The following is a 230,686-nucleotide window of genomic DNA, read 5'->3' as shown; positions in this document are numbered from 1 at the left end:
CAATACTGCCAACGGGACCGCAATCAATGCTTATCTCGGTTACTTCAACCTCGATTACGGCCGGAATTACCTGCGGTACAACGGTCTGATGAATCCGGCCAGTGGCACGACGCAGGCCGTCGGCGGGTTGGGCGGAACGCAGGGAAATGCGTTTCCGATGTTTGGTACGGGAAGCGTGATTTATTCGCAGGTCGGTTACTTGTTCCGGCAGAACTTACTGGGCGGCAACGGAACGCTGATGCCTTATGCGCAGGCCCAGATCGGCACGTATGACCGCGTCAATGGGAGTGTGGGCGTCTATAACGTGGGCCTGAACTGGTTGATCCGGGGGCACAATTCCAAAATAACACTCGATTACCAAAACCGCCCGTATTACATCGCACTTCCGGCCACCGGAAAACTGGAGGAACAGGGTCGGCGCGGGCAGCTTGTCCTTCAATATCAGGTGTTTATTTAAAGAGCAAATTTGCGGTCTTTGACGAACAAGGGAGGTAAAGTTCCTCCCTTGTTGTTTGGTGGAATCGCAACGCGGGCATTTCGTTTTTTCGGGTTGTCTGGCTGGGCAAAAAAGAATAATAATATTAGAAACGGAAAAAAAAGTAGTAGAACGCTAAAAGGTCGGCATCTAACTTTGTCATTGAAAATCAGGGCTATTCTGGTCTATCATTCCCCAAATCCCAGAATTGCCTCCTAAACCGGGATGACTTTTAAACGTTAACAGGATGAAAAAAAACGCCACCGGAAATCCATCGAGAAGAAATTTTCTGCAAAAAACCGCTCTTCTGACGGCATTGACCCCGACGCAATTGCTGCGCCCTGCGGCTGAAGCCACGCAGTCGGCTACGGTCGGCGGTAATGTCCCGGAAATGGTGGAAGCTGACGGTCGGCTACGGCTTAGTTTTGGCGACGAAAAGGTAATTGTTCCCAAAGGACTGCAACCTTTCATGCTGGTAACCAAAACCGGGGCAATCGTCGTTCAGGCTCAGCTGCCGGAAAAACCGTTTCCGTCACCCCGGATGCATTACGAACGAGCCATGGGAACCTATATTTCCCGTGATGACGCCAAAACCTGGACGAACATTCCGCTGAAACCCGGCGAAAATGGCCTGAATCTGGAAGGGGGCGGAATTCAGTTGAAAGATGGTACGCTACTCGGGCTGGATACCTACATTACGCCCGGAAAAAAAGATGGCCAGGGCGTGGGGCAGATTTATACATCCCGCGATGACTGGCAGACGCTGCAAGGCCCGGTGGATGTGCCTTTTGACCTGCCGGGTGCGGATTTTTTCGCTTCTAAGGACGACGGAGGACACCCGCACGAAGCGATGCGGCTTCATCGACGGATCCTTGAAATGCCCAACGGCGATCTTTTGACCACGTATTATGGATGGACCAAAGAGGATCGGACCCCGTCAACGTATATGGCGAGTATGATGAAGACCCGCGTTTTGCTGGTGCGTTCAACCGATAAGGGGAAGCATTGGAAACAGGTTTCAACGATTGCCGTTGGCCCCGACATCGGCACGGAAGGACTGGATGAACCCGTCATTGCGCGGATCAGCAAAGGGCCAAAAACCGGTCGGCTGATCTGTTTGATGCGAACCGGTCGTGAACTGCGGGAATCGGTCTCGGATGATAACGGCGCAACCTGGAGCCCGCATCGACCACGGGTCTTTGCGGGGCTGGATATTTACCGCACCGAACTCTGGGTCGATTGGCTGCAAAACCGGACTGACTCCAAGGGAAAACCGCTCGATGAGAAAAACCCCGATGAACTCCGGGGCGCCGTGGTGGATCCCGATTTGATCGAACTCCGGAGCGGTTTACTGGTGGCCGCATTTGGCGTCCGCGTTCCTCAGAAAGCCTGCTGGAAGTACGCCGAACATTACTGGAATGGTAATTACCTGGCGTTTAGTCAGGATCACGGGGAGACGTGGCCGAACGTAGTCCGGATGACCTCCGGCGTCATGACCACACATTACATGGCCATTGAAGAGATGAGCACCGATAATAAACTATTTGTGGCCTACGATCTGGGTGCCTGGGGAAAAAATCCGAGAGACGCCGTCGGGCGGACAGTGGATATAACGATCAAACCGGTCTGATTCCGGCGGGAGGCAGTATAAAAAAAGGACACAAGAGATTGTGTCCTTTTTTTATACCAGGAAACGGAGGTTCATTACCTACAGCGTTTTCAGAATGTCATTCATGTTCCGAACCGCATCTGCCGACTTGTTGAAAGCCGCCTGTTCTTCTTCGTTGAGTTCGAAATCGATGATTCGTTCCCAGCCGTTCCGGCCAATAACAACCGGCACACCGAGGCAGATATCCGATTGGCCGTATTCGCCCTCCAGGTATACGCAGCACGGAATCACGCGCTTCTGGTCGCGAACGATGCTTTCCACCAGAGCGGCTCCGGCCGCACCCGGTGCATACCAGGCCGAGGTTCCGATCAGTTTGGTCAGCGTGGCGCCCCCCACCATCGTATCGGCGGCTACTTTTTGCAGCGTTTCAGCATCCAGGAAATGACCGACCGGCACACCGGAATACGTTGCCAGGCGGGTCAGCGGAATCATGGTTGTATCGCCGTGACCGCCGATCACCACGCCCTGCAAATCGTTGGGCGAACACTTCAGCGCCAGCGACAGGTACGTCTTAAAACGAGCCGAATCCAGAATTCCTCCCAAACCGATGATGCGGTTTTTAGGGAGTCCGGATGACTTCAGCGCGAGGTACGTCATCGTGTCCATGGGATTGGAAATGATAACGAAAATCGCGTCTGGAGAGTGTTTTAGAATATTTTCGGTAACTCCTTTGACAATGTTGGCGTTGGTCCCGATCAGGTCTTCCCGGGTCATGCCCGGCTTACGCGGAATACCCGATGTGATCACGACAACATCCGAATTGGCCGTTAATTCGTAATTATTGGAGGAACCGGTAATCTTGACATCGCAATCCAACAGGGTAGACGCCTGCAGCATGTCTAACGCTTTGCCTTCGCTCAGACCATCTTTGATGTCCAGGAGCACAACCTCCTCGGCTAATTCGCGTCGGGCGATGTTATCGGCACAAGTTGCTCCGACGGCCCCGGCACCTACTACGGTAATTTTCATAGAGTTAATGGTTTATTAACTGATAACAATTTTGATCGACACAAAAATAGGACAGCCATTCAACACTGACACCGTGGCGCAGGCTTTTTTTTAAGAAATAAGACAATTGCGGTATAAAATGTGTTATAGGATTGTCCAGCTATCCAGGGACTTTAATTTACACGCAACCTATGGCAAACCGTCGCTTGTTAACGGCAATCCTGAGTTCTATTTTTTTTAAACGCTCGACTGAAAAAGCGTCACGGTATACCCGAAGCGGCAAGAGCCTGCTCGATCTGCTTCACCGTGTCGCCGAAAAAACCCGGGTATTGGGGGTTGGGGCCAGTTATTCGGCCGCCAAAGACCAGATTAATATTTTGGTGCGCATGGTTCGGGCCTATGCCAAAGGCGAATACCGGGCTATTCCCGGAAAGACGCTCCTTCGGATGGTAGCGGTTTTGGTGTACTTCGTGTCACCCATCGACTTCATCCCGGACGTGTTGCCTTTGCTGGGAATGACCGACGACATTGCGCTTTTATTCTGGCTGGTGAGTTCGATCTCGGACGATATCAGCCGGTTTACCGAGTGGGAGCGCAACCATGCCTCATCGATTAAAATTGGGTGAAATCGTTTTTTTAGTGCACAATAAATTCGTAATATTCGTTACTTTTGTAAAGAGTTTCTGCATACACTCATAACTCATACTATCATGGCATTACTCACAATTTATGCATTCCTAGGCTCACTCGGCGGAACTGAACTTCTTTTAATTGGTCTGGTTATTTTATTATTCTTCGGTGCAAAACGGATTCCGGATCTGATGAAAGGGCTTGGCAAAGGCATCAAAGAATTTAAAGACGCTACCAAAGACGTTCGCGAAAACATCGAAGAAGGACTTCGCGATACGAACGTAAAATAACTGATTTTGACTAAGTGAATGATCGAATAGTTCCATATTGATGCTATTCACTCATTCATTCATCCAAAATTGATAAATGTATTTCAGACAACAGCTCGGCCTGAACGGTCGTTCTGTTGTCTCTTTTTTTCTACCAGCCGTACTTTGTTATGCCCGTAAAACCGTACGATTCCCTCTCCGAAATTCAGCGCGATCTGGCTGCCGGATCGGTCACCTGCCGCCAGCTGGTCGATCACTACCTGCAACGCATCGACGATCACCAACACCTCAACGCATTTGTGGCGGTTTATGCCGACGAAGCCCGCCAGCGGGCCGACGAAGTGGATGCTAAATGGAGTGCCGGAAAGGCGGGTCGGCTGGCCGGAATGGTCTTGGGAATCAAGGATGTACTCTGTTACAACCAGCACGGTGTGCAGGCGGGAAGCCGGATTCTGGACGGTTTCGTGTCGCAGTTTACCGCCACTGCCGTGCAACGCGTGATGGACGAAGACGTAATCATCATCGGTCGGCAGAACTGCGACGAGTTTGCAATGGGTTCTTCCAATGAGAATTCGGCTTTCGGTCCGGTTCGGAATGCCGACGATACCGATCGGGTTCCGGGAGGTTCGTCGGGCGGTTCGGCCGTGGCCGTTCAGGCCGGTTTGTGTCTGGCGTCACTGGGTTCGGATACCGGCGGTTCGGTTCGTCAGCCCGCGGCTTTTTGCGGCACGGTCGGTCTGAAACCGACTTACGCCCGGGTTTCGCGCTGGGGACTGATTGCCTACGCGTCTTCGTTCGATTGCATTGGCCCAATTACGCATACCGTCGAGGATGCGGCTTTGCTGCTGGAAATCATGGCGGGAGCCGATGAGTTTGACAGTACGGTAAGCCAGAATCCGGTTCCGAAGTATACGGAACAACTGGCTTTAAACCGCCCTCTGCGAATCGGCTACCTGCGCGACGGAGTAGAAAGCGAGGGCGTCGATCCGGTAATCCGCCAAAAAACGCGGGAAATGCTGGATCGTTTGCGGGAGCAGGGACACACCGTTGAACCGGTGGATTTTCCGTTGTTGAAACACGTTCTGCCTACGTATTATATTCTGACGACCGCCGAAGCCAGCTCCAATCTTTCACGCTTTGACGGCGTCCGGTTTGGGTATCGCAGTCCCGAAGCGACCGATCTGGAATCGCTCTACAAAAAATCCCGCACCAACGGTTTTGGTGATGAAGTCCGTCGCCGGATTATTCTCGGCACGTTTGCCCTCAGTTCCAGCTATTACGACGCCTACTATACGAAAGCCCAGCAGGTTCGCCGGTTGATCAAAGACGAAACCGATGCGTTTTTTGGGCAATATGATTTGATGGCGTCACCCGTAACGCCAACGACGGCGTTCCGAATTGGCGAAAAATCCAGTGATCCGCTGCAAATGTACCTGGCCGATATTTTTACGGTTCAGGCCAATGTCGTGGGCTGTCCGGCCATTTCAATTCCGAACGGCACCGACGCAACCGGTCTTGCCATCGGTTTTCAACTCATGGCTGCTCCCTTCCGCGAAGTGGACTTGCTGGCGGCTGCCAACGAATTGACCAAAGCAACGGAGGTCGAAGCGTAAATAATGGCTTCATTCGGGGCAAAGAAAATGCTCGAATGAAGCCATCAACCGGTTTTATTTTTTAGCCTGTTTTACGGGTGCCGTTGTTCGCAGAAAAGCCACCAGATCGATCACTTCGTCTTCCGTCAGGGCATCGAGCAAACCGGTCGGCATCATGGAATTGGGCGTTACTTCCCGCGATTGAATATCCGATTTGTTCAGCACCACGGCATCCTGACCGACTACGCGCAACGTAAGCTGCCGCTCATTTTCTCCCGCCACATTCCCGGAATACGTCCGACCGTCGCGGGTGGTTACCACCACCATTTTATAATCGTCCTGGATTTCGCCACTCGGATTCAGGATGTTACTGAGCAGGTAATCGACATTCGCCCGGTTTGATCCGGTAATGTCGGGCCCGATGCTGCCCCCTTCGCCGTACATTTTATGACAGGGGCCGCAGGTGCGCTGGAAAACCAGTCTTCCTTTTGTCGTATTGGCAGCCAGCAGCGCCCGGTCAGTGAGCAGTTTCTGGTAACGGGTATACGCTTTTTCGTCAATACCGTGCTGCTCAATCGGCCCCCAGACTTCCACAAAACCGCTGCCGACTACCCGCAGCAATTGCCGGGCGGCATAGGTCGGCACATCCCGTTTTGAGATCTTGTTGTTTTTCAGCGCCTGCGTCAGTTGCCAGCCGTAACGCGGCCGCGACGACATGGTCTGAATCACCTGAAGTTTATCGGCCGCACTGAATTCCGGGTAACGCGTCAGCATCAGTTCGCCTAATGATTCGCGGTCGTAACCGGCAATGGCACGAATGGTTTCGGAGCGCAGATTCGGTTCGTTCAACAAGGCCGGGAGTTCATTCAGCAATTCGGGTCGTTGCTGGCTTGCGATGGATTTCAGTGCTTTCTGCCGTTGGTCGAGGGGTGCTTTCCGGTCTTTCAGCGTTGCCAACGACTTGCGGGCGGTTTCAGTATCGCCAAACTGTTGCGCCACCTGCTGAGCGAGTTGGGCGGTTTTGGGATTCGCTTTCAATTTGGTATAAACCGCATTCCAGTTGGCCGGTGTCGCCAGATCCGAACGGCCTTCCAGCCCGTCGCGCATGCCTTCCAGCAGATTGATCTGGTTTTTAGGCTGTTTTCCAAGCGCGGTAATGAGCGTTGGCGTTGCATCGGCGTCGACAATCCGGCGCGCAATAAACCGGGAAATCAGCGGAATTTCACTGCGGTTCGCCAGTTCCAGCGCCCGGCCCGGATTCTGCTTGACGAGCGGTTCGAAGCCAAACCAGATCATTTTGGGTAAGTTATGATCGGCCTTGTCTTCGCCGTGCGCCATCAATTCCCCGGCTATTTTCCAGCGCGTTTCGGTATCCACGCGTTGCAGGGCACCCGCCAGATAAAGCCGCACGACCGCCGACTGATCTTCCTTGGCCATCCGAACAAACTTCTCCTGCGCCGTTGCCGAAGGTGATTTGTCTTCGCACAGCAGTTGAACGGCCCAGGCGCGGACGTACGGATCTTTGTCATCCAGGACTTTTACGAGTGCGTTGGAATCAAAACCGCCGGTGACGTGCAACGCCCACATGGCCCGCAGCCGCCAGTCGGCATTTGCATTGGTTTCGAACAACTGACGGAGTTGCGCATGTGTTTCGCCGGATAATTTGCCTTTTACCGCGCGGTTTTGCAAAATGATTCGCGCGCGTCGGGCGTGCCAGTCGCTTTTATTGGTTTGCAGACTGACCAGTTGTTGATCCGTCATTTTGTTCAGATCGGAGTACCGGCCGGTCCAGTTTTCGGCCAGCGAGTTTTTTGGCATGATCCGGAAAATCCGACCGGTTTCACCGTTCAGAACTTCTTTGCCGCAAATGTCGGCGTCGTGCCAGTCGAGCACATAAAGCCCACCATCCGGGCCGATTTCCATGCTAAAACCCACCCACTGCGCATTGTTGGCCTGCAAAAAATCGTCGCCGTGGTGTCCCACAAAGCCCGATCCTTTCGGCTCCAGAATGTCCGACAGAATACCGTGTTCGTGAATATTCGCCATAAAAATTCGTCCCTGCTGCGACTGCGGAAACGCATCGGATTGGTACACCCGCGCCCCCCCGTGGGCAGACCGGTGACTGTGGTCGGCGATGGTTTTGATGTCTTCGTATACATACGGATTGAAGTGCTGCCCGCCCTGCCGGTGGTAAATACCGCCCGGAATAACATGCCAGAGGTGCGGAATGACGCAGGCCGTCATCAGAAGCTGGCCTTTGGCGTCGTAATCAATGCCCCACGGATTACTAAAACCGTGTGCGACGACCTCAAACCGGTCTTTGGTCGGATGATACCGCCAGACGCCCCCGTTAATGTCAACGCCTTCCCCTTTCAGAATGTCTTCGGGAAAGGGGTCGTTGTGTTTGTAGAGTTTTCCCTTGCCTTCCGGTTTCCGAACTTTCGAGGGTGTCGCAAAACCTTGCAAACCGTATAACCAGCCGTCGGGGCCCCAGTGCAGACTGTTCAGTGTCTCGTGCCGGTCGCGGATGCCCCAGCCGGTTAGCCGAACTTCAATGTCTTTTACGTCGGCCCGGTCATCGCCGTTGCGATCTGGAACGAACAGAAGGTTTGGCGGTGCGCCCAGAAACAGACCGTCGAAGCCCACGGCCATCGCCGAGGGGAACGGAATGCTATCCAGGAATACCTTCTGACTATCGGCTACGCCATCATTGTTGGTATCTTCCAGAATCAGGATTCGGCTGTTCCCGGCTTTGGAAAAACCGTACCCGCGCGATTCGTAATCCCGGTTTTCGGCCACCCACAACCGCCCGCGATCGTCCCAGCAAAACGCCATTGGCTGCGTCATCATCGGTTCCGACGCCCAGACGTTGGCTTTGTAGCCGTCCTTCATCGTCATGCTTTCAACGGCCGCTTGTGGCGTCAGAAATTTCGCTTCCAGGCCTTCTTTCTGCGCAATTCCCCAGAGTTGTGACGTTGAATTGACGCCACTGAAGGCGCTCCAGGTTTTGGTCAGTTCCACGTCGTTCAGGTCACCGGAATACACAACCACCTGGTGCCGAATGGTTTCTGTATCGCCTTTTTCGATTTTCCAGTCGCCGTTTCGTGCCCGCGCCGGACCGATGCCCATCTGATTGTCGACCCGCCAGGTCTGGGGATAGCCTTTGTTTTCGGGATGGTCAAAAATGGCGATGTGCGCCAGGTCGTCCCGGCCTTCCACCTGCAAGCCCACGTCGACCCACATGGCCCGCTGGCCTTCCGCTTTTTCGTTGCGTTGCCGGGCCGCGTTGATCACCTCACCCTTCATGCCTTCTTTCCAGGGCATACGGACAAATAGCCCGCCGTAATCGTATTTGCCAATCGTGACGTCGGTTTGGGCTTTGCCTTTCCATTCCAGATCCAGCAGGTATTTTCCCTGCTGTTCGCGCATCGACCAGGTTTGCGTTTCGGTCAAAACCGCAGTGCCTTTTTCGTCGAGTAAATCATAAACGGTTTGCCATTTTACCTCCGTGCCGGTGGCCTTGATTACTTTGGCCGAAACCCGGCGCCAGTAGTCGCCCTGCGGATGGTGGAAATAATCCCGGCCATTGACGCGGGTGTAACCCCAGTAGATACCGGTTTGGTGCTTATGGTGTCCGGGGCTGTATTCGGTCAGAATACCTTTGCCGTCAGGAGCAACGATGGGGTGGAGGTAAGGCCGGAAATCCGCTTTTGCATTTTGGGTCAGGATGGGCGTTTTGCCGTTCAGGCGAAAAATGGAAATGGTACCGGCTTTTAAATCCTGTTTAATTTGCAATTGCTTTTGAGCGCCGGGCGGTTTTTGATCGGGACGTTGAAAAACACTCGCAGTACAAACAATCAGCAGGCTTAGGAATAGGATAATGGATTTCATAATGGTTCAGGAAAAACGCCAATTTAGTACTAAAGCGGCAAAAATACCGTAAATACTGCCTGAGAACGGATTCCGAGTCGTTTTACGGTTCCGAATCCGGAAGTTCCGGAGTAGATCAATCCGGTCGTATTCTATTTCTCTCCCTGATTTGAGTTGGCGTAGGAATTGGGCAGTAGAAAGAATATTTGTGGAAAAAGGTTGCTACATTGTGCTTAAAGAGAATTTTTTATTGGAATCGTACGGTTTTAATCCCTACTTTAGCTAATTGTTAAGCCACTTTCGTACCCATTCACTCAAATTCGTCAAAAGGTCCGTTCATGCGTATCCGAAAATTACCCGTTCGGTTGAGCCAAGACGCTGAAAAAGAAATCACCCTGCGGTTGAAAGCGGGTGATGAAGGTGCATTTGAGGAAGTTTTTTACCGGTACTACAAACACCTGCTGGCCATCGGAATCCGGTTTTTGAAAAATCCTGATCTGGCCGAAGATGCGGTTCAGGATATATTTCTCAAACTCTGGGATCACCGCGACAGTCTTAATGAAGCCTATTCCATCAAGAATTTCCTGTCGATTTCGATGAAAAACCACGTGCTGAACGTGATTCGTAACCACCATCAGTCCATCTGGGAATACCTTTCGGCCGAAATCGAAGAACTGAATGGCGAAGAAACAACCGGTAACGCTTTCCAATTTCAGGAGTACAGTGCGATTCTGGAACAGGGCTTGCAGCATTTGACGCCCCAACGCGAAAAAGTGTTCCGGCTTCGCGTGTTCAGCGGGCTGGATAACGAGCAGGTGGCGCGGCAATTATCGGTTTCGGTCAATACCGTTAAAGTACAGTTTACGCAGGCTACCAAGTTTCTGAAAGACTACCTCAGCAAACACGCTGACTTAGAAGGGATTCTCCCCATTCTGATCTTTTTTCTGCTTTCCAGCTAATTTTTTCTTCGACGAGTAATACGAATGGTTCGCAAATGTGTATCCAGTTAAGAAGCGTTTTCTCTAAACTCTTTAATGGATACACCACTTCTACAGAAGTATTTACGGAACGAGTGTACCCCGGACGAAGCCCGGGAGGTATTGCTGTACCTGGCCACGGCCCATGGGCAGCAACAGTTGCAGCAACTGCTCGATGCTGACCTGACCGAACCGACCGAACTTCCGCTTAATGCGACCGAACAGCTGGATGCCCAGCGTCTTTTCAACCGGATTCAATCCGGTAAAAAAAACCACCCTGACTTAGAGGCCAATGAACCGCGTTTGGATATGCCGGTCCGGCGGATCGGGCAGCGATGGGGCTGGGTGGCTGCGGCTGCCATTGGGGTGGTTTTGCTGGCAGTAGGCTCCCTCTTCTTTTATCAGCGGTTTACTACTCCCGAACCCATTTCGCTGCACACCGATTTCGGACAAACCCGGCGGGTTGTTCTGCCCGATCAGTCTGTGGTGACGATGAACGGCAACACAACGATTCGCTACGTTGAAAACTGGCGGACCGACACGCCCCGCGAAGTCTGGGTGGAAGGGGAGGCTTTTTTCGAAGTCGTTCATACGAAAAACCACCAGCGGTTTCAGGTCCATCTGCCCGGGCAGATGAATGTCGTAGTGCTCGGAACGCGGTTTAATGTGTACACCCGCCAAACCAAAACGAAGGTGGTATTGAACGAAGGCCACATCCAGATGCGGGTTTCCGATAACCCCAACAACCACCTCGATATGAAACCGGGGGAAATGTTCTTCGCTGATAGTCAGACCAATGCATATTATAAAAAAACGGTCAATGCGGTAGCACAGTCGTCCTGGCGCACCAACAAGCTGATTTTTGAAGGAACTACGCTGGCCGAGATTGCCCAGCTTTTAAAAGAAACCTACGGGCTGGATGTCGAGATTCGGGACCGGGAATTGCAGCAGCAAAAGGTTACCGGAACCATACCCGGCAAAGACGTGAACACGATACTGAAAGGTCTGTCCGGCCTTTTTGACTTGAAAATTACCCGAAAAGCGAATCATATTGTCATTGAATAAACTATCTACGCATGAAAAAAATAGTTCTATTTCTGTGGGGAATACTTCTGGTCGGTACGCTACCGATACACGCTCAACTGATCGCGTCGAATGGATACCGGGCTAAGCAGCAGGAAAAAGATATAGCCGCGCCCGTCGTTACGCTGAAAGCCGCCTTATCGGAACTGGAAAAACAATACCGGGTGTCGTTTATATACCGGACGAATCTGGTCGATACGAAAGTGGTTTTAACCGGTCATCGGGATCATACGGTGGAAGAAGCCCTGACGAACCTGTTGTCGGACAAGGGATTGACGTATGAAAAAATACAGGCCAATTTTTACGTCATCGTAGCTTCCAAAGAAAAAGGGACCCGGTTTTTTCGCAAAATAAACCAGATTGAAAAGAAGGCTTTTGAACCGCAGATCGGGAGCGAACCCGTCTCTTCAGCCGATCTGAACCTGATCAAACTGGAACGGATTGGCTACTCGGTGCTGTCCGCCGAAAAACCGATGGACGACATTCGCGGCAAAGTTTCGGGAGCAGGTGGCGACGCCCTGCCGGGCGTCAGCGTCGTTATTAAAGGCTCCACTCGCGGAACGACTACCAATGGCGAAGGCGAGTTTTCAATCAACGCACCGAACAACGCCACGCTGGTGTTCAGTTTTGTGGGATTTGCCTCCAAGGAAGTGCCCGTCAATGGTCGGACGAACCTGACCGTTACGCTGGTGGAAGATGAGCGCGCCCTGGAAGAAGTGGTGGTAGTGGGGTATGGTACCCAAAAACGGGCTTCGGTAACGGGGGCAGTTGCGTCCGTAACGCCCAAGGACCTGACGGCTTTGCCGGTCATTAGCGCGGAGTCGGCCATGCAGGGCCGCGTGCCGGGTGTTCGGGTGGTCAACAACGGGAGCCCTGGCCAATCCCCGATTGTTCGTATTCGGGGCGTCGGTTCGATTAACTACGCATCCGGCCCATTGTATGTCATCGACGGCGTTCCGTCGGGCGATTTGAACAACCTTGATCCCAAAGACATCGAATCACTGGAGATTCTGAAAGACGCCAGCGCAGCTGCTATTTACGGCTCACGGGCTTCCAACGGGGTGGTGATCATTTCGACCAAAAAAGGATCGAAAGACGGAAAGCTGCACGTCAATTTCGATACCTATTTCGGAACACAAACCGCCTGGAAAAAACTGGATCTGCTCAACACGCAGGAGTATACTCAATACGCGACTGCCCTGCTGGGAAATGCCAAAATCGCCATGCCTTCCCGGTTAAGCAATCTGAACACGCCGATTTATGATGGTGCTTCGCAGACCTTCGCCCAGACCGCTACTAACTGGCAGGATGTAATGCTCCGCACGGCGCCGATTCAGCAACACCAGCTTTCGGTATCGGGCGGGAATAACGTCTCCCGGTTTTTTACCTCTGCCGGTTATTTTGATCAGGAAGGAATTCTGATTGGTACGAACTACAAACGGGGTAACGTCCGGATCAATTCGGATCACCAGATCACCAAATTTCTGACGTTTGGTCAGACCCTGATGATTTCGTACGATAAAATGCGCGGGGAGCAGGGATTTGGCGGTGGTCGCACGGCCATCATGCAGGCCATCCGGAATTTGCCCTACTGGCCGGTTTCCGATCCTACCAAAGTGGGCGGGTATAGTTCGCCAACGGCGGCCGATGGTTCCGATCCCGACAACCCGGTTCGGATTGCGTTGCAGGATAAGAGTTACAACCAGCGCGTGAAATTGCTGGGAACCCTGTTTACGGAAATCAAATTTACCAATTTCCTGAAGTACCGTTTCAGCTTCGGGGCCGATATTGTTACGGCCATTGGAACCAACCTGTTTCCGATTTATAACGATGGGTACAAAAGCCGGACGCAGGACAACATTCAGGACAATCGTACCTCGTATTATTCACCGATCCTGACCAACCAGCTGACGTACGACCAAACGTTTGGCAAGCATTACATCAATGCGACGGTTGTGGCGGAGAAACAGACGTTCCGCAGCTCGAGCCTGAACGGGAACGGTTTTCGCCCCAACAACGACATCGATGTGTTGCAGGGCATTTCGAACCCCGGCGTAACGAGCAGCAAAGACGAAAGCAGCCTGATTTCGTACATCGGCCGGGTCAATTACGAGTTTGCCGGTAAATACCTGTTGAGCGGTTCGGTTCGTCGCGACGGTTCGTCGCGCTTTGCGCCGGGCAACAAATGGGGGACCTTCCCATCGGCTTCCGTGGGCTGGCGGGTGAGTGAAGAAGCGTTCATGAAATCCGTTCCGAACCTGTCAGAATTGAAGATTCGCGGGAGTATCGGGCAAACCGGTTTCAACGGCATCGGAAGTTATGCCTGGCAGTCGCTGATTTCGGCGGACAACACCAACTACGTTTTTGGTGCCAACAAAGTACTGGGTTCTTATTTTGCTTCCCTGGGAAACACGGCCCTGAAGTGGGAAACGACCACCATGTCGAACGTGGGCGTCGATCTGGGCTTGTTCGGCAACAAACTGACATTCACGGCGGAGGTCTATAACCGTAAAACCGACGGTCTGCTGCTGAATGTTCCGATTCCGAACTCGATCGGATACTCGTCTCCACCCCTGGCCAACATCGGTAGCATGAAAAACTGGGGGTATGAATTCCAGGCCGGTTACAACCACAACGAAGGTGATTTCCGCTGGAATGTTTCGGCCAACATGGACGTCACCCGCAACAAGGTGACCAGCCTGGCTACGCCAAGTGCTACGCTGTACTCCGGTCTGAATCAGGATTTTGGCGGGTTTGATATTACGAAAACCGAAGCCGGACAGTCCATTCAGTCGTTCTACGGCTGGCAGGTAGAGGGAATTTACCAGTCGCTCGACGACGTGTTCAACAGTCCCCGGGCGCAAAACCGGGCCGAAACGCGGGAAGCTCATGACCCCACCAAAAACACCTCACCGGGTGATATCAAGTTCAAGGATATCAACGGCGATGGCAAAATCGACGCCAGCGACCGGACCTACCTTGGCAGTTACATTCCGAAGTTCAGCTACGGGATCAATTTTGGCGCTAATTACAAGAACTTCGACGTAACGGTTTATCTGCAAGGGGTTTACGGCAATAAAATCTATAACGGCACGAAAGTGATCGAAGAAGGAATGCTGCGGTTATTCAACGCGGGCAAGGGCGTTCTGAACGCCTGGACCCCGACCAACACGGGAACCGATGTGCCCCGGGCAATCAGCGGTGATCCGAACAATAACAGCCGTACATCCGATCGTTTTATCGAAGATGGTTCGTACATGCGGGTGAAAAACTTCAGCATTGGGTATAGCATTCCGGCGCCGATTCTGAGCAAATTTACCCGGAACACCCTCACGAAAGCGCGCCTATACGTTTCATCCACGAACCTGTTAACCTTTACGAAATACACGGGGCTGGATCCGGAGATCGGGATCAACGGAACCGCTGGTGATAACTCCAAGTTGTTGACCAACGGCATTGATTATGGCCAGTATCCACAACCCCGGACGCTCCTGATCGGCTTGAATATCGGCTTCTGATGCACAGAACCGGCGATGTTTCAACAGTATTAAACGAAAGATTCCAATGAAAAATAAATTTCTTTTATCCGGTATTCTGTTTCTGGGCCTGGTGGTAGGATGTCAGGAAAGTGATCTGGACAAATTGAACCCCAACGGCGTTACCGTTGATACGTTTTACAAAAACGGAGCTGAACTGACCAGTGCCGTCAATGCGGTTTATGCCATGGCAAAGGCCAACGCGCTCACCTCGCGGGAGTGGTTTTTCCTCCAGGATTTGCGCAGCGACGACGTGGCCGCCGGTGGTGGTCAGCTTGAAACCCCCCGCAACCAGTTGCTGCTGGGCAGCCACGATACCGGCAACTCCGTGATGGGAGCGGTTTGGCAGGGCTTCTACCGCCTGATTCACCGGGCGAACGTGGTGCTGGATCTGTCCGGGAAAGTGTCCGATATCCCGGCGGCTGACAAAGCCCGGCTGCTGGCCGAAGCCCGTTTCCTGCGTGCCTGGTCGTATTTCGATCTGGTGACGATGTGGGGCGGTGTACCCCTGTATAAAACCTATGTGACGGCGGTGGAAGGCTCGTTGCCCCGCTCGACGGAAAAAGAAGTTTACGATTTCATTATTGCCGACCTCAAAGCGGCACAAGAAGCATTACCAGCTACCTATGATGCGAATAACCTGGGTCGCGCCACCAAAGGGGCGGCCCAGATGTTACTGGCCCGGGTGTATTTGCAACAGGCGGATTATACGAATGCCAAAACCGAACTCCAGAAAGTGATTTCGTCCGGTACCTACAGTCTGGTGGATGAATTTTCGGATAATTTTACCGAAGAAGCCGAATTCAACAAGGAGTCGATCTGGGAAATTAATTTCTATCCGTCGGGGGGGAACTACAACTGGGACGGCGACGGAAACGGCGCAACGGCCGGAACCGAAACCGTGCGGACGCAGGAGTATTCGGGCATCGGCTGGCGGAACGTCATTCCTTCCAACAGTCTGCTGAACGAATTTGAGAAAACCGCTACCGGTTTTGATCCCCGGTTTTCCAAATCGTTTTATGCAACGGGCGACAAGTACAATCTCGACAAGAATGTGCTGACGGATGCGGCCCAGAACGGTAACTCGTCGGTGGTCGACGGAAAAACCATCAAGATCAGCTGGCGGAAATTCTCGCTGATGTACAAAACGGATCAGACGTTCCTGACCGGCGGTATCAACCAGCGGATCATGCGCTACGCCGAAACGTTGCTGTCCATGGCCGAAGTGGAAAACGAAATCGGAACCACCGCCGAAGCGGTGAAATACCTCAACATGGTTCGCGCCCGCAAGAGTGTGGCGATGCCCGCGTATCCAACGGCGGCTTACCCGGTTGGTACGAAAGATCAGGTGTTTGCCGCTATTATGCACGAACGTCGCGTCGAGTTGAGCGGGGAGCAAATCCGGAACCGCGACATTCTGCGGTGGCGGAAAGCGGGTAAACTGAAAACCGAGCCGTTTGCTTATTTCCAGAAAAACAAACATGAATTGCTGCCGATCCCGCAGCAGGAAGTGGATAATAACCCGAAAATTGAACCGACCGATCAGAATCCGGGCTATTAATTTCGCACGAATGTTTTAAAAGTTAAGCGAGGAGCAACGGTAGGACACCGACGGCTCCTCGCTTTATTCATTTTCAGCAACCGGTTTTTGCCAGTGAAATCCATGCGTTTTTCCTCCGTTTTATTCGGGATCATTGCAAGTCTGGCGGTGTTCTGTACGGCGTGCCAGCAATCGGAACCGACTCTTTTTGAGCAACTTCCGGGTACAAAAACCTGTATTGCATTTGCCAATACGCTCCAGCAAACCGACCAGTTAAACGCGTTTACATTCACCAATTTCTACAACGGCGGTGGCGTCGGAATCGGCGATGTGAATAACGATGGCCGACCGGACGTTTTTTTCGGTGGGAACCAGGTCAGTTGCCGGTTGTACCTCAACCACATCGACCCAGCGACCCAGGAATGGAAATTTGAAGATGTCACCGAAGCAGCGGGTTTGACGACCAGCCGATGGTGCACGGGCGTTTCGATGGCCGACGTCAACGGCGATGGCTGGCTGGATATCTACGTGAGTGCGGCCAAACATACGGCGTTGCCGCATTCCGAAAACTTGCTGTTTATCAATCAGGGCGGTAAAGGTGGGACACCGGTTTTTAAGGAAATGGCCGCCGAATACGGGTTGGCGGATGCGTCGTTTACCACCCAAACCGCCTTCTTCGATTACGATCTCGATGGTGATCTCGACGCCTATTTGCTTAATACCGGCCCCGATCTGCAAAATCCGAATTACCTGCGGGCTACGATTAACGACGGCTCGTACCCCAGCACCGGTAAACTCTACCGAAACGAAGGCGTTGGACCAAAAGGTCACCCGGTTTTTCGGGACATATCCAAGCAGGCCGGAATTGTCTACGAAGGACTCGGGCTGGGCCTGGCCATCAGCGACCTCAACAAAGACGGCTATCCCGACATTTACTGCTCCAACGATTTCATCAGCAGCGATATGCTCTATCTGAATACGGGCAGGCAGAATCCTGACAATCCGACGTTTACGAATGTCATCCGGCAGTCGACGGCGCACACCAGTTTGTACGGCATGGGCGTCGATGTGGCCGATTTCAACAACGATGGTTTGCCCGATATTTTCCAGCTCGACATGTTGCCGGAAGAAAATGCGCGTCAGAAAAAGATGTTGGCAGGGCAGGATTACGACCGCAAGGAACTCAGCATTTCCGAACCATATCGCTACCAGATGCAGTACATGCGGAATTCGATGCAACTGAATCTGGGCGTGGGGCAGGCCGGGACAGCGGACAAAGGTGCAAAACCGGATGCAGGTTCATCCCCTTTGGGCCAGACCCCGCTGCCGCTTTTCTCCGAGATCGGCCTGCTGGCGGGGGTCGCCAAAACCGATTGGAGCTGGGCCGCTCTGATGGCGGATTACGACAACGACGGACGGAAGGATCTGTACATCACGAATGGCTACCGCCGGGATGTTACCGACCGGGATTTCATTTCGTTCACCGAAGAGTTTTCCGGTTTCGGAACGACGGAATTTCAGAAGGAAAAGCGGGAAGAGTTGATCCGGAAAGTGCCCGAGGTGAAGGTGCCGAATTATGCCTATCGCAACGCGGGCGATCTGGCGTTTACTGATGTTTCAAAGAGCTGGGGACTGGACAACCTGTCGTATTCCAACGGCGCGGCCTATGCCGATCTGGACAGCGACGGTGACTTGGACCTGGTTGTCAACACGGTTGACTCCGAAGCCCTGGTTTACCAAAACCGGGCGCAGGAGCTGAAACCGGCGCATTACCTGGCCGTTAAACTGGAAGGGAATGCGGAAAACCGGCAGGGCATTGGTGGTAAAGTGGCGCTTTGGACGAAGGGACAAATACAGTATGCCGAAGTTTCGGTGGTACGCGGTTTTCAGTCGTCCGTCGAGCCGCTTTTGCATTTTGGATTGGGCCAGTCGGCGGTGATTGATTCGTTGCTGGTGGAATGGCCGGGCGGTTTGTCGGAAAAACAATACCGGATCAAGGCAGATCAACGCCTGACGCTTCGCTTTGATCGGGCGAAAAAGAACGAAATCCGTCCTGTTGTTACGCCCGAAAAACCGCTGTTTGCCAATGTTACCAGCCAGGTTTCACCGGATTTTCAGCACCGCTGGTCGGATTTTGTGGATTTCAAGCAAACGGCGGCCTTGCATAAAATGCTGTCGCGCAGCGGTTTTGCGCTGGCTTCGGGAGATGTCAACGGCGATGGTCTGGACGATTGCTTTGTCGGGGGAACGTATCGGGGGAGCGAAGCCTGTTTCCTGATTCGAAATCCAGTAGGCGGTTTTACCAAAAAAGCGTTCCCGATTCATACCGGTCACGACGATACGGCGGCTTTGCTGTTTGATGCGGATGGCGATAACGATCTGGATTTGTACGTTGTTGCGGGTGGGGCACAGCGACCTGCGTCTGAAAAAGCGTTTTACCAGGATCAGTTGTATCTGAACAACGGGAAGGGCGATTTTGCAGCGGCTCCGCCAAACGCCTTACCAGATGTGTCGGGCAGCGGGTCCTGCGTTATTGCGGCTGATTACGATCGCGATGGTGACCTGGATTTGTTCGTCGGTGGTCGGCAAATCCCCGGACAATACCCGCTTCCCACCCGCAGCTATTTGTTGCGCAACGACACGAAGAGCGGCCAAACTCGGTTTTCGGACGTAACTGCCCAGTTTTGTCCGTCGTTGCTGAATGCCGGACTGGTCTGCACCGCCCTCTGGACGGATACCAACAACGACAAGTGGCCCGACCTCCTGATTGCTGGCGAGTGGATGCCAATAACCATATTAAAGAATAATTCCGGAAAAACATTCACCGCATCGGCGGACCCTCAATCACTCAGTCACTCATTCGCTCATTCCGAAGGTTGGTGGAACTGCCTCGCACAGGGCGATTTTGACAATGATGGCGATTTGGATTACATCGCTGGTAATGAGGGGTTGAATACGTTGTATCGGGCGTCGGAACAGGAGCCGATCAAGATCATTGCGAAAGATTTCAACAAGGACGGCACGTTCGATCCGTTGATGGGGTATTTCATCAAAGGCGTTCGGTATCCAGCCATTCCCCGCGACGCCCTGAACCAGCAGGTCATTCAGTTTCGGCGGAAATACCAGCGTTACGCCGATTACGCCAAGGTTACATTCGACGAATTACTGACGAAAGAAGACCTTGACGGCGCGTATCAGGCCGAGGCTAGCTATCTGCAAAGTGCTTACATCGAAAACCGGGGCAACGGCGAATTTAAGGTAACACCCTTGCCCCGGATGGCGCAGCAATCACCGGTTTTTGAAATCATTCCGCAGGATGTCAACCACGATGGCAAGCTGGATGCGGTTTTGACCGGGAATTTCTACCCGAACGAAGTCAACATGGGGCGGCAGGATGCCTCGTTCGGACTGGTTCTGCTGGGCGACGGTCACGGCCATTTTAAACCGCTGCTGCCCCGCGAAAGCGGTTTTCTGGTGAATGGCGACGCCCGCAAGTCGGTGGTGGTTTCCGGGAAAGGGGTTGATACCTTGGTGGTTACGGCGGTGAACGGGCAGGGGTTGGAATTCAACCGGTTTATGAAACCGCAGCAACGCTAACGGTTTATTTTTCAATGATGTTGCGAATCATTTCCCGGATTTTCAGGCTCGTCACGGCGCTCTGCCGGGTGGTGGTGCGGGTAAAAATAATGCCAGCCACCTGATTTTTGGAATCCTGCCACGGATGCGCCCCGAACAGGCCCGGACTGCTGCTTTCCAAAACTTTGCCTGACGCATCCACCACATCGAGCCAGTTTCCAATGCCGTACCGCACGCTGGCTACGGGGTTGTGGGAATACGGATTGGCCGGATAGGGTGTTGCCTGAATCGTCGCTCCGCGGGTTTGATCGCTCAGCATGTCCGAAATAACCTGCTCGCTCAAAACGCGCTTGCCACGAAATTTACCCTTATTGACGATCATTTCCAGGAAATTCAGGTAGTCGCGGGCGCTGGTCCAGGCGCCACCGGCAATCAGCGGGTTTCGCAGATTGACCAGTAAATAGGTGGCGCGCAAATCGCAGGGAACCGCCATTTTTTCGTTGAAGAGCGACTGCCATGGTTTTCCGGAAACCAGTTCGGCGATGCGCCCGGCCACGTGCATACTGGCACTACCGTACCGAAAAACCGCACCGGGTGGATTGGTTAGCCGGGTATGAACCGCAATCGAGTCGACGGCCTGCGCCAGCGTCAAGTCGCGTCGGTATTCGTATTTTTCAGGTGAATCGCCCGGAAAACCGGCCGTATGCGAAAACAGTTGCCGGATGGTAATGTTCCCCTTTCCGTATCGGGTGAAAATGGGCAGAAATTTGCCAACGGAGTCCGATAACGCCAGTTTTTTCTCATCGACCAGCGCCATGATGACCGCACCGGAAAGCCATTTGGAGGCTGAAGCGATGAGCCGTTTGGTGTCGATTGTCAGGTTGTGTTCTTTCTGATAAATCACGTTTCCATTCTGCGAAACCAGCACGGCAATGCTATCCTGATACACCGCCGTATTTTCGTCGATAAACCGGTCGACGGACGAGAAATCATACGTTTTGGAGGCTGGTTCGGGAGCGACGGAATGGGTGCAGCACAGAAAAACCGTCAGAATGAGGAGGATCAGCAGGGAAATTTTCATCGGTTCATTCGATTGAATCAGAAGACCAGAAACCGTCTCTGGCCGAATGGGTACAAAGAAACCGCCCGCTGAAATGAGTAACGGAAAAAACAACGTAAAGCGTCCGGATTCGGCGGTGACCCTGCCGATCCGGACGCTCAATGTTTTAATTCGGTTGTGAAAACCGGCTGCTCTATTCCGTCCGCAGACTCTTGACCGGATTCACCAAAGCCGCCCGAATGGCCTGATAGCTTACCGTTAAGAGCGTAATGAGCAGTGCACCCAAACCGGAGGCCGCAAAAATCCACCACGCCATATCCGAACGGTAATCGTATTGCTTCAGCCAGCTGTTCATAAAATACCAGGCGAATGGAACGGCAATCAGGCATGAGATGATTACCAGCACCACGAAGTCCCGGGAAAGCAAGCCCCAGACGTTGAAAACCGATGCGCCCAGCACTTTCCGAACGCCGATTTCTTTGGTCCGCTGTTCGGCCACAAACGACGCCAGTCCGAACAATCCCAGACAACTGATGAAGATCGCGAAAATGGCGAAAAACGTAGCGAGGTTGCCGATGCGCTCTTCGTCGGAAAACTTGCGGGCGTATTCGTCGTCGGTGAATTTGTATTCGAACGGACTCCCGGGATTGAATTTTTTGAAAACCGGTTCCATTTTATCCAGCGCATCACGGATGGACAGGGCGGGGTTCGCCCGCACGATAATCATATTCAGCCAGCCGTAATCCACCAGAAAGATGGTCGGAACCGTTGGTTGGAACGGCGAATCCATCACCATGTCTTTGACGACGCCCGTAACGACGTGATCGCGGCCATTCCAGCGCATGACTTTGCCGACCGGATCGGCAAAACCGGCCAGTTTTACGGCAGCTTCATTCAAAATAAAAGCGCTGGAATCGGTCGTGAAATCGCGCGAAAAATCCCGGCCTGCAACGATTTTCCAGCCTACGGTTTTGCCAAAATCGTGCGTCACGGCAATGGTGCCAAACAACGGGTCGGTGGTGGGATCTTTGCCTTTCCAGCTAAAACCACTGTTATTCGACCAGATTTGCGTCGGCGGGCTGTTGGATTCGGTCATTTCGACAGCGGCCCCCGACTCGACCAGCGCGGCCCGTAATTCGTTGTAATGGCTGTTTAGTTCCGGCGTATTCATGGCGATGGTAATCAGGCCCTCGCGGCTGTAACCAACCGGGCGGTTTTTGGCGTACTGAATTTGCCGGTAAACGATGATCGTGCCGATGATCAGCGTGATGGAAACCGTAAACTGAACCACCACCATGACCTTGCGGGGCAGCGACGCAAAACGCCCGGCCCGCATCACGCCTTTCAACACCTTGATTGGCTTGAAACTGGACAGGTAAAAGGCCGGGTAACTTCCCGAAATAAAACCGGTGAACAGGGTGAAACTGATCGTTAATAGCCAGAAAACCGGATTCGTCCAAGGGATGTTGATGGCTTTGTCGGCCAGCCGATTAAAGAAGGGCAGGGTGGCCAAAACCAGCAGCAGGGTGAATGCCAGCGACACGAAAGCCACCACCACCGATTCGCTCAGGAATTGCCCGATCAGCTGGCTGTGCATTGACCCGACGGCTTTGCGAATGCCGACTTCTTTGGCTCGTTTCTCGCTCCGGGCGGTGCTCAGATTCATGAAATTGATGCAGGCCAGCAGCAGGACAAAAACGCCGATGATCCCAAATAACCAGACGAACTGAATCCGGCCGCCGTCGACTCTACCAGTCCGGAAGTTGCTGTACAGATGCCAGCGCGCCATGGGGTTCAGCGAGGTATATTCGATTTCCTTGATGTGGGGTAAAACAATGTCCTTGATTTTAGCGGAAAGCTGACTCATGTCGACCCGATCGCTGACCTGCACCAGCAGCGAGCAGCCGTGATTTCGCCAGTCCTTATCCTGGGTGTTCCACCAGTTGGCGATATTGTGCCAGGGCAGCACAAAGCGAACGTCGCGGAAGGTCGTATTCGGCGGTAAATCCTGATACACGCCCACAATTTTCATGTTCGTTTTGTTGTCTACTTTCACCACCTGATTGATGGGGTCGTCATCGCCGAAAAGCGCGGCTGCCACGGATTCCGAAAGCAAAACCGACGACGGATCGTTGAAGGCTTCGCGGCTGCCTTTCAGCATCTTGAGGGTCAGCATTTCGGGAAAATCGGGCTGGGCCCAAATGCCCGGCTGGGCAATCTTTTTCTCGCCGACCGCCAGAACGTTCGTGCTGGCCCAGAGCATCGAAAGGCGTTTAAAATCGGCCGGATACAGCGAACGGAGCTCTTTTTCAAGCGGTACGACAATGCTGTTGTAAGTTCCGGTTTCGCCGTTGTAGGTCTGGGTAGCCATCACGTAGGCCAGCCGATCCCGATTTGGGTGGTACGTATCAAACGACACTTCATCCCATATCCACAAACCAATCAGCAGGGCTACGGCCATTCCCGTGGCCAGACCCGCGATGTTGATCACGGAATAGACCTTGTTTTTGAGCAGGGTACGAAAGGCAATTTTGAAATAATTGAGAAGCATGGCAGGGCGAAATAGAAAAGGTGATGGATGCTCAAGCGGTTTTTGTTTTCGAAGGGAAGGACGCACCAGACTCAGCACATCCCGAACGTAGCGGAGCCGGGCTTTGCGGGCGCCAATCAGGCGAATCCGCTGCTCGAACAACTCCTCCAGATCGCCCTCCATTTCTTCGACCAGGTAAGCCGGGCAGAACAGGTGTAAAAACCGCTTTGCCCAGCGGGGCGGACTTGGTTTCATATTCATTACTATTTTATGAACAATGAATAATTAACAATGAACTGTAAGTCAGCTTATTCATTTTTCATTGGTAATTTTCTTTCAGCTCCAGGCGGTATTCGGGATGGAATCCCACATTTGATTGCGAAGCTGGCGGATCTCTTCCAGTGCCCGGCGCCCGGCAACCGTGACCGAATACAGCCGTTTCCGGCGACCACCGCGTTCCTGCGTGACGCCACCGAGTTTTGAAGACACCAGTCCTTTTTCTTCCAACCGGTGCAGGGCCGAATGAACCGCTCCCAGATTAACGGAACGCCCCATCTGCCGTTCAATTTCGGTGGTGACAGCCGCGCCATACGCGTCGCCGGAACGGATGGCTACGGACAGGAGTACGACTTCTTCAAACTCGCCCAGATAGGTTCCTTTCATGGTTCTAGCAGAATTAGTTGTGTAAATGTATAACAAATGCTTTGCCAAACTGAAAATACAGCCTTTCTGAGCGAATTGGGCCAGTTTTGGGTAAAATCCATGTCCGTTTCTGGACAGCCTTTGTACGCTGGTGGACAATGATTATACCGGTTTTTGGCAACCAAAACCGTTAAAACGGTTCGTTAAATGAAGGGTTGTTGGACGATTTCAACCCACGGTTAAAACCGGTGGGCTGTAAAATTTAATATGCTATTTTTGCCCAAAGCAACACCTAGAAACGATGACAAATACATGGCCGGACAACCGGATTCAGGAGCTACTGGGCATTGAGTTGCCGATTATTCAGGCGCCGATGGCGGGATCGGTTTTGTCGAAAATGGCAATTGCGGTTTCGGAAGCGGGCGGGCTGGGTTCGCTGCCCTGCGCCCTGCTGCGCATCGACCAGATTCGGCACGAATACGAGCTGATCCGGCAGAAAACCGCTAAACCGGTCAATCTCAACTTTTTCTGTCACCAATCGCCGAAGGTCGATCAGGATCGCGAAAACCGCTGGCGAAAACGGCTGGAAAGTTATTACACCGAATTCGGAATCGATCCGAACGAGCCCATTCCAACCTCAAGCCGTGCGCCGTTCGATGCGGATTTGTGCGCCCTGGTAGAAGAACTGCGGCCCGAGGTGGTGAGCTTCCATTTTGGCCTTCCGGACCAGAAGTTGCTGACGCGGGTCAAGGCGGCTGGAGCGAAGGTGCTGTCATCGGCCACGACGGTCGAGGAAGCGGTTTGGCTCGAACGCGAAGGCTGCGACGCCATCATTGCTCAGGGTGCGGAAGCGGGCGGCCACCGGGGAAACTTCCTGAGCGATACTATGGCTACGCAGGTGGGTACGATGGCGCTGGTGCCGCAGGTAGTCGATGCCGTGAACATACCGGTCATTGCCGCCGGTGGCATTGCCGATGCGCGCGGCATGGTTGCGGCCCTGGTGTTGGGGGCGTCAGCCGTTCAGCTCGGAACCGCCTACCTGTTTTGTCCCGAAGCGGAAATTTCGCCTTTGTACCGACAGGCATTACGCAACGTAAAAGACAACAACACGGCCATTACGAACGTGTTTACGGGGCGTCCGGCGCGGGGAGTTGTCAACCGCCTTGTTCGGGAAGCTGGACCGCTGTCGGCAGATGCTCCGGAGTTTCCGCTCGCTGGTGGAGCGTTAATGCCGCTCCGGGCGAAAGCCGAGCCGTCGGGTCTGGCCGACTTCACCTCCCTGTGGTCCGGGCAGGCCGCGAGTCTGGGCCGGGAACTTTCAGCGGGCGAATTGACCCGGTTGCTGGCGGAAGAAATGCACAATAAAATTTCAGACTTCCATTCGTAAGCGAACCGAAGACGCAGCTGTTGTGTACGATTTCCGTTGCCAGGGAATTACTTATTGGAAATAGCGGGCGTGTTTAGGGCTTTGATTTCGTCATCGAGGACATCCTTCAGGATGCCCAGGATATCGGCAGCCAGGAGCTTTTCGCCATCATCGATGAATCGGTTATAGGATTCGTACAGAATGTGGCATCTCCGCTCAAACCGGGTTGTCGGCGTCATTGAAAATAAAGTAGTTTGGCTTTTAAATTGACCGGCAATTACGGTTTCACGGGTTTTGCTGAATAAATTAGTCATACACGAACGGATCTATTTATGGAAAACATCTCACTGCATTGTCCAGCCCAATTTACACAGGATCGGCATTGTTTGTGCAAGTGTACTAAAAATTAAAACAAAACCCGACTCGATCGGCCGGGCTGTATCTTTAATTCTGTCCTACCCATACGGGTATGCATAGAAAATAGCAAAAATTAGGCCATTCGGTTTAAAAAGTCATCGTTGGGAGATTGTTTTTTTGGATGAATGAACTCACCAGAAAAATGTCCAGCTTAAACGGGCAAAAAAGGGTGTTCCGGGCGTAAAGTGAATCTCATCTACCGGGGCGGTTTCGCCCCGCAACCGGCTTTCGGTGGCAAATTGCGTTTCTTTCCAGCGGGTGTTCAGCAGATTCTGAACGGATAATCCAAACTGGTACTTCGTGCGGGTGTAGTTGACTTGTAAATCAGTTACAAAATACGACTGAGCGACAATCGAATTGTCTTCGTTTGCGGGACGGTTTCCCATATAGCGATAGCGCAACGAACCGCTCCATCGCCCGGCATTCTGGAACGTAAGGCCACCCGTTGAAGTGAATGTGGGCGCAAGCGGTAAATAGTTCTGACCGGATTCGACACCGATGGCACGCGGTTTGGCGGTATTCAAATCCAGATCGGCGTACAAATGATGGGTCAACTGGTAGCGAACCGAGAGATCGACACCGTACCGACGCGATTTTCCGCTGGGTTCGACCACTCCTTCGTCGCCCACATACACAAATTCCTGCTGTAGCCACAGGTACCAGCCAGCCGCGTTGATCAGCAGTTTGGGAAACGGTTTAAAAATGATACCCAGGTCAGAACCGTAGGCCGGGGGTAAAATATCCCTGCCATTTTGCGGAACAACCACCCGCGTATCGTTGGAATGAAAGCTTTTACCGGTATTGAGATACAATTGAAGCCGCGGGTTGGCGGTATAATAGAGATTGAATTTGGGTGAAACAAGGGCCGCGTCGGCCCGTTTCGGGACGCTGGTTGGTGGAATTAAATCGTCATATTGATTGCGAAAATAATCCAGGCGAACACCCGCGTTGAGGGAAAAATGATCAGAAAACTGGATCAATTCGTCCAGGTAAACACCGGCATTGAGTTCATTGATGTTTCCAAATTGCCGCCGTTCCAGTGTTTCAACCCGGTTTTTGGTGTGCGAAAGCTCGGTGTGACGCGTCAAATCCTGACGGTATTGCAGCCCGGCGGTTGTTGTAAACCGGGTGTTGCCGCTGAAATCGGTTCGGGAAATACTGCCGTTGTAGCCAAACAGATTCCGGCGTTCTTTCTGCCGAATCTGGTCGCCGTTGATGGAATCTTCGCGAAAAAAAGTAAAATTCGAATACAACTCGAAATTGTAATTGCTGTAAAAGAGCTGATTTTTGATCGTGTAGTTTTTGGGTGTAACCGTCACCAGCTCCGCATTGACGTTGGTCCGACTAGTTTCTCCGCCTTCGGTTGGGTCGACGGAACCGAAAAAACCGGTCAGGCCGGAGGTCACCGCCCGGTCAGGAATCTGACCGGAATGGTTCCATTTGCTCCAGAAGGTCGAACCGGTCAGCGTCAAATTGGTGTTGGGCGACAGGTGGCCGTGGTATTTACCCACCACATTCAACCGTTTGAAATGCTGCGGATGGTCGAAGTAAGAATCGGAATACGAATATTCCGACGCCAGATAGGCCGATTGATTTTTTGCCCGCCCCCGCTGCCCTAACAGATCCAGCCCGGCAACCGCCCGGTACGTATTGTATTGGCCGACCTCGAGTTTAGCGAAACTTTTGTCGAGCGTCGTGCGCGTCCGGAAATCCGCCCAGCCAGCCGTGGTAAAATTGCCTTTTTCGGTATTGTATGGCCCTTTTTTAAAGTCGACCTTTTCGATTAATTCCGGGATTACAAAGTGCAGGTCGGCGTATCCCTGACCATGGGCGTGTGAAACCATGTTGACCGGCATGCCGTCTACCGTCAACCGGATGTCCGTGCCGTGGTCGATGTCGAAACCGCGTAAAAAGATTTGCTCGGCTTTGCCACCCCCCGCGTGCTGACCAATGAACAAACCCGGCACCATCCGCAAAATTTCCTGCGAGTTGGTAATGGGCCGCATTTTAATGTCCAGACTGCTAATCAGTTGCTGGTCGTGAGCTTGCTGCGACGAAACAACAATTTCACTCAGTTCGATGGGAGAGCGAGCCAATACCATATTTAACGTCACGTTTTGGTCATCCTTTAGATCGACCGAAACCGTGAGGGATTTAAAACCAATGTGCGAAATTTCGATTTTGTACGGAGCCGCCACCAAACCCACAAAGCGGTATTGTCCTAATTCGTTGGTGACGGTTCCTTTCCCCAAACCGGTCAGTTGCACACTGACCCCGCGCAGCGGCTGATTGGTAGACTGGTCGATGATAGTTCCCGAAACACTACCCAGGTGGGCAAAAGCCCTGAAACTCATCAGGACCAATAAAAGGACGTAGAGCGTCAGTTTCATACAAGTCGAATTCTCTGGCAAATGGCACCAATACCGCTAAAGTACCACATTGGGATTGATCTTCCGGGCCTGGGCAACCAGTTTATTTCCCGATTCGACGTGTCCCAGTGCAACTTCAATCGCTCCGGCCTGTTGCAGCAGCTCTGGATTTTTGCTACCGGTTTTCAGCGCTATCTGCATGTGTTCCTGCGCTTTCTCCAGGTTGTTCTGGTTGAAATAAACCCAGGCCAATGCATGGTTGACGTCGATATTTTTCGGCCGCTTCCCGAATTCCTTCAAGCCGTACACCTTCGCCGAATCCAGCTGACCGGTTTTGGTGTAGAGTTTGCAAAGTTCCAGATCGACGGTGTGACCCGAGCGGGCATCTTCGTTCAGCATGGTGACCACTTCGGCAAATTTCTTTTGGGCTTTTTCCCTGTCGCCCTGCAAGGCAAAAATCTCCGCCATTTCTTCGTGGAACGAAAATTCGGGCATGATGCCGGCGGCTTTGTCCAGCGTTGCCAGCGCTTTTGCGTATTCCTTGCGGGCTTTCTGAATCCGGGCCTGCCCGGCCAGCGCAAAAGCGTAGCTGGGCCGAACGCTCAGAATACCAGCGTATTGCTTTTCGGCTTCGTCCAACTGGCCGGTGGTTTCGTACAGGTGACCGAGGATATTTTTACTCCAGCAGTACGGTTCTGAACCGGGTAATCCGGCCTGAACGGCCAGTTTCATGGCTTCAATTGAACTCGGGTAGTTACCGTAAATTTCGCGTAGGTAGGACGCCCGCGAATACGATTCCAGCGACGGTTTTAGTTGCTGCATTTTATCCGACATCGCAACCGCTTCATCGTAATTTCCCAGCTCCACATTGGCATCAACCAGCACGCCGTAGACGTAAGCATTGCTGGGGTTGAGTTGCCGGGCTTTTTCGGCCAGTTCGCGGGCTTCGGCAAACTGGTGCTGCGACATCTTCACGGATGATTTAAACGTCGTGGCCTCGAAGTTTTTCGGGTCCATCGCCAGCACACCATCCAGAATCGCCAGAATGGCCGGGTAGTAATACGGGTGTTCACCGGTAATCCGGGCTTCGGACAAATAAATAACCGCCAATTGCAAACGGGGCTTTACATCGCCCGGTTCTTTTCGGATTTTATTCTGTAAATCATCGACTTTTGCCCGGGTTCGCGGCCATTCAACGGCCTTGGCTAATTCGCCCCGACGTTCAAATAAAGCCGGAATTTCCTGGGTAGAACCGGTCGCCGTGGCCTCTGAACCGGTTTTTTTAGGATCGGTACAACTGTTCAGGGTGAAAAGAGAAAGAAAAATCAGGCCCGAAATATATACCGAGGCAAGGGGTTGAAAAGAAGGTTTACGTGCTGACATGAATCAAACCGCCCAAGCGGAGGATAGGGAATCGTTGGTTTCGGAAAAAACCGGAGGTGGATGAACTCATCCACCTCCGGTTGGCTGCAAAGACTTATTGTCGCAGTAATTTGATGATCTGACGATCCGTTGGCGTTTTGACTTCCAGGAAATAAACCCCGGTTTGCTGGCCCAACCGCAGCGTCCGGCGCTCAACCGAAGTGGCAACCGGAATGGCGTGTTCGCCAAACTGCTGGCCCTGGCTGTTGATCACCGACAGATGCAGCGATTGACCCGAAACACCAGTCACTTCCACCACCACTTCACTTTTACTCGTCGGATTGCCCAACACCCGTACCGACAACTGATCGGCCTCGGCGGAGAGACGGGCGGGCGCACAGTACGCGCGGAAGTTAAAGACATACGATACCATTGAAGCGGGCTCTCCCACGTAACGGCCATTGATCGTAATGGTACTGTTGTTCGGATCATTCCGTACACCAAACTCGATCTGGCGGTTCACGCTGGTTCCATAAACCCCGTTGACAACGCCCGCTGCGCTGAATTCGACGGTTTTAGCCGGATCGCCCCCGACACGCGCGAAGGTAATGTCACCATTGGCGCAATTATAACTTTGGACCTTAACGGCCAATGGTTGATTCGGTTCGTAACCACTGCCAATGAAACCGCGCCAGGGATCCTGAACAAACGGAAACGCGCTTTTGAACGTCGTATCGTTTTTGGTGACACCGGCGGTAAAACCCAGCACGCTTCCCAGATTGGGCGTTACCGGGCTGGGGCTGGTTCCCGGAATAAAGTCGTCATACCACAAACCGATTGCGGCCAGTACCACCCCACCAACGGCCTGCAATTCAATTGTGGTCACGTCATCTTCCAACCGGCGACCGTTCGGAAAACCGTCCATGTTTGGAATGAACTGAAGATTGGCATTGGTGTACATCGGATCAGTCAACCCCATCACGGCGGCACCGACCAAACCGAGGGAGCTGAACTTGGCGTGGTTACGGGGCGTTGCCGGAACGGCCATGTTCAGCCGCAGCATGTCGCCCAGGGTCGGCAGGAAGTTGTTGATGAACGGTTTTCCGGCCGCCAGGGGATTGCCGTTTTTCCCCGTTGCGAGTTGGTAGGGCCGCAGGTTGGGCACACCGGTGTAGAAGATCGGCAGCAGATCGACGGCGCGGGGGCTGGCGTTGTTGGGCAGTAAAACCGCTCCGAATGCGTTTTCGGCCAGCGCGGTTCCGTCGAGCGCAGCATTTCCTTTCAAGCCGAACAGGCCCGGTTTTCCGTTCCGGAAGTCAAAGCTTCCCAGCGATTTTGACTGAATCCGAAGTGCCGAAAGGCCCGGAACCGCTCCACCAAATTTGGAATCATCCATGTAGAGGGCGAGCTCAGGGTTGGTAAAGTTGGCCGCGAATTGCAAATCGTTCCCGCCGTAGGGCGTCATGGCGTTCCATTTATCTTTCATGCCGATGGGAATGACGGCTTCGTTGGTCAGCGGCATCCCCAGCCGGGACACCTGCACCCAGCCACCGTCGTAGCCTACGTCACCACCCGAATTGATGGTTTTGATCTGCCGCCGACTCGACGACGCCCAGACGCCGATCACGTAATCCGGATCAAGAATAGTAGCGGCCATCGCTACGGTTTTTTTGCTTTTCTGCAAGGTCGAAACGGGGACTTCAATGGCGATGGTGTGAACATTAAACCGGGCCAAACCATCCCGACCCATTGTCCGGAAGTTGCCAACGTCGAACACCCCGCCCAGATCGACAAAGAAGGGATCATCGATGGGGCCGCAGAAAATCCGTTCGCCGGTCGAACTCATCGTAATGGCCTGTTTCGCCAGCGCATTGTACGATGGCGCACCCAGGCCAACCGTGGCGTTTTCGATGGAACGGGGGCCGATGTTCGCGGGGGGCACCACACCGTCGGTGACAACGGTGGTCCAGCTTGCCCCGCCGTTCGTACTACGTTCGCAGGTGTACGTGGTTTTCTGGTTTTGCTTGCCCAGCCGGATGTTGAAAAACGTGGTCGGGTCTTCATTGACGATTTTGAACGTAAACCGGTACGTGATGTCGTCGCCGGGCGTTGCGGTATTGTTGTCGACGTGAATTTCGTACCGGATATTTTCGCCGAACGTATACCAGTTAGGTCCACCTGCCGGGTCTTCAAACGGGATGTAGTTGGCGATCAATACGATCTTTTCCGCATCGGTCGGACTTTTGAACGCGTAGACATCGGTATTATCCGCCAGCGGATCGGTCGAAATCAGCGGAGCTTCGCGGTGGCTCGAGGCCATTAACTGGCCGGAAGGCAGGTAAAACAGAACTGCCAGCAGCAAAAGGGTAAGTATCTTTTTCATGGTTTATCCGATTGATCTGGCTTAGAATTTGGTCACTTTGGTGTAGTTAAAGCCTCTCCACGGCGTCTGCACGTACGGGAACGATGCCTTCAGGGTCGTATCGTTTTTGGTGACACCGGCGGTAAAACCCAGCACGCTTCCCAGATTGGGCGTTACCGGGCTGGGGCTGGTTCCCGGAATAAAGTCGTCATACCACAAACCGATTGCGGCCAGTACCACCCCACCAACGGCCTGCAATTCAATTGTGGTCACGTCATCTTCCAACCGGCGACCGTTCGGAAAACCGTCCATGTTTGGAATGAACTGAAGATTGGCATTGGTGTACATCGGATCAGTCAACCCCATCACGGCGGCACCGACCAAACCGAGGGAGCTGAACTTGGCGTGGTTACGGGGCGTTGCCGGAACGGCCATGTTCAGCCGCAGCATGTCGCCCAGGGTCGGCAGGAAGTTGTTGATGAACGGTTTTCCGGCCGCCAGGGGATTGCCGTTTTTCCCCGTTGCGAGTTGGTAGGGCCGCAGGTTGGGCACACCGGTGTAGAAGATCGGCAGCAGATCGACGGCGCGGGGGCTGGCGTTGTTGGGCAGTAAAACCGCTCCGAATGCGTTTTCGGCCAGCGCGGTTCCGTCGAGCGCAGCATTTCCTTTCAAGCCGAACAGGCCCGGTTTTCCGTTCCGGAAGTCAAAGCTTCCCAGCGACTTCGACTGAATCCGCAGCGCTTTTAATGAAGGAACCGCTCCACCGAATTTGGAATCATCCATGTAAAGAGCCAGTTCGGGGTTGGTAAAATTGGCCGCAAACTGGAGATCGTTCCCGCCGTAGGGCGTCATGGCGTTCCATTTATCTTTCATGCCGATGGGAATGACGGCTTCGTTGGTCAGCGGCATCCCCAGCCGGGACACCTGCACCCAGCCGCCGTCGTAACCCACATCACCCCCGGCGTTAATGCTTTTGATCTGCCGACGGCTGGCCGATGCCCAGACGCCGATCACAAAATCCGGGTCGAGGATGTTAGCCGCCTGACCGACGCTTTTTCCGTCTTTCTGCAACAGATTAACCGGAATTTTCAGGGCAATGCTGTGCACGTTGTAGCGGGCGAGCCCATCTTTAGGTGCATTGATTTTATTGCCTTCAGGCCGGAAATTTCCGAGGTCGAATGCCCCGGCCAGATCGACAAAGAAGGGGTCGTCGGCGGGGCCGCAGAATACTTTTTCGCCCGACGAGGCCGTAGCAATCGCCTGTTCGATCAGCGAGTTGTAGGAAGGAGCGCCCAGCCCGACTCCGCCTTCGATGGAACGGGGACCGATGTTGGCCGGTGGTACTTTTCCGTTGCCGACGATGGTGGTCCAGGTTCGGCCGCCGTTCACGCTTTTCTCACACCGATAAACGGTTTTCAGGTTTTGCTGATTCAGGCGGATGTTGAAAAAGGTTGTCCCGTCGTCGTTGCTGTTGGTAAACGTAAACCGGTACGTAATGTCGTCTTCCGGCGTGGTGGTTTTGTTTTTAATGTGGATCTCGTAGCGGATGTTCGGGCCGAAACTGTAATAATTGGGTCCGCCCTCCGGCAATTCAAACGGAATGTAATTCGCGATGATCGTGATGGTATTTTCATCGTCGGGACTTTTAAATGCGTAAACGTCCGTGTTGTCGGCCAGCGGATCGCTGGAGATGAGCGGGGCTTCCCGGTGACTCGAGGCAAAACTGCCGATGCTCAGCAGCAGCAGGGCACAGCTCAGAATGAATTGCCTGAGCCGTCCTAAAAAGATAGGAAAAATGGCCATAGTGCTTATGGTTAAACGTGAATAAAGGATAAAAAACGCTAACGGGTAGCCTGGATAGGATGATTCAGAATGGTTGTATTTCTTACCGAATAAATTGATTCAGCAAACCGATTGGTTTTTACAAAATCTCGCTAAAAAAATACTGAAACTTGATTCTCAGATGGCGGATTGAAACCATCGTTGAAACGCAGGGGATCTCGCAGGGGAAAAATCAATTTCCTGAATGTTTGATAAAAACCGTCATGAGGTGTTTTTACCAGCTTAGCGCAACCGATTCAGGACTAAAATCAAACATAATCAGGCAAATATACTTTTTTTCATAATTTATTAAATTTTTTTGTTGGTTAAGGTTGAATTAATTTATGGTGTTCAGGTAAGTATTTGAATGTCAGAATATTGTAATTTGGCCATACACAAAAATTCTTTCTCAAATAATGGATTCCTCCAAATTTGAATAGTAACTAAATTCAAACATCTAGTTACGTAAGGCTTTGGTAATGTGTTGAGTAGCCATACATACGTTTGTTGGACAAAAACGGATTAGCACTGCTCAGAAAAAAATCGGAGCGGGTTTTTCGAACGTTTGTGCTCAGGAGACCTGAACGAAAACCGGATTGGTCGGGGAGGAGCAGGACGGGAAAAATTGGCGGAAAAAGAAAATAAAAATACCCTGCTAACCCCGGAGATCTCCGGGTTAGCAGGGTAAAAGGCAGATTTAGAAAACCGGTGCTAAATGGTACGATTACCATAAACCGTTAGCCTTGATTTAACGGGAATTATCCAGCGATTTTTAATCCTGTTCCGACGAATAATCAAGGCGTAAGCGAAGGGCTTTCAATCGGGCAACGCCTTGCAACGGTTCCAGATCGAGGTATTCGATGTCGGAAGTGAGTTTGTTTTGTTTCTGTAATTCGGTGATAAAGGGAAGATAATCAACGATTTCCCGGGTATTTGTGTAAACGAGGGCAATGGTGTCGGGTTGGGTCAGTCGCTCCTGCGTTCCCGCAATCAGTGCCTTGTCGATCCGTTTTTTTAGCACTTCGTAGCGAATGCTGTAAGAACCTTCCACGTCGAACCGGTGCTCGTCCTGCCGAAAGCTGATGTCGACCGCTTGCCCGTGCGCCAGAATCAACTGGGTGGTTTGCAGCGGTAACGGCAGGCGGGGGAGCAGCAGGTGCGTCAGCCGGGCCATTTCCACCATCGAGTTCAATTGCCACTTAAATAACAGCCGGAGGTAGTCGGGCTCGAACGGTTTTTGGGGCGAAATGGACTGTCCGATGTAGATTGTGTATTCCATTCCGTCGGTTCGGTAACGTTCAAAATAATGCGGATAAACGGCCTGGAGCTGCTTTTCCTCGTTTTCGATGAACGTATTTACCGCCGTGTTGAGCCATTCGACGCTCCGTTCATACACTTGCAGCGATCGGTTAAACTGGCCGTTTGTGGGGTTTGTCTGCCCGAAATAATGCTGGATAGCGGTTTCCAGATCCGGATAATGCAGCCGCAGGTGTTCGAAATACGGATTGACTTCCAGCGCCAGAAAGTCACTGATATTCAGTTCGTCTTCCGGATTCAGGTCTTCGGTTAGCTTACTTTGCCAGGCACTGGCCGTAGCGATGAGCTGCTCCGGTGTGGCCAGTTCGTTGGGTAAATCGGCCTGTTTCAACAATTGCTGGAGGGCGGCCAGTTGGTTGGAAAAATCCTGCCGAACGGCTTTGTAGCGTTCGTTTGACGAATTGCGGATATCGATTGCGCCATAAACCGGGTAAACCTGCGGAAACCGCACCTGCGTGGCCGGGCTGTTGAAAGACTCTTTTTTGCCCAGTCGCAAATATTCCCAGGCCACCTCGTTAAACTTCCATTCGACCGATGGCTGGAGGGACGTGAATTTCTGTTTGATCAACTGCTCCAAATTCTGGTTGAACTGCCGCAGTTGATACCGTAATAATTCCTGTACCAGCGGAATCACCTGCTCAATTTTAGGAAGTAAGCCTTCGTCGAAGGCATCCGGTTGCGGGCTCGCCATTTCCAGAATCCCCAGTGCTTCATCGCCGTTCACGATCGGATACCACAAAAAACTGCGAAAACCGTTCTGATAGAGCATTTTCTGACCCATTTCAGGAAGACCAACCAAACCGGGAAACAGACGTGGTACCGGATTTTTGATCAATTCCTGAACGGTTTTCTGAGCGTGCGGGTCTTTATACCCATCGACAACCTTGCCGGAATGCCGGAGAAAAACACTGCGGGCGCTCATCTCTTCCTGATGCACAAAATACCCGTTAACCTGCTGAAACGGAACGATGCTCAGTTGTAGATCGGGCTGCCCGACAAGGTTGCGTAAGGCGGTTTCGAAACGGCGGTAAATCTCGGGTTCGGTGTCGGAATGCAGACGCGAAAAAACCGCCTGCAACTGGTGGACGGTTTCGGCTTCCGTGATGTCTTCCACGATAAAAAAAGCAAACCCCTCAAAACGGAAATCGCTCAGGGTAAGCCCACCGGTATTTTTATTCGGCAGTCGACCGCCTTTGGCGAAATCAATCCAGGCTGATTGTAAGTCCGGTAATTTGGGTTCGAATCTGAACGAATCGGCTGGGCTGCGCTCAATAAAGGTGGTGTTGATTTTGATCCGAAAATACTTGGTTAAGCCGTTGGCGGTCTGCTGAAAGCGAAACGAAGCGGTTTTGCCATTAAATGACTGCACACCGTAGTATCTTTCCAGAATCAGACGGTACCAAAACCGCTGCTGATCTTCTTCCCCGATTTGAGCTCGAATGTCTGATAACAGGCTGGGGTATTCGTCGCGTAAACGACCAAATTCGTCGGACTGGTGAAACAACGTCATCGGAAAAGGCAAACCAAAGGCGTACGAAATTTCGCGGTTGGTGTGGGCCAGCGGAAAAACCGCTACCGTCGCCATTTGAAAAAGCATGGACAAACGATCTTTGTCGTACAATTCCTCCAGCGGCTCGATTCCGAACGTGGGCGTAAACTGGTCAGTCATGTACGTATACATGTCGCCCAACCGGTTGGTGGCCTGACAGTTTTTCTGCTGGTTTTGGAGGTAATTTATAAAGGGCCGAAAGGATAGTTTGATGGAAACACCCCGTTTGGTCGTGTGTGGTAGTTCTGTAATCATAGTCTCCATTTCAATGGGTAGGGGAAGAATCGAAGTTGACCGTCACCCCAATTTTAGAAACAGTAATTCGGAAGGGTTGGTGCCAGCAAACCGGTATTTTACGCAGTTCGCTGACACCGGTAGAAATTCGAAAATGAGACTATTTTCATTTTCAACGAATATCTATATACGTTTACCAGAAGTGGTCACTGAGGCTGACCGACGCCCGAAAGCGTTTCGGTAACGAGATAAGCTTTCAACTGGCCGATGGTTTTCAGCATCCACCAGTCTTCGTCCGGAATCCGAATGCCGAAATTGATCTCGACCTGCAGCAGCAGGTCCGTAATATCCAGGGAGTCCAAACCCAGATCTTTCGTAAAATCGGCTTCGTCGGTGAGCGCACTCAAACTGATCCCCAGATTTTCAAAGAGTTTCTGGAGGCTATTGTTAATCTGTTGCGTTGTCATGGCAATGGGGTTTCTGTTTTTGAAAAAATGAATAAGAACCGGAGCACAGGAAGCGCTCCGGTTTTTGATTCAGGGAGTCGAATCAATAGACGACGGTTTCGGCTACTTCTTCGGCGACTTTGGTTTTGCGGAAACGCTGGGTAAACCATTCCTTCGTGCGGTCGACGAGGTAATAGACCATCGGAACCAGAAAAACCGTCAGGATCATCGAACTGGTCAGTCCGCCGATCAACACCCAGGCGAGGGAGTTTTTCCACTCGGCACCCGCACCTTTGGCGATTGCAATCGGAATCATCCCAATCACCATGGCGATGGTCGTCATCAGAATCGGGCGCAGCCGTTCTTCACCGGCGTGGAGGATGGCCGCCCGGAAGGGAACGCCTTTTTCCTTCTGCTGATTCGCGAAGTCAACGATCAGAATGGCGTTTTTGACCACCAGACCAATCAGCATCAGCATCCCGAGCATGGCGAAAATTCCGACATCCGAAGAGCTTAGCGCGAGCGCCAGCAATGCACCAATAACGGCCACCGGCACCGAGAACAACACCACGAAGGGGTAAATGAAACTGTCGTAGAGCAACACCATGATGAAATAAACCAGCATCAAAGCGGCCAGCATGGCAATGCCGAGCGAACCGAAGCCTTCACTCTGGTTCTTGGCATCTCCACCCCAGGTGAGCGATACGCCCGCGGGCAGCGGGTTTTTCACCAGATCGGCCTGAATCGCAGCGGTCAGCGTTCCCGAACCGGTGCCCAGCACGTTGGCCGTTACCGTCACGGACGACCGGCGGTCTTTCCGCTCGAGCAGTGAGGGGCCATTGCTCAGGTTTACGTTCGCAAATTCTGCCAGACGAACCGAGCGCTGCGCCGTTGGGCTGTAGAAATTGATGCTGCGAACATCGTCCGGGTTTTTGCGGTCGAAAGCGTCGAGCATCACACGAATGTCGTAATCTTCACCGCCATCGCGAAATTTGGAATCGTCGTTACCAGCAAACGCATTTTGCAATGTGCCACCCACGGTTTGGATGTTTAATCCCAATTTGGCCATTTTCTCGCGGTCGATTTCAACCCGAACTTCCGGGTTTCCCGACTCAATCGACACGTTCACGTCGTTGGCGCCGGGCGTTTTACGGATGCGGTTGGCCAGGTCGTTGGCGGCTGCCAGAATCTGATCCAGGTTGTCGCCACTGAGGAAAATCTCGATTGGGGCTGAACCGGAGTTGACCATCCCGACAACCGACGAGTTGAATTCGATGGCCGGAAAATGCTGTTCCAGTTCTTTCCGGAGCGCAATCATGTAGCTTTCCGTGGGCTGATGACCGGGCCGCTCGGCGGCTTCGGCCAACTGAATGGTTAATTCCGTGCGGTTGGTTTCGCCCTGTCCCGTGCTGTTCATCCCGGTGCTGGCTCCGCCGACGTTTGCGAAAATGGAACGGACTTCCGGTTTTTTCCGGAGATACGTTTCAATCTGCCGGGTGGTCAGGTTGTTGTGTTGCAGCGACGCGCTTTTGTCGACTTTCATGGTCAGCAGAAACTTGCCCTGATCACCCTGTGCCACGAATTGCGAACCGATGATTCCCAGACTCATCACCCAGCCCGTGAAAACGAAGAGCGCGATCAGCATGCCGGTAAAGACCAGCTTGTGACTCAATACCCACTCCAGCCGACCGTGATACCACTTGGTTAAACCGGTAAGCCCTTTTTCAAACCAGATTAGAAAAGCCTGGAACGGATTTCTGGGATTCAGGTGTTCGAGCTTGGCCAGCCGCGAAGTCAGCCAGGGTGTCAGCGTGAAACTCGCCAGCAAACTGACCATTGTAGCAAACGCAACTGTCAGCGAGAATTGGCGCAGCAGATCGGCGATGACGGAATCCACAAACGTAATCGGCACAAAAACCACCACAATCACGAGCGTAATGGCAACGGCGGCAAAACCGATTTCTTTCATCCCGTCGAGCGTGGCCTGCCAGCGGTTTTTGCCCATTTCGAGGTGTCGCTGAATGTTTTCCAGGACCACAATGGAGTCGTCGACCAGAATCCCGATCACTAGCGACAACGCCAGGAGCGTCATCAGGTTGAGCGAATAGCCCATGACGAACATGAACAGGAACGCCGAAATCAGCGAAGCCGGAACCGAGACCATGACGATGAACGCATTCCGGAAGCTGTGCAGAAAGAGCAGCATCACGACACCCACGAGCCCAATCGCCAGAATCAGATCGTGCGTGACGGCTTCGACGGATTCGAGCGTAAACACGCTGCTGTCGTAGGCAATCGCAAAATGAACCTTGTCTTTGGCGCTTTCTTTCTCGATCCGGGCCAGTTTTTCCTGAACCAGCCGACTGATTTCGACGGCGTTGGCGTCGGATTGTTTCTTGATGAACAACCCAATGCCGTCCTGCCCGTTGTAGCGGCTTATGCTGGTCGATTCAGTTAAACCGTCGGTTACATTGGCGACGTCGCCCACGCGAATCGGGCTGCCATTTGGGGGCGTTACGATCACGAGTTTGCGGATGTCATCCAGCGAGGTAAATTTGCCCGCCAGCCGCAACGTCATGTTTTCCGAGGTACTTTTCACCTTTCCCGTCGGAAAATCCATGTTGGCCTGGTTGATGGCCTGCGTGACCTGCAGCAGCGATAAACCGTAGTAGTTCAGTTTGTCGTCGTCGACGTTCACCCGGATTTCGCGCTTGTCGCCCCCAACCATCGTGATGTCGGCCACGCCTTTAATCTGCTGAATCACCGGCAGGTATTCGTCTTCGACCTTTTGGTAAAACACTTCGTTCGGCAGGGTGGAAGTCGCCAGCAACTGCATGATCGGCTGATCGCTGGGCGAAATTTTCGACATCGACGGCGTTTCGGCATCGTCGGGCAAATCGCTCACCATTTTGTTGATGGCGCGCTGAGCGTCTTCGAGTGCCGCATCGATGTCGGTGCCCGGTTTGAACTGGACAATGACGACCGACGCATTTTCGAGCGATTTGGATTTCACGTCGTCGAGGTTGTCGAGGCCGGAAACGGCGTCCTCAATTTTTTTACTGACTTCCGTTTCAACTTCCGAGGGAGCCGCGCCCGGATAAACCGTGGTGATGGTGATGACCGGTACCGAAAATTCCGGTAACAACTCATAACTCAGCATCCGGTAGGAGAAAAAACCGCCGATGGTCAATATCGCAAACAGCACGATAATCATCGAGGGACGTTTGATGATGGTTTCGAAGAAATTCATTGGACTGAAATTTTGAGTGAATGATAGAATGAGTGAATAAGAGAAATGGTGCAGAATCGAGTTTTTATTCACTCATTCTATCATTCACTCATTGGATCTCATTGCGCAGTAACTAAGGTGCCGTTCTGGAGGTTGATCTGGCCGCTGGTGACCACCTGATCACCGGGGTTCAGCCCTTTCGTGATTTCGTAGTACTGGTTGGTCGTTGCGCCGATTTCGACCGGTTTGAGGATGGCTTTACCGTTTTCAACCACGTAGAGTTGCGGCTGCTTGGCTGATCCCAAAATGGCCTGGCGCGGAACCGCTAATGTTTTCGTTTTCAGGGTGTTCAGATTGGCAATGGAACCGTACATCCCGGCTTTCAGCGGGTTGGCGGTGGAGTTGTTTACCGTAATCTGAACCGGATAATTGTGGGCGGCATCCCCTTCAGCGCCGATCATCGAAATGCGGCCCGTAAAGCGGATATTGGGATAAACCTCCGTCTGGATGGGAAGCGACTGGCCGACGCGGAACTGATTGATGGCTTTTTCCGGCACATCGACGACCAGTTTCAGCGAGGAAATATCCGTGATTTTGGCAATTGGCGACCCAACCGAGACGACCGACCCCTTTTCAACCATTTTTTGAGTTACAATTCCCGAAAAAGGCGCGGTTACGGTGGTGTTGGCAATCTGTTTTTTGAGCTGTTTGATCTGCGCTTCAGTGGCCCGAATGTTCAACTGGGCACGTTCGAGATTGACGGCGGGGGTAGCGTCGCCTTTCACCAGCGCGTCATACCGCCGAACGTCATTCTGGTAGCCTTCCAGCGTCACTTGCAGGGCTTCGACCTGATACCGCAGTTGTTCGTCGTCCAGCTTGGCAATCAGGTGGTTGGTGCCCACAAATTGGCCTTCTTCAAACGGTAACTGAAGAATCTGACCACCTGCCTGGGGCCGGATTTCGATTTCGCGGTTGGGTGAGAACGAACCCAAAAACTGGGTTTCTTCCGAGAGATTCCGGAATTCAGCCGTGGCCGTACGCACGCCCACTTTCTGGTCGGCATCCGGTTTGTACACTTTGGCTTCAACAGCTTTTTTGTTGTCGAGCAGGGTCCAGGCGGTCAGGCCCAGCGTGGAAATAATGGCGAGTACTGTAACAATGCGTTTCATGGTGTTTACAGGTTGTGTTATTGATTGATGACGAGATTTCCGGTGGCTTTTTTCCAGTCGAGTTCGGCGGTGCGGAACGTCACCAGGGTGTTGAGGTAATTGTTTTGCGCTTTGCGTAATTCGTCTTCCGTCTGGATGACCTCACTGACGTCGACGGTGCCTTCTTTAAACTGGAGTTGGGTTTGGGTGTAAATTTTTTCGGCCAGTGCCACCTGGGCGCGGTTGGTCGCCAGGTTCCGCTGTTCGACGAGCAGTTTGTTTTGCGCATTCGTGATGTCCATCGTGATCGACTCGCGGGTTTGCTGAAGCTGCGTATCGAGTTTCTGATTGTCGAGTCGTTTCTGAGTCACTTTGGCTTTCCGGGCCAAACCGTCGAACACGTTCCAGTTCAGTTGCAGACCCACCCAGTAACCCGGCACATTTTTGAGGTACGACTGCTCCCCGCCGATGGCAAAAACCGTGCTGTTCGCAACACCGTAAGCTGACAGCGTAGGTAGAAATCCGGCTTTAATATTCTGTAAATCAAGACCGTTAAGTGCTTTCTGGCGGTCGAGCACCAGCAGATCCGTACGGTTAATGGCCGGAGCGTCGAAGGAAACCACGGGAATGGTTTCGTCGATGACGGTTTGCACCTGTAGCGACTCACTTTGCGGAATGCCGCTCAGGAATTTCAGCAGATTCAGGAGTTGGTTATACGTCGCCTGCAACGACTCGATCTGCGTTTCGGATGCGGTTTTGCTCAGACGCAGCCGGTCCACATCCACGCCTTTCGCCAGTTGGTTTTGCCGCAGCAAATCGGTAATCTGAATCAGCCGGTTGGACGAGACGATGTTCCGGCGCAGGAAAGCCATTTGCTGGGCCGTCGTCTGAAGGTTGTAATACGTGGCCGAAACATTGTAGGCAACGTCTTCTTTCACCTGCCGGGTTTGCAGCGCCGACAGTTCGCGACTGGTTTTGGCGGCTTTTAACCCAATCATCACCGATGGATTGTAGAGTGCCTGCGAAGCCTGTACCGATGTCGAAAAATTGTACGGAAGTCCAAATGCCAGCACCTGATACGAGCCTTCAGGGCCACCGAAAGCTGAAGCTGGCACAACCTGTCCGGGAATTTTCAAATACCGTTTGTAGTCGCCTGAGAGATTAACGGATGGCCGGGCGCCGGCTTTTACTTCGGCAATTCGAGCCTCTGTTTTGGTTTCGTCAAATTTTGCCGATTGAACATTCAGGTTGCTGGCAAGCGCTTTATTGAGGAGTTGTTCCAGGGTAAGCTCCTGAGCCTGAGCGAGTGTGTGCGTAAGTGTCAGTATCATGAAGAGATACCAATGAGTGCGTTTCATGCGTGCGGTTGTATAAATTGGATTTTCAAACGATTAAATTGTTTGATTTAATCAATTGATTAAATCAAGGGTAAAAAAATATCAGGTGGCGGTTTCCGGTTTAAAAAGATAATCGCAGATCATTTCCTTGACGTATTCGATGTGTTGGGTGGCAAAGGCTTTAAAACCGGCTTCATCCAGCCCATTCGCCAGCATGGTCATCGGTTTGGAGACGAAAAGAAACTGGATATTGGCAACGATCATGGTCATGATGTGCTGTGAATTGATGTGGGTAATCGTTCCCTGCGCAATGGCCTCGTCGATCTGCTGGTGAAAAATGGATTCCGGTATCTTCTTGGCCATACCAACAGTGGCGTAAAGTCGCTCCGGATTCCGGTGCAATTCATTCATGATGAAAATCGTCAGATTCGGGTTCTGCATCATCATCTGAAACTGGTGATCAATCAGTCTCGAAATTTTTTCGCGCAGACTAATCGGCTGATTAACAACGTCGAGCATTCCCTGGAACATGAACGAACACAGGTCATTGAAAATAAATTGAAAGAGCTTCTCTTTACTACGAAAATAATAGTTCATCAGGGCACTATTGATCCCGGCCGCCTTGGCAATATCGCGCGTGGTGGTCCCATCAAAGCCTTTTTCAAGGAAAACCGCCTTGGCCGCTTCCTTGATTTTTTCTTCGGTGGATACGAGGAGACAATTCATAGTGGTGTTGATTAACGGTCCAAAAGTAGAATACCTAAAACTAACAAACAAGAAATTAACCAAAAAGTTTAATCAATTGGTTAAAATCGGTCCTTATCCGGTTTAAACGGCGGAATAAGCGGTTTGTTGCCAAATGGTCAAAGTAGAAAAACCGCTCGCCGAACTTACTTAGACAATTATCTAGCCGTATGCATACCTTTGGATCATACGGTTTTCGACCAGAAGAAATGGAATATCGCAAATTGGGTAAAACCAACATGAATGTCTCGCTCCTGAGTTTCGGAGCGTCGCCCCTGGGCAATGTATTTGACGAAACCAATGAGGAAGAAGGCACCCGGGCGGTTCATGCCGCCATCGATCACGGCATCAATTTCTTCGATGTCGCCCCGTTTTACGGCGACACCCTGGCCGAAACCCGGCTGGGTAATGCCCTGAAAACCAAACGAAACGCGGTCTTTCTGGCAACGAAAGGCGGACGTTATGGCAATGGCGTTTTCGATTTTTCGTACGACCGGATCATGCGCAGCATCGACGAATCGCTCGGACGCCTGCAAACCGATTATGTTGATCTGCTGACGGTGCACGACATCGAGTTTGGCGATCATGATCAGGTTATTAACGAAGCCATTCCGGCGGCTCTGAAAATTAAAGAAATGGGCAAGGCGCGCTACGTCGGTTTTTCGGGTTTGCCCGTACGGTATCTGGCGAAAGTGGCCCGCGAGGTTGAGGTCGATACGGTTTTGTCGTGGGGGCACTACACATTGCTGGCCGACGAAATTAACGAAGAGCTGGTGCCGTTGTCGCTCGAAAAAGGGTTCGGATTGCTCAATGCCGCACCGCTGATGCAGCGGATTCTGTCGGACGCCCCGATTCCGGTCTGGCAAAGCTCTCCGCAGGCCGTGAAAGATCTGCAGCCTAGATTGCTTTCCCTGTGTCGTGAATTCGGTTTGGAACTGAGCGATGTTGCTTTGCGGTTCGCCGTCGATCATCCGGTTATTGCCACAACGATTATTGGGATGAACACCCAAAAGCAGCTTGAGCAGAATGTCCGGGCGCTTCAGCTTACCATCCCCGACGAATTGCTGCAACGGATTGGAGCGTTGGTCGCTCCGGTCAAAAACCAGTTGTGGTTCGAGGGAAAACCGGAAAACAATATTCCGAAACGAACTTTCTAACATGACGAAACAACGCGCCTTAGTGCTGGTCGAACCCGGAAAAACCGAGGTTCGCGAAGTAGAAATACCGTCGCCCCAACCCGATGAAGTGCTGTTGGAAGTAAACATGGTCGGTTTCTGCGGAGGTGATCTGAACGGTTTTCGCGGTTTATTTGAGTTGCAGGAATACCCGAACGTGCTGGGGCACGAAGTCGGTGCCACGGTTCTGGAAACCGGCAATCAGGTTCCGGACGCGTTCAAACCGGGGATGAAAGTGACGCTTAATCCGTACCTGAACTGCGGCCATTGTGTTTCCTGCCGCAAAGGTCGCCCGAATGCGTGTCAGGATAACAAGACGATGGGCGTCCGCCGGCCGGGTGCCATGACGAAATTCATCAGTGTGCCCTGGCAGAAACTCCATGCGTCTTCGAAGTTGTCCGTCAGGGAGTTGGCATTAGTCGAACCGCTAACCGTCGGTTTTCATGCCGCAGCCCGGGGCCGGGTTGCGGCTGGCGAAAGAGTGGCCGTGATCGGTTGTGGAATCGTAGGAATGGGGGCCATTGCGGCTTCCGTTCACAAAGGTGCCGAAGTAATTGCGATTGATATTGACGACGCGAAAATGCACACGGCGAAACTGGCGGGCGCGGCCCATGCCATCAACACCACCAAAGTCGATCTGCACGAAGCCCTGCTGGAAATCACCGACGGCGATGGCCCGGATGTGATCATCGAAGCCGTGGGCAACGCGGCAACGTACCGCGCGGCAGTGGACGAAGTAGCCTACACGGGTCGGGTAGTGTACATTGGGTACGCCAAAAAACCGGTCGATTACAATACCGGTACATTTGTCCGCAAAGAGATCGAGATTCTGGGTTCGCGCAATTGTTTGGGCGATTTTCCGGATGTGATTGACTACCTGGAAGCGGGCAAGTTTCCGGTCGATGCGGTCATTAGCCGGGTGGTTTCGCTCGACGATGCCGGACAGGCGCTGGCTGACTGGTCGGCCAATCCGGGTCCCATTACGAAAATTATGGTTGATTTTGACACGAGTAAAACCCGATGAAATCCGCTGTAACCATTGCATTAGTGCCCGAAATCAAAACCGGCCCCTGGATTTACTGGCATGATCTGGAAACGGGCATGGCCAAAGCCGCCGACCTCGGATTCGACGCCGTTGAACTGTTTACGGCTTCGGCGGATGCGGTCGCGCCCGATCGGCTGGCGGCTTTGGGGAATCAGTTTGGTGTGAACATAGCCGCCGTCGGCACCGGAGCCGGTAAAGTGCTTCAGGGTCTAACCCTAACCGATCCCGATCCAGCCGTTCGATCAAAAGCCGTCGCGTTCATTTCGGACATGATTGCGTTCGGTGCCGGTTTTGGCGCACCGGCGATTATTGGCTCGATGCAGGGCAATGCCGTGCCGGGCGTCGAACGCGCACAGGCGCTGGAATGGCTGGCCGAAGGGTTGAACATTCTGGGAAAACAGGCGGAAGATAACGGCGTCAAGTTGATCTACGAACCCCTGAACCGCTACGAAACCAACCTGATCAACCGGCTGGAAGATGGCGTCAACTTGCTGAAATCGCTGGATAATCAGCATGTCAAACTGCTGGCCGATCTGTTCCACATGAACATCGAAGAAACGTCGCTGGCCGACAGCATCCGATCTGCCGGTTCGTACATCGGACACGTCCATTTCGCCGACAGCAACCGCCGACCGATTGGCCTGGGGCATACCGAAATGACGGCCATTGCAACCGCCTTACAAGATATTGATTATCAGGGTTATATTTCCGCTGAAGCCTTCCCCTGGCCCGATCCGGATCAGGCAGCGAAGCAAACGATCGAGTCGTTTAAGAAGTATTTACCACGTACCCACGAACTTTAGTCCGTGAGATCTGAGTATTATAAAAGCTACTATAAAGTTCCAAGATCTCACGGACTAAAGTTCGTGGGTACGTGGTAGACACCCAAAACCATAAAAAATTATGCAACGATTTTGCCTTGCCCTGGACCTGAAAGATGACCCCGAACTGATCGCCGAATACGAACAGTGGCACGCCAAAGGCAGCGGCTGGCCGGAGGTTCGGGCGAATGACCTGGCGGCCGGTATTCAGGATCTGCAGATTTACCGCACCGGAAACCGCATGTTCATGATTCTGGAAACCGATGACAATTTTACCTTCGGGAAAAAAGCCGCGCTGGATGCCGTCAATCCGCATGTGCAGAAGTGGGAGGAACTGATGTGGAAATTTCAGGAACCGCTGCCCTGGGCGAAAGAAGGTGAAAAATGGGTTTTAATGGATCAGATTTTCCAGTTTGAGAAATAGGGTTTAGGGTCGGAACGCGGATGCAACGGATCAAAACAGATTTATCTGCGAAAATCCGTTGCATCCGCGTTCCGATTCTATTTTTTGTTGCAACCTTCCCTTCTGAATACCTCCGTCTTCCATTTTGAAAAAAAGCCCTGCCATTTTGATACGATCCGTCTGCTGCATTTTCACAGATGAAAATTAATTGTTTGCATAAATACCTGAAATACAATAGATTACCTTCAGGCTTTCTCTTCTGATTATCCTCGGGTCTTTGTTTGCCAATTGATTAGCAACACTAACTAATCAACCGATGGCTACGCTTCTTCTCCTTGTTGTTACCGCATTTGCCTGCTTTGTTCTTTTTTACAAAACCATCGAATGGTTTGAGAAGATTTAAATCTCCCGCCCATGATTACCCTCATTTTCATTGTCGCACTGCTGGTTTTCGCGTACATGCTGTACGTGCTGATGAAACCGGAAAAATTTTAATACAACCACTATGAATACGGAATGGATCGGCGTCATTGTGATGTATGGACTGACCGTCCTGCTCGCAATTCCGCTCGGCAAGTACCTCGCTAAAGTGTTTAAGGGCGAACCAAATATGTTCGACTTTGTGGCTCCGCTGGAGCGACTTATCTACCGATTGGGCGGTATTGACCCCAATCGGGACCTGTCTTGGAAAGAAAATCTGGTCGCTTTGCTGACCATCAACGCCGTCTGGCTGGTATACGGTTTTGTAATGCTCGTGACCCAAGGAGGTTTGCCGCTCAATCCGGATGGCAACCCGTCGCAATCGCCGGATCTGGCGTTCAATACGGCCATTAGCTTCGTCGTGAACTGCGATTTGCAGCATTATTCGGGCGAATCGGGCGCGACATATTTGACGCAACTGGGAGTCATGATGTTTCTGATGTTCGTGTCGGCGGCCACCGGCATTGCAGCTGCGGTTTTGCTTTTCCGCTCATTCATGCCCAAAACCGTTGAAACGATTGGCAATTTTTACGTGCTTTTTACGCGGGCCATCACCCGTTTATTGTTGCCGGGGTCGTTGATTATCGCCCTGCTTCTGGCGTTCAATGGCATCCCCGCTTCGTTCGACGGCAAAGATACGATCGTGACGATGCAGGGTGATACGGTCAACGTTTCACGCGGTCCGGCGGCTGCTTTTATTGCGATCAAACACCTCGGCACAAACGGCGGAGGTTTTTTTGGAGCGAACTCGGCGCACCCGTTCGAAAACCCGAATTACCTCACCAACATGGTCGAAATGATTGCGCAGGTGCTGATTCCGATTGCCATGATTTTTGCGATGGGTTTCTTCATCAACCGCAAGCGGTTTGCCTGGGTAGTTTATAGTGTCATGACCATCGGCATGCTCGGCCTACTGATTCCCACCCTTGTTTCGGAACTGAACGGAAATCCGGCGATTGCGAAGCTGGGAGTTTCGCAGGTAACGGGGGCCATGGAAGGCAAGGAGGTTCGGTTCGGCGCGCTGGCGTCGGGTTACTGGAGCATTGTAACCACCATTATTTCAACGGGTTCGGTCAATTCGATGCACGACAGTTCGATGGCACTTTCGGGGGCGATGCAACTGCTGGGCATGATGGTCAACGCGTTCTACGGCGGGGCTGGCGCGGGATTGCTCAATTTCTACTACTTCCTGATCATTGCGGTTTTTGTGTCGGGACTGATGGTGGGCCGGACGCCCGAACTATTTGGCCGGAAAGTGGAAGCGCGGGAAATCAAGATTGCGTCGATCGTGGCCTTGATGAGTGCGTTGCTGGTGAAAGGCGGAACGGCTTTAGGGGCCTGGGTTTTTATGAATTACGGCAACGCTGACTGGGCCGTTACGCCCTCCGCCTGGCTGAACAACCCCGGTTTTCACGGTTTTTCGGAAATGCTGTACGAATTCACTTCGGCCAACGCCAACAACGGTTCGGGTTTCGAAGGGCTGGGCGACAATAATTTCTTCTGGAATTACACGACTGGTATTGTGCTGATTCTGGGGCGGTTTTTGCCGATTATTGGCCCCGTTGCGATTGCCGGTTTGCTGGCGCGGAAGAAATACGTTCCCGAATCGGCGGGCACCTTGCCGGTCGATACGCCCACTTTTGGACTGATGATCTTCGCGGTTATTTTCATCATCACGGCCCTGTCGTTCTTCCCGGCGCTGGCGCTTGGGCCACTGGCGGAATATTTCTCACTGCGGTGATGTTGCGTTGATACGATCAGCTATGAACTGTAAAACATCAGCTAATGAAACTGCGGGGAAAGATTCTGCGATTTCACTTGGTCCAATGTGACGATGAAATGGGTAGGTTTTGAATTCGGGGAAATGGGGCGTATTGTCCCAGCGGAAAAGTGTCTCATTACCCGGATTCATCCATTGATAACCATACTTGAATTTATCGTCTTTTCGCGATTCGTAAGTGACAAGCCGGGAATGGTCAATGAAAGTGATCTGGCAGCGTACAACGGTTTTGGTTCCAGGGCTATTTTCCACGTTGTGTTGATACGTGCTGATAATTGCAGCGAACGTTTCAATAACTTCAATCATGGATTAATCTGCTGCAGATAATTGGAATAGTCCAGCATGAAATCGATCGAATCATCCCAATCATTATCGTCGTCTTCTTTCTCGATCATCCCAAATTTTGATAAAACTGGATCCGATTTATCCACTATGCGACGACGAAATTCATCGAAATTCATTCCGTATTTCTGTTCATAAAAATCGATACGGCCTTGGTAATAAGCAATCTTTTGCTGTAAAAGGTTTCGGATCTCAATGCGAAGGAAATCTTCCGTACTACGATAGCCGAATGCATGAACTACTTTCTCCAGTATGGATTGATTCGATGATGCAACCATAACACAAGACATTTTTTTCAAAGATAACACATGGCAACGCCAAAACAATCCTCCCTCTTCCAGCGCGAAATCGTTGGGAAAGCCATCCGGGAGTCGTTTATCAAACTCAATCCGGCGGTTTTGATCAAGAATCCGGTCATGTTTACCGTCGAAGTCGGTACGCTCATTATGGTGCTGGTAACCGCTTACATTGCCTTGTCGGGCGATACCGCGCAGGGAACTCTGGGCTATAACCTGGTCATTACTCTGATCCTGCTGGTGACGGTTTTGTTTGCCAATTTCGCCGAAGCCATTGCTGAAGCGCGGGGCAAGGCGCAGGCTGAATCGCTGCGGAAAACCCGGCAGGAAACGCCCGCCAAAGTGATCCGGACGGTGGGAAATAGGAAAGTCAATGAGATTCAAACGATTCCGTCGTCGCAACTGGTGAAAGGCGATGTTTTCGTCTGCGAAACCGGCGACATCATTCCTTCCGATGGGGAGGTCATCGAAGGGCTGGCCACCATCGACGAATCGGCCATTACGGGCGAATCGGCACCGGTGATTCGCGAAGCGGGCGGGGATAAATCGTCGGTCACGGGCGGTACGAAAGTTCTTTCCGACCGGATCAAAGTGCAGGTGACCACGCAGCCCGGCGAATCGTTTCTGGACAAAATGATTGCGCTGGTGGAAGGTGCGAGTCGGCAGAAAACGCCGAACGAAATTGCGCTAACGATTCTGCTGGCCGGTTTTACGCTCATCTTTATCATCGTCTGCGTGGCCCTGAAACCGTTTGCCGATTACGCCAACACGCCGATTACGATTGCCGCCCTGATTTCACTTTTCGTCTGTCTGATACCGACCACGATCGGCGGGCTCTTGTCAGCCATCGGAATCGCGGGGATGGACCGGGCGCTGCGGGCGAACGTGATTGCTAAGTCGGGCCGGGCCGTGGAAACGGCGGGCGACATCGACACGCTGCTGCTGGACAAAACCGGTACGATTACGATTGGAAACCGGAAAGCCACGCATTTCTACCCCGCGCCGGGCATCTCCAAAACCGACATGATACGCTCCAGTGTGCTGAGTTCGCTGGCCGATGAAACCCCGGAAGGAAAGTCGATTGTGGAACTGGCCGGAACAGAAGTCACCCGCAACCTGAGTACGACCGGCGCAACGCTGATCAAGTTTACCGCCGAAACCCGTTCGTCCGGAATCGATTTGCCGGAAAATGGATCATCGAGTGAACGCATTCGGATTCGAAAAGGCGCTACGGATTCCATTCGGAACCTGGTGGTTCGGGCGGGTCATTCTTTTCCAACTGAAACCGAAGAGCAGGCCAAAAAAATTGCTGCGAATGGCGGAACACCTTTGGTCGTTGCTCAGAACGAAACCGTCATGGGCGTCATCGAGTTGCAGGATATTATCAAACCGGGGATTGCCGAACGCTTCGACCGGCTGCGGAAAATGGGCGTCAAAACCGTCATGGTGACGGGAGATAATCCGCTGACGGCCCGATTTATTGCCGAAAAAGCGGGCGTGGATGATTACATCGCCGAAGCCAAACCGGAGGATAAAATGAACTACATCCGTACTGAGCAAACCGGTGGGAAACTGGTGGCGATGATGGGCGACGGCACCAACGACGCTCCGGCCCTGGCTCAGGCCGATGTGGGCGTGGCCATGAACAGCGGAACGCAGGCGGCCAAGGAAGCCGGTAATATGGTCGATCTGGACAATGACCCGACCAAACTGATCGAAGTCGTGGAAATTGGTAAGCAGTTGCTGATCACGCGCGGAACGCTCACCACTTTTTCAATTGCCAACGATGTGGCCAAGTATTTTGCCATCGTTCCGGCGCTGTTTACTGTTTCGATTCCAGCCCTGCAAAGCCTGAATATCATGCGGTTGCACAGCGCCGAGTCGGCCATATTATCGGCGGTTATTTTTAACGCCATCATCATTCCGCTGCTGATTCCACTGGCGTTACGCGGGGTCGAATACAAACCGATCGGTGCCAGCGCCTTGCTACGCCGGAACCTGTTCATCTACGGTTTTGGCGGACTGGTCGCGCCGTTTATCGGTATTAAACTCCTGGATTTAGTCGTCGGATTATTAATCTAACCAATTAAAAAAATGAAAAATCACATCGCTCCGGCCATTCGATTGACGCTTATCATGCTGGTTCTTTTAGCGGTTATTTATCCCATGCTGGTCGCCGGAATCGCCCGGTTTGCACCCGGTGGCGGCAAAGGGGAACCGGTTTTGGTGAATGGAAAAGTAGTTGGTTACTCGCTTATTGGTCAGTCGTTTACGGAAGACCGGTATTTCAACAGCCGCCCGTCGGCGGTGGATTACAACGCGGCCGGGTCGGCGGGTTCGAACAAAGGTCCGGGCAATCCGGATTACCTGAAAACCGTACAGGCGCGGATCGATACCTTTCTGGTTCATAATCCAAGTGTTCAGAAAGCGGCTATTCCCGCTGAACTGGTGACGGCTTCGGGCTCCGGTCTCGACCCCGATTTATCGCCCGCAGCGGCTAAAATCCAGATCGCCCGGATCGCCAAAGTGTGCGGCATTTCCGGAGAAAAACTGAATCAATTGGTTGATAGCCAGACAGAAGGTCCTTTGTTTGGGCTTTTTGGTCCTGCAAAAGTAAATGTGCTTCGCCTGAATGTCAGATTAGATGAATTACGTACCCACGGACTTTAGTCCGTGTTTTGTTTATCATTTTCCAAAGAGTAAACCAGAGGGCACGGACTGAAGTCCGTGGGTACATAATTAGTACAACAAAATTCCGGCTCTTTATTGAACCGATTACAACCATGAAAAAAACGTTGATCCTATTCACGATTTTACCACTGATTCTATGGAATAAAGATTCATTGGCGCAAAAAGATAGTACAACGACTGCCACCTCGACTTTAACATTTTCCGGTTACGCCGAAATCTATTACGTCCAGGATCTGAGCCAGCCCCGGGCGCAGGAGCGGCCCGGTTTTCTGTATAACCACAAGCGAAATCGGGAGGTGAATGTGAATCTGGCGTTTCTCAAGGCGGCTTATGCCGCCGAGCGGGTGCGCGCGAATCTGGCCATTCAGGTCGGGACGTACGCCCAGTACAATTATGCTGCCGAGCAGCCGTTGCTGCGGAATATCTACGAAGCCAATGCCGGTTTAAAACTAAGTAAACAGCGCGATCTGTGGCTGGATGCCGGTATTTTTACGTCCCACATCGGTTTTGAAAGTGCGGTGTCCAAAGATTGCTGGACCCTGACCCGCAGCCTGTTAGCCGAGAATTCGCCGTATTACCTGGCGGGAGCCAAGCTAACCTACACGAGTCCGAATGGGAAATGGACGGTTTTAGGATCGGTTTTGAACGGCTGGCAACGTATCAATCGGCTGGCGAGCAATACCAAACCCGCTTTCAGTACGCAGGTGCAGTTCAAACCGAATTCGAAAGTGACACTGAACTGGAGCTCCTTTCTGGGTTCCGACCGACCGGATTCGTTGAAGCAGAACCGGTTTTTCAATAATTTCTACGCCATCCTCAATCCGACCGGTAAGTTGGGCGTAACGCTGGGTTTCGACATCGGCTCTGATCGAAAACCGCTCATGGATGAGGGAATACGGAAGAGATACGTTTGGTATTCGCCGGTCATCATTGCCCGGTATGCTACCAGTCCAAAAAGCTACGTTGCCGGGCGCGTCGAGTATTATAATGACTCGAACGGGGTGATTATCAATACCATAACGGCGGAACATCCCAACGGTTTCAAAACCTGGGGCTATTCAGTCAATTACGACTATGCAGTTTTGGCGAATCGGTCCGACGTTTCGGCGGTCTGGCGAATTGAATACCGGATTTTTAGCAGCAAGGATGCGGTTTTCTCCGAAAACACCTCCGCCACTGCCCACCGAACCAATCAGGCAATCACAACCTCAATGGCAGTACGTTTTTGAGAAAGATCGACCATCGACCATTGACCATGGTCAGCGGTCGATGGTCGGCGGTCAATCGTCAATTAATAATCGTCATTCACCTCTCAAAGAAATGGACAACAACCGCGATCATTCTGCCGAACAGTTTCTCCGGCTCATTCAGGAGTCGCGCCGGGGGAAGTTCAAGATTTACATCGGGATGAGTGCGGGGGTGGGCAAAACCTACCGCATGTTGCAGGAAGCGCACGCGTTGTTGCGCGGAGGCATCGATGTGTCGATCGGTTTCGTGGAAACGCACAACCGGCTGGAAACGCAGGCATTGATCGAAGGGCTGCCGATGATTCCGCGTCGGAACGTGTTTTACAAGGGTCGTGAGCTGGAAGAAATGGATTTGCAAACCATTCTGAACCGGCACCCGGAACTGGTGATTGTGGACGAACTGGCGCACACCAACGTGCCCGGTTCCCGAAACGAAAAGCGCTGGCAGGATGTGCTCGAAATTCTCGACGCGGGCATCAACGTGGTCAGCGCCGTGAATATTCAGCACATCGAAAGTCTGTACGATGACGTTTACGAAATCACCGGCATTGAAGTCGCTGAGCGCGTGCCCGACCGGGTTTTGCAGGCTGCCGACGACGTGGTGAACATCGATCTGCCTGCTGATGAGTTGATTACGCGGTTGAGAGAAGGGAAAATATATGATCCGGCCAACGTAGAAACCGCGCTGCGGAATTTCTTTCAGGCCGAGAAAATCCTGCAACTGCGCGAATTGGCGTTGAAAGAAGTGGTGACGGCGGTGGAGCGGAAAGTGGAAACGACGATGCCGGTCAATACTCAATTCCGGCACGAACGGCTGATGGCGTCCATCAGCAGCAACCACGTGGTGGCCCGGCGCGTCATCCGGAAAACCGCCCGGCTGGCGGCTTATTACCAGGCCCGCTGGTGTGTGCTTTATGTGCAGACGCCCGCCGAAGATTCCGACCACATCAAGCTGGATGTGCAGCGGCATTTGATCAATAATTTAAAACTGGCGACGGAATTGGGAGGGGAGGTCGTGCAGGTAAAAAACAGGAGTATCTTTAACGCGCTGGTCGAAGAATGTGAGAAACGAAAAATTACGACCGTCTGCATCGGAAAACCGCATTTTAACCTGTTGCAAGTCATTTTGCGCACCAACGCCTTCAATCAGTTGCTGACGAAACTATCGGAATCGGACATTGACTTAGTGATTCTGTCATGACAATAAAAGTGAAAATATCGCTCGCGCTGGGCTTTCTGTTTGCCGTCATGCTGCTGGTAGGCGGTTTGGCGATGTATTACTTAAAACAGCTTTCGAATGATGCCCGGGCGATTCTGAAGGACAATTATACGTCGTTGCAGTTTGTGGGCAATATGCAAAAGTCGCTGCTGACGCGCAATACCGACCCGAACGCGCTGAAAACGTTCGAAACCGCCCTGCGCGGGCAGGAAACCAATTTGACCGAAGAAGGCGAAAAGGAACTGGCCGACGCATTACGGGTGGATTTCGAACGCTTGAAATCAGAAAACCGCAATGACTCGTTGACCGTCGCCCGGATTCAGCAAAACCTGCTTCAACTTGGCGCGATCAACCAGCAGGCGATGTTCCGAAAAAATACCGTTGCCGAGCAAACCGCTAAAGATGCGTTAATCTGGCTGGCTGTGATGGGGACGTTCTGCTTTCTGATTCTCTTTTCGTTCATCGTCAATTTTCCCGGTTACATCGCCAATCCGCTGCGCGAACTGACCCGAGGAATTCAGGAAGTGGCCAGCCGGAATTTTGAAGAACGACTGCATTTTCGCTCGAACGACGAATTTGGCGAGCTGGCGCGCGCATTCAACTCGATGGCGCACAAACTCGATGAATACGAACACACCAAACTGGCCGATGTGCTGTTCGAGAAAAAACGCATCGATACGCTGATTCAGTTGATGGAGAACGGAATTATCGGGTTGGATGAGAAGAAGAAAATCCGGTTTGCCAATCCCGTTGCCTGCCGGTTGCTGGGCGTTCAGGAGGCTGATGTGGTGGGCCGGTACGCACCGGATGTGGCCCTGACCAATGATTTGCTGCGGACGCTGATTCTGAATCTGATGGAAAAACCGTCCGAAACCGCTGTTGATCAAACGTTTCTGAAAATTTTTGACGAAGGAAAAGAAAGCTATTTCAACCGCCAGATCCACGAAGTGACGCTGACGCGAACCGGCGAAGACCAGCCGATTGCCGCCGGATGGGTGATTGTTCTGGAAAATATAACCGCCTATCAGGAGCGCGACCTGGCCAAAACCAATTTCATTGCCACGGTTTCCCACGAGCTGAAAACGCCCATCTCATCCATCAAAATGAGCCTCAAACTGCTCGACGACCAACGGGTTGGCGACCTCAACGAGGAGCAGAAACAACTGGTCGAACACGTCCGGAACGACGCCGACCGGCTTCTCAACATTACGGGTGAACTCCTGAATATGGCGCAGGTCGAATCGGGGCAGATCCAGTTGACGATCAAGTCCGTCGATCCGGGCGAACTGATTCAGTACGCTACCCGTGCGCTGGAAGTGGCTGCCAGTCAGCGAAATATCCGGTTTGAGATTTCGCATCTAACGAACCTTCCCGCCATCAAAGCCGATCCCGACAAAGCAACCTGGGTGTTGGTCAATCTGTTGTCGAATGCCATTCGGCACAGTCCGGAAGATAATGAAATTCGCATTTCAGCCCGGCAACTGGGCAATGAAGTCGAGTTTACGGTTCGTGATTTCGGCCCCGGTTTGCGTCCCGAACACCGGGCCAAAGTGTTCGACCGGTATTTCCGTGCACCCGGTCAGAATGGGCAGGTCAGCGGAACGGGGCTGGGGCTGGCAATCTCCAAGGAATTTATCCAGTCGATGGGCGGAGAGATTGGCTTGAAAGACGACATTGAACCGGGCGCGGCATTTTATTTCCGGTTGCCGAACGCAGCAACGGACGAACGTACCCAAGGACCGGCGGGCGGACCCGTTTAGTCCGTGTTTCTGTCTTAAAACAACAGAATTGTTACCAAAAACACGGACTAAAGTCCGTGGGTACGTGTACTTTTGTCGGAATCATTCCTAAACGCCATGATCTGGTACGAAGACGAAGTCCATCAACTCGAAAAGAAAGCCCAATCCATCGCCGGTGTTACGAATCGCACGGTTTTCTACGGTAGTTCGTCCATCCGGATGTGGAACACGCTGGACCATGATTTTGCCGGAAAACCGGTCTTGAATTTCGGCTTTGGCGGCTCAACGCTGGCGGCCTGTGGCTGGTTTTTCGAACGGCTGGTAGTGCCGCTGCAACCTCGTTCGATTGTGTTTTACGCGGGTGACAATGACCTCGGCGATGGGCGACACGCGGAGGAAGTTTACCTGTTTTTCTGCGCGCTGATCGCCAAGATGCAGGGGCTTTTGCCCGACGTGCCGTTTTCTTTTGTGGCCATTAAACCCAGCCCGGCACGTTGGCATATCATCAACAATATCCGGTTTGCGAATCACCTGATCCGCCAGAAGATCGAAAAATTGCCCGGTTATCAGTATGTCGATATTTATACGCCGATGCTCGACGCCGGTGGACATCCGCGTTGGGAATTGTTCGAGTCGGACGGATTGCACCTGAGCCGGAAAGGATACGCGCTCTGGCAACAGATTTTGTTACAACATCCCGGTATTTTTTAACAAATTCTTTAACTGAAAAGCTGTTCGGTAATTAAAAATCTGTGCAAATTGCTTACAGAATCGTGAGCACGTTATGCATCGGGAATACCACAAATGGTTTAGTCCGCGACTGAACCGCGACATGGAGCTGTTAGTGTTCGGCCATGCGGGTGCGCGGGTGCTGGTTTTCCCGACCCGGCGCGGGCGGTTTTACGACTTTGAGGATTTCGGGTTAGTCGAAGCCCTGTCTGACAAACTGAATAACGGCGATCTGCAATTATTCTGCGTGGACAGCATCGATGCCGAGAGTTTATACAGCCGCTGGATTCCCCCGCACGAGCGTCTGAACCGGCATTTGCAGTACGAGAATTACATCCTGGAGGAGGTACTGCCATTTACCCGCCTGAAAAATCCGCAACCGTTCATGATTTCGTTTGGCTGTAGTTTTGGGGCCTACCATGCCGTAAACATCGCCCTGCGGCATCCCCGCTGGTTTGGTAAAGTGGTGGCGTTGAGTGGCCGATACGATTTGTCAAAACCGGTCGAGTGTTTTCGCGGCCTGTTCGATACGTATTACGACGAAACGATTTATTTCAATACGCCCACGCATTTTCTGCCCAATCTGCACGACGAATGCACGCTGGCTCTGCTCCGCCGGATGCATTTCCTGATCGCCATCGGGCAGGACGATCCGTTTATCGAAAACAACCGCGAATTGAGTTCGTCTCTGGGCGAAAAACAGATTCCGCACGATTTGTATGTCTGGGAAGGCCGCGCTCACCGGGCCGAATACTGGCAACAAATGGTGAAAGTATATCTGTAACTTCAAAAACCGGGTTGACTACGGGAACAGGATTCCCGGACATTCAATCCCTAATCCATCATCGCCCCAAACCAGTCTTTCAAGCCCAGCTCCAGAATCAACTGGCGTTCAAAGGGATCTTCCAGCAGCAGACGAGCTTGTGGTTTAAAAGCATGTAACGGTTTGTTTTTGAGCCAGTTCTTCAGCAACGTCAACACAAATTGTTCGGCCCGGTACCATTTTTTCTCGCTTTTAAGTTTTCGTTCAATCGAGCGAATCTCGTAGTGCAGGTAATCCCGGTTGTCCAGTGCGACGTGAATCAGCAGGTTCATTAACCGACAACTGATGTACAGAATGTGACTCAGCGAACGGGTGGGCTGATTCAGAATCTGGTTGATCTGAAACAGGGCCTGCGAATAATCCCGCAGGTTATAATGGATGCGTGCGATCGTCAATCCCAGTTGAACCTGTAACTGAATGGGCAACCTGGGTAAATCCCGGCTATTGGCTTCGCGTTGATTCTGAACGATTTGCAACGCCTGACACGCTTGTCCCCGGTTTACGGCACTGTGCAGGCGGTGTTCCAGAATCTGGTATGTAACTGTCATCGTCAGGCTCTCCGAGGGCGTCGAAACGGACTGGAGACGTTCCAGAAAATACTCCATTTTATCGTATTGCTCCGTTCCCCGCAGGGTTTGCAAAATACCGTTCAATAGGTGCAGGTAGTGATCCGGCCGATCGGCCCAGAGATGCTGATGGCATTGAAACAACCGATCCAACTCGTGCAAAACCCGTGAACTGCCTTCCAGATCGTCCGTCATCAAAAAGTAGGCCGACTGGAAATGTAAATGCAGTTGCTGCGACTCAAATGACTCAACCTGTTGACTAGTAAGCACCTGATGTTCTTCCAGGAGCAGATCATTCAATCGAACGCTTTCCTGCAAACTGCGCACTACGCCGGTTTTCCAATACCGCAGCAACAGAACCTCGAACAGCGAGGCATGTTGTTGCACCGTCAGTTCGTGTTCCAGCAACTCGCGGATTTTTTCCTGTTTTTCGACCAGTTTGGTTTCATTCCAGCCCACAAATTGCTGACGAACGCTGAATTGCAATTCCTGACGGGAAGCCAGGATGTAGAACATAAATTTCTCGTATTTCAATGCCAGACTTTTTGCTTTTTCGAGTTGCTCAAAACTGACGCTGATGAGTCCCCGGTTGAACAGAATCTGGCTATCCTGAATGAGGTTCATCAGCTTTTCTTCAACGGATTTGTCAGACTCAAACTGCCGGAGACTTTTCATCAAAACCCGGTATAAATGTTTCCGGGCGGGTTCAATGGTCGTGGCCGGGAATAACGTTTTCAGCTCTTCTTTCAACGCATCATTGAACAGTTCATACCGATCCAGACAATCAAAAAGCCGTAAATAGGCTTTCTCGCCCTGTTGCAGCGAAACCGTCAACCGGAAATACCGCTTCTCCGATTTGGTCATCGATTGGACCAACGGGTGCAAAACGTCAATGGGAATCATAGGAATAGCTGAATGGTGTGATTGGTAATGGCTTTAATTGTTGAAAATGGCTAAAAGAATAACAAATACCAATTTTAGCTTTAGCTAAAACCGTATTAATGTGGGATTAAAATATAATTTATTGCAGATATTTTTGTCTGGTTAATATAAAATAGAACTCCAATGCCCTCTCCGACCTTAATCTGCGTTGTTGGTAGCTCGAATACCGATATGGTTGTCAAAGCCGAAAAACTGCCCGCTCCGGGCGAGACGGTGATCGGTGGAAAATTTTTAATGAATCCCGGTGGAAAAGGGGCCAATCAGGCGGTGGCTGCGGCCCGGTTGGGTGGTCAGGTGGCGCTGGCGGCCAAAGTGGGGAACGACGTATTTGGCAAACAGGCCATCCAGCAGTTTCAACGGGAAAAAATAAATCCGAAATACATCACCACCGATCCGGAGCAGCCGTCGGGCGTGGCGCTGATCAACGTCGATGCCAAAGGCGAGAATTGCATTACGGTGGCACCCGGTTCCAACAGCCGCCTGAAACCGGAGGATGTCGAGTTGATACTGGACGATCTGCAGCCGTCGGCGCTGGTGCTGCTGCAACTGGAGATTCCGCTGCCCACCGTCGATTACGTCATTCGCCGGAGTTTTGAAAAGGGCCTGCGGGTGATTCTGAATCCGGCTCCAGCCCAGCCACTACCCGCCGATTTATTCACCTGTTTACACCTCATCACGCCCAACGAAACCGAAGCCGAACTGCTGACCGGGATTCGGGTAACGGATTTGAAAACCGCCGAAAAAGCCGCTCAGGAACTGCGGACAAAAGGCGTTCCCAACGTCATTATTACGCTGGGGTCCAAAGGGGCTTACCTGTTGACCGATACGATTTCGACCTTGATACCTGCTCCGCCCGTCACGGCTGTTGACACCACAGCCGCCGGAGATTGCTTCAACGGGGCGCTGGCCGTGGCCCTGGCCGAAGACCTGCCGCTCGAACAGGCCGTGGCATTTGCCTGTAAAGCCGCTTCAATTTGCGTAACCCGAATGGGTGCTCAGGCGTCGTTGCCCCACCGCCGGGAGGTCAACAGCCTGCCCCTGATCAATCACATTCCGTATTCCAGTAATTCCTAATAACCAGACCCTTAATCCTTTTGACTTATGTTTATCATTCCGACGTACACCTTAGCGGTTTTGTTTTGCGTCATTACCATGCTCTGTTGGGGATCGTGGGCGAACACGCAGAAACTGGCCGCCGGCCACTGGCGTTTTGAGCTGTTTTACTGGGATTATGTCCTGGGCATTGTCATTCTGGCGCTGCTGTCGGCGTTTACACTGGGCAGCAATGGAGCCGGTGGGCGGTCTTTTCTGGCCGACGTTGCGCAGGCTGATCAAAGCAATTTATTCCTGGCTATTCTGGGTGGGCTGGTGTTCAATGCCGCCAATATTCTGCTGGGGGCCGCTATTTCCATTGCGGGCATGGCGGTGGCTTTCCCGGTTGGTATCGGACTGGCACTCGTCATTGGTGTGATTGTCAATTACCTGGACGCTCCCGTCGGTAATGCCACCATTCTATTTGGTGGTGTGGCGCTCATCATGGTAGCGATTCTGCTGAATGCGAATGCGTACCGCAAAAATGCGGACAAGTCGACGGGAGTTTCGACCAAAGGGTTGGCGCTGGCCATTGTCAGTGGTTGCATGATGGGGCTGTTTTATAAATACGTGGCTCAGTCGATGTTCCCGGATTTCAACACGCCGGAACCCGGTAAACTGAGTCCGTACACCGCCGTCGTCTTTTTTTCGGTGGGCGTTCTGGTCAGCAACCTGCTCTTCAACACGCTATTGATGATGCGTCCTTTTGTTGGAAAACCGGTCAGCTACGCCGATTATTTCAGGGGCGGATTGCGGAATCACCTGATGGGTATTCTGGGTGGCATTATCTGGTGCATTGGTTTCTCGTTCAGCATCATCGCGTCCGACCAGGCGGGACCGGCCATTTCCTACGGGCTTGGTCAGGGAGCAACAGTGGTGGCCGCCATTTGGGGGATTTATGTCTGGCGGGAGTTTCGCGATGCGTCGAAAAGTACGTACCGGATCCTGAATGTCATGCTGCTCTGTTACGTCGTCGGCCTTAGTCTACTGATTATCGCGCGCTAGTATCCAGCCAATTTGCTGCAAAAAAGAGCCGCCCAACGGGTGGAGTGGTTCGTGCGTCCTTACAATTCCTAAAAACGAGTAAAACCCTTAAATCTTTACGAAAATGAAACCATCTCAACGGTTCAGCATCCTTCATTTCCTGCTGGGAATAGGACTTTTCAGTCAATTGGTTTACCCGGATTCGGCTCGGGCTTCGCCCACGTTAAAAACCGCCTTTGGTAATTTCGGAAAAAGAAGTGTTTTGCTGCCCATTTCGGGCCGGGTGACGGGTGATAAAGGCGAAGCCGTTCCGGGCGTGAGTGTGGTTTTGAAAGGAACAACGCGCGGAACCACCACCGATGCCGAGGGCGGTTTTCGCCTGGAAGTGCCCGACGCAAGTGCTACGCTGGTGTTTTCCTTTGTCGGTTATCTAACGCAGGAAATCACCGTCGGAAACCGTACCACGATCGATGTGCAACTGGCGTCCGACGAAAAGGCGCTGAGCGAAGTGGTCGTGGTCGGGTATTCAACCATCAAGAAAGAATCGCTGACCGGGGCCGTAACCGCCATCAAAGGGCCGGAACTCGTCAAACGAACGACTTCCAACGTGCAACAGGCGTTGCAGGGACAAATGCCGGGTTTGACGGTTTTGGATCAGGGTGCGGGGCCGGGGAAAACCAACATGGTGATGCGGATTCGGGGAATCACTACGCTGGGTGCCAATGAGCCGCTGGTGATTGTCGACGGCATCGAACAGCGGCTGAGCGACATCAACCCCCTTGATATTGAATCGGTTTCGGTTTTGAAAGATGCCTCATCGACGGCGATTTACGGCTCGCGGGCGGCCAACGGCGTTATTCTGCTCACCACCAAACGGGCCGCGAGCGGTAAAGTTTCGGTTTCGTACAACGGCTATTACGCGCTGCAAAACACGAACAACAATCCCGTTCACATGGGCCTGGAAGATTACCTGCGGCTGCAGCAAACCGCCTGGACCAACTCGACCGGCGGACCGGGTATTTTCACCGATGCTTATATTCAGGAATATTTATCAGCCACCGACCGACTGAAATACCCGCTGCCCAACACCTGGTACGATGCGGTTTTGCACACGGCACCCCAGATGAATCATTCGGTTTCGGTCAGTGGCGGCAACGAAAACATCAAGGCGCTGCTGAGCATCCGGTATCAGAACCAGCAGGGAATTATCGCCAATTCGGATTCGAAAATCAGCGAGGTTCGGTTGAATACGGATTACCGGCTTTCGTCGCGCCTGAAATTCAGCACGGATATCAATTACCGGGCGAATAAAATTCTGTCACCGATCAACGAAAATGACGTCTTCAATAAAATGCTGCAAACGTCGCAGTGGACGGTTCCGCGTTACCCGGATGGCACTTACGGTATCAGCTCCGATGGGTATAATCCGCTGTTGTCGGCGGAAGTCGCCGGAACCGCCCGGACACTGGATGAATACCTCTTCGGAAATTTTAAAGGCGAACTGCAAATTCTGAAAGGCCTGACGTTTACGACCCAACTGGGTGCCCGCGTTACGCTAACCACCGGGAAAAACTACACCAATCGCTACGAAGTTCGGGATTATTTCAACCCGTCGATTGTACGGAAAAGCGTGCCGCTCAACAGCCTGACCGAAAACCGCAACGACGTCCGGGAGTTTACGATGAACAACCTGCTGAATTACAGCACTAACATCGGCGATCACACGATCAATGCGCTGCTTGGCTATTCGCAGATCGAAAACAAAGGGCGTTCGCTCAGCGCGTATCGCCAGGGATTTTACAGCAACGACCTTCAATCCATCGGCTCGGGCACGAACGATGCGACCAAAAACAACGGCGGAACGGAGTATTCGTGGGGATTGCGGTCGTATTTCGGGCGGATCAACTACGCGTACAAAGATCGGTATCTGTTTGAGGCCAACGGCCGCTACGACGGCTCCTCCCGGTTTTTGAGCAACAACCGCTACAGCTTTTTTCCGTCGGTATCAGCCGGTTGGCGGGTTTCAGAGGAAAAATTCTGGGGTGAACTAAGCCGTTACGTGAGCGAATTGAAACTGCGGGGTTCGTGGGGACAAACTGGAAATCAGGCCGTCGAGTTGTACAGCGGTTTGGCTACGTTGAGTTCGGGTGTTTATTCGTTCAACGGTCTTCCGGCGCAGACGTTCCAGCAGACCCGCATTGCCAACCAGAACCTGACCTGGGAAACCACCACGCAGTCTAATTTTGGGCTGGACGCCAATTTTCTGAACAACCGGTTTTCGGTCAGCATCGATTATTACCGGAAATCGACGGACGGCATTCTGCTCACGTTGCCCGTTCCGGGAACGCTGGGTTTGTTGCCCGCTCCGCAAAACGCCGGAACGGTTGAAAACAAAGGCTGGGAGTTTGTCGTCAACACGCGCAACAAGGTTGGCCCGGTGGGCATCGACGCCAGTTTCAACTTTAACATCAACCAGAACAACGTCGGCAATCTGGCGGGAACCGGGCCGTACATTACGGGAGGGAACGAAACGCGCTACATCACGGCGGAAGGCTACGCCATCAATTCATTCTGGGGGTACAAAACCGCCGGACTCTTTCAAACGGCGGAAGAAATCAAGAATTATCCGACGATGCGAACCGGTATTATGCCGGGCGACGTGAAGTTTCTGGACCTGAACAACGACGGGAAAATTACCCCGACGGATATGACGTTTCTCGGTCTGAGTTTCCCGAAATACACCTTTGGCTCCAGCCTGAATTTTACGTACAAAGGGTTTTCACTGAATATGTTGTTCCAGGGAACGGCGGGTTCGAAAGCGCGGGTGGGAGGGGCCATCATTGAAATGGGCATCTGGGGCGGTTTTACCCACGAACTCATTGCGGGGAATTACTGGACACCGCAAAACCCCAACGCCCGGTTTTCGCGACCGCTCAAATACGACCTCCGGAATTTTGTGATGTCCGACCGGGATTTGATGAATGGCTCGTATCTGCGGCTGAAGAACGTGCAGTTGATGTACCAGATTCCGTCGGTTCTGACCCGCAAAATTCGCATCGAACGGGCGAGCGTTTACATCGCGACCACCAACCTGCTCACGTTTTCGGCGCTCAACGAATGGAACGTGGACCCCGAAACCGTACCCGGTGGCCGCACGGAGCAATACCCGCAAACTGCCCTTTCCACGCTGGGTCTGAACATTCAGTTTTAATCAGTCACTCTTAAGCAGAAACCGATGAAAAATCTAAAAACGATCCTGTTCGTCGTTGCCGCATCCGCTGTTTTTTCGGGCTGCAATGAGCAATTGCTGGAAACGATTCCGAACGACCGGGTGTCGTCCGAAATTTTCTGGAAAACGGAAAATGACGCCATTCTGGCCACCAATGCGGTTTATACGTACCTGGAATTACCGGCCAGTTACACCAACTGGGATGCGATGTCGGACATCGGCCACGTAACGCTGGGTTGGCGGGAAGAATCCATCATTGAAAAAGGGGCTTATGACGCGACCTACGCCCGGATTCTGAACGAATGGAACGACTCGTACAAAGGGATTCAGGCCGCCAACGCCTTCCTGACCAATGTCGATAAGGTGACGACGACCAACAAAGACCTGATCAACCGACTGAAAGGCGAAGTGCGCACGCTGCGGGCGTATTTTTACATCAAACTGGCGGTTTTGTACGGCGATGTGCCGCTGGTGATCACGAACATTACGGTGGAGGAAAGCCGCAAGCTGACCCGCACCCCGGTGGCGCAGGTTTGGGATTTTATCTCCAAAGAGTTTACGGAAGCTGCGGTTTTACTGCCGACCGTGCAAACGGAGAAAGGCCGGGTGACCAAAGGAGCAGCGTTGGCACTGAATGCCAGAGCGTTGCTCTACGCCGGTCGGTTTAAGGAAGCGGCTGCTGCGGCCAAACAGGTGATGGATTTGAACGTCTATAACCTGTATTCTTCCTACGAAAATCTGTTTACGTATGCGGCCGAAAACAACGTGGAAGTGATTTTCGACAAGCAGTCCATCAAGGATATTCAGCCGAACAATATTTTTAGTTTGACAACGCCCAACAGCGTGTTTCCGCAGGTGAACAGTTTTGTGCCGACGAAGCAGGCCGTGGATGCGTACCGGATGACGAACGGCAAGGAGATCACCGATCCAACGAGCGGTTTTAATCCGAAAATGCCTTACGTCAACCGCGACCCGCGTCTGCGCTACTCGATCTACGTGCCGGGTTCGGAACTGCCGAACGGGAAAATCTACGACTCGCGGCCGGGAAGCGGAACGGGCGATGCGATCGGTAATTCCGAAAACTCGACGGGAACTGGTTTTAATACCCGGAAATACCTGAACAAAGAAGACATGACGCAGCCGAATAACAGCGGTATCAACCTCATTATCATGCGGTACGCCGAAATTCTGCTGATTTATGCCGAAGCCAAAATCGAAGCCGGCGACATCGATCAGAGCGTTCTGGATGCGATCAACAAAGTGCGGAGTCGGCCTGATGTCAACATGCCCGCCGTTGCCAGCATCGGATCGCAGGCCGACATGCGGAAACTGGTGCGGAATGAGCGACAGGTCGAACTGGCGTTCGAAGGCCTGCGGTATTTCGACATCCGGCGCTGGCGCATTGCCGAAACCGTAGTCCCCGGCGTTTTGCTGGGTATGACTTACGCCGATGCTGCGGGCGAATTGAAAACCATTTCGTTACCGGCTTTTGTAAAAGTCTTCAACAAAGACCGCGACTACCTCTGGCCGATTCCGCAGCGCGAACGCGAACTCAATCCCAACTTAACTCAAAACCCCAACTGGTAATTTTCAACCTGATTTCATTATGAAAAAAGTCTTTCTGTTATCCCTCAGTCTAATCGTTCTGGCGGCTTTTCAGCCCCCTAAAAGCGCACCCAAAGCCGTGACGATGTCAAAAACCGCTTTGCAGAATAAAATCAAAGGCGGCTGGGCCGGTCAGGTGATTGGCTGCACCTTTGGCGGACCCACGGAGTTCCGTTATCCGGGAACGATGATCAATGATTACCAGAATATTCCGTGGTACGACGGCTACATCAAACACACGATGATCAACAATCCGGGACTGTACGACGATCTGTACATGGACCTCACGTTCGTCGATGTATTTGAAAAAGAGGGACTTGACGCGCCGACGGCTTCTCACGCCAAGGCCTACGCTAACGCCGAATACATGCTCTGGCACGCCAATCAGGCCGGTCGCTACAACATTCTGAATGGCATCAACGCCCCCGAATCTGGCCACTGGCTCAATAATCCGCACGCCGATGACATTGATTTCCAGATCGAAGCGGATTTTTCGGGCCTGATGGCCCCCGGCATGCCGAATACGGCTGCTCAGATCGGCGACGGCATTGGCCACATCATGAACTACGGCGACGGCTGGTATGGCGGGGTGTATGTGGGAGCGATGTATTCGCTGGCGTTCGTTTCGAGCGATATTAACTACGTGGTGAAGGAATCCCTGAAAACGATTCCGGCGCAAAGCACTTTCTATCAATGCATTGCGGACGTGATCAAGTGGCACGCGAAATATCCGAACGACTGGAAACAGACGTGGTTTGAAACCCAGCGCAAGTGGGCCGACGAAGTGGGTTGTCCCGATGGCGTGCATGTTCCGTTCAACATCGACGCAAAAATCAACGCGGCTTACATTGTGATCGGGTTGCTGTACGGCAACGGCGATTTCACCAAAACGATGGAAATCAGTACCCGATGCGGGCAGGATTCCGACTGCAATCCGTCATCGGCGGGAGGGATTTTAGGTACGATGATCGGGTACGACAAAATCCCGGCGCACTGGACGATGGGGCTGAAAGAAGCCGAAGACATTGACTTCAAATACACAACGATGTCGCTGAATGACGTCTACCAGATGGGCTTGAAACACGCTTTGCAGGTGGTGCAGAAGAATGGCGGGCAGGTGTCGGGCGACAACGTTACCATTGCCGTACAAACGCCGAAAACCGTTCGGCTGGAACAGGCTTTTACGGGCCATTTTCCGATCGAGAAAAAAACGATTCAGAAAGAGTTGACCGATGAATACACCACTGAATTTGACGGCATTGGTTTCGTGTTGATGGGCAATGCCGGAGCGGCCCGGCAGTCGGCTCCGCGCGAGCGATCGAATGCTAATTACGTTTTCAACGCCGAATTGTATCTGGATGGCAAACGGGTTGAAACCGCTAAACTGCCCGTTAGTTTCACGTCACGACGCCACGATCTGTTCTGGAAATACCAACTGCCGAAGGGCAAACATTCGATTCGGGTGAAAGTGCTCAACCCGAATCCAGAGTACACGATCCGGATGACGAACCTGTTGACGTATGACAACAAGCCGATCAAAGCCAATTTGTAACTAGAGATGGTTGGTAAATGGGTAACGGCTTCGAATCGTTACCCATTTCTGTTTTACCCCAAAACCGGTAAATGACTTTCGATCTCCGCGCGTCGTGGTTCGTATTGCGGGGGCAGCATCAGATGCGTGCCCAGCTCACTGACCGGTTCGTCGACGGAAAAGCCGGGGTTGTCAGTCGCGATTTCAAACAGAACCCCACCCGGTTCACGGAAGTAGATCGAATGAAAATAATTCCGGTCGATCTGCTCGGTCACGTTGAACCCTTTATCGGCAAGGCGCTCCTGAAACCCCTTCTGAACCGCTTCATCTTTAACCCGAAACGCCACGTGGTGGATCGTTCCGCCCGCTACGTGCCCCCGGTTTTCACCCGGCACCTCCACCAGATCGATCAGGGAGGCATTTTCGACCGCGCTGGTCGCAAACCGGTAGCGGTTGACGTGTTGATCAATGAGTTGGTAGCCAAAGAGTTCGGTTAGCAAATCCGCCGTGGGTTTGATGTTTTGCAGCGTTAGCGTCGTGTTGTGAAAACCTTTGGTTGCCACATCCGCCTTCACCTCACTGGTTTCCCAGGGCGTCCGATTGTCGGCGGTTTTTGAAACAATCAGTTCCAGTTTCAGGCCATCGGGGTCCAGAAAAGGGAGGTAGGTTTCTCCGAACCGCTGCGTGGGTTTGTTATAAATGACGTTGTGATCGGCAAACCGTTTTTGCCAGAACTCCAGACTGCCATCCGGAACAGAATACCCAATTTCGGTCGCCATGCCCGTCCCCCGGCGTCCCGGCTGCACGGCATTGCCCCACGGAAAAAACGTCAGGATGGTACCCGGCGAGCCGCCTTCGTCGCCGAAATAGAAATGGTAGGTGTGCGGATCATCGAAGTTGACGGTTTTTTTGATAAACCGCAGGCCCAGCACTTTGGTGTAAAAATTGAAATTTTTCTGGGCGTTTCCGGCAATGGCCGTGATGTGGTGCAGGCCTAAAATCTGTTCTTCCATGGGTGTGATGTCTCGGGGACGGTTTTTTTGGGACGGCGCAAAAATGCGTGGCAATATAGGTAATTGCCCCCGTTGATTTGAGCATTAGCCAACTGAAACGCGGCAATTGGTATTCTGATAGTGATGTCAAAACAGAAAAAACAAGCGAGGGGTAGAGAGAAAAAGCCACCGTACCGGATTGTACAGCGGCTTAATCCGGATAGAAAACGTAAAACTTACAAATCCAGTTTATGGGCTCCGGTTATTAATAGGCCCTGCCGAGCTTGAGCGTACGCGATGATCGATCCCTTCGATCGGTCAAAATCGGCTGGTAATGAAAGCGTTATGTTTCCAGATTCGCTAGCCGGGACGGTTTCTAAGGTACGGACAACGTTGCGGTGTTCGAGTTTCCGTCCGGCATTCTCGCCCCGGCTAACGGTCGTTTCCGTCGATTTGCTGACCAGGGCCACATGCAAAACCGCATCCTGAAAACCGCCTTTCAGCTTATAGGCGACCGTTACAGCCTCCGGTTTTTGGACTGACAAGGCGAGCGAAATTGCCACCGTGGCGGGTTGGCTCAACGATTCGGCCAGGGAAGATTGAAGCCGTTGCCGGTTTGATCCCACAAATTCCGTTTTTCCATTGACCACTTCCTGGGGCGTGTAAACGCCTTTTGCGGCAAACTGGCGGGCGTATTGGCGTTGCCGGTTCGAAAACTGGCGATTGCTATACGGATCTTTCCAACCCAGCCGGTCCCAGTAATCGACGTGAAACGACAAACCGTAGACGTGCTGGTTCTTAGAATTCGCTTCCGTAATGACCTCATTGAGCAGTTTGTCGGCGGGTGGGCAACTGGAGCAGCCCTGCGACGTAAATAATTCCAGAACGGCAACGGGTTCGTAACCGGCATTCAAACGCTGTTCGGGGGAGGCACCAATCAATGCCAGGCAACAAACGGCCAGCGTTGAACAATTCAGTAAGGCTTTCATAAGGTTCAGACCGTCAATGGCTCCGGCGGTTTTACAAGGTTCAATTACTTAATGGCGTATAAGACACTTGATTAACACAATCATCCCGGAAAAGGTGTCACCGGTTTTTCTCCCTTATTTTTCTTTGGTAAACACATCGCCGTACAATTTGATTGCCTTCACCTGACTGCTGTTTTCGTAGATGACCTCCAGTCGTTGTTGCTCGTCCCGATCCACGAAGCTTTCGGGGCTTTCCGGAATAAGTTCCATGACGGCCTTTTCCCAGTGCGGCTTCAGGTAGAGTTTTCCGTTGGTTTGAACTATCTCGAATGGGTAATCCGGCATGCTGTATTTGCCAACGATCCGGCTGATCTGGTCTGCGCTTAAGTTGTACTTTTTGACTACGGTCGGTTTGTAAAAATTCCAGCCGTAGACTTTCGAGATACTTCTCATCAGGTCATAAATGATGGTAAAACCGTTGTCGGAATTGGTCATCACCACAACACCGTTGCCGTGGTGTGCCTGCGCTACGTATAAACTGCGAAAACCCTCATTGGAGCCACCGTGAATAAACAGCAACGAATCCCCTTCGTTTTGCATCATGGGGCCCAAGCCGTACAGATCCCGGTTTTTGGTCAGCATTTGCTCCGTCATCGCTTTGGAAATCACCCGGTTGGATTTCCCCTGTACGGATTTCTGAATTTCAATCACATAACGCGCCAGATCGGATGGGGTTGTCCACAAACCGGCGGCCGCCATTTCAGGATAAGTATGCCAATTGCCCGCAACAGCCTGGCCGTTAACTAAATAACCCGTAGCCGCCAACCTACGGAACCGGTCGGCCAGTGGTTGCTCGTAGCTGCTATGTCGCATTCCGAGCGTTGACAGAACCGTTTCCTGCATCAGAACCGGGAACGGTTTATTGAACTGGTCGACCAACGCTTTTTGCAAAACCGTATACCCGCCACCCGAATACCGGAACATAGAACCGGGGACGGTGTCTGGTAGAACCGCTGGTGAATTCGCTGGTTTTTCACCCTTCAAAACGTGAAGCAGCGAGGGAATTTCTTCACCGGTTGCGTACCCCCGAAAACCGTGTACGCTTAACCCGGCGGTGTGGCTCAGAATGCGCCGGAGCGTTACCTGTTCCGTTTTGGTGTATCGATTGTCCTGTAATTGCCAGCCTTTCAAATACGTATTGACGGGTCGATCCAACGAAAATTTTCCTTTTTCAACCCAATGTAAAGTCGCCAGAGCGGCTACCGGTTTACTGATTGAAGCGGCCTGAAACAGGGTATTTTCATCGACCGGGTGTTTATCCTCCTCACTGGCAAAACCGTATCCTTTTGTCCACTCAATTTTGCCATCCTGAATGACGGCAATGCTGAGTCCGGGAATCTTGAGTTCGGCCATCCGATCGGTCAGATTGAACGGCGGTTCACCTTCAACGACAATGGCGGGTAAAAGCGTATTTTCAACCTGCCGGATTTTGTCTGATAAATGAGATTGTGCCTGAACAGTACCGCAACCAGATATCAGTAAAAACAGGAAACCGGAAAACCGCCTGGAGCGAATAGAAATCGGTGAAATGGGCATTGGGCAACTAAATTTTTTTGTAATATATAATTTAATTATATATAAAGTTTTTATACTGGAAAATTTCCTTAAAATTTCCCCTGGCTGGTCTGTACAACTGGGCAATAGGTACGAAAAAAAACGGCCCTTCTTGCGAAAGGGCCGTGTGGATATAGCGAGGGTTAGTAACTGTGGGAATTGGCTACCGGAACGTTACGTTGAAGCTGCCTTCCGTTAATGCCTTTTTCTGCGCACCGGCGGAGTCATAAGCGGTAAAACTAAAGGTACCAGCCACGGTTGTTGCGGTTTTCGTTGTGATGGTAATGGTTCCGGTTCCGCCGTTGATGGTCGAAAAACTTTGTTGACCGAGGTTCATTACTCCAAACGTAACATTACTGATTTCGTGGGTTCCGACGCCAGCGGTATTGGGCAGCGCAATGGCTACAACATCACTGGTTTTGCTGTCCAGGCCATAAATGGCGTAGTACTTATCATTGCCCGGAAAATTAGTCAGGGCGTACGAAAAATCCGGCGCGTAGCTTTTGCCATCAATTTTAACCCGGAAACCAGCGGTGCTTGTCGCGGCTTCCTGCGGGGAAACATCGTCCGATTTTTTGCTGCAGGAACTGAAACCGACGAAACCAATGAGGGTGAGGAGGATAAAAAATTTTGAAGCTTTCATGATTTTAGAGCGTTGTTGTTAAGAGTTTGAATCGGGCGATTGCAAGGAAATTTTGTTTGTTGGTTGAACCTTGTTTCCCTTTGATGCTTCAAAACTACAACGGCTGGTAGGGCAGAAAATCAGGACTATGCAGGAGGGGCTTCTGGCTTTAAACGCGGTGGTAATTACCCTACATTTGGTTAAAAAAGGAAACGTGGGTGTAGTCTGCTGTCTGATAATTGAAGATTTCGGTAGCGATCGTGTAACCTTGTGATGAAATGGAAGTTACCTGCGGGATCTTAATTGCACGGCTTTTTGGGAGCAACGAAAAATTCAAATGAAACAACAGATACAGAAATGGACGCTGTGCTTTATCGCACTGAGTGCGTTCTTTACCGGAATAAATCCGGTTTTTGCTCAAACGGCCGATATTGAAACCATTATACAGCGTGAAATGAAAGAGCGCCGGATTCCCGGGCTCCAGCTGGCGGTCGTTCAACGCGGGAAAATAGTCCTGCTGAAATCGTATGGCATTGGCAATATTCAATATTCGACTCCCGTCACCAATCAAAGTGTTTTCTCGATCAATTCCTGCACCAAAGCCTTTACCGGCGTCGCGGTGATGCAATTAGTAGAGGAGGGGAAAGTAGATCTGGCGGCCCCGGTTTCCCGTTACCTTGGTGGACTACCGGCGACCTGGCAGCCTGTAACGATCCGGCAATTGCTGACGCACGTTTCCGGTTTGCCGGACATTCTTCGGGTAATTGATTCGTCGCCGATGGGCCGGGTGATGGACGAGGAAACCGCCTGGGAAAAAACGAAGGCGATGCCGATGGATTTTCCGACCGGGACGCAATTTCTGTATAACCAGACCAACTACGCTTTACTGGGGAAAATCATCGAAAAATTTCGCGAAAAGCCGTTTGCTGAAGTTTTTCAGGAGCGGCAGTTACGGGTTGTCGGGATGCCCAATACCGGTTTGGGCGATTCGCGCGATGTGATTCCGAACAAAACACAATCGTATGGATATGTTACCAAAATGGACGGACGGACTTTCCCGGAGGGCAAACTGACTAACTCGTATGAAATTTTTCCGGCTTTTCGTCGCACCGCATCCGGGATGAACAGCACGGCGGAAGACCTGGCTCGCTGGATTATCGGACTGCAAGGGGGCCAACTTTTTCAATCAAAAACCACCCTAAACGCACTCTGGACGCCGGGAAAATACAATGACGGCAGACCAACGCAGTGGGCGATGGGCTGGGTGACCAAACCGCGCCCCCAACACAGCGCGATGATTGCTACGGGTGGAGGGCGCTCGGCTTTTTTTGTGTATCCCGAAGATGAACTGGCGATTGTGGTATTAACCAACCTGGCGGGCGCTTCCCCGGAGGAGTTTATCGATGAACTGGCGGGCTGCTACAACCCGGAAATCCCGAAATCCGACCCCATTACGACGCTCCATGTGGCATTGCGCAAAAGCGGTTTTGAAAACGCCGGTGCGGTTTATGCGGAAGAAAAAAAGAAAAATCCGCGTTTCCAGCCGACCGAAACCGATCTGAACGACTGGGCCTACCGGATGATGAGCCGGGGTCAACTCAAAGAAGCGCTGGGTATTTTCAAGCTCAATGTCGATCTGTTTCCGGAAAGCTGGAATGTGTATGACAGCTATGGGGAAGCCCTTTATAAAAATGGGCAAAAGGAGGACGCGATCGTCATGTATAAGAAATCAATCGCGTTGAATGCGGACAACCAGGGCGGAAAACAGATGCTGGAGCGGATTTTGAAAACACCCTGAAGTCCTTAAAACCGCTATTTCGCAGCGATTTTTTGCTGGATTTCCTTTACGAATTCAATTGTTACGTCGGCAATTTTCGCTACTCGTTCAATGGTGAAATTCGTTTCTGTTAACAAATTGGTTACAAACTTTGTCTGTGTCTGCTATTTTGCTTTCTCCTCGCCATCATCAATTCCAAGCAAGTAAAGAGCATCTTTTTCTTTGCTGATAAATTTGGCAATGCTGTCCATAACAGTTTTTAATGTTAGTTGTAAGTTACGTAATTGAGCCAAGACACGCAACTGATTGAAATATCTAACGCAAAATCACCGCTAGTCGTTTCTTCAATCCGATGAATGATTTGCTGCAACGCGTTCTCGGGGTCTTCTCCTTGAAAATCGGCCAGAATGCTCAGAACGATTTCTTCGGGATATGTTGATTTGAGAAAAACGTGGTAATCGAGGCTGTCAAACGAAATCAGCGAAAAATTAAATTTTAGACACTTACGGTTTAGTTGCGTGGGCATGTGCGGTTTTGGCGATCCTAAGAAAATGACAAATTGCTCAATTGGTAATTCGTATTTTCGTTCGAGCATGATGTAGTATTCAGCCATGCGGTAAATCATTTTAGGCTCGTCGGCTACCTGAAATTCAATCTGCAGAATGAATGTAATGCCCTGGTTATCGGTGATCTTCTTCAGTACATCCGGTTTTCGTTCTTTCGTATGCTGAATGTCATCGGGCAACTCTTCAGACAAAACCGCCGTGATTCCAAGGACGTTTTGCATCAAACTCGGTATGACGGCTTCAATATTTTCTTTGAAAATCTTGTCATACTGATTTATTTGTTTGCTCATGCATTAAAATTAAGAAAAATCACCGGTAAGTGTTCTGTTTCAATCAAAACCGGTCTTAGTTTCGAGTGGTTGCAAAAGAATGCTGACCGGTTTTACTTCAATTTTCCTGAATTCACGTAAAAATCCGACAGCAGCGACAGAAATTCATCCTTGCGACGGCGCGATACTTCGATTTCGGTGTTGTCGCTCATCCAGACCTGGCCGCCGTCGCCCTTGACATACCGCTTGATGTGTTCGAGGTTGATGATGTTCGACTGGTGAACGCGGAAAAAATAATAGTTATCCAGAATCTCTTCGTACTCCTTCAATAACCGCGACACCACAATGGCCGGGCCTTTGACAAGGTGAAATTTGGTGTACGAACCCAGCGATTCGCACTGAATAATTTCGGTCATTTGCACAAAATGAATGCCTTCGGCGGTGGGCAGGGCAATGCGCTGGTTGTCGTTTTTTTTGCGCTGGACCAGCCGCAGGCTCGGGGTGGTCTCGATCTGCTCCTGCAAGATCTGCAACTGCTGCGGATTGACGCTACCTACTTTGGATTTAAACCGCTCGACCGCCGTCTGCAATTCTTCCGGGTCGATCGGTTTGAGCAGGTAATCGATGGCGCTGAACCGGAACGCCCGAATGGCGTATTCCTGGTAGGCCGTGGTGAAAATGACTCCGAAATCGACCTTTTCGAAACTCGACAGCATTTCAAAGCCGGATTTACCCGGCATCTGAATATCCAGAAAAATCAGGTTCGGACGCTCTTTTTTAATGAGTTCGATGCCCAGATCGGCGTTTTTCGCTTCCCCGCAAATTTCCACTTCCGGGCAAATCAGCTTCAGCAGATTGGTAAGTGCTTCGCGGGCGTTGGTTTCGTCGTCAATTATAACCGCACGGAGTTGTTGGCTCATAAGTTATACGTTTTCAATGGGAATGACCATGTTCACCCGCGTCCCGACGGGCTGATTATCGGCATCGAATAGGTCGATTAGCTCAATTTTGGCTTCGCTGTCTTTCCGGCGCAGGGATTCGAAAATACCACGGGTCATTTCCTGACCGCGCGAAATGTGACCTTCGGTGCGGGGGGCAAACGTTCGTCCAACGCCGTTGTCTTCAATGGTACAAACGATGTGCTTGTGTTGAATCCGGGCCGTAATGGTCAGTTTCTTTTCCCCTTCTTTTGGCATCAAACCGTGCCAGATGGCATTCTCGACGTAGGGCTGGAGCAGCATCGGCGGCAACTGGGCTTCGAGCAATACTTCATTTTCTTCAATATCGAACGTGTAACTGAATTCATGATTGAAGCGGAACGACTCGATTTCGACGTACATGCGCAAGGTGTCGATGATCTGCTCGAACGAAAGGTACGGGTGGTTCGAATTTTCCATGATCCGGCGCACCAGCTTGGAAAATTTCGACAGGTATTTGGCACCCTCGATACCGCGGTTGGTCAGGAGGTAATTCTGGACGGAATTGAGCGAATTGAACAGAAAATGCGGATTCATCTGCGATTGCAGCGCCTTCAACCGCCATTCCGTAATCTGCAAATCCAGCCGGTTGCGCTCGTCGAGCGTATTGACCCGCCAGCGCATCATCCCGACAATCAGACCGGCAATGGTGAGTCCGACGAGCGTTCGGAAAAACCAGGTGTTGATGAAATACGGTTTTATCATAAATCGAATGATCAGCGGTTTTGGGCTGGCAATCCCAAAACTGTTGCTGCTCCGGACGTGGAGTACGTACGATTTGGCGGGCAAATTGCTGAACGAAACCGTATGCTGAGTGCCCAGATCAACCCAGTTGGGTTCCAGCCCTTCCAGTTGGTAGCTGAATAAATTGCGGGAAGTGGGCTCAAAATCCAGGGTCGAAAAGTTGAGCGTCAGGGAGTTTTCGTCAGGCTGAATGATGATCTCCCGCGTCAGGTCCTGATGAATCATTTTTCCTTTCACTTCCACCGAACTAATGGCGATGTGCGGAACGGCATTGGCCTGATTCAGCGTGATCATATTTAGAATATTGACGGTATTGATGTGCCCGAGAATCAACTGATTGTTAGTGGCTTTCAGAAAACCGACCGGATAGTTGCTGTACAAACCGTCGATGGTGGACAAATACTTGATTTTCCGGGTTTGGGGATTGGCAATGTGAATGCCCTCGTTCGAACTGAACCAGAGGTTCCCGGTATTGTCTTCACAAATGTTGGAGCAGTAGGTATCATTGAGATTATCGTGCTGATAATCAAACGAAACCAGAATCTGGCCCGTCGACGAAATTTTGTTGACACCCCCCCAACTGGCGACTAAAACCGAACCGCCCGAGCCGAGCTGCAAGGAATTAATGCACAAACCGCTCAATCTTTTGTTTCGGTTGACGGACAACTGGTGGATGTTGATAAACCGCCCACCGGGTTCATCAAAAAAGTATAACCCGTTGGGGCAGGTCGCCACCCAGATTTTGCCATCGGCTGCTTCAATGAGTGTTCGGATGTAATTTTTATTGATCAATTCCTGGCCCACTGCAGCCGACCAAAGTTTGATTTCGGTGTTGGTTTTGGGGTCAATGACTTTCAAACCTTCCGTCAGACTGGCGATCCAGAACCGCCCTTTCCGATCCTGGAGACCATCCCGAAACTCCGTGGATCTGAACAACCGCTCGGCTTTCGACAAAACCGAAAACGGTTCGCCGGGCGAATTACCGACAAACAGCCCTTTGTCGGTAAAGGCCACCGGGCGGTTTTGAATCAACCGAAGCCGGTACGTATAGGCGTTGACCGGATATGGACTCAGCCGAAATTGATTCGTCGCAGCCTGCCAGGCCAATGCCCCGCTGTGCGAAAGTCCCAGCCAGAAACTTTCGTCCGGCATCTGGAGCGGGCTGGTAATTTCTACCGGCAACCGAACCACGCTGGCAGGAATGTTAATGGTGTGAATGCCCGGATTGCGATACCGGTATTTGAAGATGCCCTCGCGCGTACCAATCCAGAGAATACCGTTGTCTTTATCGTTGTAAATATCTTTGACGTGAATCCCTTTGTCGTAGAATTCGGGCAGATTATACAGTTTATCCTGCTCGGGATAATACAGACTCGCGCCTTTTTCGGTCCCGATCAGCAATACCTGACGGCCATTTTCGTCAACGGTTTCCTGCCCGCAGATGACGTTCTGATTCTGGAGGCCTTTCGTTACAAACAAAAAAGTTGAATCGGCGGGCGAAAACCGGATCAGCCCCGAGTCGTAACCACCCATCCAGATGTTACCCCTGGTGTCTTCGAACGCTTTTTCGAGCCGGACCGGTTTTTTGTTGGCCGGTACCCGGGCTTCGCTGCCCAGCAGACACGTCAGTTGGTCGTTTCGCCGGTCGTAACCGTATAACCCAATCTCCGAAATGACCCAGAGACGGTGTTTACTGTCTTCAAAAAAAGTGGCGTCGTGGTGGACATTGGGTGCGGAGGTCAGGGCGTAGCGCCGGAGTTTTTTTCGGCTCGGGTCATAGCGTTTTACCGCCGTATAATCGCTCATCCAGATTTGCTGACGCGAATCGACAAAAACCCGGTCGTGTGTGTCGTTGGTTGGATCGCTGTCGTCGAAGTTGTTGCGGAGGACGGTTTCGACGGTTAGCGTTCGGGGATCGATCCGACACAATCCCCCGGTGGCAATGGTGGCATACACGTTGCCGGACGAATCGGAAGAGATGCCGGAGCAATAACCCAGTTTCAGGCTGTCGAGCCGGAGAAACGTGTAGCCGTCGTAGCGGCAGATGTTCCGGCCCGTACCCACCCACAAAAAACCTTGTTTGTCTTTGTTCAGACACCAGACATCATTCGACGGAAGGCCTTCTTTGGTGGTCAGGAGTTCGAGCGTCAGGGTAGGAATTTGGGCATTCGTTTGCCAGCAGGCAATCCAAACCAGTAAAAAGACCCTGATGTACCGCATAAATCAACTCCCGATTGACAGGCTGTAATATTACTGGATTATCCACTCAGTTCCGATACCGAACGCTCACTCCTTACGAACCTGCTGCTCGTACAAAACCGCCTTTTTCCGTCCTGGAGTAAAGCTTTTATGCGTTAAAAAAAACCAGGCTAAGTAAAATAATGAGGGTGATGATCAACAGGGCGATCCAGTCGAACCGCCGTTCCAGAAATCGTTGTAATCCGCCCCGGATCGTTTTCAGACTGTCTTTTTTGGTGAAATTTTCGCCACGTTCCATGCCCGTATTTTATGTTGATGGATAGATATTCCATTAAAAATGAGCATGAAATGTGGAGCAAAACCGCCCGGTTGATAACTGGCGGGGATCCTCCCAAAACCGGTTGGGTTGACTTGATATGCGGTAATGCAGAAACGGAGATGTTTACGGGGTTTAGTGAACGGGAAACTCGATGTAGAAGGTGGTTCCCTGGTTTTCCTGACTCTCAAACCAGAGCTTACCATCGTGAGCTTCAATGATTTGGCGGGAAATGGACAGGCCCAGGCCGAATGTTTTTTCACCCGATGTACCGGTTCGTTTCGCTTCGCTGTACGGACTGAACACCTTATCCTTTAATTCCGCCGGAATGCCGATGCCTTCGTCTTTGATCATAAGTCGCACCCGATCGGCGGACTTTTTCGTCCGAATGGTGATCGTCGAACCCGGCGGGCTAAATTTGATTGCATTTGTCAGGAGATTTGCAATAACGCGCCACATTTTCTGCCGGTCGATGAAGACATCGATGGCATCGGTTTTGAGGTCAATAGACTGTTTTTTGGTTTCCGCCTTTAACTGAAGAACATCAACGCAGGAGGTCAGAAATTCCCGCAATTCGACCCGTTCTTTTTTGTCGGGTAAGGTGTTGGAGTGCAGGAGGTTATCGATCAGATCGAGCGCATCGGCCGACGAGGTTTTGATCATGCTCAGAAAAAACTCAGGTTTCCGCACTTTCAGTTCGCCTTCCATGAGCAGGTCAGCCGCCATGCTGATGGAGCCGACCGGCGTCCGTAAATCGTGGGCGACCACCTTCAGCAGCCGGGCGTTTTCCTGGTGGCTCTTTTCCAGAATTGTCAGCGTGGTTTGCAACTGCGTATTCCTTCCTATAATCTGCCGATTGAGATCTGCCAGTTTCAGCAGGTTTCGGCGGGTTCGTTTCCAGCTTAGCCAGATTAAAAAGGCGATGGTGAGTGCGAGCAGCGAAATGGCAATGGTTGCCAGGAGATACAACCGGTTTAATTCTTCCTTTTTAAGCAGCAGTTCCGTGTTGTGTTCGTTTTCGAGTTTCAGCAAGACCTGATCCATTTTATCAAAGTTTCGGGAATTGCGATCGACTACCTCCTTTAGTTTCAGGTATTTTTTTAGAAAAGAGAGCGATTTACCGGGTTGATTTAACTTGTCCCAAAATTGCCACTCCACTGAATACAAGCGCAACAGGGCCTCGTCGTTGGATAAGGTGTCCAGTGAAGCCTGCAACTTTTCCATCTCCGACCGGGCTTTACCCATCTGATTATCTTCCAAATAGACCCTGGATAGGGTGGCCTGCGAAAATTGGGCGTCGAAGTTATACCGGTTTTTCTGACTGTTGATACGGATACTTTCCTGAAGAACGGGAATAGCTCGTTTATAATCCCGCATTTTCCGGTAAACAGCCCCCTGGTTTCCGTAAATAACTCCACGAGCCTGCTCTATGAAATTCTGCTTGGTAGGGAATTTGGCTTCGTTTTGTTGAATAAATTGCAGTGCCAGATCGTAGAAATAAACAGCACTGTCGAGTCGGTTCAGCAACGAATAACATTGGGCGACGTTGCTGAGATAACCCTGCCGGTTCACAAATAAATTGTCAAAACTATCGCCCTCGGGACATTCCATCGCTTCCTGGTAAGCCTGTTTGTAGTAGCCAGCTGCTTTGGCGTAATTTTTCTGCTCGTAAGTCATGCTGGCAACCCGAGCTGTATACGGGTTGCGTTTGCATTTATCAATGGGGTCGATTAGTATTTTGCCACGAAAATAGTAACTGTAAGCTTCGTCGTAGTTTTTCCGAAATTGCATGTGATCACCCCGGTTTAGGTGCGCCAGGGCATATTCGGCCCGGTATTTATTTTTAATTCCCTCCCGATCAAACAACAGGAAAAGACTATCAATGTATTGCTCTGCGATGACCAAATTAATTGTGTTATTCCGGTCTGAATAATAGGTCAGCAGGCGTTGGTATTTCCGATAGCGATCCAGGATACCGGCTTCCGGAAAACGGGCGTAGGCCGAATCCAGAAATAATTTGGCCCGGTTGGTATTCTGGATTGTATTGAGGTGATCGGCCCGGTCGAGAAGGCTATCCACCCGGGCCTGGTGATTGATGTCCTTGGCCGGGAAGGGATCACAGGAATTGAAGCTGAGGATAAAAGCCAGTACAATCCATTTCAGACACCAAACCGGAATTGACCTCCTTTTTAGAAGGGTTGAAATCGGGGCTGATTTCATTTATTCAATGTTAAACGCTGGAAACGGTTCCATTTTTCACAGAGAGATGGTTCGCTATGTCAGGCAGCCGATTTCAATCTAGAGGTTAACACAGTTCAACCCGATTTAAAGGCGATTTTCCATTGGAAAACCCACTCCATTCCCGGTATAAAAACCGATCGGAAAGCTGAGATCTGAAAGTGGCTTGCTTCTGAAAGTACAAACAAATATAAAGCCACAAGATACGCAGCGGTGTTATAATTACTCAATTTGGGAATAAAAATTTTCCGTATTCCCCACTTTCAGCTTCGGCCAATCCCAAACTCCTTCAATGCCCGGGGGAAGTTTTTCCCTTCGTGCCCCGAACGACTTAATTTGACCAGGGCAAACCGCCGGAGCACATCCAGCCGAATCCATTGTCCAATTGTGAGGGGCACACAACCGTATTCGACCGCTTTTTGCTGCACTTCTTCGGGAACACGGCCCAGCGTGTCCCAACTGGCGTCCACCGGTGGTAATTCGCTAACGGTTTTGCCACAACGCTCGGCCACAAGCTGAGTCAAAAACCGGCGATACCCCATAATTTCGGGTTCGGTAAAACAGGGCCGGGTCGCTAATTCCCGTTTTTCCGCAACCGTTAATTTCACCCATTCGGGTAGTTTTAGTTTGATCAGGCTGGTGTCCAGTTTGTAGCGCACAATCATCGGGATGCAGCGGAACGTATCGACAAAGTCATTCTCAAAATCAAAATAGACGGTTTCGAGTGCGTGCGGTTTCATGGAGACAAAAGGGTAAGTGGGTGAAAAAGAAAATGATGGTCAAACATTGATCATTGACAATGGCATTTCGTGTAACGCGCTTTTGGGCGTGTCACAGGTGGAACACGAATAATCGGCCGGAAGTTGACTGAACAGAACACCCGGCAAAATGCCCTGCCGTTCGTCGCCAAATTGGGGATCGTAGATGGTGAGACAGTGTGGGCATTGATGGACGACGGTAACTGGCTGGGGAGTTGGGTCGGCTGGTTCCGGTTCCAGCCGGGCGGTTTTTCCGTTTTCCAGCGAACGACGGTTGCTGAATTGGCGACACAACCGGTCGATCTGATTGGGCAGAAAGACTTTCAAGAGCCCTTTTTCGAACGGAATGTACATCCGGCTGTTCGGGTTGAAATTTTCGGTATAATACAGATCGTACAGACTGAATAACGCCAGCTGACCGATGTGCAGCAACGGGCGTTTGCGCACCAGCACCGATCCGAACACCTCCGATTTGGGCCGCGTCTGCACGCCAAAACAGAGCCCGAAGGTGCGCATGTCGTATTTTTCGAAATACCGGATCACGTAGTTTTTCAGTTGCATTCCTTCGTCGCTGTGGTCCTCGGTTTGCCAGGCCAGTTCGTTGGCCGCGTGCCGCACATTGATGTTGTGTTTGCCCAGTACATGCGACCATGCTGCGCGGTCTTTTTCTTCAATTCCTTTGATAATGAGCGATTTCCAAGGGGTTACGCACATTTCGCCAATCCGGGTTTTCAGGCAAAGGGTGCAGATGTCCAGCAAAAAATCAACGGAAAACTGCTCATCCCGGCGGTACAAACCCAGCCACGAGCGTTGGCCGTAGCGATTAAATCCTTCGTAATAGGGCAGTGAAAATTCCGGCAATTCAACTTCCTGCGTGGCGGGTTGGGTAATAAAACGGTGTTGGCTGCGGACCGATTGATAGATCGTTTCGTCAAGTCCGGAGCGGTTTTCGAGGAGAGCCGCTTCAACGGTTTTGGCCAGCCGACCCAGGTCGTTGGTATAAATCAGTTCCGGCCAGCGATAAACCCGGTTACTTTGTTTGGGTCGCACGTACAGAAACCAGAAATGCGGTTCCGGTGAGGCAATGAAATTGAGATTTCCGGTGAAAAAAGGCGTAAAGCTCTGGTTGGAATCCGAGAGATTTATTTTCAGCTTTGGCGCATACTCGAACTGATCCAAAACCGTATGATACTCGCTTTCCCGCAGCCAGGCCCCCGTTCGGAAAACATCCTCTCCGCAGTACGAACTAATGATGTTGGGATGGAGGTCGGAATTAATTTCATAAAAAACGGGCTGTTTTTTCAATTCTTTTTCCAAGCCGCGTAAATCTTCATAATGTACTGTCATCAGCAATTGCTGCCGACTGCCAAACCGCACTTTCCGCACGTTGGCACTGCGGGCCATCAGCAACACGGTTTGCAACGTGCCGGGCGAAACAATTCCCGCCGGCAGGTTGACTTTTAAGGTGTAATAATCGCGCATAAGCTTTAGAAATGAATAATGAACAATGAATAATTAAGTCCATAAACAGGGCCAAATACATCCCAGACATTTCATTGTTAATTATTCATTGTTCATTAACTACCATAGCTTCACTCATTTTCTCCAAAATACTCCGCACTTCCGGGCGGCACGAACCGCAACCGGTTCCGGCGCCGGTTTTTTGACACAATTGCTGAAAATCGGTGCAACCGGCTGAGATGGCCCGTTCCAGATTTCCCTGACCAACGCTGTTGCAGGAGCAAACCAGTTTGCCTTCCATCGGGTCAACTTTCTGGCTGGCACGCAGGAGCTGAAGGCGTTTTTCGGAGAGTTCGGTGCCTTTGGCAATCAACTCGCGGAATTCCGCAAATTCGTTTTTATCCCCCACCAGAATGGCACCCACCAGCTTGTCGCCGTGAACGATGCATTTTTTATAATACCGCTTTGCCTTGTCGATAAAAACGATTTCCTCGTAATCGGACCCTTGATTCGATGGAACTTCCGTTAAGCCCATGCTGCACAGGTGTAATCCTTCCATTTTCAGGATACCGATGGATAAACTGCCCCGATAAGGCTGCGAAATATCCCCGGCGATGAAGCGGGCCGCCACTTCGGCCTGTTGTTCGGCCGCCAGGGTAATGCCCCACATCTGTCCGTTCCATTGCGCTACTTCACCGGCCGCAAAAATGTCGGGATCAGACGTTTGCAGGTAGTCGTTGACCACCACGCCCCGGTTACAAACCAACCCTGCCGACCGCGCCAGTTCGATATTTGGCTCGGTTCCGATGGCCATCACGACCACCTGGCAGTCCAGCTTTCGGCCCGATTTTAGCTGAACACCCTCCAGTCGGCTGGTTCCGGCAAACGTTTGTACTTCTTCGTTGAAATAGATATCGATCCCCCGGTCGCGCAATTCCAGGTATAATAATTCGCTGGCGAGCGGATCGAGCTGGCGTTCCATCACCCGCCCCGACCGATGGACCATCGTGACCCGAACGCCAATTTGCCGCAACGATGCTGCCAGTTCCAGTCCTAATAAACCGCATCCGACAATCACCGCATGGGGGTCGGTTTGGGTCAGAAAGGGAAGGAGGGAATCCGCATCGAGCCGCGACCGCATGTTAAAAATTCCCGGCAAACGCGGCACGCCTTTGGGCATAAACGCCCGGCTACCGGTGCCAATCAGCATCTTATCGTAGGGATGTTCAACGCCGTTGGTGTCGATGACAACTTTGGCCTGCCGATCGATGTGGGCGATGCCGACACCTTTGTGAACGACAATGCGGTTTTCCTCGAACTGCTCCTCGCGAAGTTTGACCAGTTGTTCCCAGGATTGAGCTCCACTGATGTAATCGGGCAGCAGAACCCGGTTGTAGAATGGATAAAATTCCTGGGAAAAAACGTGAATTTCATCCTGATTCGTTAATGAGCGATAGGCATTGATGAAACCCAAACCCGCCGAACCGGCGCCAATGATGATGATTTTCTCGACCGGTTTTTGGTAGGGCAACACTTCAACCGCCGAAAACTTGAAATCCGGTTCTTTGGAACGTGGATCGACGAGCGAGTTGGTCAGGTTGTTGGCGCGTACCTGATTGTTAGTCAGAATTTTACCCCAGTGCATGGGCAGAAAACACAAACCGGGTCGAACGTCATCGGTAAGCTGTGCCTTCACGCGGACCTCACCCCGCCGACTTTGAACCACGACCAGTTGCCCTTCCTCAATGCCGCGAACGTTCGCATCGTCGGGATGAATTTGCAAAAACGGTTGCGGAATGTGCTGTCCCAGTTTGGCCACCCGACCGGTTTTGGTCATTGTATGCCACTGATCGCGAATCCGCCCCGTTGTTAGAACCAGCGGAAAATCCTCATCCGTGGGTTCGGACGTATTGCCATCCGGAACCGCGTGAATCTGCGCCCGCTGATTGGCCGTATAAAACCGGTGGTCGGTGAAAAGCCGTTTCGTGCCGGTTTCGGGAATACGGTTTTCAGTTTTCGGGATACGGTTTTCGCTATTCGCTATTCGGTATTCATTATTCGTTATAGGCTTATCATGCTGCTGAAATGGCCACTGAATCGTGCGGTTTTTTCGGAGTAATTCATACGTTACCCCCGTTACATCGACATTCGTTCCGGCGGTAAGTTGGGCGTATTCCTGATACACTTCGGAGCAGTTCGTGTACTTGAAAGCGTCGCCAAAACCCATTTTCTGCGCAAACCGCCAGAGAATTTCCGAATCGGGCAGGGTTTCGCCGGGGCCGTCGATGACTTTCGGGAGGTACGCAATCCGCCGTTCGGCATTGGTCATGGTGCCCTCTTTTTCGAGCCAGGCAGCCGCGGGCAACACCACATCGGCAAACGCCACGGTATCGGCACGATTCGAAATATCCTGAACCACCACAAACCGGGCATTTTTCAGGGCTTTTTCGGCCGTGTTCACATCCGGCATACTCACCAGCGGATTCGTGTTGATGATCCAGATGGCTTTCAGCGAAGCGTCGCCCGACCGGTCGTCGGCCAGAGCCTCGAACATTTCCGTGGCCGTCAGACCCGGTTTTGCCGCAATCTTAACCGGACTGTTCCAGAATGCTTCGACTTCGGCGCGGTGAGCAGCATTCATCACATCGCGGTGGGCCGGAAGAATGTTTGCCAAACCGCCGGTTTCGCGGCCACCCATGGCGTTGGGCTGCCCGGTGAGCGAAAACGGGCCGTTGCCGGGTGTTCCAATTCGCCCGGTGATGAGGTGTAAATTGATGAGAGATAGATTCTTATTCACCCCAATCACCGACTGATTCAGACCCATTGTCCAGAGTGACAGGAAACCTTTCGACCGGCCAATCCAGTTCGCTGCTGTCTGAATGGCTTCGGAGTCAATGCCGCACAACTCGGCGGCTTCGTCAATGGAACGCTGCATCACCAGCTCGCGGTACGCTAAAAAACCGTCGGTATGATCGACAATGAACGAATGATCGATGTGCCCGTTTTCGATCAGTAACCGCCCAATGGCATGATTGAGCACAATGTCGGTGCCGGGACGGATGGGCAGATGCAGATCCGAGGAGCGGGCGGTATCCGTCCGACGCGGATCGACGCAGATGATTTTGACGTGCGGATTGGCGGTTTTATGCGCTTCGATGCGTCGCCAGAGAATGGGGTGACACCAGGCCGGATTGGCCCCTTGAACCAAAAAAACGTCGGCTTCCTCGATGTCGTCGTAGCAAACCGGTACGGAATCTTCGCCGAGCGACAGTTTATACCCCACCACCGCCGAACTCATGCAAAGCCGCGAATTGGTGTCGATGTTGTTGGAGCCAATAAAGCCTTTGATGAGTTTATTGACCAGGTAATATTCTTCCGTTAAACACTGACCTGACACGTAAAATGCCACCGAATCCGGGCCGTATTTTTGAATAAATGTCTTGAAAACAGCGGCCGTCCGCTCCAGGGCCGCATCCCAGCTTACGCGTTGCAGGGGCATCGACCGGTTAAACCGCATCTGGGGATATAGCAACCGATCCGACTGATCCATCACGGTATAGTGCAAATTCATGCCCTTCGAACAGAGCATTCCCCGGTTCGACGGATGTTGCTTGTCGCCTTCAACCGTCAGCCGCCCATTCGGCTCCTGATTGACCACGATCCCACAGCCAACCCCGCAATAGCAACACGTCGTTTGATGAGTCATGATTTGAAGGAATTAATGGAGGAACGGATGAAAGCAGGAAGGGAAATAAATTGGTCGAATTCTTTTTTTCCTTCTTCCTTTAATCATTTCCTCCTTTTAAGCGGTTTGCAACTCCGTTTCGGCAGTTTTAACGACGGCGGTTTTTCCAAAATTGACCAGGAACAGGAGCAGTCCGGTGGCCGCGACGATACCGCCGATGTACAGAAATGCCTGTCCGTAGCTGATGGATTGTGACTTGAAGAGAAAGCCCATCAGCATGCCGCCAATGTTACCGCCCGCGCCGACAACGCCCGAAATGACTCCGACGGCTTTCGGGTTGACAAACGGAACAATAGCGTAGGTGCCACCGTTGGCCATTTTCAGAAACAGCGCAAAGACGATCATCGAAAGAATAGCCATCGGTAAGTTACCGGCGTTGGCAAAAAGCATAATGCCACAGCCTTCCAGAGAAAGCATTCCGGCCAGCAGAATGCCTTTGCCGCGCAGACCGTATTTACTTCCCACTTTGTCGGCCACAATACCGCCCAGCGCCCGGGCAAATAGGTTCATGAAACCAAACAGCATGGCCCAAAAACCGGCTTCGGTTTCTTTCATATCGAAATTGTCGAAGAAGTAGAGGGATGCCACGCCGTCGAAGGTGATTTCCATTCCGAAGCAACAGGCGTAGGCCAGCGCGAGCGCCCAAACGCGGATGTCGGCGCAGGCTTTCCAGAAATTGACTTTTTCACCTTGAACTGTTGTGCGTTGGATCTCATCCGGTCCGGCGTTCCGGTAGTTACCGTTTGGTGTATCTTTTGTATATCGGAAATACACAAATGCCATGATGAGCATCAGAATACCCGGAAACACCATTGCCAGCCGCCAGGCTTCGGGTTTGGTGTACCCAAATCCAATGATGGTCGCCATAATAACCGGCATGGCGAGTTGGGTGATTCCGCCCCCCAGGTTTCCCCAGCCACCGGCGACGGCGTTGGCGGTTCCCTTGATTTTCGGGGCAAACATCATGGAGGTGTGAAACTGCGTGATGACAAACGACGCGCCGATGACGCCAATCGCCAGACGGAACAGCAGAAAGGTGGTGTAATCGTGGGCGAGCCCGACCAGCATGACCGGAAACGCACCCAGAACGAGTAAAGCCGTGTAGGTTTTACGGGGTCCCCAGGTGTCGCACAGGCGGCCGACGACCAGCCGGGCGAAAATGGTGGCCGAAACGGCAGCGATGATGGTGTTTCCGACTTCGGGTTTGGTCAGTTCCAGATCGGCACGGATGGCGGGCATGAGCGGTGCCAGGCCGAACCAGCCGAAAAAGCAGACAAAAAATGTCATCCAGGTGATGTGGAAAGTCCGCATCTGAATGCCTTTGAACGAGAAGATGGAAAGCGTTTCCAGGGGTTTATTGGCGAATGAGTTCATGGCTTTTTGATTAACAGGTAAGCGTTATTTGACAAAAAAATCGGGCCGGATATTGATCATCAGGTACGCCCACGTTCCCAGCTTGTCTTTCTGATTCATGGTGCCTTGCTTGCTGTATTCCAGTGAATTGGTGCCTTTCATCAGGGCGTAACCGGCTTCCAGCATCGTGAATTTGTTCAGGCTGTAGGTAGCGGTGAAGTCGTATTCCAGCCCCAGTTTCGATTCCAGCCTGGCACCCGTAGCCGCATCCGGCATTTTGTTGAGTGTCGGTGCAGCCAGTGCGAAATAATGGACATCGAGGGCCGTCGTCAGGCGTTTTCCGGTGTATTTAAACTTCAGAAATGCATCTTTTAAGCCACCGGCGGGCGAACCCGTGCCGACGTAGAAGTAATCCATATATCCCCAATGCTTGTGCGGAGTGCCATACAGCGGATCGAATCGCCCGGTTTCTCCCGGTTTTGCGGTGGCCGCATTTGTTCCTGACAGTACCTCATAACCCGGGCTCACACTCAGCAATCCTTTCTGGAACGTGACATTCGCGCCATAGTGATAAGCGTTTCGAATGCGCAGCCCGTCGCGGTCTTTGCCACTTTGCAGATACCCGAAAGTCTGCCATTGAACCTGAACGGTTTTGTCGCTGGAGCCACCAGCCTGCCGCGTCAGCATGGCGCCGTAAGTCAGCCGTGAATGGACGCCCGAAACGTCATAACGTCGGCCATATACGTAACCTGTTGCCGCGCTGCCCAGCGAGTCGATTCGGTATTTCGAAAAATCGTCTTTAAAGACCAGTGCCGAAAATTTGACCTGACCGGACGCCGGACCGCCAAACTTACGCGTCAGATACGCCATCTGAAACGATTTGAACTGCTGATTCTGCCCATTTGTACTGACGGCATTGGCCACCACCGGAACGCCCCCTTTTCCCACTGTCGGCAGAAAACCGCCCGGAATCGCCAGCGTGACATTTTTGTCCGACAGGGCCGAGGTCGGGGCATTGGCGGGCGTGTAAGCCGTGCCGGTTGCTCCGAATGCATCCGAATTCTGGTTAAACCCGACGCCCAGATCCAGCGCCCACCCGTGGTGCTGGGCTTTCAGCAGGGCCGCATCGAACCGGCGGCCCTGTTGCAGCCAGTCGAGATTGCCCAACAGCCGCACGTCGTCGTATACCAGCTCCTGACGTCCGATTTTTAACGATAAATTCTGGATGGGCTTGAATTTCAGGGTACTATCAGCGCTGTTGATGAGCGTCAGTTCGGCCCAGGCTTCGTGAACCATCAGGCGGTTTCCGTCGGTGCTGCTGATGCTGGATGCGTCCTGACCCCACACCCGCACATCCTGCACGGCGACGTTGAAGTTGACGCGGTTCCATTTGTAACCGAACGTCAGCCGGGTGCGTTGCGAGGTAAATGCAGCCGCCCGGCTATTTTTGGGTGTCAGATTTCCGTAGCCGTCGCGCAGTTCGGTGCGGGTCCGGAGCTGGCCGATCAGCGACACCTGTGCATAGAGATGGAAGTGGACAACAGTCAGAAAAAGGCATACGAATCCGAATGGCCTGAAGTAGAGTTTCATGGCATCGATGGTGGTTGAAAGAAAAAAGAAACGGCCAGTGCAAAAACATCCGGAGAGCCCGGAACGGGAAACTGAAAGGCAATCACCTGAGAAGGCAGGTCGTACAAACCCATAGTTACTATCAACTATAAGCGAGCCCGCGCGGTGAAGGTGGCAGAATTTGCTTTACGTCTTTATTTTCATTTTCTTTGAACCGTTTGTGTTTAACATAGACAAACCCGTTTTGGCCGATCCAAAGGTGCCCCCACACCGGATCGGCTTTTTTATTCTCGGTTTACGGTTTTCGGTGGTTGACGCATGCTCATTAACGCGCTAATCAAATGCGCCAGTCCCGGCGGGGAACCGCACCGAAAACGGTAAACCGTATACCGAATACCGTCAAACCACCGACAGGCTGCGCAGACACTCCGCCAGATAGGTCGGGTGCAGGGCAACTACTTCGCCGATGATCAGCACAGCCGGCGCCCCCACGCCATGCTCGGCTACTAAATGCGGCATTTTCCAGACCTGACCCACCAAACACTGCTCATTGATGCGGGTGCCGTTCTGAACCACGGCCATCGGAACGTGGCCCCGTCCGGCCTGGCAGTAAAGCGCGCAGATTTCCGCCAGCTTATTGAGGCCCATTAGCACAACCACCGTGGCTTTTGACTGAACCGCCAGTCGCAGGTCGTCGGAAAGTTCGCCGTGGCGGGTGGTGCCGGTGATGACCCAGAAACTTTCACTTACCCCACGGGACGTAACCGGTATGCCCTGCGAAGCCGGAACCGCTATGCAACTGGAAACACCCGGTACCACGTCACAGGTAATGCCAAACTGCCGGACGTACTCAAATTCCTCGTACCCGCGTCCGAATACGTACGAATCACCGCCTTTGAGCCGAACCACATGTCCGTGTTCCTGCGTCATCCGCACAATCAGCGCATTGATTTCATCCTGCGTGAACGACACTTTTCCCGCCCTTTTTCCCACGTAGGTTTTCAGCGCGTGTTTGGGTGCATAATCCAGCAGGGCATGGTTGGCCAGATCGTCGTACAAAACAACGTCGGCCTGTTGAAGCGCTTTGATTCCTTTTAAGGTGATCAATTCGCCGTCGCCGGGACCCGCCCCCACGAGTGTAAGCTTTGGCTTCATCGCTATCGCTTTTAGAGTGTTAATAGTTAAAATGTACTATTAGTAGTAATTGGTAACTATTAAATTATTGCTTCAAAATTAAGGGCATAATTTTGAAAAACAAATGATTTCGATAAAAATAAGATTAAAATTTAAGACATACAGAATAAAAATATAGGAAATTGCCAAAAATCAGTTTAATTTTGAAGCACACTATTTCAGGGGTAATTGGGGAATTTTACTGAAATAGTACAATAAATAAACGGGTTTGTTTTATAACTATAGTTACTATTAACTATGAACGCAAACAAAATGATGCATGTCGTCGTGGTGGGCAACGGCATGGTAGGCTACAAATTCTGTGAGAAACTGCTAGCCAAACAAAAAAACGGCCCACAATTTATCCTGACGGTTTTTGGGGAAGAGCCGCGGGTGGCCTACGATCGCGTCCATTTGAGTGCGTATTTTAACGGAAAAACCGCCGAAGATCTGACGCTGGCTCCCGAAAGCTGGTACACCGAAAACGGCATCAAGCTCTACCTGACTGACCCGGTGGTCGACATCGATCGGGACCGGAAAGAGGTCCGTTCGCACCACGGCGTGGTCGTACCGTACGACTATTTGGTTCTGGCGACCGGTTCCGGCGCGTTTGTGCCGTCCATTGCCGGGGTTGAAAAAGACGGGGTTTTCGTGTATCGCACGATCGAGGACCTGGACTTCATTCAATCGTACGCGAAACGCGCGCGGAAAGGCGCAGTGATGGGGGGCGGTTTGCTGGGGCTGGAAGCCGCCAAAGCCCTGCTCGATCTGGGACTGGAAGAAGCGCACGTGATCGAATTTGCGTCCCGGTTGATGCCCCGCCAGATCGACGATGCCGGGTCCGGGGTTTTGCAACGGCAACTGGAATCGCTGGGATTGAAGATCCACCTGTCCAAAAATACGCAGCAAATTACCGGCGAAGACACCATCAAAGGCATTCAGTTTGCCGATGGCACGCTGCTGGACATTGACATGCTGATCATCTCTGCCGGTATTCGTCCGCGCGATGAACTGGCGAAATCGGCCGGTTTGACGACGCACCCGCGCGGAGGCATCGTGGTCGATAACTTTCTGCAAACCTCCGACCCAGCGGTTTTTGCAATTGGCGAATGCGCTGTGGTTCACCACATGATTTATGGTCTGGTGGCACCCGGTTACGAAATGGCTGAAGTGGTGGCGTCCCGGTTGATGGGCCTGGAAAAGGAATTCAAGCCCTACGACATGTCGACCAAACTGAAGCTGATCGGCACCGACGTCGGCAGTTTTGGCGATCCGTTTGTGTCGGAACCGGCCTGCCGAACCATTACTTACGAAAACAAAGCCAAAGGTGTTTACAAACGCATCAATATCTCGCCGGATGGCAAGGAGTTGCTGGGCGGTATTCTGGTGGGCGATGCCGAGCAGTACAATATGTTGCTGCAAACCTGCAAGAACAAAACCATTCTGCCACCCGACGCCGAAGACCTGATTCTGGGTTCGCGCGGGGGCGAGGAAGCGGGCGCTGGAGTCATGGGGCTGCCCGACGACGCCCTGATCTGTTCCTGCGAAGCGATCACGAAAGCACAACTTTGTCATGAAATTGGCGAAAATGGCCATAAGACCATCGACGCGCTGAAAAAAGCCACGAAAGCCTGTACGGGCTGTGGCGGTTGTACGCCCCTGGTGAAAGATCTGATTCAGGGCGTGTTGAAGCAGCAGGGGCATTACATCCGGAACGTACTGTGCGAACACCTCGATTACACGCGTCAGGAGTTGCTCGATCTGGTGAAAATCAACAGCTTGAAAACATTTGATGAGGTGCTGGATCAGTTCGGCAAAGGCGACGGCTGCGAGGTTTGTAAGCCGGCGGTGGCGTCGATTCTGGCGAGTTTGTGGAACGAAAATATTCTCGAAAAAGGCCGCGCCACCATTCAGGATTCGAACGACCGGTTTTTGGCCAACATCCAGAAAGGCGGGACGTATTCGGTCGTGCCGCGCATTCCGGGGGGCGAAATCACGCCCGACAAACTGATCGTCATTGGCCAGGTGGCCAAGAAATACGGATTGTACACCAAAATAACCGGCGGTCAGCGGATTGATCTGTTCGGTGCGCACGTGGGCGATCTGCCGATGATCTGGGAGGAACTGATTGCAGTCGGTTTCGAAAGTGGTCACGCGTACGGCAAATCCCTGCGGACGGTGAAAAGCTGCGTGGGGAGCACCTGGTGCCGGTTTGGCGTTCAGGATTCGGTTTCGTTTGCCATTGAAGTCGAAGATCGTTACAAGGGCATTCGGTCTCCACACAAAATCAAGTCGGGCGTGTCGGGTTGTATCCGCGAATGTGCCGAAGCGCAAAGCAAGGACTTCGGCATCATCGCGACCGAAAAAGGCTGGAATCTGTACGTCGGCGGCAATGGCGGTTCCAAACCGCAACACGCACAGTTGCTGGCTTCGGATGTCGACAAAGAAACCTGCCTCAAATACATCGACCGTTTCCTGATGTTTTACATCAAAACCGCTGATCCGCTGACGCGTACTGCGACCTGGATGAACAAGATGGAAGGCGGCATGCCGTACCTGAAGGCCGTCGTCGTCGACGATGTGCTGGGTATTGCCGATGAGCTGGAACGCGAAATGCAGTTGCTGGTCGACACGTTCAAATGCGAGTGGAAAGAAGTGGTCGACAATCCCGAACTCCGCAAACGGTTTGCTCACTTTGTCAATGTTCCCGAGCAGAAAGACCCCACAGTGGCGTTCGAATCTTTGCGTGATCAGAAGCGGGCGAAGGAGTGGAAATAACGTACCCACGGACTGAAGTCCGTTTGGTCCTTGACAACTAATCTTGATCTCAAAAAAAACAAAAACAAATCTCACGGACTAAAGTCCGTGGGTACGTAAAAAACAGAACTCATGGAAGCGCTTGTTGCTGATAAAGAAGAAATTACGTGGTATTTAGCCTGCCGGGTCGACGATGTTCCGACCGACGGCGGAGCTTGTGTGCTGATCAACGGCCACCAAATCGCCATTTTTCATTTTGCCCGCCGGGGCGAATGGTATGCGACGGATAATGAATGCCCGCACCGCCAGCAGATGGCGTTGGCGAGAGGCATGATCGGAAGCCTGGGCGACGAGCCCAAAGTGGCTTGTCCGTTTCATAAGAAAACTTTTTCGCTCCGGACCGGTCAGTGTTTGAATGACGACGGCTACCAAATTATGACCTTCCCGGTAAAAGTAACCGACGGGAACGTGTATATTGGAGTAGAATAAGTAAAGAATGAATCAACTCGATCAACAGGTTGCGCAGCGATTAACCCGGTTTTACATGCTGGCCCTGACGGTCATTGCGGTTTTGTCGATTACCGGTCTGCTGTTTATCCGTCGAACGCTGAGCGACCATAACAACGACGGTCGGGTGGTAAACGTGGCGGGTCGGCAGCGCATGTTGAGCCAGCGCCTGACCAAACTGGCGTTGCTTCGAACGGAAGGAATTCTCACGGTGGATACGGCTTCGTTTCCCGCGTTGTTGAACACCTGGAGCCAGAGCCACACCCAGTTACGCAATGGGACGTTGCGCATGGAAAAGGAGTATGTGGTCCGGAAAAGCCGGCAAATCGACCGCATGTTTACGCAGATCGAACCGGTTTTTCAGTCCATTTACGGAAGCCTGGTCCAGATTAACAACCCGTCGGCAACGGAGGATCAGAAGAAAACCGCCCTGCACACGATTCTTCGGGCCGAACCTTCTTTTCTGGAACAGATGAACGCCATTGTGTTTCAGTTTGATAAGGAAAGTTTTGAACGGGTCAAATCGCTGGAGCAGGTCGAGTGGGTCCTGTCGGCGTCTACGCTGCTGACGTTGCTGATCGAAGCGTTCCTGATTTTCCGGCCGGTGGTGACGCACACCAAGGATGTGATTCGCAAACTGACCGAGTCGGACGAGGCTTTGCGCATTGTCAACGAAGATCTGGCGGTGGCCAACGCGGACCTGGAAGTAACCAACCGTCGACTGGTTGACACCCAGCGGGAACTGGTGCGGGCAACCGAAGAAAAATACCGTTTGCAACTGGAGGAAGAAAACATCCGGTCGGCGGGATTGCTGGAAGGTCAGGAAGAGGAACGGCGCCGGTTTGCGCGCGAAATTCACGACGGAATCGGGCAGATGTTAACCGGTTTGAAGCTCCAGGCGGAGAAATTGAAAGTCATTCCGTTTCCCGAACCCAAACACCGTCAGCGGTTTGAGGAATTGTGTGAACAGATTTACGATGTTATTCAATCGACCCGGCAAACGTCGCACAACCTGATGCCGTCGGTGCTGGGGGACTTCGGATTGGGAGCGGCTTTGCAATTTCTGGCGGAACAAACCGCCCGATCTTCCGGTATTCAGGTTATCTTTGAAGGAACTGACAACGAAAACCGGTTGAGTCCTGCCGTCGAAATTGGTTTATACCGAATTGCGCAGGAAGCCCTGAACAACGCCATCAAGCACGCGGAGGCCCAACGCATTCGGATTAACTGGCAACACTCGGACACCAAAACCGTGTTGCTGATTGAGGACGATGGCAAAGGGTTTTCGCTGAAATCAACTTCGAAAGAAAACCGGAAAATTCAGGCGACTAATGGCCTGGAAAACATGCGAACCCGGGCCCGTATGCTGAAGGGTGAACTGACAATCGCGTCGAAGGTGAAAAAAGGAACCAAAGTGACCGTTCAATTACCTGATACAACCTCATGACTATGCCGATTCGCATCCTTGTTGCCGACGACCATTCTGTGGTGAGAAAAGGAATTCGGACGTTGCTGGAAGATGAAACCGATATTGAAATCGTGGGCGAAGCGCCCGATGGCGACGAAGCGATCGATTTGATTCCGGTCGTTAAACCGGATGTGCTGTTTCTGGACATTACGATGCCGAAAATGTCGGGCATCGAGGCTTTGCAGATCATCAACCAGCAGTATCCAAAAATCCGGATTTTGATGTTCAGCATGCACAACAACAAGGATTATATCCTGAAGTCGGTGCAAAACGGAGCTGCGGGGTATTTGCAGAAAGACACCGATCGGGAGGAAATATTGCGGGCCGTGCGGGCCATTAGTACCGGCGAATTTTATTATCCGCCCAGCGCATCGTCAGTCATCATCCAGCACCTGATTGTTCCCGCCGGATCGACCCAGGACCAGGCCGTCAGTTACAGCCCCCGGAAAAAATCGTCGATCTGGAACAAGGTCAGTTCGCGCGAAGCCCAGATTCTGACCTGTCTGACCGAAGGCATGAGCAGCCAGGAAATCGCCAAACGATTCGATATCAGCGCGAATACCGTGGCGAACCAGCGTGCCAGTATTCTGAAAAAAGTGGGCGTGAAAAACACCGTCGATCTGATTCGGCTGGCGCTGGAAGAGAAAAACAGCGGTTTAAAAAAGTGAAGCAATGGGTTAGCGCGTTCAACAGGGAACCGTCAACGACACCAGCACTCCGCCATCTTCGGACGTTTCGTAGACCACCGTTGCGTTCAGCAATCGGGCAAAATCCCGGATGATTTCGTGCCCGAACTGCGTGTTCAAACCGGGCATCGCTTCGGACGCACTGAAATAACGGTTGATATCCTGCAACAGGCGGGGCGAAATACCAACCCCCGTATCCGAAACCGTAACAACAATTTTTTCATAAGCCTGCCGGGCCTGAATGCGAACGACACCGTCATCCGTGTTTTTATTGGCATTATCGAGCAAATTTCGCAGGATGGTTTTCAGCAATACCTTATCCGTTTTGATCTTCATGCGGGACGGAACCTCCAGCTGTAACGCATTTCCGTGCTGAAGCATATTTTCTTTATACAACTCTTCGAGTTCAGTAACAATCTCCAGCAGGAAATATTCTTTCAGTCGAATGCCGTAGGCATGGTCCTGGGTCGAAATCCACTGCATCATTTCCTCCGTCAGAAAATGAATCTGTTTGGTGGAGTTGTTTATTTCCGTAATCAAACCGTCCAGTTCGGCGGGTGAATCCTGCTTCCAGTTCCGAAAAAGATAAGCCGTATTCTTGTATAAATACCGCAATGGCGATCGTAAATCGTGGATCAGAATGGAAATAAACCGGTCTTTTTCGGTGATGGAAAGGGATAGATTCTCCCTTGATGTTTTTAATTGATCGTTATGCAACTGCAGTTCCGAAATCAGTTCCTGCTGCTGCAAAATGCGGATTTTTGTTTCGTGTTCCTGTTTTAAATGCTGCTGCTGGTTGCGGTAACGTATTCGTAGTAAAAACCACCCCGTCGCCACAATCACCACCAGCAGCAGAACGGACACCCAAAGCGGATCATTCCAGCCCAATATGAAACCGTAAGGTAATCGCCTGCATTTTTCAATCGATTGAGTAAATCTGGATTTAACGCCCGCAGATGCCATCCCGTTTCCGTGAATGAACGGTAAAGAACTCATCCGAAAAGGTAGTGGAGAAATCTGTTTACAGACCGTTTCTCTCCATTTTTTGGTACGCATACGATTGCTTATAGCCGGGATAAATCCTCCCAAACTTAGGCAGGATACCGATCTGCTTTTGTAGAAAAAAATGTATTTTAAATGACAACCTGCTTCTTTTTAGCGCTTTTTACTCAAAAACGAGCGCATAAATCCGGCGGAAATGGATGATTTTCTACAGGGAATTTCTCGGTCAATGCATTGCTTTGTAACGAATCAGAATTTGTCCGGCAGCAGGAACGCGGGCGGTTTTATTCGAAGTAAATGAGCTCGTTATGGCAACGTTATACACCTTACAATCCGCACAGCATCGCATTGTTCAACTGGAGCAGTTAACCGATCTGACTTTTCAGCGATCCTACCTGATTTATAACGTTCCGGCGGGCCAGTTAAGGGGCCGGCACCGCCACCAGAAAAACCACAGTATTCTGTTTTGCGTAACCGGTTCCGTGTCCGTATTTATTCAGTCGGCAGGATATGAAACCGTCTTTGAATTGACAAGCCCCGATCAGGCACTGCACTTACTTCCGACCGATTGGCGGTTATTGTACGATTTTTCGCCGGATTGTATCGTTCTGGCCCTGGCCAGCGATCTCTTTTCCAAGCTGGATTATATTCCGGAACCGTATCGACCGGTTTTCCTGCCCGATAAAATTATTCACTGAGCTAAGCACAATTACAGGTTCTTTTAAAAAGCAGCCAACCGAATTCAATGCCTTATTTTCAGACGCGTTTATGAGAAAACAACTCCTTGGTTTACTCGTCGTATTGAGCAGTTGTGTGGGGGCGAAAGCACAACGTATTCGCTTTGGAAATGAATGGATTAATCACGCTCAAACGTATTACCGGATTCCGGTGACTGAGCGGGCGGTTTACCGGTTGACGACGGTGGATTTGCAAAAAGCCGGTGTTCCGGTTGCTTCCATTGATCCGACTTCTTTGCAACTTTTTCGACGCGGAATTGAGCAGGCCATCCTGGTGAGCGGAGAGTCGGACAGGAAACTGGACCCGACCGATTTCCTCGAATTTGTGGGCGAAGGAAATGACGGTTTGCAGGACACCCTGCTGTATCGGCCAATGAGCGCCCAGCCCCATCCGTACTACAGCATGTATTCCGATACGGCGGCTTATTTTCTAACCTGGCGCAGCGACGGAAAACCGGGTAAGCGGGTGGTTGTCAGTCAGGAAGCAAAACCGGATGGGGCCGTGCCGGAACCGTATCACCTGGCGGAACAACTGGTGGTTCTGAAAACGGAAATGTCGAACAATCCCGATACGGGGCCCGTTCCTGCCGTCACGCAATACGAAGTTTATTTTGAAGAAGGAGAGGGCTGGACGGGCCCCATGCAGCAGAAAAGCAAACCGTATTCGCAGCTCTTCACACTCCCCGGTTGGGTAACCAACACCTCCGAAAAACCGCAACTGGATCTGTTGCTGAACGGCCGGGATCTGTTTCAGCACCAGGTTGATGTTTCCGTCGGGACGTCTAATCGGTTGGTTACTACGCTGAAATTCAATGGTTTTCAGTTGAGCCGGGTTACAACTCCGCTGCAATCGTCGGATTTTTCCGTTAAAGATGATCTGTCGGCTGAGTTGGTGCTGAACACCGTTTCGCGCGGGCCATTCGAGTTTGACCGGTACTCCGTGAGTTATGTTCGGATTCGATACCCGCAAACAATCAGTCTGAAAAACGGCGCGCAGCAGATTCTCCGGCTTTTGCCCAAATCCGGTGGGCGATCTTACCTCGAATTACCCGATGCCCCAACGTCGACGGTCGTGTATGATATCACCGAAGCGGGCAATCCGCGTTTGATTGCCGGTATGCAGGAAGGCTCGACCCGTCGGCTGGTGGTGCCCAATACCACCCTTTCCCGCCAGCTACTGGTCACAACGGCGGTTGTAACCCCCACCCGGCTGGAGCGGGCGGTTTTCCGTAAACTCGATCCGGCCAAACCGAACTATTTGATTGTCAGCCATGAACTTCTGATGAAACCGGTCGGTCAGGTGGCCGATCCGGTGCGGGCGTACGCGGGCTACCGTGCGTCGGTCAAAGGTGGAAAGTACGACACGCTCGTGGTCAGTATGAAGGAATTGTTCAACCAGTTCAGTTTTGGCGAACGGACTCCGCTGGCGATTCGCCGGTTTGCCGACTACATGCTGACGGGTGGCACCGGCAAGTTTCTGTTTTTGATTGGTCGTTCGTCGGTTTATTTTCCATTTCGCAAAAATCCCAATCAGTACTACCTCGACCTGGTTCCGACCATCGGTAACGTGCCCGGCTCCGATGTTCTGTTGACGGCCGGACTGGCCGGTTTTCCCGAAAACGTCCCTGCAATGGCCACCGGACGACTCAACACGCTGACGGCACAGGATGTGGTGAACTACGGAAACAAGGTAAAAGAGTTTGAAAACAACTTGGCCAACGTACCCTGGCGCAAGGAGGTTTTGCACCTGAGCGGGGGACGATCGCAGTCGGAACTGGCTGGTTTTAAGGCCATTCTGAACGAAGCAAAAGGACTGGTGCAGCAACAGTATTTAGGATCGGAAGTAACTACCCGTTCAAAAACAACCGACGAACCGGTCGAGCGCATCGACATCAGCGACAAGGTCAACAAGGGTGTTTCACTGATTACTTTTTTTGGTCATTCATCGCCCACGGTTGCCGACATCGATATTGGTTACGTTTCCGATCCGGTTTTTGGGTACCGCAACAAAGGCCGATATCCGCTCATGTTTTTTAACGGCTGCGGTTTGGGGAATATATTTTATGGGGGAAATGTATTGAGTACCAATTGGTTGTTAACGCCCGACAAAGGCGCCATTGCCATTCTGGCCCATTGTTTCGAAGGATTCACCGCACCTTTGAATACGTACATTATCGATTTTTATAAAACCCTTTTCACGGATAGCACGTATTTCTCGAAACCGATTGGTGTTGTTCACCAGGAAACCACCCGCCGGGTGCTGGCCACCTCGAAAGACCCGCTCCAGATCGGCAATGCCAATCAAATGGTTTTGCAGGGAGATCCGGCACTCCGACTGTTTCCGTTGCCAAAAGCCGATTTTCAGCTGCAGTCGTCCGGGGTTTCCCGGACCGATAATGCCGCCGATTCGGTTCGGTTGCGGGTTGTCGTGACCAACACCGGGCGCTTCGATGTTCGGGAACGGCTCAGTATAACGGTTCGAAAGCGACTGAGTGATGGGAAGACCAACGGGTACAAGACGGTTTTGCGACCCGCCGTCGCCTTCCGGGATACGGTTTATTACAGTTTTCGCCCCGAGCTGGAACCCGATGGGCCCACGCGCCACGAATTGATTCTGGATGCCGATAATCAAGTAGACGAATTGGATGAAACCAATAACCTGCTGGTATTTACGATCACGAAATCCGCAGATAAATACGCGATTGTTTTTCCCGATTCCAGCCAGCGATTTCCGATGGATCTATTCAATCCCCTGCTGGATGTGACGTTTGACGGAACCCGAATTGCCGATGGTGCGTTGGTTTCGCCCAACCCAATCATTCAGGTTGTCGTGCAGGATGAGGACGTTTACCGCATTCGCCGGGACACGCTGGGCATTGATCTCGTGCTCCGAAAACCGTGCGGGCCCTGCGGTTTTGAACGGGTGGTGTTGGGCAATTCCGACGTAAACTGGACCCCGGCGGCTGCGGATAACCGGTTTGTCCTCAGGTACAAACCCCGGAATCTGGCTGATGGTACCTACACCTTACGGGTTCAGGCGACGGACGTCAGCGGCAATAAAGCGGGCGTGCTTCCCTACGAAATTAATTTCCGGGTGAAGACGGGTGATAGTATGTCGGTTGTGCGGCCCGTTCCGAACCCGTTTTGGGCTTATACCCGGTTTCAATTTACCCTCACCGGAAAGCAGTCGCCGGGAGAAGGGCAATTAATAATCCGCAACTTGAATGGTCAGCTGGTTCGAACGCTGCGGCAATCGCTCCGAATTGGTGAAAATGGATTTTATTGGGATGGCTCCGATCAGGGAGGAGTTGCCTTACCAAATGGTCTGTACGTCTTCCGGTTGGTTCGGGACAACGGCCAGACGCTGGAAGGGAAAGTTATTTTAAATCGGTAACGCCTAATTTCCACGACCCATGACGGACCGCATCAGCACATCCCAAATCTCTTTCCTGTTGATAATCATCGGGTTAGCGGCTGGTTGTTTTCCGGCAAATGCGCAAAGCCAGGAGTTGGATTCTTCCGCCCGCGCAACAGTTGCCGAACTGGTCGTTCCCGATCTGGAAAAACGGGAAGTGCGCATTTTTGCGGAATCCGTTCTTTCAGCCAGTACGTCGGACCGGACACCCTTCTGGTTACGAACCAATCAGTACGGAATCATTCCGGTCGCATCCCCATTTGGATCGCTCCGGGGTGGCATCTCGGCCAATTACCTCCGGGACAAGACAAAACCAGCCGATCTGGTTAAAAACAGACGGAAGCTGGCGGGTTGGGGCTATGGGCTGGAAGTGGTCGGAAACGGGGGACGGAAGTCGGCGGTTTTGATTCCGGAAGCTTACTTGAAAGGCCGCATTCGGGGATTGGAGTTGCAGGTGGGCCGACGGCGGGAGGTGATCGGGCTGGCCGATTCCACGATCGGAACCGGGCCATACATCTGGTCGGGAAACGCGATGCCGATTCCAAAAATTCAGATTTCAATGGCAGACTACACGCCGATTGGCTTTACCAAAGGTGTTCTCGCGTTTCGCGGCTTGTTCGCCCACGGCTGGTTTGGCAATCAGGGAGCGGTTACGCATTCGTATCTTCACCAAAAAGCCCTGTACGGGCGATTGGGCAAACCCGGCTGGCCTATCAAATTCTATGCGGGAATGAGCCATCAGGTACAGTGGGCCGGTCGGAGTGACCTTATTTCCAACGAAAACCAGATCAAAAACGGGCGGTTTCCAACCGGTTTGGGCAACTACGTCAACGCCATATTTGGCACCTCACTGGCCGCGCTGGGCGACAACATTGATACGACAATTTACAGCAAAGGCGATCGCGGAAATCGCGTTGGTAACCACCTCGGCACAGTCGACATCGGTTTTGAAATCACCCGTAAGGACTTTTCGCTGTTCTTTTACCGACAAAGCATTTACGACGATGGGTCGTTGTATTACCTCAGCAATATTGCCGATGGGCTAAATGGCATCCGGTACCTGAATCAGCGCCCGGCGACCCGGCGTTTCCACATCGAACGGATTGTAACGGAGTTTCTATACACCTTGAGCCAGGGAGGAGCCATTTTCGGAGATCGTGATCAGGACCGGGGGGCGGATAATTACTTTAACCATTCGCAATACCGGGATGGCTGGTCGTATCTAGGCCGTACCATTGGCACACCGTTCATTACGCCCACCAACGATACGCGTCCGGAACTGCCCCGCTCGCAAACCTTTGAACGTTACTTCTTTACCAATAATAATCGGGTGAAGGTTTTTCATCTGGCGGTTTCCGGTAGCTGGCACGAAACGTATACTTTTTTGCTGAAATGTTCGATGAGCCAGAATCTGGGTACGTACGGTTTTCCGTTTCCGAACAGCGTCCGGCAGTTTTCATCGGTTCTCACCCTCGGTTTTCCAGCTTTCGGGCACGGTTTTCGTGCGATGGCTTCCGTCGCGACGGATCAGGGAAATCTGCTGCCCGCAAGTACCGGTTTTCAGATTAGTTTGCGTAAAACCTGGGATGTTGCCCGGCGCTGACCGGTTTTGGGATCGCTAGTTTTGGGCCAGAGCAAGCGGTTTTTGAGCAGGCAATAGAGCCACGTCAAAACCGTTAACAGGATCAGGCTTCCCCAGAATTGAATTTGCCCTTCGCGATGGCTCAACCAGACAGCATACACATTGATAAGGGCCTGGGCCACCGCATACAAGCCCGCTACCCGCAAATGGGACCATTTTAGCTGGTGAACCAGCAATTGAAACAGGTGTGATTTGTGGGGACGGAAAATATTTTCGCCCAGCCACAACCGGTAGAGGATGGTAATCACACTGTCGATGCCGTAAACCGCCAATAGTAAAATATAGACCAACTGGCCGCTTTTCTGCATGAGGCTGGTTAGCAGAAAAATCACGATAAACGCCATCGACACGCTGCCCACATCCCCCGCGAAGCACAAGGCTTTCCGCCGGGCGTTGAAAAAAGCAAAGACCAGCAGGCCCGCAAGTGAGAAATGAAGCAAAAGCGGATCAGCGAAGAACGCTATAAACTGGTTGATAATCAGCAGTGTGGCAATAGTTATCAGGCTGTAAAAAACCGTAATGCCGTTGATGCCATCCATGAAGTTGTAGGCATTCAGAACGCCACAGGCCACCACCAGACCCGGAATCATCCACCAGCCGGTTTCCTGCCAGAGCCCCGTTTCGTGCAGCAATAAACCGACACTCACCAGTTGCACCAGAAACCGCAGCCGATTGGAAATGGATTGCACATCGTCGACGAAACTCACCAGCGCCACCAGGGTCAGGCCCGCAAAAAAATAGGGCGTAGCAAAATCGCTGACGACAAAGGCAAGGAAAGCCGCCAGCCAGAAGACAATGCCGCCCCCCCGAACCGTCAGTCGGCTGTGTGCACTGCGGTGGTTGGGGGTGTCGACAATGTTGAAATGGGTGGCCAACCGAAGATATAACATTTCGGCCCCGAAAAGGAAGGCGGTGACGCTAGCGTACAGGGTCCAATTCATAATTGTTCGGAGAAAGTGATAACTTGTAGAGATTCAAGAGTTTAGGTTGTTCACTTGACCAGTTATAAGTTGTTTCGGCGGCTTTTCGGCCGCGTTTTCCCATCTGTTCCGCTTCGGTCGGATGGTCGATCAAAAACCGCAGGCTTTCGACTAGGGCCACCGGATCCGTCGGATCGATGCAGAAACCGCAGCGGTTTTCCTCGACAACTGCCCGGTAAAGTGGAAAATTGGACGTAATAACCGGCAAACCCAGCACCATGTATTCGAACATTTTGGTCGTATACGACTCCGGATAATCCCCAACCGGTTTCAGCAACGCCAGTCCGGCCACTGATTTTGCCGCCTTCGCAAACGCTTTGGCCTGATCGGTGTAACCGTAAAAAATCAGGTTGTCTTTCACCAGCTGATAAGCCGGAAGGGCTTCCAGATCCTGACTGGTAAAGGAGCAATGGCCGAATAAATGGACTTTAAAATTCGGATGCGTGGATTTAAGCAACGCCATTCCTTCCAGCAGCGTGACGATCGACCGCTCGAAACTCAGCCAGCCGATGTAAAAAAAATCGATCGGATCAGACGCTCGCCGGTATGTCCGCCGAAACGAGTCCAAAAAGGGCAGGAGGGGGTAGTTGTAAATGATGGCGTACGGTTTTGCCAGATCGGTATACGTGGTCAGGTAGCCGTGTTCGGTAAAAATCAGAGAGAAATCCCGGCGGGCCTTCTGATCGAAAAACTGGAACGCCCGTTTCAGCAGCCAGCCGCGGTTGTGACGTTTGAGGTGAATTTTTTTGTAGAGATTTTCCTGAACTTCGTAAATGACCGCAGCTCCCAGCATTCGGTAGATGTACGCATAAGGCAGAAATTCGGCCGAATAAATGTGGATCAGATCCGGACGAAGCCGGACGGTTTTCCAGACAATCAATGGGCAGGTAATGAAAAACCGCAGGATAACGTGCTTATAATAAGGAAGTTTGATGAAGTGAACCTTCGGCGAAACGTTCGGATCGGCGTTCGGAATGGCGCAATAAACATCATATTCATCGGCTAAAACGGGCAAATATTTGTACATAATGCGCGGATCGTAGGGGGGGTGAGCCGTGCTGATGTGTAAAATCCGTTGTCGCTTTTGATTCATGAAACTGATACGGAAACGGAACTGACGTTGTCCTCCCGATCACCGGCTGGTAATGCCTGATCAGAAGCAAAAAAAGAACCAACTGACCGCGGGCGCCAGTCTAATTGTTGTCGGGCCCGCTGGTCGGAAAATGTCAGCGAACCGGTTATTTTGGTCAATGACACCGAGTCGAACGGAAACCGCCGGCCCAGCAGCCAACCGATTCCGTCACCCACTCGGGCCAGAAAACGGGCTAACCCGATCGGAATCGTCGGGATCGGTCGTTGAGCGGTTCGCTGCGCAATGGCTTCGGCCAATTCACGGACGGTTGGATGAACGCCATCCGTCAGGTTGTAAATTCCGCCAATCCGGGCGGCTTTCGGGATAATTCGGGCTACGTCGTCGGCCCGCACCATGCTCCGCCGGGCTGTTCCGTTGCCGATGTGAACGTACCGGCCGCGTCGGATGGCCCGTGTCAACGTTCCCAAATTACCCGGCGCCTGATTACCAACGATCAAAGGTAATCGTAAAACCGCACAGCGAACACCCTGTTTGTGGCACCAGTTGACGACCAAATCTTCCGCCAGACGCTTGCTTTCGGCGTAGGGCGTCTGACCATTCAGCGGGGCATCTTCGGTAATGGATTCGCCGGTTTCGCATCCGTATACGGCCACCGTGCTGATCAAAACAAAGGCATCGGGTACGATCCCAGCCTTGTCAAGAGCCTGAAGCAATCGATCGGTTCCTCCCTGATTGACCTGAAAAAAAGCCTGCGACTCTGCTTCGGTTTGTGGAATGGTGTGGGCTTTTCCGGCTGAATGCACGACCAGCCGAATCGATTTACCGGACAGATCGGGCTGCTCGGTAGCGAGATCACAAACCAGATCACCCGCCGTTCTGCCCATACCCAGCACCTGATAACCGGCCTCCCGCAGACCCGTCGCCAGGTACTTACCCAGAAATCCATTGGGACCGGTCAGCAAGGCCGTCGGCAGGTGCTTGTTTCGATTGGAAGACATCGGTTAATGCTTTTAAGTACGTAGTCGCCAGTTGATTTTTGTCGAATATCCGTCGGGCCACCGCCGACGCCCGTGCGCTCATGGCGGGTCGCCAGGTCGGATCGTCGGCCAACTGGCTCAGGAGATTTGCCAAAGCTGCCGGATCATCCGAACTGAATGTAAAACCGCATTGGTGTTCTTCCAGGAAGGATTTTATCCATCCGTCCGTCGTCTGAATCACGGGCAAACCGGCGGCCAGGGCTTCCATCAGCTTATTCGGCGAAGACGTATCCAGTAACGGCGCACGCATCAGCGGCACGATCGCCAGCCAGGCTTGCTGTACGTAGGCAACCAGTTCATTTTTGGGCATCAAATCGTAAATCCTGAAGTTTGGGAGCGCATCTTTTTGTTGTCGGGCTACCAATTCCTGCTTTAACTGACCGTCGCCAATGAGCACAATCACGATGTCGGTTCGGTGACGAAGGGCTTTTGCTGTTTCGAAAAGCAGATTCGAATTGTTGACCGCTCCGATGTTTCCGGTGTAAATAACGACTTTTTTGTCAGACAATTCTTCCGGCATTCGAACATTCGGAACGGGGGTGCCGAACAGCGCCAGATTGGTGGCATTGGGAACGGAAATACTGTGCTGAAAACCGTATCGGCGCGCAATATTTTGCTGAATACCCGGCGATAGGGCAACGATGAGATGGGCGGCCCGGTAACACTGCCGTTCAAACCAGTAGGCCAGCCTCTGCGCCGTTTTGTGGGGTAGTGCACCCATCAGAATGGCCGTGTCGGGCCACAGATCGCGGGCTTCAAAAACCAGTTTTCGACCCCGCAAATACCGCGCAATCAACCCCGGAATACCCACGGTGATGGGACCGGAAGAAGCTACCACGACGTCGGCGGGCAACGTCAGGGCGTACCAGCTCGACCAGACTGCAAATACCAGAAACGTCCAGATACGCCGGAGGGTGGATTGCTTGTTGTCGATCCGGAGGTTTAGGATTTTGACCCGAATGCCGTCGATGTTCTGTTCTTCGGTCCAGCGAGTGGCTTTGAGATCCGACTTTGCGTAGATGCTGGTGACGACCGTGACCGAGTGACCTTGTTCAGTCCATTGTCTGGCAAAATCGTAAACCCGGGTGCCCCAGGCACCTTTTGGAGTGGAGAAATACTGATAAAAATAAACTATTTTCATTCTGCACAGGTAATGATTGTCCGTACTGTTTTCCTGAATTGAACTTCGATCATCAGCGCTGGCAGGAGCCGGTTAAACTGCCGGGCAACCTGCACGGTTTTCTGATGGATCGATAAGGCATTTTGCCATTCCATTTTTCCCCATAAAAACTGCATCTGGTTTCCGTTGAACGCCAGCGGATAAATCCCCGGAGCCAGGTAAAACCGGGCCGTGGCGATTTGAGGGCCACTAATGGAATCAACAATTGCCAGTGTCTTGTCTGCCGAAATCCATTGCCGTTTGTGCTGTATTCCAAGGTGTTGGTAGCCGTTGTGTTGGGCGCCTAACTGAGTAGGTAAATCTTCCAGCAGGGTTACGCGCGCCCGGCGTCCTACCCGAAAACCACCCCAGACTTCCGACGAATCGGTTTCGTCAATCTGGACGGTATTGTGGGCCGCCGTGCTCCGTTCCCATTGTCGGCGCGGGCTGGCTTCGTAGGTGGAAGTACCCGCGTCGATGAGCACCGGCTGGCGGTTTACGTAAAGTTCGAAACTAAAGGTATCGGCGTGGGCGTGTCCGGGCTGGTGATCGGGTCCAATCATTCCGACATTCGCCAGCATTTCGTACGTTGGGGTACTGAGCCGGCGAAAACCACTGTCTGATAAATGGCTTGCTTTCGGTTCGATTCCCAGTAGTTGAGCCTTGCGAATAAGCTGGGTGGTCGTGGGAGCAACCCCTTCGGCCGCATCGTTCATCAGGGGAATATTGCCATTGGCAAAGGTGACTGCGGCTAGCCAGCTTAGCATCCGCTCAGCTTGATGGGACAGAAAACCGTCGGCGTCCGAATCGCGGTGCCAGGTATCGTTCCGGAGAACATGACCGACGTCCAGCAACCGATCCAGCAGAATCTGGTGGTACATCGGGCTGTGTTCGTAATGCCCGCCATCCTGATGCAACTGTTCTGTTAGTTCTGCCTTAACCAGCTGGATTGCTTTTTGATAAAGCTCCCGATCCTGAAAATAAAGCGAGCCAATCAACAAGGCGAACCCATTCTCCAGTAAATGGTTGCCCAAAAGATGGTATTCGAGCCGCTGCTCCAGCAATCGTACCTGCGCCCAAAGATGAGCATCGACGGTGGGTTGCTGAAGCTGGTGAGTCGATAAAAACCGGATCCAGTTGATGATGCGAAGCGAAGTGGGATAAGGCTCCAGTCCGCCATTCAACCGGGGCGTATGGCCGATAAACTGCCGGATGAGATCGAGGCCCGTCGCACCCGCCAGATCAGCCTGATTCAGAAAGTCGAAGTAATTGAGGTTGTATTGCCACAATTTGCCGTTTTTAGTGTAATTCCAGTCCACATCGGTCGGGAAGGTTACCGACTGATTCAGGAATGTGAAGGTCCGTTCGTTCAGGCTTTGCGGTTTATCGGGTACGGGAAATTTCAGCAAATGGGTGGTTACCGGTAAGCGGTCGATGGTTACCGACGGTTTTGAACGCAACCGATTGATCACCTGATAAACAAGTTGTTGTCTTCTCAGGTGCCGCACCGTGTGCCAATATAGCCGCCAGTTTCTCATAGGCTGTGGGAGTGTTCGGCCGATTCGGCAACGGTCATGCCTGCCGGAACGTCGACCCATCGTTTCGTTTTTAAACTCTGCAAAGCCGCCAGTAGCGTGCGGGTCGTATTGACCAGGTTTTCGAACGGAATCAGCGGCTCCCCGCCCGTTTCCACCTGCTCAACCAGGCGTTGAAACTGAGCTTTATGGCCCTTATCCTGCCGGGTCGATAAACTGGAAAATCCCTTAAAACCGTATCCTCTTAATTCCCTGAAATTGTCCAAAACCAGCGTTCGTTCCTGCGAATACACCTCGAAACGCTCTTTGGCGTAGGCTTTGCTGCCGTTGGCGAAGTAGTTAATAACGCCCGTCGAACCGTTTTCGTAGCGCAGCAGGAGAGACGCCGAATCGGTGGTTTCGTTCGGTTGCCGACCCATTGCATTCATGCAAACCGCCACAACCCGGCTCCCCGTCAGGAACGAAATGAGATCGACGTAATGACAGGCTTCGCCCGGAATCCGGCCACCGCCCACGGAGCGGTCGTGCACCCAGGAGTTGGCCGGAATGTGACCCGCGTTCATCGTCGCAATGACGTTCATCGGAACATCGCCGGAAGCTGGGCCGCCCAGCAATCCCTTCATTTTCTGCACATGGGGCGAAAACCGCCGGTTGAAACCCACCAAAACCGTCTGATCAGATTTCTGCTGGACTTCGACCAGCTGGTCCAGTTCGTCTTCGAAAATGGCCAGCGGTTTTTCAACAAAAACGTGTTTGCCCGCCAGCAAAGCTTCGCGGGTCATTCGGGCGTGTTGCTGGTGGCGGGTGGTGATTACCACCAGATTGATTTCAGGATCGTTCAATACTTCCCGGTAATCGGTCGTACTGGCATCAATGCCATATTTTTTGGCTAATAAGGTGCCGTTTAATCCGTTGGCGCTGGCGATGGTTTTCAGTTTTGCACCGGTTTCTTTCAGGGCGGGCAGCAGAACAGCGCTGGTGAAATTTCCGGCACCGATCAGGCCAACGACGGTTGCTCCCCGACCTTCATACCGGCCTTCACGGATCGGAATGACCGGTTTCAGGTTCAATTCTTCGGGATAACGCAGCAGCGACGCAATGGAAGCGGAATGAGAAATTCCGTTGTAGATTTGATCGAATTGCTGCAGCGGTACCACTTCCGTAATCAATGACTTCACATTGAGTTGACCGGTTTCCAGCAGTTGCAGAATGGTCTGAAAATTCCGGTTTTGGGTCCAGCGAACAAACGGCAGCGGATAATCGGAACCTTGCTGCTCATACATTTCATCGTAGCGACCGGGGCCGTAGGAACAGGACACCTGAAAGGTCAGTTCTTTTTCGTAAAACTCGGCCCGGCTCAGGTTCAGGCCGATGACGCCCACCAGCACGATCCGTCCGCGCTTGCGACTCATGCGGGCCGCCTGCGAAATCAGTTCGTCGCTTTTGCTCGAAGCCGTAATGACAACACCGTCCGTACCAATGCCCTGCGTCAGTGCCAGCACGGCTTTTACCGGATCGGTTCCGGCCGTTGGATTCAGCGCAATAATGCCTCGGGAGCGGGCCAGTTCCAGCTTCTTTTCGTCGACGTCCAGGCCAATTACCCGACAGCCATTCAGCCGGAGCAGGTCCGCCGTGAGCAGGCCGATCAGTCCCAAACCAATCACAACGACGGTTTCGCCCAGTGTTGGATTCAGCAACCGGACGCCCTGCAAACCGATGGACCCAATGACGGTAAAAACCGCTTCGTCGTCACTGACGCCATCGGGCACCCGCGCCACCAGATTTCGGGGCACACAAACGACTTCGGCATGGTGGCCGTTCGAAGCCACCCGGTCGCCAACCGCCAGGTCGGTAACGCCTTCGCCCACGCCCACGACCTCGCCAACGTTGCAATACCCCAGGGGTAGGGGTTGATCCAGTTTGTTAAAAACCGTCTCCAGGGTTGGAATCAGGCCATCGGTACGGATTTTCTCCAGGACCTGCTTCACCCGGTCGGGCTGCTGACGCGCTTTCGAAATGAGACTGCCGCGACTAAATTCCACCAGCATGCGTTCGGTTCCGAGCGAAACCAGCGTCCGGCGGGTTTGAATGAGCACCTGGCCGCGCCGAACCTGGGGGGCGGGGACGTCTTCCAGCAGCGTATGGCCGGTTTTAAGATGTAAAATCAGTTGTTTCATAGGTTACGGTGGCCGGGATCTACGAATTGCCGGAACCACGATTCGATCGCCATCAATCCCCAGATCGAGTAGGTTGCATCAATTTTCCCATTTTTATTGTCCCGAATTAACTGATGCACGGCCACCGGGTCGAAAATGCCCCGCTGCCGCAGGCTTTCATCGGAAAGGTATCCTTTGAGCATACCGTCTAACTGACCTGTCCGGAGCCAGTCGCGCAAGGGCGTTCCAAAACCGGTTTTGGGGCGGTAAATAACCGAATGGGGTAAATACCGCTCTGCCAGTTTTCGCAGCAGGTATTTTGTGGTTCGGCCCCGCATCTTGAGCGACGGCGGAAGTTTGGTACTGAACTCAACCAGCTCGGTATCCAGAAACGGCACGCGGGTTTCGACGCCAACGGCCATGCTCATTTTATCCGTGTAATTGAGGTTGTGATCCGGTAAAAAATACGACAACTCCCAGAATAGTAGCTGGTTGAGCAGGTTTTTTTCGTCCGGAATGCGTTCGAGCGCCGTCAACAGCTGGTGGCTGGGCTGGTAATCGTGCAGCGTTTTGCCGATGGTACTTTCAAACAGATTGTGGTTGGTCGCAATGGGAAGTCGGGCAAAATAATCGGCCATTCGTTCCTGCTGCGGTTGCCCCATTCCCGCGGTCAATTTCCGAAGCCGCCGAAGCAGCGGAGTTCCGTTGGTTCCGAGACTAACGGTGCGGTTCAGCAACCGACCCACCACGGGCGGAATCCGGTTCAGATACGGTTCCATCGTCAGCGCCTGATGACGCCGGTAACCCGAAAAAACGTCGTCGCCCGCCGTCCCGCCCAACAAAACGGTATGCCCGTTCTGGCGAGCCTGTCGGCAGATATTCAGCACGTTAAAGGGTGCGGTATCGGCCTGTGGTTCGTCGAGGTGGTAGATCATGCGGTCGAAATCCCGAATGATGTCCGCGTCGGCATCCACTTCCACCAGATCGACGTTCAGGTGGGTGGCCACTTGCCGGGCATACGGCAAATCGTTCTCAAACCCTTCAAATTTCCCGTTCTGAAATGCCGTTCGAATGGTGTAACCGGTCAGCCGCTCATTGGGATGCGCCCGTTTGGCCAATGCCATGACCAGGCTGGAATCCAAACCACCCGAGAGAAAAAAAGCCAGCGGAACGTCGGACTGCAACTGGCGTTTCACCGCCGTAAAAAGCCGTTCGTCCAGTTCCTCGAGCAATTGCGATTCCGACTGTTCCGAATACATGCCCCGAAAGGGAAGATCGTAATACCGCTTGACTGCAAAGGAGGTGGGCTCGTCGACCGACAGCTGAATATAGTGCCCCGGCAGCAACTTATTGACGTGCTGAAAAGGCGTCTGCATACCCGGCGAATACAGGAAATGCAGGTAATTGACGAGTGCGGAATAATCAATGCTTTTGTCGATACACGGATAGCCGGCAATCGTTTTTAGCTCCGAACTGAACAGGAACAGTCCGTCTTCGTGGTAATAGTAGAGCGGTTTTACCCCAAACTGATCGCGGGCCAGCACCAGTTGACGCGTGAGCGTGTCGAAAATGGCACAGGCAAAAATCCCGTTCAACTTTCGGAAAACCGCCGTGCCATACGTAGCAAAACCGTACAGCAATGTTTCCGTATCCGACGTAGAACGAAAAATATACTGATTCGTGAGGGCTGCACGCAACGTAAGGTGGTTGTAGATTTCGCCGTTAAAAATGATGACATACCGGCCATCGGCGGTTTGCATGGGCTGTTTACCGTTGGGCGTCAGATCCAGAATGGCCAGACGCGTTTGGGCCAGCTGGATTCCCGGAGCGTTAAAAAGGCCCTCTCCATCGGGTCCACGGTGGCGAATGGTCGATCGGAGATCGACCGATGGTGGGATGGTGGAGCCTACAATGCCCGCTATGCCACACATGTTAAAAAAGAGATGGTTTTACTATTCATGGTTGGTAACTCATTTATCATTGTGCTAATTTCAGTCGATGTACGTTGAGTCAAGAACCCTGAATCAGAAGCTGGCTGGCGCACTTTATTTAATCGCCGAAATCATCATGTATAACCCGTGTTCCGGAAAAAAAAGCCTGATCAGCCAGCGGGGATATAGCCAGCGGCTCACTGTCAGCAGCCAGCTTCGGTGGCGCTGACCAGCCTGTGATGACAGCAAATCGGCGTGGGTCAGAACGGTTTGAATGGAAACCTGGCTAAACGAGGCAAACAACTGCTTCGCTTCGACTTTGCTGTAGGCTTTCGTGCCCGGACTTTCCAGGTAATTGGCATAAATGGTTGCCAGACTCGTATTGGGTTTGCCTTTTGCCAGACCGTACCGCAGCCAGAGCAAATAGCCAACCCAACTGTGTTTGTGGTAGATCATCACGTTGGCCCGCCCACCCGGTTTCAACACCCGAAAGATCTCGTTCGCGACGCGGGGCGTATCCGGGCTGTGGTGAATGACACCCCACGAATACACCAGATCGAACGTACCGGTTTCGTAAGGCAGATTTTCGGCATCGGCCACGCGCAAATCCGAACGAAGGCTGAACAGGGCCAGGCGTTCGCGGGTGTGGTCGATGGCGCGTTCGGTCAGATCGCAGCCGTGTAAGTTGGCGCGGGCTTCGGCAAATTTCTGGTGATCGGCGCCCAATCCCACCCCAATTTCCAGCACCTGTCGGTTGGTGTAGGACGGAAAATCCGCGAATTCGCGGATATACGGTTCCAGGACATACCGGTCTTTGGCCTGCTGGTAGTATTTTTGCCGGAGCGTTTCGCCCTTCAGATATAAGTCTTCACCGCAGGAAGCTTCGTTCCAGAAATCGTGAACTTGTTGTTTCGCATTCATGGTGCCGATTCATTAGGCCGAACCTGTACCAAATATCGACAGCAGCCGGGAGCCACAATGTAGAAAACCGTCCATTATGCACGTCTTAATAGCAAAATGAAGGCATAACACCGCTATTTTCCGTACGAGCGCAACCGGATGTATTGCCGGATTCCGTAATCGATCTGCGCTTTTCCCACGCAGGCCGGAGTGGAGGAGCAAAATTGAAGTTGTACTTTCTCTTTATAAATCAAGCCAACCTGCCGGGCGTAGACTTCCAGCCGTTTGTCCTGCGAAACCAGCGTCGAATCATTTTGCTGAAAAATGGTGGCCGTTTCGGGAAAAGTTTGATTCAGAACCCGATAGGGTATGCCGGTGTTTTTAACCTGATACAGGTCTTCGCCCGCCGAGTTAAAGGCGTTTCCGTTCCACTCAAACCGATCGACAACCGGGAAAACCAGCTTGACAAAGGAGCGGTTGTTTTCATTTTTTATCAACTGACTGTTCGCAATCCGGAAGCTGCTCACCGAGTCGGGCACCCAATCCTGGCTGTCATTCAACCGGCGGTATCGCTCGATGCGGTACAGGATTCCGCCTGTAGGATCACCGGTTGCCGGGTCCGCAACGGTACCCGTAATCGTTTCGCGCAACTGGTAGGTCTTGGTCGTCGAACTACCGTTGAGCGAAAATTGCTGCTCCGTGACGTCATAAATCCAGTAGTTTCCTTTTTCCAATGGCTGATAATCATACCCCGTGGCCAGTGGTTCGGTCGTAGTCTGACAGGCGCAGACCCAAAGAGTTGCGATTAGCGCAGGAAAAAGGCGAAATGGCCATACGGTTTTGATCCGGTTCATGAGCAACGGCGGTTTTAGTTAGGAACTTCCGATTCGGCCTGTTCGGCCAGCGACACCAGCAATTGCCAGCAGCTCCGGCTGACTTCCGGCCAATCGGGTAAGGTAGTCGAGCGCATACGTCCGGCAGTTATTTTACGTTGGCGGAGGGTTTCGTTTCCATAGCCGGCGTGGATGGTGTCGACAATGTTTGTGGCCGAAAGCGGATCGAAATAAAAGGCGGTTTCTCCACAAACCTCTTCCGCAAAATCCCGCTGGGACGTAAAAATAGAAACGCCAAAGTGCATGGCGTCGACGTAGGTAGCGGTAAACGATTCCAGCAAGGTTGGCAGAATAAGGCCGTCAACCTGTTGATACAGGGAAGCGACGCAATCGGCGGGTACGTTTCCAATCGGAATCAGCATGTCTTGCAGCGATGCATCGGCAATTTGATCCAGGAGTTGCTTCGCCCGGCGGTGTTGCCAGGCTTCGATGGTCAGGAAAATTCGATAGGGAAGTTTTCGGGCCTTCATAATCCGGGCCACTTCAACGAGAATCTCCAGATTTTTGTGCGGATAATAGCGCGACAAACACATCAGGTATGTCAAACCGCTCTCTTTTTTAACGGGTAATTCATACGTTGTGTGACTGTTTAACAGCGTGTAGGCATTCGGAAAAAGCTGAACCGAAGGAAGTTGCGGATAAACCCGGAGCAGCCGTTCCTGCATCGTATTGGTCTGCACGAGCAGGGTTTCCACGTGACCGAGCCGCCGTTTAAAAACCCAGTTGCGCAGTTTAATTTTGAAAATAATTTCCAGCCCCACCTGTTTCCAGAGCGCCCGATCTTCGGGATAAGCCAGGTGCGGCAGATGCAGCAAAACGACCTGCTTGTGCGAAACCGGAGAAGGAAAATTGCCCATCGTAAAAATAATATCGGGATCTATCTGCTTCAAGAGTCGCGGGTACCAGATCACATCCATGTAAGGCCGGGTGATCCAGGGGTTCAGGGCTTTGGGTAAATAATGGAACGTAAGACTATGGGTTTCGATGGTTTCATACCCGCAGTCCTTCGGAGCGACGACGTGGATGTGATCGGTTTCACTTTTTAAATGCTGGATGTTTTTTAAAAAATTCAGGGCCACGTTAAGCCCCCCGGCCGACGCCAGATTGAACGCATTAATGAGTAATTTCATGATCAGGTTGGAGGATAGTCGATCGTTTAATCAATCCGCTTAACAGCCATACCGGAAGCGAGATATACACGAAATGATCCACAAATTGTGGGAAGTAGCCGCGGGTGACAAATTGAAAAATCGCCAGTGAGAAAACCACCTGTTTCAAAAAACCAAGTGGCGTTGTCACAGGATTCCGGCTGACAACAAACCGCAGCCAGAAGCCCATTAAAAACGGCATCAATACAAATCCAAACCAGCCAAACGCGCCATAAAAAGAACCATAATGTAGCGTTGCTTCTCCCGTTCGGGCCCACTGCCGGGGTAATTCCAGGGAATTATCCAGAATGGTTAGCGCTGGTGGCGGATACGGTTTTTCACCATTGGGGAAAAGAAATTTCGGTAAGGCTTTAATAATTACATAGCCAAACATGGTCAGGCCATAATCGTGCTGTATTTCCGGATTCTCTTCGTAATAACGGATCAGATTAAAATCGGCCAGTCCGGCCCGGGTTTGCTCAAAAAACATACCGTATTCAAATTCTACGGGATTATAGGATAATTCAGAAAACCGCCCATGAATAAAATTCCAGCGATTGTAGGTAATGAAGAAGATGAAGTAAGTTAAGATTAACCCAACGTAGATGACCCGGTTATTAGAAATTACGGTGTTTTTGTCAAGACTATAAACCAGAATAAGTCCTAGTATTGTCAGAATAATTCGATATCTAAACCCCATGATGGCAAACAGAACAAAAGCCAATAGGGTTAATAGGCCTACTTTGTATTTATTGCCTTTTAGATAAGCAAATAGAATAATGGTTGTAATGATGCAATCGGCGCAGTTTCGGAAATAATATGAATTGGTTATGCTTTGATGTCCGAATAAATTTTCGTCTGAACTTCCCAGTAAAATATTCAATGGATTAATCCCACTAATCGCAATGTCTGCCACGACGATACTAAAAAAAAATGCGTACAGTAGTAGTACATATTTTTGTAAATAAGAAATGTTTTTTTGATCAATACAGAAGCTGGAATTGCCGAAAGGATAGCGTTTCCAAACAAATCCGAAAACAAACAGCATGTTTGCTACCATGTAAAAAAACATTCCCTTTTCATAATAATCGGTTATTCGCTTGCCCGTAAATTGATATAAACCGTCGTCGCCCATGGAGGTTTCTCTCCCTACCATATAAAAGTAAGTAGGTGTGAAAAGGCAATAGACAGCTAATAATGCTAAACAGATCACGAAAGGAATAACCTGCCGGGGACCGATGCGTCGGACATACTGGAACGCACTAATCAGTGTAATCAGATTGATTGTTATGTAGAGCCAAATCATACGTTTAAGTCATAGGTAACGACATCACTCAGCATTTTTGCGTAATAATCGGAGCTGGTTTTATTCCGGAAATCCAGATTATAACGAGACTGCTTTTTAATTAAATCCGGGTAATTGATCAGGCTTTCAATCGCTAGTTGGAACTCCGTTACGCCGTTTGCCGGGCATATAAAACCATTAACGCCATCAATAATCCATTCGCGGGCTGCACCAACCTGATCACTACAGATAACCGGTAAACCGGCCGCTATAGCTTCGTTAATAACAACGCCCCACCCGTCGTATTTTGAGGCAAATACAAATACATCGGCCAGATTATAGTAATACGGTAAGTCTTCTGCCTGAACGAAACCGATCAACTTAATTCGGGGGTCATTTTCAATTAATTGTTCCAGGTTTTTTCGATCCTGGCCCTCGCCGATAATTAATAGATGAACGGATATATGACTATTTTTTATTGATTTAATAAGGACATTCATGTTTTTTCTGGAAATTAGTGAACCGGAAGATAACAGGATGGGTTGACCGCTTGATTTATACGTTTCACTTAATTTACTAATTTTGGCTCGATCTAAATTTTGTTTATCAAATCGTGAAATATCTATATTATATGGAATGACTGAGGATGGAAAGTTAATTCCGTAATAGTGATAAGTAGTAACGGCTTCGTTTCCTCCCACAATCAGCCGCTGGCAATTCCATTTGATCGGTAGTAAAAAAAATCGTTTTAGCGCGTTTTTAAAATTTGATGTAGAAGACGATAATCGTTCCCCAAAAAAAGCAAGTCTTTTTCCTCGAATCCGTAAAATAAATAAACCTAAAACCGTATTTGGTATCCAGTAAGCCCCGCTAATGATGATATAATCTGAGCGGTCGGTGATTAACTGTCGAATAATCGACCAGCTAAAGTGATAGTCTTTAATTCGTTTCTGAATCCATTTGGCGACTAACGTATCCGATAAGTAATGAACCTGATACGGGCGGTTTTCATTTGAGATATTCCATTGTCTATCCGACTCGGATTTTGCGTAATAAATAACCGTTAATTCAAAATAGACCGACAACGCTTTAAAAAAATCCTGTTGATAGGGCGTCGGTATATTTGTGTAGAAACTGAGCCGGATTTTCGTCATTATTGACCTAATTTGATTTCACGATTTCCTGATAAACCTCCCGGATTCCCTGCCTGAAACGCTCCCATGTATACGTCCGTGCCTGGATGGCGGCCTGGCGCCCCATTTCATACCAGACTTTAGGCTCAGCCATAGCAGCATCCAATACCGCGGCCAGTCGTTCCGGGTTTCGGATGGGAACCAGATAACCGTGTTTACCCTCCGTGATTACGTCCGGCCCGCAGGTGTTTTCGGTCGTAATAACCGGTAAACCGGTTGCCATCGCTTCCAGAACGACGTGCGCAAAACCTTCAGCCAGGGAAGGCAAAACAAAGACGTGACTTCGGTGCAATTCCCGAACCAGTTGCTCCGTACCGATTCCTTTGTGCAAAGTGATTGTCAGATCCTTGTATTCATTGATGATAGGTTGGTCAATGTATCCGCGTCCGCACAGGACTACTTCTATCGACCGGCTTTTCAACAGACGGACGGCTTGCAGCAGGTCGGCCAGCCCTTTCCGCTGGTTCATGCGTCCGACGAAAATGATCCGAAATGGGGTAGTTGACGGCGCTTTCTTTCGTTGGGGAAAAGCCGTTGTATCGACGCCGTAAGGAACCACTTTTATGCGACTGGCTGGTACGCCATTCTCAATCAGTGTTTTACGGGTAAATTGGCTGGCTGTCAGGCAAAAAGTAGCGAGCTGGGGTTCGGCAATCAGGCCGTCCAACCGGCTGTCGGCCAGCGAAAACTCCACTTCATCCCGAATCGATTGGCTGGCGAACGGCAGGCGATCCATTTCCTGCGCAAGAATGGAACGGACCGACGACGGATGCGGGTGCAACTGGAACAGGATTCGGTGCGGAATACCAAGCTTTTCGGCTTGCTGAAACGCCTGAAACGCGTAATAGCTGTACAGGAACAGGTTACTTCCGGTTTTTTCCGCTGTCCGCAAGGCCGTAAGACTGATTTCCTGATCAATCGATGAATTATAATCCCGATGGAAGGCGTGAGCACAGGCGGTTTTCCAGAAAGCCGGTAAAGAATGATTTATTTTGGACGCCGGTAAGCCCTGGCAATACCGCTTTCTGGCGTAGGATGGCGCCGTTTGGTACAGCCAGTCAGGAACATACAATTCCGTGACCAGGCGGTCGAGCCAATCCGCTTCGTGCAACGCCAGACTCAGTTGGTACTGATCCCGGGCGCCGGCATGAGCAGTTACGGATTGGCGGATTTGATTCATTTTCGTAATTGGCTTAACCATGCAAAATCCATGATGATGGCGGGCAGGAACTTCCCGATGCGTTCTTCCAGCAGAATACTGAGACTGTTCTGAAATACCCGGACTACCATAAAAAAATCACCCAGCAATAACCCGATGGCCATACCCGCCAATCCGTAGCGCGGAATGAGCCAGATGGCCGCAGCCAGCGCTCCTAAACTGCTCATGACGAATGCAAAAGCAATGGATTGATGGCGGTTAATGGAAATGGCCGTTGTGGCACTGGTATTCCACAGGCTATACGGTAATGCCGTCAGCAGGAGCACGGTGAAAACCGGCTGAACCGGTTGAATGGTGCCTTTCGTCCAGACGGAAAGGATGGTGCCGCCGGTGATTTCCATGGCAATCAGAAACAGAAATGCCGACCAGAAGGCGATTTGGCAAACTCGTCGGTGGAGTAGAATCGCTTTGGAAAAATCATGATCGACCAGCGCCCGGGTTAATTCCGGCCAGATGGCGGAAGTCAGCACGTTAATGATTTGCCGAATAAAGTTGCAAAGTGTCCGGAGCGTCGTGTAAATGACGACGTAGGTCGGGGTCATAAAGGCCCCAATGAGCAGCGTGCTCCCCTGTAGAACGAGCGAATTGGCGAAGGCAAAACCAAAAAAAGCCAGCGATGGCCCCAGCAGGTGCCGAATGCTGGCGATTGGGAATAAACCGATACGTACCTGACTAACCCAGTGATAATGCCGACGGTAATACAAAAACATCCCCAGCCAGCTCATTCCCCGCACGATTGCGTAGGTAAGCGCAACCGTTTCGGCTTTTCGGCCTTGACTCACCATCAGGATAACAACGCCAAATTCGATCAGGCGAGTGGTGGTAATCCAGATCCGCCCACCGGCATTGTCTCCTTCGGCTCGTGGAACCGCACTGAGAAGCTCCTGCTGAAGCGCCAGCATCACATACAGCATCAGCAATAATAAGGTCAGCCAGGCATCGGATTCATTGATGTACTTGATTTTGAGCCAGGTAGTGAAATCGGATAGGTGTAATCCAAGGGCTAAAACGACCGAGACGATGACACCGAAGCCAATGATTGCGGTCATTCCATAACCGAGTAGTTGGGCCGCTTTGGCATGCTCTTTCCGGCTAATATTCATCAGCAATTCGTTGGACAAGGCCGAGGCCAGTCCGGCATCACTCAGACTCAGGTAAGACGGAATGGTAAAGAGTAGCAGCCACTCACCGTAATAATCCAATCCCCAGTACTGGATCAATAAGGGCACACTGATCAGTTGAATCAGAATCTGACCCGCCTGCCCCAGCACACTTGCCGCAATGGACTGTAAAATACGGCGAAACATCCGCTTCAGGTTTAGTTAAATTAACTCGCTTTCACAATTCCTCATCGCATCGGTTGATCAGTTGGACGGACGGTTTCCGCGCAAACGTCCAAACGCATTGAGCCCCACCAGCACACTATAAATACTCCCGGCAACAAAGCCCAGCAAGGTGTAAGTAAGAACCATTACCGTACGTCGGGGCGATGAGCGTTTCAAGGGAACTTTGGCCGGATCGAGCACCTTAAAAACCGGGGTCTGTTCCTGAACCTTGATTTTTGCCTGTTCAAATTGCTTGGATAATTCCGTGTAAACGACCTGCGAAATGGTCAATTCAGCTTCAATTCGCTGCTTTTCCATCGTGGCGGCCTGCACCACCATGTATTTGTGCTGGTCGCCATACTGAAACATTTTATACTGTGCGGCTTCAAACCGCTGTTTGGCTTCTTTCAACCGATTGGTATAAAATAACAGGTCGCGCCGGACTTTTTCGGTCCGGTATGTCGTCACATACCGGGTCAGATAATCCAGGGCAACCTGGGTGACGGCGGCCACCGCCGTTGGGTCGGGCATTCGGGCCGAAACCGTAATGATGCCCGAACGGGTATCCATTTTGGCCGAAACCCGTTGTTGAATATCTTCCAGCAAATCCTGTTGTTCCTGGGTGAGCCGGATGGTTTGGGGATTAGCGTTGGGCCGCAGGGATTCGGTTTTCTTTTCGGACGAGAACCATTTTTTGCCAAACCAGGAGTCGTTTTGCAACAACAAACTGGTAACACTGACTCGGTTTCCGTCCCTGGTCGGCACTTTTTGATCCAGCAGCGACAGGATGAAGGGCGTGCTTTGCAAGACGTTGGGGTACAGGTCCGGACGTACGGCATCAATGCCGTTGGTTTCCCCAAATTCCAGACCCGCAAACCCGGCTACGGAAGCCAATTTCTGAAGCACATCGCCGGAACCCTGGCTAATTTCGGGCATAATACGGGCTTCGGAGACAAACTCCGGTTTTGTTAACAGGGAAACAATAACGCCTGCAATCGCAAAAAAAGCCGTTATAATGAATACCCGGAACCGGTTTTGCCAGATCAGACTGCCAATTCGCCCCGGCGACAAACCCAGCCAGTAACTTTCCTGAACGGGTTGAGTCATCACGTGGTTCGCGGTCGATATCGTTGCCTGTTGCTCTTTCATCAGAATAGTCGGATAACCGTTAGGACGACAGCCGCCAATGACGTGATTCCGGTCATGACTGCCACCCGTTCGGCGGGCGACAGTTTGCTGTCTTCGCGCCTGGCCTTCGCCGGAATGATCACTTCCATGCCCGGATCGGGCGAGGGGTAAGAGCGGAAAAAGAGGAATTGTTTGGTGCGTCGGATTTGCCCGTTGGCATACCGAACGTACGATTTCTTACGCTGTGCTTTTGACGTAAAACCGCCTGCTTCATCGATGTAGGAACGGAAGGATTTGGTCTCGTTGTAGTCAACTGTCGATGGATTCAAAACTTCGCCCTGGATGCGCACCAGTTCGACTTTTCGGGGAATCGTGATCGAATCACCGGCCAGCAGCAGCAGATTACCGCTATCGGTCGGTTTTTGCAATATCTGGTGGATATCGATGGAAATGAGTTCTCCCTTCCGAATAAAGCGGGTCGCTTTTAAAAACGCGCTGGATTGGAGCCCACCCGCCCGGCTGATGAGTTCGGAAATCCGTTCGGATTTGTCCCGAATGGCGTACCGGCCGGGGTACTTCACTTCCCCCGTTATCGTTACCATTTTCTGCGGTTCGTAGCGGGGCGAGGTCCGAACAAAAACCTCGTCGAAGGGCTGAAGATGGAATCGGGCGTCGGCTTCGGTTAACCGGAGTCGTTCGTCCAGGTCAAACTGAATGATCCGGATATTCTGGTTGTCCGGCAATCCGGTGGTATCGTTCCGGAGACGGCGGGCGATTTCAATCCGTGAGCCCGTCGCTCCTTCCGTAAAACCGCCCGCCAGCACAATCAGATTGGCAACACTCATGCTGTCGGCGTAATCAAACTGACCCGGTTTATTGACGGCTCCCTGAAGACTGACGGTGCGTTTTTCACGCAGATCACCATAGGCCAGAATCGTAACGTTGTCTTCGCGCTGTAACGGGATATCGCTGATTTCGCCCCGCATCAGTTTGCCTAAATCGACGGAAATCAATTCCGGATCAAGGTTTTCACGCAGTCGGCGAATCGTCCCGCGATTCAGAAATGCATCCTCCCGCAACCCTTCCGCAGTCGTGATGAGTTGACGTAAGGTTGGGCTGTTTTGCAGGGCATACGTGCCGGGACGAAAAACCGCACCGTTGATCATCACCCGGTTGCTGAACCGGCCGGTAATGCTGCTGACGACGTACTGATCCCCTTTCTGGGGCACAAAGGTGCCGAGATCAGTTGCCTGAATCGTTCCAATTTCCAGTTCCTTGGCGGTGTTTCGGCGTAACGTCAGCGAAGCAGTATAGGCCCGATCCGTAAAACCACCGGCAAACGCCAGTACGGTTTTCAATAATTCACCTTTTTTGACTTCGTACTGGCCGGGTTGTTTTACTTCGCCATTCAGTTCGACCCGTGTCTCGTAATGATTGACAAAAACAATGTCCTGATCCTGCAAACGGATGTTATCTTTCTGATCGGCACCCAGCAGAAAATCGTAAATATCAAGGGTTCGTATTTGGCGGTTGGCACGGTAGACCCGGATGTCGCGGAACGAACCCCGGCTGGGGTCGGGGCCACCAGCGGCATATAATGCATTAAAAACCGTTCCTAACGACGAGAGCGTGTAGGTGCCCGGTTTAACCACCTGACCGATGAGTGTTACTTTGATACTACGGATGTTACCAAGGGAAACCTGAGCGTAAACACCGCTGCTGGGCGAGTTTAATCCCGTATACAATTGCCGTAGCCGACCAACGATGCGCTGTTCGGCCTGTTCTACCGTTAACCCGTTGACATAAATCGGGCTGAGATTTTCCAGCCGAATGCTGCCTTCCGGATTGATTTTAGTGCGATACGTCTGTTGCGCATTACCGTATACATCAACAACCAGTTCATCGTCGGGGCCGAGCTGGTAGTTTTTCGGGGTCGGAATCCGCAGATTGGGTTCAAATGTCAGGTTGGCGTTGGAAAATAACGATGCGCCAAAAACAGCGGAAGTAGTTTCTGCCTTTGGTTGCTGGGGGGGCGGAACCGGTGAATCGGTCGATTGCGAACGGCTGCCCGCCTGGTCCCGAACGGGTTCCGGTTGTTTCGTTGGGTTGAGTTCCGAAATCCGCTGACGCATGTTGGTAATGTCGGATGGGGTAAATCCCCGCGACAACGCCATTTGCTCGATCTGAGCCTCGGAAAGTCCACTGGCTTTGGCCTGTCGAATAAACTGCTGAACCTGCTCGTCGGTTAAATCAGCCGCTTTCTGGGCAACCGACGGAGAAAGGTTTCCTGAAGCAACGATCAGGAGGCAAATCAGCCAACGAATTTTTCTGCAACTTGCGATACCCAAAAAAATCACGGTGTAAATGAGATTTAAACGAAGAACCGACTGGAATGATCGCCCGGGTTCCTGCTGGTAAATATAGATGGAGGGGTAGGGGTGGTTGTGTAGAAAACTAGCCAAATAGTGTCTCCGATTTTTTCCAAAAAGGAATTCTTGAAACCGTTACCGGTGTTTGGGTTGATTGCGTCCGCCGTTGAATCCGTGAAAAAAGAAATAAAAATGCGGGTTCTGGCAGGAGAAACCGTGATTATTTCGCTTCTTTCCGGCATATCTGGTTCTGCCAGAATCAATCCCTATCCTGTTGAGTGCCATGATGCAGTCATCCGTTCGACGAATTTATTCCATTGCCATTCTGTGGGGAATCGGTCTGGCGGCCGCGGCTCAGACGGTCGCACATCTTCCCGCCTATTCCAATGAAACCCTTCGTAGTAAAACCGACTGGCTGATTGCGAAAACCGCTCAGAAGTCGGCGGTTTATCGGACAAAGGAAGGTTTTCTGGCGTTGAGCAACGGCTTGATTACCCGTTCGTTTTCCGTCGATCCAACCGGAGCGACGGTGGGGTTGGACAACCTGACGACAGGCGAAGCCCTGCTGCGATCGGTTTCGCCCGAAGCGGTTCTCTGGATCAACGGACACGAGATCAAAGTGGGCGGTTTGACCGGCCAGCCCATTCAGAATTACCTGCTGGCGGGCTGGATCAAAACCATGAAAGCCGATCCGTACAGCCTGAAACTGAAGAATTACGAAGTTTCGCCGATCAAAAAACGGATGGAATGGAACCGCCGGACGGCCTGGTCGACGCAGAAAGCGGACTGGCCGCCGAAAGGGCTGGAAGTGACATTTACGTACGGAACGACGGACGAAATGATTCGGAACAACCACAACCGCCTGACTTCCGACGATCGGCGCATGAAACTAGTGGACGATCCGTTCAACAGTTTATCGCCCGATTGGAAGGTTGTGGCGTCACCCGGGAATCAGTCGGCTTCGTTCCGGAATGAGGGAAAACCGGGCGAGATTCAGGTTCCGGCCAACAGCACCTTGTTTGCCGAACGGCCGCTGCCCGAAAAAACCGCCGTCATTCTTTGTAAACTCAATTCGGGAACCGATCAGAGCGTGTATTACGGGCCGGGCGTTGCGCTGACTTTCCCAGACCGATCACCGATCAAGTTCTACCTCTCGCCCGGAAACCAGCAGTTTGGGTTGCAAAACGGCGATACCGGCGAGTTTTTCGAGGGCTTCGATCCGGCCAAATCCTGGTATTTGCGACTCGAACGGACGTTGGGTAAACTGCTTGTATCCGTTTCCGAAGATGGAATTGGCTACAAACCGCTGCGTACAATCGATCTGACTTCGGTTCCGAACGGCATCCGAATCGGCAAAACTGATCAGAAGGGCGGTGTGTCGGAACAACCCTCTTCCAAACCCACGGGCCGGTGCCGGATCGAGCAACTGACGCTGCTGGGAGGCCCGCAGAATCCGGGTGCCGACCTCGATTTTCTGAACGATCTGGTCGTCAAAGTCCATTATGAACTGTACGACGGTCTGCCGCTGCTCAGCAAATGGGTAACGGTCGAAACCGCTTCGAGCGCAGGGTTTGTCCTCAACACGATCAAAACCGAACATCTGGCTGTAACTGAAGCGGAAAGCGCGGTAGAAGGCAAAAAACGCTGGGAACTGCCGCCGATTTTTGCTCAGAGCGACTTTGCGTTCCAGTCGATGTCGCCGAATGCGTCCGAAAATGCCTGTATCGAATGGCAGGAAGACCCGGGCTACCGCACCCAGGTCAATTACAACCTGAAAACGCCTTCGGTGCTGGTTTGCCAGCCACGTCAGGGCATTGGACAGAAAATTGCGCGGGGTCAGCCGTTCGAAAGCATGCGAATGTGGGAATTGCTCTACGACTCGGGGGATCGCGAACGGCGTGGACTGGCGCAGCGAAAAATGTACCGTACCATTGCGCCCTGGGTGACCGAAAATCCGATCATCATGCACATCCGCAGTTCGGCGGATGCGGACGTCAAAAAAGCCGTCGATCAATGCGCCGAAACCGGTTTTGAGATGGCGATCCTGACGTTTGGCAGCGGTTTTAATATTGAAGATTCGACCCGGCAAAACCGGCAGCGAATGAAGGCCCTAAAAGACTACGCGGCTTCGAAAGGCGTTGCAATCGGCGGTTATTCGCTACTGGCCAGTCGGTCGATTGACGCGAAAAACGATGTTGTGATGCCCAAACCGGGTATGACGCCGACCTTCGGCCATTCGCCCTGTCTGGAAAGTGGCTGGGGGCAGCGGTATTTCGAGAATTTGTACCGCTTTTACAAGGAAACCGGCATGGATTTGCTGGAACACGACGGTTCCTATCCGGGTGACATCTGTGCTTCGACCACGCATCCCGGCCACGCGGGTCTGGAAGATTCGCAGTGGAAACAGTTTGTCCGCATCCGTGATTTTTACCGCTGGTGCCGCGAAAAGGGCATTTACCTGAACGTACCGGACTGGTATTTTCTGGCGGGGAGCAGCAAAATTGCGATGGGGTATCGGGAAACGAACTGGTCGTTACCGCGTGAATTTCAGGAAATTATCGAACGCCAGAATATCTACGACGGGACGTGGGAAAAAACACCGTCGATGGGCTGGATGTTTGTGCCATTGGTGGAATACCACGGGGGAGGACCGGCCGCTACCATTGAACCATTGAAGGATCATTTGCCCCATTACGAGCAGCGGATGGCGAATTTGTTCGGTGCGGGTGTACAGGCCTGTTACCGGGGGCCACAGCTTTACGACGCGCCGGAAACGAAGGCAGTAGTGAAAAAATGGGTCGGTTTTTACAAGAAACACCGCCCGATTCTGGATGCCGATCTCATTCACCTGCGCCGACCCGATGGGCGGGATTACGACGCCATCCTGCACGTCGATGCCACCGGCCCGGAGAAAGGACTGCTGATGGTGTATAACCCACTCGATGAGCCCATTACGCGCACGCTGACCGTCGATCTGTATTATACCGGCCTGAAAAATCGGGCTTCGGTCAGCCGACAGGACGGCGCTTTTGTGAGTCAATCGCTGGACGGCACCAAACTCACGCTGAAAGTTACGATCCCCGCCAAAAGTCAAACCTGGTATGTTTTTCAGTGAGATTAAGCGGTTTGTTGAAATCATCTAATAGTCCACGGTTAAAACCGTGGACTGCTAAGTAAAAAAGCGTTCCTAATCCCTCGTTCACGTTCAACTATGCGAATTTCCTCTTTCGTCACAATCCATTCCTTAACGTTTTTTCTGCTGATTTCAACCGCCGGTTTTGCGCAGCAATCGGCCTTTCAGTGGCAGCCCGTCGCGCCGGGTGTGTGGAAGGCCGTGGTGGGAAGCTCCGATGGCATTACGCCGTTGGGCGTTGCCGAAGTGAAACCCCGGCTGGACGGTCTGCAAAAGCTGGGAGATAGGCCGTTTCCGGCGGTTTTGAGCGAAAGTGTTCATGAGAAAACCGATGGAAAAACGTATTTGCGATTTCCGTTGCAACACGACGAGCAACTTTTCGGATTGGGGCTTAATTTCAAATCCGTTCAGCAGCGGGGCTCGATCAAGACGCTGCACGTCGATCACTATAACGGGAAGGACAACGGCCGGACACACGCGCCGGTTCCGCTGTACGTCTCCAACCTGGGCTATGGCGTTCTGGTCAATTCTGCGCGCTACATCACGGTCTACGCCGGTTCGGGCGTGTTGGCGGAAGGAAAAAATACGCCCCCCGAAATGAACCGGAATACGCAGAAGAACTGGAATCCGCAGCCGTATTCCGATGCCGTCGAAATGGTGATTCCGGCGGCCGGAACGGAAGTGTACGTCTTTGCGGGACGCAACGCGATGGAAGTCATGCAGCGGTACAATCTCTATTGTGGCGGGGGGACCCTGCCGCCCAAATGGGGGCTGGGTTTTACGCACCGCACGCCAACCTTGTTTACGGACGAACAAATCCTGAAGGAAGTGGCTGATTTTGAGACCAAAGGCTATCCACTGAGTTTTGTCGGCCTGGAACCCGGCTGGCAGTCGCACTCGTACCCCAACAGCTTTGTCTGGGACAGCACCCGGTTTCCAAACCCCGCCCGGTTTCTGGCGCAGCTGGCCGCGAAAAATATCCGTTCCAATTTGTGGATCAATCCGTATGTTTCTTCGCATTCGCCCATTTTCAGGGACGTTTTGCCGTACACCGGTTCGCATACGGTTTGGGTGGGTCGGGTGCCTGATTTCAATACGGCATCGGCCCGCAGCCTCTACAAGGATTTGTTCTCGAAACAACACCTGACCATCGGTGTTTCGGGTTATAAAGTGGACGAGGTGGATGGGTTTGACCACTGGTTGTGGCCGGATGTGGCCAAATTTCCATCCGGGATTGGCGCGGAACAAATGCGGCAGATTTACGGCTTACAGTTCCAGAAGATGACCGACGGCTGGTTTCGGGAACTGAATCAGCGGACATATGGCCTGGTGCGGGGTTCCAACGCCGGATCGCCCGCTATGCCGTACGTAATTTATAACGATTATTACGACCATCGGGATTTTATTACGGCCTTGTGTACCAGTAGCTTTGCCGGTGTTTTGTGGACGCCCGAAGCCCGAAAGTCGCAAACGGGCGAAGAGTGGCTGCGCCGGATGCAGACGGTATGTTTTTCGCCGATGGCAATGCTCAATGCCTGGTTCGACGGCACCAAACCCTGGACGTTTCCCGAGGTGGCCGAGGAGGTGAAAGCGGTGATGCTGCTGCGGATGCAACTCCTTCCGTATCTCTACACAACCTTTGCGCAGTATCATTGGGAAGGAAAACCGCCCATCCGGGCGATGAACCTGGTTGACGGTTTTTCGTTCGACGAGAAAGCCACTGCCGGACAGTTGAATTCGTCCGAAAATCCGTATGCGATGGCGGTAAAAAAAGACATCAAAGACCAGTTTATGGTCGGTGATTACCTGCTGGTGGCACCCTTGTTTACCGGAGAAAAGAGCCGGAAAGTGGTGTTACCGCTCGGGAAGTGGTACGACTTTTACACCGGAAAACCGGTCGGCGAAGGAGAGGTGATTGAAATCACTCCGGGACTTTCAAAAATTCCGTTATTTGTGAAGGAGGGCGGTATTATTCCAATGATTCCACCGGTTTTACATACGCCGACGGAAACCGACAAACTACCGCTGACCGTCCGGTTTTACGGAAAAACGGAAGCCAGTTGGATGCTGTATGACGACGACGGCAAAACGTTCGATTACGAACGCGGAAAGTTTACCTGGGCGAAACTGGAAGTTAAAAAGAACAAAAAAGGCGAACGGGTTGGTAGCTGGATTGCGCCCAAAGACCCCGGTTTTCATTACACGACGGTTTCCTGGCAATTCATGACTCCCTAACGTACCCACGGACCGACGGCCCCGTACTAAGTCTACTCAACCCGTATCTTAACGACACGACGAATGCGCTCGCTTCTTTTTATTTTTCTTACCCTGCTTGCTCTCCCGGCATCCGCTCAGAGGAAAATCCGGATTGCCTGCGTCGGCAACAGCATCACGCACGGGACTGTATTGCCCGAACGGGAAAATAACAGCTATCCGGCCCGGTTAGCGGTTTTGCTCGGCGATCGTTACGAAGTCAGGAACTTCGGAAAAAGCGGAGCGACTTTACTAACCAAGGGAAATCTGCCGTACCGGGCCAGCACCGAATACCGTCAGGCGCTTGATTTCCAGCCCGATTGGGTGTTTATCAAACTGGGAACCAACGACAGCAAACCGGTGAACCGGGTTTTCCTGAAGGAATATGAGCAGGATTATAAAGACCTCATCGCATCTTTTCAGCAATTGCCGGGCAAACCTCGGGTGGTTCTGATAACCCCGGTACCGGTTTTTTCGGCGGATACGACCGGGATTACGGCCAGTGTTGTGGAGAAAAAAATCCTTCCCGGTGTGCGGCAGGTCGCTTACGAAACCGGTTGTGAGGTGATCAATCTGTATAATTTGTTTCTGGATGCGGAGAACCTGGTGCCCGACAGGGTTCACCCGAATGTGGAAGGAACCGCCCGCATCGCCCATCGGATTAATGCGTTCATTCGGCGGAAAGAGGAACCGGGGTTTGACCTCATTAAAAACGCAAAGCTGACGACGCAACCCTTTAATTTCTACGGTTTTCGGGGGCACGATTTTACGTTTCAGGGCCATAATTCCAGGATTGTGGTACCCAAGCGGTCAGCTCCGGGCCATCCGTGGATCTGGCGTGCCCGGTTCTGGGGCCACGAGCCCCAAACCGACATTGCCCTGCTGGAACGCGGTTTTCACGTTGTCTATTGCGATGTGGCCGAGTTGTTTGGCAACGACGAAGCCATTGCCATCTGGGATGCCTATTACCAGATTCTGACCAGAGCCGGTCTGGCATCAAAGTCGGCGATGGAGGGCATGAGCCGCGGGGGCGTGTATATGTATCGCTGGGCGGTCAAATACCCCAGGCGTGTCGCGGCCATTTACGCCGATGCGCCCGTTCTCGACCTGAAAAGCTGGCCCGGTGGCAAAGGCAAAGGACCGGGTGCCCCCAAAGACTGGGAAACGTTTAAAAAGGATTTCAACCTGAAAACGGAAGAAGAAGCCCTGGCTTTCAAAGGCAATCCCATCGATCTGGTCCCCGAAATTGTCAAAGGCGGTTTTCCGCTGCTGCACGTCGTTGGGGACGTGGATGAAGCGGTGCCCGTCGACGAAAACACCAATGCGTTTGAAGCGAAAATAAAAGCCGCCGGTGGCAACATCGAGGTGATTCATAAACCGCTGATCGGCCACCATCCGCACAGTTTACCCAACCCACAACCGATCGTCGATTTTATATTGAAAGCAACGGGGTATTCAGAGAACAAGTAGGAACGGCAACGAATCAATTGAGCCACAACGTCGTATTGGCATTGGCTTGCTTGTTCCGCTCCAGTTCTTCCAGAACCGCTTTGGCAAAGGCCACTTTATCCGACTTGCGGTATTGCTCGATGGTCCGGTTTTTGGAAGGCGGATAAAAATCCTGATTAATTTGCTGGCAAGCGCCCCACAAATCCGGGTTCAGTTTGATTTTGTACTGGCGGATCGGGGTATCGGCGCCAAACCAGAGATTGATGATGTTACTGACAGTAGGTTTAAGTACGACACTCATGATGTTCTTTAGCGAGAGCTGTTTAATGTTCGTGGTTCGAAGTTAAACTCCGGATTGATACGTAGTTAGTGAAAAAAGGGTCAGTGGTTGAAAAGGAGGTTTAAGCCGCCAAAATGTGCGTATGAAATGCTATCAATACCTCAAAAATAAAGCCACACATCCGATATTAACGCGAAACCAGCTCTTATGGTCTTGATTAAATTGCAAAATTGTGTAGTATTTATTTTGCGGTAAAGGATAATTACAGAATAATCTACTTTATTAGACTATTTATAGATTATTTATTCAATATTTGTAATTCGGCCGGTCGATTACGGGTGGGGATTCAATCATGTTCTATTAAAATGGGCGCTTTCAGGAGGTTGTTATCGACAGAGAGCGATTCGGCAGAAAAACCGGTTCTGCTGGATCTGGAACGGCTGTTCAATGAGTTTTACGATCGTCTGGTCTATTTTTCCCTTCAATTGGTCAAAGATCAGGATCAGGCGCAGGACATTGTGCAGGATGCGTTTATAAAATACTGGCAGGAACGGGAGTTTGTTCTGGCGGATCGCATTGCCGTCAAGAACTACCTGTACAGCACGGTCCGCAATGCGAGCCTGAATGCCATTCGACACGGTAAGGTGGTGGAGGAGTATGTCCGGCAGCAGGGCACGTCCGAGCCGGAAGAACGCTCCATCCTGGAGGCCATCATTTCTGCCGAAGTAATGGCCGAAATTCACATTGCGATCGCGGCACTGCCCGAAAATTACCGCCAGATTTCGGTCATGAGTTACCTGGAAGGCAAGAAAAATCAGGAAATTGCGGACGAACTGGGCATGTCGATCAATACCGTCAAGAAACAGAAACACCGCGCGCTCGAATTGCTGCGGCACCGGCTTTCGCCCGAATTATTCACCTTGCTGCTGATGGGAGCAACCGCCACCTCATGAAACTGACCTGGACATTCTATTCCAAAACCAACCAGCCGATTACACTGACGGTTGTTTATGTGCCGGAACTGGATCGGCACCCGCTGGAGTCGGGCGGTTTTCTGGACATTGAATCCAACCGGGCGTATGTCGATTGGGCAACCTTCAAACGATTTGACGATGCCTCGATCCAGGTGCGAAAAGATGCTTTTGGGCGTCTGGTGCGGGTGACGAAAAACGAAGAAGTAAAGCTCGGCAATGCGCTGGTGCGGTTTGATCCGGAAGGACGCAACCCGGTACAATAAGGTCGTGCGAGCCATCTCCCTGGGAAACGGCCCGCTGTAGTGGCGATTCGTGTGCGGTTTTAATGCTTGTTTATCAGAGAGTTAGATTTTCCCCTGAGCAGCTTTGATGCCCAGCCGGTCGCACCAGCCGAGGAAAACCGTGTAGGTGTTGTCGAGAATTTGTTGCTGTTCTGCCGAAATGGATTTTGCCTTTGACCGGCACACCAGTTCCAGAGGTACTCCTCGTTTCTTTAAAAAATACTTGGAACTGAGCGGATACGCGACGGAAATGATGGGCTCCGTTCGGGCGATTTCCTCCTGAATCCACTGAACATCGGCTGCTTTTGATTTGTCGTTGGCGTACTTGCACAGCCAGCTGTGGATTTCGGGGTAGAAATTTCCGGAGATTGGCGACATGCCCCGGCCCCCTTTTTGCAGAGACGCGGCTGCCGAAGCCGAATGCGCGTTATAGAATTCCAGCTGGGTTCCGCGCGCAATGGCCAGTTTGGTTTCGATGTTTTTAATGTCTTCGGACGTATCCTTGTGGTAAATAAACCGCTTGTTTGATACGAGGGCTTTGAAGACCTCCGGCGAAATAAGCCGCTTGTAGGGATTGGGGCATTCATACGTTCCCACTTTCATGTTGCCGGTCTGCGCGAGGAATTGCTCGAAATTGGCCAGCAAAACCGCATCGCTTTCGCTTTTCTCCGCAAAATGACTGGAAATCAGAATGACGCCGTCAACGCCGGTGTCGTGGATTTTCTTGGCAAAAGAAACCTTCGCATCCATCGTATCGCCGAACGAGCCCGTCGAGACAACCGGGACTTTTCCGTTGACGTGTTTCACCACGTGCCGCGTCAGGTCGATGCGTTCCTGATCGGTCAGAAAATACATTTCACTGCTCAGGCAATTGGCAAAAAAACCTTTTGCTCCGGCCGCCAGGTAAAAGTCGATCAGCCGGGAAAGGTGGTCGTATTCAATGGCCGACCCGGTTTTGAAGGGCGTGATCATGACCGGCACAAACTTTTTTTCTTCCTGCTTAAGCGGTTGCGAAAACGCGCTCTGACCGGTTTTGGCCGTCGCCGTTACAGCCGGAAGCAGGTGTGCACCGGCCAAAACCGCCAGGGTGGAGGGCGTTACTTTTTCTAAGAATTTGCGTCGGGAAAGGGGGTTGAGCGGGTTCATTTGACGATCCGGAGTTTAGGAATCAAGGCTTGTTATACCATGAATACGTCAAACGGCCCAAACCGGCCCATCGGCGCTCGACTTTTTTTATCAACCGCCCTGACGCGACGCTCGTTCGAAAACCACTATACAGTTGGAAACGGGCCGGTTCTGGTGCATTTCAACCCCTAACCACCGGTCTTTGGAGCCGTTTAGGAATTTATTTTTTTTTAATAGAAATAATCGTAGTACGCAATGGGCCTATGGGCGTATATGTAATTGCCAGAATCACTCCGTAACTGCTGGAGAAAGAGCTGGAAGGTAAGTGCATATTCCAACCCAAAAATTTTTGAATGAAACGAAAACTAGTACCAATCAATGGGAACCCGTACGCTTTTGGCTACAAGCGATGGACCCTGCTGGCCGCCATGGCCATCGTGTCGGGCACGGCTCATTCGGCACCCTTTGCGAAACCGGAATCACCAGCCCGGAAAGAAGTCAATGTGCTGAGCCGATCGTTGCCCAAACCGGTCGAAATTATCAAGGGAAAAGTCAGCGACGAAAAGGGAGACGCCCTGCCGGGCGTCAGCATTGTAGTGAAAGGCACCCAGCAGGGAACCACTTCCGACGCAGGAGGTAACTTCTCGATCAATGTGCCTTCCGCTGGCTCGGTGCTTGTTTTTTCGTTTGTGGGCTATACGGCCCAGGAAGTTCAGGTCGCCAACCAGACGACGCTCCAGATTCGGATGCAGGCAGAAAGCAAGGCGCTGGACGAAGTGGTGGTGACGGCGTTGGGGATTCGCAAGGAAACGAAATCGCTGGGGTATTCGGTCACCAAAGTGGACGGCGACAACTTTACGAAAACCCGGGAGACCAACTTTGCCAACTCCCTGAACGGCAAGGTGGCCGGGGTCAATATTAGTCCGGCGGCAACGGGACCGGCCGGTTCCAGCCGCGTTACCATCCGGGGAAACACGTCCATTTCCGGCAACAACCAGCCGTTGTACATCATCAACGGCTTGCCGATGGACAATACGCAGTTTGGCGGACCCAAAAATGACAACCCGGATTTTGGGGATAACATTTCCAGCATCAACCCCGACGATGTGGAAGATGTTACGGTTCTGAAGGGAGCCACGGCGGCCGCTTTATACGGTTCGCGGGCGAAAAACGGTGCCATCGTCATCACCACCAAATCGGGCAAAGGCAACAAAGGGCTGGGCGTTGAATTCAATTCGAACAACACCTTTGAAGTGCCTTTTTTCCTCTGGCAATTGCAAAAAGAATACGGACAGGGCTACGGCGGGGTGAAACCGGCGAGCCAGCAGGATGCCGCCAACCACGGTCAAAATCACTGGGGAGCGTTGTACGACGGTTCTGAAACGGTTCAGCTGGACGGAGTGAAACGGCCTTATTCGTACGTAAAAGACCAGGTTCTGGACGATTTCTACGGCACCGGTCATACCAGCACCAACAGCATTTCCTTTTCGGGCGGTGGCGACAATGGCAGTTTTCGGTTGGGTATTACGGACATGCGAAATCGGGGTATCATTCCGAACGCGACCATGCGCCGGGACAACATCAGCCTCGGACTCAACCAGCATATCTCCAAAAACCTCACCCTGTCGGCCAACGTGGATTACATCAACGAACGCGTGGATAACCGCTACGTGTTTACGGGGAATTCGGGGAACAGCGCCGGAACCATCCTGTACGTCAACAGCAACATGCCGACCAGCGCCCTGTTGCCGGGGTATGACGCCAATTTCAAGGAAAAGGTGCTGGGAACCGACTTAAACGCGACGAACCCGTATTACACCCTGAACCGGATTAAAAACCGGACGGACAAAGACCGGTTTATTTCGACCCTGAACCTGCGGTACAATATTTTCGACTGGCTTTTTGTGCAGGGCAAAGTCGGGCAGGATTACTACGGGTTCACGGCGAATAAAATTGTTCCCGACGGAACCGGTTACCGGCCGGGCGGTCAGATTGACCAGGCTCAGCAGAATTTCTGGGAACGAAATTTTGAGGGAATGATTGGTTTGAACCGAAGCCTGAACAAGGATTTTGACCTGTCGGTGAATCTGGGAGGGAACCTGATGTCGCAGCACCGCTACACCACGACGATTGTGGGGTCGGGAATTGTGGTTCCGCAGCTGTTTGTGATCAACAACACCGCGACTAAAAATACCACTACGCAGACCTACGATAAAAAGATCAATTCGGTCTTTGCCACGGCGGAGTTGAGTTACCGAAACTACCTGTACCTGAATCTGACCGGTCGGAATGACTGGTTTTCAACCCTGAACCCGAAATCGAACAACTTCTTTTATCCGTCGGCCGGGGTGAGTTTCGTGTTCTCGCAGGCGTTTGAGATGCCCAAGGCCATCAGTTTTGGGAAACTGCGGGTGGCTTATGCCGCCGTGGGTGGGGATACGGACCCGTATCTGCTCAACCTGACGTACGGTTTGCTGCCCTATAATTACGACGGTCGTTCGCTCGGGACGATCAATCAGTTTACCGTTCCGAACAGCAATTTGCGGCCGCTCAGCGTGAACGAATTTGAAGCCGGTCTGGACCTGCGGTTATTTAACAACCGACTCGGTTTTGACATTGCTGCTTACAACAAGCTGACTACGAACGACATTGCGATCGAGAGCATCTCGTCGACAACCGGTTATTCCGGGGTGTCGGTGAACGTGGGAGAAATCCGTAACCGGGGGATCGAGTTTCTGGCAACGGTAAAACCGGTGGTGTCTAAAAATTTCACCTGGGATGTGTCGTTCAACCTGGCCTACAACAAAAGCAAGGTGCTGAAAATCTCGAATACGTCCAAAGAACTGATTCTGGCCACGTCGACCAAAGCATTCATCAAACACATTGAAGGACAGGAATATTCGCAGATCGTTGGGCGGACCATCAAACGGGATGCGCAGGGACGGGATATCATCGACGCGACCGGCCTGCCGATTGTTCCCACCGACGTGGTTGCGTTCGGTTCCGGGATCAACAAATACACGACCGGTTTAATCAACTCCTTCTCGTACAAGGGGTTGACGCTTTCGGCCCAGATTGACGGAAAATTCGGCGGTAAAATCTACTCGGAAACCAATTACAGCCTCGACCACCGCGGGATGTCGCTGGGTTCGCTGCTGGGCCGGGCGTCCGGAGCGGTTCTTCCCGGTGTTACGGAAAGCGGAGAAGAAAATAAAGTGCTGGTAACCGCCGACCGGGTCAATAACCGGGCGATTGTGGTTCGGCGACGGGATGCGCTGGACGATTATATCTACGACGCCAGCTTCATCAAGCTGCGGTATGTTTCGCTCACCTACAGTTTGCCGAAATCACTCTACGAAAGAATCGGGTTTGTCAAAGGAGCCAGCGTGTCGCTGGTGGGCCGGAACCTGAGTATTCTCATGAAACATACTCCCGGCCTGGACCCCGAGACCAACCTGTCGGCGGGCAACGATCAGGGGATTGAAATGACTCCGTTGCCACCAACCCGCAGTTATGGTTTTAACGTGAATTTGAAATTCTAATGGTGCAACGGCTAATACTACTTCCGATGAAAAAACGATTTTTTATATTCTTCGCTGGCAGCCTGTTGTCCCTTTCTGCCTGTGACAATGGGTTTGAAGAACTGAATAAAGACCCCAATGCGGTGACGGCTGACCGGTTCAATCCGGCATACCTGTTTACGACCGGGCAATACAATACGGCAAAAGGTGATGAATCCACCAGCCTGAATTATGCCGAACCCTTTGTTCAGCACATGGCAACACTGAGCAACGTGGGAATCTTTGATTTTCAGGGTGACAAATACGTTTACCACAAGGGAAACAACGAAGCCATGTGGAAAGGTACGTTCAACGCCATTTCCGGTTCGTCCAAACTGATTGAGGACGTGATCACCTTGTCGAAAGACAAACCGCAGTATTACAATCTGTACCACATGGCCCGAATCTGGAAAACCGTGATTTATCACCGGCTGACGGACATGTACGGCGACCTTCCGTATTTCGAAGCCAATCAGGGGTATTACCAGCAGATTTACAAACCCAAATACGATGCGCAGAAAGATATTTACGCGCACATGCTGAGTGAACTGGAAGACGCCACCGCCAAACTCGATGCCAGCCAGGCACTTTTCACTTCGGCCGACATCGCCTACGGCGGAAACATTGCCAAGTGGAAACGTTTTGGCTATTCGATGATGCTGCGGTTGGGCATGCGAATGTCCAAAGTAGATCCGGCGGCTGCCGAGTCGTGGGTCAAAAAAGCGATTGCCGGGGGAGTATTTACCGGCATTGACGATAACCTGTATATCAAAGGAACCGACAAAAATGGTACGCAGGAAGTGTTGACCAACGGCCAGAGCTGGGTGTTAAGTGTTTCGGGAAGAAGTCCGGGGAAAATTGCCAAGACTTTCTTTGACTACATGAAAAGTCATAATGATCCGCGGCTGAAATACACGGTTGCGGTTTACACGGACCCGACCAATGTGGCGACCAAAAACACGAATCCGGCCGTTCAGAAGGGGATGCCCAATGGCCTGGACCGGATTACGCTGCCCAAAGATCCCAGTTATGATCCGAACGCGCCGGGGCAGGAACACCAGTATTCCGGCGTTAACCGGGATGTGTTTGCTAAACTGGACGGGCCGAGAATGCTGCTGACGTATGCCGAAGTTCAATTGATGCTGGCCGAAGCGGCTGTTCGGGGCTGGATTCCCGGCGATGCCGCTCAGTTCTACCGGAACGGCGTAACGGGTGCCATGAAAATGCTCCAGCAGTATGACGCATCGGCCACGATACCGGACGCCGACATCAATGCCTACCTGACCGCGTTTCCGTTTGTGGGGATTGCCGACAAGGAAAAAGCCTTTGAGCAGATCAATTCTGAATACTGGGTGGCGACCTTCCTGAACGGTTATGAGTCGTACGCCAACGTCCGCCGGTCGGGCTATCCGAAACTGGTTCCGGTCAACTACCCCGACAACGAAACCGGCGGAACCTATCCCCATCGGTTGCGCTACCCGGACGATGAACCGGTTTTGAATGCGGTTAATTACAATGCAACGGTAGCACGCCAGGGAGCCGACAATTATAAAACACGCGTCTGGTGGGATAAACAATAAAACCGTACCGGTTATTTCCCGGATCATGGGAAATGATTGGTGCCTGTCAATCAGTCAATCGGGGATCAGATGCAATCGGAACGGATTGGGTCTGATCCCCGATTTTTTGAAAGCGGTTTAGTCGGTTCATGCAGCTAGAAACTGCGTTATGGGTTTGATGCGGTACTCCAGTACGTGCATTATTGCCTTTCCGCGCGTATTTCCACTAAACGCCGATTCCGTCGTGAATTCCGGCAAAATTAGTCCGGCCTTATCTTGTGGGCGCTGCTTTTGCCGCAACGACACCTCCGCAAAGCGAACCGGGATGAATAGACGAGTCGGTTTATCGCCCTGGCCATGAGCGGGATTTTTCCGCGTTTGCCAGTTTTGAAGACCGAAGCGAGTCGCCGGAATTTCTGAATCAACACCGATCAGAACACCCGATTGGCTATTAAATTGATACCGGTGTTGACGATAAAAGCCAGCCCGAACGACACGGCTACCGAAAACTCATTCAGCAAGAAAGACTGGAGAAAAAGAAAGGTAGTGAAACCCAGTAGTCCGATCACCAATCCGGTTGAAATCCGGCACGAAGTAGCCGGGTCTAAATCGGGGTCTTTCCAGGAGGAGAGCGCCCAGACCACTTTTTTATCCGGACTGACTTCAAAAACCTGCACCGTACCGTTCCAGGAATTGGCGTACCATACCAGTGCGGAGGAGTAAGTGTTTAATCGCTTCAATTTCGTCTCATCAAAAACCGGTATTTTGTTCGCCAGATTGGTGATGATTTACCAAAATTGCAAATAATGAGGAGTTTTGTGAAAACCGGTTTCAACTCAACCGAAATTGGATGCGAAGCCGTTGAGATCGTGCGGTTTTCGATTCCCCATGATTTGCCGGTTCGCCAGAAGGTGATCATAAATTTGAAAAGATGCGTACATTTTCCTTAAACCCGTTTTTAAGTGCCATGACAAAGTCGGAAACCTGCCCAGCTAAGTCCGCAATCCAACCCGGAAAGATTCGGTTGGTCCTTTTGTTTTTCACCGGACTGTTCGTGTTTTCCACGAACCTGTTTGCGCAACCTAAACAGAAAATTGCCGGTGGCTCGGATGCTAAAAACTGGAAATTGGGCGTTGCGCTGTACACGTTCAATCCCTTTCCGTTTCCCGAACAACTTGCCAAAGCGGACAGTGCGGGACTGAAATTCGTCGAAGGCTATACTTTTGGAAAGGCCGGTTCCGAACTGAAGGATTCGTTGATCATGAACCTGTCGGCGTCCGGCATTGAAAAACTCAACAAACTGGTGAAAAACAAAGGCTTGCGGATGGAATCCATTTACATCGTTGGCGGTAAAACGATCGACAAATGGACCCGGGAGTTCGAATTAGCGAAAAAACTGAATGTCAGGTATGTGACGGCAGAACCGCCCATCAATCTGTGGGATAGCGTGGACAGTCTGGCGGGTGCCTACGGCATCAAAGTGGCCCTGCATAATCACTGGAAGGGCGTCAGCGCCTACTGGCATCCGGATTCGGTGCTGGCGGCCCTGAAAAACCATCCCAATTTCAGGGTTTGTGCCGACATCGGGCATTGGCCCAAGAGCGGCATCAATCCGGTCGAAGGGCTGAAAAAGCTGGAAGGTCATCTGATCGCGCTCCACCTGAAAGACATTGCCGCCTACAACGACCCCAAACTAAAGGATGTACCGGTGGGGACGGGCGTAATTGATTTTCCGGCGGTTTTCCGGGAACTGATGCGCCAAAAGTTTACCGGCCACATCATCATTGAGCGGGATGCCCAGGACAAACCCAGCAATCTGCCTGCCGTCGTTCAAACCGTCCGGTATTATTACGACCAACTGGGGCTGAGGCCGGTCCGGTAAATCGCTGACCCCCAGTTGGCTGCTGAATATCGGAGGGGCGTGTCGCCGGGTAATCAGGTAGATGGAACGTGTTGTACGCAAGTAAAGTGTCTTGAGCTTGCCCGGTTTGTTTGCCTGGGAGTTCAAAGAAACCAGCCTGGGTTAAAGGCACAATCACAACTCTTTCAGGAGCGGTTTTTTAGTTGTTTATGGCAAGAACGACAGCTAATAAATTGGTTTTAAAACCGGTGCGGAAAAAACACCCCGACCGCAGGGCCGCCGGAGTGTCGGAATGGTTCAGAATTAAAATTTTAAAACTCTCTACCGCTTGACGACCTTCAACGTTCGGTTTTGCTCCAGTGTGCTGACCCGCAGGAATAGCAAACCGGCCGGTTGTTGACTGACCGGAAAACTGAATTGTTCCACCGGTTTTGCCGCTTCAATCGCGTATTGCCGCACCACTCGCCCGCTGGCATCGGTCAGTTGCATCTGAAGCGGTTGCCCCTCAACTCCCCGGATTTCCACCCGGAGCTGATCGGAAACCGGGTTGCCCAGAAGCGTTACCGCAAGCTCCGAACCGGTTTCGGCCGATAACCGCGTGGGTACGGGTGGAGCACAGGTCAGCGGTTTTCCCGAGTCCTTCAAGTCGTAGGTCGAACCCGACACGCGAGCCCGAATCAGGCGGGTGGTATTGTCTTTCAAAACGGCCGGAACCTCAAAGCTGTAGGCATGGGCGCCGTTGCCTTTGCCGGCATCCTTCAAATCGGTGCGGTAGATGTTGGCGACGACACTGCCCCAAACCGTGCTGCCGGTGTAGAACTCCAGGGTGAGGGGGGCATTGGGTTTGTTACGGTCCCAGACCCAGCCGCGAATGGTTCCGCATTCGACTTTGTCCAGGTAGCCTTCAAAACTACCCGTTACCGGGGTCGTGGCCGCCGGATTCACCATAAGGTTGAAACTGACCGAATTAGTCGCTCCTTTGCCATCGGTCGCCGAGTATGTGAGCACAAAAATACCGCTGGCCGTCGGGATGCCGTTGATCTGACGGGTGGCACTGGTAAAAGTTAAACCCGCGGGCAAACTTACCAGACTGTAGCTGAGCGTGCTGCCTTCCGGATCCGTGAAAGCCGGTAAAGTGGTCGTAAAATTTACGCCCTGCTGGGCCGTCAGTGGCGTCACGGTGGGAGCTACGGGCGGTTTGTTTGCCGGTGGAGGAACTGTGCCTCCCTCGCAGATCAGGGCTTTGGGCGAGTCTTTCAGGATAAAACTGCTGCTACTGACCCGGGCCGACAGATAGTGCTGCTGGCCATCTTTCAGCTCGGTCGGAATCGTCCAGCGAAAGGCGTGGATCCCGTTGCCTTTTCCTGCGTCTTTCAAGTCCTGCCGGAACTCGTTGGCGGGAATGGTGGCCAGAACGTTGGAACCATCCAGAATATCGACGGAGATCACGGTATTGGGTTTGTTGCGATCCCAGGCCCAGCCCCGGAAGCTGCTGCAATCGGCCCCATAGATAAAACCGTCGTAGGAACCGGTTGCGGTGGGCGCGGCTACGACCACGGTCGCACTGGTTACCTGCTGGCATATCCCCGCCGTGCAGGTGGCCGAATAAAGCTGCGTACCGATGGTGCCGGTCCCAATCGAAATGCTGGTCGAACTGCTGGGGCCGCCCGGGCCATTCCAGGACAACGTGCCGCCCGAACAACCGTTGAGCGTCAACACGACACTCGGCGTATTCTGCGTTACAGTTAACGGCGTTGGATTGCCCTGCGAGAAACTCACGGTTGGTGCCGCCAGCGTTTGTACTGTAAAGGCCGACGACCAGGCTTCCGAGTTGTCCGAGCCAATGACGCGGGCATAGTAGGTTTCTGTCCCAACGGTTTGTAGGTCGGTCAGCACCAGCGTGGCCGACGTTTGGCCGGTCACTTCAACGCCGGAGGTCGTGCTGGCGGCTCCTTTGTACCATTTATAAGTCAGGCCGTCGCCCGTAGCCTGGATAAACGTGCTGGTGCTGCCGCCCTGGCAAACCGTTGCGGAGGGCGGGGTCGGCGACTGAGTAACGCCAACGCCCGTATTTATAAGAGCCGCGATCGCAAATTCTTCATCCGGACCGGTGTAAATTTCTCCGGCCAGATAAATGCGGTTGCCGAAGATTTTCAGGGTGTTGACAATACCGTCATTGCTGCCGCTGAAGTCAAAGACCACCTTGCCATTGCCGTTGGATGAACCATCGAAGGTTTCATCCAGCGTGCCATCTGCCAGGTACCGCAAAACCACTGATCGGATTTGACTACCGGGATACGAATCACCCGCCAGGACAATGCGTCCATCGGGTAATACCTGCAAATAGCCCCCGTCACCACCGCCGTCCACCGAGGTCGTGACGTAGCCATCTCCGCTAAAATCCAGATCCAGATCGCCCGTTGACGTAAAACGAACAATCAGAAAATCCCGGACGGAAGTGCCGCCCACATAGATTTTACCATTGTGGATATCCATGGAATAACCGTTCACATTATCTCCCACCTGAAAAAGCGTATAGCCATCTCCTCCGCCAAAGTCGGGATCCAGCACTCCATTGGCCGTAAACCGGGCCAGGATCAGCTGGGGGGATATGCTCCCCATTACATAAATTTTATTGTCCGGACCGATCATGACGGCCGTGGCATACCCCCCGTTATCGGTCAGTACGATGCCCGTGCCGGTTGGGCCAAAACCGGTATCCAGCGTTCCATTGGCGTTGTAGCGGGCCACCGGAAACTTTCCGTTGCCGTAACCCGCCACCACGATTTTGGTTTCACCATTCACTTGCTGCAAGGCCAGACCGTAGATTTCGCCGGGTAAACTTTCGGAGACAACCACACCACCCTGCCCAAAATCCGGATCCGGCGAGCCGTTGGCAAGGTACCGAACCAGCGCAAAGCGGGACTCCCCGGAGCCCCCCGGTGCGTACCCGCCGACTACGATTTTTCCGTCGGGCTGAATAGCAACCGCAGTGGGCCCGTTGGATCCGTTTCGCAAAAATGTCGTGACTTTGCCGCCCTGACCAAAGGTTTCGTCCAGCGAACCGTCGGTTTTGAAGCGGGCCAGCGCGAAAGGCGTAAAATTCGTACCTCCTTCCACATACGATTCGCCAGCGACCACAGGTTTACCGTCGGGCTGAATGGCCATCGCCGTCGCGTAATTGATGTTGTAATCCACTTGGGGTAAGGTAGTGCTCCAGGCGAAGCTGGATTTTCCATCTCCGCTGAAATCCGTATCCAGGTTGCCATTTTCGGCCAGACGGACGACGAAGGCCCGCGTTCGAGTGGTGTTAATTTCGCCAGCGATGTAGATGCGATTATTAAAGGTTTTTAAGGTATAACTGGACGTATTAAGGCTTTCATCCACGTCAAAGACGACTATGCCATTGCCATCCAAAGACGGGCCATCGAAGGTGGCATCCAGTGTTCCATCGGACAAAAACCGCACAACGGCCGTTCGGTATACGCCGTCCTGATCAGTGATATCGCCCCCGATCACAAGCCGCCCGTCGGGTTGAACCTGCAAATACCCTCCGCTCACCGATTGGTTGGCTCCCACGGCGGTGGTAACGATTCCGTCTCCGCTAAAATCGGTATCCAGATTGCCCTCCACCGTGAGTCGAGCGACCAGAAAATCGGGATCTCTCGTTCCGCCGATATAGATTTTATTATCGTGAAATTCCAGCGAATAGCCAATTGTCTGATCACCCAGTTCGGGGAAGGTATAGCCATCTCCTCCACCAAAACCGGTATCCAGAACTCCGGCTTCCGTAATCCGGGCCAACACCGTAGGGCCACCCGCTGAACCCAGCACATAAATTTTATTGTCGGGCCCGATTGCGACCGCATCGGACGTGGCATGCCCTTCGGGAAAATCGGTCAGTATTACGCCTGTTCCTGCTGAACCAAACCCGGTATCCAACGTCCCGTTGGCGTTGTAGCGAACGATCGGGAATTTACCATTGGCCTCGCCCACTGCCACAATTTTCGTTTCGCCCCCTACCGTCTGCAAGGTGATCCCGTAGATCAAACCCACGACTGCTTCGCTAATAACTACACCGTCCTCCCCAAAATCCGGGTCCGGCGAACCATTGGCAAGGTACCGAACCAACGCAAAATGGGAAGGGGCGGTCGCGGCCCGTGAGTATCCCCCGGCAACGATCTTTCCATCTGGCTGAATGGCTACGGCATAGGCGCCATCGTCGTTGTTGCTCAAAAACGAAGCGACTTTGCCGCCCTTGCCAAAGGTTTCGTCCAGCGAACCGTTTGTGTTGTAACGAGCCACGGCAAAAGCGCCCTGGCCTGATTCCGGGGTTGTTCCGCCGACTACGACCGGTTTTCCGTCGGATTGAATGGCCATCGCATAAGCAAAGTTGGTCTTGTGCTCCATCATTGGCGTCGCGCTAAACCGGGTGAAGGCTTTCCCGTTTCCACTGAAGGTTGGATCTAAAGTTCCCGGCTGGGCCCGTACCAGGTAGCCCAACAGCTGAGCCAGAACAAGGAATAGTAGTTTTTTCATACTGGGTAAATGGTTTTTGACCCAGGAAAAGTAGAGCGGCTGCCGAAGGAAGACTATCACAAATCTCCCAACGGTAATAACAAATCTTTCAAAAGTCGGTGATGAGGGCATTTATTCGAAAAAACACCGATCGGAGTTGTTCTCATCCTTCAAACCGATCAACTCCGCCCTGCCATCGCAGGAGCGCATTGAAAAGGGGAGAAACGGATCAGCAACCGGTTTTGGGCAAAATGGGATGGATGCCCAGAACGAGTCAGAAAATAAAAAAGTCCATTCTTTTCGAAATGAGCTAACTACTTGATTCTTAGCGCGTACTTATAGGATCTAGACTGATTGTTTCCAAAGCCCACAAGGAAAAAAGTCATTATGATTACTTCACAATCCATCCCATTTGCCAAGGCGGTATCTATCGCAGATTATCTAGCCGATCGTGGGTTTAAACCGGTTAGCCAACGCGGCCAACGTCTCGTCTATTATTCACCGTTCCGTACGGAAAGTACACCTTCATTTTCGGTCAATTCGGGGTCGGCTACGAATTGCTTCAATTTTTGATTTTCTTCGACATCGGCCGTCAGGCTCTGGCTGTCGAAGTTTTCGTAGTTCTGGAACTCCTAAACCAGCACACTTTTTTTTTCAGTTATAATAGGTGGCCGCATTGACACCCATCTTCCGGCAAACCTCTGCAACTGGCACTCCAGTGTCAGCTTGACAGAGTGCAAAAATGATGGCTCGGGCCACCCCGTTGTGCTTCGGTGAATTTCGACGGTCGGCCGCTGCCGTCTTTTTCAGATGCGATTTTTTACAGTTTAAACTACGTAAAATCGCCCGATTTTCTCCATCTATTCCATGTCCCCTTTTTAGGGCTAAGGTCAGAACGATTTGTTCCCACCCTGGGAGAAATGTTATAGCTGTTGGGAGAAATGTTATAGCCGGTATTCTGCGCAAAGCTCACCTTTGCTGCCTTCATCAATCTCAACCCGTTATCCATTCAACTCAATGAAAAACCCTCTATCCTTTTCCCGCTTCCGACCGAGTTGGGGCTTGTGCCTGCTGGGCTTGCTTCTACTTTTTCAGCTCAGTGCCCAGGGTCGAACCTGGTACGCCAAAACGGATAGCTCGGCGGTGAACGACGGGCAATCCTGGAATACGGCCACCGCTCTGCTGACCGCCCTAAGCAAAGCCCAGCCTGGCGATCAGGTCTGGGTCCAGCAAGGAACCTACTTCCTGATTCGAAATGAGGAGTATTCGCACATGGATTTTGCCACCAAGAAGATCATTGCCAACCGGACCTTTCGCATTCCCAGTGGCGTAAAAGTCTACGGAGGGTTTCTGGGGGATGAAAGTCAGGTGGCGGCCCGTCATGGCACTCAAAGCATATTGCGAAGTTCCACCCTCAACCCCTACGCGGTGACCTTTTTCAATGCCAACGCGGAAACGCTCCTCGACGGTTTTCTAATCATTGGTGCCCCTTCGGGAAAAGTAATTGAAGGCGATGATGCGGATGTCTATTATGATCCCAACTTGTTTGGTCCCGGACAGGGTGGCAATGTAAGACCAACCTATTATCCGGATGTATTTGGCCTGGGGCCGGGTTTTAATTCGGGTCTTTTCCTTGGACATTCCATTATAAATATGGCCTATCAGGGTACGTCGGAACCCACCGTGACCAATTGTGAAATTGACCTGGCGGGCGTTGGTTTCTATGGCGGAATGATCACCAATTTTGCCTATCAGGCCAGCTCACACGCCAATCTGCGGGTCCTGAACTGCTCCCTGAATCGAGGAGTCGGTATTCAAACACTTGGCTCGACCATTGTCAATTATGGCTATGAAACCGGTGACGCCGACCTGCTGTTATATAACTGTCGAATGGAAAACGTTCGGATAGAACCCGTTCGGGGAGGTGAATTTGTTAATGCGAATGTCGTCAGCGCCCTGATGATCAATGCGGGTAATGCCAATTCCACCACCCGCGCGGTTAACTGCCAGATTCTGGAATCGGGGGGTATTCGGTACGATATGACGCCTAATGGTCCCTTTTACATCCTGGCCAATGTCTTCGAGGGCGGGCCTTCGGAACTGGTCAACTGTTACCTGGACCGAATCTCCAATACCAGCACTTCCGAGGTAATCGGTTGGCCCGTCGGCTTTACCAGCAACGTTAAACTCTCGCACTCGATCTTTGGCATCGGCGTTCCGGATCATGATGTCAGCATCAATCCCCCGCCCGGGCAGGGCTATGCCAGCGAAAGCATCGTCTATGGCGCTCCCACCGATCCCGGGCAACATCTGATCAATACCGCTAACGGGACGCCTTCGGTCGGGCCCTGTACGAGCCTGCTGACCGACCGGGGCGATAACACCCTGCTTGAGCGCTGGCCTGATCTGGCCACGGTGCCCGGCCTGGCCGAACGCCTTGCCAATGGCCCCATCGACATTGGCCCCGACGAATCCAACCCCAATGTCTACCTGCAAACCACCACCGGTGCTACCTCGCTCACCGTTGCCAAAGGCACTTCCGATATTACCCTTCTTGGGAAATTCTGTGGAGGGACCGTCAACTGGACGGCCAACAACGGAACCAGTGGTCAGGGATCAATCATTGCAGTAGCCACCAATCAGGTTGGCAAGGTGACGTACCAGGCGACCTGTACCACCAATAGCTGCACCAGTTCTTCCTCGTTCGTAAGTGTTACTGTATTTGATTCCAGCGTCTCCCCTCCAAGTGATCTGACATTTCAGAACGATGGCCCACTGACGTGTTCCCAAACCCAGGTGACCCTAACCGCATCAACCACGGCAACGGGCGTTAGTTATTCCATTCGGGGGCCGAACGGCACCATATCCGCTGGCTCTAGTGGCAACTCCACCAGTGTCAATCTGCCCGGCAGCTATACCGTGACGGCCACCAATGACGGTGGAAGTGCTACGGCGATTACAGTGGTCAGTTCGCAAACCGCCCTGGCTGCTCCCGACTGGTCGGCCAGTGGCCCAGCCAGCGTGACCGTTACGCAGGGGGCCAGTGCGGTTTTCTTGAATGCCACCAATTGTTCGGGTACGTTGAGGTGGACGGGGCCCGGCAGCACCACCGGAACCGGCAGCGTCAGTGTGCCGACCTCGGCTCCGGGTATTTTTGTCTACTCGGCGGTTTGTCATGTCGGTAGTTGTGTCAGTCCGCCTACCAGTGCGACGGTCACGGTGACGGCACCGGTGGTGGTTACCGGTAATTTTGAGGGTTTTCTTACGACGGTCAATTGCCAGGAAATGCGGGGCTGGGTCTGGGACCGGAACAAACCCAACACGCCCCTGACGGTCGAATTTTTTGCCGAAAACACCGCCATCGGTACGATCGAAGCCAAAAACTTCCGTCAGGATCTGAAGGATGCCGGCAAGGGCAACGGCGAACACGGTTATGTTTTCCCGACACCGGAAGCCGCCAAAACCGGGTCGGAGCTTCGGATTTCGGCCAAAGTCCAGGGGACAGACTATCTCCTGAAAGGTTCCCCCATCAAGTTGACTTGTCCGGCGAGCAACACCGTCATCAATCAGCCGCCCGTCGCTCCGACAACCGAGCCCCTGTCGGCGACGGTGGGAGTCGCTGTCACGACCCTGCTTCCGAGCTTCACCGATCCGGAAGGACAGCCCCTGACGTATGCCCTCAATGGCTTACCCGACGGCCTGCAATTTGCGGCCATCTCCCGAACCATCACCGGATCGCCCACGGTTGAAGGCACGTTTCTGCTGAGTTATAGCGCCAGTGATAGCCAAAAAGCCGCATCGGTCGGGTTGACGCTGGTGGTAGCTCCCGGTGCGTCGACCCCGCCGGTGGTGACGGGCAGCTTCGAGGGGTTTCTCGACAAAGTCGAATGCGGTTCGATTCGGGGCTGGGTGTGGGATCGCAACAAACCCAATAGCCCGCTGACGGTGCAGTTTTTTGCCGACGGAGTGGCTGTAGGGACCACCGAAGCCAGCATCTACCGGGACGATTTAAAGACAGCGGGCAAGGGGAACGGGGCCCATGCCTACAGTTTCACCACGCCCGTGGGTCTGAAGGACAATGTTCGTCGGCAGATCAGTGCGAAGGTGCTGGGCAGCAGCTATACTCTGAAAGACTCGCCCAAGCCGTTGCAATGCGCGCCTTTGGCTCGCCTGTCGGCCGAAACCGGGTCGGAGCTGCAGGTGACGGTTTTAGGCAATCCGGTTTCGGAAACGATACAGGTTGAAATCCGCGGGGCGGAAGGCCTGCCACTGCGGTTGCAACTCACCGATGCCAGCGGACGATTGGTGGGTCAGCGTCAAATTGAAAGTGCTAAAACGATTGAGCAGCAGCGTTTATCGGTTCAGGGCCAACCGGCGGGCCTGTTGTTGCTGCGGGTTACCAGTGGACTAAAAAGTGTTACGTTAAAGCTATTGAAGCAATAGAGTATACCAAGTAAGTTAGAAAGACGCGGGTCGGTGATCTGCGTCTTTCTGTTTTATGGCTTTTGGGGTTTGGCAGTGGGAGGTTTGAAGGTTGCGGTGATGTGTAAGATCAATCCACTTTCAAGGGAGGCCCAACGACCTGCATATCATGATCCGAGAAGATTTTCGCGATTTCCGTCTGCGAGGGCTCACTCCTTAAGCCAGCCATGGTTACAAAAAACTCTTCTAGTTTTCCCGCGGGCTGGAGGATGACCGTCATTCGTCCTCTTTCACTGATTTGCGTCCAGGCATGGGGAACTTTCCGGGGTAAGAAAATACGATCTCCCGTCTGGAGCTCAAAGCGATCCTCACCGACCAAAAAAGCGTACTGGCCTTCTTGGACATGAAAGATTTCATCTTGATTCGGATGCACATGCAAGGGCGTACCTCGTTTGGGCGACAACGAGGTTTGTTCAAAGACCGCGATGGCACCATTTGTGTCTTTGCCCGATACTTTCACATCCAGAATATTGGCATTGACGCCTTTGAGTTGGATATGACCATGAAAACGTCCTTCTCCATTCGGGATTTTAAAGCCTTTTTGCGCTCGATCGGCCATGGCCTGCGAAGGGGCAATGGCAGTCAATGGTGCCGCGGCAACGGCCGCCTTGATGAATTTTCTCCGTTTCATTGTGATTAAAGTCAAATTAGGATACCTGGTTAATTCGGCCAAACCCGCTTTTCGGATTGACTCCTATGAAAGATATGTGTCCGTTGGAGTTAATCCGAAAAACTTTTATTGAATGGTTTAATTCTCAGCTATTTAATCCGACTGGCATATATAACTATAACTATCGAACGTTTAATTGACTTTTTGTGAACAGATGATCTTTCCCAGGTATTTTCTGAACCGACTTGCTGACCTAAAATGGCTCATTATATTGAAACCGACTCCGAGCCGTCGCTGCGGAGCCGGTCGCGAATGTGATCATGCCTGGTTGTCACCTGGGATATAAATCTGACAACCTATGTCAGGTGAAGACATTAAACGATCTCTCTTTACAGTTAACAGTCCTCCAAAATTTTATGAGCGATGTCGACAGTGGCAAACAATCGTATATTTGCTAAAATGAACTGTGAAGATGTCCCATTATACCGCCCAAAAAATCAATCAAACATTAGACATTAATGGTGACCTGACTAAAGCGGCCTGGCAGTCGGCTACCTGGAGTCAGCGCTTTGTGGACATGGAGACTGGGGCCCCGGGTCTGTATGATACACGGACTGCTATTCTCTGGAACGACCTTTATTTGTATGTCGCCTTGGTTGCCGAAGACCCCTTTGTGGAAGCTCACCTGACCGAACGTGATTCGATTATTTTCCTGGAGAATGATCTTGAACTCTTGATCGATGGGGGCGATTGCTACTATGAATTGGAAGTGAACGCCCGCAATACCATTTATGAAGTTTTTTTTATCTGGCGCGACGCCTACCAGCGTGGAGGCCGGTTTGACGTTCCCCTTTTCGATGTTCACCATCCACAAGCGATGACCTTTGGGGGTAACCACGACCGCGACGGAGCGACATTCTGGTACGGCACTCACCCACGCGGCCTCCGTTGGGCCTTTCTCAACTATGACCTGCCGGGCTTAAAAACAGCTGTCCAGGTAGATGGTACACTCAATGATAATACAGATATAGACCGGGGCTGGAGTCTTGAGATTGCCATCCCCTGGCAGAGTTTAGGTTGGCTGGCCAATGGCCGTTCGTTACCGCCTAAAAATGGTGATTTATGGCGAATGTTTCTAGGTCGCTTTCAAAAGGTACCTGTCCCCGGTGTCAAGGTACAGCCGCATCAGGCGATGGTGCTGACCCCACATGGCGTATATGACACCCACCAACCCGAATCCTGGAGTGAGATTGTGTTTCAAAATGAATAGAACCACATTCCATTAAATTATCCATCTTTTCCCAAATAAGCGCTATGGTTTATTTTATATGAATTTGTGTTTTTTGCATGACAGTTGCGTTGCTAACTTTCTCTGATAAAACAGTTCCTCTGCGACATGATGCAAAAAAGCGGATTCAATATTCTTATCCTTGCACTTGGGGCCTGGTTAGTAAACCCAGTACATATTTTTGGTCAAAATAAGCTTTCTTTAGCCGGAGAGTGGCAGCTTCGCCTGGACCCGGCTGACCTGGGTTTGCGTCAACACTGGTGGCTGGCCGATTATACCGACAAAGTTAAACTCCCCGGTTCCCTGACGGAAAACGGGAAAGGCAACGAAGTCGACCTGCAAACGCCCTGGGTGGGGGATATATTCGATAGCACGTATTTCGTTTCGGACCGGTACAAAAAATACCGGGAAAACCCCATTAAAATACCCTTCTGGCTCAAACCCGTCAAGTATTACGCCGGTCCTGCCTGGTACAAACGGCAGATTGATATTCCGGCCAACTGGGACAAAAAACGCATCACGTTGAATCTGGAACGCTGCCATTGGGAAACCATGGTCTACGTCAACGGCCAGTTCTGTGGCACCCGTAACAGCCTGGTTTCCGCCCATCAATTTGACCTGACCAAACTCCTGCGCCCCGGCAAGAATACCATTGCCGTCCGGGTCGATAACCGCTACAAACTCCACGTTGGACCCAACTCACACAGCGTTGCCGATCACACGCAAACGAACTGGAACGGGCTGGTTGGCGACTTGTCTTTGACGGTCGATTCGCTGACGTATATCGATGACGTGCGGGTGTTTCCCAATCTGTCAGCGAAAGCGATTAACGTAGCCCTTTCGCTCCATCAGCCCCGGCGTCAAACGTTTCAGGGTAAGATCATTCTTCAGGCCCAGAGTCTGCAAAAGAACGGTGCGGCTTTGCCGGAATGGTCGCAGCCGGTTCGTTTAACCGCCGAAGAAACCACCGTAACGCCAACCTATACCCTGTCGAATCCGCAGCTCTGGGACGAGTTTAATCCCAACCTCTACAAGTTGCTGGTCAAGTTGGTCAATGAGCAAAATCAGGTCATGTCGGAAAAGGAGGTGACGTTCGGGATGCGCGAAATGGGCACGAGCGGAACCCGCCTGACCATTAACGGCCGGCCGATTTTTCTGCGGGGTGATGTCGAATGTGCAACATTTCCGCTGACGGGTTATCCGCCAACGACGGAACCGTACTGGGAGAAAATCATGAAAACCTCCCGGCAATATGGGTTGAATCACCTCCGTTTTCACTCCTGGTGTCCGCCCGAAGCGGCTTTTAACGTAGCGGACCGGCTTGGGATTTATCTGTATGTAGAAAGTCCGCTTTGGGCCAATCAGAGCAGCGCCGTCGGAACCGGTGGCGTGATCGATGACTTCATTTATCAGGAATCGGAACGCATTCTGAAAGCGTACGGCAATCATCCGTCGTTCTGCATGATGTCGTACGGAAATGAACCCGGTGGCGCTTATCAGGCTGATTTTCTGGGCCGTTGGGTCGATCATTTCAAAAAGAAAGACAGTCGGCGGCTTTATACCAGCGGGGCGGGTTGGCCAATGCTTCCCGAAAATCAGTTCCACATTCATTCCGACGCCCGGATTCAGCGGTGGGGCGAAGGCGTCAACAGTATCATTAACTCCGGGTCACCAAAAACCAGTTACGACTGGCGGGAAATTACCAAAACGGCGACAGCTCCGTACATCAGCCACGAAATCGGGCAGTGGTGCGCCTACCCGAATTTCAAGGAAATTGCCAAATACACCGGTGTGGTGAAGGCCACCAATTTTGAGATTTTTAAGGAAACGTTGGAAGAAGCGGGCATGGGCGATCAGGCGGAAGCCTTCCTGCATTCGTCGGGCCGTTTGCAGACGCTTTGCTACAAAGCCGATATGGAAGCCGCCCTGCGCACCCCCGGTTTTGCCGGGTTTCAGTTGCTGGGCCTCCACGATTTTCCGGGACAGGGTTCGGCGCTGGTTGGCGCTTTAGACGTTTTCTGGGAATCCAAAGGCTACACGACCCCGGCCGAATACCGGACGTTTTGCGGCCCCACGGTTTTGCTGGCGCGGATGGACAAGCTCGTTTACGAGAATAACGAAACGCTCCGGGCGGCTTTGGAAATTGCCCATTTCGGCGCGGGCGAACTGACCAATCAAACCGTTATCTGGCAGGTTTTGGATGCGGCCGGAAAGGTAAAAACGTCGGGTTCGCTGACCAAAGACAAAGTCGCCATCGACAATCTTCAGCCGATTGGAACCGCCCAATTGCCGTTAGCGGTTTTTAAAAAACCGGAAATGCTAACGCTGAAAGTCGCATTGAAAGGCACCGACGTGGTAAATTCCTGGAATTTCTGGGTCTATCCGGCGGCTGTCAATCCTGATGCAGCTACGGGCAACGTCATTGTCGCGCATGCCCTGACCTCGGACGTGGTGAATCAGTTACAAAACGGCGCGAAGGTATTGTTGCTGCCCTATGGTCACGTGAAAAAGGGCAAAGGAGCGGAAGTGGCGATCGGTTTTTCCACGGTTTTCTGGAACACTTCGTGGACGAACGGACAAGCCCCGCACACGCTTGGGCTAATTTGCAATCCGGCTCATCCGCTGTTTGCGGCTTTCCCGACCGAGGGCAGCAGCAATTACCAGTGGCAGGATCTGGTCAGCCATTCCCAGGCTATCATTCTCGACGATTTTCCGAAAAATCTGCGCCCGCTGATTCAGCCGATCGATACCTGGTTCGAAAACCGCCGGTTGTCGCTGGCGTTCGAAGGGCGGGTCGGCAAAGGTAAACTTATGGTTTGCAGCATTGATCTGGAAAGCAATCTGGCGCAACGACCGGCCGCCCGGCAATTGAAGTTCAGTCTGCTCAATTACATGAACAGTAGTCAGTTCAAACCCACCAACGAACTGGCGATTGACCCGATCAATCAATTAGTTCAGGACGAAACGAGCCTGATTATTCCGGCCAGGAAGCCATGAGCACATCCAGGAAAAGGTATCAGTTCGGTTTCATTTATGACCCATCATCTCTATGAATTTGCAGGAAGTAAACGTGTGGGAAGAACAGGTCGTCATTCCCACGTATGGCGTTGGCGCACCCGAAAAGAATCCGATGTTTCTGGAGAAACGGGTCTATCAGGGCAGCAGTGGAGTCGTGTATCCGCACGCCGTTATTGAGAAGATCGACGACCAGAAGAAAGACCAGACCTATCAGGCGGTTTTTCTGGAAAACCGCTACCTGAAAATCATGGTGCTACCCCAACTGGGCGGGCGGATTCAGATGGCGTACGATAAAATCAAAAACCGCCATTTCGTTTATTACAACCAGGTGATCAAACCGGCCCTCGTTGGGCTGACCGGCCCGTGGATTTCGGGCGGCATTGAATTTAACTGGCCGCAGCACCACCGCCCCAGCACGTTTGAACCGGTGGATTACACGACCGAAACCCATCCCGACGGCTCCAAAACGGTTTGGGTCAGTGAAGTCGAGCGGATGTTCCATACCAAGGGCATGGCCGGTTTCCGGCTGTATCCCGACAAAGCCTACCTCGAAATTCAGGGCGTATTGTACAACCGCACCAGCGTTCCCCAGACGTTTCTGTGGTGGACGAATCCGGCCGTGAAAGTGAATGACTATTACCAGTCGGTCTTTCCGCCGGATGTTTACGCGGTTTTCGATCACGGAAAACGGGATGTTTCGTCGTTCCCGATTGCGAAGGGAACCTACTACAAAGTGGATTACTCGCCGGGAACCGACATTTCCCGGTACGCAACGATTCCCGTGCCGACGTCCTATATGGCGATTTCGTCGAAGTACGATTTTATGGGCGGTTACGAACACGACAGCCGGGGCGGTTTGCTGCACGTGGCCAATCACCATTTGTCGCCCGGTAAAAAACAGTGGACCTGGGGAAATGGCGAGTTTGGTTACGCCTGGGATCGCAACCTGACCGACGAGGACGGCCCGTATATTGAACTAATGACCGGCGTTTTTACCGATAACCAACCCGATTTTTCGTGGATCATGCCCAACGAAGAACGCACGTTCCGGCAGTATTTCATGCCTTACAGCGAAATCGGAATCGTCAAAAATGCCACGAAGGAAGCCGCCCTTAATCTGGAAATTACGGATCATTCCATTAAGGTGAGTGTCTATGCAACAGCCGTTTATCCTGGAGCCGTTGTACAACTGACGAAGGATGGGCAGGTTGTTTTTGAACAACGCGTTGATCTTTCGCCGGAATGCCCTTTTCTGCACGAATTGCCGCTAGAAGTTGAAAAGGCAACCGCAGTCCGATTAAGTGTAAAAACCGCTGACGGCATTGAGCTAGTCGCTTATCAGCCGGACGAAATCGGTGAGAATACCATTCCGGAACCGGCACAGGCGGCTAAAGACCCCGCCGAGGTGGAGAATAACGAACAGTTGTTTTTAACCGGTTTGCACATCGAGCAATACCGTCACGCGACCTACGTGGCTACTGATTATTACAACGAAGCCCTGCGTCGTGATCCCAATGATGTGCGGTGCAACAACGCATTGGGATTGTGGAATCTGAAGCGTGGGCAGTTCGCGAAAGCGGAGCCGTATTTCAGGAAGGCGGTTCAGACGCTTGTCAAACGGAATCCCAACCCGTACGACGGCGAACCGTATTACAATTTAGGATTATGTCTGCAACTGATGGGGCGGTATGACGAAGCCTTCGACGCCTTTTTCAAAGCCACCTGGAATGCCGCCTGGCAGGACACCAGCTTCCTCGAACTGGCTCGAATGGCAACCCGGCGGAAGAACTACGCGCAGGGGCTTGAACTGGTCGAACGGTCGCTGGTGCGGAACTGGCACGGCCATTCGGCCCGGCATTTGAAAGGGGCTCTGTTGCGGAAAATTGGAAAAACCGACGAGGCTTTACGGCTCATCGACGACACACTGGCGATTGACCGGTTTCACTTCGGCTGCCTGTTTGAAAAGTCGCTCATCGAACAAACCGGCGACCCGGTTTCGGCGGCCCAAACGCGGCACGACCTCAACCAGTTGATGCGGTTTAACGTCCACACGTATCTGGAATATGCGCTGGATTACAGCCGGGCCGGGTTGTATGACGAAGCCATCCAACTGCTATCGGAATTGCTGAAAACCGAGGCTGCAGTTTATCCCATGGTTTATTACTTTCTGGCCTTTTTCCACGCCCAATTGGACCATTCGGATCAAGCCGGTACCTTTCTCAAAAAAGCCGCTGAATCCAGCCCGGACTTCGTATTTCCAAACCGCCTGGAAGAACTGAACGTTTTGCAATGGGCGGTTTTACAAAAGGGTATTGGTCCGGAAATTAATCACGCTCATACCTGGTATTTCCTCGGCAATTTCTGGTACGGAAACCGGCAATACCACGAAGCGATCGATGCCTGGGAACGTTCGGTTGAACTGGATGATTCGTTTCCGACGGTTTTCCGGAATCTGTCCCTGGCATATTACAACAAGCAGCAAAAAGCCGATAAATCGCGGGCGGCTTTGGAAACGGCTTTTGCGCTGGATACCACCGATGCGCGGGTGTTAATGGAGTTGGACCAGTTGTATAAAAAATTGAATTACCCTCACGACGAACGGCTGGCCCTACTGGAAAAGCACCTGACGGCAACCGAGGATCGGGACGACCTGTATCTGGAGCGGGTCACGCTCTATAACCAGCTGGGCAACTACCAAAAGGCGCGCGAATTACTGGCGGCCCGGCAGTTTCACCCCTGGGAGGGGGGCGAGGGAAAAGTAGTGAGTCAATACCTGATTTGTCATATTGAACTGGCGAAACAGGCGCTGCAAAATGCCGACTACGCCGAAGCCTTAACGCTGCTGGATGCCGCCGAATCGTATCCGCATAACCTCGGCGAAGGCAAACTCTATGGCGTTCAGGAACCCGATCTATTCTATTTAAAAGGCTTGGTCTGCGAAGCACTGGGCGATACGCAAACGGCCTGGTCGTATTACAAAAAGGCGTCGGTAGGCTTAGACACACCGGTTCAGGCGGTTTTCTACAACGATCAGCAACCCGATAAACTGTTCTATCAGGGATTGGCGTGGAAGAAACTGGGCCAGCACGAACGGGCGGAAAAGATCTTTAAAACGTTGATTTCGTTCGGAGAAACGCACCTGAACGACACGATCAAGATCGATTATTTTGCGGTGTCGCTGCCCGATCTGCTGGTTTTTGACGCCGACCTCAACGAGCGAAACCGCATCGGCTGCCAGTATTTAATGGGATTGGGCTACTTAGGTTTAGGAAATGGTCACATTGACCGGGCGATGGCCTGTTTTGACAGTGCGCTCGCCAGCGATCGCAACCACCAGGGGGCGGCTTTGCACCGGAAAATGGTTGGTTTTCTGACCGCTCAGGAAGTTTCGAATTAAGATTTTCGGAGTTTGCGGAAGTCGCGCGGAGACACGCCCATGACGTGGGCAAAAACCCGGCTGAAATGGTAAGGATCGCTGTAGCCAATCTGGTAAGCGACTTCCTTGATGCGCAAGGCGGTGTTTTCGAGTAGCCTGCACGCTTGCTGAATCTTTAAAAAAGTAAAGAAAGTGACGGGTGCGCTTTGAACCTTGGTCCGAAACACCGCCGAATAATGGGAGGCCGACATCCCCGCAACCTGCGCCAGTTCTTCCAGACTGAGGTTCTTGCTCAGGTTCTCCCGCATAAACGCAATGGTCCGGCTGATCGGATTGTTTTCGGATTGGGCGAGGTGGCTGGGATTGTAGACGGCGTTGTTGAACGTGGCCAGAAAGCGCGACAAACTGCTGTTGGCATAAACGATATTATCCATGTTATACGACATTTCAACGTGGGTCAGAATGTCGTCAAAGAGCTGAAAACGTTCGGGTTGGGGCGACACGGTAACCGGCGAGGAGCCCGTATCCTGCTTTAAAAATTGCAAAAAATGGTGAGCGCGCGACCCCGTAAAATGCAGCCAGTAAATCGTCCATGGATTTAGGGCGTCGGTTCCGTAACGGTGGGCCAGATCGGCCGGGAGAATAAAAGCCTGGTTGGGTTTCACGATGTGTTTCTGGTTGTTCAGGAAGTACCAGCCTTCGCCCTGAACGCAGTAAATCAGGATGTGTTGCGGGCTACCTTTCCGACGCTCCCGATCATGAAAGGCGGCTTTTGGGTAATATCCGATGTCGGTGATGTAGAGCGACTCACAAAGCGGATGAACGGCGATTAGTTTTTCCAGGTCACCCGGCAGCACGTAACTGCGTTGTCCGGCAAAGCCTTCTTTCTTTTTGAGCATATCGTATTTTTATCTAGGTCTGGGGATAGGGACGCTTTGTAAAAGTACGTAGCCATCCCGTTTTTATTCTAACCAGTACCCGAATACTTTACTAAACCCATCATGGAAAAAACCGGACTCAACGCGAATTATATTTTTGGAATTGCCTTCATTTCGGCCCTGGGTGGTTACCTGTTTGGCTTTGATTTTGCCGTTATCTCGGGCGCGCTTCCGTTTCTTCGTGGCTACTTTGGACTTAACGCCTGGTGGGAAGGATTCCTGACCGGTTCACTGGCGCTGGGTTGCATGGTGGGATGCGTATTGGCCGGAAACCTCGCCGACCGCTACGGGCGGAAGCCGGGTTTGATGGTAGCCGCCCTAATTTTTGCCCTCTCTTCCCTGGGTATGGCTTTCTCCACTACCTTGCCAGTTTTCATCGCAATGCGGTTTTTTGCTGGCATTGGGGTCGGCATGGCGTCCACGCTGAGTCCGCTGTACATCGCCGAAATTTCGCCCGCCGAAGTCCGGGGTCGCAACGTGTCCATCAACCAGTTGACCATTGTGATCGGTATTCTGATTACCAATCTGGTCAACTACAGTCTGGCTGACAATGGTCCCGATGCGTGGCGCTGGATGTTCGGTCTGGGTGTGGTGCCGTCGGCCTGCTTTCTCTTCGGCGTACTCTGGTTACCCGAAAGTCCGCGCTGGCTGGTGCAGACCGGCAGCGTCACGAAAGGTGAAGCCATATTGCGAAAAATCGGAGGAGAAGCCTTTGTTAAACAGACGGTTACGGCCATTAATCGCTCGATGGAAGGGGCCGAAAAACCGTCGTTGTCGATGCTGATGGAGAAGAGCGTACGCCCGGCGATCATAGTCGGTGTTGGTCTGGCAGTGCTCCAGCAATTGTGTGGGATCAATGTGGTTTTCAATTATACCTCCACGATTTTTGAAACCGTGGGAGCCAACCTCGACCGGCAATTGTTTGAAACCGTCGCCATCGGCATCGTCAATCTGGTGTTTACGCTCGTGGCGATGTGGCAGGTGGATAAGCTGGGCCGAAAACCGCTCATGCTCATCGGGACACTCGGGTTGTCGGTGCTCTACGTGGTCATTGCATTGCTCCTGAAAACCGGCGCATCCTCGGGCTTGCTTTCCGTTTTTGTGTTGCTGGCCATTAGTGTTTACGCTACCTCGCTGGCGCCCATCACCTGGGTTTTGATTTCGGAAATTTTCCCCAACCGGGTCCGCGGACTGGCCTTATCGGTCGCCATTCTGGCGTTATGGGGTTCTTATTTTATTCTGGTTTTCACGTTCCCGATCCTCGCCGAACGGCTGGGAACCTATGGCCCCTTCTGGCTTTACGCCATAATCTGCTTCGCCGGATTCTGGTTTGTTCGCCGAAACGTGCGCGAAACGAAGGGGAAAACGCTGGAAGAACTGGAAGATAACTTCATGGTGCATTAATTTCATAAGATTATCCATCTTAATCGAAATTCTCTCTATTGATTAAGCAAGCGAAGACATTAATCTTTGTATTTATGGAATTTAGCAAATATTGATTTGTATTTTATTGTGCCTGCCGTTCACTCCGTTCGCTAATTCTGACTAATCAACTAACCCTTAATCCTTACCTATTATGCATTATTATTTACGATGTCTGCAAACGACTTTCCTGTTGGTTTGCCTTACGCTCACCAGCTTTGCCCAAAGCCCCATAACGGGTAAGGTGGTTGGTGAACAAAACGAAGGCATACCGGGTGTTACCATTACCATCAAAGGCACAACCCGGGGCACAACGACCGACGCGACCGGCGGGTTTCAGGTCACGGCAGCCGCGAATGAAACGCTGGTATTCAGCTATGTAGGGTTTGTGACGCAGGAAGCAACGGTGGGGACCCGGACCAGCCTCAACATCAAACTGGTGACCGATACCCGCAGTCTGGAAGAAGTGGTCGTGGTGGGGTACGGTACGGTGAAAAAAAGTGATTTGACCGGTTCGGTATCGACGATTAAAGCCGATGCCATCAAGGAAATGCCGGTTATTTCGGTCGACCAGGCCATCCAATCCCGGGCGCCGGGGGTGCAGGTAACGCAGAGTTCAGCCGCACCGGGCGGTGGAATTTCCATTCGCGTTCGGGGGGCCAACTCCATCAACAGCGGGAGCGAGCCGCTGTACGTCATCGACGGTTTTCCCATGTATCCCGACAACGGCGCAATGGGAACGTCGGGCAACCGCCAGGCCAGCAATGCCATGGCAACGATCAACCCCAACGAAATTGAGTCGATCGAAATCTTGAAAGATGCCTCCGCAACGTCCATTTATGGTTCACGCGGTTCCAACGGGGTGGTTTTGATCACGACCCGACGCGGTAAAGAGGGCGTAAGCCGGGTCGATTACGAAGGCTCGTATTCATTCCAGAAAATTGCCCACCCCATCGACGTGTTGAACGGCAGTGATTACGCCCGGTACCTGAATATCCTGGAAAAAAGCCAGGGGGGCAGCCCACGTTTTACCGACGCCCAAATTAGCCAGATCGGCAACGGAACGAACTGGATGGATGCGATTGGCCAAACCGGTGCGCTTTCCAATCATCAGCTTTCTTTTACGGGCGGTACCAAAGCAACGCGCTACGCTTTTGTCGCCAACTACGTGGATAACAAGGGCATTGTGCAGAACACCTTCTTCAAACGCTACGGTTTTCGCCTGAACCTCGACAACGATTTCCTGAACGGTCGTGCGACACTGAGCAACAGCTGGTCGTATAACCGCACAGGAAGCAGCAACGTCGCCACCGATCGCGGTGGTCCGGGGGGGATTATTATTACGGCGCTAGGTCTTGATCCAACCGTAGCAATTTATGACCAGAACGGCAATTACAATTACCCCAGCTACGATCAACGGTTTAACATCAACCCACTGGCCGAAGCGAAGGAAGGATACGACCGGGATAATATCAATCGCTTATTCGGTACAACGGCGTTGACATTCAATATTCTGGAAGGACTGAAGTTCCGGACCAGTCTGGGTGCCGATATCGTGAACGCCAACCGCACCACGTTTTACAACAATTACACGTATACCGGTCGTCAGTACGGACGCCAACTGGAACGGGCCAATCGCAGCGTGAGCAGTTTGCTGAACGAAAACATTTTAAGCTATAACAAACAGATCAAACCGGGCCACACGCTGGACGTAACCGTCGGTTATACCTATCAGAAGGAAAATAACCAGATCAATACGGCTTCGACGCGCGGATTGCCGTCCGATGATCCGCTGTCGGTCAACATGCAAAACGGTAGTAAACCGCAAATCCCGACTTCGGGTCGGCTCGACTGGACGCTGGAATCCTTCCTGGGCCGGGTCAATTACAACCTGAAAGATAAATACCTGTTAACGGTAACCGTTCGTCGCGATGGTTCGTCCAAATTCGGACCGAGCAACAAATGGGCAAATTTCCCCTCGGCGGCTGTGGGCTGGCGTGTGGTCAACGAAGGATTCTTCCAGAATTCCGGGCTGAGCAAGGTGTTCGATGATTTCAAATTCCGGGCCAGTTACGGCATAACGGGGAACTCCCAAATACCGGTTTATCGCTCACTGGGAGGCCTGGTACCTTACAATTACGTATTGGGAAACACCCTGGTGGCGGGTTACGGCCCCGACCGGATTGCCAATCCGGACCTGAAATGGGAAAGCACGGCCATGTTAAACCTGGGCCTGGATATGTCGTTGATGGACAATCGCCTGTCGATGACGTTTGACGTGTTCAACAACAAAACCACCGACCTGCTGCTGGACGTTTCCATCCCACAAAGTACCGGTTTTAGCACCATCATGCTGAATTCCGGTTCGCTCTCGAACAAGGGCATCGAGTTCTCGACGAACTACAAAATCCTCAACAAGGGTGCGTTCAAATGGGATGTGAGTGGCAATATTTCGGTGTTGCGGAATAAAATTCTGGATTTGGGCAAGAGCACGCCATTCTTCGCCAACAGCACGAGCGGTCACCTCGGCGTATTTGGCAGCTGGGTGGAAGCCGGCAACCCAATTGGCACCTGGAAAGGCTACAAATACACCGGTTTGTTCCAGACCGACGATGAAGGCAAAAGCTTTGCGGCACTTGCCGGTTATCCCAAATACGAGGACGTGAACGGCGATGGCAAGTACACATCGGATGATTACCAGATCATTGGCAATCCGAACCCGAAATTTACCTGGGGGTTGAATTCGAGCATCAGGTTTAAAAACTTCGATTTCTCGATTTTCTTCCGGGGCGTTCAGGGCAACCAGGTTCGGAACCTGCAACAGTCGGAAATGGGTGATGGTGTTCAGAAAATCAACCAGATCGGCAACATCCTGACGGATTCGTGGACCCCATCCAATACCGGTGCAAGCCGCCCGGTTATCGATGGTCGCCGGGATTTCATCTCGTTCCGCCGTTCGTCGTTCTTCATTCAGGATGGCTCGTTTGTCCGGTTGCAGAATCTGTCATTGGGCTACACGCTCCCGCTCCACAGCAAGTTCATTCGCACGGCCCGGGTTTACGCCAGCGGTCAGAATCTGTTCCTGATTACCAAGTACAAAGGTTTCGATCCGGAAGTGAACAACCAGGGGCAGAATAACCTGAACCGGGGGGATGATTACGATGCGTATCCGCGGGCCCGGATGATGACGTTTGGTGTAAATCTTGGCTTGTAATTCGCTAACCCTACAATTAACAAAGAAACATGAACCTGATACTATCTTCCAAAGTCAAATCCGCGCTGATGCTGTCCGTCCTGGCTACGGGCCTGGGTTGTTCGGATCTCAAGGAAAAACCCGACTTTATCAATCCCGATACGTTTTATAAGTCGGCCACTGAATTGCAACTGGGGGTCAACGGTATTTACGACGATCTGAACTCCGGCTATTCCGGTTATTTCTATGACCGCTACGTATTCGAGTGTCTGACCGGCGATCAGATTGGCTGGGAAAAAGGACCGCTGCAATACAACCTCGGTAATGTGAGTTCGGGCGATGAATACATTGAAGCCTATTGGCAGATCAGTTATCGTTCCATCAACCGGGCCAATGCCGCCATCGAAATTGCCGACGCGATGAAAGATCCGTCGAACGATGCGCTGGTGAAACGGCTGAAAGGAGAAGCCTTGTTTCTGCGGGCTTTCTATTACTACGGTTTGCTGAGTTATTTCGATAACCCTCCGCTGACTACCAAATCGACGAAAGGTATCAGTGAATTGCCGTCCAATGCGGGTGGGAAACGGGCCGTAATCGATCAGATTTACGCCGATGCCAAAGCCGCTGCGGAAGTATTGCCCGCGGCTTACACCGGGGCGGATGCGGGCCGGGCAACGAAATGGGCGGCCAAATCCATTTTGATGAAGGCTCAATTGTGGGATGAAAAATGGGCCGACGCCAAAACCACCGCCGAGGACATCATCACCAACAGCGGTCTGCAACTGTACGAAAACTTCGGTTATAATTTCGACTTAGCGCACGAAAACCAGGGCGAACGGATTTTTGAAGCACAGGTTTCAGCAGCGGCCAATGCCAGCGAATGGGATGTACATTCGGCCCACTTTAACCCGGAAGATTACCCGAGCGAACTGGGTGGTGCGGGCTGGAGCTGGCTGAGTGCCACGCAGGAATTCCGGGCGGCTTACGATCCCAAGGACAAACGCATCGATGCCACTTTTATCGAGTCATACCCAACCGGTCGACTGGGAAAAGTGAACGGGCAGTATCCGATTGTCAAATGGAGTCCGAAAGCTGATTTTAACCTGTCGCGTTTTGGCGGTATTGTCAAAACCGACGCCAATCCGGCCGATCCCAATCAGTTGATTTTTGGCAAGGCGTGGGCGGGTAAGCTGGTGGAATTGGGCATTAACTACAACAACACCGAAAAGAACACCATTTACATCCGACTTGCCGACATTCTACTGGGGCACTCGGAAGCCTGTAACGAAAGCAATACCGGCGATAAATTCATGGGAATCAACAAGGTCCGGGCCCGGGCCGGTTTAACGCCCTTGAGCGGCTTGAGTCAGTCCGCTCTGCGTGATGCCATTATCATGGAACGTGAGCAGGAGTTTGTTTTCGAGCAGGTGATGTATCCGGAATTACGCCGGAAAAGCAAGCCCGGCGGAACGCCCGATTACCTGGGCGCCCGGATTAACAACTACATTACGAAATACAAGATGGGCCGCACGCTCAAAGCGCGTGATTATGTCCTGCCGCTGCCGCTGAAAGAATTGCAGGGTAATCCCGGCGTGAAACAGAATCCGGAGTGGCAATAAAATAGATCAATCAGAAAAGGGCTTTCACGGGCCCTTTTTTGATTCTGATTTTTTAGCAACCTTGCCTGTATGAAGTACCTGTTAGTCCTGCCGGTTTTGCTGGGCATCATTGCCTGCGAGCAAAAACCGAAAACGCTCTTTACCACCTTACCGGCCTCCGAAACAGGCGTCCGCTTTCAGAATACTGTCACCGAAAACGACTCGTTTAATCTGGTCGATTATTATTACGTCTATAACGGCGGGGGCGTAGCCGTTGGTGATCTCAACAACGACAACCTGCCCGACTTATATTTTACGGGAAATCAGGTGGGCGACCGAATTTATCTCAATACGACCAAATCCGGTTCGGGTTCGCCAACGTTCGAAGACGTGACCGAAAAAGCCGGGATTAAAAAAGGGGGCTGGTCAACGGGAGTAACCATGGCGGATGTAAACGCGGATGGCTTGCTGGATATTTACGTCTGTAAATCCGGGAATTATCGAGGGGGCCTTCGGAAAAATCAACTCTATATCAACCAGGGAACGTCGAATGGTTCATCATTGCGCTTTGAAGAGCGCGCCGAACAATACGGTTTGGCCGATACCAGTTACACCAACCAGGCCACTTTTTTTGATTATGACAAGGACGGGGACCTGGACGTTTATCTGCTCACCAGCACGAATTTAGTTCGCAATCCGAATCAGGTCACCCCCGTGATTGCAGACGGCTCCGGATTGGCGAACGACAAACTGTTTCGCAACGATTCGGGGGCATCGGGACCCCGGTTTACGGAGGTGACGAAATCTGCCGGGATTCTGCACGACGGGTTTGGCCTGGGCCTGACCATCGCGGATTTCAATCAGGACGGTTGGGAGGATATTTACGTCGCGAACGATTTTCTGGCCAACGATTTTCTGTACGTCAACAACCAGAACGGGACTTTCAGCGAAGTCAGTAAATCGTATTTCAAGCACCACAGCCAGTTTTCGATGGGTTGTGATGCTGCCGACATCAACAACGATGGGCTGCCGGATCTGGTGGTGGCCGACATGCTGCCAGCCGATAACGAACAGCGTAAGAAAATGGCCGGACCGGCTAACTACCAGCAGTTTGAAAATACCATTCGGCAGGGTTACCACCCCCAGTTCATGCGAAATATGCTCCAGGTAAACGGCGGAAAAGCCGCCGACGGACGCATGGTTTTCTCGGAGATCGGGCAGTTCGCCGGGGTTTCGGCGACCGACTGGAGTTGGTCGCCCTTGCTGGCCGATCTAAACAACGACGGCTGGCGGGATTTAGTCATCACCAATGGGTATCTGCGCGACATCACCGATCTGGATTTTGTGTCGTTCAACGATTCATTTGCGCAGGGAAACCGCACTCCCGAAGAAATCAACGCGTATCTGCGGCAGGGCGCGCCCAAAATGCCAAGTATCAAAAAGGCCAACCGGTTTTTCCGAAACCGCCGGGATCTGACCTTTGACGATGTAACGGCGAGCTGGTTTGGCACCGAAACATCGTTATCGAACGGTTCTGCCTATGCCGATCTCGACCGCGACGGTGATCTGGATTTGATCGTTAACAACATCAATCAGGACGCCTACATTCTGCAAAACAATACGTCGAATACGCATTTTCTGCAAGTGAAATTACAGGGGTCAGCGCAAAATCCCTTCGGTCTGGGTGCCGATGTAACACTCTACAGCAAAGGATTGACGCAAACACACCACCAAACGGTCACGAAAGGCTACCAATCATCGGTCGATTACGTTATTCATTTTGGACTGGGAACGGCAAAAACGGTTGATTCACTGCGCGTAGTTTGGCCGGATGGGAAATCGCAAACGCTGAAAAAACCAGTCATTGACCGGCTTTTAACCCTGAATGACCAGCAAGCTGTAAAAACCGCTCAGCCGTCGGAAAAACGGCCTTCTACCTTGCTGACCGACGTCAGCCGTGCATCCGGTTTGCAATTTACGCATCAGGAAGAACCCTATTTGGATTACAATCAGGAACCACTTTTGCCGCACAAGCTCTCGCAACAAGGGCCGAAACTGGCGGCTGGCGATGTCAACGGCGACGGTTTGGAGGACGTATTCGTGGGGGGCTCATTCCGGCATTACGGAAAATTGTTGATCCAAACTCCGGCGGGGAAGTTTATTGAAAAACCATATACGGATGAATCGCTGCCCAAGGACGAAGAAGATGTGGGCGCGCTGCTGTTCGATGCGGACGGGGATGGAGATAATGATTTGTATATTGTCAGCGGTTCCAATGAGTATTACGACGGCTCCGAACAGTATCAGGACCGGCTGCATCTCAACGACGGAAAAGGACATTTTACGGCCGCTAAGGACCGTTTGCCTACCATTCGGCACAGTGGTTCGTGTGTACTGGCGGCCGATTTTGATCAAGACGGTGACCTGGATCTGTTCCGGGGTGGGCGGCTGAAGGCCTTGCACTATCCGCTGCCCGGTGAAAGCAGTTTATTGATCAATGAGAAGGGGCGTTTCCGGGATGCGACGGAGGAGTTAGCACCCAACCTGAAAAACATCGGCATGGTGACTGATGCGGTTTGGGCCGACATCGACCACGATTCGTGGCCAGATCTGGTTGTGGTGGGCGAAATGATGCCGATTACGATTTTCAAAAATAACCATGGCAAGCTCGCGCAGTTGTCATTGGATGAGTTAAAAGGCTCCGAGGGTTTCTGGAATTGCATTCGTTCCGGTGATTTTGACCACGACGGCGATGTCGATTTTGTGATCGGTAATCTGGGATTGAACAGCCGCTACCGGGTTTCACCCAGCCAGCCGATGCGCGTGTATGCGGGCGATTACGACGGCAACGGTCGGCTCGACGCCATCGCTACGTATTACCTGGACGGCATTGAATACCCGGTTGCATCCCGCGACGAACTGGGTCGTCAGTTGCCCCTCATCAAAAAGCAATTCACGAATTATGCCCTGTACGCCCAAGCCAATCTGACCGATTTGCTGACGCCGGAACGGAAAAAAATCAGTACGGTTTTGCAGGCTTGCTGGCAACAAAGTGTGTGGCTCGAAAATACCGGGGGCGGCTTCCGGATCAAACCGCTGCCCGCACTGGCCCAATGGGCGCCCATCCAGAGTTTACTGGTGGAGGACATCGATCGGGATGGACATCTGGATGTACTGGCGGTGGGCAATGCCTACGAGGCTGAGTCGGTGGCTGGGCAATACGATGCCATGACCGGTCTGGTGCTGAAAGGTGATGGGAAAGGCGGTTTTCAACCGTTACTATTTCCGCAAAGTGGTTTTCTGGCGGACGGCGATTGCAAATTTATCATTGGATTGAACCGCCCGTCCAACCGACTCATTCTGGTTGCTGCCAACAAAGGAGCGTTGCAGGTATTTCGCCCCCGGAAAGAATAAACTAATGTTTCTTAAAAGCACCAAAAATGCCTGTATCAACGAAAGTGCCATCCCCACCACGGTTCCCTACACCTAAGGCAACGACCTGGCGACTCGCTCAATCATGGGCAAGCCAAAGCCATTGTTATATTGGCTTTCTAGCCCACCAAGCTCCACAGTTCATCCAGTTCGGAATCAACTTTAACTAGCTCAATATCAGTCGAATTAGTTACTGAACAGGCTAAGTCCTGGGGTATTTCATCATACCGTTCATCCATATAGGTGTAAAGTTGATGGGCCTCAATTTCCATGACTCGACAGATCGATTCGAGCGAAATGCGTTCGGCTAGCAGTAGTTCAATGCGTCGTTTACATTCGTTGGACAAGGATTGATAGGTTCGCATCAGGACAAACTGGCGGGCACAGCGTTTACATTTTAGTCGGGCTTTACCGTAGCAAGCGGCTCCATTCTTGACTAGGTTTGCCCAGCCGCAAGCAGGGCAGGTATGTTATTGAAACATGGCACGTAGAAATAAGTTTGGCGACCCAAAACTACGGCCCGACTGCGGCCTTTGGTCGCGATCATTACTTTTTAAGGACTACCGGAGACGTATATGACTACATTGGTCATTTAAAAATGGGCCAGCGATAAAAAGAACTCTCACCAGTATTTGAAAATAAGTTAGCTTCAAGCTACGAAAACTATCGATTTAGAATGGTCCGCCAGGAATTGAGTAGTAAACAAAAAAGCCACCTCGGAATGAAGTGGCTTAATTACTTGATAATCAATGTGCACTCGTAGGGATTCGAACCCCAAACCTCCTGATCCGTAGTCAGGTGCTCTATCCAATTGAGCTACGAATGCAATACCCGTGTTGGGACTGCAAAAGTAAGACAAAAAAGATAAGATTCAAATGGGCGGCTGAAATTTATCGCTCATTTTCCCCGAAAAACCGGTTTCCGTTTTTGCAGAAAGGCCGTGATGCCTTCGATGGCGTCGTGTGAGTGCCCCAGCTGATTCTGATACTGAGCCTCTTGCTCCAGTTGGGACGTCAGCGGGGTGTACAACGACTGGTTCAACGCTAATTTCATCAGACCAATGGCCTGGGTTGGGGCTGCCGCATACTGGCGGACGGTTTCGGCAACGGCGGTATCCAACTCCGTCGCCGGAACCGAGCGCGTGATCAGGCCCAGTTGCGCGGCTTCTGGCCCATACACCCGCCGACCCGTACTGCATAATTCGAACGCCTTTTGTGAACCCACCAGCCGCGGAAGAAAAAACGTTGAACCGGCGTCGGGCATCAACCCGATACCGACAAACAACAGCGATAGATAGGCTTCGTCGGCGGCAATGACGACATCACAGGCCAGGGCCAGCGAGCAACCCGCTCCGGCGGCCACCCCGTTCATCCGGCAAATCACCGGTTTTGGCAAGTTCCGAATGGCTTCTACCATCGGATGATACGTCGTTCGCAGCAGATCGCCCATCGAAAAACCGCTGCCCGCTTGCAGTTGTTCGGCGGCTTCTTTCAAATCGGCCCCGGAACAAAATGCCTTGTCGCCCGTGCCGGTTAGCACGACTACCCGGACGAAATCATCGGCCCCGGCGGATTTCACAGCCTGCGTGAGTTCCCGAATCAGCGCCGGATTGAGGGCGTTATGAACCTGCGGGCGGTTGAGCGTAATGCGGCAAATGCCGTCGGAAGTGGTGTAAAGCAGGTGTTCGTACATATTTTTTCGGTTTACGGTTTTCTGTTTACGGTGGCTGACGCGTTCATGGCAGCGCGCGTCAGCCACCGTAAACCATTTTTTAAACCAGAAACATTACCGTCGTCAGGCTTACCAGTAGGCCCAGACCCATTCCGGCAGCGATTTGTGCGGGCGTGTGTGCATTCAGTTTCAGACGGGCGCTGGCCAGCAAACCCGCCAGTAGGATGAGGGCGAGTAACGGATTCAAAAGCGTAATGTCCCCGGATTTGATGGCAATGCCCAGCAACGCCCCCACCATGCCACTGACTCCCACACTGTGGGCGCTGATTTTCCAGAATAGGCTGATCAGTCCCACCAGCGTAACGGACACGGTTATGCTGCCCAGCAGAATGCCTATTTCAGGCACCGAATTCGAAATTTCGGGCAGTTGAAACGTGAACAACAGAGTCGTTGTCGTATAGAGCAGGGCCGTCATGAAATAAGGTAACCGGCGGTCCTGCAACTCGTCCATGTGCAAACTGCGAACAAAACCGGTGCGGTGCAGAAAATAAATCAGGAAAGCCGGAATGAAGAACGTGCTGATGCCAATTAATAGCAGCAGACTGACCTTCGACCGGTTTTCGAGCATGCTGACGCCCAATGCTTCCGGAGCGCCAAAAAACAGGATACTGAATAGAAGGGTGGGCATCAGCAGCGGATGGAAAACCGCCGACAGCGCACGGGCAAACGCGGTGCTCACGGATTCGGTTTTCGGTTTTGGGTCTTCGGTCAGCCGTTGCTCGTCAATCATTCAACAAAATTAACAAAGCTCCGCGATTTGAATGCATGGAAGGCCCAAAACCGTATACCGTTACAACTGCTTCCGCAGCCGGGCAACCGGAATGTTTAGCTGCTCCCGGTATTTGGCCACGGTTCGGCGGGCAATGTTGTACCCCCGTTCGTTGAGCATTTTTTCCAGTTTATCGTCCGACAGCGGGTTGCCTTTGGGTTCCTGATCGATAAATTCCTTCAGGATATTTTTTACTTCCCGGCTGCTGACGTCCTCGCCCGAGTCGGTCGCAATGCCTTCGGAAAAAAAGTATTTGAGCGGATAAATGCCGAATTCGGTCTGAACGGCTTTGCTGTTGGCCACGCGCGAAACCGTCGAAACGTCCATGTCGATCAGGTTGGCGATGTCCTTCAGAATCATGGGATGCAGTTTATTCTCGTCGCCTTCCAGAAAAAAATCGTACTGAAATTTCACGATGGCATTCATCGTTTTCAGCAGCGTTGCCTGGCGTTGCTTGATGGCGTCGATAAACCACTTGGCCGCATCGAGTTTCTGCTTGACAAACGAGACGGTTTCTTTCAGTGAGCGGTTATTCTTGTCACTTTTTTCGTACGTATCCAGCATCTCGGCAAACGACCGGCTGATGCGAAGTTCAGGCGCGTTGCGCGAGTTGAGGGTCAGTTCGATTTTACCGGCGTTGTTGGTCAGGATAAAATCTGGAATCAGGTATTGCACCGCGCCGTCTTCGCCCTCAACCGAACCCGGTTTGGGATTCAGTTTGGTAATGATCTGAATGACTTTTTTGAGCTGTTCCTCCGTGACATTCAGCCGTTTCTGGATTTTGTCGTAGTGTTTTTTCGAAAATTCCTCGAAGAGGTCTTCAATGATCCGGATTGCCAGCGGAACCGCCGGATCGTTGGAATCCTTGCGGTGCAGTTGCAGCAGCAGGCATTCCTGCAGTGAGCGGGCGGCAATGCCCGGCGGATCAAAAGTCTGAACCCGTTTCAAAACCGTTTCCAGTTCGTCCGTATCCGTAAAAATGCCGTGCGAAAAAGCCAGATCGTTTACAATAGCCTGCATCGACCGCCGGATGTAACCGTCGTTTTCAATGCTGCCAATGAGCTGCATGCCAATGACTTCCTGCCGCTCGTCGAGGTTCAGGTAGCCAAATTGCTGCATCAGCGTGTCGGTCAGGGTCGACCGGTTAGCCACCGGCATTTCGCGGTCTTCTTCGCTATAATTGCCGTCTCCCTGCATTTTATAGCCGTTGTAGTCATCTTCGTTCAGATAACTTCCCAGATCGACATCGTCATTCCGTTCCTTGTAATCGTCGTCGTATTCATCCGAAAACGGATCGTCCGCATTCGAGTCTTCGTATTCCGTATCGGGACCCTCTTCCAGGGCCGGATTTATTTCCAGTTCTTCTTCAACCCGGGTTTCCAGTTCGGCAGTCGGAATCTGCAACAGTTTAATAAACTGAATCTGTTGCGGAGACAGCTTTTGCTGAAGAGATTGGGTAAGGCTGAGTCTTTGCATAATAACGTACTATATTCGCGGGTCACTATTTCCTGACTCGGGTGTTAGAGAACCCGCCTATCAAATTCCAGACCAATTTTAAAAAAAAATGTTTTGCGTCCTACTGAATTTTATGCATTTGAATTCGTGTCGTTGATTATGAGGTGATTATCGTATAAAGTTTCTAGTAATCGGTTTTTGCCGATTGAAGAAACCGCTTCATATTTCCGCGAATGACTTACCTTTACACCGTCTTTCACTTATTACTTTTCAGAATGAGTCTGCTACCTGTTAAACAATTGCTCGCGTCTGAAACGACCGGTCACACGATTACCGTCAAAGGCTGGGTTCGCACCAAGCGGGAAAGTAAAAATGCCATTTTCATTGCCATCAACGATGGATCAACCATTCATAACCTGCAGGCCGTGGCCGAACCGGGGCAGTTCAGCGAAGAAACACTCCGACTGGTTACCACGGGTTCCTGCGTCGCCATCACCGGAACGCTGGTCGAATCGCAGGGCTCGGGTCAGAAAGTGGAAGTAAAAGCGACTGATATTCATGTATATGGCACTGCTGATCCGGAAAAATACCCACTGCAGCCCAAGAAACACTCGATGGAATTTCTGCGGGAAATTGCCCATTTACGTCCCCGCACCAACACGTTCAGCGCCGTACTTCGCATCCGGCACGCGCTGGCCTTTGCCGTACATAAGTACTTCAACGACAACGGTTTTTTCTACCTGCATACACCCATCATCACCGCTTCCGATGCCGAAGGCGCCGGGGAGATGTTCCGCGTAACCACGCTGGATATGAACAAACCGCCCCGTACGGACGAAGGTGATATCGACTATAAACAGGACTTTTTCGGGCGCGAAACCAACCTGACGGTTTCGGGACAACTCGAAGGGGAACTCGGCGCGCTGGCGTTGTCGAAAATTTACACCTTTGGACCAACGTTCCGCGCCGAAAATTCCAACACCACGCGCCACCTGGCCGAGTTCTGGATGATTGAGCCCGAAATGGCCTTTTATGAGCTGGAAGACAACATGAATCTGGCCGAAGATTTTGTGAAAACCGTCATCGGATATGCCCTCGAACACTGCGCCGACGACCTGGCGTTTCTGCAAAACCGCCTGATGGAGGAGGAAAAATCCAAACCGCAGGCCGACCGCAGCCCGATGCCCTTGCTCGAAAAACTCGCCTTTGTGGTCAACAACGATTTTCAGCGCCTGACCTACACCCAGGCCATCGAAATCCTGCTGCAGTCAAAACCGCACAAGGAAAAGAAATTTCAGTATCCCGTCGGTTGGGGCATCGACCTGCAATCGGAACACGAGCGGTTTCTGGTCGAAAAACACTTTAAAAAACCGGTTATCCTGACCAATTACCCGCGCGAAATCAAGTCGTTCTATATGAAACAGGACGAGGTCGACGAATCGGCACCGGGCCCAACAGTGCGTGCAATGGACGTCCTGTTTCCCGGAATTGGTGAAATCATCGGCGGCTCGCAGCGCGAAGAAAACTACGACAAACTGATGGCCCGGATTCAGGAAGTGGGCATTGATCCATCCAATATCTGGTGGTTTCTCGAAACCCGCCAGTTTGGTACGGCCCCGCACTCCGGTTTTGGTTTAGGCTTCGAACGACTGGTGCTGTTCGTCACCGGCATGGGCAACATCCGCGATGTCATTCCGTTCCCAAGAACACCGAAAAGCGCGGAATTTTAATTAAAGGAAGAAGGGCTGAGCGGAATAAAGGAGGAAAGGAAGAGGGGATGGAGGGAGAAAGAATCCTTTTTACTCCTCTCTTCCCTTCCTCCTTTGTCGTTTCCTCCTTTATTTATTGCTACTCAAATACCGCTTGTTGCCGGCTTTGGTGATGTAATATTTTCCCCCGCGCGGACCGGTATAAACCGTTTCGCCACCAGGACCTTTCTGACTCGCATCGACAGCCGCTTTGTAATCGGCGGGAGCGGCTTTCACTTCTTTCTCCGGCTTTTCAACCTTTTCAGTTTTTTCCTTTTTCTCTGGCTTTTCTTTCTTCTCGGCCTTTTCCTTTTTCTCGCCTAATTCGGGCTTTTCAGCTTTTTCTTTTTTCTCCTTCTTTTCCTTTTTTTCGGCTTTTGCTGCGGCCTTTTCCTCATCGGTCATAGCCGCTTTTTTGGCTTTTTTCTCAGCTTTCGCGGCTGCCTTTTGCTCGTCGGTCATCGCAGCTTTCGCGGCTTTCTTTTCGGCTTTCGCCTTTTTTTCTTCTTCGGTCAATGGAGCCTTGTCTTTTTTCTTGTCCGATTTCTCTTTTTTGGGCTTATCTTTCTTTTCCTTGACGTCCTGCGCCAGGGTGTCAATTGCAAAAGTCAGACACAAAAAGAGCAACAGAAATGAGAGCGTATTTTTCATTTTTGGCGAGATTAAGGTGGTTTGTTAAGCAATTGAAACGGTACGGAATGGGGATTTGGGGTTAGAATCCCTACGAGTGCAGAAATGTAAGAAAAACCGCCATTATTTAATTTAGATTATTGGTTGGCGAACGAAATTTAACCGTATTTTTATTTCCACCAAAACAGAAAAGGGTGCAAAATCAGATTAAATTTTGCACCCTCCTGATTCATCGGTCTCTCGAATTAGTTACTGCTCAAATACCGTTTGTTTCCGGCTTTGGTGATGTAATATTTTCCACCGCGCGGACCCGTATAAACCGTTTCACCGGCGGGGCCTTTCTGGCTCTTGTCAACGGCGGCTTTGTAATCTTCCGGAACGGCTTTGACTTCTTTTTCAACTTTAGCGGTTTTGGTTTCCGTTTTCTCGGTTTTGCTTTTGAACGTTCCATCCGCATTCCGCGCAGCCGTAGCGGTTTTGGTTTCCGATTTCTCGGCTTTCTTAAAAGTTCCATCCGCATTCCGCGTGGCCGTAGCGGTTTTGGTTTCCGTCTTATCAACCTTCTTGAACGTACCGTCCGGATTGCGATTGGATGCCGTTTTCTCGGTTTTGGCATCCTTCATGGCTGCCTTATTGTCGGGATTATCGGCCGCTTTTTTAGCCGCTTTCGTTTCTTTCTTCGCAATTTTGGCTTCCGATGGCGTCTGTCCTGATACGCCTACAACCGTTAGCGTGAACAGGAAACAAAAAATGATGAGTGCGTTTTTCATAGGAATGTAAATTGGTTAGAGATGAATGTGGGCAAAAGTTTGGGTAAATTATTGCTTTATTGATATTTAATTAGAAAATTCCTGATTATTTAAGTGTATTTTAATAAAACCGCTGACCGGTTATAGTAAATCCTAAAAACCGGTCGCTTTGTTTTTTGATACATTATTAGGTGTGAGTAAAATGACGTGCTTGCGTGTTTATGGTTTTCAGTGCCTGATTCTGAGTATGATTCTGTTGGGTTTCTGTTCGTGCGGAAATGATCAAAACACGCAACGGAAAAAATCAAAGAAAGTCTCCGAATCCATTGCGGTATTGGGTGCGTTGCCGGAATCGGCCATCGACCCGCCGGATAATCCGACGAATGCGAAAAAGGTGGAGTTGGGGCGGTTTCTGTTTTTCGATCCGATCTTATCCGGAAACCGGGATGTGGCCTGTGCTACCTGTCACCAGCCGGAGTTCAACTACGCCGAATTTCTGGAAACCTCCATTGGTGTCAATGGCAGTGGCCGCGACAGCAAAAGACAATTTCTGACGCCCAACACCATTCCGTTTGTTAAACGAAACTCCCAATCCGTGCTGAATGCGGCTTTTAATGGACTAACGAATCAGGGGGAATACAATCCGGTTCTGGCACCCATGTTCTGGGATTCGCGGGCCAAAGGGCTGGAAGAACAGTCTTTACTGCCGATCAAAACGCTGGAGGAAATGCGGGGACATTCGTATCTGGAAGAGGCCGTGATCGACGAAATCATTGCCCGAATCCGTAAAATCCCCGAATACCAGGTGCGGTTTTCGGAAGCATTTGCGGGCGAATCCAACCCCGTTCACGCCAAAAATCTGGCGAAAGCCATTGCCGCCTACGAACGGACGCTGATCGCGACAAACTCCCGGTTCGACCAGTACATGCGGGGCGACAGCAACGCGCTTTCCTTCAGTGAAAAAGAGGGGATGAATTTATTTTTGAGAACCGGTTGTGCCAAATGCCACAATGGCCCGATGCTTTCGGATTACAAACTGCACATTCTGGGCGTGCCGGACAGCCAAAACCGCAAAGAATCGGATGCGGGCGCCAACAATACCTATGCCTTCCGGACGCCGACCTTGCGGAATCTCCGGTATACGGCCCCTTACATGCACAGCGGAAAATTTACGACGCTGGACCAGGTGCTGCTGTTTTACGAGGACGTTGCGGGTGGAAAGGTTGAAAATCCGCATGTCACTGCCCATCAGATCGATACGCTGGCCCGCCGAATGGATGTTAATTTCCGGGACATTTCCGGAATTGTCGAATTCCTGAATACACTCAACGACGACAATTTCGACAAAACCGTCCCGACCCGCGTGCCGAGCGGGTTGAAAGTGTCGGGGAATCTGGATTGATAGTTTCAGACCGGTTTTCACGAAAAACCGCCCCGGCTTACTTCAACGTCTCTTCCAGCCACTTGAAAAACTCCCGCTGCCAGACCAGCGCGTTTTGGGCACTCAATACCCAGTGGTTTTCGTCGGGCAGGTAAAGCAGTTTGCTCTTGATGCCCCGCAACTGAGCCGCCTGAAAGGCCTGCAAACCCTGTTCGATGGGAACGCGGTAGTCGCGGCCGCCCTGAATGATGAAAATGGGTGTGTCCCACTTGTCCACAAAATTGCTCGGCGACTGGCTGTAGGAACGCTGGGCTGCCGGATTTTTCTTGTCCCAATACGGCCCGCCGAGGTCCCAGTTCACAAAAAACACCTCCTCGGTGGTGCCGTACATGCTTTTGAAATCGAAGACGCCGTCGTGCGAAATGAAGGTTTTGAACCGTTTGTTATGAACGCCAGCCAGCGCAAAAACCGAAAAACCGCCGAAACTCGGCCCGACGCAACCACGCCGGCTTTTGTCGACATACGGTTCTTTGGAAACGTCGTCGATCGCGCTCAGGTAGTCGTTGATCACCTGACCGCCCCAGTCCTTGCTGACCTGCTCGTTCCATTTGGTGCCGTGCCCCGGCATACCCCGGCGATTGGGTGCGACAACGATGTAACCCTGCGATGCCATCAGCTGAAAATTCCAGCGGTACGAATACATCTGCGTCAGCGCCGACTGCGGTCCGCCCTGGCAGTACAGCAGCGTCGGGTATTTTTTGGAAGCATCAAAGCCGGGCGGATAGATCACCCAGACGAGCATCTTCTGGTTGTCGGTGGTGGTGACGAACCGGCGTTCGGTTTTACAGAGGCCGGTGGTCTTCAGCTCTTCGTCGTTCACGTGCGTTAACTGCTTCATCACACCGTTCCCCAAATCGACCGTGAAGAGTTCCGACGGGTGGTTGATGTCATTCCGGGCCACGATCAGCGTGTTACCCGATTGCCCGATAATCCCGGTAATGTCAAAATCGCCTTTCGTAATCTGCGTGATAACGGGCATCATTTTGGTCAGCCCCGGATACGTCACTTTGAACAACTGGATCGTGCCGTCGATGGGCGCATTGAAAAAGAGCGCGCTGCCGTCCTGGCTCCACTTGAAACCGGAAACGTGAATGTCGTCGCGCTGCTGCGTCAGGTTCAGTTTGGTGGTACCGTTCCAGACGATAAGGTCCTGCTTATCCGCTTCGTAACCGTCTCGTTTCATTTGCAGCCACGCGAGTTGCCCTTTGGCATTGTATTCCGGATTGACGTCGTAGCCTTTGTTTTCTTCCGTCAGATTTTTGGTCGTCCCGGTTGTGATGTCGTATTCATACAAATCGGTGTTGGTGCTGACGGCGTAATCCGTACCGGTTTTTTTCTTCGTGACGTAAACGATGTGTTTGCCATCGGGATTCCAGATGAAATCCTCGTCGCCACCGAACGGTTTTTGCGGGCAGTCAAATTTCTCGCCCGGCATAATATCTTTGGCCGTTCCGACTTTTCCGTTGGCCAGCGGAGCCACGAAAACGTGGTCGTATTTGCCGTCTTCCCATGTATCCCAGTGGCGGTAATTCAGTGAAGTATAGACGTAGGCATTTGATTTTTTCAGGTCGGGGTATTTTTCAATGCCGGTTATATCCTCCAGTTTGACGGCTTCACTGCTGATGATGTGTTTGCCGTCCGACGAGATTTTCGAATTCACCAGCAGACTGTCCGCATGTGGGACTTCGACGGCATTTCCGCCCGTCAGCGGAATCTTGTATGTTTTCCGGGTACTTTTATTTTCTGCTGCATTGGGCGTGCTGACGGCATAAACGACAAACTGTTTGTCTTTGGAAACGCCCAGCCCCGACACCCGCCCCCACTTCCAGAGCTGTTCGGGAGTAAGCGGTTTTTGGGCCATCGAAGCCAGTGAGAGGAGCAGTGTACTGCCCAGCCATCCAATTTTTTTCATGAGAATCCGGAAGAGTAATGAAGCGTTTTGAATGTCAAACATACGGATAATCCGCGATTTTTGGACGGCCAGCCGTCCGTCTGCTATGGGGAGGTGCCGGTTGTCGTTCAGCGCCAAAATGATGAACCGGCGAACCGGAAAAACAAATCCCGTTTTGTTGTATATGCAATCAGAAACAAACCTTATGTTTACAGATCGTTTTATGGGATAAGCGGGCGGGATTTCGTATTTTTGATATCGGATTTCAGTTTACCTGACCCCACGAAGCGGTTTTTAAGTATTTTACGTAACTCCGCATGAAATGGTTTTTAGGAACATTTTTCCTTGTGCTTTCAGGGATAAATGGGTCAGTAGCACAAGGGTATCAGCAAATCAAAGGCCAGATTACCGACCATTCGACCGGGAAACCGGTCGAATTTGCGTACGTCAGCATTTCCGGCAAAGCCTGGGGAACGCTGGCCAACGCAGAAGGGCGGTTTTTGCTTAAATACCCGAAAATAGATGCGCAGAAAGAAATGCTTGTTTCGGCAGCAGGCTACCGGAACAGCGTCGTTTTGTTGCGGGATTTGAAAGCAGTTGATTCAATAGCTGTGCATCTGAACCCCATCGTTCGGCCGGAACTTCCGGTTTCGTTTCGGCGGCAAACCGATGCCCGAATTTTGGTTTTTTCGGCTTTGAAATCCATTCCGACCAATTTTCAGGCTACGCCGACCGTGCTGACCGGTTTTTACCGCGAAACACTTTCGAGCGATACGGCCTGCTGGAACGTGCGGGAAGCGATTCTGAAAGCGGAGAAGCTGCCGAATGTGCAAACGGAATTGCCGGAAAAGGTGAAACTGGTGAAAGGACGCCAGCGCGAACGAAAACCGCTGCCCAGGGCGTTGGAAGGATACGCTTTTCCGAACGGAGCCGCCATTGTGACGCGGAGCATGGACCTGGGGCCACCGGATTATTTCGATGGCGATCACCTGAACGACTACGCCTTTCGGCTGGATTCGCTGCTGACCGGCTGCGATGACCGGCTGGCCTACCGACTGGAGTTTGAGCCGGTGGCGGGTCGGCGGGTTCGGGCGGCCCGGAAAGGAGAAATCCTGATTGATACGGCGAGTCGGGCAATCGTCCGGATTGCGTATGAGTTTACGCCCGAAGCGGCCGGTGAGGTCTTGAAGACCAACCTGAAATCGGTCTTTGATAACCTGACCGGACGGGCAAAAAAGGAGGTGCAACGGGTTGCGGGCCGGAGCCAATACCGTCAGTTTAACGGGAAATGGTATTTGCAGGACTCCCGGCTGGAGCTGGAAACCCGGTTTACATTGGGCAACCAGACGCCCTCAACGGCCTCGATTCACCTGCATTTCGGGACCACCGAATACGCTAAATCCAACGGCCAGGCCGTGAAGGAAACCGAAGTTTTGCTCACGACCGAAAACCTGCCGAAACAGGGCGGACACTATGATGACCGTTATTGGGGTAATTTCAATACAATCCTGCCGTTGGAAGCGGAGCGGTTACAGGAGAAAAAATAGAAACAACAGTAATGAACGAAACACAAACGCGCCAACCGGTTGATTTTCTGAAGCAATATTACGGCTACGACCGGTTTCGGCCCATGCAGGAAGCCGTCGTCCGAACACTGCTTGACGGCCGCGATTCGCTCGTGCTGATGCCGACGGGCGGAGGAAAGTCGGTTTGTTTCCAGATTCCTGCGCTGATGAAACCGGGCGTTTGCATCGTGGTTTCGCCGTTGATCGCGTTGATGAAAGATCAGGTGGAAGCCCTGTTGCTGAACGGTATTCCGGCCGCTTTTTTGAACAGTACGCAGGGCAGCCGCGAGCAGCGCGAAATCGAGCAGGATTGCTTGGCCGGTCGGTTGAAACTATTGTATGTTTCGCCCGAAAAAATGCTGTCGGAATCCTTTTTTGTATTTCTCAAAACCTTGCAGATTAGTCTTTTTGCGGTTGATGAAGCGCACTGTATTTCATCGTGGGGACATGATTTCCGCCCGGAATACACGCAGCTGAACATGCTGAAAACGCATTTCGCGGATGTGCCGGTGGTGGCGCTGACCGCAACCGCCGACAAACTGACGCGCCAGGATATTGTCAATCAACTGAATCTGGACGATCCGGCGGTTTTTGTGGCGTCGTTCAACCGCCCGAATCTGAGTCTGAAAGTGTTGCCGGGTCTCAAACGGATTCAGCAGATTGAGCGGTTTCTGGCCCTGCAACCCGACAATTCGGGGATTATCTATTGCCAGAGCCGCAAATCGACCGAAAGCCTGGCGGCCAAATTGCAGGAAAAGGGCTACCGCGCCGGTTTTTACCACGCCGGAATGAGTGCCGAAAGCCGGGCGCAGACGCAGGAAGAATTCGTTCGGGACGACATTCGGATTATCTGTGCCACCATTGCCTTCGGAATGGGCATCGATAAATCCAATGTCCGCTGGGTGATTCATTACAACATGCCCAAAAATCTGGAAAGTTTTTACCAGGAAATCGGGCGGGCGGGGCGCGACGGTTCGGCGGCCGATACGGTTTTGTTTTACAGTTTTGCCGACGTAGCGAGCTGGAAGGAGATGCTGGCCGAAAATGCCCCGGCGAATCTGGGGTTGCAACTGGCCAAACTGGAGCGGATTCAGCAATACGCCGAAGCCCATTCGTGCCGGCGGCAGATCTTGCTGAGTTATTTTTCGGAGGAACTAACCGAGCCTTGTGGAAACTGCGACGTTTGCCAGAGTCCACGGGTGATGTTCGACGGTACGGTTTTGGCCCAGAAAGCCCTGTCGGCCATCGTTCGGCTGAAGGAACAGGTGCCGGTCAACACCCTGATCGATGTGCTGCGCGGGTCGCGTAATCAGACAGTCATTCAGAATAATTACCACCTCATTAAAACCTACGGCGCGGGCAGCGATCTCAAGTTTGACGAATGGCGGAGTTACGTGCAGCAACTCATCAACATTGGCGTTATTGAAATTGCCTACAACGATCATTACGCCCTGCGACGCGGAATCCTGGCCGATGCGGTTTTGTTTCAGGATCGGAAAATTCAGTTGATCAAACCGGAAGATGCGGCTCAGCTCAAAGCCGAACAGAAACCGAAAACCAAAACCGAGTCGGTGCGCGACGATCTCTTCGAGCGGCTGCGGGTGTTGCGGAAACAATTGGCGGACGAACAGAACGTACCGCCGTATGTTGTCTTTACGGATTCGACGCTGGAAGAGATGAGCCGGGTGCGGCCCACCACGCCCGAAGCGTTCCGCAGTATCAGTGGGGTGGGCGACCGAAAACTGCAATTATTCGGGAAACGGTTCATGGAAGAAATTGCCATTTTTCTAACCGGACAGGCCCGGGAAGGTACCAATCTGAAAGGAGCGACCCATTTGCTGACGTACGAATTATACCAGCGCGGTCTGACTCTGGATGAGCTGGCGGAGGAACGCAAATTGTCTGCTACCACCGTTGCCATGCACCTGATTTACCTGGCCGGGAACGGTTATGATGTCGATTTGGCCGCCCTCGTCGATACGGCCGAACGGCTTGACATTGAGCGCGCAATTGCCCGCGTAGGAGTCGATAACAACGCACTGAAACCGGTTTTTGAATCGCTCAACGGGCGCTACGATTACACCAAAATTCGAATCGTTGCCGCACTTTTGGGCCGGATTCTCTGAGTGGTCTATGGCGTTAGTAGAATTGCCGTTTAGTAATTTTACCAGAACCGAAATTTGGTAAAGTCCAGAAAATCAACTAGCTTCGTAGAAATGACTTTTTATTAAACCGTGACCGTCGTGTTGACGTAAACAACAACTAAGTCTGTTTTGATAAAAGAAGCTAGTATTATTCTGATCCTGTCGACACTCAAACCGATCGGTTTGGCGACAGCCAAAGACGTAAATTCAAGGGAGTTTACGTCCCACTCCAACGGTACCGTCAGCGTTATGGTCCCGGGGACTTCAACCATTCAAAGTCTACAGCCGGTTCAATTTTGCGGGGAGTTTGTCCCCCTCCGACAATCCAATGTTACCCGTCGCTGGGTGACCGTTTTACTACAGCAATCCCGTCATCGGGACTACCTGCTTCGGCTTCGGAAACGAGCCGTTAAGTTTTTTCCGGTCATCGAGCCGGTTCTGGTGAGGTACAATATTCCCAGAGATTTCAAGTACCTGCCTCTGGTCGAAAGCGACCTGTCGGGTACCAGCACATCCCCAAAAGGAGCCGGTGGTTATTGGCAGTTGATGCCCCAAACCGCCCGCGATTTCGGTCTAATTGTCAGACCAGGAAACGATGAGCGCCGGGATCTCTACAAATCGACTGTGGCCGCCTGTCGGTACCTGCAGGAGTTGCATCATGAACTGGGTTCCTGGACGTTGGTGGCGGCTGCTTACAACAGTGGTGTTACCCACGTCCAAAACCGCATCGATCAGCAGGGCGTCCGGAGTTATTACAACCTGCGGCTCCACCGCGAAACCAGTACGTATCTGTACCGCGTTCTGGCCTACAAGGAATTGCTGACCCGCCCGCGGATGTACAGCGACATGCTGTCGCCCGCCGTGCTGGCCGACCTGACCCGACCGTTGCCGGGCGAGCGGTTTCAGCCGGGTGTTTTGCCTTTTTCCCGCCCGTCCAGTGGACCTGGTGTTGAACCAGAGCCTACCTGGGGGCCCCGCAGCCGGAATTTTCTGGAGGAAACCCTGGCCCAGATCGTCGGCGAACCGGAAGAAAACAACACTACTTCCGATGCCGGTTCGGCTTCCATGACCTCTTCGCCCGGGCAAACGCCCGCAACGATGGCCGGATTGCTCGGATTGCGGGTATTGCGGTTCCGTCGGACGCGGTTGTGGCAGGTATTTCTGGCCGCAAAACGCAAAATTCAACCCTTATTCGATTGGGACTGGGTGTGAAACGGAACCATTCCGGATTTTCAAAAAAGGGGACGCTTGCGTCCCCTTTTTTGATGTACTACCGATCGCGTTAATTCAGAATTCTACCTCGGTTGGAATGCGCTGAAATAGAGAATTATAAAGTTATGAAAGCAGTAATGAAGTAACTTCAAGTTTACCTTTTTTGCCGATATAACGCCCCTGACCGGGTATGCGTTACTCCGCCCGACTCGTTCCGTCTAAGCATAAATCCTCTGTGTACCATGCGATTCGGATTGGGAGTGATGTTGTTGGCCGGACTGTGTTTCGGCCCGGGAGCCCGCAGCGTGACAAACCGTGAAGGGTTGGTTGGTTCCGGCAAACCGAATGAGTTGCCGCCGGTTTATTTTTGCGGAGAAACCGTACCGACGCACGAACACCGGGTGGCCCGGCGGCTGGTGAAATTGCTGGCGGCTCATGCCACCCCAAACCGCTCCCTGTCCCGGCTCCGCATCCGGGCGGCCGGTTTTTTTCCGGCCATTGAACCTATTCTGGAATCGTACCAGATTCCGCCGGATTTTAAGTTTCTGCCGTTGGTTGAGAGCGCGTTGCAAAGCCGGGCCGTTTCGCCGAAAGGAGCAGTGGGCTATTGGCAGCTCATGCCAGCAACGGCCCGCGAACTGGGTCTGGTCATTCAGGCGGGGAATGACGAACGACGCGATCTGCAAAAGTCCACCGATGCGGCCTGTCGCTATTTACGCTACCTGCACAACCAGTTGGGTTCCTGGACATTGGTTGCAGCGGCCTATAACATGGGAATCGGTAATCTGCTGAAAAACATCCGTCGGCAACGGGAGTCGGATTATTATTACCTGGACCTGAATCCCGAAACCAATCATTACCTCTACCGGATTGTGGCTTTTAAAGAATTACTGACGAATTACAGGGCCTACGACAACCTGATCAGCGCGGAAGCCATTGCCTATCTGAGCAATCCGCTGCCGGGCGAAGAAGGGGACGACCCTGAATCGGCACTGGTTTCGGTGGAGGATCTTGACGCGGTCATCGGGCACGAAGGAGGAAACACGCGCCTGACTTTGCCTAATCTGGCAGCAGCAGCCCGCCAGAAATTGGACGAACTCCACCTGGCAAGCCTATCGGCACTGATTCATTCGGGTTTGCGGGCGAAACTGGTCGAAGCCGGAAGCGTCCAACCCGGTCAGGTCTGGGTTTTCAACCTGACGAGCGGGCGGGACGTGGGTAATCTGCGTTTCGACGAAGGCGATTTACTCTACGCGGTGATCGAATCGGTGGACTCCCGCAACGGGAAAATGTACCTGCGCGCCCAGAAAATCTGGTCGTTGCAAAGCCGGACGCTCGTTCCGCTGGCGATGACGGCCGTCGATGTGTCGACGGGTCAAAGCGGTATTCCGTTACCGGATCTGGACGCGCTGAAGGCGGGCTGGATTCTGACCTGGAAGGCGTTGTGAGTCTTACAGGGGCGGAGACAGCTGCGTTCCGATGCCAAAGCGGTTCCAGGTGTTGATGGAACTAATCGCCAGAATGAGATCCGCAATCTGGGAATCACTAAAATGAGCCGCGACCGCGTCATAGACCTCGTCCGGAACTCCCCGGCTGGCAATGAACGTCACGGCTTCCGTTAAGGCTAAAACCGCTCGTTCTTCCTCCGAGAAAAACGGGGTTTCGTGCCAGGTACTCAGGTTATAAATCCGTCGTTCGGTTTCGCCGTGTGCGCGTGCTTCTTTCGTATGTTTATCGATGCAAAATGCGCAGTGATTAAGTTGGGAGCTCCGAATTTTAATTAAGTCTCGGAGGGTTTGACTGAGGTTCGTTTGGGCTAAGTAACTATCCAAGGCCAGCATGGCTTGATAAGCCGCCGGATTGGCTTCCCGGATTCGAATTCGCTTTTTCATCGTGGTGGAGAAAATCTTTTTTCTGACAAAAATACCACCCAGCTGGGCTAGCTTTGTAGCCCACAGTATTTAATCGAAATAGCCCAGATCGATATGCAACAACTCGCCATCACGGTCGACAGGACACTTGCTTTACCGGTTTATGTGCAGATTGCCGGGGAGATTATTGCGCACATTCAGCGGGGCAGCATCCGGCCTGGCGCGCAATTGCCCGGTAGTCGGGAGCTGGCGGAACAGCTTCAGATTCAGCGCAAAACCGTTCGGGCCGCCTATGACGAACTCTACGCCCAGAGCTGGATTGAAACCAGACCGCGCAAAGGTGTATTTGTGGTGTCGCACTTGCCAGAAGTGAAACCGCGTCCAATCCCAACGAACCGAATCCCGGACAGTTATCCCAATCAAACTTTATTCGAACTTCCGAAAACAAGACTTCCTCCGCTGCGCTCGGTGCCGGGTGTCCGGAAATCGGTGCGGGTGTTCGACAATGGGTTTCCGGATACCCGGCTGACGCCCACGGACTTGCTGATCCGGGAATACCGCCGGTTTGCCAATTTTCAGTTTACCCGGAAATTTTTAAGCTACGGACCGGCGCAGGGTTCCGAAAACCTCCGCATCGAATTGGCCCGTTTCCTGAACGATACCCGCGGGCTGCACATCTCACCCGACAACATCCTGATTACCAAAGGAGCCCAAATGGCGATGTATCTGGTTGGGCAATTGCTGATCAGCCCGGGCGATACGGTTATGGTGGGCGATCCTGGTTTTTTCGGAGCGAATGATGTGTTTGAACAGGCGGGTGCGCGGATTCAGTGCGTGCCGGTCGATGCACGGGGCATGGATATGGATGTCGTGGAGGCCATTTGTCGTCGTAAAAAAGTTCGGCTCTTGTATGTGGTGCCACACCACCACCAGCCCACCAGCGTTACCCTCAGCCCCGAACGACGGATGCAGTTGCTGACGTTGTCGGCCCAATACGGTTTTGCGGTGCTGGAAGACGATTATGATTACGATTTCCATTATGCTTCCAGCCCGGTGTTGCCGCTGGCGAGCGTCGATCAGGATGGATCGGTCATTTATGCGGGTTCCTTTTGCAAAACCATTGCTCCGGCCATTCGGATTGGGTTTTTGGTGGCACCGGAAAACCTGATTGAACGGGCCACGCGCCTGCGGTACCTGATTGATCGCCAGGGCGAGAGCTTGCTGGAAGAAGCCATGGCGAATCTGCTCAAAAATGGCGACATCAACCGGCACCTGCGAAAGGCCAACAAAATTTACCACGAACGCCGGGATGTGCTTTGCCAACTCCTGCGCGACCAGGTAGCGGAAGAAATTCAGTTCGATGTGCCGGACGGGGGCATGGGCGTCTGGGCGACCTACACTGGCAACCTGACGAGCAAAACCGTGGCCGAGCGGGCCGCAGCGCTGGGATTGTGGCTGGATTCGGGCGAAAATTATTACTACGAAAAAACGCAGAGTTCCCACGTGCGGCTGGGCTTTGCGTCGATGAATCCGGGCGAACTCGAACAGGCGGTTTTTCTGCTCGCAAAAGCCGTGAAGAGTCTGCGATGAACCAAAATGGGAAATCTCCACCCAGACCCATTCGTTGCCGCGAAAAACCCGTACCTTAGCAAACCCGAATGAAACGAGGTGCAGACCTGGTCTCCTAACTAAATTCTCAACTCAGGCAATGAAAGGAAAAGCGTGGATCGGTATGGCACTCGTTTTGACGGCGACACTGTCATTTGGTCAAAAATCAGGATCGGTGAAAAGTACCTGGGCGGCTGCACCGGTGGCGGAAGCCTCCGCCGATACAGTGACCGGTAAAGGGGCTGCGCCCAATGAAGTGTACCTGGAAGGTGCCAAGGTTCACGTCGTGGCGACCAACAACGCCGATAAATTGTTTCTGACCATCCAGTTAGACAACGATCAGGATCAATTCAAATCCCTGTTGTTTGGCAGCACGATCTGGCTTGATCAAAAGGGCAAACGGAAAAACTGGAAAGGCATTCAGTTTCCGCTCGCGGAAGAAATGGACCCCGCCACCGGTCGGCCCCTGTCGATGGGCCCCAAAGCCGGACCGACCGACAAGGCGACCATGATGAAGCAGATGATCGATCGGAAAATTGAAATGAAACTCATTCGGCTGGTGGCCGAAGACGAGATGCTTGTGCCTGCTTCCCGCGACCCATCAGGTATTACAGGAAAGCTGGAAGACAAAGCGGGACGGTTGGTGTACCAGTTGACTATTCCGCTGGCGTTGATCAACGCAAAACCGGGTACGCCACTGCCCATCAGTTTTGAATCCGGTGTGGCCGAAAAACCCAAACAAAGCATGTCGAACTCCAGTAATATGGGCATGGGCGGCATGGGTGGTATGTATGGACGTCGTGGCTATGGCGGGTATGGCGGTTACGGTGGCTATGGCTACGGTGGGGGCGGGGGCGGTTACAGCGGCCCGACGATGTCGCCAACCCGGTTTTCGTTAACCGTCGATCTGGCGGCTCAATAATAGGCTGTCAACTGGCATAGCTTTTGGTACGTTGTGTAGAGCAATTTTCCGTTCTACTGTCTTACCATGAAGCCTGTTTTAGTGATTTTGTTGACGCTGTCGAGTCAGGTACTGGCGGCTCAACCGCTGCATTTTTTTGGTTTTTTTCCGTCGGTTTCCCAAACCGGTGTGATCCATTCAAAATTTCTGTACAACGTCATGGCTTCGTCCACGGTCGATGCCTTTGACCGAACTATTGAGAATGTTCATTACCCGGCCACGCAGTTGCAACTATACATTCAACCGGGAGTCATTTACAATTTAAAACCAGACTGGACTGCCGCCGTTGGATATGCCTTTGCCCGCCATAATCTGTTTGGGCTGCGGGTCAATGAAAACCGCCTTTGGGCGCAGACCGGCTACAACCATCCGCTGCCAGCCGGTCGTCTGACGCATAGGTTGCGGTACGAAGAGCGGTATCCACTGAACAAAAAGACGGATAGTCAGTCCAAAGCTACCTTATTCCGGTATCAGCTGGGGTATAATTTGCCTTTGTTCGATTCAAAAAAGCAGAAGCACGGTTTTTCCCTTACGGCCTCCCACGAATTTTTTCTTTGCCTGACAGGTGCCACCAACAGCCCAATCAGTTCGAAAAACGCGTTTTGTGGGGAAAACTGGTCCTTTGTTGGCCTGGGGTACACAACCGCCAAAACCGGTCGGATCGAAGCGGGTTATATGCTCCAGAACCTGGTTCGAAACCCGCACCGGGATCACCGGTATCTGCATCTGTTTCAGGTTTCGTACAGCACCACCTTTCGGTTAGACGATCTATTGGTTTGGTTGTACACCCCATATTGAGCCGGCGGCTTTTACTAAACGGTAGTAACTGATTGAATAAGTGAGTCAATAAGTTGCTACCTTCGAAGAAACTATCCCATACAAGCCAGAAGTAATCTGTTCATTGCGCTGTTTCGGTTCCACGGATCTACCGGTTCGGAACCGCTCACCGAACTCTCCAATCTACTTTTTGTATGGAAATCCTTGGTTTTGCCCATCTGCAATTTGATCCGGCGGTAAACAACCTGATCAGTGAAAAAAAACTAACCGACGGCCTGTCGGCAGTGGCCCAGATTGGCCAAACACTCTGGGTTGCAAACGACGAAACGGTTAGCCTGGAACGCCTTTTCCTGCTTGGTCAGGATGAGAATGGAATTTATCAGTTCGGTAATCATACTTCCTTCGCGTTGGTGGATTTCCTCAACCTCCCGGTTTCGCCAGCCTCCGGCGACATCAAGGAAGTGGATATTGAGGGACTTTATTGTGCCGACGGATACCTCTGGCTGGTGGGATCTCATAGCCTGAAGCGGACCAAAGCCGATGAAAATGATTTGCCGGAGACGACGATTCGGAATCTGACGGATGTAAAAGTCAAAGGAAACCGGTTTTTGTTGGCGCGAATCCCTCTCGTGCCGGAGGATAAACCGGGGCATTTTGGGCTGAAAAAGAAAGTCCGGCAGCCGGAGGCAGAACGAAGGGCCGCCCAATTACCGGGAAATGAAAAAAGCAGTCTGCTGACCCAGATTTTAAAGGGAGAAAAGCACGAAGAGGCTGACGAACACGTTAAGGACTTCCTGGCCATTCCGGGGAAAGACAATGGTTTCGACATCGAAGGGCTGGCGGTGGCCGGTAATCACGTTTTTGTAGGCCTTCGGGGACCGGTTCTGCGAGGCTGGGCGATTATTCTGGAATTGGAGGTTGAAGCGGACGACGAACCGGCATTATTAACACTTCGGTCGTTTGAACGCGCCGATGGCGAACCACGACGGTATCGGAAACACTTTTTTGAACTGGATGGGCTGGGCATTCGCGATCTGTGTGTGCAGGGAAATGACCTGCTCATTATGGCGGGACCAACGATGGTTCTGGATGGGCCGGTGACGGTTTTTCGGTGGAGAGACGGCATTCTGGCCAACCGGGAAAGTCTCGTTTTCCGGGAAAAACTGATCGAAGTTGCCTCTCTTCCGTTCGGAAAAGGCGAAGATCACCCGGAAGGAATGACCTTTTTCTCGGCGGATGGCCTGGAAACGGACGCCCTGCTGATTGTGAATGACGCAACGGAGAATCCGTTGCTGGGCCGCAAACTGGGCTCAGATGGCTTTAAAGCCGATATTTTTTTGCTGGCTCGGTAACGGATAAACCGGTTTTCAGACTCTGTAATTGGAAAAAACCGTCTGGCGGTTTATATTGGGTTACTTTTACCGGTGCCAGTACTTTCCTGTATGTCCGGAAAAGTAACTTGAAAATATTGACAAAAAGTAGTAAGATTTCAAGGATGTAAGTATATTTGAGTAAAAATTGCCAAACAAAGATTTGTGAAACGGTTTATCTCGTTCGGTTTATTCGTCGTTTTGCTATACCACATGCTGGGGCACTTGCTGGTGTTGTTCAGTGTGCAATGGCAGGAACAACACGAATTATCGGAGCGATTGACGGTTTTTTCCTCAGTAGATCACATCGTTGAATTTCAGATTCCACTGCAAAAACACCCGAATGAAGCCATTTTGACGCAACATAAACCGGAAGGCTTCAAATACCGGGGCAGCTATTATGAAATCGTCAATTTGGATGTAACGGGCGATACGCTGCACATTTCCGGCTATGTCAACAAGACCAAATCATTCTTCCAGCGGGATTTGCTGTCGTTTGTGAAAGAGCAATTTGCCACCGGAACCTCCGAAACCGCCAAAAAAGCCAACAATCTGCTAAAGTTATTTCTCAAGGAGTACTCGCCCATCAGCCGCGCCCGTATCTGGTTCTTTCTGTATAACTGGACGGAGGAGAAGGTGCGAATTCCTTCCTTTATTTCTTATCTCTCCAGCCGGAGTCTACCGGTTTTTTCTCCGCCACCGGAGTCTCTTGCCTGACCTACAACTGACGTAATGAGCTGAATTCCTGCAAGTCGTGAATGGTTGCAGTTCGGTACATCTGCGCGGTTGCGTCCATCATCCATCTCTTTCCAATTTTTTGAGTCAGGCCAGCGGGTGTTGCTACCGGATTGGAGCATAGGCTCCGGGGTAAATCTTCATCTGCTGTCATTGACCTCAGGAACGGTTTTTCGTCAGACCAGCTTTCAGGTCGTGCGTGAAATCCGGTCTGTCAATCAGATCGGGTTTCGGTAAAAAGCATATCCAGCCTTCGCCGGAGTGTTCTGCGCGCTTATCTGATTCGCTGATCGCTTGACAATGAGCTGTCTTTCCGACACGTATCCACTTTTTTATGCAATGAAAAATTTTATCAAATTACTGGTTATCAGTGCCGTATTAGTAACGGGCGAGGTGAAAGCACAAATGCCGCACGATGCCATTTACATGGGAAAAGGTCAGATTTGCGTGGCCACAATGTATGGCCGCAGCACCTGGACGGAGTACTGGGAAAATTCGCTCAAACGTTCGAATTCCAACATCGGAACGCACACCACCCAAAATGTGATGGTGATGCCCGCCATTGGTATTGCCAAAGGTCTCAACGTGATCCTGAGTTTGCCTTACGTCTGGACCCAGACCAGCGCCGGGAATTTGCTCGGCCAGAAAGGTTTTCAGGATCTGTCGGGCTGGCTGAAATACCGGGTTGCGAACACCCACGGTTTTTCGGTTCATGCCGTTGTGGGAGGCTCGGTGCCGGTGGGCAATTACGTCCCGGATTTTCTGCCCATGTCCATCGGTTTGCAGTGCCGGACGGTTTCCGGCCGCCTGATCGCCAATTACAAACATCCCCAAACCGGTATCTATGTCAATGCCCACGGCACGTATTCGTGGCGCAGCAACATCAAGGTGGACCGGGATGCGTATCAGGCCGACGACCGGGTTTACAACACCCGCGAAGTGAGTGTTCCGAACGCCTACGATGCGGGTTTGCGGTTGGGCGTTCTGCGGAAAGGCTGGCAGGCGGAATTGTGGGCCGAACGGACGTCCTGCACGCACGGCGATTACATTCGCCGGCACGATATGCCGTTCCCGACCAACAACATGCAGGCCACAACGGTGGGCGTTTACGGCAAATTCCAGCCGAAACAGATCGGCGTGAACGCGCGGTTTGGCTACGTGACCGACGGACGGAATGTGGGACAAAGCACGAACCTGATGGTGGGGGTCCTGTACCAGTTCAAACTGTGGAAAAACCAGTAAGGGGTTGAATAAGCCGGGTTGAAACGGCTTGTTAGTGACTCACATTAATCAAAAGTAATCGCATGAAAAAGTATATATTGAGTGGAAAGGTAGTGGGAATCGCACTGGGGCTGATGACTGTTCTGGCGTCCTGTGATAAGACGATTGATGAACCGCAGCGGTCTGCGTATGCACCTGCTTCCGTGGATGAGAAGGCAGGAACCTGGAAAACCTACATATTAACGTCGTCGTCTGAAATTGCGGTGGCTGATCCGAAAGCGGTTTCCTCGCCCGAATACATCGCGGAATTGGCAAGTTTAAAACAGAAATCGGCCAGCCTGACGAAAGAGCAGCAGGAAGCGGTTGCGTACTGGGGGTCGGGTGCCGTCTATCGCTGGAACGAAATCGCCCGCGAATTATCGGCCCGTTACAACATTCCACCGGCCTACAATGCCGAGGGAAAGTATCCGGTGCCCGATGCGGCCAATCCGCTGGCTGATCCGAAGTTTCCGTTTGCTAATCCGCCCTATGCGTCCCGTGCGCTGGCTTACCTGAGCGTGGCGCAGTATGACGCGCTGGTGGCGGCCTGGAACTACAAATACAAGTTCAACCGCGCAGCCCCATCCAAAACCGACGCCACGATCACCGTTTCCTTACCGGTTTCTACGATTCCGACGTATCCGTCGGAAGATGCCGTGGTTGCCGCGGCTTCGGTGACGATTCTGAAGGCGATGTTTCCGGGCGAAGTTCCTTTTCTGGAAGCTAAAATGAAAGAGCACCGGGAGAGTCGTTTGTGGGCCGGAATGAACGTGGAAAGCGACCTGGTAGCGGGTGTGGACCTGGGAAATGCCGTGGCAGCCAAAGTAATGTCACGCGCCAAGACCGACGGGATGGCGGCTGCCAACAATCAGGCCTTAACGGCCGGAATGATTGAAGGCGCCAAAGCGCGGGGTCTGCGGGAAGCCTGGGTGAGCCAGGAAACTCCGCTTCGCCCGCCGATGCTGCCGAACTACGGAGCTGTTTTGACCTGGAACTTCGACAAAGCCACGGTCGTTGCGCTGCGCGCCGTGCCACCACCAGCCCTCGACAGCCCGGATTTCAAGAAGGACCTGGAGGAGTTGCAGAACATCCAGAAAAACCAGACGCGGGAACAGGCACGCATCGCCAACTACTGGTCCGATGGTGCCGGGAGCTACACGCCCCCCGGCCACTGGCACCGGACAGCGGCTAACGTGAGCTACGAAGCGAAACACAGCGAGGTTCGGATGGCGCGTACGCTGGCCCTGCTGGGAACCGCCGAGATGGATGCCGCCATTGTTTGCTGGGATACGAAGTTTTACTACTACTATCCGCGTCCGCAGCAGTTCAAAGTGAAAACCTCCGTTGGTTTGCCCAACTTCCCATCTTACACGTCTGGACACTCGACATTTTCTGCGGCTGCAGCAACGGTTTTGGGGTACATTTTCCCGGATCAGGCTGAAACATTTAACAAACAGGCTCAGGAAGCATCCACGTCGCGGATCTACGGGTTGATTCACTATCGCTTTGATTGTACGGAAGGTTTGAAAGCAGGTACCGAAGTTGGTAAATACGCCATTGCAAGGGGTAAAGCCGATGGTTCGGGTCTCTAACCAGACAGTATAATGGTCGATAAAAAAGGCTTAATTTCGTTAAGCTTGACTACCGGTTTGGTCCTGAGCTGGTTGGCGCCCGGTTTTGCCCAGTCGCAAACGCGGAAAGCACCAACGGACTCCGTTCGGACCCGGACGCTTCAGGAAGTGAACGTGACCGGTATGCGGGAAGGGCTGACCCCGTCGCTGCCCGACATCCAGGGAACGTACCTGTTAGGCGGCAAACGGAGTGAAGTCATTCGGTTGAACGAGGTCGACGCCAACATCGCGGAGAAAAACGCCCGGCAGGTGTTCGCCCGGATTCCGGGGCTGTTTGTGTACGACATGGACGGAACCGGTAACCAGATGAACGTCGCCACGCGGGGGCTCGATCCGCACCGGTCCTGGGAGTACAACATTCGCCAGAACGGTATTCTGACCAATTCGGACATGTACGGCTATCCGGCCAGCCATTATTCGGCTCCGATGGAAAGCATCGATCGGGTTGAACTGGTGCGCGGAACGGCATCGCTGCAGTACGGGGCGCAGTTTGGCGGTATGCTGAACTACGTGACGAAATCGGGCGACACGACGCGTCGGTTCAGTTTTGAAACCATCAATTCGGTGGGTTCCTACGGTTTGCGAAGCACTTATAACGCCATGGGCGGACGGGTTGGCAAATGGACTTACTACGGCTATTACTACCGGCGGCATTCGGACGGTTATCGTGACAACGCGACCTCCAATGCCCAGGCGCAGTTTGTCAGTTTGCAGTATCAGGCCACAAACCGGTTGAAAATCAGCGCGGAATTGGGTCGTTCGGAATACACGTATCGCATTCCAGGCCCGTTGACCGAAGAGATGTTTGCCGAGAATCCGCGTCAGGCAACGCGCGGTCGGAATTATTTCAATCCCGACATCTACGTGCCTTCGCTGAAACTGGACTGGCAAATCACGGACCGGACCCGGCTGATGGGACTCGCGTCGGCGGTTTTGGGTGCCCGGAACAGCGTTATGTTCGATGCGCTGGCCAATGTGCCCGATACCCTGATCAAAGCAACCGGATTGCCGCGAAACCGGCAGGTCGATATCGACAAGTTCCACAGCTTTACCTCCGAACTGCGTCTGCTGCATTCCTACCACCTTGGGAATGTGTCGGCAACCGGCGTGGTGGGCGTTCAGGTGATGAACAACGACCTGAACCGGCGCCAGTTAGGCAAAGGCACGACAGGCTCGGATTTCGATTTGTCGATTACCGGACCGTTTACCCGCGATCTGCATTTCTATACCAGCAACCTGGCGGTTTTTGCAGAAAGCCAGTTTCACCTGACGTCGAAGCTGACCGTATCGCCTGGAATTCGGGTCGAGAGCGGGTTGACCAGGCTGCGGGGAACCATCAGTTACTACGATCCGCTGAATCTGCCGAACGACATCGACCACCAGTTTGCGCTGCTCGGCGTCAATGCTCAATACCGGGTCAGTCCCGAACTGAAGTTCTACGGTGGCTGGTCGCAGGCCTATCGCCCGGTGATTTTCAAGGATATCATTCCGACCTCGGTGTATGAGCAGGTGGACAAAAATCTGAAAGATGCGACCGGTTTTAACGCTGAAGCGGGTATGGACGGGTACTGGAACGCGCTGCATGTCAATGTTACGGCGTTTTATCTGCCGTATAAAAACCGCCTGGGAAGCCTGATTCTGAACAACGCCAGCGGCCAGAGTACGGTTTTTCGCACCAACGTGGGCGACAGCCGTACGAAAGGGGTTGAAACCCTGATCGAAGCCCAGTTTATCCGAACCAGCCGGTTTGTCCTGACCGGTTTTACGTCCACGGCCTATGTCGACGCCCGCTATACCAACGCCCGCGTTTCGACCGGCACGGATAACAAAACCATCAACGGCAATCAGGTCGAATCGGCTCCGCGCTGGACCAGCCGCAACGGATTAACGGCCCGTTACCGCACGTTTAGTCTGACGGCCCAATTTAGCTACGTAAGTGAAACCTTCTCCGACGCCCTGAATACACCGGTTGCCTTGCCAAATGGCGCAAAAGGTCCGGTTCCGGCTTACGGAATCTGGGATTTGAACTCGACGTGGCGCATGGGTCGGCACGTTACCCTGCGGGGAAGTATCAATAATTTGCTGAATACCTCGTACTTCACCAAACGCCCGACATTTTATCCGGGTCCGGGAATCTGGCCGTCCGACGGTCGGTCTGGGGTGTTGACGCTGGGAATCAAGTTGTAAATCGCGTGCCGGAAATCGTCCGGTGCGATAGACCAGACTACTTTTATGAAGTTACAAACCGAATCCATAGGCAGTATACCCCGTCCCATTGAACTGATTGAGGCCATGCAGGCTGGATTACCTGCCGAGCAACTGGATCAGTTATACGACAAAGCCGTTCGGCAAACCTTGCTGGAACTCGAAAACACGGGTTCACCGGTGTTGACGGATGGCGAACAGACCAAATCGAGCTTTGCAACCTATCCCTTGAGCGGGGTCGACATGATTGTGCCGGGAGGCATGCGAATCGATTTTGCGGATGGCCATTTCCGGCAGTTGCCCTTGTTGAAAAAAACGCCGTTTCGCTTCGGAGAATTCGCCGGCAGCTACCTGGCAAAGGCGCAATCGTGTACAGATATGCCGTTGAAACAGGCGGTTATCTCCGCTTCGGCCCTGAGTCTGATCTATCCGGCCGACGGAATGGAAGGGTATTCGCAGCCCGAATTCATCAGCGACCTGATCGACGAATCTGAAAAAGACATCCGCAGCTGCCTGGAAAAGGGTGCCCATAAAGTTCAGATCGACTTTACAGAAGGCCGCTTGTCGCTGAAACTGGACCCATCGGGTGGGGTTTTGCGGCATTTTATTGCCCTGAATAACCAGGTGCTGGCCCGGTTTTCGGAAGAAGAAAAAGCCCGAATTGGCGTTCACGTCTGCCCCGGGGGCGATCGGGATTCGACGCACAGCGCCGATGTGGATTACGCCGATCTGCTGGCCGAATTGTTTAACCTGGATGTCCGGAATTTTTACCTCCAGCTGGCGAGCGAACCGGATCGGGTCAAGGTGTTGAAAGCGATTAAGGAAAACCTGAAACCCAATCAGTTCGTGTTTGTCGGCGTGATTGATGTGCTGAATCCGGTAGTTGAAACTGCCGAAGAAGTGCGCGACCGGGTGCTGGAAGCGGCCCAATACATTCCGCTGGCGCAACTTGGAACCACCGACGATTGCGGTTTTTCGCCGTTTGCCGACGATGTCTCGACCAGCCGCGAAACCGCTTTTGCGAAAATCAAAGCCCGGATTGACGGTACGAGACTCGCGGAAGAACAGCTCTTCGCGTAATCTTATCCCGCATCGGTTTTCAGGTTATCACCTTTTTGACCTTACCCAAATGCCCCATATACCCCTCCCTGAGCATTTGCCGGGAATTACCGGCCTGCTCGAGTACCGGCTCGACACAGCTTTACCCATCCGGGAACTGACGCAGATTCTGCTGCGCGGGGAATCGACCCTGACGCCGGGCGAGCGCGAACTGATTGCGGCCCTGGTGTCGAACCGGAACCAGACCCGGTTTTGCACGGCTGCGCACACCAAAGCCGCCGACTTGTTATTGGGCGAAAACGAAACCGCCTGGCTGGTCAAGCAGGATTACGAAACCGCCCCGGTCAGCGAGAAAATGAAAGCCTTGCTGGCCATTGCGGCCCGGGCCCAGAACAGTGGCAAGGACGTAACACCCGAAGCCGTTGAACGCGCCCGGCAGGCTGGAGCGACCGACCGGGAAATTCATGACACGGTATTGATCACGGCGTTATTCTGTCTGTACAACAAGTACGTGGACGGAATGGCAACCGTAACGCCCAGCGATCCGGCGTATTACCAGCGGCTGGGCGAACGCATTGTGAACGGGTATTTGCGTCCGAAGGACGGTTTCCCGGTACCGCAAAAAACGTAGCATCTTTTGAGATTTGAAACACCAGTCTTTGACAGAGGTATGTCCCGACGGTTCTGAATTGCGGAGCCAGGGGTCTGAAAAGCTGGTTTTTCCAGTCGAGAATATATCCACATACATCACAGGTTAACACCTACTCAGATGATCCAGAAGATTGTATTTAACCGGTTTTTAGTTCTGACCCTCCTGATCGGGATGCTGGTTAGCTGCCAGTCGAAACCGTCGTCGCACGAGGAGATGATTAAGATTTTACAGGAGCTTTCCGTCAAATACAGCGATCCTGAAAATAGCTTCTGTCCGGAAGCGGTTTTGGCCTACACCAATTCCCAACTGAAAACCGTTACCGGCGAGCAGCAGCGGATCATGTACAATTTCGCGAAATCGGATGCGTATCTGAAGCTGGGCGAGGAAGAAAAAGCCATTGAATTACTGGAAGATATCGTTCAGCACATCGATACGGGAAATACGCGGGGAACGCAAATGGCGATGACTGAACTCGCCCTGGCGTACCTTCGTCTGGGTGAGCAGACCAATTGCGTTGGCCTGCATTCGGTGGAATCCTGCGTATTACCGCTGCAGGGCGGGGGGATCCACACCATCCAGACGGGTTCGAAAAAAGCCATTAAACTGTATGAAACAATTCTGGAAAAATACCCTGATGATCTGGAATCGCGCTGGTTAGTGAATCTGGCCTACATGACCCTCGGCCAATATCCGTCGAAAGTACCGGCGAAGTGGTTTATTCCGAAAATGACCGACCTGACCCACCAGATCGCGCCATTTCAGGACATTGCGCCGGGGCTCAAACTGAACACCAGCAACATGGCCGGTGGCGTCATCGCTGAGGATTTTAATAACGACGGCTACCTGGATCTGGTGACTTCGGCCTGGGGGCTGAAAGATCCGATGCATTTTTTCAAAAACAACGGCGATGGCACATACAGCGACCAGTCGGTGCAATCGGGTTTAAACCGCATCACCGGCGGCCTGAACCTGACCCAGACGGATTACAACAACGACGGCCTGATCGACATTTTCGTGTTGCGCGGGGCCTGGATGGGTAAATTTGGGGAACAACCCAATTCGCTGCTGAAAAACAACGGCGACGGCACATTTACCGACGTAACCACCGTCAGCGGTCTGCTGTCGTTCCATCCAACCCAAACTGCCACCTGGAACGATTTTAACAACGATGGCTGGGTAGACGTGTTCATCGGAAACGAAACGGCGGGTTCGATGATGTCTGTCGTGAAAACCCATCCCTGCGAACTGTACATCAACAACCACGACGGCACGTTCACGGAAATTGCGGAAAAAGCCGGTTGTGCCATTGTCGGCTATGTCAAGGGAGTGACATCGGGGGATTACAACCACGATGGGCTGGCGGATTTATTTCTGTCGACGATGGACGGCAACCGGTACTTGCTGAAAAACCAGGGCATGATGGGCGGAGTCGTTCATTTTGAAGACGTTTCCGACGGGGCCGGATTGCGGAAAGAAACCGGTAATTCCTTTACAACCTGGTTCTGGGATTACAACAACGACGGCTGGCTGGACATCTTCGTTGGTGATTACACGTTCCACAAAGCCCTCTCGTTTTACGAAGCGGCCGAAGCCCTTAACAAACCGGAAGGCGCCAACGGGACGATTTATTTGTACCGCAACAACCAGGATGGCACGTTTACCAATGTTGCGGAGTCGGCCGGTGTTCGGAAAACCGTGTTTTCGATGGGGGCCAATTTTGGCGATATCGACAACGATGGGTGGCTGGATATGTATTTGGGTTCCGGTAATCCTAGTTACAAGTCACTGGTTCCCAATAAACTATTTAAAAATCTGCGCGGTGAACAATTTGCCGATGTCACGGCTTCGGCCCGTGTCGGGAATGTTCAGAAAGGTCATGGCGTTTCCTTCGCCGATCTGGACAACGACGGGGATCAGGACGTATTCATTGAAATGGGTGGAGCCTACACTGGCGACATTTACCCCAATTCGTTGTTCCTCAATCCGGGCCAGAATGCCAACAACTGGATTTGCCTTTCGCTGCGGGGCACCAACACCAACCGGACAGCCATCGGCAGCCGGGTCAAGGTAACATTCCGCGAAAATGGCGTTCTGCGCAGCGTCTACCGCGATGTGAATTCGGGCGGAAGCTTCGGAGCCTCTCCGTTGCGCCGGGAAATCGGCATCGGAAAGGCGACCGTCATTGATGAAATCGAAGTTCAATGGCAAGCCAACGGTAAAAAGCAGGTTTTCCGCCATATTAAACCCAACCAGTTTCTCCGGTTGACCGAAGGCAGCGACCGGGTGGAGCAAATCAATCTTAAAAAAATCGAATTCAAAGACGAAAAAGGGGCGCTTTGCCGGACCCCGCTAGCACTACTATCTCAAAAACTGTAACCAAATCATGAATCAAAAACCGTTTACGTTCTTATTTAGTCTTTGCCTTGTTTTATTCCTGAGTGGTGTGGCCGTCGCCCAGCAAACCCGCCTGTCGGGAACATTGACCGACGCCGACACGAAAGCCCCGCTGACCGGTGCTACCGTTATTCTGAAAGACCAATTGTCGGGTACGGTGGCCGACGCCAACGGCAAATTTAGCCTGGCCACCAATCGCCGGGGGCCCTGGACGCTCATTGTGACAATGGTCGGCTATGAAAGACAAGTTATTCCAGTAACCAACGCCGACCAGCCCGTTGCGGTCTCGCTGAAAGCCAGTACGCAGGTGTTGCAGGACGTCGTGGTAGCGGCTTCGCGGGTGGAAGAAAGCATCTTGCAAGCACCCGTTAGCATCGAAAAAATGGACAGCCGGGCCATTCGCGAAACACCCTCGGCCAGTTTTTACGAAGGGATCAACAACCTCAAAGGCGTCGATATGGTTACCAGCGGGCTGACCTACAAGCAGATCAATACGCGTGGTTTTGCGAGCACGGGCAACAGCCGGTTTTTGCAATTGATCGACGGCATTGACAACCAGCCAGCCGGTTTCGGGTTTTCGGTCGGTAACCAGTACGGGTTGTCGGATCTGGACGTCGAAAGCGTCGAACTGGTGCCGGGAGCGGCTTCGGCGCTGTATGGCCCGGCAGCTTTTAACGGCGCCTTACTGATGCATTCCAAAGATCCGTTTCAGTATCAGGGATTGAGTGCGCAGGCTAAAGTAGGTGTTAACCACGTCAATGATCCGAACACGAGTGCCGCTTTGTACCACGATTACGCCCTGCGGTATGCGAAGGCGTTCAATAACAAACTGGCCTTCAAGCTGAACGTGTCGTACATGAAAGGGCTGGACTGGTTTGCTACTGATTATACCGACGTCGATGCGACCACCTCCGCCGAAAAACTCGGTCGGAATAACCCTGCCTACAACGGCTTGAACGTATACGGCGACGAAGTAAACCGGACGATAACCGGCATTGGTAAAGTGGCCCGTACGGGGTATGAAGAGCGGTATTTAACCGATTATAATGTGTACAGCCTGAAACTAGGTGGCGCCGTTCACTACCGCATTACCCCCAACCTGGAAGCCATTTATTCGTACAACTATTCGAAAGGAACCGCCAATTATACGGGCAGTAACCGGTTTTCGGTGAATGGTTTTTCGCTGCTGCAACACCGGATCGAACTCCGGGGCGCTAATTTCTTCGTGCGCGGGTACACCAATCAGGAAGATTCGCACGATTCCTTCAACACCCGTTCGCTGGGCCAGCAGGTGGACCGGACCTGGGTTCGGGACTTAAGCGGTAACATCGTTCCGGCCAATCAGGCCGACGAAATGTGGTTTACGCGGTACACCTCGGCCTATCAGGGCAAAGTACAGGGCGTAACGACCGCCGACCACGCGGCCGCCCGCGCTTTTGCCGATCAGGGGCGGTTTTTGCCCGGTTCGGCGGAATTTGAGCGCGAGAAAGCTCGCTTGAAAACGATTCAGGGGCTGAACGGTGCCGGGATTCTGAGCCAGACGAAAATGTACCACGCCGATGCGCAGTACAATTTTAAATCGGCACTGGAAAAAGCCGGCCTGTCGAAAACCGAAGTCTTGGTCGGGGGCAATTTCCGCCAGTTCAGTCTGTTTACGAACGGGACGCTTTTCGACGACAAAGGCGGCCGCATTCTGTACCATGAAATCGGTGCTTTTCTGCAGGCCAGTCAGCGGTTTTTAGCCGATAAGCTGAAATTGACAGTTTCGGGCCGATACGACAAAAACCAGAACTTCGCCGGGTATTTCACCCCTCGGGCATCGCTCGTTTTCTCCCCAACCGAAGCGCATAATTTCCGGGCATCGTTCCAGACCGGTTTTCGGAATCCCACGCCGAGCGATCAGTTTATCAAACTCAACGTCGGCCCGATCACGATTCTGGGTGGGGCACCGGTCAACAGCGCGGGCATGAATGTCTACGAAAATTCGGTCAACTCGCCTTCGGTGGGCGGTTTTGTCAACGGTTTTCTGGCCGATATGCAGTCGGGTAAAACCCCACAAGAAGCCGTTGGGAACAACAAAGACAAGCTCGTGAAATCGAATGTCGCCTACATTAAACCCGAAAAAGTACAAAGCTTTGAAGTCGGATATCGCGGTTTGATCAATAACCGGCTGGCGGTGGATGTGAACTACTATTTCGGTGAATACCAGAACTTTATTCTGAATCAGGTGGTCATCCGGCCCGACAGCCCGGTTTTGGGCAGCGACGGAAAAATCAGTCCCGCAGCCGCCCAGGACATCCTGAATTCAAAATACCAGGTATTTCAGCTTTACACCAATGCCGCCGACCGCGTAACGGCGCAGGGCGCAACGCTGGGACTGACCTATTTCGTGCCGGGCGGTTTTACGATCGGCGGCAACGGAACCTGGTCGGACTTCAACCTGAAAGGCGCTAATCCGAACAACATTCCGGCTTTTAATACGCCCCGTTACAAAACCAACGTGACGGTCGGCAACCGCAATCTGGCGAAAAATCTGGGCTTCAACGTGGCCTGGCACTGGCAGGATGCGTTCGACTGGGTCGGTTCGTTCAACGACCTGCGTCCGGGTAAAATCCAGGCCTACAATCTGCTCGATGCGCAGGTAACCTACCGGGTTCCGTCGCTGAAAACTGCTGTTAAACTGGGAGCCAGCAACCTGACCAACCAGTATGTCGTGCAGGCGTATGGCTCTCCGGCCGTGGGCGGTTTATATTATGTTTCATTGACCTTCGATCAAGGCATGCGTTAACATGGAAACGATTCAACTCCCAACTGCCCGGCCAACGGCGGCTTACCGAAGCCTGGTGTTTACGCTTTGTATGCTGGTGTACATTTTCAGCGGAACCGTTTCGACGCTGATGTCGACGTACCTGCCGGTGGTTGTTCGTGATTTGTTGGGGCAGGCCGACAAAGCTGATTTCGATCAGGTGAGTGCTTACGTTGGGGCGACCTTTCTGTACGGCTGGATGCTGGGCGGGATGAGCTTCGGCTACTTCGGCGACCGGTTGGGCCGCGTGCGCTCGCTGGTGGGAGCGGTGGTGTTGTACGGCGGTTGTACGATGCTAACGGTTTTTGCGCCCAACTGGATCACGGTCGTTCTGCTGCGGTTTGCCACCGGTTTTGGCATTGGCGGGGTGTTGGTATTGACCACCGTCATCGTCGCCGAAATCTGGCCGGAACGTAACCGCCCGGTTGCGCTGGGCATTCTGGCGGTTGCGTTTCCGGTGGGGATTATGCTGTCCGGTTTGGTCAACTACCTGCTGCCGGATTGGCGGCAGGCTTTCTGGATTGGCGGACTTCCGCTGCTGGTGGGGATGCTGATTGCCAGTCTGGTGCAGGAGCCCGAAGGCTGGAAGCAGGTGAACCGGCAACCGGCATCGGCGGACATCAGCCTGTTCGATCCGAACTACCGGCGGTCGTTGTGGCTGGGTTCGCTGGCGTTCGGCTCCATGCTGGTCGGCTTGTGGGCGGTTTTTTCCTGGGTGCCGACCTGGGTGCAGAGTCTGGTGGTGGGCGATGCGCAGAAAGCACGCGGTTTGTCGATGATGCTGATGGGAAGCGGGGGTGTCATCGGCGGAATCCTGTCCGGTTTTGTTGTCAAAGCCATTGGTCACCGCCGAACGATGTTGTTTGTGTTTGCCGCTTGCTTCGTGATGGTGGCCGTAGTGTTCAAAACCAATGCGGTTTTGACTCCTCTTGTGTATGGTGAAATTGCCTTGCTGGCACTGCTTTTCGGCATGAGTCAGGGTACAATGTCGGCGTATTTACCCGACTTATTCCCAACCCAGCTGCGGGGGCGGGCCACCGGTTTTTGTTTCAACATCGGACGACTCGTTACAGCGACCGCAGTTTTTTTCATTGGAACGCTGGTTGCCAGCCTGGGCGGTTATGGTTCCGCGATAGTCGCTTTTTCCGGCACCTTCGTCATCGGCTTCATTGCCATCTGGCGTGGTAAAGCCCTGTCAGCGGCTAACATGAAGGTATAAATAAATTAAACTATTTTTAGCCCCGGACAGGGCAGTCAATCAAAATTATGGCACATATACAAGTTCCTGAAGGCATTTTCGGTATTCGCAGTCTGGTCATGTACCGCCCCGACACCGGTCAGCACCTGTACGCACTGGCGCAGGCGCTGCTACGCAACGAATCGCCCTTGAGCGAAGCCGAGCGCGAGTTGATTGCCACCTTCGTGTCGTCGCTGAACGATTGCAATTTTTGCGCCGGAAGCCACGCGGCTGCCGCCCGGTTTCTGTTTGGGCAGGACAACGCATTGGTCGATCAGGTGATTCAGGATTACCAAACCGCTCCCGTTTCCGACAAACTGAAAGCCTTGCTGACCATTGCCAAACACGTTCAGGAAGATGCCCGCACGGTTTCGGACGAACTCGTGTCGGCAGCCCGCGATCAGGGTGCCACCGACCGCGATATTCACGATACGGTTTTGATTGCCGCTACCTTCTGCCTGTTCAATCGCTACGTCGATGGATTAGCCACGCTAACCCCGACCGATCCGACGGCCTACGAAGCAATGGGCGAGCGAATGGGAACCATAGGCTACGTGATGCCAACTCTGCCAGCATAGGGCTTAGGGTATTGGGTTAACCAGTTACTCTTTGCCCTCGACCAAAAATATAGTTCATAATAGGTTAGTGGTATTCCCTGGCCGCTCTGCGGTCAGGGATATATGGTTCCCTTTTAATCAGTCACCGACTTTCATTTTCTTAACGATATGCCTCATATTCAATTACCTGACGGATTACCCGGCATTCGCGGACCGATGGCTTTCAGCCCCGAAACCGCCCGGCCGCTCAATGCACTGGCCAACGCCCTGCTGCAAACCGACGAAGGCTTGAGCCGCGCCGAACGCGAGTTGATTGCCACCTACGTTTCCTCCGAAAATGATTGCTTTTTTTGCCAGACCATCCACGGCGCCGTGGCCAGCTATTACTGGGGCGACGAAAATGGGGAGTTTGTCAAAGCCGTCAAAGAAAACTACGGACTAACGGCCATTACGCCCAAACTCAAAGCCTTGCTGGCGATTGCCGGAAGCGTGCAAAAAGGCGGAAAAGAGGTCACCCCCGAGCAGATTCACGAAGCCCGGCAGCAGGGCGCAACGGACAAAGACATTCACGACACGGTTTTGATCGCAGCCGCCTTCTGCATGTTCAATCGCTACGTCGATGGCCTGGCGACCTGGGCCCCCGAAAATCCGGAGCTTTACAAATTCCGGGCAACGAAAATTGCGGAATACGGCTACACCGCCGATGACCATTATATGCCAAAATAGTATACGGTTTTCAGTTTACGGTTTTCGCCGGGCCGACGTTTCGGTTGCTGACGCATTCTTAAATAGCGAATAACGAATATTGAACACCGAATGTCTAAGCATCCGAAACGTCGGCCCGGCGAAAACTGAAAACCGTATACCGAAAACCCAAATTCTATGAGAAATATACTCCTTTTTATATTCGGTATTTTGCTGTTGACGGCAGCCGAGATCGCGAAAGTCTACTTCATTATGCCGATGCCGGGTAGTCAGGAAGCCGAGACGATCGACTTTGCGTACTGGATTCACCAGAATATCTGGATCATCCGGGTGCTGGGCTGGCTGCTGATTGCCTATCCGGTTTTCAAGTTGTTGACCGAACCAAAACGCGTTTGGCGGAAAGCGTCGATGCTGGTGCTGCTGGCGGTTTACGGGACGGTTTTCTACCTGTTCAACTTCAAATACCTGGCCGAGAAGATGTTTTATCAGCCCAGAAATATCGTGATGCTGGCTGTAAAAAACAGCAAAATCCCGCCCAATAAATTGGTTTTAGGACTGGTTGTCAACGGGCAGGCGCGGGCCTATCCGATTCAGTTCATCGGGTACCACCACCAGGTTCGGGACACGGTGGGTGGTGAGCCGGTGATGATTACGTACTGCACGGTTTGCCGCACGGGCCGGGTGTTCCGGCCGTTGGTGGGCGATAAAAAAGAAGAATTCAGGCTGGTGGGCATGGACCATTTCAACGCCATGTTCGAAGACAAAACCACGGGTAGCTGGTGGCGGCAGGTCAACGGAGAAGCGATTGCCGGCCCCTTGAAAGGGCAGTACCTGCCCGCAATGCAGGCTGAACAGATGACCTTGCAGGCCTGGTCCGAACTGCATCCTGAAACGCTGGTTTTGCAGCCCGATTCGACGTTCAAGGAGCAGTATGCGAGTATGGAACCGTACGAAAAAGGCAAAGTGAAACGGAAACTGACGGGACGCGATAGCCTGGCGTGGAAACCCAAATCGTGGGTTGTCGGGGTCGAGCAGAACAAAACCGCCCGGGCCTACGACTGGAGCCAGTTATTGAAACAAAAAGTAACCAACGACAGTCTGGCGGGAACTCCGTTGCTGCTGATGGTGGCTTCCGACAGCGCTACGTTTCACGTCTGGAACCGGAAAGTGAACGGGCAAACGCTGCATTTCTCGGCAGATTCGACCGATCGGTTGCGGGATCAGGAAACCGGGTCAGTCTGGAACCGCCACGGCATTTGTACGGATGGATTACTAAAGGGGAAAAAACTGGCCCGCATTCCGGCATCACAGGAATACCTGCATTCGTGGGAGACGTTCCACCCGGCGTCGTCGCGGTATTTGTGAGGGGAGAGACGACGAAGGACGATTGACCATTGACAATCGTCGCTGGTCAATCGTCATATCATGCAATACATACTTAGGTGAAATAACCGTAAAGGATAGGAACATTTGCTTCTATCCTTTTTCTTTTTTGGAAGGTTGATTTAAACACTGGCTATAAAAATTAAGTTATGCATCTTAAAAAATATTGCTGCACTACCTGCCGGTTTTTTAATTAGTTTAGATTTGATTTACCAGGAAAACCAGGCATGTTGTAGATGGTATCTCACTAAACGGTTTGAAAAATAGCGCAATAAATGAGTTTAAAATCCTCAACAAAAGCTGACTTCCCAAGTGGTTCGTTACCTAAATCGCCGACCGGAATTACGGGATTGGATGAAATTACCGCTGGTGGCTTGCCGAGTGGCCGACCGACGCTGATTTGCGGAGGAGCGGGCTGCGGTAAAACCTTATTTTCCATCGAATTTATCGCACATGGTGCCCTTCTCTACGGAGAACCCGGCGTTTTTATGTCCTTCGAGGAGAAGGCCGAAGAGCTGGCCATGAATGTCATCTCGCTGGGCTATGATCTGGACCAGCTTCAGCGGGATAAATTAATCAAAATGGATTATGTCCGGATTGATCGGAGTGAAATTGAAGAAACCGGTGAATATGATCTGGATGGTCTTTTTATCCGACTGGGCTACGCCATCGATAGCATCGGAGCCAAACGGGTGGTGCTCGACACCGTCGAGAATCTATTCTCCGGTCTGCTTGATCAGAGCATTCTGCGGGCCGAACTTCGGCGGCTTTTTGACTGGCTGAAGGAGAAAAAGGTAACAGCCATTATTACCGGTGAAAAAGGCGAAGGGATGTTAACCCGCAACGGCCTGGAAGAATACATTTCCGACTGTGTGATTCTGCTCGATCACCGCATTGCGAACCAGATTTCGACGCGGCTTTTGCGCATTGTCAAATACCGGGGCACCGTTCACGGCACCAATGAATATCCTTTTCTGATCGATGGAACCGGTATTTCTGTGCTGCCGATTACGTCGCTGACGCTGGCGCATGACGTCACGACAGACCGGGTCTCATCCGGCATTCCGTCGATGGATAAAATGCTCGAAGGTAAAGGGTTTTTCCGGGGAAGCAGCATTCTGGTTTCCGGAACCGCCGGTACGGGAAAGACCAGCATTGCCGCCAGCTTCATCCATGAAGCCTGCAACCAGAAAAAACGGGCGATCTACTTTGCCTTTGAGGAATCACCCCTACAGATCATTCGGAACATGCGCTCGATCGGAATCGACCTTCAGCAGCATGTCGACAACGGTTTGCTGGAGTTTCAGGCGTCGCGACCCTCCCTTACCGGGTTGGAAATGCACCTGTTATCAATTCATAAAATGGTTGAAATGTTTGATCCGCAGGTAGTTACTTTTGACCCGATTACCAATCTGATTACGGTGGGCTCGGTAAGCGAAGTGAAATCGATGCTGATGCGGCTCATTGACTTTCTGCAATCGCGGCAGATCACGGTGATGTTTACGGCACTTTCGCTGAACACCATTATCAATGAACAAACCGATGAGGGGGTTTCGTCGCTGGTGGATGCCTGGGTGCTGGTGCGCGAGATTGAATCGAACGGGGAGCGAAACCGGGGCTTGTACATCATGAAGTCGCGCGGAATGAAGCATTCGAACCAGGTTCGGGAGTTTGTCATTACCGACGAAGGGCTCAGTTTGGTGGATGTGTACCTGGGTCCGGAAGGGGTATTGACGGGTTCGGCCCGGGAATCCCAACAGTTGCTGGAAAAAACCGGGGTGGTTTTACACCAGAATGCCGTCAACCGGAAAGACCGTGAAATTGAACGGAAACGGCTGGTGCTGGAGTCGAAGATTGCCAGTTTGAAAGAAGAATTTGAATCGGTGCAGGACGAGTTGAACAAAGCGTACGTGGAAGAGGAGTTGCGGAAAGAGGTGATAGAAAAAAATCGGGAGCAAATGACACGGAACCGACACAACGAACAATAAGTAATCAGTATACGGTTTTCGGTTTTCTGTATTCGGTTAGCTGACGCGAGCTTTTACACCGCATACCGAAACGTCGACCCTCCGAAAATTGAAAACCGTCTACTTTAAACCGTAAACCTACTAAACCTGAATGGAAACAAAAGAGGAAATATGGGAGTTAAGGCTCTATGTGGCCGGAAAAACCGCTAAATCCGTTACCGCACTATCCAATCTGAAACGCTATTGTGAAGAGCATTTAAAGGATAAATACGTTATTGAAGTGATTGATTTGCTGGTTCAGCCGCAATTGGCCGAAGGAGACCAGATTCTGGCGATTCCGACGCTGGTAAAAAAAGTACCGGAGCCAATCCGGAAAATTATCGGTGACTTGTCGAATGAAGAAAAAGTATTGGTGGGATTGAATATTCGTCCGGCAAAGAAAACAGAATGATCGAACCAGTAACACTTTCGGATTTAGAGTCTAACGACGAACCGGCCTATGAACTGCGCCTGTTCGTGACTGGCGCGTCGATCAATTCCATTCGCGCCATTGCCAATCTGAAACACATCTGTGATATGTATATTCCGGGAAGGTATTCACTGGAAATTATCGATGTGTATCAGCAAAAAGCTCTTGCCGAAAGTGAACAGATTATTGCATTGCCATTATTGATTAAAAAACTGCCCATGCCCCAGCGCAGGCTGATCGGTGATATGTCGGATACGGCAAAAGTGCTCAAGGGCCTGGGAATTTCTACTGGAAGTGAATGAATACGCCCAAAACGTACGATCAGCTTGTGGAAGAGAACGAAGCCTTACTCATTCAACTGGATGAGGCTACCGAAACCATCCATGCCATCCGAACGGGCCAGGTCGATGCGCTAGTGGTGGAGGGAAAAGACGGCCACGAACTCTACAGCCTGAAAACCGCCGATCAAACCTACCGGGTTTTTATCGAAACCATGAACGAAGGCGCGGTAACGCTGAATGAGGAAGGATTAATTCTGTACTGCAATTCAACGTTTGCGTCGATGGTCGGTTTGCCACTGTCGAAAGTCATTGCCTTATCCTTCGAAACCTTCATTCCACCCGATTGCAAAGAGCAATACGAACAGTTGTTCGAGCATGGCTGGACCGAAGACACCAAAGTCGAAACGTCTATATTGAGCAGCAACGGGTTGGTGCCCTGCCAGCTTTCGGTAACAGCGCTGGAACTGGACGGCGGTGTTGCAATGAGCGTGATCATCACGGATCTGACGAGCCAGAAAGAAACGCAGAAGTTGCTGAAATCCAACAACGAACGGTTGGAGGAAATGAATATCGCCCTCGAAGTCAGCAACCATGATCTGCAACAGTTTGCGTCGGTGGCGTCCCACGATTTACAGGAACCCCTGCGGAAAATCCAGATGTTTTCGGAAATCCTGAAAGACCGCCATCTGGGAGAACTGCCGGCCGACAGCGTGAAATACCTGGAAAAAATCATTGATTCATCGAACCGGATGCGGACTATGATTATCGATATTCTGAGCTACTCCCGCCTTTCGACGCAGAACGACAGTTACGAAATCATGGATTTAACGGATATTGTCCATGAAGTCCTGAAAGATTTTGAACTGCGGATTCAGGAGCAGAAAGCCCGGGTTGTGGTCGGCAGATTGCCCGAACTGGAGGTCAATCCGGGCCAGATCCGGCAGGTTTTTCAGAATCTGATCAGCAACGCCCTTAAATTTAGCCGTTCCGATCAGCCACCGGTGATCGAAATTAAAAGCCTGCCGTCAGCCAATGTCGACGACCCGGCCGATATTCCGTTTGCTTCGATTTCAATTTCAGATAATGGAATTGGCTTCGATGAACAATACGTTGAAAAAATATTTTCGCTGTTTCAGCGACTGAATACGAAGGACATCTACGAAGGTTCGGGCATTGGGCTGGCCGTTACGAAACGGATCATCGACAAACACAATGGCCGAATTAAAGCACATAGTCGGGAAGGAGTTGGGTCTACATTCATTATTAGCTTACCTTTAAGGCAAAATAATCCGTCTTGAAATGCCCCTTGATGAAGCTAAAAAGAAAATCCTGCTTGCGGAAGACGATGTCGACGATCGGGATTTTTTTGCTGATTTTTTAGGTGATCGAACCGACATCAGGCTCCTGCCCGGTCTTACCACCGGCGTTGAGGTGATTGAATACCTGAATGGAGTTTCGCTGAGCGAATTGTTGCCGGATGTAATCATTCTGGATCAGAATATGCCCAAACTGACGGGTCTGGAAACACTGAGTTACATCCGGTCCAATGAGCGGTTTTCACGAATTCATGTCGTCATTTATTCAACGTATGTGGGTCAGGAACTGGTCGATGAATGCCTGAAACGGGGTGGTTCTCTGGTGAAATCCAAGCCGGTTTCGAAAGACGGCTATAATATGATGATGGACGAAATCCTGGCGGTATGCAAAAGCGTACCGGTGGGTTAAACACTAGTCTTTAGGTTGTTATGGCTACCCGTACTAAAATCTCCAAATCGGCCGCAGCGGTTTTTAAAGCAGCCAATCTGCCAGCTGACGGACGCGTTCGCGTTGTTATTGAACGGGTTACGCCCGAACTGGACGGCGGACGGTTTCCGATCAAAGCTGTTCCCGGTGACATCATTGCCGTTGAAGCCGATATTTTTCTGGATGGCCACGACAAGCTGGCGGCCCGGCTGATGTATAAACACGCCGATGATTCGGACTGGTCCGAAGTGCCGATGGGTTTTATCAACAACGATCGGTGGGGCTCTTCTTTTTCGGTCGAAAAACCGGGTCTTTATGCGTATACGTTTGAAGCCTGGGTGGATCATATCGCGTCGTGGCAGCACGAAGTGGGGTTGAAAGTGGCGGCTGGTCAGCGCATTACGAGTGAACTGAAAGCCGGTGCGGTTTTTGCCGAAGGCATGGCCGGAAAAGCCGAAGGAGACGATCAATCAACGCTGGAGTGGGTGGCCGGACTGTTTAGGGAAGGTGCGGAAGAATACAACGAAATTCAATACAATGAGGCCATTCGGATTGCGCACAGCGATCAGTTTACGGAGCTGTTGAATCGGTATCCCGAACGGCAGAGCCCGACCCGGTTCGAACGCGAATTGATGGTGGATGTCGATCGCTCGAAAGCTGGTTTTAGTACCTGGTACTGCCTGTTTCCGCGCTCGGCTTCGCAGGAAACGGGCGACGGAGGGGCACCCGTTCACGGTACGTTCCGGGATGTGGAAAAATTGCTGCCACGCATCGAAGCGCTGGGTTTTGACGTGCTGTATCTGCCGCCGATTCACCCGATCGGTCAGGCGTTTCGGAAGGGAAAAAACAACAATGTGGTTTCGGAACCGGGCGAACCCGGTGTTCCATATGGCATCGGGTCGGAACTGGGCGGGCACACCGCCATTCATCCCGAGCTAGGCACACTCGACGATTTTAAACACCTGATTGCCATTGCCAAAAACCACGGCATGGAGGTGGCGATGGATCTGGCGATTCAGGTTTCTCCTGATCATCCGTGGGCCAAAGATCATCCCGAATGGTTCAAAAAACGGCCCGATGGCACCATTCAGTACGCCGAAAATCCGCCCAAAAAATACCAGGACATTTACCCGGTTTATTTTGAAACCGAAGACTGGCAGCGTCTCTGGATCGAAATGAAGGAAACAATGCTGACCTGGGCGTCGTGGGGCGTTCGGATCATCCGGGTCGATAACCCGCATACCAAACCGTTTCAGTTCTGGGAATGGCTGATTTCGGAAGTGAAGAAAGTGTATCCGGACCTGATTTTTCTGGCCGAAGCCTTCACCAAACCGAAGGTGATGCAACAACTAGCGAAGCGCGGTTTTGCCCAATCATACACGTATTTCACCTGGCGCAATAACAAACGCGAACTGGAAGAATACATGAAGGAGCTGACGCAGAGCGAGATGAAGAGCTATTATCGGCCCAACTTCTGGCCAACCACGCACGACATCAATCCGTACATCCTGCAATCGGGTCACGAACCGCAGTTTTTGATCCGGTATCTGCTGGCGGCAACGTTGTCGTCCAATTACGGTATTTACGGGCCCTCTTTTGAGCTGATGGAATACCTGCCGTTTCCGGGCAAAGAAGAATACATTGACTCGGAAAAATACGAAATCCGGCGCTGGGACTGGAGTCGGACCAACCGGCTTACGTATCTGATTGGGCTTGTGAACCGCCTTCGGCGGGAAAATCCGGCCTTGCAAACCACCAATAACCTCACATTCTGCCGTATTGATGACGATGCCTTGATGGCGTATCTGAAAGTAACCGGTTCGAACCGGCTGCTGATGGTGATCAATACCGATGCGTATAACCGGCGGGCCGCCATGGTACAGGTACCAACCTGGCAGCTGGGTATTGCTGACGATCAGGAATACATCGTGCACGATTTGCTAACCGGAGCCCATTATACGTGGAAAGGACAGTGGAATTATGTTGAGCTGGATCCCTACCTTTTGCCGATGCATTTGCTGAAAATGGAGGTGTAACAGAACCGGTGCCTCAGAAAACCAGGCACTTTTGCTTCTAAAAAAGTTATCCAGTGCAAAGGCACGTACGTTTAGAAGCACATGATTCAGCAAGCGATTCAATTTCCGGCATTGATTACCCATTTGAAGGGGTTCAGCAATTACACGTGGCTGCACTACTGCGACGGGCGTAAGTTGCTGGTAGCCAAGTCGCTCGTGTATTTTGAGGGACGGTTGCCGGGATTTTTTCGGATTCATAAAACGGCTCTGGTCAACCCGCACTACATCACGGATTTACAGGCTCCTCCGGGACACAAAATGGCGGGTTCCGTGACGGTGCAGGGAGAGACAATCTTGCCCGTTAGCCGTCGGCGCTGGCAGGAAATAATTAACCCGTTGACCGTTGCCATGCTAAAGAGTTCTGCTTTATACGCTACATCGGAAGTTGTTCAAGCTCCTGTTAGCCAATCCATTGCAAGTTTTGTTGAACCGATTTCACGGGCTATAAAACAACCTTTCCGGCATTTGTGGATCGTAATGGCCGACGAGATGAAAGCGGGCCTGGTGCGGCAACTGGTTCATGATAAATGGCCTCAGTGGTGGATCGAATTGTTTGAAACCGGCACCCGGCTCCGAAATGCATTGCCCGAAGTGATTGGCGATTATCTGCCCGCCATGATCATTCTCGATGGCAGCGAATCCAGAAGTATGCCCACGTTGAAATCGATCAAAAAAAGCCCCAGTTTCCGATTTATTCCGACCCTGCTGTTAAGCTCAGCCGAAGATCAGGATCAGGCTCAGGAGGGCTATGCATCGGGTGCCAACTCCGTAATTGTCCATCCGTCGGACCTGACCCGGTTTATTCAGGTGCTGGAAAGAACGTTGCGTTATTGGTTAACCATGGTGGCAGTTCCACAAGTTGTTGCCGCACCAAGGCCACTGCCAGCCTGATTTGCAATGGGTTGATTAGTACATTATCGGACGGCTGGGAAGACTAACGGTTTCCCACCAATAGTCTTTCAACGTCTGAAAATACGCACCCCATTCCGTAAAATCGGTCGGCTTCACCACATACGAAGCCGCCCCCAGGTCATAGGATTTGGTAATGTCTTCGGAGAGTGTCGAATTGCTAAACATGATCACCGGTATTTGCCCGGTTTCCGGATAGTGGTTTTTGATGGTATTCAGGCAATTCCATCCATTTTCCCGTTTGGGTAAATACAACTCCAGCAGGATCAGTTGAGGCAGCAACAGGCCGGTCAGCACACTATTGCCGAGATATTCAATGGCTTCAGATTCGGTCGTTACCAGAACAAGATCAACATCCGTGAAACTTTGATGAATGGCATTTTTTATCACTACCTGATGGTCCGGATTATCTTCAATCACCAGAATTCGGGCGCGCCGACTTCGGATCGGGTTTGATTTGGTTCGGGAAGAGTTCATACAGCAGAATTGATTTGAATTATCAACCAATTATAACCGACTGAAATTTAATAAACTTACCGTTGCTTTGTCTGTTTATTTTCTATCTACGTTGCCAAATCAGGTAGAATTTACAGCTAATTTGAGTGTTCCGGGTAAAACTTTGAATAAAATGGGTTGATTCACAGCTGCTAAGGCAGCGGGCAGATGAATGTACCTATTAATTCCGGTAAAAGGTTAGGGAAATGGGTAAATCGCTTAACCGGTCAACAATCTGATTTTTGCAATCCAAGTTCTCACGTTCTCCAAATCGATTGAACATCAGCCGGATTGCCATTTTTCAAAATTGTACCCGGTCCAATGGATAATTTTACATTCCGGTTTCCCGGTTTTGTGGTTATTCCTAAGAAGAAAATGTAATCAGGATGTTCATGCGAATGGATTTAGCGGGACAGTGACCGGCAAGGAAGCAGGGAAGTGCTCGCCAGTTGAAGACGAAGTAATTAACTCAACGGAAAAACGGATGAAAAAGGTAATGTTAATGGCAGCGGTTTGGGTAGGCTTAATGGCTACCGCCCTGCAAACTCAGGCCCAGAGCACCAGTTCGGAAGGAAATGCCGCCAACCCTGCTCAAAGTAGAAATGGGAAAATGCAGCAACCGGAAATAGAACCGGGTCGGGCGCGGGCGAAGGAGGGAAGGGAAGTGAGCGGATCGCGCCCGGACAGCAATAGCTTGTCCGATAAGTTCGGCCGCTCCGGCAAACAGGCGGATCGGGAAGCTCGCTCACCAAGTAATTCAGACGGGGCGGTTTCAACGAAGATGAAAGCCAAAGCCGATCCGAAAACGAAGAAAAAACGCAGCAACGGCCGCACCTTCGGAAATACCGGTTCGGAAAATTAACCGACGGTAGTAGACTTTTAACTCCAGAAACCCATTCAGGTCTAAAACCCGGAATGGGTTTATCCTATTTTTCACTTGAACCTTTTTTTCTAACACACCGATGAAAGTCAAGGATATTACGGATAAAATTCAGCAGGGAGTCGAGCTGCTGAAAGGAGAGGAGGCAATAAACAAAACCTATTGCAGTCAGAATTCCTACCGGGATGAACCAACGGCTCAGCGCGCATTTGCGCGGGCCAGAGAACGGATTTTCGATGTCAATCGCTGGTCGGAGATTTCGAGTCTGACGGCTGATTTTTCACTGCTCGACCCAATCGGGAATCCCAAGCCAATGGGTCGCCCGGATGTTGGGGATCACATCCGGGTGCAACTTCCCGGACCCGCTCCGGAAAATTGGGTAAAGGTAATTGAAGTCGAGGATGAAGATACGAAAGCCGGTTTTACGGCTCGCCCCTGCTCCGATCCGCGCGAAAAAACCGGTGCCATCGAACACTTTTTTACCGATGCTTCCACCAGCACCTTTCGGGTTTCGTTGGTAGGCCAGACGGTTTTTGCCTGCCAGATTGGCGAAAATGAACGCGTAAACAACCAGCCTCCCGAAGCAGGCGACCGGGCGGTAATCAACACAATGGTTGCAGGAGCGGGCTGGCTTTTTTACCAAAAGATTCAGTGGAAAACACTGACAGATTATCTGGTGGATTTATAATGAATTCGCCATTTTTACCAAAAATAGGCTTATTTGCCCATTCCATTTGTATTATTACAGGTAGAACTGCTTGCTTGTAATCAATCCGCCTTCATGTTCGACTCAACTGCTTCAAACCTGACCAGTCAGCAATCCTGGGTCCATCTGATTCAGGATCACGACGCCATCCGGTTGCTGGAAATTACGATTCTGCCGCCGTATCTGAATACCTGCCGCTGGTTTGCCGGTAAAGCCCGCCAACAGTCCTATTTCCGGATTCAGTTCGTTCATGACATTCCGTTCATTTCCGGGCCGGAAACCGACGAAAAAGCCTTTCTGGTTATCCTGAAAGTGGGCTACCTGGACGGAGAAACGGAAAGCTACCTGCTGCCGTTGTCGTTCGTTGAACTTGGCCAGCCTGATACGCCGGAAATTCTGCCGAAGGGGATCATCACCGGAGCGGTTTTTAACCAGAAGCGCGGATTGGTCGTCGATGCTATTTACGACGAGCGGTTTCGAGGGGCGTTGTATTTTAATCTGGTTAACCAGCAGGTACTACTGCAGAAAACCGGTCAGCTGACCTTTCACCGGGGGCGGGGCCTGGCAGATGACGACAGCACTGGCGAAGTTACCAGTCGTGTACTGCCAGTTGATTCGAGCAACTCGGCGCTGGTGTTCAGCGTGCCGGGGCAAGGTGAAAAATACTTTTTGAAACTTTACCGCAAGCTGTTTCAGGAAACCAACCCTGAGGTGGAACTGGTGAGTTTTCTGACCGAAAAAAGCCAATTTTCCCACATTCCGGCGTATGCGGGGAGCGTGGTCTGGGAGCAGGAGGGCGTGCCGGATGTAACGCTCGGCATGATGCAGCGGATGGTGGAAAACCGGCACGACAGCTGGAACCAGACGGGCGACGACCTGAACGATTTTCTGTATGCGGTTCCGCATCGCCTGTTTTCCATAAAAGAAGAAGTGTTCGACCGCGTGGAGTTACTGGCGAAACGAACGGCGCAAATGCACCTGGCGCTCTTCAATGCCGAACCGGACGACTCCCTTTTTTCGCCCGAACCGTTTACGGATGACTACCGGGAATTTATCATCCAGCGCTTTGAAAATCTGCTCGAACGGCGGTATAACCTGCTCATCGATAACTATACCAAACTCGATCCGTTGGCGCAGCGTCTGGCGTGGGTATTTATGGAAGCCAAAGAGATGATCGATGAATTTGTCGATGACTTCCGGAACCGCCCGCTCGAATCACTCCGCATCCGGATTCATGGCGATTACCATTTGGGGCAGGTGCTGGTAACCGGTACCGATTTCATTATTATTGACTTTGAGGGAGAACCGGAAAGCAGTATTTCCGAACGGAAGATCAAACATTCACCTTTGAAGGACGTAGCCGGGGCTATCCGATCGTATCATTATGCGGTCTCAGCCAAATTGTTCGGGAGTGTCGAAACCGCCGGAATCGAACCGGACCACCTGCAACGGGTTTCCGAGCGTTGGTTTAAACTGATTCGGGATACCTTCATGGACGCTTATCTGGAGACCATCGGTAGCCCGCATCCGTTGTTTAAGAACAGCAGCGAAGTCAATTTTCTGCTATTGATTTATCTGCTGGAAAAAGCTGTATATGAATTAGGCTATGAAATCAATTACCGGCCTGCGTGGGTCAAGATTCCACTGAAGGGAATTATGGATGTCATTCGGGAAATTGAAAAAATACGCATTGCTGACCCGGCGCGGGACTCGGAGCTTCCCCGATTGCAGATGGGCTTGTTGCAGCCGAAAAAAGAGTAAGTTTGTAGTAAACGCGTTCAGTTATGAAAATAACCAGTTTGGATCAGTTGGATTTAATGCAGCAATATACCTACGCCGACTATCTGACCTGGCAGGTTCAGGATCGGCTGGAGTTGATTCGGGGGTATATCTGGAAAATGTCACCCGCACCGAGTCGCCGGCATCAGCAGTTGGTGGGTAACCTGTTTCTGCCGTTCGGCAATTACCTAAAGGGAAAACCGTATCAGGTCTTTATCGCACCGTTTGATGTTCGGCTACCACGAACGAATAAAATCACTAATGAAACGATCATAACCGTTGTGCAACCGGATTTGTGCGTCATCTGCGATCCGATAAAATTAGACGATGCGGGTTGTATTGGAGCGCCCGATCTGGTGATTGAGGTATTGTCGAAAGGCAACACCAAAAAAGAAATGAAGGAAAAATTTAATGCTTACGAAGAAGCGGGAGTTCGTGAATACTGGGTGGTTTTGCCCGAATACAATAATGTGCTCGTGTATGTACTCAACGAAAACGGGCGGTTTATCGGCCAACATCCTTACGATGAAAGCGATACGATTTCGCCGGCTGTTTTTCCTGATTTGCAAATTGATCTGCGCGAAGTTTTTGAAGAATAAAACCGTAACGGGTTAATTTGATTCTTCGATAAAAATTTGTCTATATTTCACGAGCTAAACGATATGGCTTTCCTATGGCGAAACGTACGACTAAATCGAGTTCCCTAAACCCCGACCCAAACCCGGAAACCGAACAGCTTGCCCCATTACCGGCGCAAGCGGAATCCACAGATCCTTCGGGGCCTTACAGTCGGCTCACTGAATTTGATATTTACCTCTTCCGCGCCGGAAAGCACACCCGGTTATACGAAAAGCTGGGTTCCCACGTCGTGGAAGTCAACGGCGTTGTCGGAACGTATTTTGCCGTTTGGGCACCGTCGGCCCGGTATGTGGCTGTCATTGGTAATTTCAACGGCTGGAATAAAGGTAGCCATCCGCTCAATGTCCGTTGGGATAGTTCGGGCATTTGGGAAGGATTTGTGCCGCACATCGGCCGGGGCGAGGTATACAAATACGCCATTACCCACACGAGTGGCCGCGAACTTGAAAAAGGGGATCCGTTTGCCCTCTGGTGGGAAACGCCCCCCAAAACCGCTTCCGTTGTCTGGGATGACTGGTATGAGTGGAAAGACGACTACTGGATGCGCAACCGGGGGAAATTCAATGCCCTCAATAAACCCATCTCGGTTTACGAAATACACCTGAACTCGTGGCGCCGTGATCCTTCGGAACCCGCCCGGCAACTGTCATACAACGAAGTGGCCGACGCGCTCGTGCCGTATGTAAAAGAACTGGGTTTCACGCACGTGGAGTTTATGCCCGTCATGGAGCATCCATACGATCCGTCCTGGGGGTATCAGATCACCGGTTATTTTGCCCCGACCAGTCGGTTTGGCACTCCGCAGGACTTCATGCGGATGATCGAACGGCTGCATCAGGAGAACATTGGGGTTTACCTCGACTGGGTGCCTTCCCACTTTCCGAATGATGCCCACGGCTTGTACGAATTTGATGGTTCGAACCTCTACGAGCATCCGGATCCGCGCAAGGGGTACCACCCGGACTGGAAAAGCTATATTTTCAATTACGGTCGCAACGAAGTTCGGGCGTTTCTGCTCAGCAACGCGCTGTTCTGGCTGGATCGGTTCCATGCCGATGGATTGCGGGTCGATGCCGTCGCGTCCATGTTGTACCTGGATTACTCCCGGAATCACGGTGAATGGGAACCGAATGTATTTGGTGGCCGGGAGAACCTGGAGGCCATTTCGCTTTTTAAAGAACTGAACGAAGCCGTTTACAAGGATTTTCCGGAGGTTCAGATGATTGCGGAGGAATCGACCGCTTTTCCGGGGGTCACCCGACCGGCGTATACGGGCGGTTTGGGTTTTGGCATGAAGTGGATGATGGGCTGGATGAACGACACGCTGCGGTATTTCCAGCGCGATTCGTATTACCGTCGCTGGCACCAGGACGAGCTGACATTCAGCACGGTTTATGCGTTTTCGGAAAACTTCATGCTGCCGTTTTCGCACGATGAAGTCGTGTACGGAAAAAAAGCGCTGATCAGCAAAATGCCGGGCGACGAGTGGCAGCGGTTTGCGAACCTGCGGCTGTTGTTTACGTATATGTTTACTCATCCCGGTACCAAACTGCTGTTTATGGGTTGCGAATTCGGCCAGACGTCGGAGTGGAAATTTGATGGTAGTCTCGACTGGCACCTGCTCGATTACGCGCCCCATCAGGGCATGAAAGAGTGCATGAAAGCCCTGAACCGCCTGTATCGGAATGAGCCCGCGTTATACGAACAGAGCTTTGTGGCCGAAGGCTTCGAGTGGATCGATACGATGGATCGCGAAAACAGCATCATCGTGTATGCCCGAAAAGGCACCCGCACGAAGGAACAGATTGTCATTGCCCTGAATATGACTCCCATTCCCCGCACTGACTACCGCATTGGCGTTCCGGTTCCTGGCACCTGGGTCGAACTGTTCAACAGTGATAACAGCGCCTTTTTTGGCAGCGGTTTAGTAAATCCAAATCCACTTGTTTCGGAACCACAGGAGTGGCACGGACGTTCGGCTTCGATTGAGCTAACGATTCCGCCCCTGGGCGCGGTGGTGTTGAAATACCAGAATAATTAAATCCGGATAAGGCTCCAGCCGGGGCCTTATTCTTTTGCTTTTATGCAACCGTACGCTCTTAAAGCTCTGAGTGGTGATGATTGCCTGGAACAGGCGGTTTTTAATTTCCTCCCTCTTTCTATCGCCATTCCTACGGTGGCTATTAATGCGTAACGCGGCCCGAAATCGTTATTCTACGGTGTTGAACAAAATTTGATGCGGATACTGACAAACAAAATAGCTGGCTTTCCGTTAATCCATTAACTTTGCATTACAAAGTAAGTTTACAATATGAGAAAAATAGTAACACTTGTATTTACCCTCATCACTGCTGTCGCCTATTCACAAAGTCCTACTTCCAAACGTTTAAACAGTGGAGTGGATTTGGGAGCCGCTTTTAAAAACGATTATCTCGTTCCATCCATTACCTACTACGAAATGTTGAATGTGGATCGCAGTCAGCTTTTTTCCATCGGCTGGACGATCAAACTGAACACATTCTATGGCGACAACCTGAATTATACGACGGCTCCTGCCCATCTTACGCGGGGAAAATCCGGTTTTGCAGCCCTTTCGGCACCAATCAAACCCGCCAACATCGATACTATGCGTTTTGACTATGTAACAGCCACGGCGGTCAATCTGGGGTTGCGGGCGCAGATTCGACTGGGGCCCGTTGAAGTAGGTGCCAGTGCGGATGTATTGGGTTTCGGTTTCGGAAAAGGCCGTCAGGGACGTTATCGATCGTCGACGGGACGATATGAAGTCAGAAATACGACCGGCACGGCGGATTCAGTGATTACCTTCCGATCGAACCCCTTGCAATCGGCTCAGCCTCAGCGTGTCAACGTCCGATTGCTGGGGGATAATGACCTGGGTTCTTTATCAACCGAAGTGTATGTTCGGCTGCGATTGATGCGCCGACTTGGCATCAAAGCGGGTTATCAATGGATTACGACGGCCATGCGCGCTAACAACGTCAACATTGAGGACGATAACCAGCGTTTTCGCAATCGGGCTTCCATGGCTTATGTCGCCGTAACGCTGCCCTTCTTTAAATAACGGCGTTGGGATAAAGCAGGAAGATGTTTCCTGCTTTATCCCAATTTGATGGGTCAGGCTTCGGCTAAACTTCCACCGGTTTCAGGCTGAAATAGGTTTCATAAACCGCTTTGGCGGCTTCGTTATTGCGGGTCTGGAAACGGTCGAGGTATTGATGCAGACCGGTTTTGAAAAGCTCGGATGTTTCCGTAAACTCAATTTCTGACCGGAGTTTGCTCAGGCTTTTTTCGGCCTCATTCTTAAAACCGTTGGTGATTGCGTTTCCCGAAATTTCATACAGTGACAGTTCCGCCTGCCGGATGCAATGGGCGACCGAGCGCGGGAACAGTTTGTCAAGAATCAGGAATTCCACAATTGTTGACGAACTGATCATCTTATATTGCTGTCGGTACATATTATACGCACTAACCGACTTCAAAACTGCCGTCCAGATCATCAGATCGAGTGTCGAGCCAACCGCGTCGAGGTCGGGGAGAAGTGTAAAGTACTTGACATCCAGAAATCGGGAGGTTTTGTCCGCTCGCTCCAGAAACCGCCCAACCCGCCCGAAATGCCAGGCTTCGTTGCGCGTAATGGTGCAGTCGATGACGCCGTAAAAATGCTGACAGCCGTTCCGGACGTCATTTAAAAATTCCTGCAACCGGTTTAAGTTCGATTCTCCCTTCGTGGTGGTATCCCGTACGCGCAGATAAAGCTCATTCAGATTTTCCCACATCTCTTTCGAAATGCTTTCCCGAATCGTGCGGGCGTTTTCGCGGGCATTGTTGAGGCAACTGACAATGGAATTGGGATTCCGCTTGTCGAACGTCATAAAATCAATAACGTTTTCGCGCGTCGGTTCCTGATAAAAATTGTAAAACAGGTAATTATCGGCAGTGGCAATCAGGAGCGGTTCCCATTGCTCATCAACATTGGGCGGCAGATCCAACGCCAGGTTAAAATTAACACTCATAAAACGGGAATAATTATCGGCCCGTTCAATGTAGCGGTTCATCCAGTAGATAGAGTTTGCAACGCGACTCAGCATGAAATCAAAATTTTATAGGGATATATGATTTGTAAAGATAGTTTTTTATCTGAAAGATGCGTCTTTTTCAAAATAATGTTTAAATAATATATCCTGACCAATCTCTACTTATTTTTGTGTCTTAACTAAATCCGAGTTTCAATGAGAAATTTCCTATTAACCTGTAGCCTTCTTGTGACAACACTCCATTTTGCCGTAGCCGATTCGGGTTCGAAAACCGCCAGTCCGACTGATCCATCCCGTCTGTACGAGGTTCGGATTTATTACCCGACACCCGGTAATTACGAAGCTATTATCGACCGGTTTCGGAAGTATACCTGCAAGATTTTCGAGAAACACGGCATGACCAACGTCGGGTACTGGACACCGATCGACGGTTCGACGGAGCGATTGATTTACATCCTTTCGTACCCCAGCAAAGAAGCGCGTGATGCGTCCTGGAAAGCGTTCGGCAGTGATCCGGAGTGGAAAGAAGTGGTGGCGAAAACCGAAGCCAACGGGAAAATCGTCGCGAAGGTGGATCAGATTTTCATGACGGAGGCCGAAATTTCGCCCGGGCTCAAACTGACCAAAGCGCCGGGCCGGGTGTTCGAACTCCGGACCTATTCACCCGCCCCCGGCAAATTGAACGATCTGCTAGCCCGGTTTAAAAACCATACCCTGAAATTATTCAAGAAACACGGCATGACCAACATTGCCTACTGGCTGACCACGCAGCCCGACGAAACCGGTCAGTCGAAACTGGTGTATATTCTGGCGCACCCCAGCGAAGCCGAAGGCAAGAAGCATTTTGACGAATTCCGCGCCGACCCCAAATGGGTAAAAGCGAAGGCAGATTCCGAGAAAAACGGTTCCTTGACCACTAAAGTGGAATCCGTTTACATGAAACCTACGGATTATTCGCCGATTCAGTGATTTTCTTTGAGTGATTGAGTGAAGGAGCGATTGCGGGAAACGCTGACCGGATTCTTCACTCAATCACTCATTCACTCAAAGAATTAACTACTCATTCGTATCGTCCAGGCCTTCCGCGAATCGTTTCCGGACGGCCTGGTGGGGGCGTAGGCCATTGATCGGACGGGGGTTGGCGTAGTTGGTTTTGTCGGATGCCAGCCGTTCCTGATCGGACGAGGAGCGGGCTTTGGTGGCCAGATTGGAAACGGAGAAAAAACCGTTTCGAAACTGATTGTATTCTTCTTCGCTCATTGCCTGACGAGCAGCCTGTCCCTTTTCGTATCCATCGTTGAACGACGCAATTCGGCTGTCGGTACGGGCCAGTTTCCGGTCGTCGATCAATCGATCAATGTCGTTGGTGAGTTGCTGTTTGCGTTGCCGCAGTTCATCGAGCGACGGCAATACTTCCAGCTCGTGATCCATAATATTCTTCTGAGTCAGGTGTTTAGCCACTTCCTGCTGCGCCACCTGATACTTTTTCTCCAACCGGTTTCGCCGACGGCGAAGTCGCCACAGCCGCGGGTCGACCTGCAACCAGCGGAACCAGAATTTTTGCAAAACCGGTAAGCCAATACCCAGACAAACCGCACCCGCCAGCGCAAACAGAACGCCACTCAACACGAACGACATCAGCGCCCACGGACTGTTGACCAACTGGAGATTCAACTCGTCAGATTGCTGCAATTGCTGTTCGATTTTTTGCAAAACACGCTGATCCGTCACCGGATTCGGATTGGTGGGGTCCAGCGGAGTGGCATTCAACTGAATATTCTTGATGCTTTTGTTGATGGCTTCCTTTAGCTTATCCGTCCGGTAGGCATCATACCGGAACCAGCCCAGAATCACCAGCGTAATAATCGATAAAACGGCCAGTCCCATTTTGAACCAACCATACCGCCGGGCGGCTTCGGGCGTAGCATTCGTGTTATACGGTTCTTCAATCAGCCGGTCGTAAGCCGGTTTCAGCAGGATGGAAACCATCGCCAGACCAACCGCAAACATCCAGGCTTCGACGTTATTGCGAATATTGAGGGCGTAGGCAACAATTTCGTGCGAAATAATGAGGTCACCAGCTACGAAGGAGATACCGGCGGCCACAAAGATCAAACCGGCCAGCAGCGAATATTCCGAAGCGGTGTTTTCCCGACGTTCTTTCAGTTTCGTGCGTTCTTCCTCAACGGTTTTGATGTCAGCTTCGAGTAGCTCCGCATTTTTGCCGGCCAGCGTCGTCTGCATGACGTGATCCTGAAGCCGGTCGTAGGCTTCCCGGCGCAGGGCTGTCGTGTCCGCCAGCTGCTGGTCGATTTGCCGGATTTCGTCGCGTTTGCCATCAACGCGTTCCTTCATCCATTCGTCGCTTACCTGACTTGACAGATAACCTTCGTAATTCTGACGGTCGGTGCCTTCGACTCCGCTGGTGTAGCCGTGCTGAAAATCCTGACTGTCTTTTGGCTGCTGCTCATTCATATCTTTTCCATTTAAGAGGGATTGGCGTAAGAATACCGATCACTCGTTAATCTGCCATGATGGCCCGTCGCTGGCGTTCCGAAAGCTGGTCGCGGAGGCTGCGGGCAAGCTTGAATTCCGTTTCAAAGAGATGAATCAACAACGCGCGACGGGTGTTGATTCGGGCCAATTCACCTTCGACCCGATGCAGGGCGGGCAACAGTTGCCATTTCTGCACGCGTATCGCGTCGATGCTGATTGTTAATTGATTAACTTCATTTCCCCACATTTGTGTTTTCGTTTCACGCTCTTTTTTTAGTTTTTTTCGCTGATTCCAATACCGAAAATCGTCCTGCAAAGCTGTCACTAAACCGGAAATGGAATGTCCGATCACCACAAATAGAACGAAAATGAAGAGCGATAAAGCGATTGATTTGAACGGAGACTGGTTTTGAATGGTCTGCACGAAAACAAAAAATGACGTAGCAATGGGCAAAGCGGTTTCGCTACGCAAGCATTGGAACAGAAAACTGGAATGGGTTTCAGTAACCTTCCCGGATCTGTAAAAATGACCAAAAAAACCGGCCAACATAATTCCGGAAGTGATGAGACGACTTTCCCGGAAATGTGGTTGAAGCATTTCGTCCAGCAAGTAGTAGGTACCAATCAGCAAACTGAAACACGCGATTAAACCCACCGTGTTTTTCAGGAACTGAGGTTCGCCGTCGGGCGTAGCGGCTTCCAGATCGGCGGTTTTTCGTTGTAGTTCCGCCGTGCGACTGGATTTCTGTTCAATGAGCAAATTCAGTTCGCCGATTTTTTCGGCCTGATTTTCAAGTTCACGCTGAAAATAAACGGTATGCTGCTGAAAATAGAGGCTGATCAGGGCGGTTTTTTCTTCCAGACGGGCATCCGACAAACCGAGAACGGCCGCTTCGTCACGGAGCAAACCCTCATCTTCCAGCCAATCCGGGAGCGGTTCTGGAAAATAGGTAGGGAAATCGGGTATAGAAGTTTTGTTGTTTAGCTGCTCTGCGAACGCCATATCGGATCGGTAACGACCTGCATCAGGTGTTGAATAAAAACCGGTCGAACCGGCATTATATTGTGCAACAAACGGTTTTTCTGAATGGTTCGGCGGTTTTGGTTAACGAACCGGGGACGTATCAGCCAAACGGGGATTCACGAGTCGGAACAGAAGCAGCGAAATCACCAGTAACCCGGCAAAAATCAGACTCAGCCACAGGTTGTAGTAAACGATGGCAACGAGACAGACGCCGGACAAAATCAGTGCGATGGCGGGGACGTACGGATAGAAAGGAGCGATAAACGGCCGTTCGAGGTTCGGTTCTTTCCGGCGTAACTGAAACAGACACACCATGCTGCTGATGTACATCACGACAGCACCGAGCGCCGACAGAATGATGATATCGCCGGTTGTGCCGGATAATAACGCAATTACCCCGATCATGCCGCCACCAATGAGTGCCCAATGCGGAGTTTGAAACCGGCGGTTGACGGTGGACAGAAAACCGGGCAGATAACCGCTGCGGGCGAGCGCAAAAATTTGCCGCGAATACCCGATGGTGTTGCAGTGAAACGATGCGATCAGGCCGAATAAGCCCAGGCTGGCAAACACTTTTGACCACGGACTGTTGCGGCCCAGTACCATTGCCAGTGTTTCAGGAAGGGGATAATCGATTTTGCTCAATAACCGCCAGTCACCGGCACCGGCCGTGAGTAACATAGTACCAAGCGCCAGAAAAACCAGTGTTCCGATGCTCAATAAATACCCGCGCGGAATGGTCTTCTTCGGATTTTTGACCTCCTCAGCCACCATCGCAACACCTTCGATGGCCAGGTAAAACCAGACGGCGAACGGTAAGGCGGCAAACACCCCACCAACTCCGAACGATTCGTTATGGGCAACCAGATTTTTGGTTTCGTACGCCGGTGCTACCAACGCCATAAAAACCAGCAATTCGACCACCGCCAAAACCGTAACGATCATCGAAAAATTGGCAGATTCCTTGATTCCCAATATGTTGATGGTGATGAAAACAACGTAGGTGGCAATGGCAACGCCCAAAACCGGCAGCGAAGGATTGAGAAAATTGGCGTAGGCCCCGAGCGCAGCTGCAATGGCGGGCGGAGACATCAGAAAATCGACGAGCGTAGCAAAACCGGCAATGAACGCTGCTGTTGATCCGAAAGCGCGTTTGGCGTAGGTAAAGGGACCGCCTGCATCCGGAATGGACGTGGTCAGTTCGGTGTAACTGAAAATAAAAGCCAGGTACATGATCGTCACTAGCAGGGTTGCCACTAGAAAACCGATGGTTCCGGCAACGGCCCAGCCGTAGTTCCAGCCGAAATATTCGCCCGAAATCACCATGCCCACGGCGATGGACCACAACTGCGCCGTTGTAATCACTTTCCGTAATCCGGGTTGACTTCCCGCTTCGTCCGACTGAACGGGCGCAGAACCTGTAGAAGATTCGACCATATTGAAGTAGAAAAAGAAACGGGAAAAGTACAAAACCGTGCCCCGCTGCGTTGGAATTCAGGATAGTTACCTAAATAAAAGCCATTTTTTGAATTAATCCAAAAATACTTTTTTCAGAACCTCCCACAATTTCCGTTTCAATTTCGAGTCGGCTTCGATGGCCGAAAGCGGATCGGCGAGCAGAAACGTAATGCCAAAAATCCGGATGGGATCGTAGCGATCCATCTGCAGGTTGAGGTGAATCGTTTTGAAAGGAACGCCAAACGAGATGAAATGATGGAGAACCTTGTTTTCCAAAACCGCATGGAAATCGACAAGACCCGAACCCGCCAGATTCAGAATGTCAATGTCGTTGAGGTTCAGCTGAATGGCTTTCAGGATGTTTTCGAGGAAGATCAGCTCGCCGGGCGTGAGTTCTTCATCGATCAGAATCAGCACTTTGGGCTTTTCAATCGCTGGCCTGGATTCAGGCACCTGGTTGGCCGGAATTGGAGTCAGCGTTGAAGCGGGTTCGATTGGAGCTACGGCGGGCGGTGTTGGGTCAGCCAGAACAACGGGCTGAATAATTTCCGGTTCTGCTGGTTCGACCGAAACGATGGGAGTGGATTCGGATTCAATAAACGCTTGTTCAACAACGGGTTCCGGCTCGATCGGCGGCTGTTCCCGTACCGGCTGTTTTTTCAAAACCGGTTCCGGGTCAACGGCCTGATAGAGCGTATCCTGTCCGAAAAGATAGTGATAAGCGTTTTTTTTCATCGGCTTTATAATTTGTACCACTGAATGGCCGGTAGCGGTTTTCGCCGACCATCAAACGTTTTTTGCTCAGGCCCGTAGTGTTTTACGAGGTAATCGAGAATAACCGGCTCGGTTTCGCCCAGATCCCAGAGCTTTTGCGTGCGTTGCATCCAGCGGATTTTCTCCTTCCAGCCATCCCGCGTAAACCGGTTTTGCAGGATCAGTTTGCTCGAATGACAGGCCGTGCACTGAGCAACCACGAGTGTCAGGTGTTCGTCAGCGACCAAACCGGTATTGGGATCATGTTTTACCGAATCGGCCCCCATCACGGCGTTTGCCATTGTGCGGGAAATTGCC

Annotated in this window: 161 protein-coding genes, 1 tRNA gene and 2 pseudogenes (2 of these 164 cut by a window edge); 90 read left to right on the top strand and 74 right to left on the bottom strand. The window is 52.0% G+C overall.

Features of this window, described 5'->3' with window-relative positions:
• Nucleotides 1–457, top strand: partial view of a hypothetical protein gene (locus EHT25_RS22505; RefSeq protein ID WP_185731454.1) — the 3' end only. The gene continues 941 nt to the left of window position 1, outside the view; only the last 457 of its 1,398 coding nucleotides appear in the window; the start codon falls outside the window, past its left edge; it ends in the stop codon at nucleotides 455–457.
• Between the two features lie 265 nt (nucleotides 458–722).
• The gene (locus EHT25_RS22500) at nucleotides 723–2,105 is read left to right on the top strand and encodes a sialidase family protein (protein ID WP_124877416.1); all 1,383 of its coding nucleotides are present in this window, start codon (nucleotides 723–725) and stop codon (nucleotides 2,103–2,105) included.
• Nucleotides 2,106–2,183: 78 nt separating this feature from the next.
• On the opposite strand, the gene mdh is transcribed toward EHT25_RS22500, so the two are convergent.
• A complete protein-coding gene (gene mdh / locus EHT25_RS22495) occupies nucleotides 2,184–3,113 on the bottom strand; it encodes a malate dehydrogenase (RefSeq protein ID WP_124877415.1) in 930 nt (309 codons plus the stop codon).
• A gap of 170 nt (nucleotides 3,114–3,283) precedes the next feature.
• On the opposite strand from mdh, the gene EHT25_RS22490 reads away from it, so the two are divergent.
• From EHT25_RS22490 to gatA, 3 genes are all read left to right on the top strand, one after another.
• Entirely contained in the window at nucleotides 3,284–3,718 is a 435-nt protein-coding gene (locus EHT25_RS22490) for a YkvA family protein (protein WP_185731453.1), read from the top strand.
• 84 nt (nucleotides 3,719–3,802) lie between these two features.
• Entirely contained in the window at nucleotides 3,803–4,012 is a 210-nt protein-coding gene (locus tag EHT25_RS22485) for a Sec-independent protein translocase subunit TatA/TatB (protein WP_114408458.1), read from the top strand.
• A gap of 149 nt (nucleotides 4,013–4,161) precedes the next feature.
• Nucleotides 4,162–5,604: an Asp-tRNA(Asn)/Glu-tRNA(Gln) amidotransferase subunit GatA gene (gene gatA / locus EHT25_RS22480; protein WP_124877414.1), complete on the top strand. Its 1,443-nt coding sequence runs from the start codon at nucleotides 4,162–4,164 to the stop codon at nucleotides 5,602–5,604.
• Nucleotides 5,605–5,658: 54 nt separating this feature from the next.
• Here the strand turns inward: gatA and EHT25_RS22475 are convergent, their stop codons facing one another.
• A complete protein-coding gene (locus EHT25_RS22475; RefSeq protein WP_124877413.1) occupies nucleotides 5,659–9,474 on the bottom strand; it encodes a PVC-type heme-binding CxxCH protein in 3,816 nt (1,271 codons plus the stop codon).
• A gap of 317 nt (nucleotides 9,475–9,791) precedes the next feature.
• On the opposite strand from EHT25_RS22475, the gene EHT25_RS22470 reads away from it, so the two are divergent.
• From EHT25_RS22470 to EHT25_RS22450, 5 genes are all read left to right on the top strand, one after another.
• Entirely contained in the window at nucleotides 9,792–10,412 is a 621-nt protein-coding gene (locus tag EHT25_RS22470; protein WP_124877412.1) for an RNA polymerase sigma-70 factor, read from the top strand.
• A gap of 75 nt (nucleotides 10,413–10,487) precedes the next feature.
• Entirely contained in the window at nucleotides 10,488–11,495 is a 1,008-nt protein-coding gene (locus tag EHT25_RS22465; RefSeq protein ID WP_124877411.1) for a FecR family protein, read from the top strand.
• Nucleotides 11,496–11,506: 11 nt separating this feature from the next.
• Nucleotides 11,507–15,031, top strand: coding sequence for a SusC/RagA family TonB-linked outer membrane protein (locus EHT25_RS22460; protein WP_124877410.1), 3,525 nt, complete (start codon nucleotides 11,507–11,509; stop codon nucleotides 15,029–15,031).
• A gap of 46 nt (nucleotides 15,032–15,077) precedes the next feature.
• On the top strand, nucleotides 15,078–16,610 hold the full coding sequence (locus tag EHT25_RS22455) for a RagB/SusD family nutrient uptake outer membrane protein (protein ID WP_124877409.1): 1,533 nt from the start codon (nucleotides 15,078–15,080) through the stop codon (nucleotides 16,608–16,610).
• Nucleotides 16,611–16,712: 102 nt separating this feature from the next.
• On the top strand, nucleotides 16,713–20,186 hold the full coding sequence (locus tag EHT25_RS22450; RefSeq protein ID WP_124877408.1) for a VCBS repeat-containing protein: 3,474 nt from the start codon (nucleotides 16,713–16,715) through the stop codon (nucleotides 20,184–20,186).
• A 4-nt stretch (nucleotides 20,187–20,190) separates the two neighbouring features.
• Here the strand turns inward: EHT25_RS22450 and EHT25_RS22445 are convergent, their stop codons facing one another.
• From EHT25_RS22445 to EHT25_RS22435, 3 genes are all read right to left on the bottom strand, one after another.
• A complete protein-coding gene (locus EHT25_RS22445; protein WP_124877407.1) occupies nucleotides 20,191–21,246 on the bottom strand; it encodes a serine hydrolase domain-containing protein in 1,056 nt (351 codons plus the stop codon).
• A 172-nt stretch (nucleotides 21,247–21,418) separates the two neighbouring features.
• Complete coding sequence (locus tag EHT25_RS22440; RefSeq protein ID WP_124877406.1) at nucleotides 21,419–24,010, bottom strand: ABC transporter permease; 2,592 nt, start codon at nucleotides 24,008–24,010, stop codon at nucleotides 21,419–21,421.
• Nucleotides 24,011–24,091: 81 nt separating this feature from the next.
• Nucleotides 24,092–24,418: a PadR family transcriptional regulator gene (locus tag EHT25_RS22435; RefSeq protein WP_124877405.1), complete on the bottom strand. Its 327-nt coding sequence runs from the start codon at nucleotides 24,416–24,418 to the stop codon at nucleotides 24,092–24,094.
• A 280-nt stretch (nucleotides 24,419–24,698) separates the two neighbouring features.
• Here EHT25_RS22435 and EHT25_RS22430 point away from each other — a divergent pair, with 280 nt between their 5' ends.
• On the top strand, nucleotides 24,699–25,784 hold the full coding sequence (locus EHT25_RS22430) for an NAD(P)H-dependent flavin oxidoreductase (RefSeq protein WP_124877404.1): 1,086 nt from the start codon (nucleotides 24,699–24,701) through the stop codon (nucleotides 25,782–25,784).
• A gap of 47 nt (nucleotides 25,785–25,831) precedes the next feature.
• Here the strand turns inward: EHT25_RS22430 and EHT25_RS32760 are convergent, their stop codons facing one another.
• From EHT25_RS32760 to EHT25_RS22375, 11 genes are all read right to left on the bottom strand, one after another.
• The gene (locus tag EHT25_RS32760; RefSeq protein ID WP_185731452.1) at nucleotides 25,832–26,002 is read right to left on the bottom strand and encodes a hypothetical protein; all 171 of its coding nucleotides are present in this window, start codon (nucleotides 26,000–26,002) and stop codon (nucleotides 25,832–25,834) included.
• Between the two features lie 309 nt (nucleotides 26,003–26,311).
• Nucleotides 26,312–28,570 carry a TonB-dependent receptor gene (locus EHT25_RS22425; RefSeq protein WP_124877403.1) on the bottom strand — a complete coding sequence of 753 codons (2,259 nt, stop codon included), beginning with the start codon at nucleotides 28,568–28,570 and terminating at the stop codon, nucleotides 26,312–26,314.
• A 36-nt stretch (nucleotides 28,571–28,606) separates the two neighbouring features.
• Nucleotides 28,607–29,932, bottom strand: coding sequence for a tetratricopeptide repeat protein (locus tag EHT25_RS22420; protein WP_229311746.1), 1,326 nt, complete (start codon nucleotides 29,930–29,932; stop codon nucleotides 28,607–28,609).
• Nucleotides 29,933–30,026: 94 nt separating this feature from the next.
• Nucleotides 30,027–32,294, bottom strand: coding sequence for a DUF4331 family protein (locus tag EHT25_RS22415; protein ID WP_124877402.1), 2,268 nt, complete (start codon nucleotides 32,292–32,294; stop codon nucleotides 30,027–30,029).
• A gap of 21 nt (nucleotides 32,295–32,315) precedes the next feature.
• On the bottom strand, nucleotides 32,316–34,076 hold the full coding sequence (locus EHT25_RS22410) for a DUF4331 domain-containing protein (RefSeq protein WP_124877401.1): 1,761 nt from the start codon (nucleotides 34,074–34,076) through the stop codon (nucleotides 32,316–32,318).
• Nucleotides 34,077–34,866: 790 nt separating this feature from the next.
• On the bottom strand, nucleotides 34,867–37,215 hold the full coding sequence (locus EHT25_RS22400) for a hypothetical protein (RefSeq protein WP_124877400.1): 2,349 nt from the start codon (nucleotides 37,213–37,215) through the stop codon (nucleotides 34,867–34,869).
• A 185-nt stretch (nucleotides 37,216–37,400) separates the two neighbouring features.
• The gene (locus EHT25_RS22395; RefSeq protein WP_124877399.1) at nucleotides 37,401–37,661 is read right to left on the bottom strand and encodes an acyl carrier protein; all 261 of its coding nucleotides are present in this window, start codon (nucleotides 37,659–37,661) and stop codon (nucleotides 37,401–37,403) included.
• An 82-nt stretch (nucleotides 37,662–37,743) separates the two neighbouring features.
• Complete coding sequence (locus EHT25_RS22390) at nucleotides 37,744–40,890, bottom strand: efflux RND transporter permease subunit (protein WP_124877398.1); 3,147 nt, start codon at nucleotides 40,888–40,890, stop codon at nucleotides 37,744–37,746.
• Nucleotides 40,891–40,988: 98 nt separating this feature from the next.
• Complete coding sequence (locus tag EHT25_RS22385) at nucleotides 40,989–42,038, bottom strand: efflux RND transporter periplasmic adaptor subunit (RefSeq protein ID WP_124877397.1); 1,050 nt, start codon at nucleotides 42,036–42,038, stop codon at nucleotides 40,989–40,991.
• Between the two features lie 17 nt (nucleotides 42,039–42,055).
• Entirely contained in the window at nucleotides 42,056–43,375 is a 1,320-nt protein-coding gene (locus EHT25_RS22380; protein ID WP_124877396.1) for a TolC family protein, read from the bottom strand.
• Between the two features lie 81 nt (nucleotides 43,376–43,456).
• On the bottom strand, nucleotides 43,457–44,080 hold the full coding sequence (locus EHT25_RS22375; protein WP_124877395.1) for a TetR/AcrR family transcriptional regulator: 624 nt from the start codon (nucleotides 44,078–44,080) through the stop codon (nucleotides 43,457–43,459).
• 227 nt (nucleotides 44,081–44,307) lie between these two features.
• On the opposite strand from EHT25_RS22375, the gene EHT25_RS22370 reads away from it, so the two are divergent.
• From EHT25_RS22370 to kdpA, 6 genes are all read left to right on the top strand, one after another.
• The gene (locus tag EHT25_RS22370; protein WP_124877394.1) at nucleotides 44,308–45,255 is read left to right on the top strand and encodes an aldo/keto reductase; all 948 of its coding nucleotides are present in this window, start codon (nucleotides 44,308–44,310) and stop codon (nucleotides 45,253–45,255) included.
• 1 nt (nucleotide 45,256) lies between these two features.
• A complete protein-coding gene (locus tag EHT25_RS22365; RefSeq protein ID WP_124877393.1) occupies nucleotides 45,257–46,297 on the top strand; it encodes a zinc-binding alcohol dehydrogenase family protein in 1,041 nt (346 codons plus the stop codon).
• Nucleotides 46,294–47,121 (top strand): sugar phosphate isomerase/epimerase family protein, encoded by an 828-nt coding sequence (locus EHT25_RS22360; RefSeq protein ID WP_124877392.1) that lies wholly within the window; start codon nucleotides 46,294–46,296, stop codon nucleotides 47,119–47,121. The genes EHT25_RS22365 and EHT25_RS22360 overlap by 4 nt, the downstream gene beginning before the upstream one ends.
• A 100-nt stretch (nucleotides 47,122–47,221) precedes the next feature.
• Complete coding sequence (locus tag EHT25_RS22355) at nucleotides 47,222–47,563, top strand: L-rhamnose mutarotase (protein ID WP_124877391.1); 342 nt, start codon at nucleotides 47,222–47,224, stop codon at nucleotides 47,561–47,563.
• 393 nt (nucleotides 47,564–47,956) lie between these two features.
• Entirely contained in the window at nucleotides 47,957–48,037 is an 81-nt protein-coding gene (locus EHT25_RS33495) for a potassium-transporting ATPase subunit F (protein WP_124877734.1), read from the top strand.
• 10 nt (nucleotides 48,038–48,047) lie between these two features.
• Nucleotides 48,048–49,763: a potassium-transporting ATPase subunit KdpA gene (kdpA, locus tag EHT25_RS22345; RefSeq protein WP_124877390.1), complete on the top strand. Its 1,716-nt coding sequence runs from the start codon at nucleotides 48,048–48,050 to the stop codon at nucleotides 49,761–49,763.
• Here the strand turns inward: kdpA and EHT25_RS22340 are convergent.
• Both EHT25_RS22340 and EHT25_RS22335 read right to left on the bottom strand, forming a co-directional pair.
• Nucleotides 49,752–50,108 carry a toxin-antitoxin system TumE family protein gene (locus EHT25_RS22340; protein WP_124877389.1) on the bottom strand — a complete coding sequence of 119 codons (357 nt, stop codon included), beginning with the start codon at nucleotides 50,106–50,108 and terminating at the stop codon, nucleotides 49,752–49,754. The two genes, kdpA and EHT25_RS22340, sit on opposite strands and share 12 nt — an antisense overlap.
• Nucleotides 50,105–50,422, bottom strand: coding sequence for a hypothetical protein (locus EHT25_RS22335; protein ID WP_229311744.1), 318 nt, complete (start codon nucleotides 50,420–50,422; stop codon nucleotides 50,105–50,107). Before EHT25_RS22335 ends, EHT25_RS22340 begins: the two co-directional genes overlap by 4 nt.
• A gap of 30 nt (nucleotides 50,423–50,452) precedes the next feature.
• Here EHT25_RS22335 and kdpB point away from each other — a divergent pair, with 30 nt between their 5' ends.
• The 7 genes from kdpB (at nucleotide 50,453) to EHT25_RS22300 (ending at nucleotide 58,849) form a co-directional block, all read left to right on the top strand.
• The gene (gene kdpB / locus EHT25_RS22330) at nucleotides 50,453–52,522 is read left to right on the top strand and encodes a potassium-transporting ATPase subunit KdpB (protein ID WP_124877388.1); all 2,070 of its coding nucleotides are present in this window, start codon (nucleotides 50,453–50,455) and stop codon (nucleotides 52,520–52,522) included.
• A 12-nt stretch (nucleotides 52,523–52,534) separates the two neighbouring features.
• Nucleotides 52,535–53,110 carry a K(+)-transporting ATPase subunit C gene (locus EHT25_RS22325; RefSeq protein ID WP_124877387.1) on the top strand — a complete coding sequence of 192 codons (576 nt, stop codon included), beginning with the start codon at nucleotides 52,535–52,537 and terminating at the stop codon, nucleotides 53,108–53,110.
• 113 nt (nucleotides 53,111–53,223) lie between these two features.
• The gene (locus tag EHT25_RS22320; RefSeq protein ID WP_124877386.1) at nucleotides 53,224–54,360 is read left to right on the top strand and encodes a porin; all 1,137 of its coding nucleotides are present in this window, start codon (nucleotides 53,224–53,226) and stop codon (nucleotides 54,358–54,360) included.
• A 91-nt stretch (nucleotides 54,361–54,451) separates the two neighbouring features.
• The gene (locus EHT25_RS22315; protein WP_124877385.1) at nucleotides 54,452–55,579 is read left to right on the top strand and encodes a sensor protein KdpD; all 1,128 of its coding nucleotides are present in this window, start codon (nucleotides 54,452–54,454) and stop codon (nucleotides 55,577–55,579) included.
• Nucleotides 55,576–57,357: a sensor histidine kinase gene (locus tag EHT25_RS22310; RefSeq protein ID WP_124877384.1), complete on the top strand. Its 1,782-nt coding sequence runs from the start codon at nucleotides 55,576–55,578 to the stop codon at nucleotides 57,355–57,357. The genes EHT25_RS22315 and EHT25_RS22310 overlap by 4 nt, the downstream gene beginning before the upstream one ends.
• 96 nt (nucleotides 57,358–57,453) lie before the next feature.
• The gene (locus tag EHT25_RS22305) at nucleotides 57,454–58,047 is read left to right on the top strand and encodes an SGNH/GDSL hydrolase family protein (protein WP_124877383.1); all 594 of its coding nucleotides are present in this window, start codon (nucleotides 57,454–57,456) and stop codon (nucleotides 58,045–58,047) included.
• A 73-nt stretch (nucleotides 58,048–58,120) separates the two neighbouring features.
• Nucleotides 58,121–58,849: an esterase family protein gene (locus EHT25_RS22300; RefSeq protein WP_124877382.1), complete on the top strand. Its 729-nt coding sequence runs from the start codon at nucleotides 58,121–58,123 to the stop codon at nucleotides 58,847–58,849.
• 50 nt (nucleotides 58,850–58,899) lie between these two features.
• On the opposite strand, the gene EHT25_RS22295 is transcribed toward EHT25_RS22300, so the two are convergent.
• Nucleotides 58,900–60,357, bottom strand: a complete 1,458-nt coding sequence (locus tag EHT25_RS22295) for a hypothetical protein (protein ID WP_124877381.1) — start codon at nucleotides 60,355–60,357, stop codon at nucleotides 58,900–58,902.
• Nucleotides 60,358–60,519: 162 nt separating this feature from the next.
• Here EHT25_RS22295 and rbsK point away from each other — a divergent pair, with 162 nt between their 5' ends.
• From rbsK to EHT25_RS22270, 5 genes are all read left to right on the top strand, one after another.
• On the top strand, nucleotides 60,520–61,470 hold the full coding sequence (gene rbsK / locus EHT25_RS22290; RefSeq protein ID WP_124877380.1) for a ribokinase: 951 nt from the start codon (nucleotides 60,520–60,522) through the stop codon (nucleotides 61,468–61,470).
• A 27-nt stretch (nucleotides 61,471–61,497) separates the two neighbouring features.
• The gene (locus EHT25_RS22285; protein ID WP_124877379.1) at nucleotides 61,498–62,493 is read left to right on the top strand and encodes a GRP family sugar transporter; all 996 of its coding nucleotides are present in this window, start codon (nucleotides 61,498–61,500) and stop codon (nucleotides 62,491–62,493) included.
• 103 nt (nucleotides 62,494–62,596) lie between these two features.
• Nucleotides 62,597–65,683, top strand: coding sequence for a SusC/RagA family TonB-linked outer membrane protein (locus tag EHT25_RS22280; RefSeq protein ID WP_124877378.1), 3,087 nt, complete (start codon nucleotides 62,597–62,599; stop codon nucleotides 65,681–65,683).
• Nucleotides 65,684–65,707: 24 nt separating this feature from the next.
• A complete protein-coding gene (locus EHT25_RS22275; protein WP_124877377.1) occupies nucleotides 65,708–67,288 on the top strand; it encodes a RagB/SusD family nutrient uptake outer membrane protein in 1,581 nt (526 codons plus the stop codon).
• A gap of 19 nt (nucleotides 67,289–67,307) precedes the next feature.
• Nucleotides 67,308–68,858 (top strand): ADP-ribosylglycohydrolase family protein, encoded by a 1,551-nt coding sequence (locus EHT25_RS22270; protein WP_124877376.1) that lies wholly within the window; start codon nucleotides 67,308–67,310, stop codon nucleotides 68,856–68,858.
• Nucleotides 68,859–68,911: 53 nt separating this feature from the next.
• Here EHT25_RS22270 and EHT25_RS22265 read toward each other — a convergent pair whose 3' ends face one another.
• The 4 genes from EHT25_RS22265 to EHT25_RS22250 form a co-directional block, all read right to left on the bottom strand.
• Entirely contained in the window at nucleotides 68,912–69,850 is a 939-nt protein-coding gene (locus EHT25_RS22265) for a ring-cleaving dioxygenase (RefSeq protein WP_124877375.1), read from the bottom strand.
• Between the two features lie 215 nt (nucleotides 69,851–70,065).
• The gene (locus EHT25_RS22260) at nucleotides 70,066–70,818 is read right to left on the bottom strand and encodes a DUF1223 domain-containing protein (RefSeq protein WP_124877374.1); all 753 of its coding nucleotides are present in this window, start codon (nucleotides 70,816–70,818) and stop codon (nucleotides 70,066–70,068) included.
• 114 nt (nucleotides 70,819–70,932) lie between these two features.
• Nucleotides 70,933–72,393, bottom strand: coding sequence for a serine hydrolase domain-containing protein (locus EHT25_RS22255; protein ID WP_124877373.1), 1,461 nt, complete (start codon nucleotides 72,391–72,393; stop codon nucleotides 70,933–70,935).
• A 181-nt stretch (nucleotides 72,394–72,574) separates the two neighbouring features.
• Nucleotides 72,575–73,054: a DUF6252 domain-containing protein gene (locus tag EHT25_RS22250; RefSeq protein WP_124877372.1), complete on the bottom strand. Its 480-nt coding sequence runs from the start codon at nucleotides 73,052–73,054 to the stop codon at nucleotides 72,575–72,577.
• A gap of 316 nt (nucleotides 73,055–73,370) precedes the next feature.
• Between EHT25_RS22250 and EHT25_RS22245 the strand changes: the two genes are divergently transcribed.
• Nucleotides 73,371–74,831 (top strand): serine hydrolase domain-containing protein, encoded by a 1,461-nt coding sequence (locus EHT25_RS22245; RefSeq protein WP_124877371.1) that lies wholly within the window; start codon nucleotides 73,371–73,373, stop codon nucleotides 74,829–74,831.
• A 244-nt stretch (nucleotides 74,832–75,075) separates the two neighbouring features.
• Here EHT25_RS22245 and EHT25_RS22240 read toward each other — a convergent pair whose 3' ends face one another.
• From EHT25_RS22240 to cobA, 11 genes are all read right to left on the bottom strand, one after another.
• Nucleotides 75,076–75,666 (bottom strand): RpnC/YadD family protein, encoded by a 591-nt coding sequence (locus tag EHT25_RS22240; protein WP_229311742.1) that lies wholly within the window; start codon nucleotides 75,664–75,666, stop codon nucleotides 75,076–75,078.
• A 92-nt stretch (nucleotides 75,667–75,758) separates the two neighbouring features.
• Nucleotides 75,759–76,565 (bottom strand): LytR/AlgR family response regulator transcription factor, encoded by an 807-nt coding sequence (locus EHT25_RS22235; RefSeq protein WP_124877370.1) that lies wholly within the window; start codon nucleotides 76,563–76,565, stop codon nucleotides 75,759–75,761.
• A gap of 3 nt (nucleotides 76,566–76,568) precedes the next feature.
• Nucleotides 76,569–79,586, bottom strand: a complete 3,018-nt coding sequence (locus tag EHT25_RS22230; protein ID WP_124877369.1) for a sensor histidine kinase — start codon at nucleotides 79,584–79,586, stop codon at nucleotides 76,569–76,571.
• Between the two features lie 127 nt (nucleotides 79,587–79,713).
• Nucleotides 79,714–79,863 (bottom strand): hypothetical protein, encoded by a 150-nt coding sequence (locus EHT25_RS32755; RefSeq protein WP_185731451.1) that lies wholly within the window; start codon nucleotides 79,861–79,863, stop codon nucleotides 79,714–79,716.
• Nucleotides 79,864–80,016: 153 nt separating this feature from the next.
• Nucleotides 80,017–82,101: an ATP-binding protein gene (locus tag EHT25_RS22225; protein ID WP_124877368.1), complete on the bottom strand. Its 2,085-nt coding sequence runs from the start codon at nucleotides 82,099–82,101 to the stop codon at nucleotides 80,017–80,019.
• A 281-nt stretch (nucleotides 82,102–82,382) separates the two neighbouring features.
• Nucleotides 82,383–82,859, bottom strand: a complete 477-nt coding sequence (locus EHT25_RS22220; protein WP_124877367.1) for a nitrate reductase associated protein — start codon at nucleotides 82,857–82,859, stop codon at nucleotides 82,383–82,385.
• Between the two features lie 39 nt (nucleotides 82,860–82,898).
• Complete coding sequence (locus EHT25_RS22215) at nucleotides 82,899–84,359, bottom strand: rubredoxin domain-containing protein (protein ID WP_124877366.1); 1,461 nt, start codon at nucleotides 84,357–84,359, stop codon at nucleotides 82,899–82,901.
• An 85-nt stretch (nucleotides 84,360–84,444) separates the two neighbouring features.
• Nucleotides 84,445–88,044, bottom strand: coding sequence for a nitrate reductase (locus EHT25_RS22210; RefSeq protein ID WP_124877365.1), 3,600 nt, complete (start codon nucleotides 88,042–88,044; stop codon nucleotides 84,445–84,447).
• Nucleotides 88,045–88,140: 96 nt separating this feature from the next.
• Nucleotides 88,141–89,457 (bottom strand): NarK family nitrate/nitrite MFS transporter, encoded by a 1,317-nt coding sequence (locus tag EHT25_RS22205; RefSeq protein ID WP_124877364.1) that lies wholly within the window; start codon nucleotides 89,455–89,457, stop codon nucleotides 88,141–88,143.
• 24 nt (nucleotides 89,458–89,481) lie between these two features.
• Nucleotides 89,482–91,026 carry an alginate export family protein gene (locus tag EHT25_RS22200; protein ID WP_124877363.1) on the bottom strand — a complete coding sequence of 515 codons (1,545 nt, stop codon included), beginning with the start codon at nucleotides 91,024–91,026 and terminating at the stop codon, nucleotides 89,482–89,484.
• A 378-nt stretch (nucleotides 91,027–91,404) separates the two neighbouring features.
• Nucleotides 91,405–92,160, bottom strand: a complete 756-nt coding sequence (gene cobA, locus EHT25_RS22195) for a uroporphyrinogen-III C-methyltransferase (protein ID WP_124877362.1) — start codon at nucleotides 92,158–92,160, stop codon at nucleotides 91,405–91,407.
• 276 nt (nucleotides 92,161–92,436) lie between these two features.
• Here cobA and nirB point away from each other — a divergent pair, with 276 nt between their 5' ends.
• The 4 genes from nirB (at nucleotide 92,437) to EHT25_RS22175 (ending at nucleotide 97,578) form a co-directional block, all read left to right on the top strand.
• Nucleotides 92,437–94,956: a nitrite reductase large subunit NirB gene (nirB, locus tag EHT25_RS22190; protein ID WP_124877361.1), complete on the top strand. Its 2,520-nt coding sequence runs from the start codon at nucleotides 92,437–92,439 to the stop codon at nucleotides 94,954–94,956.
• A gap of 111 nt (nucleotides 94,957–95,067) precedes the next feature.
• Nucleotides 95,068–95,424 (top strand): nitrite reductase small subunit NirD, encoded by a 357-nt coding sequence (nirD, locus tag EHT25_RS22185; protein WP_124877360.1) that lies wholly within the window; start codon nucleotides 95,068–95,070, stop codon nucleotides 95,422–95,424.
• Nucleotides 95,425–95,431: 7 nt separating this feature from the next.
• The gene (locus EHT25_RS22180; protein ID WP_124877359.1) at nucleotides 95,432–96,889 is read left to right on the top strand and encodes an ATP-binding protein; all 1,458 of its coding nucleotides are present in this window, start codon (nucleotides 95,432–95,434) and stop codon (nucleotides 96,887–96,889) included.
• A 2-nt stretch (nucleotides 96,890–96,891) separates the two neighbouring features.
• Nucleotides 96,892–97,578 carry a response regulator transcription factor gene (locus tag EHT25_RS22175; RefSeq protein ID WP_124877732.1) on the top strand — a complete coding sequence of 229 codons (687 nt, stop codon included), beginning with the start codon at nucleotides 96,892–96,894 and terminating at the stop codon, nucleotides 97,576–97,578.
• A gap of 18 nt (nucleotides 97,579–97,596) precedes the next feature.
• Here the strand turns inward: EHT25_RS22175 and EHT25_RS22170 are convergent, their stop codons facing one another.
• Nucleotides 97,597–98,592, bottom strand: coding sequence for a sensor histidine kinase (locus tag EHT25_RS22170; protein WP_185731450.1), 996 nt, complete (start codon nucleotides 98,590–98,592; stop codon nucleotides 97,597–97,599).
• Nucleotides 98,593–98,906: 314 nt separating this feature from the next.
• On the opposite strand from EHT25_RS22170, the gene EHT25_RS22165 reads away from it, so the two are divergent.
• The 3 genes from EHT25_RS22165 to EHT25_RS22155 all read left to right on the top strand — a co-directional run bounded on the left by EHT25_RS22165 (nucleotide 98,907) and on the right by EHT25_RS22155 (nucleotide 104,353).
• Entirely contained in the window at nucleotides 98,907–99,296 is a 390-nt protein-coding gene (locus EHT25_RS22165) for a sugar 3,4-ketoisomerase (protein WP_124877357.1), read from the top strand.
• A 70-nt stretch (nucleotides 99,297–99,366) separates the two neighbouring features.
• On the top strand, nucleotides 99,367–102,729 hold the full coding sequence (gene porU2 / locus EHT25_RS22160) for a putative type IX secretion system sortase PorU2 (RefSeq protein WP_124877356.1): 3,363 nt from the start codon (nucleotides 99,367–99,369) through the stop codon (nucleotides 102,727–102,729).
• 19 nt (nucleotides 102,730–102,748) lie between these two features.
• On the top strand, nucleotides 102,749–104,353 hold the full coding sequence (locus tag EHT25_RS22155) for a capsule assembly Wzi family protein (protein WP_124877355.1): 1,605 nt from the start codon (nucleotides 102,749–102,751) through the stop codon (nucleotides 104,351–104,353).
• On the opposite strand, the gene EHT25_RS22150 is transcribed toward EHT25_RS22155, so the two are convergent.
• From EHT25_RS22150 to EHT25_RS22075, 16 genes are all read right to left on the bottom strand, one after another.
• Nucleotides 104,311–105,333, bottom strand: a complete 1,023-nt coding sequence (locus EHT25_RS22150) for an MraY family glycosyltransferase (RefSeq protein ID WP_124877354.1) — start codon at nucleotides 105,331–105,333, stop codon at nucleotides 104,311–104,313. The two genes, EHT25_RS22155 and EHT25_RS22150, sit on opposite strands and share 43 nt — an antisense overlap.
• Entirely contained in the window at nucleotides 105,311–106,465 is a 1,155-nt protein-coding gene (locus EHT25_RS22145; RefSeq protein ID WP_124877353.1) for a glycosyltransferase, read from the bottom strand. The genes EHT25_RS22150 and EHT25_RS22145 overlap by 23 nt, the downstream gene beginning before the upstream one ends.
• A complete protein-coding gene (locus tag EHT25_RS22140) occupies nucleotides 106,462–107,463 on the bottom strand; it encodes an NAD-dependent epimerase/dehydratase family protein (RefSeq protein WP_124877352.1) in 1,002 nt (333 codons plus the stop codon). The genes EHT25_RS22145 and EHT25_RS22140 overlap by 4 nt, the downstream gene beginning before the upstream one ends.
• Nucleotides 107,396–108,643, bottom strand: a complete 1,248-nt coding sequence (locus EHT25_RS22135) for a glycosyltransferase family 4 protein (RefSeq protein ID WP_124877351.1) — start codon at nucleotides 108,641–108,643, stop codon at nucleotides 107,396–107,398. Before EHT25_RS22135 ends, EHT25_RS22140 begins: the two co-directional genes overlap by 68 nt.
• Nucleotides 108,640–110,199 carry a heparinase II/III family protein gene (locus EHT25_RS22130; RefSeq protein ID WP_124877350.1) on the bottom strand — a complete coding sequence of 520 codons (1,560 nt, stop codon included), beginning with the start codon at nucleotides 110,197–110,199 and terminating at the stop codon, nucleotides 108,640–108,642. Before EHT25_RS22130 ends, EHT25_RS22135 begins: the two co-directional genes overlap by 4 nt.
• Nucleotides 110,196–112,373, bottom strand: coding sequence for a bi-domain-containing oxidoreductase (locus tag EHT25_RS22125; RefSeq protein WP_124877349.1), 2,178 nt, complete (start codon nucleotides 112,371–112,373; stop codon nucleotides 110,196–110,198). The genes EHT25_RS22130 and EHT25_RS22125 overlap by 4 nt, the downstream gene beginning before the upstream one ends.
• On the bottom strand, nucleotides 112,370–114,283 hold the full coding sequence (gene asnB, locus EHT25_RS22120; protein WP_124877348.1) for an asparagine synthase (glutamine-hydrolyzing): 1,914 nt from the start codon (nucleotides 114,281–114,283) through the stop codon (nucleotides 112,370–112,372). The genes EHT25_RS22125 and asnB overlap by 4 nt, the downstream gene beginning before the upstream one ends.
• Nucleotides 114,284–114,397: 114 nt before the next feature.
• A complete protein-coding gene (locus EHT25_RS22115) occupies nucleotides 114,398–115,204 on the bottom strand; it encodes a class I SAM-dependent methyltransferase (protein WP_124877347.1) in 807 nt (268 codons plus the stop codon).
• Nucleotides 115,205–115,317: 113 nt separating this feature from the next.
• The gene (locus tag EHT25_RS22110) at nucleotides 115,318–116,037 is read right to left on the bottom strand and encodes a hypothetical protein (protein ID WP_229311740.1); all 720 of its coding nucleotides are present in this window, start codon (nucleotides 116,035–116,037) and stop codon (nucleotides 115,318–115,320) included.
• Between the two features lie 14 nt (nucleotides 116,038–116,051).
• Nucleotides 116,052–117,206 carry a glycosyltransferase gene (locus EHT25_RS22105; RefSeq protein ID WP_124877346.1) on the bottom strand — a complete coding sequence of 385 codons (1,155 nt, stop codon included), beginning with the start codon at nucleotides 117,204–117,206 and terminating at the stop codon, nucleotides 116,052–116,054.
• Nucleotides 117,190–118,530 (bottom strand): hypothetical protein, encoded by a 1,341-nt coding sequence (locus EHT25_RS22100; RefSeq protein WP_124877345.1) that lies wholly within the window; start codon nucleotides 118,528–118,530, stop codon nucleotides 117,190–117,192. Before EHT25_RS22100 ends, EHT25_RS22105 begins: the two co-directional genes overlap by 17 nt.
• Nucleotides 118,527–119,663 (bottom strand): glycosyltransferase family 4 protein, encoded by a 1,137-nt coding sequence (locus tag EHT25_RS22095; RefSeq protein WP_124877344.1) that lies wholly within the window; start codon nucleotides 119,661–119,663, stop codon nucleotides 118,527–118,529. Before EHT25_RS22095 ends, EHT25_RS22100 begins: the two co-directional genes overlap by 4 nt.
• A 7-nt stretch (nucleotides 119,664–119,670) precedes the next feature.
• On the bottom strand, nucleotides 119,671–120,882 hold the full coding sequence (locus tag EHT25_RS22090) for a glycosyltransferase family 4 protein (protein ID WP_185731449.1): 1,212 nt from the start codon (nucleotides 120,880–120,882) through the stop codon (nucleotides 119,671–119,673).
• Nucleotides 120,879–122,228 carry a lipopolysaccharide biosynthesis protein gene (locus tag EHT25_RS22085; protein WP_124877342.1) on the bottom strand — a complete coding sequence of 450 codons (1,350 nt, stop codon included), beginning with the start codon at nucleotides 122,226–122,228 and terminating at the stop codon, nucleotides 120,879–120,881. Before EHT25_RS22085 ends, EHT25_RS22090 begins: the two co-directional genes overlap by 4 nt.
• A gap of 57 nt (nucleotides 122,229–122,285) precedes the next feature.
• Complete coding sequence (locus tag EHT25_RS22080; RefSeq protein WP_229311739.1) at nucleotides 122,286–123,395, bottom strand: Wzz/FepE/Etk N-terminal domain-containing protein; 1,110 nt, start codon at nucleotides 123,393–123,395, stop codon at nucleotides 122,286–122,288.
• Entirely contained in the window at nucleotides 123,395–125,731 is a 2,337-nt protein-coding gene (locus EHT25_RS22075) for an SLBB domain-containing protein (RefSeq protein WP_374756169.1), read from the bottom strand. Before EHT25_RS22075 ends, EHT25_RS22080 begins: the two co-directional genes overlap by 1 nt.
• Nucleotides 125,732–126,026: 295 nt before the next feature.
• Between EHT25_RS22075 and EHT25_RS22070 the strand changes: the two genes are divergently transcribed.
• From EHT25_RS22070 to EHT25_RS22060, 3 genes are all read left to right on the top strand, one after another.
• Entirely contained in the window at nucleotides 126,027–128,858 is a 2,832-nt protein-coding gene (locus EHT25_RS22070) for a hypothetical protein (RefSeq protein WP_229311735.1), read from the top strand.
• Nucleotides 128,859–128,954: 96 nt separating this feature from the next.
• On the top strand, nucleotides 128,955–131,111 hold the full coding sequence (locus tag EHT25_RS22065) for a glycoside hydrolase family 31 protein (RefSeq protein ID WP_124877341.1): 2,157 nt from the start codon (nucleotides 128,955–128,957) through the stop codon (nucleotides 131,109–131,111).
• Between the two features lie 63 nt (nucleotides 131,112–131,174).
• Nucleotides 131,175–132,599: a GDSL-type esterase/lipase family protein gene (locus EHT25_RS22060; protein ID WP_124877340.1), complete on the top strand. Its 1,425-nt coding sequence runs from the start codon at nucleotides 131,175–131,177 to the stop codon at nucleotides 132,597–132,599.
• 13 nt (nucleotides 132,600–132,612) lie between these two features.
• Here EHT25_RS22060 and EHT25_RS22055 read toward each other — a convergent pair whose 3' ends face one another.
• The gene (locus tag EHT25_RS22055; RefSeq protein WP_124877339.1) at nucleotides 132,613–132,879 is read right to left on the bottom strand and encodes a hypothetical protein; all 267 of its coding nucleotides are present in this window, start codon (nucleotides 132,877–132,879) and stop codon (nucleotides 132,613–132,615) included.
• A 344-nt stretch (nucleotides 132,880–133,223) separates the two neighbouring features.
• Between EHT25_RS22055 and EHT25_RS22050 the strand changes: the two genes are divergently transcribed.
• Together EHT25_RS22050 and EHT25_RS22045 are read left to right on the top strand one after the other, a co-directional pair.
• Nucleotides 133,224–133,811 carry an RNA polymerase sigma-70 factor gene (locus tag EHT25_RS22050; protein WP_124877338.1) on the top strand — a complete coding sequence of 196 codons (588 nt, stop codon included), beginning with the start codon at nucleotides 133,224–133,226 and terminating at the stop codon, nucleotides 133,809–133,811.
• The gene (locus tag EHT25_RS22045; protein WP_124877337.1) at nucleotides 133,808–134,095 is read left to right on the top strand and encodes a hypothetical protein; all 288 of its coding nucleotides are present in this window, start codon (nucleotides 133,808–133,810) and stop codon (nucleotides 134,093–134,095) included. The genes EHT25_RS22050 and EHT25_RS22045 overlap by 4 nt, the downstream gene beginning before the upstream one ends.
• Before the next feature lie 81 nt (nucleotides 134,096–134,176).
• On the opposite strand, the gene EHT25_RS22040 is transcribed toward EHT25_RS22045, so the two are convergent.
• Nucleotides 134,177–135,259, bottom strand: coding sequence for a dihydrodipicolinate synthase family protein (locus EHT25_RS22040; RefSeq protein ID WP_124877336.1), 1,083 nt, complete (start codon nucleotides 135,257–135,259; stop codon nucleotides 134,177–134,179).
• Nucleotides 135,260–135,298: 39 nt separating this feature from the next.
• Here EHT25_RS22040 and EHT25_RS33315 point away from each other — a divergent pair, with 39 nt between their 5' ends.
• The 3 genes from EHT25_RS33315 (at nucleotide 135,299) to EHT25_RS22030 (ending at nucleotide 140,378) form a co-directional block, all read left to right on the top strand.
• Nucleotides 135,299–135,430, top strand: coding sequence for a hypothetical protein (locus EHT25_RS33315; protein ID WP_262707850.1), 132 nt, complete (start codon nucleotides 135,299–135,301; stop codon nucleotides 135,428–135,430).
• Nucleotides 135,431–135,591: 161 nt separating this feature from the next.
• Nucleotides 135,592–138,780, top strand: coding sequence for a SusC/RagA family TonB-linked outer membrane protein (locus tag EHT25_RS22035; protein ID WP_124877335.1), 3,189 nt, complete (start codon nucleotides 135,592–135,594; stop codon nucleotides 138,778–138,780).
• Nucleotides 138,781–138,806: 26 nt separating this feature from the next.
• The gene (locus EHT25_RS22030; protein WP_185731448.1) at nucleotides 138,807–140,378 is read left to right on the top strand and encodes a SusD/RagB family nutrient-binding outer membrane lipoprotein; all 1,572 of its coding nucleotides are present in this window, start codon (nucleotides 138,807–138,809) and stop codon (nucleotides 140,376–140,378) included.
• Nucleotides 140,379–140,788: 410 nt separating this feature from the next.
• Here the strand turns inward: EHT25_RS22030 and EHT25_RS22025 are convergent, their stop codons facing one another.
• Complete coding sequence (locus EHT25_RS22025; RefSeq protein WP_124877333.1) at nucleotides 140,789–141,097, bottom strand: hypothetical protein; 309 nt, start codon at nucleotides 141,095–141,097, stop codon at nucleotides 140,789–140,791.
• Nucleotides 141,098–141,411: 314 nt separating this feature from the next.
• On the opposite strand from EHT25_RS22025, the gene EHT25_RS22020 reads away from it, so the two are divergent.
• Nucleotides 141,412–142,239, top strand: a complete 828-nt coding sequence (locus tag EHT25_RS22020) for a sugar phosphate isomerase/epimerase family protein (RefSeq protein ID WP_229311733.1) — start codon at nucleotides 141,412–141,414, stop codon at nucleotides 142,237–142,239.
• Between the two features lie 300 nt (nucleotides 142,240–142,539).
• On the opposite strand, the gene EHT25_RS22015 is transcribed toward EHT25_RS22020, so the two are convergent.
• Both EHT25_RS22015 and EHT25_RS33240 read right to left on the bottom strand, forming a co-directional pair.
• A complete protein-coding gene (locus tag EHT25_RS22015) occupies nucleotides 142,540–146,757 on the bottom strand; it encodes an Ig-like domain-containing protein (RefSeq protein WP_185731447.1) in 4,218 nt (1,405 codons plus the stop codon).
• Nucleotides 146,758–147,272: 515 nt separating this feature from the next.
• Nucleotides 147,273–147,495: pseudogene (locus EHT25_RS33240) on the bottom strand (transposase); the annotation flags it as partial.
• 258 nt (nucleotides 147,496–147,753) lie between these two features.
• On the opposite strand from EHT25_RS33240, the gene EHT25_RS22010 reads away from it, so the two are divergent.
• Nucleotides 147,754–151,179 carry a T9SS type A sorting domain-containing protein gene (locus tag EHT25_RS22010; protein WP_124877330.1) on the top strand — a complete coding sequence of 1,142 codons (3,426 nt, stop codon included), beginning with the start codon at nucleotides 147,754–147,756 and terminating at the stop codon, nucleotides 151,177–151,179.
• A gap of 109 nt (nucleotides 151,180–151,288) precedes the next feature.
• Here EHT25_RS22010 and EHT25_RS22005 read toward each other — a convergent pair whose 3' ends face one another.
• Nucleotides 151,289–151,849 carry a cupin domain-containing protein gene (locus EHT25_RS22005; protein WP_124877329.1) on the bottom strand — a complete coding sequence of 187 codons (561 nt, stop codon included), beginning with the start codon at nucleotides 151,847–151,849 and terminating at the stop codon, nucleotides 151,289–151,291.
• 451 nt (nucleotides 151,850–152,300) lie between these two features.
• On the opposite strand from EHT25_RS22005, the gene EHT25_RS22000 reads away from it, so the two are divergent.
• The 3 genes from EHT25_RS22000 to EHT25_RS21990 all read left to right on the top strand — a co-directional run bounded on the left by EHT25_RS22000 (nucleotide 152,301) and on the right by EHT25_RS21990 (nucleotide 159,531).
• Nucleotides 152,301–153,098, top strand: coding sequence for a carbohydrate-binding family 9-like protein (locus EHT25_RS22000; protein WP_124877328.1), 798 nt, complete (start codon nucleotides 152,301–152,303; stop codon nucleotides 153,096–153,098).
• Between the two features lie 126 nt (nucleotides 153,099–153,224).
• Nucleotides 153,225–156,113, top strand: a complete 2,889-nt coding sequence (locus tag EHT25_RS21995; RefSeq protein ID WP_124877327.1) for a DUF8487 domain-containing protein — start codon at nucleotides 153,225–153,227, stop codon at nucleotides 156,111–156,113.
• A gap of 52 nt (nucleotides 156,114–156,165) precedes the next feature.
• On the top strand, nucleotides 156,166–159,531 hold the full coding sequence (locus tag EHT25_RS21990) for a DUF5107 domain-containing protein (RefSeq protein ID WP_124877326.1): 3,366 nt from the start codon (nucleotides 156,166–156,168) through the stop codon (nucleotides 159,529–159,531).
• Here the strand turns inward: EHT25_RS21990 and EHT25_RS21985 are convergent.
• Nucleotides 159,528–160,409, bottom strand: coding sequence for an AraC family transcriptional regulator (locus EHT25_RS21985; RefSeq protein WP_124877325.1), 882 nt, complete (start codon nucleotides 160,407–160,409; stop codon nucleotides 159,528–159,530). The two genes, EHT25_RS21990 and EHT25_RS21985, sit on opposite strands and share 4 nt — an antisense overlap.
• A gap of 102 nt (nucleotides 160,410–160,511) precedes the next feature.
• Here EHT25_RS21985 and EHT25_RS21980 point away from each other — a divergent pair, with 102 nt between their 5' ends.
• The 4 genes from EHT25_RS21980 to EHT25_RS21965 all read left to right on the top strand — a co-directional run bounded on the left by EHT25_RS21980 (nucleotide 160,512) and on the right by EHT25_RS21965 (nucleotide 170,075).
• Nucleotides 160,512–161,852, top strand: a complete 1,341-nt coding sequence (locus EHT25_RS21980) for a sugar porter family MFS transporter (RefSeq protein ID WP_124877324.1) — start codon at nucleotides 160,512–160,514, stop codon at nucleotides 161,850–161,852.
• A 172-nt stretch (nucleotides 161,853–162,024) separates the two neighbouring features.
• The gene (locus EHT25_RS21975; protein ID WP_124877323.1) at nucleotides 162,025–165,084 is read left to right on the top strand and encodes a SusC/RagA family TonB-linked outer membrane protein; all 3,060 of its coding nucleotides are present in this window, start codon (nucleotides 162,025–162,027) and stop codon (nucleotides 165,082–165,084) included.
• A gap of 29 nt (nucleotides 165,085–165,113) precedes the next feature.
• Nucleotides 165,114–166,682, top strand: coding sequence for a RagB/SusD family nutrient uptake outer membrane protein (locus EHT25_RS21970; RefSeq protein ID WP_124877322.1), 1,569 nt, complete (start codon nucleotides 165,114–165,116; stop codon nucleotides 166,680–166,682).
• A 69-nt stretch (nucleotides 166,683–166,751) separates the two neighbouring features.
• Nucleotides 166,752–170,075: a VCBS repeat-containing protein gene (locus EHT25_RS21965; protein ID WP_124877321.1), complete on the top strand. Its 3,324-nt coding sequence runs from the start codon at nucleotides 166,752–166,754 to the stop codon at nucleotides 170,073–170,075.
• A gap of 137 nt (nucleotides 170,076–170,212) precedes the next feature.
• Here the strand turns inward: EHT25_RS21965 and EHT25_RS33565 are convergent.
• The 5 genes and pseudogenes from EHT25_RS33565 to rpoN form a co-directional block, all read right to left on the bottom strand.
• Nucleotides 170,213–170,518: pseudogene (locus EHT25_RS33565) on the bottom strand (IS1-like element transposase); the annotation flags it as partial.
• Between the two features lie 327 nt (nucleotides 170,519–170,845).
• A tRNA-Arg gene (locus EHT25_RS21960) sits at nucleotides 170,846–170,919 on the bottom strand.
• Between the two features lie 71 nt (nucleotides 170,920–170,990).
• Nucleotides 170,991–171,785, bottom strand: a complete 795-nt coding sequence (locus EHT25_RS21955) for an enoyl-CoA hydratase/isomerase family protein (RefSeq protein ID WP_124877320.1) — start codon at nucleotides 171,783–171,785, stop codon at nucleotides 170,991–170,993.
• Nucleotides 171,786–171,864: 79 nt separating this feature from the next.
• Nucleotides 171,865–172,554 carry a hypothetical protein gene (locus tag EHT25_RS21950; protein WP_229311730.1) on the bottom strand — a complete coding sequence of 230 codons (690 nt, stop codon included), beginning with the start codon at nucleotides 172,552–172,554 and terminating at the stop codon, nucleotides 171,865–171,867.
• 60 nt (nucleotides 172,555–172,614) lie between these two features.
• Nucleotides 172,615–174,069 carry an RNA polymerase factor sigma-54 gene (gene rpoN, locus EHT25_RS21945; RefSeq protein WP_124877319.1) on the bottom strand — a complete coding sequence of 485 codons (1,455 nt, stop codon included), beginning with the start codon at nucleotides 174,067–174,069 and terminating at the stop codon, nucleotides 172,615–172,617.
• Between the two features lie 254 nt (nucleotides 174,070–174,323).
• On the opposite strand from rpoN, the gene asnS reads away from it, so the two are divergent.
• Entirely contained in the window at nucleotides 174,324–175,778 is a 1,455-nt protein-coding gene (gene asnS / locus EHT25_RS21940; protein ID WP_124877318.1) for an asparagine--tRNA ligase, read from the top strand.
• A gap of 108 nt (nucleotides 175,779–175,886) precedes the next feature.
• Here asnS and EHT25_RS21935 read toward each other — a convergent pair whose 3' ends face one another.
• Both EHT25_RS21935 and EHT25_RS21930 read right to left on the bottom strand, forming a co-directional pair.
• Nucleotides 175,887–176,447 (bottom strand): hypothetical protein, encoded by a 561-nt coding sequence (locus EHT25_RS21935; RefSeq protein WP_124877317.1) that lies wholly within the window; start codon nucleotides 176,445–176,447, stop codon nucleotides 175,887–175,889.
• A 224-nt stretch (nucleotides 176,448–176,671) separates the two neighbouring features.
• Nucleotides 176,672–177,196 (bottom strand): hypothetical protein, encoded by a 525-nt coding sequence (locus EHT25_RS21930; protein WP_124877316.1) that lies wholly within the window; start codon nucleotides 177,194–177,196, stop codon nucleotides 176,672–176,674.
• A gap of 181 nt (nucleotides 177,197–177,377) precedes the next feature.
• On the opposite strand from EHT25_RS21930, the gene EHT25_RS21925 reads away from it, so the two are divergent.
• Nucleotides 177,378–178,577, top strand: a complete 1,200-nt coding sequence (locus tag EHT25_RS21925) for a cytochrome-c peroxidase (RefSeq protein ID WP_124877315.1) — start codon at nucleotides 177,378–177,380, stop codon at nucleotides 178,575–178,577.
• Nucleotides 178,578–178,614: 37 nt separating this feature from the next.
• On the opposite strand, the gene EHT25_RS21920 is transcribed toward EHT25_RS21925, so the two are convergent.
• Nucleotides 178,615–180,528, bottom strand: coding sequence for a S9 family peptidase (locus EHT25_RS21920; protein WP_124877314.1), 1,914 nt, complete (start codon nucleotides 180,526–180,528; stop codon nucleotides 178,615–178,617).
• A gap of 296 nt (nucleotides 180,529–180,824) precedes the next feature.
• On the opposite strand from EHT25_RS21920, the gene EHT25_RS21915 reads away from it, so the two are divergent.
• From EHT25_RS21915 to EHT25_RS21900, 4 genes are all read left to right on the top strand, one after another.
• Nucleotides 180,825–182,054: a carboxypeptidase-like regulatory domain-containing protein gene (locus tag EHT25_RS21915; RefSeq protein WP_124877313.1), complete on the top strand. Its 1,230-nt coding sequence runs from the start codon at nucleotides 180,825–180,827 to the stop codon at nucleotides 182,052–182,054.
• Between the two features lie 11 nt (nucleotides 182,055–182,065).
• Nucleotides 182,066–184,198, top strand: coding sequence for a DNA helicase RecQ (recQ, locus tag EHT25_RS21910; RefSeq protein ID WP_124877312.1), 2,133 nt, complete (start codon nucleotides 182,066–182,068; stop codon nucleotides 184,196–184,198).
• A gap of 147 nt (nucleotides 184,199–184,345) precedes the next feature.
• Nucleotides 184,346–185,428: a lytic transglycosylase domain-containing protein gene (locus EHT25_RS21905; RefSeq protein ID WP_124877311.1), complete on the top strand. Its 1,083-nt coding sequence runs from the start codon at nucleotides 184,346–184,348 to the stop codon at nucleotides 185,426–185,428.
• A gap of 242 nt (nucleotides 185,429–185,670) precedes the next feature.
• Nucleotides 185,671–186,876, top strand: a complete 1,206-nt coding sequence (locus EHT25_RS21900; protein ID WP_229311728.1) for a lytic transglycosylase domain-containing protein — start codon at nucleotides 185,671–185,673, stop codon at nucleotides 186,874–186,876.
• A gap of 3 nt (nucleotides 186,877–186,879) precedes the next feature.
• Here EHT25_RS21900 and EHT25_RS21895 read toward each other — a convergent pair whose 3' ends face one another.
• Nucleotides 186,880–187,320 (bottom strand): carboxymuconolactone decarboxylase family protein, encoded by a 441-nt coding sequence (locus tag EHT25_RS21895; protein ID WP_124877310.1) that lies wholly within the window; start codon nucleotides 187,318–187,320, stop codon nucleotides 186,880–186,882.
• 93 nt (nucleotides 187,321–187,413) lie between these two features.
• Here EHT25_RS21895 and pdxR point away from each other — a divergent pair, with 93 nt between their 5' ends.
• The 23 genes from pdxR to EHT25_RS21780 all read left to right on the top strand — a co-directional run bounded on the left by pdxR (nucleotide 187,414) and on the right by EHT25_RS21780 (nucleotide 216,065).
• On the top strand, nucleotides 187,414–188,889 hold the full coding sequence (pdxR, locus tag EHT25_RS21890) for a MocR-like pyridoxine biosynthesis transcription factor PdxR (protein WP_124877309.1): 1,476 nt from the start codon (nucleotides 187,414–187,416) through the stop codon (nucleotides 188,887–188,889).
• Between the two features lie 118 nt (nucleotides 188,890–189,007).
• Nucleotides 189,008–189,829, top strand: coding sequence for a hypothetical protein (locus EHT25_RS32750; RefSeq protein WP_221622320.1), 822 nt, complete (start codon nucleotides 189,008–189,010; stop codon nucleotides 189,827–189,829).
• Between the two features lie 66 nt (nucleotides 189,830–189,895).
• Entirely contained in the window at nucleotides 189,896–190,666 is a 771-nt protein-coding gene (locus tag EHT25_RS21880) for a DUF2490 domain-containing protein (protein WP_124877308.1), read from the top strand.
• 173 nt (nucleotides 190,667–190,839) lie between these two features.
• Nucleotides 190,840–191,997, top strand: coding sequence for a DUF3616 domain-containing protein (locus EHT25_RS21875; protein WP_124877307.1), 1,158 nt, complete (start codon nucleotides 190,840–190,842; stop codon nucleotides 191,995–191,997).
• 183 nt (nucleotides 191,998–192,180) lie between these two features.
• Nucleotides 192,181–192,732 (top strand): hypothetical protein, encoded by a 552-nt coding sequence (locus EHT25_RS21870; protein WP_124877306.1) that lies wholly within the window; start codon nucleotides 192,181–192,183, stop codon nucleotides 192,730–192,732.
• Nucleotides 192,733–193,089: 357 nt separating this feature from the next.
• On the top strand, nucleotides 193,090–193,992 hold the full coding sequence (locus EHT25_RS21865; protein WP_124877305.1) for a hypothetical protein: 903 nt from the start codon (nucleotides 193,090–193,092) through the stop codon (nucleotides 193,990–193,992).
• A 62-nt stretch (nucleotides 193,993–194,054) separates the two neighbouring features.
• Nucleotides 194,055–195,602, top strand: a complete 1,548-nt coding sequence (locus EHT25_RS21860; RefSeq protein WP_124877304.1) for a vanadium-dependent haloperoxidase — start codon at nucleotides 194,055–194,057, stop codon at nucleotides 195,600–195,602.
• A gap of 12 nt (nucleotides 195,603–195,614) precedes the next feature.
• Nucleotides 195,615–197,828, top strand: a complete 2,214-nt coding sequence (locus EHT25_RS21855) for a TonB-dependent receptor family protein (RefSeq protein WP_124877303.1) — start codon at nucleotides 195,615–195,617, stop codon at nucleotides 197,826–197,828.
• 45 nt (nucleotides 197,829–197,873) lie between these two features.
• On the top strand, nucleotides 197,874–198,926 hold the full coding sequence (locus EHT25_RS21850; RefSeq protein WP_124877302.1) for a cobalamin-independent methionine synthase II family protein: 1,053 nt from the start codon (nucleotides 197,874–197,876) through the stop codon (nucleotides 198,924–198,926).
• A 49-nt stretch (nucleotides 198,927–198,975) separates the two neighbouring features.
• Nucleotides 198,976–199,536 carry a carboxymuconolactone decarboxylase family protein gene (locus tag EHT25_RS21845; protein ID WP_124877301.1) on the top strand — a complete coding sequence of 187 codons (561 nt, stop codon included), beginning with the start codon at nucleotides 198,976–198,978 and terminating at the stop codon, nucleotides 199,534–199,536.
• Nucleotides 199,537–199,674: 138 nt separating this feature from the next.
• Nucleotides 199,675–201,933 carry a CRTAC1 family protein gene (locus tag EHT25_RS21840; RefSeq protein ID WP_124877300.1) on the top strand — a complete coding sequence of 753 codons (2,259 nt, stop codon included), beginning with the start codon at nucleotides 199,675–199,677 and terminating at the stop codon, nucleotides 201,931–201,933.
• Nucleotides 201,934–201,940: 7 nt separating this feature from the next.
• Nucleotides 201,941–204,739 carry a TonB-dependent receptor gene (locus EHT25_RS21835; protein ID WP_124877299.1) on the top strand — a complete coding sequence of 933 codons (2,799 nt, stop codon included), beginning with the start codon at nucleotides 201,941–201,943 and terminating at the stop codon, nucleotides 204,737–204,739.
• Nucleotide 204,740: 1 nt separating this feature from the next.
• Entirely contained in the window at nucleotides 204,741–205,976 is a 1,236-nt protein-coding gene (locus EHT25_RS21830; RefSeq protein WP_124877298.1) for an MFS transporter, read from the top strand.
• A 47-nt stretch (nucleotides 205,977–206,023) separates the two neighbouring features.
• Nucleotides 206,024–206,572 carry a carboxymuconolactone decarboxylase family protein gene (locus EHT25_RS21825; protein WP_124877297.1) on the top strand — a complete coding sequence of 183 codons (549 nt, stop codon included), beginning with the start codon at nucleotides 206,024–206,026 and terminating at the stop codon, nucleotides 206,570–206,572.
• Between the two features lie 147 nt (nucleotides 206,573–206,719).
• Entirely contained in the window at nucleotides 206,720–207,277 is a 558-nt protein-coding gene (locus EHT25_RS21820; RefSeq protein WP_124877296.1) for a carboxymuconolactone decarboxylase family protein, read from the top strand.
• 156 nt (nucleotides 207,278–207,433) lie between these two features.
• Entirely contained in the window at nucleotides 207,434–208,621 is a 1,188-nt protein-coding gene (locus tag EHT25_RS21815) for a DUF3179 domain-containing (seleno)protein (RefSeq protein WP_124877295.1), read from the top strand.
• Nucleotides 208,622–208,914: 293 nt separating this feature from the next.
• Nucleotides 208,915–210,627, top strand: a complete 1,713-nt coding sequence (gene kaiC / locus EHT25_RS21810) for a circadian clock protein KaiC (protein WP_124877294.1) — start codon at nucleotides 208,915–208,917, stop codon at nucleotides 210,625–210,627.
• 130 nt (nucleotides 210,628–210,757) lie between these two features.
• Nucleotides 210,758–211,057 carry a circadian clock KaiB family protein gene (locus EHT25_RS21805; RefSeq protein WP_124877293.1) on the top strand — a complete coding sequence of 100 codons (300 nt, stop codon included), beginning with the start codon at nucleotides 210,758–210,760 and terminating at the stop codon, nucleotides 211,055–211,057.
• Nucleotides 211,054–211,377 carry a circadian clock KaiB family protein gene (locus EHT25_RS21800; protein ID WP_124877292.1) on the top strand — a complete coding sequence of 108 codons (324 nt, stop codon included), beginning with the start codon at nucleotides 211,054–211,056 and terminating at the stop codon, nucleotides 211,375–211,377. The genes EHT25_RS21805 and EHT25_RS21800 overlap by 4 nt, the downstream gene beginning before the upstream one ends.
• Complete coding sequence (locus tag EHT25_RS21795) at nucleotides 211,374–212,654, top strand: sensor histidine kinase (protein ID WP_124877291.1); 1,281 nt, start codon at nucleotides 211,374–211,376, stop codon at nucleotides 212,652–212,654. The genes EHT25_RS21800 and EHT25_RS21795 overlap by 4 nt, the downstream gene beginning before the upstream one ends.
• A 1-nt stretch (nucleotide 212,655) precedes the next feature.
• Nucleotides 212,656–213,081 carry a response regulator gene (locus EHT25_RS21790; RefSeq protein ID WP_124877290.1) on the top strand — a complete coding sequence of 142 codons (426 nt, stop codon included), beginning with the start codon at nucleotides 212,656–212,658 and terminating at the stop codon, nucleotides 213,079–213,081.
• A gap of 20 nt (nucleotides 213,082–213,101) precedes the next feature.
• Nucleotides 213,102–215,135: an alpha-1,4-glucan--maltose-1-phosphate maltosyltransferase gene (locus EHT25_RS21785; protein ID WP_124877289.1), complete on the top strand. Its 2,034-nt coding sequence runs from the start codon at nucleotides 213,102–213,104 to the stop codon at nucleotides 215,133–215,135.
• 81 nt (nucleotides 215,136–215,216) lie between these two features.
• Nucleotides 215,217–216,065, top strand: a complete 849-nt coding sequence (locus EHT25_RS21780) for a response regulator transcription factor (protein WP_124877288.1) — start codon at nucleotides 215,217–215,219, stop codon at nucleotides 216,063–216,065.
• A 15-nt stretch (nucleotides 216,066–216,080) separates the two neighbouring features.
• Here the strand turns inward: EHT25_RS21780 and EHT25_RS21775 are convergent, their stop codons facing one another.
• Nucleotides 216,081–216,560, bottom strand: coding sequence for a response regulator (locus tag EHT25_RS21775; protein ID WP_124877287.1), 480 nt, complete (start codon nucleotides 216,558–216,560; stop codon nucleotides 216,081–216,083).
• Nucleotides 216,561–217,062: 502 nt separating this feature from the next.
• On the opposite strand from EHT25_RS21775, the gene EHT25_RS21770 reads away from it, so the two are divergent.
• From EHT25_RS21770 to EHT25_RS21745, 6 genes are all read left to right on the top strand, one after another.
• Nucleotides 217,063–217,440 carry a hypothetical protein gene (locus EHT25_RS21770; RefSeq protein ID WP_124877286.1) on the top strand — a complete coding sequence of 126 codons (378 nt, stop codon included), beginning with the start codon at nucleotides 217,063–217,065 and terminating at the stop codon, nucleotides 217,438–217,440.
• Nucleotides 217,441–217,540: 100 nt separating this feature from the next.
• Complete coding sequence (locus EHT25_RS21765; protein ID WP_124877285.1) at nucleotides 217,541–218,146, top strand: hypothetical protein; 606 nt, start codon at nucleotides 217,541–217,543, stop codon at nucleotides 218,144–218,146.
• 93 nt (nucleotides 218,147–218,239) lie between these two features.
• Nucleotides 218,240–219,925: a putative maltokinase gene (locus EHT25_RS21760; protein WP_124877284.1), complete on the top strand. Its 1,686-nt coding sequence runs from the start codon at nucleotides 218,240–218,242 to the stop codon at nucleotides 219,923–219,925.
• A 23-nt stretch (nucleotides 219,926–219,948) separates the two neighbouring features.
• Complete coding sequence (locus EHT25_RS21755; RefSeq protein ID WP_124877283.1) at nucleotides 219,949–220,542, top strand: Uma2 family endonuclease; 594 nt, start codon at nucleotides 219,949–219,951, stop codon at nucleotides 220,540–220,542.
• Nucleotides 220,543–220,616: 74 nt separating this feature from the next.
• Nucleotides 220,617–222,623: a 1,4-alpha-glucan branching protein GlgB gene (glgB, locus tag EHT25_RS21750; protein WP_124877282.1), complete on the top strand. Its 2,007-nt coding sequence runs from the start codon at nucleotides 220,617–220,619 to the stop codon at nucleotides 222,621–222,623.
• A gap of 270 nt (nucleotides 222,624–222,893) precedes the next feature.
• On the top strand, nucleotides 222,894–223,664 hold the full coding sequence (locus EHT25_RS21745; RefSeq protein WP_124877281.1) for a hypothetical protein: 771 nt from the start codon (nucleotides 222,894–222,896) through the stop codon (nucleotides 223,662–223,664).
• Nucleotides 223,665–223,728: 64 nt separating this feature from the next.
• Here EHT25_RS21745 and EHT25_RS21740 read toward each other — a convergent pair whose 3' ends face one another.
• Complete coding sequence (locus EHT25_RS21740; protein ID WP_124877280.1) at nucleotides 223,729–224,691, bottom strand: alpha-E domain-containing protein; 963 nt, start codon at nucleotides 224,689–224,691, stop codon at nucleotides 223,729–223,731.
• Nucleotides 224,692–224,832: 141 nt separating this feature from the next.
• Between EHT25_RS21740 and EHT25_RS21735 the strand changes: the two genes are divergently transcribed.
• Entirely contained in the window at nucleotides 224,833–225,606 is a 774-nt protein-coding gene (locus EHT25_RS21735) for an NIPSNAP family protein (RefSeq protein WP_124877279.1), read from the top strand.
• 87 nt (nucleotides 225,607–225,693) lie between these two features.
• Here the strand turns inward: EHT25_RS21735 and EHT25_RS21730 are convergent, their stop codons facing one another.
• The 5 genes from EHT25_RS21730 to EHT25_RS21710 all read right to left on the bottom strand — a co-directional run.
• Nucleotides 225,694–227,112: a hypothetical protein gene (locus EHT25_RS21730; RefSeq protein ID WP_124877278.1), complete on the bottom strand. Its 1,419-nt coding sequence runs from the start codon at nucleotides 227,110–227,112 to the stop codon at nucleotides 225,694–225,696.
• A 46-nt stretch (nucleotides 227,113–227,158) separates the two neighbouring features.
• Nucleotides 227,159–228,136, bottom strand: coding sequence for a hypothetical protein (locus EHT25_RS21725; protein WP_124877277.1), 978 nt, complete (start codon nucleotides 228,134–228,136; stop codon nucleotides 227,159–227,161).
• Between the two features lie 102 nt (nucleotides 228,137–228,238).
• Nucleotides 228,239–229,594 carry an ethanolamine permease gene (gene eat, locus EHT25_RS21720; protein ID WP_124877276.1) on the bottom strand — a complete coding sequence of 452 codons (1,356 nt, stop codon included), beginning with the start codon at nucleotides 229,592–229,594 and terminating at the stop codon, nucleotides 228,239–228,241.
• Nucleotides 229,595–229,687: 93 nt separating this feature from the next.
• Nucleotides 229,688–230,350 carry a hypothetical protein gene (locus EHT25_RS21715; protein WP_124877275.1) on the bottom strand — a complete coding sequence of 221 codons (663 nt, stop codon included), beginning with the start codon at nucleotides 230,348–230,350 and terminating at the stop codon, nucleotides 229,688–229,690.
• Nucleotides 230,351–230,355: 5 nt separating this feature from the next.
• Nucleotides 230,356–230,686 carry the 3' portion of a hypothetical protein gene (locus EHT25_RS21710; protein ID WP_229311724.1) on the bottom strand. It continues 74 nt past the right edge of the window, so the window shows 331 of its 405 coding nt (coding positions 75–405); its start codon lies beyond the right edge, outside the window; its stop codon occupies nucleotides 230,356–230,358.

Origin of the sequence: Larkinella rosea, from assembly GCF_003858635.1 — a bacterium.
GTDB classification, from domain to species: domain Bacteria; phylum Bacteroidota; class Bacteroidia; order Cytophagales; family Spirosomataceae; genus Larkinella; species Larkinella rosea.
This window is presented reverse-complemented; position numbering and strand designations above follow the sequence as displayed.

Bases quoted from the DNA above. Each gene is read 5' to 3' on its own strand.
- EHT25_RS22205 (WP_124877364.1), bottom strand. From the start codon at position 89,457: ATGAACTCATTCGCCAATAAACCCCTGGAAACGCTTTCCATCTTCTCG.
- EHT25_RS22305 (WP_124877383.1), top strand. From the start codon at position 57,454: ATGATCTGGTACGAAGACGAAGTCCATCAACTCGAAAAGAAAGCCCAA.
- EHT25_RS22095 (WP_124877344.1), bottom strand. From the start codon at position 119,663: ATGACGAAAATCCGGCTCAGTTTCTACACAAATATACCGACGCCCTAT.
- EHT25_RS22015 (WP_185731447.1), bottom strand. From the start codon at position 146,757: ATGAAAAAACTACTATTCCTTGTTCTGGCTCAGCTGTTGGGCTACCTG.
- EHT25_RS22355 (WP_124877391.1), top strand. From the start codon at position 47,222: ATGCAACGATTTTGCCTTGCCCTGGACCTGAAAGATGACCCCGAACTG.
- EHT25_RS22000 (WP_124877328.1), top strand. From the start codon at position 152,301: ATGTCCCATTATACCGCCCAAAAAATCAATCAAACATTAGACATTAAT.
- EHT25_RS22245 (WP_124877371.1), top strand. From the start codon at position 73,371: ATGAAACAACAGATACAGAAATGGACGCTGTGCTTTATCGCACTGAGT.
- EHT25_RS22265 (WP_124877375.1), bottom strand. From the start codon at position 69,850: ATGGAAGAACAGATTTTAGGCCTGCACCACATCACGGCCATTGCCGGA.
- EHT25_RS22440 (WP_124877406.1), bottom strand. From the start codon at position 24,010: ATGAAACCAAGTCCGCCCCGCTGGGCAAAGCGGTTTTTACACCTGTTC.
- EHT25_RS22260 (WP_124877374.1), bottom strand. From the start codon at position 70,818: ATGAAAGCCTTACTGAATTGTTCAACGCTGGCCGTTTGTTGCCTGGCA.
- EHT25_RS22280 (WP_124877378.1), top strand. From the start codon at position 62,597: ATGAAACCATCTCAACGGTTCAGCATCCTTCATTTCCTGCTGGGAATA.
- EHT25_RS22425 (WP_124877403.1), bottom strand. From the start codon at position 28,570: ATGAAACTGACGCTCTACGTCCTTTTATTGGTCCTGATGAGTTTCAGG.
- EHT25_RS21730 (WP_124877278.1), bottom strand. From the start codon at position 227,112: ATGAATGAGCAGCAGCCAAAAGACAGTCAGGATTTTCAGCACGGCTAC.
- EHT25_RS22475 (WP_124877413.1), bottom strand. From the start codon at position 9,474: ATGAAATCCATTATCCTATTCCTAAGCCTGCTGATTGTTTGTACTGCG.
- EHT25_RS21790 (WP_124877290.1), top strand. From the start codon at position 212,656: ATGCCCCTTGATGAAGCTAAAAAGAAAATCCTGCTTGCGGAAGACGAT.
- EHT25_RS22385 (WP_124877397.1), bottom strand. From the start codon at position 42,038: ATGAAACGCATTGTTACAGTACTCGCCATTATTTCCACGCTGGGCCTG.
- EHT25_RS22150 (WP_124877354.1), bottom strand. From the start codon at position 105,333: ATGAATTGGACCCTGTACGCTAGCGTCACCGCCTTCCTTTTCGGGGCC.
- EHT25_RS21860 (WP_124877304.1), top strand. From the start codon at position 194,055: ATGAAAAAGTATATATTGAGTGGAAAGGTAGTGGGAATCGCACTGGGG.
- EHT25_RS21995 (WP_124877327.1), top strand. From the start codon at position 153,225: ATGATGCAAAAAAGCGGATTCAATATTCTTATCCTTGCACTTGGGGCC.
- EHT25_RS22300 (WP_124877382.1), top strand. From the start codon at position 58,121: ATGCATCGGGAATACCACAAATGGTTTAGTCCGCGACTGAACCGCGAC.
- EHT25_RS22490 (WP_185731453.1), top strand. From the start codon at position 3,284: ATGGCAAACCGTCGCTTGTTAACGGCAATCCTGAGTTCTATTTTTTTT.
- EHT25_RS21925 (WP_124877315.1), top strand. From the start codon at position 177,378: ATGACGTGCTTGCGTGTTTATGGTTTTCAGTGCCTGATTCTGAGTATG.
- EHT25_RS22040 (WP_124877336.1), bottom strand. From the start codon at position 135,259: ATGAACCCGCTCAACCCCCTTTCCCGACGCAAATTCTTAGAAAAAGTA.
- EHT25_RS21755 (WP_124877283.1), top strand. From the start codon at position 219,949: ATGAAAATAACCAGTTTGGATCAGTTGGATTTAATGCAGCAATATACC.
- EHT25_RS32750 (WP_221622320.1), top strand. From the start codon at position 189,008: ATGAAAGGAAAAGCGTGGATCGGTATGGCACTCGTTTTGACGGCGACA.
- EHT25_RS22080 (WP_229311739.1), bottom strand. From the start codon at position 123,395: ATGAAAGAGCAACAGGCAACGATATCGACCGCGAACCACGTGATGACT.
- EHT25_RS22460 (WP_124877410.1), top strand. From the start codon at position 11,507: ATGAAAAAAATAGTTCTATTTCTGTGGGGAATACTTCTGGTCGGTACG.
- EHT25_RS22335 (WP_229311744.1), bottom strand. From the start codon at position 50,422: ATGGTTGCATCATCGAATCAATCCATACTGGAGAAAGTAGTTCATGCA.
- EHT25_RS21735 (WP_124877279.1), top strand. From the start codon at position 224,833: ATGAGAAATTTCCTATTAACCTGTAGCCTTCTTGTGACAACACTCCAT.
- EHT25_RS22055 (WP_124877339.1), bottom strand. From the start codon at position 132,879: ATGAGTGTCGTACTTAAACCTACTGTCAGTAACATCATCAATCTCTGG.
- EHT25_RS21850 (WP_124877302.1), top strand. From the start codon at position 197,874: ATGAAGTTACAAACCGAATCCATAGGCAGTATACCCCGTCCCATTGAA.
- EHT25_RS33315 (WP_262707850.1), top strand. From the start codon at position 135,299: ATGAATACGTCAAACGGCCCAAACCGGCCCATCGGCGCTCGACTTTTT.
- EHT25_RS21875 (WP_124877307.1), top strand. From the start codon at position 190,840: ATGGAAATCCTTGGTTTTGCCCATCTGCAATTTGATCCGGCGGTAAAC.
- kdpA (WP_124877390.1), top strand. From the start codon at position 48,048: ATGAATACGGAATGGATCGGCGTCATTGTGATGTATGGACTGACCGTC.
- EHT25_RS22270 (WP_124877376.1), top strand. From the start codon at position 67,308: ATGAAAAAAGTCTTTCTGTTATCCCTCAGTCTAATCGTTCTGGCGGCT.
- EHT25_RS33495 (WP_124877734.1), top strand. From the start codon at position 47,957: ATGATTACCCTCATTTTCATTGTCGCACTGCTGGTTTTCGCGTACATG.
- EHT25_RS21970 (WP_124877322.1), top strand. From the start codon at position 165,114: ATGAACCTGATACTATCTTCCAAAGTCAAATCCGCGCTGATGCTGTCC.
- EHT25_RS21830 (WP_124877298.1), top strand. From the start codon at position 204,741: ATGGAAACGATTCAACTCCCAACTGCCCGGCCAACGGCGGCTTACCGA.
- EHT25_RS22200 (WP_124877363.1), bottom strand. From the start codon at position 91,026: ATGAAACTCTACTTCAGGCCATTCGGATTCGTATGCCTTTTTCTGACT.
- mdh (WP_124877415.1), bottom strand. From the start codon at position 3,113: ATGAAAATTACCGTAGTAGGTGCCGGGGCCGTCGGAGCAACTTGTGCC.
- EHT25_RS21840 (WP_124877300.1), top strand. From the start codon at position 199,675: ATGATCCAGAAGATTGTATTTAACCGGTTTTTAGTTCTGACCCTCCTG.
- eat (WP_124877276.1), bottom strand. From the start codon at position 229,594: ATGGTCGAATCTTCTACAGGTTCTGCGCCCGTTCAGTCGGACGAAGCG.
- EHT25_RS22365 (WP_124877393.1), top strand. From the start codon at position 45,257: ATGACGAAACAACGCGCCTTAGTGCTGGTCGAACCCGGAAAAACCGAG.
- EHT25_RS22110 (WP_229311740.1), bottom strand. From the start codon at position 116,037: ATGAACCGGATCAAAACCGTATGGCCATTTCGCCTTTTTCCTGCGCTA.
- EHT25_RS22325 (WP_124877387.1), top strand. From the start codon at position 52,535: ATGAAAAATCACATCGCTCCGGCCATTCGATTGACGCTTATCATGCTG.
- EHT25_RS22485 (WP_114408458.1), top strand. From the start codon at position 3,803: ATGGCATTACTCACAATTTATGCATTCCTAGGCTCACTCGGCGGAACT.
- EHT25_RS22155 (WP_124877355.1), top strand. From the start codon at position 102,749: ATGACGGACCGCATCAGCACATCCCAAATCTCTTTCCTGTTGATAATC.
- EHT25_RS22250 (WP_124877372.1), bottom strand. From the start codon at position 73,054: ATGAAAGCTTCAAAATTTTTTATCCTCCTCACCCTCATTGGTTTCGTC.
- rbsK (WP_124877380.1), top strand. From the start codon at position 60,520: ATGCCCTCTCCGACCTTAATCTGCGTTGTTGGTAGCTCGAATACCGAT.
- EHT25_RS22045 (WP_124877337.1), top strand. From the start codon at position 133,808: ATGAAACTGACCTGGACATTCTATTCCAAAACCAACCAGCCGATTACA.
- EHT25_RS21955 (WP_124877320.1), bottom strand. From the start codon at position 171,785: ATGTACGAACACCTGCTTTACACCACTTCCGACGGCATTTGCCGCATT.
- EHT25_RS21915 (WP_124877313.1), top strand. From the start codon at position 180,825: ATGAAATGGTTTTTAGGAACATTTTTCCTTGTGCTTTCAGGGATAAAT.
- EHT25_RS22400 (WP_124877400.1), bottom strand. From the start codon at position 37,215: ATGATTACAGAACTACCACACACGACCAAACGGGGTGTTTCCATCAAA.
- kaiC (WP_124877294.1), top strand. From the start codon at position 208,915: ATGAGTTTAAAATCCTCAACAAAAGCTGACTTCCCAAGTGGTTCGTTA.
- EHT25_RS22420 (WP_229311746.1), bottom strand. From the start codon at position 29,932: ATGTCAGCACGTAAACCTTCTTTTCAACCCCTTGCCTCGGTATATATT.
- EHT25_RS22465 (WP_124877411.1), top strand. From the start codon at position 10,488: ATGGATACACCACTTCTACAGAAGTATTTACGGAACGAGTGTACCCCG.
- EHT25_RS21805 (WP_124877293.1), top strand. From the start codon at position 210,758: ATGGAAACAAAAGAGGAAATATGGGAGTTAAGGCTCTATGTGGCCGGA.
- kdpB (WP_124877388.1), top strand. From the start codon at position 50,453: ATGGCAACGCCAAAACAATCCTCCCTCTTCCAGCGCGAAATCGTTGGG.
- EHT25_RS22165 (WP_124877357.1), top strand. From the start codon at position 98,907: ATGGCAACGTTATACACCTTACAATCCGCACAGCATCGCATTGTTCAA.
- EHT25_RS22375 (WP_124877395.1), bottom strand. From the start codon at position 44,080: ATGAATTGTCTCCTCGTATCCACCGAAGAAAAAATCAAGGAAGCGGCC.
- EHT25_RS21800 (WP_124877292.1), top strand. From the start codon at position 211,054: ATGATCGAACCAGTAACACTTTCGGATTTAGAGTCTAACGACGAACCG.
- EHT25_RS21895 (WP_124877310.1), bottom strand. From the start codon at position 187,320: ATGAAAAAGCGAATTCGAATCCGGGAAGCCAATCCGGCGGCTTATCAA.
- EHT25_RS22215 (WP_124877366.1), bottom strand. From the start codon at position 84,359: ATGCGCGATTATTACACCTTAAAAGTCAACCTGCCGGCGGGAATTGTT.
- EHT25_RS21780 (WP_124877288.1), top strand. From the start codon at position 215,217: ATGATTCAGCAAGCGATTCAATTTCCGGCATTGATTACCCATTTGAAG.
- EHT25_RS22140 (WP_124877352.1), bottom strand. From the start codon at position 107,463: ATGTCTTCCAATCGAAACAAGCACCTGCCGACGGCCTTGCTGACCGGT.
- EHT25_RS22060 (WP_124877340.1), top strand. From the start codon at position 131,175: ATGCGCTCGCTTCTTTTTATTTTTCTTACCCTGCTTGCTCTCCCGGCA.
- EHT25_RS22100 (WP_124877345.1), bottom strand. From the start codon at position 118,530: ATGATTTGGCTCTACATAACAATCAATCTGATTACACTGATTAGTGCG.
- EHT25_RS22275 (WP_124877377.1), top strand. From the start codon at position 65,708: ATGAAAAATCTAAAAACGATCCTGTTCGTCGTTGCCGCATCCGCTGTT.
- EHT25_RS22050 (WP_124877338.1), top strand. From the start codon at position 133,224: ATGGGCGCTTTCAGGAGGTTGTTATCGACAGAGAGCGATTCGGCAGAA.
- EHT25_RS22310 (WP_124877384.1), top strand. From the start codon at position 55,576: ATGACAATAAAAGTGAAAATATCGCTCGCGCTGGGCTTTCTGTTTGCC.
- EHT25_RS22235 (WP_124877370.1), bottom strand. From the start codon at position 76,565: ATGAGCCAACAACTCCGTGCGGTTATAATTGACGACGAAACCAACGCC.
- EHT25_RS21935 (WP_124877317.1), bottom strand. From the start codon at position 176,447: ATGAAAAATACGCTCTCATTTCTGTTGCTCTTTTTGTGTCTGACTTTT.
- EHT25_RS21950 (WP_229311730.1), bottom strand. From the start codon at position 172,554: ATGATTGACGAGCAACGGCTGACCGAAGACCCAAAACCGAAAACCGAA.
- EHT25_RS21765 (WP_124877285.1), top strand. From the start codon at position 217,541: ATGAAAGTCAAGGATATTACGGATAAAATTCAGCAGGGAGTCGAGCTG.
- EHT25_RS22435 (WP_124877405.1), bottom strand. From the start codon at position 24,418: ATGAAAGGAACCTATCTGGGCGAGTTTGAAGAAGTCGTACTCCTGTCC.
- EHT25_RS21725 (WP_124877277.1), bottom strand. From the start codon at position 228,136: ATGGCGTTCGCAGAGCAGCTAAACAACAAAACTTCTATACCCGATTTC.
- EHT25_RS21855 (WP_124877303.1), top strand. From the start codon at position 195,615: ATGGTCGATAAAAAAGGCTTAATTTCGTTAAGCTTGACTACCGGTTTG.
- EHT25_RS21965 (WP_124877321.1), top strand. From the start codon at position 166,752: ATGAAGTACCTGTTAGTCCTGCCGGTTTTGCTGGGCATCATTGCCTGC.
- EHT25_RS21825 (WP_124877297.1), top strand. From the start codon at position 206,024: ATGGCACATATACAAGTTCCTGAAGGCATTTTCGGTATTCGCAGTCTG.
- EHT25_RS22230 (WP_124877369.1), bottom strand. From the start codon at position 79,586: ATGCGGTACATCAGGGTCTTTTTACTGGTTTGGATTGCCTGCTGGCAA.
- EHT25_RS22470 (WP_124877412.1), top strand. From the start codon at position 9,792: ATGCGTATCCGAAAATTACCCGTTCGGTTGAGCCAAGACGCTGAAAAA.
- EHT25_RS22500 (WP_124877416.1), top strand. From the start codon at position 723: ATGAAAAAAAACGCCACCGGAAATCCATCGAGAAGAAATTTTCTGCAA.
- EHT25_RS22085 (WP_124877342.1), bottom strand. From the start codon at position 122,228: ATGTTTCGCCGTATTTTACAGTCCATTGCGGCAAGTGTGCTGGGGCAG.
- pdxR (WP_124877309.1), top strand. From the start codon at position 187,414: ATGCAACAACTCGCCATCACGGTCGACAGGACACTTGCTTTACCGGTT.
- EHT25_RS22430 (WP_124877404.1), top strand. From the start codon at position 24,699: ATGACAAATACATGGCCGGACAACCGGATTCAGGAGCTACTGGGCATT.
- EHT25_RS22390 (WP_124877398.1), bottom strand. From the start codon at position 40,890: ATGAATTTCTTCGAAACCATCATCAAACGTCCCTCGATGATTATCGTG.
- EHT25_RS22175 (WP_124877732.1), top strand. From the start codon at position 96,892: ATGCCGATTCGCATCCTTGTTGCCGACGACCATTCTGTGGTGAGAAAA.
- EHT25_RS21775 (WP_124877287.1), bottom strand. From the start codon at position 216,560: ATGAACTCTTCCCGAACCAAATCAAACCCGATCCGAAGTCGGCGCGCC.
- EHT25_RS21900 (WP_229311728.1), top strand. From the start codon at position 185,671: ATGCGATTCGGATTGGGAGTGATGTTGTTGGCCGGACTGTGTTTCGGC.
- EHT25_RS21795 (WP_124877291.1), top strand. From the start codon at position 211,374: ATGAATACGCCCAAAACGTACGATCAGCTTGTGGAAGAGAACGAAGCC.
- EHT25_RS21980 (WP_124877324.1), top strand. From the start codon at position 160,512: ATGGAAAAAACCGGACTCAACGCGAATTATATTTTTGGAATTGCCTTC.
- glgB (WP_124877282.1), top strand. From the start codon at position 220,617: ATGGCGAAACGTACGACTAAATCGAGTTCCCTAAACCCCGACCCAAAC.
- EHT25_RS22240 (WP_229311742.1), bottom strand. From the start codon at position 75,666: ATGAGCAAACAAATAAATCAGTATGACAAGATTTTCAAAGAAAATATT.
- EHT25_RS21975 (WP_124877323.1), top strand. From the start codon at position 162,025: ATGCATTATTATTTACGATGTCTGCAAACGACTTTCCTGTTGGTTTGC.
- EHT25_RS21990 (WP_124877326.1), top strand. From the start codon at position 156,166: ATGAATTTGCAGGAAGTAAACGTGTGGGAAGAACAGGTCGTCATTCCC.
- porU2 (WP_124877356.1), top strand. From the start codon at position 99,367: ATGAGAAAACAACTCCTTGGTTTACTCGTCGTATTGAGCAGTTGTGTG.
- EHT25_RS32755 (WP_185731451.1), bottom strand. From the start codon at position 79,863: ATGGAACGTGGCGAAAATTTCACCAAAAAAGACAGTCTGAAAACGATC.
- EHT25_RS22295 (WP_124877381.1), bottom strand. From the start codon at position 60,357: ATGATTCCCATTGACGTTTTGCACCCGTTGGTCCAATCGATGACCAAA.
- EHT25_RS22125 (WP_124877349.1), bottom strand. From the start codon at position 112,373: ATGAAACAACTGATTTTACATCTTAAAACCGGCCATACGCTGCTGGAA.
- EHT25_RS22445 (WP_124877407.1), bottom strand. From the start codon at position 21,246: ATGAAAATTTCCCTGCTGATCCTCCTCATTCTGACGGTTTTTCTGTGC.
- EHT25_RS21845 (WP_124877301.1), top strand. From the start codon at position 198,976: ATGCCCCATATACCCCTCCCTGAGCATTTGCCGGGAATTACCGGCCTG.
- EHT25_RS22035 (WP_124877335.1), top strand. From the start codon at position 135,592: ATGAAACGAAAACTAGTACCAATCAATGGGAACCCGTACGCTTTTGGC.
- EHT25_RS22395 (WP_124877399.1), bottom strand. From the start codon at position 37,661: ATGACAACGCAACAGATTAACAATAGCCTCCAGAAACTCTTTGAAAAT.
- gatA (WP_124877414.1), top strand. From the start codon at position 4,162: ATGCCCGTAAAACCGTACGATTCCCTCTCCGAAATTCAGCGCGATCTG.
- EHT25_RS21880 (WP_124877308.1), top strand. From the start codon at position 189,896: ATGAAGCCTGTTTTAGTGATTTTGTTGACGCTGTCGAGTCAGGTACTG.
- EHT25_RS22380 (WP_124877396.1), bottom strand. From the start codon at position 43,375: ATGAAACGCACTCATTGGTATCTCTTCATGATACTGACACTTACGCAC.
- EHT25_RS21920 (WP_124877314.1), bottom strand. From the start codon at position 180,528: ATGAAAAAAATTGGATGGCTGGGCAGTACACTGCTCCTCTCACTGGCT.
- EHT25_RS22210 (WP_124877365.1), bottom strand. From the start codon at position 88,044: ATGACTCATCAAACGACGTGTTGCTATTGCGGGGTTGGCTGTGGGATC.
- asnB (WP_124877348.1), bottom strand. From the start codon at position 114,283: ATGTGTGGCATAGCGGGCATTGTAGGCTCCACCATCCCACCATCGGTC.
- EHT25_RS22255 (WP_124877373.1), bottom strand. From the start codon at position 72,393: ATGCCCATTTCACCGATTTCTATTCGCTCCAGGCGGTTTTCCGGTTTC.
- EHT25_RS22170 (WP_185731450.1), bottom strand. From the start codon at position 98,592: ATGAGTTCTTTACCGTTCATTCACGGAAACGGGATGGCATCTGCGGGC.
- EHT25_RS21785 (WP_124877289.1), top strand. From the start codon at position 213,102: ATGGCTACCCGTACTAAAATCTCCAAATCGGCCGCAGCGGTTTTTAAA.
- EHT25_RS21835 (WP_124877299.1), top strand. From the start codon at position 201,941: ATGAATCAAAAACCGTTTACGTTCTTATTTAGTCTTTGCCTTGTTTTA.
- EHT25_RS22220 (WP_124877367.1), bottom strand. From the start codon at position 82,859: ATGAAACCGCACGCACTCGAAACCGTCTATTTTGATTTTGAGAATGAC.
- EHT25_RS22370 (WP_124877394.1), top strand. From the start codon at position 44,308: ATGGAATATCGCAAATTGGGTAAAACCAACATGAATGTCTCGCTCCTG.
- EHT25_RS22415 (WP_124877402.1), bottom strand. From the start codon at position 32,294: ATGAAAAAGATACTTACCCTTTTGCTGCTGGCAGTTCTGTTTTACCTG.
- EHT25_RS22145 (WP_124877353.1), bottom strand. From the start codon at position 106,465: ATGAATCAAAAGCGACAACGGATTTTACACATCAGCACGGCTCACCCC.
- EHT25_RS21930 (WP_124877316.1), bottom strand. From the start codon at position 177,196: ATGAAAAACGCACTCATCATTTTTTGTTTCCTGTTCACGCTAACGGTT.
- EHT25_RS22070 (WP_229311735.1), top strand. From the start codon at position 126,027: ATGATGCAGTCATCCGTTCGACGAATTTATTCCATTGCCATTCTGTGG.
- EHT25_RS22115 (WP_124877347.1), bottom strand. From the start codon at position 115,204: ATGAATGCGAAACAACAAGTTCACGATTTCTGGAACGAAGCTTCCTGC.
- EHT25_RS22225 (WP_124877368.1), bottom strand. From the start codon at position 82,101: ATGAAATCAGCCCCGATTTCAACCCTTCTAAAAAGGAGGTCAATTCCG.
- EHT25_RS22455 (WP_124877409.1), top strand. From the start codon at position 15,078: ATGAAAAATAAATTTCTTTTATCCGGTATTCTGTTTCTGGGCCTGGTG.
- EHT25_RS22315 (WP_124877385.1), top strand. From the start codon at position 54,452: ATGGACAACAACCGCGATCATTCTGCCGAACAGTTTCTCCGGCTCATT.
- cobA (WP_124877362.1), bottom strand. From the start codon at position 92,160: ATGAAGCCAAAGCTTACACTCGTGGGGGCGGGTCCCGGCGACGGCGAA.
- EHT25_RS21745 (WP_124877281.1), top strand. From the start codon at position 222,894: ATGAGAAAAATAGTAACACTTGTATTTACCCTCATCACTGCTGTCGCC.
- EHT25_RS21985 (WP_124877325.1), bottom strand. From the start codon at position 160,409: ATGCTCAAAAAGAAAGAAGGCTTTGCCGGACAACGCAGTTACGTGCTG.
- EHT25_RS21740 (WP_124877280.1), bottom strand. From the start codon at position 224,691: ATGCTGAGTCGCGTTGCAAACTCTATCTACTGGATGAACCGCTACATT.
- EHT25_RS22135 (WP_124877351.1), bottom strand. From the start codon at position 108,643: ATGAAAATAGTTTATTTTTATCAGTATTTCTCCACTCCAAAAGGTGCC.
- EHT25_RS22005 (WP_124877329.1), bottom strand. From the start codon at position 151,849: ATGAAACGGAGAAAATTCATCAAGGCGGCCGTTGCCGCGGCACCATTG.
- EHT25_RS32760 (WP_185731452.1), bottom strand. From the start codon at position 26,002: ATGACGCCGACAACCCGGTTTGAGCGGAGATGCCACATTCTGTACGAA.
- asnS (WP_124877318.1), top strand. From the start codon at position 174,324: ATGAGTCTGCTACCTGTTAAACAATTGCTCGCGTCTGAAACGACCGGT.
- EHT25_RS21815 (WP_124877295.1), top strand. From the start codon at position 207,434: ATGAGAAATATACTCCTTTTTATATTCGGTATTTTGCTGTTGACGGCA.
- EHT25_RS22105 (WP_124877346.1), bottom strand. From the start codon at position 117,206: ATGAAATTACTCATTAATGCGTTCAATCTGGCGTCGGCCGGGGGGCTT.
- EHT25_RS21770 (WP_124877286.1), top strand. From the start codon at position 217,063: ATGAAAAAGGTAATGTTAATGGCAGCGGTTTGGGTAGGCTTAATGGCT.
- EHT25_RS22450 (WP_124877408.1), top strand. From the start codon at position 16,713: ATGCGTTTTTCCTCCGTTTTATTCGGGATCATTGCAAGTCTGGCGGTG.
- EHT25_RS22340 (WP_124877389.1), bottom strand. From the start codon at position 50,108: ATGATTGAAGTTATTGAAACGTTCGCTGCAATTATCAGCACGTATCAA.
- recQ (WP_124877312.1), top strand. From the start codon at position 182,066: ATGAACGAAACACAAACGCGCCAACCGGTTGATTTTCTGAAGCAATAT.
- EHT25_RS22030 (WP_185731448.1), top strand. From the start codon at position 138,807: ATGAAAAAACGATTTTTTATATTCTTCGCTGGCAGCCTGTTGTCCCTT.
- EHT25_RS21760 (WP_124877284.1), top strand. From the start codon at position 218,240: ATGTTCGACTCAACTGCTTCAAACCTGACCAGTCAGCAATCCTGGGTC.
- nirD (WP_124877360.1), top strand. From the start codon at position 95,068: ATGGAAGCGCTTGTTGCTGATAAAGAAGAAATTACGTGGTATTTAGCC.
- EHT25_RS22130 (WP_124877350.1), bottom strand. From the start codon at position 110,199: ATGAGAAACTGGCGGCTATATTGGCACACGGTGCGGCACCTGAGAAGA.
- EHT25_RS22090 (WP_185731449.1), bottom strand. From the start codon at position 120,882: ATGAATCAAATCCGCCAATCCGTAACTGCTCATGCCGGCGCCCGGGAT.
- EHT25_RS22320 (WP_124877386.1), top strand. From the start codon at position 53,224: ATGAAAAAAACGTTGATCCTATTCACGATTTTACCACTGATTCTATGG.
- rpoN (WP_124877319.1), bottom strand. From the start codon at position 174,069: ATGCAAAGACTCAGCCTTACCCAATCTCTTCAGCAAAAGCTGTCTCCG.
- nirB (WP_124877361.1), top strand. From the start codon at position 92,437: ATGAACGCAAACAAAATGATGCATGTCGTCGTGGTGGGCAACGGCATG.
- EHT25_RS22180 (WP_124877359.1), top strand. From the start codon at position 95,432: ATGAATCAACTCGATCAACAGGTTGCGCAGCGATTAACCCGGTTTTAC.
- EHT25_RS22360 (WP_124877392.1), top strand. From the start codon at position 46,294: ATGAAATCCGCTGTAACCATTGCATTAGTGCCCGAAATCAAAACCGGC.
- EHT25_RS22010 (WP_124877330.1), top strand. From the start codon at position 147,754: ATGAAAAACCCTCTATCCTTTTCCCGCTTCCGACCGAGTTGGGGCTTG.
- EHT25_RS21820 (WP_124877296.1), top strand. From the start codon at position 206,720: ATGCCTCATATTCAATTACCTGACGGATTACCCGGCATTCGCGGACCG.
- EHT25_RS22285 (WP_124877379.1), top strand. From the start codon at position 61,498: ATGTTTATCATTCCGACGTACACCTTAGCGGTTTTGTTTTGCGTCATT.
- EHT25_RS21865 (WP_124877305.1), top strand. From the start codon at position 193,090: ATGAAAAATTTTATCAAATTACTGGTTATCAGTGCCGTATTAGTAACG.
- EHT25_RS21715 (WP_124877275.1), bottom strand. From the start codon at position 230,350: ATGAAAAAAAACGCTTATCACTATCTTTTCGGACAGGATACGCTCTAT.
- EHT25_RS22410 (WP_124877401.1), bottom strand. From the start codon at position 34,076: ATGGCCATTTTTCCTATCTTTTTAGGACGGCTCAGGCAATTCATTCTG.
- EHT25_RS22065 (WP_124877341.1), top strand. From the start codon at position 128,955: ATGCGAATTTCCTCTTTCGTCACAATCCATTCCTTAACGTTTTTTCTG.